General features: G+C 37.3%; 188 protein-coding genes, 2 tRNA genes and 2 pseudogenes (2 of these 192 running past the window's edge). 82 read left to right on the top strand and 110 right to left on the bottom strand.

Annotated features, from left to right (window positions below; all coding sequences use genetic code 11):
- The 12 genes in view from FLUTA_RS09285 to FLUTA_RS20745 are tightly spaced (at most 27 nt apart) and all read right to left on the bottom strand, a layout consistent with a single transcriptional unit that may run on beyond the window.
- On the bottom strand, nucleotides 1-180 hold the 5' end (the start) of the coding sequence (locus FLUTA_RS09285; protein ID WP_013686611.1) for a hypothetical protein. 297 nt of this gene lie to the left of the window's left edge; the window shows 180 of its 477 coding nt (coding positions 1-180); it begins with the start codon at nucleotides 178-180; its stop codon lies beyond the left edge, outside the window.
- Nucleotides 180-602 (bottom strand): hypothetical protein, encoded by a 423-nt coding sequence (locus tag FLUTA_RS09280; RefSeq protein ID WP_013686610.1) that lies wholly within the window; start codon nucleotides 600-602, stop codon nucleotides 180-182. Before FLUTA_RS09280 ends, FLUTA_RS09285 begins: the two co-directional genes overlap by 1 nt.
- 27 nt (nucleotides 603-629) lie before the next feature.
- Nucleotides 630-1,106, bottom strand: a complete 477-nt coding sequence (locus tag FLUTA_RS09275) for a hypothetical protein (RefSeq protein ID WP_013686609.1) — start codon at nucleotides 1,104-1,106, stop codon at nucleotides 630-632.
- Complete coding sequence (locus FLUTA_RS09270) at nucleotides 1,106-1,528, bottom strand: hypothetical protein (RefSeq protein WP_013686608.1); 423 nt, start codon at nucleotides 1,526-1,528, stop codon at nucleotides 1,106-1,108. The genes FLUTA_RS09275 and FLUTA_RS09270 overlap by 1 nt, the downstream gene beginning before the upstream one ends.
- Before the next feature lie 26 nt (nucleotides 1,529-1,554).
- Complete coding sequence (locus FLUTA_RS09265) at nucleotides 1,555-2,031, bottom strand: hypothetical protein (protein ID WP_013686607.1); 477 nt, start codon at nucleotides 2,029-2,031, stop codon at nucleotides 1,555-1,557.
- Nucleotides 2,028-2,450: a hypothetical protein gene (locus tag FLUTA_RS09260; protein WP_013686606.1), complete on the bottom strand. Its 423-nt coding sequence runs from the start codon at nucleotides 2,448-2,450 to the stop codon at nucleotides 2,028-2,030. Before FLUTA_RS09260 ends, FLUTA_RS09265 begins: the two co-directional genes overlap by 4 nt.
- Before the next feature lie 25 nt (nucleotides 2,451-2,475).
- Nucleotides 2,476-2,952, bottom strand: a complete 477-nt coding sequence (locus FLUTA_RS09255) for a hypothetical protein (protein ID WP_013686605.1) — start codon at nucleotides 2,950-2,952, stop codon at nucleotides 2,476-2,478.
- Complete coding sequence (locus FLUTA_RS09250) at nucleotides 2,952-3,374, bottom strand: hypothetical protein (protein WP_013686604.1); 423 nt, start codon at nucleotides 3,372-3,374, stop codon at nucleotides 2,952-2,954. The genes FLUTA_RS09255 and FLUTA_RS09250 overlap by 1 nt, the downstream gene beginning before the upstream one ends.
- A gap of 25 nt (nucleotides 3,375-3,399) precedes the next feature.
- A complete protein-coding gene (locus tag FLUTA_RS09245) occupies nucleotides 3,400-3,906 on the bottom strand; it encodes a hypothetical protein (protein ID WP_013686603.1) in 507 nt (168 codons plus the stop codon).
- 3 nt (nucleotides 3,907-3,909) lie between these two features.
- On the bottom strand, nucleotides 3,910-4,320 hold the full coding sequence (locus FLUTA_RS09240; protein WP_148235416.1) for a hypothetical protein: 411 nt from the start codon (nucleotides 4,318-4,320) through the stop codon (nucleotides 3,910-3,912).
- Complete coding sequence (locus FLUTA_RS09235) at nucleotides 4,286-6,634, bottom strand: T9SS type A sorting domain-containing protein (RefSeq protein WP_013686601.1); 2,349 nt, start codon at nucleotides 6,632-6,634, stop codon at nucleotides 4,286-4,288. Before FLUTA_RS09235 ends, FLUTA_RS09240 begins: the two co-directional genes overlap by 35 nt.
- Entirely contained in the window at nucleotides 6,631-7,890 is a 1,260-nt protein-coding gene (locus FLUTA_RS20745) for a hypothetical protein (RefSeq protein WP_013686600.1), read from the bottom strand. The genes FLUTA_RS09235 and FLUTA_RS20745 overlap by 4 nt, the downstream gene beginning before the upstream one ends.
- A gap of 317 nt (nucleotides 7,891-8,207) precedes the next feature.
- Here FLUTA_RS20745 and FLUTA_RS09225 point away from each other — a divergent pair, with 317 nt between their 5' ends.
- Nucleotides 8,208-9,074, top strand: coding sequence for an aldose 1-epimerase family protein (locus tag FLUTA_RS09225; RefSeq protein WP_013686599.1), 867 nt, complete (start codon nucleotides 8,208-8,210; stop codon nucleotides 9,072-9,074).
- Nucleotides 9,075-9,223: 149 nt separating this feature from the next.
- Here the strand turns inward: FLUTA_RS09225 and FLUTA_RS09220 are convergent, their stop codons facing one another.
- The 9 genes from FLUTA_RS09220 to FLUTA_RS09180 form a co-directional block, all read right to left on the bottom strand.
- Entirely contained in the window at nucleotides 9,224-10,480 is a 1,257-nt protein-coding gene (locus tag FLUTA_RS09220) for a hemolysin family protein (protein ID WP_013686598.1), read from the bottom strand.
- Nucleotides 10,481-10,504: 24 nt separating this feature from the next.
- Complete coding sequence (purD, locus tag FLUTA_RS09215; RefSeq protein ID WP_013686597.1) at nucleotides 10,505-11,791, bottom strand: phosphoribosylamine--glycine ligase; 1,287 nt, start codon at nucleotides 11,789-11,791, stop codon at nucleotides 10,505-10,507.
- Between the two features lies 1 nt (nucleotide 11,792).
- Nucleotides 11,793-12,479 carry a phosphoribosylformylglycinamidine synthase subunit PurQ gene (purQ, locus tag FLUTA_RS09210; RefSeq protein WP_013686596.1) on the bottom strand — a complete coding sequence of 229 codons (687 nt, stop codon included), beginning with the start codon at nucleotides 12,477-12,479 and terminating at the stop codon, nucleotides 11,793-11,795.
- A gap of 62 nt (nucleotides 12,480-12,541) precedes the next feature.
- A complete protein-coding gene (locus tag FLUTA_RS09205) occupies nucleotides 12,542-13,516 on the bottom strand; it encodes a hypothetical protein (protein ID WP_013686595.1) in 975 nt (324 codons plus the stop codon).
- Nucleotides 13,517-13,544: 28 nt separating this feature from the next.
- Nucleotides 13,545-13,988 carry a GNAT family N-acetyltransferase gene (locus FLUTA_RS09200; protein ID WP_013686594.1) on the bottom strand — a complete coding sequence of 148 codons (444 nt, stop codon included), beginning with the start codon at nucleotides 13,986-13,988 and terminating at the stop codon, nucleotides 13,545-13,547.
- 1 nt (nucleotide 13,989) lies between these two features.
- Entirely contained in the window at nucleotides 13,990-21,324 is a 7,335-nt protein-coding gene (gene sov / locus FLUTA_RS09195) for a T9SS outer membrane translocon Sov/SprA (protein ID WP_013686593.1), read from the bottom strand.
- A 38-nt stretch (nucleotides 21,325-21,362) separates the two neighbouring features.
- Complete coding sequence (gene ruvA, locus FLUTA_RS09190; protein WP_013686592.1) at nucleotides 21,363-21,941, bottom strand: Holliday junction branch migration protein RuvA; 579 nt, start codon at nucleotides 21,939-21,941, stop codon at nucleotides 21,363-21,365.
- A gap of 3 nt (nucleotides 21,942-21,944) precedes the next feature.
- Entirely contained in the window at nucleotides 21,945-24,209 is a 2,265-nt protein-coding gene (locus FLUTA_RS09185; RefSeq protein ID WP_043023743.1) for an NADP-dependent malic enzyme, read from the bottom strand.
- Between the two features lie 120 nt (nucleotides 24,210-24,329).
- The gene (locus FLUTA_RS09180; RefSeq protein ID WP_013686590.1) at nucleotides 24,330-25,841 is read right to left on the bottom strand and encodes a T9SS type A sorting domain-containing protein; all 1,512 of its coding nucleotides are present in this window, start codon (nucleotides 25,839-25,841) and stop codon (nucleotides 24,330-24,332) included.
- A 124-nt stretch (nucleotides 25,842-25,965) separates the two neighbouring features.
- Between FLUTA_RS09180 and FLUTA_RS09175 the strand changes: the two genes are divergently transcribed.
- Nucleotides 25,966-26,658: an SIR2 family NAD-dependent protein deacylase gene (locus FLUTA_RS09175; protein WP_013686589.1), complete on the top strand. Its 693-nt coding sequence runs from the start codon at nucleotides 25,966-25,968 to the stop codon at nucleotides 26,656-26,658.
- Between the two features lie 57 nt (nucleotides 26,659-26,715).
- Here the strand turns inward: FLUTA_RS09175 and FLUTA_RS09170 are convergent, their stop codons facing one another.
- On the bottom strand, nucleotides 26,716-27,492 hold the full coding sequence (locus tag FLUTA_RS09170; protein WP_013686588.1) for a T9SS type A sorting domain-containing protein: 777 nt from the start codon (nucleotides 27,490-27,492) through the stop codon (nucleotides 26,716-26,718).
- A gap of 339 nt (nucleotides 27,493-27,831) precedes the next feature.
- On the opposite strand from FLUTA_RS09170, the gene FLUTA_RS09165 reads away from it, so the two are divergent.
- From FLUTA_RS09165 to FLUTA_RS09150, 4 genes are all read left to right on the top strand, one after another.
- Entirely contained in the window at nucleotides 27,832-28,338 is a 507-nt protein-coding gene (locus FLUTA_RS09165) for a TlpA family protein disulfide reductase (RefSeq protein WP_013686586.1), read from the top strand.
- Between the two features lie 22 nt (nucleotides 28,339-28,360).
- A complete protein-coding gene (locus FLUTA_RS09160; RefSeq protein ID WP_013686585.1) occupies nucleotides 28,361-30,055 on the top strand; it encodes a DUF6029 family protein in 1,695 nt (564 codons plus the stop codon).
- 16 nt (nucleotides 30,056-30,071) lie between these two features.
- Nucleotides 30,072-31,055, top strand: coding sequence for an Omp28-related outer membrane protein (locus tag FLUTA_RS09155; protein ID WP_013686584.1), 984 nt, complete (start codon nucleotides 30,072-30,074; stop codon nucleotides 31,053-31,055).
- 139 nt (nucleotides 31,056-31,194) lie between these two features.
- Nucleotides 31,195-31,392 (top strand): hypothetical protein, encoded by a 198-nt coding sequence (locus FLUTA_RS09150; protein ID WP_043024210.1) that lies wholly within the window; start codon nucleotides 31,195-31,197, stop codon nucleotides 31,390-31,392.
- 88 nt (nucleotides 31,393-31,480) lie between these two features.
- Here FLUTA_RS09150 and FLUTA_RS09145 read toward each other — a convergent pair whose 3' ends face one another.
- The gene (locus FLUTA_RS09145; protein ID WP_013686582.1) at nucleotides 31,481-31,951 is read right to left on the bottom strand and encodes an acyl-CoA carboxylase biotin carboxyl carrier protein subunit; all 471 of its coding nucleotides are present in this window, start codon (nucleotides 31,949-31,951) and stop codon (nucleotides 31,481-31,483) included.
- Nucleotides 31,952-32,073: 122 nt separating this feature from the next.
- Here FLUTA_RS09145 and FLUTA_RS09140 point away from each other — a divergent pair, with 122 nt between their 5' ends.
- From FLUTA_RS09140 to FLUTA_RS09085, 12 genes are all read left to right on the top strand, one after another.
- Nucleotides 32,074-34,695 carry a M1 family metallopeptidase gene (locus FLUTA_RS09140; protein ID WP_013686581.1) on the top strand — a complete coding sequence of 874 codons (2,622 nt, stop codon included), beginning with the start codon at nucleotides 32,074-32,076 and terminating at the stop codon, nucleotides 34,693-34,695.
- Between the two features lie 206 nt (nucleotides 34,696-34,901).
- On the top strand, nucleotides 34,902-35,951 hold the full coding sequence (locus FLUTA_RS20740; protein WP_013686580.1) for a hypothetical protein: 1,050 nt from the start codon (nucleotides 34,902-34,904) through the stop codon (nucleotides 35,949-35,951).
- Nucleotides 35,952-35,954: 3 nt separating this feature from the next.
- Entirely contained in the window at nucleotides 35,955-38,813 is a 2,859-nt protein-coding gene (locus FLUTA_RS09130) for a T9SS type A sorting domain-containing protein (protein ID WP_013686579.1), read from the top strand.
- On the top strand, nucleotides 38,810-39,463 hold the full coding sequence (locus FLUTA_RS09125) for a hypothetical protein (protein ID WP_013686578.1): 654 nt from the start codon (nucleotides 38,810-38,812) through the stop codon (nucleotides 39,461-39,463). The genes FLUTA_RS09130 and FLUTA_RS09125 overlap by 4 nt, the downstream gene beginning before the upstream one ends.
- Complete coding sequence (locus FLUTA_RS09120) at nucleotides 39,463-40,116, top strand: hypothetical protein (protein ID WP_013686577.1); 654 nt, start codon at nucleotides 39,463-39,465, stop codon at nucleotides 40,114-40,116. Before FLUTA_RS09125 ends, FLUTA_RS09120 begins: the two co-directional genes overlap by 1 nt.
- A gap of 4 nt (nucleotides 40,117-40,120) precedes the next feature.
- Nucleotides 40,121-40,768, top strand: a complete 648-nt coding sequence (locus FLUTA_RS09115; RefSeq protein ID WP_013686576.1) for a hypothetical protein — start codon at nucleotides 40,121-40,123, stop codon at nucleotides 40,766-40,768.
- A gap of 1 nt (nucleotide 40,769) precedes the next feature.
- Complete coding sequence (locus FLUTA_RS09110; RefSeq protein ID WP_013686575.1) at nucleotides 40,770-41,429, top strand: hypothetical protein; 660 nt, start codon at nucleotides 40,770-40,772, stop codon at nucleotides 41,427-41,429.
- On the top strand, nucleotides 41,416-41,766 hold the full coding sequence (locus tag FLUTA_RS09105) for a T9SS type A sorting domain-containing protein (protein ID WP_013686574.1): 351 nt from the start codon (nucleotides 41,416-41,418) through the stop codon (nucleotides 41,764-41,766). Before FLUTA_RS09110 ends, FLUTA_RS09105 begins: the two co-directional genes overlap by 14 nt.
- Nucleotides 41,763-42,473: a hypothetical protein gene (locus tag FLUTA_RS09100; RefSeq protein ID WP_013686573.1), complete on the top strand. Its 711-nt coding sequence runs from the start codon at nucleotides 41,763-41,765 to the stop codon at nucleotides 42,471-42,473. Before FLUTA_RS09105 ends, FLUTA_RS09100 begins: the two co-directional genes overlap by 4 nt.
- 156 nt (nucleotides 42,474-42,629) lie before the next feature.
- Nucleotides 42,630-42,884, top strand: coding sequence for a T9SS type A sorting domain-containing protein (locus FLUTA_RS09095; protein ID WP_043023741.1), 255 nt, complete (start codon nucleotides 42,630-42,632; stop codon nucleotides 42,882-42,884).
- On the top strand, nucleotides 42,881-43,603 hold the full coding sequence (locus tag FLUTA_RS09090) for a hypothetical protein (protein ID WP_013686572.1): 723 nt from the start codon (nucleotides 42,881-42,883) through the stop codon (nucleotides 43,601-43,603). Before FLUTA_RS09095 ends, FLUTA_RS09090 begins: the two co-directional genes overlap by 4 nt.
- Nucleotides 43,604-43,731: 128 nt before the next feature.
- Nucleotides 43,732-44,556, top strand: coding sequence for a hypothetical protein (locus tag FLUTA_RS09085; protein ID WP_013686571.1), 825 nt, complete (start codon nucleotides 43,732-43,734; stop codon nucleotides 44,554-44,556).
- A 14-nt stretch (nucleotides 44,557-44,570) separates the two neighbouring features.
- On the opposite strand, the gene FLUTA_RS09080 is transcribed toward FLUTA_RS09085, so the two are convergent.
- Complete coding sequence (locus tag FLUTA_RS09080) at nucleotides 44,571-48,023, bottom strand: hypothetical protein (RefSeq protein WP_013686570.1); 3,453 nt, start codon at nucleotides 48,021-48,023, stop codon at nucleotides 44,571-44,573.
- 144 nt (nucleotides 48,024-48,167) lie between these two features.
- On the opposite strand from FLUTA_RS09080, the gene FLUTA_RS09075 reads away from it, so the two are divergent.
- Complete coding sequence (locus FLUTA_RS09075) at nucleotides 48,168-51,794, top strand: T9SS type A sorting domain-containing protein (RefSeq protein ID WP_013686569.1); 3,627 nt, start codon at nucleotides 48,168-48,170, stop codon at nucleotides 51,792-51,794.
- Nucleotides 51,795-51,940: 146 nt separating this feature from the next.
- Here FLUTA_RS09075 and FLUTA_RS09070 read toward each other — a convergent pair whose 3' ends face one another.
- From FLUTA_RS09070 to FLUTA_RS09050, 5 genes are all read right to left on the bottom strand, one after another.
- Nucleotides 51,941-52,477: a tetratricopeptide repeat protein gene (locus FLUTA_RS09070; protein ID WP_043023738.1), complete on the bottom strand. Its 537-nt coding sequence runs from the start codon at nucleotides 52,475-52,477 to the stop codon at nucleotides 51,941-51,943.
- A 3-nt stretch (nucleotides 52,478-52,480) separates the two neighbouring features.
- Nucleotides 52,481-52,786: a tetratricopeptide repeat protein gene (locus FLUTA_RS09065; RefSeq protein ID WP_043023737.1), complete on the bottom strand. Its 306-nt coding sequence runs from the start codon at nucleotides 52,784-52,786 to the stop codon at nucleotides 52,481-52,483.
- 35 nt (nucleotides 52,787-52,821) lie between these two features.
- A complete protein-coding gene (locus FLUTA_RS09060; RefSeq protein ID WP_013686568.1) occupies nucleotides 52,822-53,499 on the bottom strand; it encodes a suppressor of fused domain protein in 678 nt (225 codons plus the stop codon).
- A 306-nt stretch (nucleotides 53,500-53,805) separates the two neighbouring features.
- Nucleotides 53,806-56,175 carry a ribonucleoside-diphosphate reductase subunit alpha gene (locus tag FLUTA_RS09055; protein WP_013686566.1) on the bottom strand — a complete coding sequence of 790 codons (2,370 nt, stop codon included), beginning with the start codon at nucleotides 56,173-56,175 and terminating at the stop codon, nucleotides 53,806-53,808.
- Between the two features lie 43 nt (nucleotides 56,176-56,218).
- Nucleotides 56,219-57,193 carry a ribonucleotide-diphosphate reductase subunit beta gene (locus tag FLUTA_RS09050; protein ID WP_013686565.1) on the bottom strand — a complete coding sequence of 325 codons (975 nt, stop codon included), beginning with the start codon at nucleotides 57,191-57,193 and terminating at the stop codon, nucleotides 56,219-56,221.
- Between the two features lie 460 nt (nucleotides 57,194-57,653).
- Between FLUTA_RS09050 and FLUTA_RS09045 the strand changes: the two genes are divergently transcribed.
- The 3 genes from FLUTA_RS09045 to FLUTA_RS09035 all read left to right on the top strand — a co-directional run bounded on the left by FLUTA_RS09045 (nucleotide 57,654) and on the right by FLUTA_RS09035 (nucleotide 60,510).
- On the top strand, nucleotides 57,654-58,373 hold the full coding sequence (locus FLUTA_RS09045) for a ComF family protein (RefSeq protein WP_013686564.1): 720 nt from the start codon (nucleotides 57,654-57,656) through the stop codon (nucleotides 58,371-58,373).
- 61 nt (nucleotides 58,374-58,434) lie between these two features.
- The gene (locus FLUTA_RS09040; protein ID WP_013686563.1) at nucleotides 58,435-59,361 is read left to right on the top strand and encodes a DUF1295 domain-containing protein; all 927 of its coding nucleotides are present in this window, start codon (nucleotides 58,435-58,437) and stop codon (nucleotides 59,359-59,361) included.
- A gap of 102 nt (nucleotides 59,362-59,463) precedes the next feature.
- The gene (locus tag FLUTA_RS09035) at nucleotides 59,464-60,510 is read left to right on the top strand and encodes an NAD(P)/FAD-dependent oxidoreductase (protein WP_013686562.1); all 1,047 of its coding nucleotides are present in this window, start codon (nucleotides 59,464-59,466) and stop codon (nucleotides 60,508-60,510) included.
- On the opposite strand, the gene FLUTA_RS09030 is transcribed toward FLUTA_RS09035, so the two are convergent.
- Nucleotides 60,497-62,722, bottom strand: a complete 2,226-nt coding sequence (locus FLUTA_RS09030) for a monovalent cation:proton antiporter family protein (RefSeq protein WP_013686561.1) — start codon at nucleotides 62,720-62,722, stop codon at nucleotides 60,497-60,499. The genes FLUTA_RS09035 and FLUTA_RS09030 overlap by 14 nt on opposite strands.
- A 322-nt stretch (nucleotides 62,723-63,044) precedes the next feature.
- On the opposite strand from FLUTA_RS09030, the gene FLUTA_RS09025 reads away from it, so the two are divergent.
- The 4 genes from FLUTA_RS09025 to FLUTA_RS09010 all read left to right on the top strand — a co-directional run bounded on the left by FLUTA_RS09025 (nucleotide 63,045) and on the right by FLUTA_RS09010 (nucleotide 67,407).
- Nucleotides 63,045-63,686 carry a hypothetical protein gene (locus FLUTA_RS09025; RefSeq protein ID WP_013686560.1) on the top strand — a complete coding sequence of 214 codons (642 nt, stop codon included), beginning with the start codon at nucleotides 63,045-63,047 and terminating at the stop codon, nucleotides 63,684-63,686.
- Nucleotides 63,687-63,721: 35 nt separating this feature from the next.
- Nucleotides 63,722-64,297: an RNA polymerase sigma factor gene (locus tag FLUTA_RS09020; protein WP_013686559.1), complete on the top strand. Its 576-nt coding sequence runs from the start codon at nucleotides 63,722-63,724 to the stop codon at nucleotides 64,295-64,297.
- Nucleotides 64,294-65,721, top strand: coding sequence for an outer membrane beta-barrel protein (locus FLUTA_RS09015; RefSeq protein ID WP_013686558.1), 1,428 nt, complete (start codon nucleotides 64,294-64,296; stop codon nucleotides 65,719-65,721). Before FLUTA_RS09020 ends, FLUTA_RS09015 begins: the two co-directional genes overlap by 4 nt.
- A 237-nt stretch (nucleotides 65,722-65,958) precedes the next feature.
- On the top strand, nucleotides 65,959-67,407 hold the full coding sequence (locus FLUTA_RS09010; protein ID WP_013686557.1) for a hypothetical protein: 1,449 nt from the start codon (nucleotides 65,959-65,961) through the stop codon (nucleotides 67,405-67,407).
- A gap of 143 nt (nucleotides 67,408-67,550) precedes the next feature.
- Here FLUTA_RS09010 and FLUTA_RS09005 read toward each other — a convergent pair whose 3' ends face one another.
- A complete protein-coding gene (locus FLUTA_RS09005) occupies nucleotides 67,551-69,053 on the bottom strand; it encodes an esterase/lipase family protein (RefSeq protein ID WP_013686556.1) in 1,503 nt (500 codons plus the stop codon).
- A gap of 372 nt (nucleotides 69,054-69,425) precedes the next feature.
- Here FLUTA_RS09005 and FLUTA_RS09000 point away from each other — a divergent pair, with 372 nt between their 5' ends.
- From FLUTA_RS09000 to FLUTA_RS08990, 3 genes are all read left to right on the top strand, one after another.
- Nucleotides 69,426-69,914: a hypothetical protein gene (locus FLUTA_RS09000; RefSeq protein WP_013686554.1), complete on the top strand. Its 489-nt coding sequence runs from the start codon at nucleotides 69,426-69,428 to the stop codon at nucleotides 69,912-69,914.
- Nucleotides 69,915-69,985: 71 nt separating this feature from the next.
- Complete coding sequence (locus tag FLUTA_RS08995; protein WP_013686553.1) at nucleotides 69,986-70,741, top strand: hypothetical protein; 756 nt, start codon at nucleotides 69,986-69,988, stop codon at nucleotides 70,739-70,741.
- A gap of 130 nt (nucleotides 70,742-70,871) precedes the next feature.
- Nucleotides 70,872-70,944, top strand: a tRNA-Met gene (locus FLUTA_RS08990).
- Nucleotides 70,945-71,108: 164 nt separating this feature from the next.
- On the opposite strand, the gene FLUTA_RS08985 is transcribed toward FLUTA_RS08990, so the two are convergent.
- The 6 genes from FLUTA_RS08985 to FLUTA_RS08965 all read right to left on the bottom strand — a co-directional run bounded on the left by FLUTA_RS08985 (nucleotide 71,109) and on the right by FLUTA_RS08965 (nucleotide 78,230).
- Nucleotides 71,109-72,338 carry a toxin-antitoxin system YwqK family antitoxin gene (locus FLUTA_RS08985; protein ID WP_148235415.1) on the bottom strand — a complete coding sequence of 410 codons (1,230 nt, stop codon included), beginning with the start codon at nucleotides 72,336-72,338 and terminating at the stop codon, nucleotides 71,109-71,111.
- A gap of 670 nt (nucleotides 72,339-73,008) precedes the next feature.
- Nucleotides 73,009-73,263: a bestrophin family protein gene (locus FLUTA_RS21170; protein ID WP_342630460.1), complete on the bottom strand. Its 255-nt coding sequence runs from the start codon at nucleotides 73,261-73,263 to the stop codon at nucleotides 73,009-73,011.
- 89 nt (nucleotides 73,264-73,352) lie between these two features.
- Nucleotides 73,353-73,832, bottom strand: coding sequence for a hypothetical protein (locus FLUTA_RS08980; RefSeq protein ID WP_013686551.1), 480 nt, complete (start codon nucleotides 73,830-73,832; stop codon nucleotides 73,353-73,355).
- 20 nt (nucleotides 73,833-73,852) lie between these two features.
- Complete coding sequence (locus tag FLUTA_RS08975) at nucleotides 73,853-74,572, bottom strand: VIT1/CCC1 transporter family protein (RefSeq protein WP_013686550.1); 720 nt, start codon at nucleotides 74,570-74,572, stop codon at nucleotides 73,853-73,855.
- A 299-nt stretch (nucleotides 74,573-74,871) separates the two neighbouring features.
- A complete protein-coding gene (locus FLUTA_RS08970; protein ID WP_013686549.1) occupies nucleotides 74,872-76,599 on the bottom strand; it encodes a leucine-rich repeat domain-containing protein in 1,728 nt (575 codons plus the stop codon).
- Nucleotides 76,600-76,607: 8 nt separating this feature from the next.
- The gene (locus FLUTA_RS08965; protein ID WP_013686548.1) at nucleotides 76,608-78,230 is read right to left on the bottom strand and encodes a leucine-rich repeat domain-containing protein; all 1,623 of its coding nucleotides are present in this window, start codon (nucleotides 78,228-78,230) and stop codon (nucleotides 76,608-76,610) included.
- 270 nt (nucleotides 78,231-78,500) lie between these two features.
- Between FLUTA_RS08965 and yiaA the strand changes: the two genes are divergently transcribed.
- The 4 genes from yiaA (at nucleotide 78,501) to FLUTA_RS20735 (ending at nucleotide 82,264) form a co-directional block, all read left to right on the top strand.
- Nucleotides 78,501-78,902, top strand: a complete 402-nt coding sequence (gene yiaA / locus FLUTA_RS08960; RefSeq protein WP_013686547.1) for an inner membrane protein YiaA — start codon at nucleotides 78,501-78,503, stop codon at nucleotides 78,900-78,902.
- Between the two features lie 164 nt (nucleotides 78,903-79,066).
- The gene (era, locus tag FLUTA_RS08955) at nucleotides 79,067-79,942 is read left to right on the top strand and encodes a GTPase Era (protein ID WP_013686546.1); all 876 of its coding nucleotides are present in this window, start codon (nucleotides 79,067-79,069) and stop codon (nucleotides 79,940-79,942) included.
- Between the two features lie 52 nt (nucleotides 79,943-79,994).
- Entirely contained in the window at nucleotides 79,995-81,305 is a 1,311-nt protein-coding gene (gene der, locus FLUTA_RS08950) for a ribosome biogenesis GTPase Der (protein WP_013686545.1), read from the top strand.
- A 329-nt stretch (nucleotides 81,306-81,634) separates the two neighbouring features.
- On the top strand, nucleotides 81,635-82,264 hold the full coding sequence (locus FLUTA_RS20735; protein ID WP_013686544.1) for an NYN domain-containing protein: 630 nt from the start codon (nucleotides 81,635-81,637) through the stop codon (nucleotides 82,262-82,264).
- Between the two features lie 200 nt (nucleotides 82,265-82,464).
- Here the strand turns inward: FLUTA_RS20735 and FLUTA_RS20730 are convergent, their stop codons facing one another.
- From FLUTA_RS20730 to FLUTA_RS08855, 18 genes are all read right to left on the bottom strand, one after another.
- Nucleotides 82,465-83,667 (bottom strand): T9SS type A sorting domain-containing protein, encoded by a 1,203-nt coding sequence (locus FLUTA_RS20730; RefSeq protein WP_013686543.1) that lies wholly within the window; start codon nucleotides 83,665-83,667, stop codon nucleotides 82,465-82,467.
- A gap of 34 nt (nucleotides 83,668-83,701) precedes the next feature.
- Nucleotides 83,702-85,408, bottom strand: a complete 1,707-nt coding sequence (locus FLUTA_RS08935) for a T9SS type A sorting domain-containing protein (RefSeq protein ID WP_013686542.1) — start codon at nucleotides 85,406-85,408, stop codon at nucleotides 83,702-83,704.
- A gap of 172 nt (nucleotides 85,409-85,580) precedes the next feature.
- Nucleotides 85,581-86,225, bottom strand: coding sequence for a LuxR C-terminal-related transcriptional regulator (locus tag FLUTA_RS21950; RefSeq protein WP_013686541.1), 645 nt, complete (start codon nucleotides 86,223-86,225; stop codon nucleotides 85,581-85,583).
- Nucleotides 86,222-88,078: a tetratricopeptide repeat-containing sensor histidine kinase gene (locus FLUTA_RS08925; RefSeq protein ID WP_013686540.1), complete on the bottom strand. Its 1,857-nt coding sequence runs from the start codon at nucleotides 88,076-88,078 to the stop codon at nucleotides 86,222-86,224. Before FLUTA_RS08925 ends, FLUTA_RS21950 begins: the two co-directional genes overlap by 4 nt.
- Nucleotides 88,079-88,420: 342 nt before the next feature.
- Nucleotides 88,421-89,062 carry an MBL fold metallo-hydrolase gene (locus FLUTA_RS08920; RefSeq protein ID WP_013686539.1) on the bottom strand — a complete coding sequence of 214 codons (642 nt, stop codon included), beginning with the start codon at nucleotides 89,060-89,062 and terminating at the stop codon, nucleotides 88,421-88,423.
- A 2-nt stretch (nucleotides 89,063-89,064) separates the two neighbouring features.
- Entirely contained in the window at nucleotides 89,065-92,730 is a 3,666-nt protein-coding gene (locus tag FLUTA_RS08915; RefSeq protein ID WP_083800543.1) for a PKD domain-containing protein, read from the bottom strand.
- Nucleotides 92,731-92,741: 11 nt separating this feature from the next.
- The gene (locus tag FLUTA_RS08910) at nucleotides 92,742-93,155 is read right to left on the bottom strand and encodes a hypothetical protein (protein ID WP_013686537.1); all 414 of its coding nucleotides are present in this window, start codon (nucleotides 93,153-93,155) and stop codon (nucleotides 92,742-92,744) included.
- A 131-nt stretch (nucleotides 93,156-93,286) separates the two neighbouring features.
- On the bottom strand, nucleotides 93,287-93,952 hold the full coding sequence (locus FLUTA_RS08905; RefSeq protein ID WP_013686536.1) for a phosphatase PAP2 family protein: 666 nt from the start codon (nucleotides 93,950-93,952) through the stop codon (nucleotides 93,287-93,289).
- Nucleotides 93,952-95,406: an RNA polymerase factor sigma-54 gene (gene rpoN / locus FLUTA_RS08900; RefSeq protein WP_013686535.1), complete on the bottom strand. Its 1,455-nt coding sequence runs from the start codon at nucleotides 95,404-95,406 to the stop codon at nucleotides 93,952-93,954. The genes FLUTA_RS08905 and rpoN overlap by 1 nt, the downstream gene beginning before the upstream one ends.
- A gap of 86 nt (nucleotides 95,407-95,492) precedes the next feature.
- The gene (locus tag FLUTA_RS21720) at nucleotides 95,493-95,735 is read right to left on the bottom strand and encodes a four helix bundle protein (RefSeq protein WP_218916786.1); all 243 of its coding nucleotides are present in this window, start codon (nucleotides 95,733-95,735) and stop codon (nucleotides 95,493-95,495) included.
- A 242-nt stretch (nucleotides 95,736-95,977) separates the two neighbouring features.
- Complete coding sequence (asnS, locus tag FLUTA_RS08890; protein WP_013686534.1) at nucleotides 95,978-97,429, bottom strand: asparagine--tRNA ligase; 1,452 nt, start codon at nucleotides 97,427-97,429, stop codon at nucleotides 95,978-95,980.
- 147 nt (nucleotides 97,430-97,576) lie between these two features.
- Entirely contained in the window at nucleotides 97,577-98,482 is a 906-nt protein-coding gene (locus tag FLUTA_RS08885; RefSeq protein WP_013686533.1) for an AEC family transporter, read from the bottom strand.
- A gap of 44 nt (nucleotides 98,483-98,526) precedes the next feature.
- A complete protein-coding gene (locus FLUTA_RS08880) occupies nucleotides 98,527-99,516 on the bottom strand; it encodes a ComEC/Rec2 family competence protein (RefSeq protein WP_013686532.1) in 990 nt (329 codons plus the stop codon).
- On the bottom strand, nucleotides 99,513-100,046 hold the full coding sequence (locus FLUTA_RS08875; RefSeq protein WP_013686531.1) for a hypothetical protein: 534 nt from the start codon (nucleotides 100,044-100,046) through the stop codon (nucleotides 99,513-99,515). Before FLUTA_RS08875 ends, FLUTA_RS08880 begins: the two co-directional genes overlap by 4 nt.
- Nucleotides 100,031-100,738 carry a hypothetical protein gene (locus FLUTA_RS08870; RefSeq protein ID WP_013686530.1) on the bottom strand — a complete coding sequence of 236 codons (708 nt, stop codon included), beginning with the start codon at nucleotides 100,736-100,738 and terminating at the stop codon, nucleotides 100,031-100,033. Before FLUTA_RS08870 ends, FLUTA_RS08875 begins: the two co-directional genes overlap by 16 nt.
- An 85-nt stretch (nucleotides 100,739-100,823) precedes the next feature.
- Complete coding sequence (gene dxs / locus FLUTA_RS08865) at nucleotides 100,824-102,776, bottom strand: 1-deoxy-D-xylulose-5-phosphate synthase (protein ID WP_013686529.1); 1,953 nt, start codon at nucleotides 102,774-102,776, stop codon at nucleotides 100,824-100,826.
- 111 nt (nucleotides 102,777-102,887) lie between these two features.
- Nucleotides 102,888-103,922 carry a hypothetical protein gene (locus tag FLUTA_RS08860; RefSeq protein WP_013686528.1) on the bottom strand — a complete coding sequence of 345 codons (1,035 nt, stop codon included), beginning with the start codon at nucleotides 103,920-103,922 and terminating at the stop codon, nucleotides 102,888-102,890.
- Nucleotides 103,922-105,091 carry an iron-containing alcohol dehydrogenase gene (locus tag FLUTA_RS08855; RefSeq protein ID WP_013686527.1) on the bottom strand — a complete coding sequence of 390 codons (1,170 nt, stop codon included), beginning with the start codon at nucleotides 105,089-105,091 and terminating at the stop codon, nucleotides 103,922-103,924. The genes FLUTA_RS08860 and FLUTA_RS08855 overlap by 1 nt, the downstream gene beginning before the upstream one ends.
- 209 nt (nucleotides 105,092-105,300) lie before the next feature.
- On the opposite strand from FLUTA_RS08855, the gene FLUTA_RS20725 reads away from it, so the two are divergent.
- Genes FLUTA_RS20725 through FLUTA_RS08830 form a run of 4 tightly spaced genes read left to right on the top strand, consistent with a single transcriptional unit; the run spans nucleotide 105,301 to nucleotide 109,857 of the window.
- A complete protein-coding gene (locus tag FLUTA_RS20725) occupies nucleotides 105,301-105,906 on the top strand; it encodes a TetR/AcrR family transcriptional regulator (RefSeq protein ID WP_013686526.1) in 606 nt (201 codons plus the stop codon).
- A gap of 11 nt (nucleotides 105,907-105,917) precedes the next feature.
- Entirely contained in the window at nucleotides 105,918-107,177 is a 1,260-nt protein-coding gene (locus FLUTA_RS08840; protein ID WP_013686525.1) for a TolC family protein, read from the top strand.
- A gap of 50 nt (nucleotides 107,178-107,227) precedes the next feature.
- Nucleotides 107,228-108,274 carry an HlyD family secretion protein gene (locus tag FLUTA_RS08835; RefSeq protein ID WP_043024200.1) on the top strand — a complete coding sequence of 349 codons (1,047 nt, stop codon included), beginning with the start codon at nucleotides 107,228-107,230 and terminating at the stop codon, nucleotides 108,272-108,274.
- On the top strand, nucleotides 108,274-109,857 hold the full coding sequence (locus tag FLUTA_RS08830; protein WP_013686523.1) for a DHA2 family efflux MFS transporter permease subunit: 1,584 nt from the start codon (nucleotides 108,274-108,276) through the stop codon (nucleotides 109,855-109,857). Before FLUTA_RS08835 ends, FLUTA_RS08830 begins: the two co-directional genes overlap by 1 nt.
- 71 nt (nucleotides 109,858-109,928) lie before the next feature.
- On the opposite strand, the gene FLUTA_RS08825 is transcribed toward FLUTA_RS08830, so the two are convergent.
- Both FLUTA_RS08825 and FLUTA_RS08820 read right to left on the bottom strand, forming a co-directional pair.
- Nucleotides 109,929-110,270 (bottom strand): type II toxin-antitoxin system PemK/MazF family toxin, encoded by a 342-nt coding sequence (locus tag FLUTA_RS08825; RefSeq protein WP_013686522.1) that lies wholly within the window; start codon nucleotides 110,268-110,270, stop codon nucleotides 109,929-109,931.
- A gap of 28 nt (nucleotides 110,271-110,298) precedes the next feature.
- The gene (locus tag FLUTA_RS08820; RefSeq protein WP_013686521.1) at nucleotides 110,299-110,592 is read right to left on the bottom strand and encodes an AbrB/MazE/SpoVT family DNA-binding domain-containing protein; all 294 of its coding nucleotides are present in this window, start codon (nucleotides 110,590-110,592) and stop codon (nucleotides 110,299-110,301) included.
- Nucleotides 110,593-110,921: 329 nt separating this feature from the next.
- On the opposite strand from FLUTA_RS08820, the gene FLUTA_RS08815 reads away from it, so the two are divergent.
- Together FLUTA_RS08815 and FLUTA_RS08810 are read left to right on the top strand one after the other, a co-directional pair.
- Nucleotides 110,922-111,578 (top strand): RNA polymerase sigma factor, encoded by a 657-nt coding sequence (locus tag FLUTA_RS08815; RefSeq protein ID WP_043023734.1) that lies wholly within the window; start codon nucleotides 110,922-110,924, stop codon nucleotides 111,576-111,578.
- Nucleotides 111,579-111,585: 7 nt separating this feature from the next.
- The gene (locus FLUTA_RS08810) at nucleotides 111,586-114,051 is read left to right on the top strand and encodes a c-type cytochrome (protein WP_013686519.1); all 2,466 of its coding nucleotides are present in this window, start codon (nucleotides 111,586-111,588) and stop codon (nucleotides 114,049-114,051) included.
- A 174-nt stretch (nucleotides 114,052-114,225) separates the two neighbouring features.
- Here FLUTA_RS08810 and FLUTA_RS08805 read toward each other — a convergent pair whose 3' ends face one another.
- Complete coding sequence (locus FLUTA_RS08805) at nucleotides 114,226-114,606, bottom strand: endonuclease domain-containing protein (RefSeq protein ID WP_013686518.1); 381 nt, start codon at nucleotides 114,604-114,606, stop codon at nucleotides 114,226-114,228.
- Between the two features lie 287 nt (nucleotides 114,607-114,893).
- Between FLUTA_RS08805 and FLUTA_RS08800 the strand changes: the two genes are divergently transcribed.
- From FLUTA_RS08800 to FLUTA_RS08775, 6 genes are all read left to right on the top strand, one after another.
- Nucleotides 114,894-117,779, top strand: coding sequence for a sensor histidine kinase (locus tag FLUTA_RS08800; RefSeq protein WP_043023733.1), 2,886 nt, complete (start codon nucleotides 114,894-114,896; stop codon nucleotides 117,777-117,779).
- Nucleotides 117,779-118,528, top strand: a complete 750-nt coding sequence (locus FLUTA_RS08795) for a LytR/AlgR family response regulator transcription factor (RefSeq protein WP_013686516.1) — start codon at nucleotides 117,779-117,781, stop codon at nucleotides 118,526-118,528. The genes FLUTA_RS08800 and FLUTA_RS08795 overlap by 1 nt, the downstream gene beginning before the upstream one ends.
- A 90-nt stretch (nucleotides 118,529-118,618) precedes the next feature.
- A complete protein-coding gene (locus tag FLUTA_RS08790) occupies nucleotides 118,619-119,509 on the top strand; it encodes a hypothetical protein (RefSeq protein ID WP_013686515.1) in 891 nt (296 codons plus the stop codon).
- Between the two features lie 169 nt (nucleotides 119,510-119,678).
- The gene (locus FLUTA_RS08785) at nucleotides 119,679-120,899 is read left to right on the top strand and encodes a hypothetical protein (RefSeq protein ID WP_013686514.1); all 1,221 of its coding nucleotides are present in this window, start codon (nucleotides 119,679-119,681) and stop codon (nucleotides 120,897-120,899) included.
- 171 nt (nucleotides 120,900-121,070) lie between these two features.
- Nucleotides 121,071-122,591, top strand: a complete 1,521-nt coding sequence (locus FLUTA_RS08780) for a T9SS type A sorting domain-containing protein (protein WP_013686513.1) — start codon at nucleotides 121,071-121,073, stop codon at nucleotides 122,589-122,591.
- 88 nt (nucleotides 122,592-122,679) lie between these two features.
- The gene (locus tag FLUTA_RS08775) at nucleotides 122,680-124,146 is read left to right on the top strand and encodes a T9SS type A sorting domain-containing protein (protein WP_013686512.1); all 1,467 of its coding nucleotides are present in this window, start codon (nucleotides 122,680-122,682) and stop codon (nucleotides 124,144-124,146) included.
- A 77-nt stretch (nucleotides 124,147-124,223) separates the two neighbouring features.
- Here FLUTA_RS08775 and FLUTA_RS08770 read toward each other — a convergent pair whose 3' ends face one another.
- Nucleotides 124,224-125,432 (bottom strand): NAD(P)/FAD-dependent oxidoreductase, encoded by a 1,209-nt coding sequence (locus FLUTA_RS08770; protein WP_013686511.1) that lies wholly within the window; start codon nucleotides 125,430-125,432, stop codon nucleotides 124,224-124,226.
- A gap of 171 nt (nucleotides 125,433-125,603) precedes the next feature.
- Here FLUTA_RS08770 and FLUTA_RS08765 point away from each other — a divergent pair, with 171 nt between their 5' ends.
- Entirely contained in the window at nucleotides 125,604-126,080 is a 477-nt protein-coding gene (locus tag FLUTA_RS08765) for a Dps family protein (protein ID WP_013686510.1), read from the top strand.
- A gap of 105 nt (nucleotides 126,081-126,185) precedes the next feature.
- Here the strand turns inward: FLUTA_RS08765 and FLUTA_RS08760 are convergent, their stop codons facing one another.
- Entirely contained in the window at nucleotides 126,186-126,569 is a 384-nt protein-coding gene (locus FLUTA_RS08760; RefSeq protein ID WP_013686509.1) for a GxxExxY protein, read from the bottom strand.
- A gap of 170 nt (nucleotides 126,570-126,739) precedes the next feature.
- Entirely contained in the window at nucleotides 126,740-129,625 is a 2,886-nt protein-coding gene (locus FLUTA_RS08755) for a leucine--tRNA ligase (RefSeq protein WP_013686508.1), read from the bottom strand.
- 147 nt (nucleotides 129,626-129,772) lie between these two features.
- Here FLUTA_RS08755 and FLUTA_RS08750 point away from each other — a divergent pair, with 147 nt between their 5' ends.
- The 7 genes from FLUTA_RS08750 to FLUTA_RS08725 all read left to right on the top strand — a co-directional run bounded on the left by FLUTA_RS08750 (nucleotide 129,773) and on the right by FLUTA_RS08725 (nucleotide 136,157).
- Nucleotides 129,773-129,982, top strand: a complete 210-nt coding sequence (locus tag FLUTA_RS08750; protein ID WP_013686507.1) for a hypothetical protein — start codon at nucleotides 129,773-129,775, stop codon at nucleotides 129,980-129,982.
- A gap of 105 nt (nucleotides 129,983-130,087) precedes the next feature.
- Complete coding sequence (locus tag FLUTA_RS08745) at nucleotides 130,088-132,283, top strand: tetratricopeptide repeat-containing sensor histidine kinase (protein ID WP_013686506.1); 2,196 nt, start codon at nucleotides 130,088-130,090, stop codon at nucleotides 132,281-132,283.
- 161 nt (nucleotides 132,284-132,444) lie between these two features.
- Entirely contained in the window at nucleotides 132,445-133,194 is a 750-nt protein-coding gene (locus tag FLUTA_RS08740; protein ID WP_013686505.1) for a LytR/AlgR family response regulator transcription factor, read from the top strand.
- A gap of 453 nt (nucleotides 133,195-133,647) precedes the next feature.
- Nucleotides 133,648-133,935, top strand: coding sequence for a hypothetical protein (locus FLUTA_RS08735; RefSeq protein WP_013686504.1), 288 nt, complete (start codon nucleotides 133,648-133,650; stop codon nucleotides 133,933-133,935).
- 5 nt (nucleotides 133,936-133,940) lie between these two features.
- A complete protein-coding gene (locus tag FLUTA_RS21580; RefSeq protein ID WP_013686503.1) occupies nucleotides 133,941-134,294 on the top strand; it encodes a hypothetical protein in 354 nt (117 codons plus the stop codon).
- 64 nt (nucleotides 134,295-134,358) lie between these two features.
- Entirely contained in the window at nucleotides 134,359-134,523 is a 165-nt protein-coding gene (locus FLUTA_RS21575; RefSeq protein ID WP_169312075.1) for a hypothetical protein, read from the top strand.
- A 44-nt stretch (nucleotides 134,524-134,567) separates the two neighbouring features.
- Entirely contained in the window at nucleotides 134,568-136,157 is a 1,590-nt protein-coding gene (locus FLUTA_RS08725) for an OmpA family protein (RefSeq protein WP_013686501.1), read from the top strand.
- A gap of 45 nt (nucleotides 136,158-136,202) precedes the next feature.
- On the opposite strand, the gene FLUTA_RS22040 is transcribed toward FLUTA_RS08725, so the two are convergent.
- From FLUTA_RS22040 to FLUTA_RS08695, 7 genes and pseudogenes are all read right to left on the bottom strand, one after another.
- Nucleotides 136,203-136,559: a hypothetical protein gene (locus FLUTA_RS22040; protein WP_425357330.1), complete on the bottom strand. Its 357-nt coding sequence runs from the start codon at nucleotides 136,557-136,559 to the stop codon at nucleotides 136,203-136,205.
- Nucleotides 136,560-136,879: 320 nt separating this feature from the next.
- Nucleotides 136,880-136,948 (bottom strand): annotated as a pseudogene (locus tag FLUTA_RS22035) (hypothetical protein); the annotation flags it as partial.
- Nucleotides 136,949-137,211: 263 nt separating this feature from the next.
- On the bottom strand, nucleotides 137,212-139,008 hold the full coding sequence (lepA, locus tag FLUTA_RS08715) for a translation elongation factor 4 (RefSeq protein WP_013686500.1): 1,797 nt from the start codon (nucleotides 139,006-139,008) through the stop codon (nucleotides 137,212-137,214).
- An 82-nt stretch (nucleotides 139,009-139,090) separates the two neighbouring features.
- On the bottom strand, nucleotides 139,091-139,780 hold the full coding sequence (locus FLUTA_RS08710; protein ID WP_013686499.1) for a hypothetical protein: 690 nt from the start codon (nucleotides 139,778-139,780) through the stop codon (nucleotides 139,091-139,093).
- 13 nt (nucleotides 139,781-139,793) lie between these two features.
- Nucleotides 139,794-140,798 (bottom strand): annotated as a pseudogene (locus FLUTA_RS08705) (RHS repeat-associated core domain-containing protein); the annotation flags it as partial.
- A 12-nt stretch (nucleotides 140,799-140,810) separates the two neighbouring features.
- Nucleotides 140,811-141,233 (bottom strand): hypothetical protein, encoded by a 423-nt coding sequence (locus FLUTA_RS08700; protein WP_013686497.1) that lies wholly within the window; start codon nucleotides 141,231-141,233, stop codon nucleotides 140,811-140,813.
- Between the two features lie 28 nt (nucleotides 141,234-141,261).
- The gene (locus FLUTA_RS08695) at nucleotides 141,262-141,486 is read right to left on the bottom strand and encodes a hypothetical protein (RefSeq protein WP_043023732.1); all 225 of its coding nucleotides are present in this window, start codon (nucleotides 141,484-141,486) and stop codon (nucleotides 141,262-141,264) included.
- A 138-nt stretch (nucleotides 141,487-141,624) separates the two neighbouring features.
- Here FLUTA_RS08695 and FLUTA_RS21570 point away from each other — a divergent pair, with 138 nt between their 5' ends.
- Nucleotides 141,625-141,783, top strand: a complete 159-nt coding sequence (locus tag FLUTA_RS21570; RefSeq protein ID WP_169312074.1) for a hypothetical protein — start codon at nucleotides 141,625-141,627, stop codon at nucleotides 141,781-141,783.
- Between the two features lie 612 nt (nucleotides 141,784-142,395).
- Here FLUTA_RS21570 and FLUTA_RS08685 read toward each other — a convergent pair.
- The 3 genes from FLUTA_RS08685 to FLUTA_RS08675 form a co-directional block, all read right to left on the bottom strand.
- Nucleotides 142,396-150,027, bottom strand: coding sequence for an RHS repeat domain-containing protein (locus tag FLUTA_RS08685; protein WP_083800542.1), 7,632 nt, complete (start codon nucleotides 150,025-150,027; stop codon nucleotides 142,396-142,398).
- A complete protein-coding gene (locus tag FLUTA_RS08680; RefSeq protein ID WP_013686492.1) occupies nucleotides 149,951-151,102 on the bottom strand; it encodes a SpvB/TcaC N-terminal domain-containing protein in 1,152 nt (383 codons plus the stop codon). The genes FLUTA_RS08685 and FLUTA_RS08680 overlap by 77 nt, the downstream gene beginning before the upstream one ends.
- A 155-nt stretch (nucleotides 151,103-151,257) precedes the next feature.
- On the bottom strand, nucleotides 151,258-152,130 hold the full coding sequence (locus FLUTA_RS08675; protein ID WP_013686491.1) for a bestrophin family protein: 873 nt from the start codon (nucleotides 152,128-152,130) through the stop codon (nucleotides 151,258-151,260).
- Nucleotides 152,131-152,243: 113 nt separating this feature from the next.
- Here FLUTA_RS08675 and FLUTA_RS08670 point away from each other — a divergent pair, with 113 nt between their 5' ends.
- The 8 genes from FLUTA_RS08670 (at nucleotide 152,244) to FLUTA_RS08635 (ending at nucleotide 160,732) form a co-directional block, all read left to right on the top strand.
- Complete coding sequence (locus FLUTA_RS08670) at nucleotides 152,244-153,239, top strand: Wzz/FepE/Etk N-terminal domain-containing protein (RefSeq protein WP_013686490.1); 996 nt, start codon at nucleotides 152,244-152,246, stop codon at nucleotides 153,237-153,239.
- A 2-nt stretch (nucleotides 153,240-153,241) separates the two neighbouring features.
- On the top strand, nucleotides 153,242-154,684 hold the full coding sequence (locus FLUTA_RS08665; protein WP_013686489.1) for an O-antigen ligase family protein: 1,443 nt from the start codon (nucleotides 153,242-153,244) through the stop codon (nucleotides 154,682-154,684).
- A 6-nt stretch (nucleotides 154,685-154,690) separates the two neighbouring features.
- Nucleotides 154,691-155,278: a riboflavin synthase gene (locus tag FLUTA_RS08660; RefSeq protein ID WP_013686488.1), complete on the top strand. Its 588-nt coding sequence runs from the start codon at nucleotides 154,691-154,693 to the stop codon at nucleotides 155,276-155,278.
- Nucleotides 155,279-155,437: 159 nt separating this feature from the next.
- On the top strand, nucleotides 155,438-158,143 hold the full coding sequence (locus tag FLUTA_RS08655) for a MopE-related protein (protein WP_013686487.1): 2,706 nt from the start codon (nucleotides 155,438-155,440) through the stop codon (nucleotides 158,141-158,143).
- Between the two features lie 76 nt (nucleotides 158,144-158,219).
- On the top strand, nucleotides 158,220-158,615 hold the full coding sequence (locus FLUTA_RS08650; protein WP_169312073.1) for a DUF4286 family protein: 396 nt from the start codon (nucleotides 158,220-158,222) through the stop codon (nucleotides 158,613-158,615).
- Nucleotides 158,602-159,390, top strand: coding sequence for a 16S rRNA (adenine(1518)-N(6)/adenine(1519)-N(6))-dimethyltransferase RsmA (gene rsmA, locus FLUTA_RS08645; protein WP_013686485.1), 789 nt, complete (start codon nucleotides 158,602-158,604; stop codon nucleotides 159,388-159,390). The genes FLUTA_RS08650 and rsmA overlap by 14 nt, the downstream gene beginning before the upstream one ends.
- A 243-nt stretch (nucleotides 159,391-159,633) precedes the next feature.
- The gene (locus FLUTA_RS08640) at nucleotides 159,634-160,014 is read left to right on the top strand and encodes a TraR/DksA family transcriptional regulator (protein WP_013686484.1); all 381 of its coding nucleotides are present in this window, start codon (nucleotides 159,634-159,636) and stop codon (nucleotides 160,012-160,014) included.
- Nucleotide 160,015: 1 nt separating this feature from the next.
- Nucleotides 160,016-160,732 carry a signal peptidase II gene (locus tag FLUTA_RS08635; RefSeq protein ID WP_013686483.1) on the top strand — a complete coding sequence of 239 codons (717 nt, stop codon included), beginning with the start codon at nucleotides 160,016-160,018 and terminating at the stop codon, nucleotides 160,730-160,732.
- A gap of 130 nt (nucleotides 160,733-160,862) precedes the next feature.
- Here FLUTA_RS08635 and kdsB read toward each other — a convergent pair whose 3' ends face one another.
- Nucleotides 160,863-161,612, bottom strand: coding sequence for a 3-deoxy-manno-octulosonate cytidylyltransferase (kdsB, locus tag FLUTA_RS08630; protein ID WP_218916785.1), 750 nt, complete (start codon nucleotides 161,610-161,612; stop codon nucleotides 160,863-160,865).
- Nucleotides 161,613-161,769: 157 nt separating this feature from the next.
- Here kdsB and pth point away from each other — a divergent pair, with 157 nt between their 5' ends.
- From pth to FLUTA_RS08615, 3 genes are all read left to right on the top strand, one after another.
- Nucleotides 161,770-162,333, top strand: coding sequence for an aminoacyl-tRNA hydrolase (pth, locus tag FLUTA_RS08625; protein ID WP_013686481.1), 564 nt, complete (start codon nucleotides 161,770-161,772; stop codon nucleotides 162,331-162,333).
- A gap of 127 nt (nucleotides 162,334-162,460) precedes the next feature.
- Nucleotides 162,461-163,543 carry a fatty acid desaturase family protein gene (locus FLUTA_RS08620; protein ID WP_013686480.1) on the top strand — a complete coding sequence of 361 codons (1,083 nt, stop codon included), beginning with the start codon at nucleotides 162,461-162,463 and terminating at the stop codon, nucleotides 163,541-163,543.
- A 217-nt stretch (nucleotides 163,544-163,760) separates the two neighbouring features.
- Nucleotides 163,761-164,660 carry a cation diffusion facilitator family transporter gene (locus tag FLUTA_RS08615; RefSeq protein ID WP_013686479.1) on the top strand — a complete coding sequence of 300 codons (900 nt, stop codon included), beginning with the start codon at nucleotides 163,761-163,763 and terminating at the stop codon, nucleotides 164,658-164,660.
- 123 nt (nucleotides 164,661-164,783) lie between these two features.
- Here the strand turns inward: FLUTA_RS08615 and FLUTA_RS20720 are convergent, their stop codons facing one another.
- The 3 genes from FLUTA_RS20720 to FLUTA_RS08600 form a co-directional block, all read right to left on the bottom strand.
- Nucleotides 164,784-168,500, bottom strand: a complete 3,717-nt coding sequence (locus FLUTA_RS20720; RefSeq protein ID WP_169312072.1) for a choice-of-anchor I family protein — start codon at nucleotides 168,498-168,500, stop codon at nucleotides 164,784-164,786.
- Between the two features lie 170 nt (nucleotides 168,501-168,670).
- On the bottom strand, nucleotides 168,671-169,348 hold the full coding sequence (locus FLUTA_RS08605) for a 2-C-methyl-D-erythritol 4-phosphate cytidylyltransferase (protein ID WP_013686477.1): 678 nt from the start codon (nucleotides 169,346-169,348) through the stop codon (nucleotides 168,671-168,673).
- A gap of 122 nt (nucleotides 169,349-169,470) precedes the next feature.
- Nucleotides 169,471-169,650, bottom strand: a complete 180-nt coding sequence (locus FLUTA_RS08600; RefSeq protein ID WP_013686476.1) for a hypothetical protein — start codon at nucleotides 169,648-169,650, stop codon at nucleotides 169,471-169,473.
- A 184-nt stretch (nucleotides 169,651-169,834) separates the two neighbouring features.
- Between FLUTA_RS08600 and FLUTA_RS08595 the strand changes: the two genes are divergently transcribed.
- The 3 genes from FLUTA_RS08595 to FLUTA_RS08585 all read left to right on the top strand — a co-directional run bounded on the left by FLUTA_RS08595 (nucleotide 169,835) and on the right by FLUTA_RS08585 (nucleotide 172,239).
- On the top strand, nucleotides 169,835-170,251 hold the full coding sequence (locus FLUTA_RS08595) for a BrxA/BrxB family bacilliredoxin (protein ID WP_013686475.1): 417 nt from the start codon (nucleotides 169,835-169,837) through the stop codon (nucleotides 170,249-170,251).
- A 135-nt stretch (nucleotides 170,252-170,386) separates the two neighbouring features.
- Nucleotides 170,387-171,154 carry a TatD family hydrolase gene (locus tag FLUTA_RS08590; protein WP_013686474.1) on the top strand — a complete coding sequence of 256 codons (768 nt, stop codon included), beginning with the start codon at nucleotides 170,387-170,389 and terminating at the stop codon, nucleotides 171,152-171,154.
- A 56-nt stretch (nucleotides 171,155-171,210) separates the two neighbouring features.
- Nucleotides 171,211-172,239: an asparaginase gene (locus FLUTA_RS08585; protein ID WP_013686473.1), complete on the top strand. Its 1,029-nt coding sequence runs from the start codon at nucleotides 171,211-171,213 to the stop codon at nucleotides 172,237-172,239.
- A gap of 316 nt (nucleotides 172,240-172,555) precedes the next feature.
- Here the strand turns inward: FLUTA_RS08585 and FLUTA_RS08580 are convergent, their stop codons facing one another.
- Nucleotides 172,556-172,750, bottom strand: coding sequence for a hypothetical protein (locus FLUTA_RS08580; protein ID WP_013686472.1), 195 nt, complete (start codon nucleotides 172,748-172,750; stop codon nucleotides 172,556-172,558).
- A gap of 272 nt (nucleotides 172,751-173,022) precedes the next feature.
- Between FLUTA_RS08580 and FLUTA_RS08575 the strand changes: the two genes are divergently transcribed.
- The 4 genes from FLUTA_RS08575 (at nucleotide 173,023) to FLUTA_RS08560 (ending at nucleotide 174,561) form a co-directional block, all read left to right on the top strand.
- The gene (locus tag FLUTA_RS08575) at nucleotides 173,023-173,772 is read left to right on the top strand and encodes a hypothetical protein (protein WP_013686471.1); all 750 of its coding nucleotides are present in this window, start codon (nucleotides 173,023-173,025) and stop codon (nucleotides 173,770-173,772) included.
- 11 nt (nucleotides 173,773-173,783) lie between these two features.
- Complete coding sequence (locus FLUTA_RS08570; RefSeq protein ID WP_013686470.1) at nucleotides 173,784-174,053, top strand: hypothetical protein; 270 nt, start codon at nucleotides 173,784-173,786, stop codon at nucleotides 174,051-174,053.
- Between the two features lie 94 nt (nucleotides 174,054-174,147).
- The gene (locus FLUTA_RS08565; RefSeq protein ID WP_083800596.1) at nucleotides 174,148-174,360 is read left to right on the top strand and encodes a hypothetical protein; all 213 of its coding nucleotides are present in this window, start codon (nucleotides 174,148-174,150) and stop codon (nucleotides 174,358-174,360) included.
- 18 nt (nucleotides 174,361-174,378) lie between these two features.
- Nucleotides 174,379-174,561 carry a hypothetical protein gene (locus tag FLUTA_RS08560; protein ID WP_013685345.1) on the top strand — a complete coding sequence of 61 codons (183 nt, stop codon included), beginning with the start codon at nucleotides 174,379-174,381 and terminating at the stop codon, nucleotides 174,559-174,561.
- A 51-nt stretch (nucleotides 174,562-174,612) separates the two neighbouring features.
- On the opposite strand, the gene FLUTA_RS08555 is transcribed toward FLUTA_RS08560, so the two are convergent.
- From FLUTA_RS08555 to FLUTA_RS08450, 22 genes are all read right to left on the bottom strand, one after another.
- Nucleotides 174,613-175,314, bottom strand: coding sequence for an endonuclease/exonuclease/phosphatase family protein (locus FLUTA_RS08555; protein WP_148235412.1), 702 nt, complete (start codon nucleotides 175,312-175,314; stop codon nucleotides 174,613-174,615).
- A 1,655-nt stretch (nucleotides 175,315-176,969) separates the two neighbouring features.
- Nucleotides 176,970-180,458, bottom strand: a complete 3,489-nt coding sequence (locus FLUTA_RS08545; RefSeq protein ID WP_013686467.1) for a DEAD/DEAH box helicase family protein — start codon at nucleotides 180,456-180,458, stop codon at nucleotides 176,970-176,972.
- A gap of 10 nt (nucleotides 180,459-180,468) precedes the next feature.
- A complete protein-coding gene (locus FLUTA_RS08540; protein ID WP_013686466.1) occupies nucleotides 180,469-180,837 on the bottom strand; it encodes a hypothetical protein in 369 nt (122 codons plus the stop codon).
- Nucleotides 180,838-180,897: 60 nt separating this feature from the next.
- On the bottom strand, nucleotides 180,898-182,220 hold the full coding sequence (locus tag FLUTA_RS08535) for a hypothetical protein (RefSeq protein WP_013686465.1): 1,323 nt from the start codon (nucleotides 182,218-182,220) through the stop codon (nucleotides 180,898-180,900).
- Between the two features lie 109 nt (nucleotides 182,221-182,329).
- Nucleotides 182,330-183,967, bottom strand: a complete 1,638-nt coding sequence (locus FLUTA_RS08530) for an ATP-binding protein (RefSeq protein ID WP_013686464.1) — start codon at nucleotides 183,965-183,967, stop codon at nucleotides 182,330-182,332.
- The gene (locus tag FLUTA_RS08525) at nucleotides 183,954-184,499 is read right to left on the bottom strand and encodes a hypothetical protein (RefSeq protein WP_013686463.1); all 546 of its coding nucleotides are present in this window, start codon (nucleotides 184,497-184,499) and stop codon (nucleotides 183,954-183,956) included. The genes FLUTA_RS08530 and FLUTA_RS08525 overlap by 14 nt, the downstream gene beginning before the upstream one ends.
- Nucleotide 184,500: 1 nt before the next feature.
- Complete coding sequence (locus FLUTA_RS20715; RefSeq protein ID WP_013686462.1) at nucleotides 184,501-185,736, bottom strand: restriction endonuclease subunit S; 1,236 nt, start codon at nucleotides 185,734-185,736, stop codon at nucleotides 184,501-184,503.
- The gene (locus FLUTA_RS08515; RefSeq protein WP_013686461.1) at nucleotides 185,733-187,265 is read right to left on the bottom strand and encodes a type I restriction-modification system subunit M; all 1,533 of its coding nucleotides are present in this window, start codon (nucleotides 187,263-187,265) and stop codon (nucleotides 185,733-185,735) included. Before FLUTA_RS08515 ends, FLUTA_RS20715 begins: the two co-directional genes overlap by 4 nt.
- A complete protein-coding gene (locus FLUTA_RS08510) occupies nucleotides 187,262-188,551 on the bottom strand; it encodes a DUF2130 domain-containing protein (RefSeq protein ID WP_013686460.1) in 1,290 nt (429 codons plus the stop codon). The genes FLUTA_RS08515 and FLUTA_RS08510 overlap by 4 nt, the downstream gene beginning before the upstream one ends.
- Nucleotides 188,552-188,619: 68 nt before the next feature.
- Nucleotides 188,620-189,516, bottom strand: a complete 897-nt coding sequence (locus FLUTA_RS08505; protein WP_013686459.1) for a hypothetical protein — start codon at nucleotides 189,514-189,516, stop codon at nucleotides 188,620-188,622.
- 3 nt (nucleotides 189,517-189,519) lie between these two features.
- Nucleotides 189,520-192,120 (bottom strand): HTH domain-containing protein, encoded by a 2,601-nt coding sequence (locus FLUTA_RS08500; RefSeq protein WP_013686458.1) that lies wholly within the window; start codon nucleotides 192,118-192,120, stop codon nucleotides 189,520-189,522.
- A gap of 57 nt (nucleotides 192,121-192,177) precedes the next feature.
- Entirely contained in the window at nucleotides 192,178-193,161 is a 984-nt protein-coding gene (locus FLUTA_RS08495) for a helix-turn-helix transcriptional regulator (RefSeq protein WP_013686457.1), read from the bottom strand.
- A 66-nt stretch (nucleotides 193,162-193,227) separates the two neighbouring features.
- Entirely contained in the window at nucleotides 193,228-193,395 is a 168-nt protein-coding gene (locus tag FLUTA_RS21565) for a hypothetical protein (protein WP_013686456.1), read from the bottom strand.
- 177 nt (nucleotides 193,396-193,572) lie between these two features.
- Nucleotides 193,573-194,199: a P-loop NTPase family protein gene (locus FLUTA_RS08490; protein ID WP_013686455.1), complete on the bottom strand. Its 627-nt coding sequence runs from the start codon at nucleotides 194,197-194,199 to the stop codon at nucleotides 193,573-193,575.
- A 41-nt stretch (nucleotides 194,200-194,240) separates the two neighbouring features.
- The gene (locus FLUTA_RS08485) at nucleotides 194,241-194,990 is read right to left on the bottom strand and encodes a hypothetical protein (protein WP_013686454.1); all 750 of its coding nucleotides are present in this window, start codon (nucleotides 194,988-194,990) and stop codon (nucleotides 194,241-194,243) included.
- Between the two features lie 3 nt (nucleotides 194,991-194,993).
- On the bottom strand, nucleotides 194,994-195,269 hold the full coding sequence (locus tag FLUTA_RS08480) for a helix-turn-helix domain-containing protein (RefSeq protein WP_013686453.1): 276 nt from the start codon (nucleotides 195,267-195,269) through the stop codon (nucleotides 194,994-194,996).
- A 296-nt stretch (nucleotides 195,270-195,565) separates the two neighbouring features.
- Nucleotides 195,566-196,414, bottom strand: a complete 849-nt coding sequence (locus FLUTA_RS08475) for an RteC domain-containing protein (RefSeq protein ID WP_013686452.1) — start codon at nucleotides 196,412-196,414, stop codon at nucleotides 195,566-195,568.
- Nucleotides 196,415-196,566: 152 nt separating this feature from the next.
- On the bottom strand, nucleotides 196,567-197,808 hold the full coding sequence (locus tag FLUTA_RS08470) for a site-specific integrase (RefSeq protein WP_013686451.1): 1,242 nt from the start codon (nucleotides 197,806-197,808) through the stop codon (nucleotides 196,567-196,569).
- A 244-nt stretch (nucleotides 197,809-198,052) separates the two neighbouring features.
- Nucleotides 198,053-198,142, bottom strand: a tRNA-Ser gene (locus FLUTA_RS08465).
- 79 nt (nucleotides 198,143-198,221) lie between these two features.
- On the bottom strand, nucleotides 198,222-198,503 hold the full coding sequence (locus FLUTA_RS08460; RefSeq protein WP_013686450.1) for a chaperone modulator CbpM: 282 nt from the start codon (nucleotides 198,501-198,503) through the stop codon (nucleotides 198,222-198,224).
- 1 nt (nucleotide 198,504) lies between these two features.
- On the bottom strand, nucleotides 198,505-199,410 hold the full coding sequence (locus FLUTA_RS08455) for a DnaJ C-terminal domain-containing protein (RefSeq protein ID WP_013686449.1): 906 nt from the start codon (nucleotides 199,408-199,410) through the stop codon (nucleotides 198,505-198,507).
- Between the two features lie 241 nt (nucleotides 199,411-199,651).
- Nucleotides 199,652-201,418, bottom strand: coding sequence for an ABC transporter ATP-binding protein (locus tag FLUTA_RS08450; RefSeq protein WP_013686448.1), 1,767 nt, complete (start codon nucleotides 201,416-201,418; stop codon nucleotides 199,652-199,654).
- Between the two features lie 307 nt (nucleotides 201,419-201,725).
- Between FLUTA_RS08450 and FLUTA_RS08445 the strand changes: the two genes are divergently transcribed.
- A complete protein-coding gene (locus FLUTA_RS08445; RefSeq protein ID WP_148235411.1) occupies nucleotides 201,726-202,967 on the top strand; it encodes a hypothetical protein in 1,242 nt (413 codons plus the stop codon).
- Here FLUTA_RS08445 and FLUTA_RS20710 read toward each other — a convergent pair whose 3' ends face one another.
- Nucleotides 202,968-203,612 (bottom strand): DUF1345 domain-containing protein, encoded by a 645-nt coding sequence (locus FLUTA_RS20710; protein ID WP_013686446.1) that lies wholly within the window; start codon nucleotides 203,610-203,612, stop codon nucleotides 202,968-202,970. It lies immediately after the preceding gene.
- A 154-nt stretch (nucleotides 203,613-203,766) separates the two neighbouring features.
- Here FLUTA_RS20710 and FLUTA_RS20705 point away from each other — a divergent pair, with 154 nt between their 5' ends.
- The gene (locus tag FLUTA_RS20705; protein WP_013686445.1) at nucleotides 203,767-206,922 is read left to right on the top strand and encodes a S8 family serine peptidase; all 3,156 of its coding nucleotides are present in this window, start codon (nucleotides 203,767-203,769) and stop codon (nucleotides 206,920-206,922) included.
- Nucleotides 206,923-207,250: 328 nt separating this feature from the next.
- Nucleotides 207,251-207,922, top strand: coding sequence for an OmpA family protein (locus tag FLUTA_RS08430; protein WP_013686444.1), 672 nt, complete (start codon nucleotides 207,251-207,253; stop codon nucleotides 207,920-207,922).
- A gap of 121 nt (nucleotides 207,923-208,043) precedes the next feature.
- On the opposite strand, the gene FLUTA_RS08425 is transcribed toward FLUTA_RS08430, so the two are convergent.
- Nucleotides 208,044-209,417 (bottom strand): di-heme oxidoreductase family protein, encoded by a 1,374-nt coding sequence (locus FLUTA_RS08425; RefSeq protein WP_013686443.1) that lies wholly within the window; start codon nucleotides 209,415-209,417, stop codon nucleotides 208,044-208,046.
- The gene (locus tag FLUTA_RS08420; protein ID WP_013686442.1) at nucleotides 209,417-210,601 is read right to left on the bottom strand and encodes an imelysin family protein; all 1,185 of its coding nucleotides are present in this window, start codon (nucleotides 210,599-210,601) and stop codon (nucleotides 209,417-209,419) included. Before FLUTA_RS08420 ends, FLUTA_RS08425 begins: the two co-directional genes overlap by 1 nt.
- 188 nt (nucleotides 210,602-210,789) lie before the next feature.
- Here FLUTA_RS08420 and FLUTA_RS08415 point away from each other — a divergent pair, with 188 nt between their 5' ends.
- The 5 genes from FLUTA_RS08415 to FLUTA_RS08395 all read left to right on the top strand — a co-directional run bounded on the left by FLUTA_RS08415 (nucleotide 210,790) and on the right by FLUTA_RS08395 (nucleotide 214,799).
- Nucleotides 210,790-211,575 carry a DUF3108 domain-containing protein gene (locus FLUTA_RS08415; RefSeq protein WP_013686441.1) on the top strand — a complete coding sequence of 262 codons (786 nt, stop codon included), beginning with the start codon at nucleotides 210,790-210,792 and terminating at the stop codon, nucleotides 211,573-211,575.
- 133 nt (nucleotides 211,576-211,708) lie between these two features.
- A complete protein-coding gene (locus tag FLUTA_RS08410; RefSeq protein WP_013686440.1) occupies nucleotides 211,709-212,659 on the top strand; it encodes a tryptophan 2,3-dioxygenase family protein in 951 nt (316 codons plus the stop codon).
- A gap of 21 nt (nucleotides 212,660-212,680) precedes the next feature.
- Nucleotides 212,681-213,553 (top strand): NHL repeat-containing protein, encoded by an 873-nt coding sequence (locus tag FLUTA_RS08405; RefSeq protein WP_013686439.1) that lies wholly within the window; start codon nucleotides 212,681-212,683, stop codon nucleotides 213,551-213,553.
- Entirely contained in the window at nucleotides 213,550-214,206 is a 657-nt protein-coding gene (gene hxpB, locus FLUTA_RS08400; protein ID WP_013686438.1) for a hexitol phosphatase HxpB, read from the top strand. The genes FLUTA_RS08405 and hxpB overlap by 4 nt, the downstream gene beginning before the upstream one ends.
- Nucleotides 214,207-214,217: 11 nt before the next feature.
- A complete protein-coding gene (locus FLUTA_RS08395; RefSeq protein ID WP_043024189.1) occupies nucleotides 214,218-214,799 on the top strand; it encodes a DUF3109 family protein in 582 nt (193 codons plus the stop codon).
- 73 nt (nucleotides 214,800-214,872) lie between these two features.
- Here FLUTA_RS08395 and FLUTA_RS21945 read toward each other — a convergent pair whose 3' ends face one another.
- The 9 genes from FLUTA_RS21945 to FLUTA_RS08350 all read right to left on the bottom strand — a co-directional run bounded on the left by FLUTA_RS21945 (nucleotide 214,873) and on the right by FLUTA_RS08350 (nucleotide 228,658).
- Entirely contained in the window at nucleotides 214,873-218,364 is a 3,492-nt protein-coding gene (locus FLUTA_RS21945) for a tail fiber domain-containing protein (RefSeq protein WP_013686436.1), read from the bottom strand.
- A 12-nt stretch (nucleotides 218,365-218,376) separates the two neighbouring features.
- Nucleotides 218,377-219,330: a T9SS type B sorting domain-containing protein gene (locus tag FLUTA_RS08385; protein WP_169312071.1), complete on the bottom strand. Its 954-nt coding sequence runs from the start codon at nucleotides 219,328-219,330 to the stop codon at nucleotides 218,377-218,379.
- Between the two features lie 226 nt (nucleotides 219,331-219,556).
- The gene (locus FLUTA_RS08380) at nucleotides 219,557-220,024 is read right to left on the bottom strand and encodes a hypothetical protein (RefSeq protein ID WP_013686434.1); all 468 of its coding nucleotides are present in this window, start codon (nucleotides 220,022-220,024) and stop codon (nucleotides 219,557-219,559) included.
- A gap of 14 nt (nucleotides 220,025-220,038) precedes the next feature.
- Nucleotides 220,039-221,001, bottom strand: a complete 963-nt coding sequence (locus tag FLUTA_RS20695) for a T9SS type B sorting domain-containing protein (protein WP_013686433.1) — start codon at nucleotides 220,999-221,001, stop codon at nucleotides 220,039-220,041.
- Between the two features lie 227 nt (nucleotides 221,002-221,228).
- Nucleotides 221,229-221,528, bottom strand: coding sequence for a hypothetical protein (locus FLUTA_RS08370; protein WP_245545466.1), 300 nt, complete (start codon nucleotides 221,526-221,528; stop codon nucleotides 221,229-221,231).
- 161 nt (nucleotides 221,529-221,689) lie between these two features.
- Entirely contained in the window at nucleotides 221,690-222,613 is a 924-nt protein-coding gene (locus FLUTA_RS08365) for a T9SS C-terminal target domain-containing protein (RefSeq protein WP_013686431.1), read from the bottom strand.
- Between the two features lie 379 nt (nucleotides 222,614-222,992).
- A complete protein-coding gene (locus tag FLUTA_RS08360) occupies nucleotides 222,993-223,691 on the bottom strand; it encodes a hypothetical protein (protein WP_043023727.1) in 699 nt (232 codons plus the stop codon).
- Between the two features lie 63 nt (nucleotides 223,692-223,754).
- Nucleotides 223,755-226,604 (bottom strand): PD-(D/E)XK nuclease family protein, encoded by a 2,850-nt coding sequence (locus FLUTA_RS08355; protein WP_013686429.1) that lies wholly within the window; start codon nucleotides 226,602-226,604, stop codon nucleotides 223,755-223,757.
- Nucleotides 226,605-226,636: 32 nt separating this feature from the next.
- A complete protein-coding gene (locus FLUTA_RS08350) occupies nucleotides 226,637-228,658 on the bottom strand; it encodes an ArnT family glycosyltransferase (protein ID WP_148235410.1) in 2,022 nt (673 codons plus the stop codon).
- Nucleotides 228,659-228,854: 196 nt separating this feature from the next.
- Between FLUTA_RS08350 and FLUTA_RS08345 the strand changes: the two genes are divergently transcribed.
- Both FLUTA_RS08345 and FLUTA_RS08340 read left to right on the top strand, forming a co-directional pair.
- Nucleotides 228,855-230,462, top strand: a complete 1,608-nt coding sequence (locus tag FLUTA_RS08345) for a hypothetical protein (RefSeq protein WP_043023725.1) — start codon at nucleotides 228,855-228,857, stop codon at nucleotides 230,460-230,462.
- 46 nt (nucleotides 230,463-230,508) lie between these two features.
- Nucleotides 230,509-230,686, top strand: partial view of a DEAD/DEAH box helicase gene (locus tag FLUTA_RS08340; protein ID WP_052301362.1) — the beginning only. 3,215 nt of this gene lie beyond the right edge of the window; the window shows 178 of its 3,393 coding nt (coding positions 1-178); the start codon lies at nucleotides 230,509-230,511; its stop codon lies off the right edge, out of view.

The following is a 230,686-nucleotide window of genomic DNA, read 5'->3' as shown; positions in this document are numbered from 1 at the left end:
TTGAGCCAGATCCTCATCATCGTAATGATCCTTTCGGTACTTCTCATAAATTTTCCATTCAAAATGCCACTCATCTCCTGAATCAAAGAAAAGTGCAAAATTATAGGGTTTCTTCCCATTCTCTTTGGTACACCCAAAAACAAGGAAACTAAAAGTGAATATGTATAATAACTTTTTCATTATTCTATTGAAGTAAAGATGATGGTTCCAGAGGTGGTGTCAGATAATGGAAATGAAGTGTAATGAATTATGAGATTATTTTCAGAACAATCATATTCTGTGATTTTGCGACTAACATCCACATTTCCTGAATAATTAATCCAAGCCATGGATTTTAACTTCCGTTCACTAGTTGACAATGAGGCTAAGCTAAAATTTGTTGAATCAGTTGCTTTAATCATGAATTTATAATAAGCTCCTGAAGTTTTTGGACCATAAGCCGTATACTGATAATTATCAATATCTCCATTTGATTTAACAACTTGATAATCAATTAGATACTTTCCTGATTTTAAGGGTAAAAAATCATCCTTCTTTTTACAAGAGAATATCAAGAAGAAAAAAAGACTAAAGCTTAACCAATTTAATGTGTATTGTTTCATAGTAGTAAATTATGTGGTTTCAATAATTTAGAGTCTTTTCATAGTCCATTTGCCTTTTAAAACGGTATCTTGCATTCCATAAGCTTCCGCATTGGTCCATAAAAACTCAAACTTCCCATCTTCTACAATGAATTTCCTGCCTTTTTTCTGATATGAACCCTCAACGGTTAGAAAACCCTCGAAAGAACCAGTTTGATTCCCTGAAAACAAGGTGGTTTGAGTTTTTTCAATCAAAAAGGAACCCATTAGTTTTTTATCATCCGTTTTATAAAATATTTGACCAACTTCAAGGTAAATTGCACGGCCATATTTTAATCCAAAATCAATATCTAAATTTTCATCCTGGTCATAATACTTTTTGTACTTCTCATAAATTTTCTTTTCATAATGCCACTCGTCTCCGGATTCAAAGAAAAGAGCGAAATCATAAGTTTTTTTTCCATTCTCTTTTGAACAACCCCAAATTGATAAGCAACAAATGAGGAGATATACTAACTTTTTCATTATTCTATTGAATTAAAGATGATAGTTCCAGAAATAGAGTCTGTGGGTTGATAAGACGTGAAATACATAGTAAGATTATCTTCAGAGCACTCATATTCAGTAATTTTAACAGATTCTCCATAGGTTTCATTGTAATTAAGCCAAGCCAAGCCCTTAATTCTCCGTTCTGTTGTAGATAAAGTTGCTCTTTTAAAATTTGTAGTATCCGTTACTTTAATTGAAAACTTATAATAATAGCCTGTTGTCCTAGGTCCATAAGCCGTAAATTGGTAAGTATCGATTGTACCATTTGGATGCACCACCTTATAATCTACCCGATATTTCCCGGTTTTTAAAGGCAGAAAATCCTCCTTTTTTTTACAAGAGAATATCAGGAAGAAAAAAAGACTAAAGCTTAACCAATTTAATGTGAGTTGTTTCATAGTAGTAAATATGTGGTTTCAATAATTTAGAGTCTTTTCATAGTCCATTTACCTTTCAAAACGGTGTCTTGCATGCCATAGGCTTCCGCATTGGTCCATAAAAACTCAAACTTCCCATCTTCTACAATGAATTTCCTGCCTTTTTTCTGATAAGAACCTTCAACGGTTAGAAAACCCTCAAACATTCCTGTTTGATTCCCTGAAAACAAAGTGCCTTCAGGTTTGGAAATCAAAAATGTACCCATTAGTTTTTTTGATTCGGTCTTGTATAATGCCCGGTGATCACCCAAATAAATTCCTCTCCCTGATTTCAAAGCTATTGTGTATGGCAAGTCTTCTTGATCGTAATGGTCCTTTCGGTGTTTCTCATAAATTTGCCAATAATAATGCCATTCGTCTCCAGATTCAAAGACAAGTGCAAAATCGTAGATACTCTTACCATTCTCTTTGGTACACCCCAAAACAAGTAGACAACAAATGAATACGTATAATAGCTTTTTCATTCTTCTAGTAAATTAAAAATGACAGTTCCAGATGTCGAGTCTGAGTATGGATTTGCTTTGTAATGAATTGTTAAATCATCATTAATATAATCATAGTCAGTTATTTTAAGATCCAAATTAGTTGAGGAACAACCTATCAAATACAAGTAAGATAATTTATTTTGGTTGTATGAGATTTGAGCAAAGCAAAAATCAGTTGAATCTGTTGCTTTAATATCAAAAGCATACTTGCCTACCAACATTCTTGGACCGAATGCAGTATATTCTTTATAATCTACATTACCATTAGGGTGTCTAACAGTATATTCCACTTGATACTTTCCTGTCTTTAACCCAATGAAATTCTCGCTTTTTTTACAAGAAAAAAGGATCAATAAGATAAAACTAAAGCTTAACCAATTTAATACGTGTTGTTTCATAGCAGAAATATGTGGTTTCAATAATTTAGAGTCTTTTCAAAGTCCATTTGCCTTTCAGCACGGTGTCTTGCATTCCATAAACTTCTGCATTTGTCCATAAAAACTCAAATGTTCCATCTTCTACAATGAATTTTCGACCCTTTTTCTCATAAGAACCCTCAACGGTTAAATAACCCTCAAAAGAACCAGTTTGATTTCCCGAAAATATAGTGGTTTCAGTTTTTTCAATGAAAAAGGAACCCATTAGTTTTTTTGATTCTGTTTTGATCAATACCTTGTCATTCTCCAAATAAATTCCTCGACCGTCCTTTAGATTAATGTCTTGTGATAAATCTTCATCATCATAATCATCCTTTCGGGGCTTTTCATAAATTTTCCATTCAAAATGCCACTCGTCTCCTGATTCAAATACAAATGCAAAATCATAGGGTTTCTTCCCATTCTCTTTGGTACAAGCCAAGACTAGGAAACAACAAATGAATATGTAAAATATTTTTTTCATTATTCTATTAAATTAAATATGATGGTTCCTGAGATAGTGTCTAACAATGGATATGATATGTAATGTATAGTAAGATTATTTTCGGAGCAATCATATTCTGTAATCTTGACACCTTCAATAACGTTTCCAGTATAATCAAGCCAAGCCACACTCCTTAAACGTTTTTCTGAAGTTGACAATGTAGCTCCGCTAAAATTTGTAGAATCTGTTGCTTTAATAATAAATTTATAATAGTAACCAGAAGACTTTGGGCCATAAGCCGTAAATTGATAATTATCAATATCTCCATTCGAACGAACAACTTGATAATCGACTTGATACTTCCCCGTTTTTAAGGGTAAAAAATCATCCTTTTTTTTGCAGGAGAATATCAAGAAGAAAACAAGACTAAAGCTTAACCAATTTAATGCGTGTTGTTTCATAGTAGTAAATTAGCGGTTTCAATAACTAGAGTCTCTTAAGTGTCCATTTCCCTTTCAGAATGGTGTCTTGCATTCCATAGGGTTCAGCATTTCTCCAATAGAATTCAAAAGTTCCATTTTCTACTGAATATGCGCGGCCTTTTTGAGTGTAGGATCCTTCTAAATAGAGATCACCAAATGTGTTTCCTGAAAAACTTGTTGTCCCTAAGGCAGGTTCAATTTTACCGAAAGTCCAGGAACTGTTGCCAATCAATTTTTGGTCATCCGTTTTTAGAATCATAGTGGTGTTGGAGTAACCAAAATCAAAATATAATCCTTTTCCATCAATATAATGCATAGAATATCCGTAAGCTATTTGTGCCTTATATTTCTTGTTGGTTTTATTTTTCTCAAATATTTTACCAGTGAGCTCTGTTTTATGGCCATTTTCAAATTCAAATTGAAGCAGATACTCCTTTTTTCCTATTTCTTTTTTACAGGAAGTAAGAAAAATTATAAAAATGGTGATAAAAAACAATAATGTACCTTTCATAGATTATATACGTGTTAAATTAAAAGAGCCAATCAATGTGTCTTGTTTATTAAAATCGACATTCAAATTATTATCAGAAATTGTATAATTACTGATTTTGGCATCAAATTGAGTTTGGTAAATACTGATATTATCAATTGTTACTCCATTGCTTCTGGAAGAGAACATAAAGGACATATTATCCTCACCAAATGTGAGATGCTTTCGAAAAAAATAACCTCCTCCCAGGTGATATGGTCCAGAGACTTCGCCTTTCAGGGTGTCTTTAATTCCGTTATGATCTGATATCCAAATAAAGTCAAACCTTCCAGGTTGGAAGTCGTCAAAAATTCGATTTTCCTCTTTCTTACATGAAAGAAGAACGAAAACGAGGACACTACTATATCTTAACCAGTTTAATATGTTCGGTTTCATATTCATTGAGTTTAATAATTAACGTATACAGTCCGGAAGACAATTTTTGAATGTCGCATATTTGCGCACGGTTATCGAACCGTTTTACTTCAGAACCGTTTTGATCTAAAATAATAATTTCCTGAAACGATTCGGAAATTACAAAGAAATCTGAAGTAGGATTCGGAAATATTGAAATTGTTGATTCATCGGACTCATTGATTCCTAATCTGTTGTCTTCTTCCAATTCTGGCATTTCCATGTAGTTGCTTTCACTCTTACCAGATGTTTCAGGAATGAACAGGGTTCCTAGCTGCTCTTCTAAATTACAGGTTTGGCATTGATCAATAGAATAGGGAGTGTTTTGAGAAGTGAAATCATTCCCGCAAGTAACCTTCCCTGTTTCAATGGTTACAGAACCGTTTGGAAAAGGATCGATTAATCCATTATCAATTTGAACATACTCTAAAGCTTTAACCGTAACTGGTGTACTTCCATAAATATTTCCAGTAATCTTCATGTTTTCAAAAGCTCCAAGCATTAACCCTACTCCAGAAACGTTCATCAAATTAGTGTATGAATCTGTATTTATATCATAATCAATTAAGCGGTTAATTAAATCGTGATACAAGGGTTGGGCTTCATCATTATTTGCATAGACCAAATTATAAAGCATCATGTAATCCACTCCTGAAAACCATCCTTCCGTAAGATCCAATCCATCATCCCATTGATCATGGTTATTATCAAAGACAAAGGGAACATTCCAGTAATATGGAATTCCGTCAGGATCTTGATTATCTGAAAAAGGTGGATAAGTAAAGCCCCATTGAGAGTCAATTGTGTTAGTCTTACAGAAATTATGCGGCCCAACGCAAGGTGCCATGCTAAGCATTTCACTAGCGTATTGATAAGCTTGAGCTTTTTTATTCTTATTAACTTGTAAGGAGGGATTCCACCCCCAGAGATAATCGTAAAGAGGCGTGTATAGTGCTTGATAATGATGGTCAGCACTTTTGTTGTAAATAAAGGTTCCTACAGGTAAAACACCTGAACCACTGTTAGAAATAGCATTCAAGATTAACGACATTTTCACATTTCCTGGTTCCGAGTAACCATTTAATCCAGAATTCCACCATGTGGTATACAGGGAGGATGCTGGAAACGCAGCATGAGTCGCATTCGTAATTTCCAAATCATTATTGGATGTAAAAAGTGGTGCGGAAACTTTTTGCATGGGGGGCATGTAATTGAAAATTACCGCTCCTTCCGAGACTTGATTGCCTCTTGGGTTAATAACGGTCCAATATCCATTGCCACCAGTAGCATGGAGATGTAGTGATGGATATGCCCAAGTTGTCGGTGAATAGGGACTGGCAACATCCAAAGTGCCACTAAATTTACCAGCTAATCTGCCCAGAATATTGGTGCTGTGTCTTCGCGCCTGTTCGTTAATATTAAACGAAACGTCGATGTCTCCATCTTTATCCAGGTCAATGTCATAATATACATTCGGAATACTTTTCGTAATGGTAAAAAAACCAAGGAGTAAACGAATAATCTGATCCACACTGGCTTCGCTGTATCCATAATAACCTTCCTCTTCTTCTCCCTTTTTAAAATTAACAATTGGAAATTGTTTGGCATCTAATTTATGAGGTGAATGTTGGTAACCTTGAATATTATCTTCCCATAAATCACTATACGCACTGCGATTATATTTTAAATCGGCTCCGTAATCGATACCCGTTTTTCCACTTTTGAGTTTGTAATAGTTTGTAGTAAAGTCTGGGGCGATATAATTAAAGGTATCAATCCACTGGTTCCGATTAATAAAATCGGGCGGCACATCATCTCTGTGAAAGTATCCGTTGACATCATGGCTTAGTGTCCAATCACCAAGTCTGAAAGCTTCCTCATCACCTTTATCCCCTTGGCCTGAATAAAATGTTTCGGATATGTCATCTACTCGCTCAAATGCTTTGATGGCATAATACAATTCTCGTTCATTGTTCTTTAAATCAGCCCATCTTCCTTTTTCCTCTAAAATGCGATGTTCAATAGCTAACATGGTTAAGTAATAGCCGTGCATAATCATACAGTCGGACCAAGCCATGTATTCATTTCTTCCTAAGTTTCTTGATTCTGCAACTAAGCTTTGTCCGGGACCATCCCCCATCACCATAAAATCATTGCGCAAACGCCATCTGTAGAACCAATATTTCGCATGCCAACCTGGCATATTGGGTGTTGGATATTGTGCATAAACATCTTGGGTAAAAATGACTACCAACATCAGAATCCACAAGGAACTTGTTAATTTCAAACTTCTCATGGCTTTTGAATTTTTAAGCGTTCTACATCCGTTTTCAATTGTTCAATTTCCTTATTTTGTTGGATCAAATAAAGGGTCAACTCTTCCACTTTCTCCATTAAAACAATGTTCATTTCAGCAACATCAATTCCATTTTTCACCATTTCATCTTGGCTCGGCACTTTTGGCAGGTGCTTGCTTTTGAGTAAAAATGCTTCTAGTTCTTCTAAAGGCATTAATTGATAATTTTCTTCAAAAACGTAATCTGGCCATACTTGCGTATCTACTTTAATTTTACGTGCTCTCGTAAGTCCATCTGCTTCCACACGGAATGTTTCAGTAGTACCCGTTCCAATGCTCAACATGCCATTCGTTCCCAAATGAAAGATGTTTCCTATACCATTATCAATATCCATCGCACCATCTGATTTTAAACTAAATGGTATTCTGTTAGTTGCTGTATTGATTACCTCTAAGATTTTTGTATTTGGATTGTCATACTCAAGGAACAATAAGCGCTGATATGCTTCATTATTTCCAGTAGTATTTACATGAATTGCGGCAACTTTATCTTTGTTAGAGAGATAAACTTTTCCTATTCCCTGAAGATCAGCACCTATTGACAAGGTTTTATCTACCCACATGTGTTCTCCGAATTTAGAGGTCTTTGTGACTGTTAATTGATGGCTAGGATTTATGGTTCCGATTCCTACTTTCACATCAGGACACTCAACAAATAATTTATTGATTCCATTCCCCCAAGTAGGAGTATACGGATTGTCCAGACAAATATTTATAGGGGTTATCGGATTTGGAGCAGAATACATCAAGATTTTCAATGCATTTACAAATTCATCTCCTGAACCTTTTTTTAGCATCCCATTTTGATTCATGATCAAAAAATTCAATTCGCTGTAGTTGGTTGCCAAAGGAACATTTGGGAATTTAATATCGCCGTTCAATTTCGACAAACCGTTTACAACAAACTCATCTGTTACTTTTACGTCTTTCATCTTTGTTTCACCCAAAAAGCGTACATCTTGATCGACCCGTAAGTTTTTATTGATTCTTACAGAATCCTTTACAACTAAGGCTGAATCAATTCGAGCCGAGCCATTAACCGTTAGTCGTTCGGAAGGAGTTGTCGTTCCAATTCCTACATTTCCTGTTGTAGGCAAGGTGTTTGTTTGAGCAAAAGAAGCTGCTGAAATCGTACAAAAATTTAATAATACAAGGCTTTTAAAAACCATAGTAGGTGTGAATAGTGTGTTTTTCATGAATAGTAGTCATTTAATCCGAGTCAAATCTAAAATTATTTTTAAATCAAAAACACGCAAGATTAAAATTTAACAAATAGCTGATTAATTCAACTAAACTAGTAGGTTTTTATTTCTTTCTTGAAATCCACATCTATAGCCATTTTTTAGAAAAAACAAACATCGTTGAAACACTTTTATCGGAGTTCCTTCTTTCCCTCTCACGTTTTAAGGATTGGTAAAGTATGCATGTTAATGGACTTGTTTTCTTGTTTAACGAGTCAAAATTCACGAAGAAATGTGCTTTCAGTTGAAAAAATTCCTAACTTCCCTAACAGATGAAAACACTTGAACTTCGAACCAATTCGATTCGCGCAGAAATCAATCTACATGGCGCAGAACTCCTTTTTTTAGGAAAGAATTCAGACTCAAATATCCTTTGGTCCAAACAAACGGATCATTGGAACAGAGTTGCACCAAACCTGTTTCCGATTGTGGGAAAATTAGTGAATGACAGCTACACGTTTCAAGGGAAATCGTATCAAATGAGTCAACACGGATTTGCGCGCGACAGGGAATTTGAGGTCGTGGAACAAACAGAAAGTTCGGTTCGATTACGCTTGATTTCAGATCCTGAATCGATACATGTCTATCCGTTTTCGTTTGTATTTGATGTGTGTTTTTCACTTTCAGAAGCTGGAATTACTCTATCTTATGAAACCCAAAATACAGGAACTGAACCGTTGTATTATTCGGTAGGCGGACATCCTGCTTTTCACTTGGAGGAATCGATTGGAAACTATTACTTGGAGTTTGATTCGGATGTTCAGCTGGAAAGAGAAGAACTCGTGGGAAGTTATTTTTCGGGAGAATCCACTTATTATGGCGTTTCTCATCATTTGAATCTGAGTGAAGAGCTGTTTGAAAACGATGCTTTTGTGATGAAAAACCCAACATTTAGGTCTGTGTGCTTGAAAAACCAAGATGGGGAAACACTTGTACACATGAAATGTGACTCGTGGACTGCAATTGGCTTTTGGACGAAAAAGGATGCTCCGTTTTTATGCATAGAACCATGGTGGGGATGGGCAGATAAAGTGGATTCGAGTGGAAAGTTGGAAGACAAAGAAGGGATTATTGAGCTGAAAGCAGCAGAGAAAAAGAGTGTCAATTATATTATTGAAATCCCATCGGTTCTAAAATAGTCATTTAGCAAATTAGTAAAATTACTAACAACTCCCAATTTTACTAGCCTGCAAGAATTATTCGGATATCATCAAGCAATCTGTGCAGTTGAAATCTCAAGGTTTCTATAGTAGTATGTTAGTAAATTTACTAACAACTGACCATTTTACTAACCTGCAAAAACCATCCGAATAACCTCAATCCGTCGATCGGTTACCTCTTCCACAATCAATATCCATTTTTCAACTTCTATTTCTTCTCCACCCTGCGGAATGGATTCCAACTGATTAATGACTAATCCACCCAATGTTTCATACGAATCCGATTCAGGCAATTTCAACCCATACGTTCTATTCAAGTAGGAAATATCGGCTCTTGCAGAAAAACGGTAAGTCGTTTCGTCAATTTGTTCTTCCAACCATGTTTCATCGTCGTGCTCATCTTCAATTTCTCCGAAAATTTGTTCGATGACATCTTCAATCGTTACAACACCCGATGTTCCTCCATATTCATCCACAACTACCGCAACAGATTGGCTTTGCTTGGTGAATAGTTCCAGCAACTCTTTCCCTGGCATTGCTTCTGGCACAAAGGAAATTGGTCGCAGAATTTGTGTAATGGTACTTGGTTTTTTGAATAACTCGTAGGAATGTGCATAACCGATAATATTATCGACCGAATCTCTGTAAAGCAACAACTTTGATAACCGTGTTTCTACAAATTTTGCCAACAAATTCTCAATGCTTTCTTCCACATCAATCGCTTGAATTTCCATGCGTGGAACCATGCAGTCGCGCGCTCTAATTTTGGAGAAATCGAGTGCGTTTTGAAGAATTTGGATCTCATTCACCAAATCGGCTTCGTCTTCCATACGCTCATTGACATCTTGCACAAAATGCTGCAAATCAGTCTTAGAAAATACCTTTTCAGATTGTTCTACTCGAATTCCGAAGATGCGCAATAATCCATTACTCATCCACACAATCAGTTTGGTTGGAATATACAAAACCCAATAAACGAGCCACATTGGAGCGGATAGTAAACGGAAAATTCCATTGGGATTGATTTGAAAAACAACTTTTGGAAAAAACTCTGCTATCGTTAAAACAATAAGGGTTGAGATAATCGTTTGAATGAAGACAACGAGGTATTCTTGCTTGATTCCCCATAGTTCAATCAGTGGATCCAAACTTTCCGCCATGTACATTCCGAAGATGACAATACCAACATTATTGGCAATTAGAAGCGTTGCTAAGAAATGTCCATCATTCCCATAAAAAACATTGAGAAGCTTACTGTACCAAGAGTTTTTACCCCGGTCAAGCTCAACTTTCAGTCGATTGGATGAAACAAAGGCTATCTCCATTCCTGAAGAATAAGCAGAAAATAGTAATGATGCAAGAATAATTATAACGGAAGAATCCATTCAACTACTTAAAGTAGAAAAGTACTAATTTTTCTTAGAAAGAACATCAAATCCGATATCGGTTCTAAAATAAGCGTCATCGAAAGAAATTTTCTCAATACTCGCATATGAACGTTCCAGAGCTGCTTCTAGGTTTCTTCCGTAAGAAGTAACTGCTAAAACACGTCCTCCATTGGATAAAACAACTGGTCCATCGCTTGAAGTTCCTGCATGGAAAACCAAACTATCCGTTACGCTATTGATTCCATTGATGACCTTGCCTTTTTGGTAAGCATCCGGATAACCTCCTGAAACCATCATAATCGTACAAGCGCTTCTTTCTTCGAACTGAATATCACATTCAGAAAGTGTGTTTGTAGCAACACCTTCCAATAAATCGATTAAATCTGATTTTAAGCGAGGCATCACCACTTCTGTTTCAGGATCTCCCATACGGCAATTGTATTCAATTACGTAAGGTTCTCCTTTCACGTTGATGATTCCAAAGAAAATGAATCCTTTGTAAACAATACCTTCTGATTTCAATCCTTTAACAGTTGGGATAATGATTTGATTTTCAATCTTATCCATAAATGTTTTGTCACAGAATGAAACGGGGGAAACAGCTCCCATTCCTCCAGTGTTCAAACCAGTATCCCCTTCACCAATGCGTTTGTAATCTTTCGCTTCGGGAAGAATTTTATACGAATCTCCATCTGTTAAAACAAACACAGAGCATTCAATTCCTTTTAAAAATTGTTCGATAACTACACGCGAAGAAGCATCTCCAAATTTAGCATCAGCTAGCATGCTTTTCAATTCAGCTTTTGCTTCTGGCAATGTCTCAGGAATCAATACTCCTTTTCCAGCAGCCAAACCATCTGCTTTCAAGACGTAAGGAGCTTTCATTCCTTCCAAGAATTTGTATCCTTGTTCTAAAGTATCTTTGGTGAAAGTTGCATATTTGGCAGTTGGAATATTGTGACGCATCATAAATGCTTTCGCAAAATCCTTACTTCCTTCTAGTTGGGCGGCTTCTTTATTTGGTCCGATAACGGGAACACTTTTCAATTGAGCATCTGCTAAAAAGAAATCGTGAATTCCTAAAACCAATGGATCTTCAGGTCCAACGATAACCATGTTTACATTCTCTGCAAGAACAAATGCCTTAATCGCAGAAAAGTCCGTTGCAGACATGTCCACATTTGTTCCATGAAGTCGAGTTCCAGCATTTCCTGGAGCGATAAATAATTTTTCCAAGTGAGAACTTTTAGCAATTTTCCAAGCAATTGCATGCTCTCTTCCACCTGAACCCAACAATAAAATGCGCATATTAACAGTATTTCAAAATTGATTCAAAGAAACGTTTTCCATCTTCATTTGCCAAAGCAGCATCAGCAGCTCTTTCTGGATGAGGCATCATTCCAAATACATTTCTACCTGGATTACAAATTCCCGCGATGTCGTGCATAGACCCATTTGGATTGCTTAAATCCGAAACCTGAGCTTCTTCATTCACATAATGAAACAATACTTGATCATTATCCAAAATAGATTTCATGGTATCTTCTGGTGCAAAGAAACGTCCTTCTCCATGAGCAATCGGAATTTTATAGGCTTTTGCAGCATCTAGTCCTTTTGTGATTGCACTGTTTGAAGTTGCAGGTTTCAAATACACATTCTTGCAAATGAACTTCTGATTGTTGTTATGCAACAAAGCTCCTTGTAACAAACCACTTTCTGTCAAGATTTGGAAACCATTACAAATACCCATTACGTAACCACCTTTATCCGCATGATTCATTACTTCACCCATAATTGGAGACAGTTTTGCAATCGCTCCTGAACGTAAATAATCTCCGTAGGAGAATCCGCCTGGAAGGACTACAAAATCTACCCCTTTTAAGCTGGTATCTTTATGCCATAAACGTTCTACTTGTTGGCCCATGATTGTTTCAAGGACATATACCATGTCTTCATCACAATTGGAACCCGGAAAGGTAACAACACCAAATTTCATTGATCTATTTTTGCGACGGAAGCCCGTCAATTCATGAATGGCAACAAAGTTAGTCAATCTCCTTAGACAACCATGTATGAAATGAGGAAAAATTTAGCAACAGCTAGAATAAGTGTCACATAAAAAAAGATGCTTGCTACTCGTTGCCAAATCCTATGAATAAAGGCGAAAGTAAAGAAGAATGCCAGCGGAATGAAGAGTAAACTAATCCATTCAGACTGTTGATAAAAAATGATTTCGGCAACTCCTAAAAGCAAAGTTCCAATTAAAATCCAAACCAAGGAGCGATTTAACTTCTTAAAACGGATGTTACTCACCCGAAGTCTAATTTGAATTCCGATGATGCTCAATAGAAAGAGAATCACAATGGTTGCGGTTGTCCCGTAAAAGAAAACATCTTCATACTTGATCATTGAAGAGTGTCTCAAAATACGGGTTGAAAATGAATGTCCAGAAATCCACCAATAAGCCAATCCATTCCCAACCGGAATCAAGAATCCAATAATCATTAAGAGCCATTGTCTGAAACTAAACGGATGCAAAGCCCAAGCAGAAAACCAAAAAGGAACAATCAAAGCAGCACTTGGAGGAAGAAAAGAAGCTGAAAGACCAATAAATAAAACGCTATTGAACGAAGACTGAAGGTTTGTTTCAGATGATTTCAAGCGGAATAATAATCGAACAGCCTGCAATAATAAGACATGACAAATCAAAACAGAATCTACTTGATAAAAGGAATGTGAAAAGCTCATCAAGACCACATAAAACAAGGATGGTCCGTAATTATTCTTATCTAAAAACTCGTGTTGATTGAACAAAAAATTGAGTTGTAATGCATTTGCCAGAACAATCACAGAAGCAACAATGGATGTCCACCAATGACTTAAAACAGTTGTTTTCCCCCATAATCCAAGGTCAACAATATCAATGAGAGCGTGAAATTTAAAATGCGCATTTAGCAGTTGAAACCCTATAACAAGTGGAATCAAGAGAAGCAATACTAAAGGACGGTTCCCTAAAAATGGACGCAATATCATACCACGAAGTTAGTCGTAAATTTAGAAATTAGAAAAACAAACGACCGTTTACCCATTCAGGATCTAAGACGGCTTGATGCTTTTTATAGAATTCAATAGCGGGTTCATTCCAATCCAATACTTGCCAGTCCATTCGTTTTGCATCCCAGCTTTTAGCAATCTCAACCACTCTTAAGAATAAACTGGAACCAATTCCTCCCCTTCTAAAATCGGGTTGCACATAGAAATCTTCCAAATACAAACACCTTCCTTTCCAAGTCGAATAAGACAAATAGTACAAAGCAAATCCTACTATTTCTGAATCCTCATTCTCTATTACCAAAGCTTCACAAACGCGATCTGTAAACAAGTCGATTGCTAGTTTTTCAACTGTGTTGGTTACTTCATCAGGAGCTTTTTCATACAGAGCCAATTCACAAATCAATCCATGGATTGCCTGTTCATCTCCTAATTTCGCTTCCCGAATAGTCATTTTACAAACCTCCCAAATTAAATCGGAACCGGATACCAGTACTCATATTTCCTGTGGGATAGGAAGTAGCAATCTTAGGATTTGTAATCACCTGATCGTAGTAGAATTGAACTACTAGATTCGCACCAATGTTATAGTCAATAGACGATTTGATAGAAATTACTTTCTGACCTGCAGTAGCTTGTTCAGTAGACTCAACGATTTTACGGATAACCGTTAAGTTATCTCTGAATGTAAAGTCAAAACGGATATTCAACGGATTATCTGGTCGGATTTTTCCAATTTTGAATGGCAATCTCACTTTCGGGAATTTGTAACCCGCACCAACAATAATTTCATTTCCGAGAACTTCAGTGACCTGATTGTTGTTCAAGGAAAGTGTTGCAGAACGGTCTTTCTTAATCTCAAACTTCGTAATTAATCCTTGACTTTGACCTGTTTTCTTGTTTCCGATGTTCCACGTTGCATCAAATCCAATTAGCGGAGAAAAACGTTCTGAAATAGTAACCGTTTGAATATTCATTTCCGAAATAAAGTTTTGGTTCAAATCTCGATTCATCGCTGCTCCATTTTGATCAAATGCTGCATTCAAATTCGATTGAACCTGACCCAAAGTAACAGTTGATGAATATGCATGACGAACAACAAAGTTCTTCACCAATTTCTTCATGATTGCAAATTTGGCCAAACCATTGTAGTTCACTGTCCAATTTGGCAATGGCATCGCTTTAAACGGATTAACCGAACGTTGATTTAATTTTCCATTCGTATAGGAAGATAAGAAGGCACCAATCACAACTTCTTGTTGAGAAATTCCATATCCATCTCGGTATCCTCCAGAACTTCCAGAAGAGTTTCCATTTTGACTGCCCAACAAATCTGAAACCGTTTGCGTAGTTTCTCTCATTTGCTTGAAGTTTCCTGATTCATAACCTGCAGAAAGCTTTTCAAAAGCACTTCCGATTGAGATTGTTGAATAAGAAAGTGTCGATGTTTGGAAACGACTTTGCGATTGAAATACATTCGCCGCTGAATCGAATCTAAAGAAATCATTGGTGTTTTCAGTAAACGTTCTATTCAATGACAAGTCAACTGTCAAATCCTTAATCGGCTCTAAAGTAGCGCGAGCATTAAATGTTTTACTATGTGTTAATGTATGCTGACGATTCAACGCTGGGTTTCTTACCATCCAATTGTTATCCGCTGCAGTTTGGGCAAAATTATACCCTGTTTCTCTTCCTGTTACAGTATATGATTGTTGTCCGAAAATAAAACCAGTCATTGCTGAGCCATAAGAAGGATTAAATCCTAAATGTCGAGCAACTTGATTATATCCTGGTAATAACGTTCCGTCAGTTTGGTTATAAGTTGCTGAAACATTTCGAACACTCATTAATAAACGTGCACCAAATCCAACAATTGGGTTCACCTTATTCTCTTTCTTCTTTTTCTGTTTACGCTCATGTTTGCGTTTTTTGCGCTCCCATTGACGACGTTCCTTCTTGGTCATTTCCTCCAAAGGTTTTGGCGGTTTTAACTCCAGCGACGCTTCTGGTTTTTTCGCTTCTTCTGGTTTACTATCCACTGGATCCATACCAGCTCTCTGTCTTGCAACAGGTTTATTTGCACTATTACCTCCATTATTCACTTTTTTGAAGAATGGAATTTTGTTGTACAGATTGGTCAAATTTGCTTGAAGTTGTCCATTAATTGTTCTACTATTTTGAACAATGTGACCGTATTCTTCTTGTCCAAGAGGAGATCGCTGCCAATTATAAGTTCCTGTATATTTCGCGTTTCCGTTTAACCAATCCAATGCCGGAATCACATTAAATGGAACATTGTATGAGAAATTATAGTCGTGTGTATAATCCATTGTTGTTCCAAATGTTCCCATTTGATTCCAAACAGTAGATCTAAAGTTTCGATAACTTTCTGGATTATCTCTACGATCTACTTGTCCATCACCTTCAACGAAAATCGAACGATTGTTGGCGTTAAAGCTAAGTTTCAAATTTTTGGTCAAATCCCATCCAAGTCTATATCCTCTATTCCATTGGAAATTTTTCACATAGACTGGCCTATATTGAAATGCATTCGCAGAAGTATCAATGGTGTTTCTGATTTGTCTTTCGTTGTAATTACGTTGTAAATCGTTTGTAAATGCAATCGTTTTAGGCAAATACCCAATACTAGTTTCGCGAATTAAGCCCCACCACTTCGACTTTTGCATGAATTTGGTCTTCTTGAATGGCTCAAATGGCTTATTGTCAAATGTATAAGCATATGCTAAGCTTCCCTTCCATTGCTTCGTTCGGTCATAATTCGTGTTGAAATCTCGGTGGAAATTTTCACTATATCCATAACCCAATGTCCAGTTTGAAACATCGTAGAAATGCGCTTTTTTGCCAGCTGCTCTTTCTTTTCTTACTCCTTGGAAATTATACGATTTACGTTGGGTATAATCTTGGGCTATTTTCGCTATACTTTTTCTCTGGCCAGCTTCGTATTCACGTAACTTAATATCTGGATTAAACGGATCGTATTCTGGATTGATAATTCCAAGTGAATATCCATAAAAGAACGGAATCGATAACTTGATTCTGTTACCAAGGAATTGCCCCAATTGCATGTTTGTTTGGAAATCCATTCCGATTTTCTGATTTCTCTGACGTTCTTGCACGCGAGAATCAACGGCACCCCAGTTTACTCCTGAGTAATTTCCAGATAAAGAGAAACTACCAAAATCAGCGGCTTGTACTTGCATTTGAGCAATTGCTGCAGACCCACCATCATCCACGAAATCAGATAAACGTAACTCGTTAATCCAAACTTGAACACATTTTGTAAGTCCATCATCTGCCCAAGGTTTAGGATCATTAATTCCAGGATTACGTACACCAATCATAATGGTTTTTATACCTTGTAAATTGGGACTTCCTTTGACTTTAATTCTACGGTCAGGATTTTGAGGGTCAATAATAACATACTCAATATTGGAAGCCACTCCGGAACTACCCGACCCTAATAAATTATTTCTTCTTTTCTTCAAATCCAACAAATCTTGGAATACAATTTCCATATTGTTAGCTTCTGGCCATACATAATCTGCGTTATTAGTTCCCCAAGTTGTTAAGCTTAAAGGAAGCTCGTATTCGTAATAATTGTCTACGAAATCGGTTCCTAAACGCACAAAAAGTGTCACATCTTTATCTTTCAATGTGTTTTTAACAACTTCTTCAGCATGTACAAACATTTTCAATTTTTTGTATGTACGAACATCAAATTGAACATTTTTATATGCTGCACGAGCATCTCCATCTAATAAATTACATACGTCTAATGTTAGAGATTGCTCGTTCATTTGACGTTGAACAGGCTGAGAAGGGTCTACTTCGCGCTGAATTCCAGGAGGAATTTGATATCCGATTGGCTGCTTTTCATTGTTTTCTTCAAAGTTCAATGCCCCAATATCAAAGGTTGTTAGGTTTGGATCTCCTGGGATAATCTCACCTGGAGTAGCTAAATCCAATAAATACTTTCTCCATTCCCCTCGCACAAGTTCCAACTTTGCAAAACGAAGAATTACTTCCTCATCAAACCCCTTCAAGAACATCCGGAAGAAACGAATCGTTCTAAAATCGCGAATTCCATTAATTGCTTTTTCTGGCTCACGAATTGGAACTTTGAACTGATACCATTTTTCAGATTTATTTGAACCAACAGGATTGTAAGTCACCACACTTGTAATGAAATTCTTTCCAACAACCATATCTGAAGGGCGAAGGCTCACTTTATATTGATAATAAGACTCTGATTCGGATAAGTTGTTGTCTTGGTTGATATCCTCTAAATCTGGTGTATTTCTTGCTTGCGTTGGATATCCTCCTCCATTCGGATTCATAGTATCTGACATCTCTGTTGTAGCAGAGTTACCTTCCATTCCATTATATCTTTTATAACGCTGAAGAATATTTAATTCTTGTTCATCATATTGATCATCTCTGTAGAAATTATAATCATCATTCGATGGATCGGCAATCATTTTTGCCTTTGCTTCAGGACTTAATGTTGAATTAGATTGAACCCAGGAAACATAACTGGAATAAGATGTTTGCTCTTCACTCGATTTATAACCATCAATACCAACATCTTGATTAACACGTGAATTTGGATCATTATCAAAGGCATTTACAACCACTTGTTGGGTTGACACTTTTGCCCAAGGAGTAGTAACAACCGGATAATTTGCACCTGCATATGGAGGTATTCCATTTTCGAAACTCTTCCGAGAATCGGAAAGCACATCCTCTGAAATATTTCCGAGATTGAAGTATAAATCACCACCACTTAAATTTGGGGTAGCCACCATTGCATCCGTATTAAATGGGTCTAAAATCCAAAACTGAATGAATTCAACATTCGCTTGCTCAAAATCATTGGTCGTTAGAGAACGCATAATTCCTCCCCAACGATCAACTGGATTGGTAAATGTTCCATCTGCATTAACAGTAGCTGTTGTATCGTAGTTATACATCCCACGATCTTTCGGATAATAACCCAATTCCAAAATTTGAATGGTTGGAATAGCACCATACGTTAACTGCTGATTGGGGAAAACATCAATCTGGCTCACTTGACGAATACGGCTATCAGAAAGCTGATCAGCGTTATCTTTGATATGTTGCGGGGTTAAATTATTGCGCGCATAGAATAAATTGTCTATCAAATACCAAGCAATGAGAGAGCGTTTGTAGCCATTTGCCAATGTTTTCAAATTTCCTTCAGGGAAAAGATCATTTTGTCCTTGAGGAGTTGAAGCTAAACGCCAAGCACTTTGCGTACGCAAATCAATAGTACTTTGGCTTCCTTCAAAATCATCCACGTATGAAATTCCAGCCTTTGAAATTGCCTTTGGCGTTCCTGGAATCAAATGTGCAAATTCACCTTTAAATGTCAAATAGGATTTTTCCTTCGTAGAAATGACGGGCAATAAATCAATAAACTTGGTCAAAAAAGGAAGTTCTGTTCGGTAATTGATATCAAAACCAATCACATTATTTTTATACGGTTCACTTCCTATATCCACTTTTTGTGTCACAGGACGCTCCATCATTCGAAGCCAAGTGGCGCCAATATTAAAGTCTTTATTGAATCGGTAATTTAAGTGAGTTCCGATCATCGATTTAGACTGGAACCCAAACACAGAATTACTTTCAATGGAAATTTTAATCGGTGTATTTGACTCTAAAACTCCCGTATTTAAGATTTTAACGCGGCCTAAGTTATAATCAACCGTATAATCGACTCCTTCCACCATTGGAATTCCACCAGCAGTAACTTTAACAGCTCCTTCAGGAACGTTCAGTGCGTTTAAGGAAATATCTGAAGTAACGGACGATTGGTATTCTCCTTTAAATACAAATCTATTTTTTGCCGGAATTTGTTGCGCAGCTGTTTTTGTGGAATCGTAGAGTTCCGTAAAAGCAATTCTATCGGCTTGTGATTCGGGAAGTCCGCCTACAGTCATCAATTTACTTTTTAGAACTCCACCAAATGGTTCAGTAGTAGAAAACATAACACGACCATTTCTCGTGTTGATTGTTCCTCCAGTTTCAGCCTTTTGTCCGTTGTAAACGATTGGTACAAAATCAAATAATCCATCTGAAAATTGTTGATTATTCACGTTCATACGATCCATATCAACCAATGTAATAATCTGCTCGGTATTTAGATTATCGTATGGCAAAATTGGAGCAAGTACAGAGGTTTCAGGATTATTGTAGAAAATGTTCAATTTGAAACCTGTTTGATCTACTTGATATGCACCGATGGAATAGATGTTTTTCATCATCAAATCCCAAGTTTTCAAGGTGGGATTGGTGATTGTTGGTTTCAACAACTTCATTAACAAGGTGTTTTGACCAGCAACACCATCTGTAGAGAATTCTCCTACTTGAAATGTTTGTCCGCGGTAAGTATATTCATAAGACACAGCAAGAACCTCATCATTGTTCAAAGGCTGACTTAAAGAGATAAAACCGAGTAAAGCATTGTAGGTATATTCAGATTCTGCCAATTTTCGAGCATTTTCTACTTTTTCGTAGTGAATAGCTTGTTGAAATGGACCTGGAGTAGCAGTTTGTGAAGATAATTCAGACACCGCACCATTAAAACCTCTAATCGATGGATTGTTGGAAGCATAATTGTACAAACCATTCGAATTATTATTCGGGAATGGGGAATTTTGAAGAGAGCCTGGCGCACCAACGAGATTTGCTGGCTTTGACTCCCCTAAATCAGAAAATGCAATAATATTTCTGGAGTTTTCCGTATTATTGATTCTATTAGTGACCCAAACCTCCATTCTTGTGACATAGGTCTCAGAAGCGACATTTGGCATTTGTGCCATCGATGCATTGTACTGATCGTGGAAGAATAAATTCAAGAAATAGTGACGGTTCGCTTCGTAATTATCTGCACTTACTTCAAAGGGTTGAATTTGTGCTTTACCAGTAATATTAATCTCTGTTCTTTTTCCTTTGGAAGATGCTCCAATCGCATCTACAGTTAAATCACCAAATCGCAATTTAGCATACGCTCCAAATAAAGTTTGTGATCCTGGAATCAATGCTCCGAAAGATGGAAAACTTACATTTCCCAATTCAATACGCTGAATGATTTGATCTTCATCTCCAGAATATCCCAACTTTGTTACGTTATCAAAATCAAATGCTGCTTGCGTATTGTAACTTGCACTTAATTTTAATTTGGTTCCAATCTGACCAACTATGTTCATTTGGATTTGTTGTTGGAAATCGAAACGTGTAATTTTCCGTTGTTTTACGGGTAAAATTGGATTATCATAACGAGACGAATTGACACCAAAAGCCAACTCTATTGATCCTTGTGGACGAATGGTTATCTCATCAGAGCCAAAAAAATTCGTAAATACTTTAGATGGTATTTTTATTGGAAATTCTAACGCTCTATCTTCTTCTGTTTGTTGATCTATTTTATCTTTCCAATTTTCCTTTAGTGATTTTTGGCGCTCATACTCCAAGTACTCTTCCAAAGTCATCATAGAAGGATTTCGATAATTCAGATTTGTATTCCCAATCGTTTCAGAAAAAATATACTTTCCCGTAATTGGATCAAAGACGATATTTTTCTTTACGCCAGTTGGATCACCCAAATCAAACGTTTGCGTATTGTTTTGAGTCGGATCCAAAGGATTATTAATCGGAAACGGCAATTTAACCGTCGTATCCGCAGGTTGCGCCCAGAATACTTGCGATACAAAACAGAAAACAACCGTCAAAAACAGTTGGTTCACTCTCGTGTAGTTAGCGTTCAAAATTTTTTCCAAAGTATTTATAATATTTTCAAGGCCCCTTTGATTAAATCTTCCACAGATTCATCTCCAGTGGCAATTTTTTCAATTGCTTTTTCTGCATTTTTCTTGTCGAAACCTAAAGAAATCAAAGCAGTTAACGCATCAAATCGGTTTGTATTGTTTCCAGCGAAAATATTTGTTGATTCAGTCCATTCTACCTTCAACATCTTATCTTTCAAATCAATAATAACCCGTTGTGCCGTTTTTGCCCCAATTCCCTTGATCGCTTGTATAGAACGTACATCTTCCGTTTGTATTGCATTGGCAATTTCAGAAGGTGACATGGAAGAAAGCATCAAAATTGCAGTATTAGGTCCAATTCCTGAGACCGATAATAAGAAATTAAAAATATCTCTTTCTTCTGAAGTGGCAAATCCGTACAACAAATGTGCGTCTTCACGAATGATTTGCTGTGTTAATACTTTTACGGACTCAGTGCTAGAAATCGCGGAAAATGTATTCAAAGAGATTTTCACAAAGTATCCAACCCCACCACACTCGATGATTAAATTAGTTGGATTTTTCTCTATTAAACGTCCGTTAAGGTGTGTAATCATAAATTATTTCGTTTGTGCATCAACAACTGCAACCTTTACCATATTTACAATTTCACGAACAGAAGAACCCATTTGCAAAACATGAACGGACTTTCTAAGCCCAACCAAAATAGGTCCAATTGCATCGCCCTCTGTGATTTCTTGCAACAATTTATACGCAATATTTCCAGAAGAAAGATTTGGAAAAATTAAGGTGTTTACCTCTTTATTTGCTAATTGTGAAAAAGAGAATTTTTCATTCATCAGGTCATTATTCAATGCGAAATTTGCTTGAACTTCTCCATCTACAATCAATGTTGGGTGGTTTTCGTGCAAAATTTTCACCGCTTCAGCCATTTTAATGGAATCATCTCCTGGAGAAGAACCAAAGTTGGAATAACTCAGTAATGCAATCTTCGGTGTTACTTTAAACTTTCTAAGTGTTTTAGCAACGTTGAAAGTGATTTCAGCAATTTGTTCGGCAGTAGGATTTGTATTAATCGTTGTATCAGCCAAGAACATAGGTCCTCTTTTCGTGTTTAAGATATAAACCCCAGATACTGTTTTCACATCTTTCTGCAAACCAATTACTTGAATTGCTGGACGAACAACATCTCTGTAATTTCGAGTCAACCCAGAAATCATTGCATCAGCATCACCCATTTCAACCATCATAGCGCCGAAATGGTTTCGTTCACGCATCAATTGAATAGCTTCATATTCCGTGACACCTTTGCGCTTACGTTTTTCAAAAAATGCTTTTCCATAAATCTGACGACGCATTTTTTCTGTATCCGATTTGGGATCAATGATAATCATATCCGGAATCTCAATCGAGTATTCAGCCACCAAAGATTCAATCACTCGTCTTTTTCCTAATAAAACTGGAATACAAATTCCTTCTTCTGCGGTATTTTGAGCAGCTTTTAATATTTTCACGTTATCCGCTTCAGCAAAGACTACTCGTTTCGGGTTACCTTGTGCTTTTGTTGTTAGATTCCGAACCAATTTATTGTCTAATCCCAATCTCTTTTTGAGAATCATTTCATATTCATCCCAATCAGTAATCGGATTCTTTGCAATTCCAGATTCCATAGCAGCTCTTGCAACTGCAGGTGCCACATGGTAAATCAAGCGTGGATCCAATGGTTTTGGGATAATTTGATCCCTTCCAAAGGAAATGTGTTTTTCACCATAAGCTTCAATCACTTCTTCTGGAATGGTTTCCTTGGCCAAGTTTGCAATTGCCTTTACAGCCGCCAACTTCATTTCTTCATTAATTCCTGTTGCACGAACATCCAACGCTCCTCGAAAAATAAATGGAAATCCAAGCACATTGTTCACTTGATTAGGATGATCAGAGCGACCTGTTGCCATAATAATATCATCGCGGGTTGCCATTGCATCTCGGTACGAAATTTCGGGGTCAGGATTTGCCAAAGCGAAAACAATTGGGTTCTTAGCCATTGCAGCAACCATCTCTTTCGAAACAATATTTCCCTTTGACAAGCCAATAAACACATCAGCTCCTTTAAAGGATTCTTCCAAAGTTGCCTCTTTTTTATGTGTGGCAAAAATCTGCTTCATTTCATCCAAATCTGTTCTTCCAGCATGAATCAATCCTTTGCTGTCGAACATAAAGATGTTATTTACAGAAGCTCCCAAAGCCATGTACAATTTAGCACAGGAAATGGCAGCGGCTCCCGCTCCCGAAATGACAATCTTCACTTTGCCAATTTTCTTTTTAGCAAGTTCCAATGAATTCAAAAGGGCAGCAGCGGAAATAATTGCAGTACCATGTTGATCATCGTGCATCAAAGGGATATCTAACTCCTCTTTTAAACGACGTTCTATTTCAAATGCTTCTGGAGCTTTAATATCTTCTAAGTTAATTCCTCCAAATGTTGGAGCAATTGCCTTTACCGTTTGAATAAACAATTCGGGATCTTTTGCATCGATTTCAATGTCAAAAACATCGATATCTGCAAAAATTTTGAACAGCAATCCTTTTCCTTCCATCACTGGTTTTGATGCCAATGGACCAATATCACCCAAGCCAAGTACTGCTGTTCCATTAGAAATTACAGCAACAAGATTGGCCTTGCTTGTGTATTTATAAACGTCATCTGGGTTTTCAGCAATTTTCAAGCACGGTTCTGCCACTCCTGGTGAATAAGCCAAAGATAAATCACGCTGAGAAGCATAAGGCTTGGTTGGTATGACTTCAATTTTACCAGGTCTACCTGATGCATGATAATCCAATGCGTCTTGTTTGCGAACTTTTGCCATAAATAGAATTGTAAGGGGCGATAAAGTTAATAAAACTAAAGACAAGACGACGCAATGTTTATAGAAAAAGAAAGCCCCTGACGATAAATGTCAGGGGCTTCACTATTGTTTATCTGTGAATTACTTCACCATCAATTTTTGTGTGTGAGTTGATGCTCCTTGAGAAACTGAAACAAAGTAGTTTCCAGCTTGCAAGTCAGCAATCGGCATTTCAATTGTTGTAGATCCTGAAGCACTTGAGATTGCTTTAGTAGCAACAACACGTCCAGCGATATCTAAAATTGAAACTGAGTACTCACCGCCATTCGCTTCGAAAGCAACATTTACGATTCCTGAAGCAGGATTTGGGTAAACTGTTACATCTGTTACTGATAAATCTTCAAGGCTTGCAGTTCCAGATGACGCCATTTTTTTAACCAATTCGTCTGTTGACCAGCTTGGAGCAACAACTAAGTCAGCACCATTCACTTGAATTTTGAATGATCCATTACCTGGCGTACCATCAAAACCATCACCATATTCATCCATCAATGTGATTGTATAACACTCACTTGGAGACAACGTGAAATTCACATCAGGCTCAGGATAAGTACCTGGAGTTGCTTGACCTCCACTTCCATGATCTGTATATGGCCCACCTTGAGCTACAATCGCACCACCAGATTTTTTGATGTTCCAAGTGAATTCAGAACCAAAAGCATCTGTAGCAACCTTCACTGTAGCAGTTATACCATTCGCAATTGGAGCGATTACCAATGCTGTTGTAATTGATCCATTTGACGCAGCAGCATCACCAGTAGTTGTAACTGTTGCAACCAAAGCTCCAGACACTGGAGCTGCAATCGGTGAACAAGTAACAGTAGCTACTCCATAAGTTGCAAGAGTTCCTGTATATGTCCCAGTAGAAACTTGTGTTCCATTCAATGTAATAGAAACAGTAGCGTTTGCTAATGACGTTGTTCCATTGTTTTGAATTTTCACAGAAGGAGTGTAAGATTGTCCTGGACAAATTTCCGTATCTGTGTTGTAAGCCAGCATAGCTGCATCAGCAGGAGCAGAAGCAGGAGCAGGACATGCTCCAACTGCAGCATATAAATTAGCAGCTGTTTCCGTACCAACTTCTGTAATGATACGATTTGGACATACTTTATATATTGTTGGGAAATAACCAATTTGGTATCCAGATAAGAATGCTTGACCAGCAGCATTATTTGGTAAATCTAAAATTGGATAAGTAGTTCCATTTACCCAATTTCCTTGACTTGCTGTTGCATAAGTACTCCCTGCATTTACACCATTTAATTGTGCAGCAGTGTTTGTTAATTGTCCTTCAATATAGAAAACCATTGCGTCATTTGTTGTACCAGCCTGTACATTTGGCATTCCAGTAGGTCCGTGTTGCTCATAAACATCACGAATAGCGTGTGTGTTGTGGTAGGTCCAACAAGGTCCACACCAAGCAGCAGAAACATCAAGAATTACAGTGTAACCATCATCCAAATAATCGTACAATGTATGAGAGGTTCCATTAAGATCCGTAAAAGTAAAGTTCGGAGCTACGCTTCCGTTTGCTAATTGCGCATTTGCCGACAAACCTGCAAGCAAAGCAATAGAAAGTAACATTTTCTTCATGTGAGTTTTATTTTATAGTTTTAATGATTAACACAAATATATCTAAATGCTTAAATTACAACAATAAATCGTTAAAACATTGGTTTCATAATAATAAAAACTATTGGAAAGCTAAATTCGACCTATGAAATGTAATCTTGTTATTCTATCGGGAGCAGGTATCAGTGCTGAAAGTGGCATCAAAACATTCCGTGATGCTGATGGATTGTGGGAAAATCACTCGATCGAAGAAGTGGCAACGCCCGAAGCTTGGAAAAACAACCCCACTTTACTACAACGATTTTACAACGAAAGACGGCTTAAGGTTATAAGCTCAAACCCCAATTTAGCACATCATTATTTCAAAGAACTTCAGGAACATTTTCATGTTCAGATAATTACTCAAAATATTGACGACTTACACGAGCGTGCTGGAAACTCAAATGTGCTTCATCTACATGGTAATATTCGGTACGCAAAGAGCTCTGGACCTAACCCAGAAAGCAAATACTACTTAATAGAAGGACACGAATTGAAAATGACTGATTTTTGCGATGATGGTTTTCCATTACGTCCACATGTTGTGTGGTTTGGGGAAGAAGTTCCCTTACTTTCTGATGCGGCTGAGATCATTAAACAAGCTGATATTTTTATCGTTATTGGAACATCTCTACAAGTATATCCAGCTGCCAGATTAATTCATAACGCACCAAAAAAGGCACGCAAAATAGTGGTTGATCCTGCTGCAAAAAAACTAAATATATCTACTGATTATATCATTTTGAATTGTACTGCAGAAGAGTCTGTTAGTCATTTGAAACAAATTCTTGGACATTAATTTCTGCCAAAAAAAAGGGTGCAATTGCACCCTTTAAATTTCAATTTAAATATTTTACTAATGCTTCACAACTATTCTTCGTGTTTGAACAATCGCTCCTTTATCCATTACAGTTAAAATATACACTCCGTTTTTAAATTCGCTAACATCTATTTTCTTGCTACTAGCGCTCATCTCCTCATTATAAATCAATTTACCCAATACATCAACAATTTTAACAGAAGAATTACCATTCTCAATCCCTGTTGTATTAATAGTCAATAAATTGTTTGCAGGATTGGGATAAGCTGAAACAGTTGCTGCAACTTTATTATCATCAATACTCAATGTTCTAGAAACGACTAAATCAAAAGAGTCAATAGCAAACCCTCCTTGGTTTGACATCACATAATACCGGTAATGGGCTGAACCCGTGCCATACACATGAATATCCGGCCACAACAATCCGTTTCCCTGGTCAGGAATTGTTTGCGCATGCATCACTCCCGGAGGATTTGGAGTTGTCCAGGGATTTGTGTTCACCGCAGCAGCAGTGTAACACTGTCCTTCCAGTTCATCATCTGGATAAGCTCCCCAACAAACACCGTCTGACCATCCTGCTGGTGCAGAAAGTTCCAACACCTTAATACGTAGGTATTGATCAGATCCCGAAACGTTCTTGACATTGAAATAAAAGATATATGTCTGATCATCCGTTACATTTGCTGTAAAGGTTGTGCCTGAAATATCATTCCCGACAGCTACTGCACCTGCATTTGACTCCCTGATCTCTACCTGAGCATTAGCAGACACCGTTAGCAACAAAAGACTTAATAGAGAGTATATTTTTTTCATAGTTTGAATTTCTAGTTTTCACAAATATATAACAGCAAATTATCACAAACAAGCTGTTTGATTCGCGTATCAATTCGTAAGAATACAATTTTTTCATCAAAAAAACAATACAAATAAGGTCAATATTCTCTGTTTTTTGATTGAAGTGCTCATTTTTAGACCTAAACGGTTGAAAAGTGATGGCAATGAAACTTTTTAGGAGTACAATCTTTTGATTCAGCTTAACATTTTTTAGGAATACAAGAGTATCCATTAACAACTGTTTAAAATTGTGTGAAGGAAAAAGTATCTTTGGGTTTCGGCACGAAAGTTGAAATTGTGCATGCTAAAATTTAAACTATGAAAAAAATCGCGTTCTTATTCCTTGGACTTGTTGTTTCTGCTTTAACATTCGCACAAGACCATGAGCCACTTATTGTAAAACAACTTCCTTCTGTAAAGTTGGTAGATATGAATGGGAAATCTGTAAATACTGCCGAACTAGGTTTCAAAGGCCCAGTAGTTATTTCTTTTTGGGCAACTTGGTGTTCGCCTTGTAAACGTGAATTAAACACCATTCATGATTTGTACACTGATTGGCAAGAAGAGACAGGAGTGAATCTAGTTGCTGTAACTATTGATGATGAAAAAACAAAAGCTCAAGTCCCTGTTTATGTAGATGGAAAAGGATGGGAATACTTGGTTCTAATGGATCCAAATGGAGATTTCAAACGTGCTATGGGAGTGAATAATGTTCCTCACACCTTTTTAGTAGATCAAAACGGAAATATTGTCTATTCTCACAACAACTACGCACCTGGTGATGAAGAAAAGTTGTACGAAGAAATCAAAAAAATAGTCAAATAAACAAGCTACTTATTATACTTCAATGAAAAACTGGATTTTAGGAATCTGCGCATTGTCAGGGTCGTTTAGTACACTCGGACAATCGAATGTCTTAGGGAATATCACTGGAAATATGGAAGCAACCTTCCAGTATTTAAATGCAGATCCTTTAATTGGAGCGGCACAACCAGTAGAAAGAGGGTTGTTGAACTCTTATATGAATGTTTTCTATTCTGGTTCAAGATTTAAAGCTGGAGCTCGTTTTGAATCTTATCTCCCAAGAATTAATGGATATCCGAATCGATTTGATGGAACTGGTCTTGGAATGCGTTATGTTGGTTGGTCTAATGATTATATTGATGTAACCTTAGGGAATTTCTACGAGCAATTTGGTGCTGGAACTATTTTCAGAGCTTATGAAGATCGCAACTTGGGTTACGATAATGCTATGGATGGCGCTCGAGTTATTTTGAGACCTTACAAAGGAATTCAACTAAAAGGTGTTTACGGAAACCAACGTTATTCCTTCCAAGGTGGACGTGTTGAAAAATCAAGTGGAGTAACCAGAGGTATTGATTTGCAGTTTCACATCAACGAATTTTTACCCCGATTGGATTCAACCGGATTGGATGTAACAATTGGAGGTTCCTTTGTCAGTAAATACCAAAAAGACGATAACGAATTATATATCCTTCCTGAAAATGTAGCTGCTTACAGTGGACGAATTGGTTTGCGCTATAAGAAATTTACGTTAAATGGGGAATACACCCACAAAGACAATGATCCTAGTGAAGACAATGGATACATTTATAATCCAGGGCATTCAGCATTGATTAACTTGGGGTATTCACGCAAAGGATTGGGAATCTCACTTTCTGCAAAATCGGTAGATAATATGAGTTACCGATCAGATAGAACGAAAGGTTTAGCCGATTTGTTTATCAACTATTTACCTGCGATGAACAAAACGCATACCTACAACTTAGTGGCAACGCTTTATCCTTATGCTACACAGCCATTGGGTGAAGTTGCCTTTCAAGCGGAAGTTCTTTACACCATTCCAAAAGGAAAAGGTGGTGGAAAATATGGGATTCCAATAAATGTGAATTATTCTACAGCTTATTTACCGATGAAACATCGTTCAGGATTTGGAATGCCTGGAGATTCTTCACGCGTCATGTATAAAGGAAATCCTTATGATTTATCGGATAGTTTGCTTTGGCAAGACATCAACTTCAATGTGACATTCAAGCTGAATAAAAACTTTTATTTGATTGCTTCCTACTTCAATATTATCATCAACAATGATGTTTCCAAAATTACTGAAGATGCTCATGGGATGATTAGTTCTCACATCGGTGTTCTTGAGGCAGGCTGGAAAATCAATAAGAAACACAGTATCCGCGCAGAAGTTCAGGCATTATTTACTGGAAACAGAAAAATGCTTGGTTTCGATTACCATACTTCGAAAGATAAAGGAGACTGGGTAACGGTAGTGTTGGAATACAATATTTCACCAAACTGGTTTATCGGATTCATGGATCAATACAATTATGGAAATCCAAATAAAGATTTACGCGTACATTATGCAATTGGTTCATTTGGTTGGATCAAAGATGCTACTCGTATCACTTTAAATTACGGTAGACAACGTGCAGGTTTATTCTGTGTGGGTGGTGTTTGCCGTTTTGTCCCAGCATCTAACGGTTTAACTGTATCGTTAACACAAAGTTTCTAATAAATACTTTTAGAATATGAAAAAGATTTTAATCCTTACAACCGTATTAGCACTTGTAATTGCTTCTTGTGACAAGGTCAAAAATGCGTATCCCGCTGGATCAGGAGCTGTATCGAGTACGTTAGATTGGAGCTTGTATCCGGATGGTGACTCTGCTTACTATATGAATCAAGGTTTATGGCCCACATTTGCTGCAAATACCAACACTCAACGCAATGTTCTTATTGAAGACTTTACAGGTCACCAATGTGTGAATTGTCCAGCTTCAACAGCCAATATGGAACAATTGATTGCTACAAATCCAGATCATATTTTTGGCTTAGCAATCCACTCCGGTCCAACTGGATTAACTGGATTTCAAGTAACTTCAACAGAATATCCAACTGTTTTTTATTGTGATGCTGGTTTTGAAATTGGGAAACACTTTGGACAAGATGCTCCTGGCTCTGCATTTATAGGAAACCCTGCATTTTGTGTGAATCGCACACAGGCAAACAATCAATTTGTATCCAATGCTGGAGCTGCGATTGCCAATAAAACGAATGCTTGTTTGGCTACACCAGTAAAAGTCAACATTCAGGCTGTTGCCAATTACTTTGCTGCTACCCGCGGATTGTTCCTGCATGCGGAAGTAGACAAAGTGGACGCTTCTTTAACCGCTGATTTAGCAGTTGTTGTATGCCTGGTAGAAGACTCATTGGTTGCACGACAATTGGTGCCGGGGAATCTGGATCCGGATGGAAGCCCGGGTAATGCAGGAGTACCAGATGGTAGACATGAATCTTACGTTCACAGGGATATCCTTAGAGGATGTATCGATGGAAGAACCTTCGGCAAGGTTTTGACGGCAAGTGATTTAGGAGCAAACGCAAAATATTTCGTCAGTTATTCCTACAAGTTGCCAGATCAATACAATGTAGATAACATGAAACTGTATATCTATGTTTATGACAAAACAACGCAAGAAATTTATCAAGTAATCGAAAAACACTTGCATTAATAGTTAACATTCCCTGTAAAGTGGCGTGTGTCTGATGGTTATCGGCACACGCTTTTTTTATATGCAACTTTTAACATTTCCGATATACCAAATAAGAAAAGGGTTCGTTATATTAGATGAAATTATTAAACAAAACCCCATGTTTGAACTGACGAAAAAAATCCTAGTTCGGGTAAGTTTTGACCCGCTTTTATTCCAAAAAGAATTGTCTAAGGCAATTAAATGGATCTCTGACTCAGAGGAGATTCAACATTTAAGGGACTGGTGTATGAAAGAATTTGGAGCAGTGTATCCATCTATCATACAAAAAGCATTTTCGACACAAAAGGCGAAATAAAAAATAAGTTTATATACGACTAACGGCTCCAATTGGAGCCGTTTTTAGTTTCAGTCTATTTTTTATTGAACCTAATTTTTTAACCTGATTACTCAAATTCAATTAATAGTCCTCCTTTATCTACAATGTCATTTGGATTGACTGCAATTGCTTTCACAACGCCCACTCCTTCAGCTTTGAGAACATTTTCCATTTTCATTGCCTCTAAAGTCAATAAAGAATCTCCTACTTCGATGGATTGACCCACCGTAACAGCAACACTGACAACTCTTCCTGGCATTGGAGCTTTCAATTGCTTCAACTTACGCAATTTTGGCTTGTCCATTCCAAGAGAAGCAATTAGTTCGTCCAAAGGACCACCCTTTTTCACTTCAAAAACACGGTGATTTAATTTTAGAATTAATAACCCCTCCTCCATTCGGTTCGACATCACTTCTCCACGGAACTTCTTCCCTTTATAGGTAATGGTGAAAAAATGAGAATCATCCCAGCGAATGTGAACACCATCTTTATTAGCGTGAAGTAATTCTCCGTCTGTTGTCCAATTGGCTGTTTCCATCTGTATGAATTTTGTGGCAATATTACGAACTATTTGTCCATTCATCTAGAAAAAGATTGCAAAAAATACATAGTTTCCTATATTTGCTCATTGAATTAAATTAGAATCTTATTCGCCCCGAAATGAAGAAAATAAACTATTTGGTTGCTCTTGTCCTTGTAGCTTGTCAACCCAAACATTCTGATAAAGAAAACACTGTAGGTAAAAGCAATACTGAGACAACAACTTCTATTGAAGAACCAAAACAAGAGGAGCCAAAAGTATATCATGCTTCTAGAACAGTTTTAACTGATTTAATCCACACCAAACTAGAGGTCTCATTTGACTGGGCAAAATCTTGGTTAATCGGGAAAGAAACACTTCAAGCAAAGCCACATTACTATGCATCTAGCGAACTCATTTTGGACGCAAAAGGGATGGAAATTAAAAGTGTTTCTATGGCTGGTAAGGCCTGTATTTTTGAATATAAAGAAGATGTTTTAACTATTCAGTTAGACAAAAAATATACGCGAGACGAGAACTACACTGTTGTTATTGACTATATCTCTAAGCCAGATGAGCGTAAAACGGGAGGTTCTTCCGCAATTACTAGTGACAAAGGACTTTACTTTATTAATCCACGAGGCGAGGAACCAAATAAAATGCCTCAAATTTGGACACAGGGTGAAACACAATCAAACTCTGTATGGTTTCCAACAATTGATTCTCCAAACTCTAAAACGAAAGAAGAAATCTACATCACTGTAGAAGATAAATACACCACACTTTCTAACGGTAAATTGATAAGTTCTACCAAAAATGCCAATGGAACAAGAACAGACTATTGGAAACAAGATTTGGCGCATGCTCCTTACTTATTTATGATGGGCGTTGGTGAATTTAAAATTGTAAAAGATACTTACAAACGACCAGATGGAACGAACATGGAGGTAAACTACTACGTAGAGCCTGAGTGGGAAAAAGATGCGAAAGCTATTTTCGGTGAAACTCCAGCAATGATTGGATTTTTCTCTCAATTATTGGGTGTAGAATATCCTTGGGATAAATACTCTCAAATTATTGTGCGGGATTATGTATCTGGTGCGATGGAAAATACAGGAGCGGTTGTTTTTGGAGAATATGCCTATAAAACACAACGTGAATTATTGGATAATAACGATAACTCTACCATTGCTCACGAATTATTTCACCATTGGTTTGGAGATTTAGTAACCGCTGAATCATGGTCTAACTTAACATTGAACGAATCTTTCGCTAATTATTCTCAATTCTTATGGGATGAGCATCGTCATGGCTTAGATGAAGCTGAGTATCAGGCCATTCAAGAAGCTGACGGTTACTTTGCTTCTGCAGAGCAAGGTGGTTACCACAATTTGGTGTGGTTTGATTACAACTCTAGAGAGGATATGTTTGACGGACATTCTTACAACAAAGGTGGTCGCATTTTACACATGTTGCGAAAATACATCGGTGATGAGGCATTTTTCTTAGGTCTTAAAAATTACTTGAAACAAAATCAATTCAAAGCAGCAGAATTTCACCAATTGAGATTGGCTTTTGAAGACGTAAGCGGACAAGATTTAAACTGGTTCTTCAATCAGTGGTATTTAGGAAAAGGGCATCCAACGTTAGATGTTTCTTACAAAACAGACGCTACTACAGTTTCAGTAACTGTTAACCAAAAGCAAAAAGCACAATTTGGATTATTTAAACTCCCAGTTGATGTGACCGTTTATGATGATCGTGGGGCAACAACAACACGTCATTGGTTCAATGATGAATCCACAACAGTAAGCATTCCTACTCAAGGAACTGTAAAAAATGTAATCTTCGACTCAGAGGCAATGCTTTTAGGTAAATTGGAAGAACATAAAGATGCTTCTTGGTATGCTTTTCAGTGGAATAACTCCAAACACTTCATTCACAGACAAAATGCACTGAAAAAAGTCCCGTCTTCTTCACCAGATGCAGGTAAAATTGCACTAGAAGGATTGATTGACCCATTTTGGGATATTCGCGCTACTTCAATAGATAAAATTGGTAAATTGAGTAACGACAATAAAACAGCCGCTATCAATCGTTTGAAAAAAATGGCAAGTTCTGATTCTGTTTCGGCTGTTCGAGTTGCTGCAATTACTGCCTTGGCTGGTATAATCTCTGCACCTGAATTAGAGCAATTGTGCACCGATGCACTTCAAAAAGACCAATCTTATGCGGTAATGAGCGCGGCTTTAACACAACTTTCCAAAGTGAATTACAAATCTGCATTAGAAATTTGTAAACGTTTGGAATCTGAACCTTCGGCTAAAATGCAAACCGGTGTTGCGATGATTTATGCAAAATACGGAGATGCCGATCAAATGACTTATTTTGAAAATGTGCTCAAATCCAATAGCGTTCAAGGTTTTGATAAAATTGGAGTATTGAATTCTATGACCTTCTTTGCTTCACGTCAAGATACTCGAATTCAAAAACGCGCACTGCCAATTTATGAGAAAGAATACAAAACTGGCGGAATGTATGCTCAGATGTTTGTTCCTCAATACATCGGATACCTGAGAGACAATCTACTAAACTCCATCGAAAAGTACAAAGTAGAAGAAGAAAAAGCGAAAAAAGAAGGAAATACGAATGCTACCGATATCGCTCGTGGAAAACGAATGGATGCTGAAGCATTAGTAGCCGATTACGATAAAATGATTGCTGGATTCCCGAAAGATGAAAAAAGCGAAAAAGGGCATTAATTAGTAGAACAGTAATCCGAAAATGAGGTCTTTGTCAAATGGCGAAGACCTTTTTATTTTTCAAGAATCTACTAAGGCTCTTTATTTGTTTTAACTGCTGTTAAATTCAAAAAATGTGGTTTTCCGCAATGCAGTTTCAGTATAAATACTGAAACTGCACCATTTATTTATTAGTACGTTTGGCATCCAAAAAATCATTACTAGTTATGAAAATCAACAGCTTCAATCCACCTTATTTTTTTAAAAGCATCTTGTTTTTAGGCTTCAGTGCTATTTCAGCCCTTTCCTTTTCTCAAACAAACACCCTTCCAGCTTCTGGAAATGTGGGTATCGGTACAACATCTCCCTCTGAACGACTTACCGTGAATGGGTCAGCACGAATCGATTCTACGCTAACTGTTCGCGATTCGATGATCGTTGACCGAGATGCACACATTAAAAGCGACTTACGTGTAGATGGAAAAACCCTCTTGGGAGATGACCTACATGCATCTAAAAACGTCTTCTTAGAAGAAGGCAACTTACAAATCAAATCCTTGGGAGATACAAGTCTTCCAGAAGATGGGATCTTAACGATTGATGCTTTGGGCAAAGTAAAAAATGGCGGCGATTTGAAGAGTCTGCTCTATCGTTCTGAACCAGCAACGAATTGTGCAACAGATATACACGGTAATCTCCTTGAAACCGCTCCTTTTTGGCAAGCTACAGCCAATCCGCAACGCATGTTTTTGATTAAAACTCCATGTTCTCCTGATCCACGATTGGGAGTTGGTGTGAGACCAGATGCTAAATTTCATGTGCGGCTAGATCTAAATTCCCAATTACACCCCCTATTGATTGAAAAAACCCTAAGCAGTAACCCAAGTGTACTACCCCGAAAATTGATGCAGTTGGACCACACAGGATTGCTGTATGCACGCGAAATAAAAGTGAATCTAGACAACTGGGCAGATTATGTGTTTGATACAGATTACTCTTTAATGCCTTTGAACGAACTGCAGCAGTTTATCAACCAAAACAAACATTTACCCAATGTGCCAAGTGCCGAGGAAATGACAACCAACGGGTTAAATCTGGCAGAAAACAGCAAGATGTTGATGGAAAAGGTGGAAGAATTAACGCTATACGTGCTTCAAATCAACCAACAAGTTTCAGCGCAAGAAGAATTATTGAAGCAACAGCAAGAAACCATTCGTTTGCAGCAGGAATTGATTTTACAAATTCAGCAAGCACAACAAAAACCTGTAAAACCGTAAGTTATGAGAAAGTTCATAACAGGAATGTTTCTGCTCATGGGGTTACATGGGTGGGGGCAGGTGGATACACTTAATCCTTTGACGAAAAAACAAATAGCTGACTCCATGTTCAAGCATTTGAATAATTATCTACCAACTGAAAAACTATTTAATCGATTACTTTTTGATGATACAATTCAATCAATATCATGGAATAGTAGCTCAATTGGAAACTCGTGGAATAATAATCCTGCTACAGCGGATCTTATTTATGGAGCATTGAATGAACTTAAAAATATGTCTATCGATACTTCACTAGTTCCTTCATCAATTCAAATTTATGACTCAGTATCTGCTTATATTGGTGAAGTAGAATTCGATTTAGATAGCTATTTTTTTCCTATTGGAATAGCTGATTTTAGCTACGATTACGTTGATATCAATCGAAACATTCAACAGGGAAATCTATTTGAAGATAATCAAGTACTATTCGTTACAAATCCTTCATTAATTATTGAATCGAAACGATTATCAATGATTGCTCCTCTATTCGATTACTTTGATAGCGAACAGATGGGTATTGTATTTAAAAAAGAAAATTTTTACAGCAATCGAAAATCTTCTGATGACATTGTAAATATAGAACTTGAACACAATAGACAGATAATGGAACTCAATTGGGATGAAGTCTATGAATTTACTCCCACGGAAGATAGCATTCAAAAATTTCGAGTAAAAGTGATTTACAGTGATAATTCTTATCTAGAAACATACTTTATCATAAATACCCCTGAACTATATCTCAAGAACGAACTTAAATCCGTTTCATTTCCAGGCTGCACGAAGCTTCATCTTGATGGAGATGATAAAATTGAAATTAGCGGGAACAAACTAAAATGGTGCTGGATACCAAGATGTGCATCCGATAAGAGAGTCTTTAAACCATATATCCTATTGACTGGTTATCGACCTCCTGTATTTGGCCAATCATTCAGAAAAACCTGGAAAATTTATAATTTTGAACATCAAAGTCTATTAAATTCTTTGAGAGACAATAATTATGATGTCCTACTTGTTAAGTTCAACATTCATGCGAAACCATACAGCCATGGAATGGAGCAGTCTGCTGAATTATTAGTGAAATTTTTAGAATTACTGAATGAACTAAAAGGCGGTCAAGGGTCAGGACAGGAAAACATCATTCAAGGATCTTCAATGAGTGCAGATATTGCACGCTTGGCACTTCTTAGAATGGAAAAAAAGCACTTTGAAGATAATAATTATACGCACCACCACTCCCGCTTATTCATTGCTTATGATGCTAATTTTTATGGTGCAAACTTGCCACTAGCATATCAAAACCAAGTATACTCTTATTTTTATCATCCTGCCCCATCATTTATGGGATTATCTACTTTTTTCGGAGTTAAGCAATTTTTCAGCACTTATCTGTTTGCCACCATGCAACAAAAAACGGTGAAAGAATTGTTGATGTATCATGCTACTGCCTATGATGACAACTTATTCAATGCTCCTAATTATCAAACTTCCTATACCCCAACACATCATTGGAGAAGACAGGGTGTTTTAAATGCATTAGATGCCGTTGACAATGGACAACATATCTTTCCAATGCCTATTGCGTGCAGAAACATTGCTATTTCACTCGGGAAAATTTCTGAAACAAATAACGTAAATGAAGATGCTAAAATCCCTTTCAATAATCCGGGACAATATTGGAGAGATTTTGATCTTGGACTTTGGAAATTTAAAATCCGTGCATCTAAATACATCAGTGGAGGTGAGTATACCGAGCTTTTTAGGAGAAAAAAAATCGGGCTTTCATGGACAAGTTTCACAATGGATCATCGCCTACATGTTACAGAAATGCAAGAAATTGACATGGCTTCCGGCTCTTATTTGGAAGGAACGGGTAATGTAATCAGTGTTGCAAATTGGACCTACTTTACATTGTTGAATATCATTGATGGGCGTGATTATTTCACCCACAAACCAGTGGTAACAGCTTTGGGAATTAATAAAGATCTGTGGCCAAGTAATGGGAGCATGACCTTGAATGTACAACAAATGGGGTTGATGTTTACAGATAGAGATCACTTGATTCCAAACCAAGATGAGAGTAATCATTTCGGTTATCCCAATTTAGGACGCCCGAACGACCATTTCCAGGTTACTCCTTTTGAGGCCATTTACGTGGATAAAAAAATCAACCCACACATCAGACTCGATGGAGATGATCAAACAGACTTAGCACAGCTCAATAATTTTATTCTGAATGAAGTAGAACCTTGGTACCTAGGGTTGCAGAATAATCACGTGGGGGCACAAGCACGGAGTAACTATAGGTATCATTCCTATCGGCGTGCGAAATATCAAATTGTAGTTGGTGATACTGTTACTCCTACAACAGATCCTGGAGAATATACGGTAGAATCCAATGGGAAACTAACATTAAAAAGCGAAAAAATTCACGTCAAAGCAGGAGTCCATTTTAAAAGCGGCTCTATTGTACATATTATACCAGAATATGCTGCATGTTCCGATTCCAAATCATCAGCGGTAACAGATGATCAAACCAATTCTGGTTCAAGTAATACTGAAATAAATGACACTGAGCGTCAAACCACAAGTGATGTAAATTTATTTCCAAACCCCACATCCAATAAATGTACTATTGAAAGTAACAACCTAGAGAAGGTGCTTGAAGTAAATGTATTCAATTTGACTGGTAACCAATTACTTCTTATATTTAATGAAACTACACGATTGGATTTGGACACAGACAGTTTAAAAAGCGGTACCTACATTCTTAAAATTAGAACCGAAAACGGAATGTTTTCCAAACAACTCATTAAACTATGAAAAAAGTTTCGATATCTATTTTACTAGTCATTTTAGTTTCCTGCACCAAGTTTGGAAAAACCGACACAGCTAAAGGGCGTGTGCTAAATCCTGTTACCGGAGAAGGTATTTCTGGGGTGGAACTGAAATTACTAAAATCAACGGCAGGTTTGCCAGGTGGAAATAAGGCCGTAAAAACGGCCACTACTGATGGCGATGGTTTTTATGAAATTTCTAAAGCAGGATTAAAAGGCTACTCTTTGTCTTGCAACTTACCTGCTGACTACTATCCTTTGGGGTGGTTTATTGATGGGGAATTAAAAAACACCAATACTGGTAATGTTGGATTAAAAAAAGGGAAAACACTGCATGCCGATTTTTATGCTGTGCCGTATGCTCACTTGCAACTTGATATACATAATGTTAGTTGTCAGGGAGCAACGGATCATTTTAAGTTGTATGCAGAAGGGACTCAAGCTGACATGGGTAAATATGGTCTTATGATAGATGAAACGGGATGTTATCAGTTCACTACTTCTGGTCATTCTAAAGTCCCTATGGGAGCAAGATATTATCGTTGGGAAGTAACTAAGAATGTAATAACCACTATTTTTTATGATACAGTCTATTTAGCGGAAGGGGAGTATAAAACTTATACGATTAATTACTAATGAAATTTCTACTCCCACTTTTCATGCTAACTACAATTATTTCCTGTACCAAATTTGGAAAAACAGACACAGCTAAAGGGCGTGTGCTAAATCCTGTTACCGGAGAGGGTGTTTCTGGGGTGGAACTGAAATTACTGAAATCAACGGCAGGTTTGCCAGGAGGAAATAAGGCAGTAAAAACGGCCACTACTGATGGTGATGGTTTTTACGAAATTTCTAAAGCAGGTTTAAAAGGCTACTCTTTGTCTTGCAACTTACCTGCTGAGTACTATCCTGTGGGGTGGTTTATTGATGGGGAACTAAAAAACACCAATACTGGAAATGTTGGCTTGAAAAAAGGTAAAACGCTGCATGCAGATTTTTATGCTGTGCCTTATGGTAATTTACAAATAAATATCAATAACACTTCTTGTTTTGATACAAATGACGAATTAAAAATATATAGATCGCATTCTATTCCTAGTTTTTATGACAATGTTCCTAATCCAGCCATTTATAATGGATGTGTAAATCAAACAGGTAATATGAATAAAGCTCCGATGGGATGGTACAAATACAACGGGACAGTAACGAAGAATGGTATTGTAACCCCAAAAAGAGATAGTATCTATTTGAATAAAGATGAAACTAAAGTTTGGAATATCAACTACTAGGTCTATGAGATTGTTTCTATTCACGATTTTGATTTTAGTTTCAGGATGCACCAAGTTTGGAAAAACCGACACAGCTAAAGGGCGTGTTCTAAATCCTGTTACCGGAGAAGGTATTTCTGGTGTGGAACTGAAATTACTAAAATCAACGGCAGGTTTGCCAGGAGGAAATAAGGCAGTAAAAACGGTCACTACTGATGGTGATGGTTTTTATGAAATTTCTAAAGCAGGTTTAAAAGGCTACTCTTTGTCTTGCAACTTACCTGCTGACTACTATCCTTTGGGGTGGTTTATTGATGGGGAACTAAAAAACACCAATACTGGTAATGTTGGATTGAAAAAAGGTAAAACACTACATGCCGATTTTTATGCTGTGCCTTATGGAGAAATAAAAATTAGTATCCATAATGTAAATTGCCAAGGACCAAATGACACATTGATTTATGTGAGAAATTATGCATCACTAAATGGTGTTTTAGTCTTTCAACCTTTTACTTTAACTGGTTGCTATGATAATAATGGTGTTTTTGCTAAAGTTCCAAGTGGAGATTATTCCATTAAGTGGACAGTCATAAGAAATGGAATAAGTAATTCGTATTCACATATTTTGACTGTATCTGGGAATGGGCAGGCCGTATATAATATCGATTATTAATATGAGATTTATTATTACTCTTATTGTTATATTTTCACTAGTAATTTCCTGCACCAAGTTTGGAAAAACCGACACAGCTAAAGGGCGTGTGCTAAATCCTGTTACCGGAGAAGGTATTTCTGGGGTGGAACTGAAATTACTAAAATCAACGGCAGGTTTGCCAGGTGGAAATAAGGCCGTAAAAACGGCCACTACTGATGGCGATGGTTTTTATGAAATTTCTAAAGCAGGATTAAAAGGCTACTCTTTGTCTTGCAACTTACCTGCTGACTACTATCCCGTGGGTTGGTTTGTTGATGGGGAACTTAAAAACACCAATACTGGGAATGTTGGATTGAAAAAAGGGAAAACACTGCATGCCGATTTTTATGCTGTGCCGTATGGTAATATCATTATTTATATTAAAAATAATTCTTGTTTCGATTCGAATGACAATGTTAAATTATATTTCAATGGAGGACCTTATGATTCAAGAACATTTAATCCTGGACTGATGACATCACTGGATGGGTGTATTGATATTCCGGGATCTCCCGTAAAAAGTTCTATGGGATATAAATATTTTCATTGGGAGGTAACTAAAAATGGGATAACTACTACGTATTATGATACCATTTTTGTGGGTGAGAATCAAACTGCTACATTGAATGTGTTTTATTGAGAGAGCTTTATTTTCAATTTTGTGCTTACTCTTATTAAGCACCTGCACCAAGTTTGGAAAAACCGACACAGCTAAAGGGCGTGTGCTAAATCCTGTTACTGGAGAAGGTATTTCAGGTGTGGAACTGAAATTACTGAAATCAACGGCAGACTTGCTTCATGTAGCTTTAGATATTGGAGAAATCACTATTTACAATGCGCAGGGACAAGAACAAAAAACAAATGTAATTGGCACAGACAGAGCATATCAAACATTGGATGTATCCACCTATGCAAGCGGTGTGTACATAATAGTATCACGAAAGGGTGATGCACCAATCAAATTTGTAAAATTATGAGACGGACTATTTTATTATTTGTCATTATAGCACAACTTCCTGTGTTTGTAGTTGCTCAAATGAATCATGATATTGGGATATGTAGCTCATGGCGTGGAATTGAAACATCTAAGGAAGCAATTAATTTAACAGTAGATTATAACTTTCATTTAAGCAAATTTACTTCTGGCGTTAGTTTAGGTGCGGAATGTTGGTATATTAATTCTTCCAATTTTAGTAAACCAAATTCTTTAATGAAACCGAGTTTTACGGGTAAGGTAGAACCTTGGATAGGATTTGAAACCAAGCTGTTTCATTCAGGTGTTTTTCTTTCAACCCAAATTGGCACTCGGTTCTATTTTCTGAATCAATTAACAGATTCATTGAGTCTATTTGATGACCATCTAAGTGTTAGTTCAAGAAAGTATGTTAATAGCTTATCAACATCTCCACAGGATATATATGGAGATTCAGAAAAAGGCAGATCTGCTTATATTACAGCCATGCCATTGGCATTATTAACTAAGGTGAATATTGGGTATGCTTTTAAAAACGTAAAGATCTCCGCTTTTGTAATGCCTTATTGGGTACGTTTCCATTATGAGAACGCAGTAGATCCAACAAGAACAGGAAAAACGTTTTTATTTTTCTATGATCTTGGTTTAAGCCTCCATTATACCTTACCATTTAAGAAGAAGGAAAAGAAAACAGGAGAAAAGGCTGAGTAATATAAATTTTACGGCGGTCCAAATGTCACCTATTTATCGAGCTATACCGCTAATGTAGGTGGGAACGATAAAGTAATTGTAGAATTTCCACATTTGAATCAAAACAGGCCCGTGGTTTGGTTTGTGGCGCACAAATTAGCTAATAAAAGCTTACTTATGGATAACACAACAACTGCAGAATCAAATGAAATAGAAGAATTGATATTCCCCAATCCAACAACGGACTTGCTTCATGTAGCTTTAGATGTTGGAGAAATCACCATTTACAATGCGCAGGGACAAGAGCAAAAAACAAATGTAATTGGCACAAACAGAGAATATCAAACATTGGATGTATCCACCTATGCAAGTGGTGTGTACATAATAGTATCACGAAAGGGAGATGCACCACTCAAATTTGTAAAATTATGAGACGAACTATTTTATTATTTGTCATTATAGCACAACTTCCTGTGTTTGTAGTTGCACAGATGAAACATGACATAGGGTTATCTAGCTCGTGGAGGCAATTCAATTACCTGGAAAAACAGATTAATTTAACCGGTGAGTACACCATTCACTTGCATAAATTTAATGCTGGCGTGGGATTAGGAGCTGAATGCTGGTATATTAATCGATCAACTCTTACTAATCCAAGTGTCGCAATGAAGCCAAGTTTTACAGGTAAATTAGAGCCTTGGATAGGTTTTGAAACCAAGCTATTTCATTCCAGTGTCTTTGTTTCCGCTAATGTTGGCACTCGGTTCTATTTTCTGAATCAATTGAGAGATTCCTTAATTCTTTCTGAAAAATCTGATAATCATTTTATTATTAATGGTGGATCTAAACAACACGTATTAAATACACCTAATTTTATTCCTGGTACAAACTACCCAATTAAAGGTAAATATTACTATGTCACCAAAATGCCTATCGCTTTTTTAACACGAGTTAATGTGGGTTATGCATTTAAGCGCTTTAAGATTTCTGCGTTTGTAATGCCTTATTGGGTGCGTTTTCATTATGAAAATGCAGGGTTTTCAGAAAGAAAAGGGAAAACATTTTTATTTTTCTACGATATCGGTTTAGGTGTCAATTATACCTTGCCGTTTAAGAAGAAGGAAAAGAAAACGGGTGAAAAGGCTGAGTAATATAAATTTCACGGCGGACCAAATGTCACCTATTTATCGAATTATACCGCTAATGTAGGCGGGAACGATAAGGTTGTTGTGGCATGTGAGGAACCAATTAATACACATTTAAAAAGTCATAATTGATTATGAAAACCATATTATCCATTATCCTTCTTATGATAGGTTACTTAGCAAATGCTCAGTTGAATTATGGAGTTGAAATAAGTACACAATATCTTTCTTTTGAAATGTATAGCCGCAATACAGAAGCACAATTTCGAGACAAAATTATGCCCGCAACCAAGTTACTCTTTTATGTAGAGCCCAGTTTATCGCGTTCACAAAATAGAATTCGATTTGGATTGGAAGCTTCTTATTATACAAACGGATATAGACGAGTAACATCCTATCATGATGGAAATGCAGATGTGGGAGGTGCATACTCACATACAGAAATTTTTCGTGAAAAAGCACAATTTCACGATTTACGGTTAGGATTGAATTCTTCCTATTTATATAGTTTTGGTCAAAAACGAAGTACAAAGTTCGAGCTTGGATTTGATCTGAATATCAGTCAAAGCATAATACAAAAGTTTGCTTCGCAGCAAAAAAGTATGTCAGGCAAGCATTCAATATCTTATAACTACCCATCTCCACACAAACAGGAGAACTCCTGGGATCAGGATTTAGGCGATAGTATTACTAAACCAGAATTCAACTCATTCTTCGTGTCAATTATGTTAAGAACAGGGATTAGATTTGGTAAAAACCAAAACTCGGCGATTCATTTATCCTTTGGAGTTAATTTTTCACCGCGAATAAATAAATATCAGGTAATCAGTTCTGGAAGTACTATGGGAAATTATTATGAACAAAAAACTTTTTCACTATCACCTAGGCTCACTGGACAATTGCACTATTCCTACACTATTGGATCATTTCACAAAAAAAAGAAAGAAAATAAGAAATGACCGAAAAAATAGATTTAAAAAAACGCTTTCACTTCCATTCCACCAGCGTGAATCACTTTGTTTCCTTCGCTTTTACGCCCATTGTACTGGATTGATATTTGAAGACTTTTTGAGATTGATCGCTGATAGCCTAAACTCCAAACATAATTTACTCCAGGTTTCAATGCTTCTAACAACTCAAAACCCAATGGCGTGTTTGAATCTCCACGAAATGCTATCCGAATGAGATTGAATTGCCCTTGTAAACTTCCTTTCTCTGTTTGATTGAACTTCCCTGTGAAACCAATATCGTAAATATCTGCCTGTTCACCTCCGAGATTTTCATCGTTTCTTTTCTTGATTACCCGACCATCCAAACTAAAGCGCAACGATGTATTCGGTTGATAAATCAACGATGGTTTTAATTGCCAATAATGCAATCGGTAGTTTCTACCAGAAGTATAATCCACTGAAGAAGTTTTTAAACCCGTTTCAAATTGCGACTGAATACTGAATTTCTTCAAAAGTGTTAATCGCGCATTGAATTCATGAGATTCTTTTGTCTTTCCATCGAAACCTGTTGCTAGTAAGGTTTTCGTTTTGGAGCTTTCATAACTGTAATCTCCTCCTCCGATATTATTGGTTCGGTTGAAATAAACGGTATTCTTAATAATATTTGCCGTGCTAATTAACGATTGATCATCGATGCTTCCTACAAATGGATTATACGCCCTTGCTCCATCGAATATATTTGTTTTACGCTGTAAACGAAAGCGGGTTTGGGTAGAAAACCGTGAAACAACTTTTCGAACACCTGTTTTACTTCCCCAAACACGCTCTGGTCGCAAAGTCAAAGATTGGTTGTACTCATTCGAATAGGTTTTGATGTAATCATTTGAAGGTGTAAAAACACGTATATAACTCGCTTGATCGGCATAAGCAGCAATTTCGAATTCATTCAAATCCTTAATTCCATCTCCGTTGTAATCATTCCAAGTATAAACTCCCTGACCATCATTTACTTTGATATAGATGAACTCCTTTTTTTGTTCCAAACCTGCTCCAACTTCATAAAAAGTGGTCAAATTCACAGCTCCTTTCCAAAATTTAATGTCGTGATCGATTCGTCCGTTGGTCGTGTTTTCTGGCGCTTGCATGATTAATGTTGTATCCAAAATTTTCAACTCACGGTAATTAGCTACAATGTATAATCGTTGATTTTTCCAGTTATTCTTAGTCCACTCAGCTCTCAATGTACGTGCCTTCGCTGCATTTCGCAAACGTGTACTATCTGATCTACCGTCAATTCGTTCCCGATAACTGACCAATAATTCGCCAGAAGTTGTGTCTCCAAAAGCCAAATAACCTTGATAATCAAAGAAACTATACGATTGTAGACTCAACAAAGAATCGCCTTGTATAAATCGATTCCATTCTTGATCGTCCTTATAACCAATCCGCACTTTTTTTATTTGTTTGGAAATATCAGCCCTGTGTCTTAAAAATTGATTGGTGTTATCATTCTTGGCACTTAAATAACTGGCATCTATATTCACATTGAATCCACGTTGTTTCCAATTAGTTAGGAATTGCGTACGAAGCCCCGAAAAGGAAGAACCAATTTTATATTGTTGCGCGTTGATTCCAATACGTCCGTAATTTTTGTTTTCGATACTGGTTCCAAGAGTACTTAACACTTGGTTTCCTGTGTAATTCTGATTTCGTGTATTCCAATCACGATCAAATTCGACCGCACGATACTGCTCAATCGGTTTGAAGTAGGGATCAAGCATTTCAATTTCTGCTTGCTTCTTCCAACTCCAAGCTTGAATGGAATCTTTTCTTCCGAACGGATTGCTGTGTTCAATTTTGGTTCGCATGGAAAACCCCCGATCATCAAACCGATCAACTGTTGAAAAGGTGTTGAGATCATACCCACTCATTCCCAGTTCAGAGGTGAGTTTCAATCGGTCATTCAACCGATAAGTGGCTCCAGCAGTAAATAATTGCTGACGTTTTGGGGTAATTAACAATGAAACTGGGGCGTAATCTCCAACAGAAATCCCACCAACTGGGGCAACCCATTTGTAAACACGACCAATCGCATTGAATTTTTCGAACACATAATCGCCTTTTCCTGGTCCGACATACGAAAATTGAGCTTTATAGTAAGCGAAACTTTGGTTCACAGAAGCAACTAAAACGCTATCATAACCCAAGGTATCGACCATTTGATACATCACCAAATTTTCTGAATACCCCACAGAATCTATGACCGAATAACGAGCTAACTGCAAACTGTCTCCAATTTTAGATAAAAGAAACTTTTGATCATTGGTCAAATTTTGCTGCAAGGGTTGATTTTTAGCATCTTGTTCAGAATACGCATTAATCCACCAATCTAGATTTTTACTTTGTGCTGTCGTTGAAAATTGGAATAAGGAGCGGGCGTAATTTTGGTCGGAATACTGAAACTCTACCACAATTCGAATGTCTTTCGTAATCAAATTTTTTGCTGTAAACGTGAGCTCAGAAGTATTATAATCAATCACATAATCAAACTCCTGACCACGACTCATCAATCTACCGTCAATAAATACCCGTTCTGTCCCCGAGAGGATAATAATGTATGGCTCATTTTCATTTCCTCTCAAGCGATAAGGTCCTTGATTTCCTTCCACACCTTGAATAATTTGTCGGTTGAATTTTCCTTTAGAAAGTGCTCCACTCACTTGCGTTTTGATAGACCCTGTTTTGTCTTTCTTCCAGTAGTATTCTCCTGTTAAACCTTGTCCGCGCTTCTTGTAAGTCAAAAAATACCCATCGGGTTTACTAATCCAAAAATCACCTGCTGTGAGTTTGAACTGATCATTGAAAAGTTGAATAAAAACTTGGTCAAATTCCTGTAGTTTATTGGTGTTTCCTTCCGCTTGAATGGGCAAATTATCATCTGTTACGGAAGCCAAAACCTGTAGATTAGGAGCAATATATCCTGATAATTCTAAGTTTAAAGAAGAATTCACCGATAAATCTTGTCTATTACCAAAGGTAATTCCACGAGAGATACTCCCTGATTTTCTTAAACCATTAACACCCATTAAATCGATCGGTTCCAATGTTGGTGTGATTAAGTATTTTTCACGATCTCCTTTATTTTCATTGTAGATGATACTCGTGTCTCTTAATTGATAATTTCTAGAAAACAAAAATGGCAATACACGATAGGATATTTTCAATTCTTCAGAACATGGATTGTATAACTGAAAAGTTCCTTTTGAATAATCAATCACATATTCATACGGCAAAATAATTCGCTCTCCACAGCGCACTATGATTGAATTTGGAGCAATGCTTAAAGAATCTAATTGAATGGGATTGTTCGTTGCAGCAACAGTCTTTTGACGGTACGCGTTCTCCTGTGTCCAGCTATGAACACCACAAAATATACTGCTTAGCAATAGAAGTCCAACCCGTACAGCGTGCATCATGCTAAAGTACTAACGTTTTAAGTTATGTTCTAGTATGAATTCCAATAAAATGAAGATGTGGTGAAGTTGCTACTCTATAAGTAGACAATAGATTGTGGTTTTAGCAAAAAAAAAACACTATTTTAGCGAAAAAAAATCAACTTAATGAATCGCATCCTATATATTCTTGCTTTAGTCTTCTTGTTTACACATTTCAGTTATGCACAACAAGTACATACAGTGATGAATCTGAATGACTCAGGTTTAGGTTCTTTTCGTCAATTGGTGGATGATGCCACGAGTGGAGATACCATTCGTTTTAGTACAAATCTTCTGAATACTGGAAGTGACACTCTTGTGCTTGAAAGCCAAATTACCATTGATCAAAATGTGACAATCATTGGTTTATACAATCAAAATGATACCCTGTACATTAGTGGTAATAATACAAACAGACTTTTTCTGATATCAGCAGGATTACAGGTGGTAACCCTGGATAGTTTGGTTCTGGTAAACGGAAGAATTACAGGTGGTAACGGAGGTGCCATCCATGCATCGTCCCCGCTAACCATGACTCATTGTACCTTAAATGGGAATTCTTCTTTCATGACTACCGTTGGTGATAATTTTATTTATGGAGGAGCCATATACACATCTTCTACTCTATCGCTGAGTTTTTGTGCACTAAACGGGAATTCTTCAACCATTACTTCTGTTGGTTCCAATATCATATCTAAAGGAGGGGCGATTTATGCCCAAGGACTTTTAATAATGAACTCGTGCACACTAGATGGCAATTCCTCCATAAGCTCCAGTACATGGACAGCCATTTCTGGTTCTCCTCAGTTTTCCTATTATTCCAATTCTAATGGAGGAGCTGTTTATTCGGTAAACGGTTTAATCATGAATGATTGTTCCTTAAATGACAACTCTGTTTCAGCTTCTACTTTGTCTTCATATTTTTTGGGTTCTACAAAGGGAGGTGCAGTGTATTCGGAAAGTAGTTTAACCATGAATTTGTGTACCTTAAATGGAAACACTTCACTCACTTCTTCCAGTTTTTCCAGCTATGCCCCTTCATCTTTGGGTGGAGCTATTTATGCCGCTGCTGCTTTAACGATGGATTCCTGTATTTTAGAAGGGAATTCTTCCACCTGCTCAACTACCTATGGTGCTAATTCCAAGGGTGGTGCGATTTATGCTGTTTCCTCACTAACAATGACGGCATGTGCTGTAATCAACAGTTCATCCCTTGCGTCCTCTTCTTATGCTTCTTCTAATTATTACTTTGCGAATGCTTCCTCCGGGGGTGCGATATATACCGAAAGTAACATCGCACTCATACGCTGTAGTATCAACGGGAATTCTTCATATTCTTCTACCTCCTCATTCAACGGAAATTCATCTAGTAAATCTAAAGGAGGTGCGATCTATGCTTCAGGTTTATTAGAGATCGACTCTTGTAATTTCACGAACAACCTTGCTAAGAATGCCTTCAATTGTGCAAATCCAGATAGTTATGGAGGTGCGATCTACGCTGCAAATAATGTAGTCATGAATGCTTCCGTTTTAAATAACAATTCGATCAATTCGCTCTTTACCGCTACGAATGCCCTGGCCAATGCTTATGGAGGCGCCATTTATGTTGTTTTTTCTTTAAATATGAATAAATGTACTCTAAATGGCAATTCTTGCATTTCACGTAAGTCTACTGGAGGAGCGGTTTTCGTTGGGAGCATTTTAACTATGGATTCCTGTATTTTAACTAATAATATTGCCTCTTCTTATTATTCTGCTCGCGGGGGTGCCATTTTTGCTAACGGTCGTTCTAAAATGAAGGCCTCCACATTAGCTAATAATTCCAGCACTTCTACTTATACTACTAACGCTTCATACGGAGGTGCCATTTACAATAATGGCGGTCTCACCGTGAGTACATGTCTTTTCCGTAACAATAGTGTTTCTTCTGCTAATACAGCTTCCGGAGGAGGAATTTATACCGGCAATGTTTTACTGATAAGTAATTGTGAACTGAGCAACAATACTGCCACCTCTCCCACATTTTCACCTATTAATAGCTCAAGAGCAGGAGCAATTTATGCCGTAGATACTTTAACGGCAGGTTCCTGTACCATCATTGATAATTTCAGTCACTCTAATACTTCAACAGCAGACGCAATTTGGGTGGATGGAAAGATCTCTTTATCTAATACGATTGTCGGTTCTACTAGTAATCGTCCACAAATTCCCATTCAAAATAGTTCCGCAACCATTCCCAGCGTATTAGTTGCATACAATAGCTACGTTTCCAAGATTGATTTATCTGCCAGCAACGCTAATTTTGACGGAACTGATCCAACCATCGATCTTCGGTTCGCAGATACTTCCAACAATGATTTTCGTCTTGCTCCCAATTCTATTTTAGTAAATAGCGGAGCTAACAATCTCCTGCAGAATGATACACTGGATGTAAATTATAATGGCAATACATCCGAACAACTGCCTATTGACTTACAAGGAGCTACCAGAATTATGAACGGAAGAGTCGATATTGGTGCTTACGAGGCTACTTCAATCGGCATTGATACGATTGTTTGTCAACTATACATCAGTCCAAGCGGGTTGACTAAAACAGTTTCTGAGATTTTTAATGATACGATTCCAACTATGAATGGAGCAGATAGTATTTTTACGATCTATCTCATCGTCGGTGCACCTAGTTCATCAACAATTGATACCACTGTTTGTGAAACCTATACCAGCCCAAGTGGAAACGATACCTGGACAAGTTCGGGAACCTACATGGATACTATTCCCAATTTTTATGGTTGTGATAGTGTTATGACCATTCATCTGACAGTAAACATGGCTACATTATCAACGATTGACACCACCGTTTGTGGAACCTATACCAGTCCAAGTGGAAATCATATTTGGACAAGTTCAGGAATCTATATGGACACTATTCCGAACACGATAAGTTGCGATAGTCTCATTACAATCAATTTGACCGTAAACATGGCTACACTATCAACAATTGATACCGCCATTTGTGGAAACTATACCAGTCCAAGTGGAAATCATAACTGGACAAGTTCAGGAACCTATATGGACACTATTCCCAATTTTTATGGTTGCGATAGTGTGATGACAATTCATTTGATAAACAGGACTACACTATCAACAATTGATACCGCCGTTTGTGGAACCTATACCAGCCCAAGTGGAAATCATACCTGGACAAGTTCGGGAACTTATATGGATACTATTCCTAATTTTTATGGTTGTGATAGTGTGATTACGATTCATTTGATAGTAAAGCCTATAGTCGATGCAACAACGACCTTGAATAACGACTTAAGTATTACGGCCAACACCAGTAATGAGGTTTATCAATGGATCAATTGTATTGATAGTGCCTTCATTAATAATGCAAATGAGCAAATTTTTGTTCCTCTGGAAAATGGCTCATATGCGGTTATCGTGACAAATCAGGAGGGTTGTTCGGCTACTTCGGATTGTGTTGAAATTGAAAATCTTGGACTGGAAGACCTGTTTTCAAACCAAATCAAATTGTATCCGAATCCATGTGTGGATGGAAAACTAACGATTGAAGGCTCTGTTCCTATTTTGGGAATAACTGTTTTAGATATTAACGGAATGCTGCTTGCAACACCGGTAAATTTAATGACAGGAATAATTGATGTGTCATCGTTGGCAACTGGTCACTATTTTGTAAGACTAATTACGAGCCAAGGAATTGTCAACAAACTATTTAGTGTTATTAATTAACCAGAGTTCGATAAAAAAGTAAGCACGGTTTAGAAGTCCATGACGTACAGCGTGCCATGTTAAAGTACTAACGTGTTAAAGCTGTGCTAGTAATTGTGTGTTCTATCTCGTTCAATCCCGCAATCGGGACATAAACAGTCAAAACTCTATTTAATAAAATAGATGTTTTTGTTGTTCTTCAAATTAGTAGAATCAAGGTATTTATCAGGATTATGAATCACGTCCTGAACAATTTTATTCTCTTCCAGCTTTTTCATAGTGTGCATGTGACCTTCTCTTGTTGGAACTGTCAATAATTCATATTCCTTTGATCCAAAAGGAAAACCACAAATTTCACATTGAGCAATTGCTGATTCCGGGTACATTTCAATAAAATCCTGCTTTACAAATCCTATACTCTTGTTGAAATTCACATCTGCAGAATCAATAAGGCCCAAACTATAAAACGCATTGGCTTTATGATAATTTGTCAGTAAGGTTTTACTATACTGATCTGCTCTACAATAAAGTTCGATTGCTTTTTTGAATTGCTTAGATTTATAGGCTGTTTGACCCAGATGGTAGTATGCTGACCATATTTCATTTGAATATTCAGAAGGATTCAATTTTGTTATCGTGTAAAATATGCTTTCAGACTTCTCAAAGTCATCGGTATAAAAATACGTTAATGCTGATTTGAGCATTGCTTATCCCTTATCTTTTCCATTTTTATTTATAACAAAATCGTAGTCCTTAATTGCCCTGTCCACATCTCCATTATCAGAATAAGCATCCCCTCGATTCATGTATAACCAATCTAGATCAGGATAGTCTTTAATGAGACTGGAATAATGTTTGATCGATAGTTGGTAATCACCATTGAAATAGGCCTCTTGTGCTACTTTGAAATCATTGGAAGTAATAATTTCATCCTCAATGTCTTGCTGATTTTTACACCCAATAAGAAAAATCAATAGAGATAGTAGAGCTAGAATTTTATATGATTTGTTCATTCTTTGTTTTAGTTACTATTATTACCAAGCATGCGTTACACAACCGACTTCCGTTCCAGGAAAGATTTTCCGGATGCTGGTAGTTCTTCCAGTTTCTTTGCAACTTCTAAGCGAGCTTCGCTTCCATTTTCGGTGATATATGCCAATTCTTCTTTGGTTAATAGCATCACATTTACCAAGCAGATTTTTTCCAATGACAATTCCAATTCAGCTGGCACTTGTTTCGAACTTAAGCCCAATAAAACACCAACCCGTTCGTGTTCATTCTGAAATGATTCGGGAACAGTGCAATGATACAACTCTGTTGAAACGTATTTGTGTTCCTGGATAATGGAAGCAATATTCGGATTTCCGGCAGCCAGTTGAGCCGCTTGATATACCACCGTGAATTGCCAGGAAGACTTGATATCATCAAAAGACCCCAAATTTTCGCTGCATTCAATGTAAAATTCGCATCCAATACCATTATACGCTTGATTATCCGGATTTTCATCAAAATCATTGTATGGATCACTGAGTCCATCAGAAGATAAAATAGTTCCTGAAGGTGTATCGATGACCACAAAAGCCTGGCGAGTAGAAGGCCATTCGGGACCACCCATAAAAGCTGGATTAATCAAATGAGTGATTACATCTGTGTGAAGATTTCCAATTGATTTCCAGTTCTTCTCACGAATTTGAGCCGATTGAGTAAAGTGTTCTTCGTAATTCATTACGGGTGTTTTTATTCATTTACATCCTTTAAATATATTGTTTTTGCAGGAACAGAATGCATTATGTTCCTATAAAAATCAAAAAATCCCATCCGCAGAGGCGAATGGGATTTACACTGTGATATCATAAAAACGGCACAATTATTAACATCACAACATGGTTAAAACACGTAGGGATGCGATTAATCGCATCCCTACTGTTCAATTTATTTCAAGTTCTATCCTGAACACATTTACCTACGGTGAATTAGCCATTTGCTTTTACAAAGCAATCAATTTCTTACGAAATTGAGATAGAATTAAATTCTAGCCTGAACACATTTCACAGTTATCTGGATTATCCAAAGAACATGCGATTGCTGCTTGTTGTTCTTCCAATTCAGCTGCCGAAATTGCTGCTGGTTCTTCCGTTACTGCTTTATCTACTGTGAACTTAATTGCATCTGTTGCAGCTTTCGTTCTCAAGTAATACATTCCTGTTTTCAATCCTTTTTTCCAACCGTAGAAGTGCATGGAAGTCAATTTACCAAAGTTTGCATTTTCCATGAAAATGTTCAACGATTGAGATTGACAAATGTATGCTCCACGATCAGCAGCTTGCTCTATAATTGCTTTTTGAGAAATTTCCCAAGCTGTTTTGTATAAATCCTTGATGTATTGAGGAATCTCGTTGATGTTTTGAACAGATCCATTTGCTGCCATCAATTTCTGACGCATGTCCTTCGTCCATAAACCTTCTTTCACCAAATCCTTCAACAAGTGTTTGTTTACGATGATAAACTCACCAGACAATACACGACGTGTGTAGATATTCGACGTATAAGGCTCAAAACACTCGTTGTTTCCAAGAATTTGAGCTGTTGAAGCTGTTGGCATTGGAGCAACTAACAAAGAGTTACGCACACCATATTTCGCTACTTCTTCTTTCAATAAATCCCATTCCCAACGACTTGTTGGAGTAACACCCCACATATCGTATTGGAAAACCCCTTTTGAAACTGGAGAACCAGCATACGTTTCGTAAGGACCTTCAGCCATAGCCAAGTCTTTAGAAGCTGTCATTGCCGCGTAATAGATTGTTTCAAAAATCTCACGGTTTAATGCTCTTGCCTCTTCAGATTCGAAAGGATAACGCAACATGATGAATGTATCTGCTAATCCTTGAACTCCCAATCCGATTGGACGGTGACGCATATTTGACTTGCGTGCTTCTTCTACTGGATAGAAGTTACCATCAATAATGCGATTCAAGTTTACAGTTGCTTGGTATGTTACTTCAAACAATTTGTCGTGATCAAACTTACCATCTTCTGTTACATATTTTGGTAACGCCAAAGAAGCCAAGTTACAAACAGCGATTTCATCTGGTGCAGTATACTCAATAATCTCAGTACACAAGTTAGAAGATTTAATCACTCCTAAATTCTGTTGATTTGATTTCGCATTAGCTGCATCTTTGTACAACATATATGGCGTACCAGTCTCAATTTGAGATTCCAATACTTTGAACCATAAATCTTGTGCTTTGATTGTTTTACGACCTTTTCCTTCAGTTTCGTATTGCGTGTACAATGCTTCGAATTCAGCACCAAACGTATCAGAAAGACCTGGACATTCGTGTGGACACATCAAGGTCCAATCTCCGTTTTCTTCTACGCGTTTCATGAACAAATCTGGAATCCATAAAGCGAAGAACAGATCACGTGCACGCATTTCTTCTTTTCCTGTATTCTTTTTCAAGTCTAGGAAATCGAACACATCTGCATGCCAAGGCTCAATGTACATTGCGAAAGAACCTTTACGTTTTCCTCCACCTTGATCTACATAACGAGCTGTATCATTGAATACACGTAACATTGGAACGATTCCGTTAGATGTACCATTTGTTCCTTTGATATATGATCCTGTTGCACGGATATTGTGAATAGCTAAACCGATACCACCAGCCGATTGAGAAATCTGAGCGCAAGATTTCAACGTTTCGTAGATACCTTCAATGCTATCATCTTTCATCGTTAACAAGAAACATGAAGACATTTGAGGTTTTGGTGTGCCTGCATTAAACAACGTTGGTGTAGCATGAGTAAACCATCCCTCAGACATCAAGTTGTATGTTTTGATTGCTTGTGGCAAATCATTTTTGTGAATACCAACAGCAACACGCATCAACATTTGTTGTGGTCTTTCTGCGATTTCACCCTTTGTTCTCAACAAGTAACTTCTTGTCAAGGTTTTGAATCCAAAATAATCGTAGCGGAAATCACGATCATAAATAATACTTGAATCCAATAATTCACTGTTGTTTTGAATCACTTCATACACATCATCAGCAATCAAAGAAGCACGTTGACCCGTTTTAGGATCTACGTATTTATACAAATCTTCCATTACTTCAGAGAACGATTTTTTCGTTTCCTTGTGTAAGTTAGACACAGCAATTCTTGATGCTAACAAAGCATAATCTGGATGATCAATTGTTTTAGCTGCTGCAACCTCAGCCGCTAAATTATCTAATACCGTTGTTGTTACCCCATCGTAAATTCCTTCGATGACCTTCATGGCAACAGCCTCTGGGGAAACTAGTGGGTCTAGCCCATAACACATCTTGATGATGCGTGCAGTGATTTTGTCAAATTTCACCGCCTCTTTTCTTCCGTCTCTTTTTAATACGTACATTTTGCGCTCTATTTTTGGTTGTTGTTACTTGTAATATAATGATTTAAAATTCTTCGTCCAAACTAAATGTTTGGTCTTCCTTGTTCGACATAACGCCCGATTTTTGGTACTCAGCCACTCGTTTTTCGAAGAAATTTGTTTTTCCTTGTATCGAAATCATATCCATGAAATCGAACGGATTTGTTGTATTGAACACTTTAGGATTCCCAAGCTCCGTCAATAAACGGTCTGCAACGAACTCAATGTATTGAGCCATTAAATCTGCATTCATACCTATTAACTTCACAGGTAATGCATCCGTTACAAACTCTTTCTCAATTTCAACAGCATCCAAGATAATTTCTTGAACTTGTTCTTTTGAAAGTTGGTGAATCAAATGTTTGGTGTACAATAAACATGCGAAATCGCAATGTAGACCTTCGTCGCGAGAAATCAATTCATTGGAGAACGACAATCCTGGCATTAAGCCGCGTTTTTTTAACCAGAAAATCGAACAGAATGAACCAGAGAAAAAGATTCCTTCTACAGCAGCGAATGCAACTAAACGCTCTGCAAATGAACCATTATCTATCCAACGCAACGCCCAATCTGCCTTCTTACGAACACAATCGATGGTATCCAATGCATTGAATAAATGATTTTTCTCTTTTTGATCCTTGATGTAAGTATCAATTAACAACGAATAAGTCTCTGAATGGATGTTTTCCATGGCAACTTGGAAACCGTAAAAGAATTTTGCCTCTGTGTATTGCACTTCAGCCAAAAAATGCTCTGCAAGGTTCTCGTTTACGATTCCATCAGATGCTGCAAAAAACGCTAAAACGTGTTTTACAAAATGGCGCTCATCATCACTCAATTTTGTTTCCCAATCGATTAAATCTGGCGATAAATCAATTTCTTCTGCAGTCCAAAAACTTGCTTCTGCTTTCTTATAAAAAGACCAAATGTCTTCATGTTGGATTGGGAACAACACGAATCTGTTTTTGTTTTCCGATAAGATTGGTTCTGCGTTTGCCATTTTAATTTGTGTTTTTTTTAGTCAATAATTCCTATGCCATGATTCGTGAAAATCACAGATTTTTTGTTTTGGTATTCAAATTTCAGTTAGTTTCCCCTTCAATTTTGTTGTGTGTGCTCAACAAGTTTTTCACTCAAAGGGGCATACAAAAATTGTCATAATTCTTTCCTTTCGCAATTAAAGAAATCCACAATTGTTTGAGGTTTTCAACACCACTACTTTGAAAGCCTTTAACATGAACACTTAGCGAGTTTATCAACACAACCTTTAAAGATATTCACAGTACATAATCTGCAATTCATCGAAGAATTAGCTAGATTCGTCCAACTTCAAGTGGATTAGGGCTTTCAGTCGACTTTCCTATAAAATTAGTGGAAAATGGAACTGTTTTTTTTATTATTTTTAGGACACTATTAACAGTCAAATGTTCATAGTTTCGTAAAACCAAATAAACACTGCTATGTCACTTTTTGTGTCTCCAAAATTTAACAAATGGACCCGGGATTTGCTTCATGTAATCTATCCTCAAAACTGTTTGATTTGTCAACATGAATTCAATCAATCCAAACTAGCAATCTGTCCCATTTGTTTGAGTGAATTATCCTACACCCAATTCGAAAATTACCAAGAAGCAAGTAACTTGGATAAACTTTTTTGGGGAAGGGTTCAACTTGCCGGAACGTATGCTCTGTTGCGATTTAAACAAGAAAACTCAACTCAACGGATATTACACGAGCTCAAATACAAAAACAATTCGGAAGTAGGCATTCATTTCGGGAAGGAAATGGGGTTAAAAATTGGTTTGATGGAACAATTTAAAGATGCCGATGCTTTAATCCCTGTGCCGCTCCATCCGAAAAAAGAATTTATAAGAGGGTATAATCAGTCTGAGATTATTTCGAAAGGAATCTCAGAAACTAGTGGAATTGAGATTCGAACCGATTTATTGAAACGAACATCCTTTACTGAAAGTCAAACTAAAAAAGGCAGAACTTCTCGTTGGGACAATATGCAAAACAGGTTTAAACTACAAGCTAAAAAAGAAAACAAGCTTCAACATTTGATTATTGTAGATGATGTCGCAACAACTGGTTCCACATTGGAAACTTGTGTGCGAATTCTTCGCAATCAATTCCCAGACGCCAAAATAAGCGTTGTAGTTCTTGCTGTTGCAGAATGAGTTGTCAACTAATTATTGTTTCTAAACTGGATTTAGCAGTTTAATTCGTAATTTTCCGGTCATGTTGATTACTATACTTATTCTGATTTTGACCTTGGTGGTCGTTCCATTGATGACTTTCTACTTTGGAACTCCTTTAAATGCTCTTCAAATAGAAGTACTTACGGATATGGGGGTCGTTCTAGCAATCGTGACTGGTGTTTGCTTCTTGCTCGGAGAAATCACCAAAAACAATTCTCAAATCGATAAAATTTGGAGTATTATTCCCCTTTATTACGTTTGGCATGTTGCCTATGCAGGTGATTTTGCCCCACGTTTAGTTCTAATGGCAGTGGTAGTAAGCGTTTGGGGAATACGATTAACCTACAACTTTGCTCGAAGAGGTGCTTATCAATGGAAATTTTGGACGGGAGAAGAAGATTATCGGTGGGAAGTATTGCGAAAAAGACCTGGTTTCAACAACCGCTTTGTTTGGATGCTCTTCAATTTATTCTTCATTTGCTCATACCAAAACACGCTTATTTTCTTGTTTTCACTTCCCGTATTAACTGGTTTAGGTGATTCTGCGCCAAGTGCTATTCAACTTTGGGATTGGGTTCTTGCAGGTGCAATCATTGTTGCGGTAGTTATTGAATACATCGCAGATCAACAACAATATGATTTTCAAACGGAGAAATACCGAAGAATCAATAGTGGTGAACCACTCGGTGAATATTCAAAAGGATTTGTAGATACGGGATTATGGAAGTTGGTTCGCCATCCGAATTATGCGATGGAACAAACTGTTTGGTTATTATTCTATGGTTTCAGTGTGGTTGCTACAGGAGAATGGATCAACTGGTCAATGGCGGGATGCTTGTTATTAGTCGTTTTGTTTAAAGGGAGCTCTGATTTTTCAGAAGAACTTACCGCAGCAAAATATCCCGATTACACCAATTACCAACGAAAAACACCACGTTTTATTCCATTTACGAAGTTTGGACGGTGAATCAAGACTTTAAGACTAGAGACGTAAGACAAAAGACAGGAATCTGTCTAAAGTCTTTGGTCTTCCATCTTAAGTCTTAATCTTTTTCAACACCTTTGTGCCATGAAAGTATTGGTTGTAGGATGTGGGGTTACTGGAATTTGCCTGACGCATGAATTACTTCAAGCTGACTGTGAAGTACAAATCATCGACAATGGAAAAAATGTTTCTTCTACTGTTGCAGCTGGAATAATCAACCCCCTTGTATTTAGACGCATGACTTTGAGTTGGCGTGTTTCAGAATTTATTCCATTCGCGACCAAAAAATACCAAGAATTCGAGCAAAAAATAAATGCTTCTTTCTTTCATCCATTGGTGATTCGTCGATTATTTCCTTCTGTCCAAGAATTAGATTTTTGGAAAAAGAAGCAGGATTTACCTGAATATTCGGATTACATGGAAACCTTGACCGAAGAAGATTTACATTTCCCCATTCCGCAAAACACCTTTGGAACCGCACGTGTAAAACAAGCTTCCTATATCGATGCAAAGGAGTTCGTCTCTGCTAACAAAGATTACTTTCGCACTCAGAAAATTCTTTTGGATGAGTCATTTAATCACAACGAATTAGATCCTGAAACAGCTGTCTACAAAGGTGTTTCGTTCGATTTCATTCTTTTTGCAGAAGGAAAAGATTCGAGCTACAATCCACTTTTCGGTTACTTGCCTTTGCAACTTACAAAAGGAGAAGTGTTAACCATTCAATCTGACACTTTTTACGCAAAAGAATCATTGAATCGCAAGTGTTTTTTACTTCCAATCGGAAATTCTCAGTTTAAAGTGGGTTCAACCTATGTTTGGGATACAGATAATACAATTCCAACTGAGGAGGGACTTAAAACAATCACGGAAAACTTGAAATCACTTAGCTCTGAACCCTATCAAATTGTGGAACACAGTGCTGGTGTTCGACCAACAGTTCTTGACAGGAGGCCATTATTAGGCAAACATCCTAAATTTCCAAAAATGGTTATAGCAAATGGATTGGGTGCAAAAGGATACATGCTTGCTCCGCTTTTGATGCATGAATTGGTAAAACATATCCTAGAAGGCTACGAAATACCCACTGATTCACACATTAAGCGATTTGAATCACTTATACATTATTAAGGATTTCTTTCAAATAAACCTGAATTCGCTTGTTTGAGCCTACAATCCAAATAACATCATCGACTTCGAAAACCACATCTGGATCTGGATTTACCATTCTATCCTCATTCCGTTCAAGACCAACCACAATTCCATTACATCTTTCGCGCATCTTCGAATGGCGCATCGTTTGACCAACCAGGTACGAATCATCTGGAATAGAAAATGAATGCAACCCTACTTGTGAGGAATCCACTTTTGATTCTTCTTTGACATCTTTCACCGCAATGTAATCCTTGAAAAGAGTAAGTTGTTCATCCGTTCCAATTACAGAAATAACATCATTTGGGTAAAGCACATTGTCCTGTCTTGGAATATTTATAGTGATATCTCCTCGTTGAATAATAACAATGTTTACTCCAAAGGTCTCTCTCAACTTCATTGTACTCAAGGGTAAACCAATAATTGGAGAACGAGCTTCTAACGTAAATTTCGTTAAGTGAGAATCCCAAGGAGCCAAAACATGTTGTGCGCTTTGTTGGGAGCGTTCACGATCGTGCAAATTCAGAAGGAAACGCGATTCAATACGTCCATAAAATTGCTTTATTCGGTGCCGTTGAGTAACAAAAATAAATGTACTCACCACAACCCCAATAAATGCCGCAAGTGGTGAATAATAGGTTGCAAACACGAAACCTATAAAGAAAATAGCCAACGCTATTCTTGAAATAATCAAGGCTAAAAGCGGTCCGCGATACAGTGGTTTTGTCCAGATGTTTGCATAGGTTTTGGAAGGTCCACGTCTAAATGCCAAAGCATACAAAAAGGGGGCTATGAGCAACAGGGTTAGGGAGACGATAAACAAGTTTTTCCATTTACTCGCATCAAAAAGTGGGGCCAAAAATTGATTGGCTAATAGAATGATACTAATAATTACCACCGAAAAGATCACCGTATTGATCAAATAAAATCGGATTAACTTCTTCCAATCACTTGCTTCTGTAACTTGTTGTGTTCCCAAACTATATTTATACAACCGGTTTTTCCATTTTTCAGGAGTTTTTAAAGTCACCCAGTCGGACACTTTTCCTGAAAACCCAATCATATAAGGTGTCGTAAATGTTGTAAGAACTGATACTGCTACGGCAACTGGGTATAAAAAATCACTTGTTACATTCAGTGTGACCCCCAATGTTGCTATAATAAAGGAGAATTCACCTATTTGAGATAAACTCATACCCGTTTGGACGGCTACTTTAATAGGTTGACCTGCAAGTAAGGCTCCAATAGTTGCAAAAATCGGTTTCCCCATCAAAAGTACGAAGGTTGAAATTCCAATTGGAAGGGCGTACTCCACCAACATATTTGGGTCTAACAACATTCCTACCGAAACGAAGAAAATTGCTCCAAAGAGGTCTTTTACAGATTGAACCAAATGCTCTATTTTTTCCACTTTCGGAGTCTCTGCTAAAATGGAACCCATGATGAATGCTCCTAAAGCCGGTGAAAATCCTGCTTGAGAAGAAAGCACAACCATCAGAAAACAAAGAGCCAAGGAAACTACAAGCAAAGTTTCATCATTCAAGTACTTCTTGAGTTTTTTAAACATGGTAGGTAAGAAGAAAATTCCCGATACGAACCAGAGAACTAGGAAGAAAACAAGTTTGAGAATCGAATAAATCATTTCGATTCCTTCAAAAGAGCGACTAATCGAAACGGTGGATAAAATCACCATCAAAACAACAGCTACCAAATCCTCAATGATCAAAGCACCCAATACAATTCCTGCGAATTTTTGACTTTTAACACCTAATTCATCGAAAGCACGGAAGATTATCGTCGTAGAAGCAATACTCAAAATTCCTCCCATAAATAAGGAGTCCATGAGTTTCCATCCCATTATGACACCTACATTGTATCCAATCAAGAAGGTCATTCCAACCCCCATAAGTGAGGTAATGACGGCAACATTCCCAACTTTCAATAATTTCTTGAAACTAAATTCGAGTCCCAAACCAAAGAGTAAGAAAATAACACCAATCTCTGCCCATGTCTTGATTCCGTCCGATTCTACAACAGTTGGAAAAAAATTGAAATAAGGTCCGACAATTACTCCCGCAATAATGTACCCTAAAACAACGGGTTGCTTTAACATTTTGAAAATGATGGTCATTACAGCTGCAGCACCTAATATTAATGCTAAATCAAAGATTAATTCCGGAACGTGCCCCATGAAAATTATTTTGTGGTTCTAACTAAAAAACCAATTTGTGACGATTCCTAAAATTAGCAAAAATGCCCCGATTTTGTATTAAAATGAGATTAAAACGAGTGAAAATCTGTTAAAAGAGAACGAATCTTCAATTTTTTCTCAAAGAAATTACTGAGATCTTTTGCCCATCGATTATTTCTTCATGCGCCTACTTGTCTCTTTCATTCGTCATAGTAACACATGAATGATACAACTTTATACTTTTTCCAAAAAAAATTCTTTTCTCATGCAGCGAAAACGTGTTTTTGTTATCTACTAAAAAGAACACATTAAAATACACACTATGAAAAGAAAACTTTTAATCCCAATTGCTGCTACATCAGCCATTTTTTTGTTAGCTATTGCTTGTAAAAAGCAGAACCCCACAACACCTGTCAATAATAACTGTGTCGAAGATACTCCTTGCTCATTCTGCTTTGGGGATATGTTGGAACTGGGAACGGATAACCTCATCATTTCAACTCCTTACGCACAACAGGTTCCCTTTCTTATAAACGGTCAACAAGTGGGTCCAAGTCCCATTTTAAACAAAACTCCAACCGGTTTTTACGGGTACCAAGGTGGCGTTTCAATAGCATTCAACAGTGCAAATATGCTTGCTTGTGTTTCCAACAAAATCACTTTTGTACATGGTCGTATTCCAAACAATTCCAACCCTTTTCCAGCATTGGTGAATGTACAGTTTCCCGGAACACCAATGATCTCTACGATTCCGGATTCCTTGAATTACTTCTTAAATCCTTACGGGTATACCGTGGAACACCATTTCCAACCGGGGCAGGTCTGGATGTCTCAAGTTCCAGGGGAAAGCTTTACAGGAATAGTCGACTCTATTATCATCCGCGGACCAGAATTTGAAACCGTAACAGTTGGTGCAAACTTGTTTGAATCCGAATTACGCAGCATTTGTGTAGCACATGAATAACTAACCTTTTTAATACTTAACAGAGAAAATCCGTCGTGGCGGATTTCTCTTTTTACCATTCATTCCTATTGAAATTCAGTTCTATCCATATAGCCGTTGATGTGTTTCAGGATTCTCGTGATCCTGAAGCATTCAATGCTATTTATAAAATGCTTTCACCTAAACTCTACTACGTGTGTCTCCGCTACCTGAAAAATGATGCGGATGCACAAGATGCTTTACAGGAAACTTTCGTTACAGCTTATCGAAAAATAGATTCCTTCCTTGGACAAGGAAGCTTTGAAGGCTGGATTCGCAGAATTGCTGTAAATACTTGTTTATCTAAACTTCGAATTGACAAAAAACAATTTGAACAAGAAGATTACAACCTAGATAAAGCGCAGATTCTGTCAGAAGAGGAAGAGTATCTTCAAAAAGAAGAAACGGAAGCCAAATTGCTTCGTGCATTAAAAGAACTGCCAGATGGATACCGAACCATCATTAATCTCGCTATTCTGGAGGATTATTCTCACCGTGAGATCGGTGAATTACTGAATATCACGGAAAGTACTTCCCGCTCTCAATTATCTAGGGCGAAAGCTGCATTGAAACTCAAACTGGAACACGAATGAAAAAGAACGAAAACAAACGGTTGGACCAACTTCTGAAAGATCAGTTATCAGAAGGAACAACTCCTGTTCCAGATTTCGTATGGGACAAAATTGAAGAAGAACTTTTCCCAAAAAAGAAAAGACGGGGTTTCTTCTGGTGGTTTTTTAGCGGATTATGCATACTGATAATGGGTGGTTTATTTGGCATTGCTTTCTCTGGTCAAAAGGCGCATTCTCAAAACACCGTTCTTTCAAAGAATTCGGCTTCAGAATCCTTAAACACTTCTGTATTAAGCACAAAATATCCGATTCGTAACATGAAATTTACAACTATAAATCCCGCTAAAACAAAGGGCTGTTCGCAATATCGCGAACATGCAACTGAAACAACTAAACACTCCGATTTTGGTCCAAATCCCGTACGCAAGAAACACGATACCAATACCCATCAAAAAACGTCCAAATCCTTCTCTAAAAAACATTCCAAATCCAAAATGACATTATCCATTAGTTCAAAAGATTTGCTTTCTAAAAAAACAGATCCACGTCCTTCCTCCATAAAGCAAAATCAGAAAGACCTGAATAACTTGAATGTTCCGATAACCGATCAGAATACAACTACTCACTCAACTCCTGAAAACCAAGAGGTGGAAGCAAAAACTGAATCCACCCTAAAATCCGATTCAATAATCAATAAAAGTCTAAGCTATTCTGAAATCCTAGCTTTAATCAAACGAGATTCTCCCGAGAATCCGAACGAATTGAAAGAAGAAAAACGCAATTCGTTCTTCTCACTTGGAATTTACGGAGGTCCATCATTATATAGTACTGCTACTTTTAAAGATTATTTCTCTTCTGGACAATTGAGTAATCGCACCTTTGCTTCTTCTGGATTTGAACTTGGATTGCAAGCCCGTTTCAAAATCGGAAATCGTTTTCGGGTTTATGCCGGATTGGCTTTCAACCAAAAACAAACGCAATTCACATATAACTTGGCCATTACTGAAGCCGATTACTTCACCTATATTGCAAATGGTAAAAAAATACCTCTGGCAAATATTCAAGATGAAGGACCAAACCTCTGCTTTCTAGCAAAAGATGTGCTGGTTCGTTACAACATACAATCCGCTTTCATTTCTTTGGGAACCCAGTTTGAAGTTCTTAAAATTGGAAGATTTTCTGCCGCGGCTGATCTGAGATTTTCCTGCAATATCTACTCATCTCTCACACTCAAAGAAACCAAGGTTCTTGATATTCAACAACCCAATTCAGAAAATTTTAGTTATTTCCAACCGGGAGCAGGACTTTCTTTGAATTATCAATTGAATCAACGAATTTCTCTGGGATTATCTCCATTCTTCAGTAAACAATTCTATTTAAAGGAATCGTTTTCGCGAAAGATGGATGAATTGGTCATTCCAGTTACTGTTTCGTTCCAATTCTGATTGAATAAAAACCCTCTTCTTAAAGCACTAAAATCCAGTTAGTACTTTTCAGTTCGTGTTTCATAAAGAGGATTCAAAAGAGTATTTGTCTGCAGGCGAATACTCTTTTTTTGTTTTCAATTCGGTTCATACCCGTTTTTCGGTATTTGATGAATGCTATTTTCTATTTAGTACCATATAGCGGATCGGACTATGGAAATTATTCTAACTTAGTTCCAACTTAAAAGAACACTATTCATGAAAAAGAACACTTTAACCCTTTTATTTGGGGGACTAACTGTTATTGGTATAACAGCACTCACCAATTGCACTTCCGGAACGGATGAAAAAGTCGAGAAGACTGGCTATGAAACCAGCAGCTCACCGGATTCCCTTTGTTTGGTAAATCCAAGTTGGTTTCCCCACAGTCAAACTCCAGCTCCTGAAGAAGGACAAGGAAGTCCATTCGATACTTCCAGCACCACTAATCAGATCTTTCATCAATGGTCCTGGAACAAATTCCTTTGGCTCACAAAACCAGATGCAGGAGGAAACCCATTGTTTTTGAATCAAAGCAAAGTAAAACAGGTAACCTCTCACATGGGAGCTGTTTCTGTACCAAGCGGGGCATTGGTGGTGCTTCAAGACACTGCACAAGCCGGATTTGAAAGTGCTGTTTTGAAAACAAATCCGAATTACAACAATGGAACCGGTGCTATGGTTTATTATTCCATTCATATGAATCCGACCATGTACACCGCTGGACTCGGTTTCGCAAACCAACTTAAGAACGGTCAGTTACCCGCTTCAAATGAAGCATCCTTCCCGGTTGGATCATTTGAGTTGAAAGTAGCTTGGGTTCCGGTTTCCGCAATTCCAGCTTCGAAGCAATCGGAATATTATACGGCAACGGCATCTCTTTCCACAAACAACGGTGTATCCTTTACAAATACAGAAGTTGCTTTGATTGGAATGCATGTAGTTGGAATTGTTCAAAATCACCCGGAATTCATTTGGGCAACGTTTGAACACGACGATTTGTCACCGGATTATGATTGGGATGCAAATTCTGCCAGCTCTGCTTCAGACCAACTCTTATTTAAAACTGGAAATACCAGCGGAATTAACGGAATCCTATATAATTCGACCACTGAATTAGGACAAACTCCGAACCAAGTATTCGATCTATTCCAATACGGAATTCCACGCAATTCGGATGGTACATTTATGAATACATCGCAACAGGAGCCTGCTGATTTTCAAAATGTGGACGGGATCAATCAATGTGTGAAATCGCAATTGGATGACGTTTGGGCAAATTACTTCTACAACGGATCGATCTGGTTAAACACGGACGGAAAAACACCGTTGCAGCAAGCACAATTGATTGATAGTTTAGCAGGAAACATTGGAAATGCAACTCCGGGAAGCTTTGCACGCGGTAGTATGAACTGTGCCAATGTAACGATGGAAACTTTTACGCAAACTTTTGAGACGAATATTAGCCAAATCAATGCAGGAACTTTGGCGAACTGCTTCTCTTGCCACAGTTCTCAATCGTTCTCTGTGAGTTCAAATGTTTCTCCGATTTATCTGAGTCACAGTTTTCAGGGATATTTGCTTGATTTGCAAGGGAATTCCTTCAAGAAAACAGAAACAATCAAATCCAAGGCAGAACAGCGTGTGCTGAAACTGATGAGGAAATAACGAAAACTATAAAGGCGATCCTTAGGGATCGCCTTTTCTTAACATCTTTTTCTCCCGCAGATGGCGCAGATTTGAAACTTATACCTGCTTAAATCATAACCATACAATTTGCGTTATTTGCGTAATCCGCGGAAAATTAAAATCTATTTTACAATTCCATTTCCTGGTTCTGCTTTCCTAAAATTGATGTCTTGTTCACCGTTGAGATTTTTCACTTTTTCAAATTGGAATACTTCACTGCTAACCACTCGTTGCAAGCAAATATCAATCATAGTAGTCGAATTAGGCTGCAGAGCTTTATCAAACAATTCTTTGGAAGCGATGATTTCACATGGAAGGTAGCTAATAAATCCTTCATTTGGTCGCGGTCGAATAATGAGTCCTAGTTTGTTTAGTCCTTTTAATTCATCCAATACAAAATCATTCGCAACCATGCGTTTTCTTCCATGTAGCACGTCGTAATTGAAAAAATAAGTGACGGTTGATTTATTGATTCCGTTACATTGTCTGTCCGAGAAAAATCCTGCTGGCAAGCCATTTGGATCGTGATTTTCCCCTGTAAGAATCAAATCAAAATCGGTTACTGGATGTCCTTCGGAATCAGACAATCTGAAATGAATCATTGAATAACGATCGTGAACATAGATTTTATTTCCCAAAAGTCTTTTATCTTCTTCCACCAACCCTTTTTCTTGCACAACCGTAGTTTCATCAGCAAATTCTCCTGTCAATTTTTGATAATCCCCAATCGTCGCAACTGCGATACAGCGGAAAATTGCATCAACCGTTTCAGTACTTTCAGCAATGTTTACATCCTTTCGAACACTTCGCATAATCCCCATTTCCTTTCCAGAATGCGATTTATTGGTCACCACTCGAAAAGGAGTTTTAGGAGCTTCGTGAAATTCAGAAACTTCCAGTTTTTTGGCTTGCCACTTTCCTCCCTGTAATTGGGGAATTTCTTGTGTAAGCTTTACATAGCGACTATTTTGATTAGCTGCCGCAACACGAACGACTCCATCGCTTCCTAATTCTCCAGTATAAGAATTGAGATGGTCATACAATTTACGGTCGATATCCTGACCAATCAATGAAAACGGGAAAATTCCATTTGAACCAATATGCGTTTCCCCATTCAAAATCCAATCTTTGTTCAATTTCCACGCCTCATTACTTCCGAGTTCCAACCAATTCAACACGCGTTGCCCTGGTTCCACACCGTCAAACCACGATTTAATTCTACTCAAGCGACTTTTACCCAATTGTGCCAGTGCAGAACCGAAATTCGCTGGAGCCAACATCACCAAATGACTCATTGGGCACGTTTTCTTCTGATCCTTGTAGTAATCGTTCCACCAAGTTCGCACAACAGGTCCTCCCGTAGAGTGAGTTATACAAACAAATCGATCATCAGAGCCAAGATTTGGAACGAGTTGTTTTTGAACAGCCTGTTCCAGAGCTCGAGCAATATCATCCAAACGCACTTCGTCGTTAAAACTAATGTAGCGTCCGAGAAAAATGTGTTCTATCTTGAGTTGAAATCCGTAATTGGGAGCATCCTGCATCAAGCGCAAAGGCATTTCTCCGTAAGTGTCAAGGTTTGTAACACTGTATCCGTGAACAAAGGCAAGGGTTAATGTTTTCATTGAAAATAGCTTAAAGGTTGGGGGAATTTAATGGTTTTTTTTGATTCTTATTATTAGAATACAAAAATAGTGATAGAGGTCATAAGGGATTTACGGTTTAAATTCTTCCGAAATTTAAAATCTATCCTCCAATCGTTAGCATAAGTCATTCGGATTTCGTAACTTATCAAAATGGAATATGTATTAAACTATTTTTTCAGTCCCGCTTTTAGGGAAAAGATGAAGCGCGTTATTAAGCGACGAGGGCTTGCTGTATTACTCTTCTTACTATTAGCATTTATCGAGGCAGGGAATACCCAATGAATATAAAAGGTTGTCAGGTTTGGCAACCTTTTTTCATACTATTTCAATCCACTATGCGTTAAATAGCTCATGAGCTACCGCATAATTCTTTTAATCTCCACATTTCTTTCGCTAACTTGTCTTTTCATCCCCTTTGTTTGGATGGAAATTGGTCCACTGGGTTTTAAAAATTATGGTCCAACTATCCCTGATGTTTACATTTACGGAGGAACCATAACTGGCAAAGATTTTGCTTTTTGGGGAATTCGTTTCGCAGTTGGATTTCAACTCATCTTTATGCTACTTTTTTCAGCTTTGTCGCTTATAGCATTGTTTGTTAAAAGTAAAGCCGTAGTTCTTGCATTTTTGAGTGTTCAATCGTTGCTACTTGCTCTTTTCCCGCTCTGGTTAAAAGCATACATCAATGGTGTTGAATGCAACAGCGATGGCGCAGATCTCACCATTCATTATCAACTTGGGATGATGTTTTATGGAATTTTAATCGGATTGAACATCTTCGGTTTTATCCAAACAGCTCGTTCGAAAAGATTTCATCGGATTGATACCATTTTGAAATGAGGATAATCCAAAACAAGCATTTTTCTAACTTATATTTGTGCTGAATACCCTTAAGAAAAAAAGACCTTTCCATGGAAAAATTCGAGATTCGCTACGAATCAAGACATTTAGAAAAGCCGATTTCTGAGCAGAAAGCATTGGAAGAGGGTTCCTACTGCCGAATTTTTTGTGTGGATGGTCAGATTCTCAAAAAAGAGTGTTTTTACAAACATGTTCCTGATAGCATTTACTGGTATACCTCTACGTTGGATGATGTAACTGAATTACTATCTAAACTGCGTTCGGAGTATCCTACCGGTTCCATTATTCTGGTCAAAAGAGAGCCTTATTTGGATTATATCATCGAAATAAATCATTGGTATGAAGGAGAAGATCTGGTTTATACTGGAGGAAATTCATTTGTTTACAATCACCTACAGGAGGAAATATATAGAGGTAGTTTTGATGAAAAAAATCAATCAGATGAGTTATTCAAATCATTCCATGATGGAATTGTATATTACTGGTTTTACTATTCAAAAAACGGAGAATTGGATCATTTAATCGGCTGGGGCTCATCTGGTGGAGAATTAAGCAGATCTGATATTGACTATTTCTTGCCTGGTTTTATTGAGAACAACCTCTATTATGCAAATGATACCATGTATCCCGAATTTTATTCGAAGGATTGCTTTTTCTTGAAGGAAAAACCAGAGCCTGTTATCACCCAAAAAACGAATTTTAAAGAGCTTCCAAAAAGGCGACCATCCTTTTATCAAAGCTATCCGAATGAAATATGGCTTTCAGTAATTCTGTTGATCATTTTGCTGATTTTGTTTTTTGGGTGAAGAAGAATTTTTAAAAAACTTTTTCCTAAAACCCTTGCATATCAATAAAAAGTGCGTATCTTTGCACTCCACTAACGGAAACGTCTGTTAGAAATGAAATTTAGAAATAGCAATAGTTATAAAGATATATTGCGGGGTGGAGCAGTTGGTAGCTCGTCGGGCTCATAACCCGAAGGTCGCACGTTCGAGTCGTGTCCCCGCTACAAAGAAAAAAGCGTAATTACGAAAGTGGTTATGCTTTTTTCTTTTCCTCTAGTCCCGCTCTCACACTCATTCCTACAACACTTTTTTCTCAGAGCGAGTCCCGATAGCCATCGGGATGAGAACGAGAGTGTGTTTTGGCAACCTTTTTCCGTATTTTCTGCTTTTAATTACATTTCCACTCTTCCGGATCAATCGGACGTTCATATTGTGTACGTTTGATTTCGTTCCCAATGGATTCTTCTTCCGAATGTCTGATTGTGCACGCTTTTAAATCGATCTCTATAACTTGTTTTCGTTTAGGATTCTTTGTTCCTTCCGTTTTACGATTAAAATATGCCGGAAAACCCATTTTTCCTTTGAAGTCATACGAGAAATCGTCTTGACAGCTTTTACAATAGAAAGCCTTCGAGTAACTCCATTCCTCACCGGAAAGTGAGTACAATTCACGGATGCTTTTCATCGTATCTCCATTCGCTATATTAATGACGTCATTTTCACGTTTTACAGAAGGATTGGAGCCTGTCCGGATTGTGACACGATTAATTCCACGTGCGCGTTCTCCGAACTGTCTATCATGACCACTATCGAAATAGTAAGCTTCACCTTGGGTAAATTCGGTCCGCATAACCAGCTGATCATTCGAATAAGTTAACATCAATGAGGTGTCAGCTTCCGGTTCTTCGGTGTTTTCTGCTTTAAAAATCCAGTTTCCTGTTCGGTTACCATTGGCATAGATACGCTCCTGTACCAGCTTTCCTTTTTCGTCCCAAAAGCCCCAGATCCCATCAGGTTTGCCATTGCGGAAAGTACCGAAACACAACTTTGTTCCATTGGCATAAAAAGTTTCAAAAACACCATTCGGGTTAATCGAAGGCAAGCGCGAAACGTCGGCTTTTTCCAAATACCACGACCAGGCTCCTGAGTCCGGGTTTTTCCCGAATGATTTCATGACAATTGCCAGATTAATCATTTCTGCACGCTGTAATCCGGAAAGAGCCAGGTAATCTAGTTTTTTTAGCTCTCCAAAATTTACAGTGAAATAATCGATGTTTTCCAAGTGCAGCGCATGGAGTTGCGGCAGAGCTACCAGGCTATCATTCGGGGCATCCAAAAAGCTGATATAACCTGCACGATAGAAATCGTAGCCATCATAAGATACATCAACATGAATACTTTTCAGGGAAACCTTGTTGTAGAATTTTCGCCATAGGAATAAGTCACCGGGATAATAAAAGTCAAAATATTCATGATTTACGGATATGGACGGGTTGTAGACGTCGTGATTGATATAAACCGTCTCGAGCCTTTTAAAGCCATTCAGATCAGGGATGACTTGCCGGTCATAGAGATCCAGCCATCTGACTTTTCGACGCTCTGCCGCTTTCAGGGGCACATTTCCTAATAGCAGGGTGCGTTTACAGGAAAGTCCATCAAAACCAACAGTGTAAGGCCCCTGAGTTTTCTCTAGCACACCTTGTCGGTCGATTGTTACTTCCAAGCGATTGACAAGAGTATTGCTCTTACATCCTGATGCATTAAACTGTATGCGAGAGCTACGATCCTGTTTCGTAGCCTTATTCAGGATATGCTGTATAGTGGAATCCGGTCGAATAAGAATTTCAGTCTGGTTCGTGTCTGGGGAAACCCCCACAATGAATCTTTCATTATCCCATCTTCGCAGGGTATAATTCTGTAGCAATACCTGAGACCGAGAAGAAAAAACACTTCCATTGAGCAACAGCATTAAAATTAAACGGTAAAAAAGAGTTTGTGTCATCATTAGTCAATTGTTGGTCCGTATAACATCTCATCCTTGCTGAAGTTACACCTTACACGGAACTAAGTTAAGGCCAAAATAATAGTTTGATGTCTTACTGGTTATCGCTATAATCTAACCTCATGGTTCGAAATACAAGCTTCTTATGATTAATATTTCAATCCGATATGGGGAGTTTGATTGAATTTAAACTTTGAATATCTTCTATTAACTCCTTGTTCGATACTGGTCGCTTACCCGCTACTAGTAAAACGGTAATCAATTTTTGGTTACCGTTTTTTTATGTCTAATATTTTTGAAGGTCGCACCTTCCGAAACCCGCGCTATTGTACTCATTTCCGTAATAGACATAGATTTTAGTGACAAAACTTCTGGTGTTATTTGTTAACTCACCGAATATTTTTCTTGCTTCCCACCACCGATCATATGCGGAGTTCATCCTGAATCCTAAAAAAAATGCAATTGCTAATCCGAAAACTGAACCAATTTGAGTTGGAATTTGATAGATCTGATCTCCTAAATATTCTTCTGTACCAAAAATAATTAACGAATAAATGAAAATGCCAAATAAGGCGAGACTATTTTTACGAGTTGCAACCCCCTTGTTTTTCTGTTGTAATCATCGTTTAATTATTCATTATGTTCATTTGAGTTTCTGGATATTACTTCATTTTCACGGATTTCCGTATGACGGATTTCACCTCCGGAAGTTCCAGTTTGTTTTCCGAAGAATAATACAACGAAGGAGAAAGCTAGTACAATCAAACTTGCAGGTTTGGAAAGTCTTTTTTGTTTCCAGCTGAACCACAGGGATAGAAGTGAAATCAATCCCAGGCCGTAAGATAATAAGGCGAAAAGTTCGGCTTTCTCCTCATGCTCATGAATAAAATTTTGTGAAACACCTTTGATTTCTTCAACAACTTCTTCCGCTCCTTCACCACTCGACATAGCCAGAATGGTAGCAATAGAACCTAAAATAAAAACGAAATAACCTGTGCGTTTAATGGGTTCGGAACGGGAAAGGATTCCTGTTACCAACACAATTGCTCCGACCAGCGGAAAAATCAGCGGCAGATGATTTACCACCAAATGAAAATGAGCATCATTCATAATAATACAATTTTATTTTATTAAACATTCACTCCAAAGAGATAACCGACCAATGCGGATAAGCCCATTGCCAGCGTGCCCCAAATAGTAATTCTCATGACAGCTTTTGGTACTTTTGAACCACCCGTTCTTGCCGAAATTATTCCCAAGATAGCTAGGAACAAGATGGTAAAACCATATAGCCAATATTCCATCACTTGAACTGGAGCAAACAAAACAACCAATAAGGGTAAAGCTCCTCCGATTGAAAATGCTCCACACGATGCCATGGCTGCCTGTATTGGTTTGGCTTGACTTACCTCATTTATTCCTAATTCATCTCTTACATGAGCATCCAGCGCATTGTGCTCCGTCAACTCCATAGCAACCTGCATAGCAGTTTCCTTTTTCAACCCTCTCTTTTCATAAATCTGAGCTAAAATATTCAATTCCTGTTCCGGCATTTCCTTCAGTTCTTCAATTTCCCGTTCAATATCTGCCTTTTCGGTATCGGTTTGAGAACTTACAGAAACATATTCGCCAGCAGCCATAGATAAAGCTCCGGCTACCAAACCGGCTACAGTTGCCAAAACTATAGGTTCTCTTGAATCACTTGCTGTTGCAATTCCTATTGCAAGACTGGATAATGAAATAATCCCATCATTTGCACCCAAAACAGTTGCTCTTAACCAATTACTGCGATGAATAAAGTGATTATCCAAATAGTTGTCAATTGTCAGTAATTCAGATTTCTTTTTCATAGTTTCTACAAATTCATCAGTGATGGGATTACTCGATATCTTCCTTAGCTATATTTAGCTGATTCCTAACATGAAGTTTTAAATTAGGAAAAGGAATTTAATAAACAAGGATATCCAGAATAAATCAAGTTTACAATGATATAAATCAGTTAATTAATTCCATTTACGACTTCGAAGCTCTTACTAGTTAAATGTGGACGCTTTTTTTTCAGAGCGAGTCCCGATAGCCATCGGGATGAGAATGAGAGCGGGTTTTGGCAACCTTTTTTGTTTTATAGAAAATCGCTATTCATGTTTCATCAATTCGCAGGAAAGCGAAATTTACAACCCGGGAGTTTTGACTGAACCTTTTGCATTTTCTTTTCGTTCATAAAAAGGTTGTCATTCTCTTCCAGATTACATTTCTTCAGCTGATGAAGTCGAAAGATCACTTTTGGAAAACGAGAAAATTTGTTGTCCGATATATCAAGAACGAACAAACTGGATAAATGTCGAATTGATCGGGGTAATTTTTGAATATTGTTGTAACTTAAATTTAAGTTCTCCAAGTTCTTGAGTTTCCCCAAAGATGATGGAAGGGTTTTAATCGTGTTTATATAAGCACTTAATGAAGTTAAACACTCCAATTGACCGATGGAAAAAGGTAAAGTTGTTAGTTCATTATTGTCGAGCACTAGTATTGTCAAATTTTCCATGTACTCGATTGAAGCGGGTAATGTCGTCAATCGGTTTTCACTAAGATCAAGCTCCTTTAATAGTCGGAGATTACCAAAAGAATCGGGCAATTGAGTCAGTTTGTTTTTATGAATGCGTAAGTATTTAAGGCTCTCTAAATCACCAAAGCTTTCAGGTAAAACACGAATTCTGTTGTTAAACATACTGAGCAATTCAAGTTGATTTAATTTTCCAATGGATTCAGGAAGGGAGATGAGCCCACTTTTCGGGACGGTCAGCCGCCGAAGATGTGACAAATCTCCAATAGATTCTGGGATTTTTGTTAGAAAATCGTTGAATCCAATATGCAACTCTTCCAGAAGTTTTAATTGCCCAATAGCATTTGGAAGCTGCTGAAACGCGTTCTTGGTGAGATTCAGTTTCGTGAGTTTAGAAAGTTCTCCTAAATTCTCCGACAATTCTTTGATTTGATTAAAGGCCAAGTTCAATTCCTTCAGGTCGCTGAGTCTTCCGATTTCTTGTGGAATGGTTGTTAAGTTATTCTCACTAAAATCCAGATACTTCAAATGACTTAACTGAGCAATTTCAGCCGGAACACTGAGAAAGTTATTTCTGCCGAGATGCAAGTACTCCAAATGCGTTAATGTCATTATTGACATTGGGAATTCTTTAAGGTCGCAATAAGAGAGATTGAGTGTTTTGAGCTCGGTAAAACTACTAAAATCAAGAGGGCGAGGAAGTGTGAATTGAACGGATAAATCCAAATGGTAAACAATTGAAGGACTCTCTTTTGCTTTTTTCAGATTGGTGTATACTTTGTATTTCTGCCAATCGGAGGAAAGATTGATATCATCAATATAGAGCATACTCAATGCCGTAAATCCTTCTCGAAATTCAGGAAGTGAATGAATTTGATTTTCCCGTATTTTCAAGATCCTCAACTTCTTTAGCAAGCTAAGTTCATCGGGCAACTCTTTAAATTTATTGGTTTCAATTGACAGATGTTCAAGTTTGTTCAGGTTTCGAAAGGAAGCAGGGAGATTATCCAAACTATTTCCTTTTAGGTCCAGGAATTTAAGATTTTCAAGTTTGTCTATTTCCTCCGGAATAACTGGAATCAGGTTAGAGCTTAGGTGTAACTCCTCCAAATTTTTCATGCTAAGAATACTGATAGGGAAGTTCTTGATGCTTTGGCTGTTCAGAAATAGTTTGTAAACATCCGAAGGATTTCGTGCGGCTTCTTCGAGGTCGAAGAATATTTTGTCCGGTTGCGCTAATCCTTGTGCCCTGAATGAAAAGATCAATAGAATAAATAAAATTAGTTTCATCATCATATCTGTTTGTCGACCCATTCGGGATGTTAAAAAACAATTGAACAGTTTGGCATTTTTTCTTCAAATAACGCCCGGTAATGCTTTAAGTTATTTCCATATAAGATCAGTGTTTTCAGATTTTTAAGTTCGAAAAAAGAATCCGGTAATTGCTCAATATAATTCTGCTGCAAATTAAATGTTTCCAGGTTGTTCAGTTGAACTATGCAATCAGGAACAAAAGAAAGTTTATTACCATTCAACTGAAGTTCTTCCAACGCATCCAAATAACAGATTGCTGAATCAATCGTTTCCAGCCCATTCGCTACAATTGAAAGGGATTTTAACTTGTTCAGGTCTTTAAAGGATTCCGGGAGTTCTGATAGCCGATTGTAGTTCAGGTTGAGCCAGCGCAATTCGGATAACGATCCGAAGCTTTCAGGCAAACGTTGTAATTTTTGATAGCTAAGATCTAACCTGTAAACCTCATTTGCGTATTTGAGAGCTGAGTCGATGGAAGTGTAAAGTTTAATTTCTTTTATCGCCTCGGAAATCGGAAATTGATCCAAATAGAGATCTGCTAAATTCGTCATACTCAGATGCAGTTCAGGCACATGCTTCAGCCCATTCTGTTGCAAATCAAGTACGATAATACTTTTTGATTTCAGCAAAGACTCCGGGAATGTCGAAAATTGGTTGTGATCTAATTTGACGATCATTAGAGTTTTCATTTTTTCGATCGAATCCGGCAGGGTAGACAAGAGGTTATTGCTAGCATAAATTTGCCTTAGATTGCGCATTTCGCTGAGGGATGACAGCAAACGTGTTATGCGATTTTCCGAAATTTCCAGCGAAGTAATAAGGTGCAATTTGGTGAAAGATTCTGGCAATAGCTTAAGAGAATTATGTTGTAAGTAAATTCCCGATAAGTTCTCCAGCTGACCAAAAGACTTCGGTAAACAGACAAGTTGGTTACTATCCAGAAGAAGTACACTGAGCAATTGTAGTTGTACGATCTGGTTTGGTAGTTTTTTTAGTCTGTTATTTCCTGCATCCATGATTTTCAATTGCCGCAGTCTGCACCATGATTTTGAGACTTTAGAAATCCTGTTGTGTGCGATAAAAATTTCCTCCAAATCCTTCAACTCACCAAATGACTTTGGCAGCGAGCTTAGATTATTGTTAGTGAGATCTATTTTTTTTAATTGAGTTAAAAGTCCTATTTCTCTCGGCAATGTGTTCAGTCTATTTCCACTTAATTCAAGCGATACTAATTGATTTAAAGTTCCAATTAACCCTGATAAAGAGCTTAAATCGTTTTTTGAAAGAGAAAGTTCTTTTAATGATGTTAGTGACCAAAAAGAGTTTGGCAAAGTTCCTATTTTGTTTCCCGACAAATCAAGATATTCTATCATCGGAAGTAATTGTATAGAGTCCGGAATATATTTGATGTTATTGTTGGAAAGATTCAACGACCTCAAATTTTTCATTTCAAATATGGAAGAAGGGAATTCATTTAAAACGTGACCTTTCAAAGACAAGTGATACACCTGATCTTTATTTTTCAGGGCCTCTTCCAATGAATAATATATTTTTTTTATTTGAGCGTTGAGTGTGTTAGAGCTCGCGTAGAGAATGAATACAAAATAGAAAAGAAACTTATCAAGATTCATTGTATATCGTTTATGTGTTATACTAATCTGCAAGACAGATTATAGCCAAGTTACTTTCAATAATATAAAAAAGCTAAAGTAGTTACCAAAAAATATTTTATATCGCTGATTTGATTAGAAACAGGAATCACATCTTCTGGTTGCTCAATACTTTTCCTTCTAAAATCACCTGTACGGAAAATCGCAACTCACTCTATTGAAGTATTACTAAACCGTTTTACTAAATTGTTAGTAAGGCGCATCTTTGTCTAAACTTTAAAACTTAAAACGATGACTCAGAAACCTTCATTCGCATTTATTGCTGCTAGCTGGATAGCATTTGGAACAGGATTAATAGGATATTTCACTGGAATTTTTGGAAACCAGAATCTGCAACTCAGTGAAAAGGGATACTACTTTACAGTAATTATGTTTGGTTTATTCTCTGTAATCAGCGTCCAAAAAAGTGTTCGCGACAAATTGGAAGGAATTCCAGTAACCGATTTGTATTACGGCATTAGCTGGTTCTGCACCATCTTATCTATTTCTCTCTTGGTTATTGGATTGTGGAATGCCAATATGTGGGGAAGTGAAAAAGGATTCTTTGCCTTTTCGTTTGTACTAGCTCTATTTGGAGTAATTGCTATACAGAAAAATACACGTGACGCTATTTCCAAAGAGAAACCTTTCTAATCAATCTTAAAAGAAAACCTGTTTGTCATTTGATAGACAGGTTTTTATATTTAATCGAAATGGCCATTAAAAGTCTAAATATTTCAATTTATTAACGCAGGAATTCGGGCATTTCAGCCATTTTTTAGAATAAGAAGCGTACCTTTGCACCAAATTTCAAGTATATGTCTCACAAATCAGCTTTCGTAAATATTGTTGGTAGCCCAAATGTTGGTAAATCAACCCTTATGAATGGATTGGTGGGCGAAAAGCTTTCCATCGTTACATCCAAAGCGCAAACAACACGTCACCGTATTCATGGTTTAGTGAACGGTGATGATCATCAAATCGTTTTTTCAGATACTCCAGGAGTAGTCAATGCTTCTTATAAGTTGCACGAAGCGATGATGAGTTATGTGGAAAGTTCGTTCAAAGATGCCGATATTTTGCTTTTCATCACAGACATGTCTGAAAACGAAATGAATCACAAGGAAACGCTTGAACGCATTGTGAAATTGAAAATTCCGGTTCTATTGATTTTGAATAAGATTGATTTGGCGGATCAAACAAAATTGGAAGAGCGCGTACAATATTGGAAAGAAAAAGTTCCGAATGCGGAAATTATTCCAACTTCTGCGTTGCATAAATTCAACATCAATGTCATTTGGGACCGCATTTTGCAATTGGCTCCTGAAGGTCCTGCATACTTTGATAAAGATGAATTATCGGATCGTCCTGTGCGTTTCTTCGTCGCAGAAATGATCCGTGAAAAGATCTTTTTACATTGTGACAAAGAGGTTCCTTACGCTTGTCAGGTAGAAATTGAATCCTATCAGGAAGCAGAAAACATTACACATATTCGCGCCTTAATTATTGTAGAAAGAGATTCTCAAAAGGGAATTTTGATCGGTAAAAAAGGTGACATGTTGAAACGCATTGGTCGCGAATCACGCTTAGATATGGAAGCTTTCTTGGGTCAAAAAGTATTTTTGGAGACCTTCGTGAAAGTGGACAAAGACTGGAGAACCAGTGAACAAAAATTGAAAAAGTACGGGTATTAAGCCCGAGATTATCTATAACGCAGTGCTGTGAAGTACGTCTAAAAAACAAAAAATGGGAAATATTATTGCCATCGTAGGACGCCCAAATGTAGGAAAGTCCACCCTATTCAATCGCTTAACAGAAAGCAATCATGCAATTGTAAAGGAAATAAGCGGTGTTACTCGCGATCGCATTTATGGTCGTGGTGAATGGAACGGAATTCCGTTTTCAGTCATTGATACTGGGGGTTACGTAAGAGGTTCAGAAGATATTTTTGAAGGAGAAATCCGCAAGCAAGTTGAAATTGCGATTGATGAAGCAAATGTCATTCTATTTGTAGTGGATGCTACAACTGGAATTGTTGATTTGGATGAAACGGTTGCGAAAATTTTGCGAAAATCCAAAAAGAAAGTATTGGTCATCGCAAATAAAGTAGACAACAATGATCGCGTTGGAATGTCAGCTGAATTTTGGTCCTTTGGACTTGGAGAAGTTTTTGATTTATCCGCAGCAAATGGTTCTGGTACAGGAGAAATCTTGGATGAAGTAGTGAAATACTTTGAAAAAGAAGATCCACGTGGCGAAGAAGAAGCAAATCTTCCTCACATTGCTGTAGTTGGAAAACCAAACGTAGGTAAATCTTCTATGATTAATGCTTTCACTGGTGAAGAACGAAATATTGTAACAGATATCTCTGGAACAACAAGAGATTCTATCGATACACGCTACAAAGCTTTTGGTTTCGATTTCATGTTAATTGATACCGCAGGAATTAGAAAAAAAGCAAAAGTAACCGAAGATATTGAGTATTATTCGGTATTGCGTTCCGTTCGTACGATTGAAAATTCAGACATCTGTATTTTTATGATCGATGCTACTGAGGGAATTCAAAAACAAGATTTGACAATCTATTACATGATTGAAAAAAATCACAAAGGTGTGGTTGTTTTGGTCAACAAGTGGGACTTGGTTGAAAAAGATACCATGACTGCTGTCGAATACGAAAAGAAACTAAGAGAGGATTTAGCTCCTTACAACGATGTTCCAATCATCTTTACTTCTGCATTGACAAAACAACGCATTCATAAAGCGTTGGAAAAAGCAATGGAGGTTTTTGAAAATCGTACGCGGAAAATCTCTACATCCGAATTGAATGATAAATTACTTCCAATTATTGATAGCAATCCACCGCCATCATTGAAAGGAAAATACGTGAAGATTAAATACGTGCAACAGTTGCCAACACATGCTCCAGCGTTTGCATTCTTCTGTAATTTGCCACAATATATTCCAGATTCGTACAAACGTTTCTTGGAAAATAGATTACGTGACATGTATAATTTTGAAGGGGTTCCGGTGAGAATCTACTTCCGTAAGAAGTAATACTCAAAACAATAAAGATGGACATCTTTTAACCTTTATTGTTCTAAAAGAGATCGTCCTTAATCTGAATTAATTTTAATAATCCCGTTTTAATGCACTTATGTATTTATGTGAAATCAACTCAATATTGACTGGAAAATCCAACTTATACATAGAAAATAGAAGTCTTAAGTTTTAAAAGAGGTTTAAGAAATGTTAATAACTTCTGTAAATTGTTCATAAAACAGGTGTTGATATCAATTTTCTTTCTATCTTTGTGTCAACTCCACTTGTAAAGAAATTTATAAGCTCCCTCTATTCTCCGGTTTAGGGGGTTTTTTATGCACTGAATGAAAGTCTCATTTCTAATTGATGGTTTCAACCTTTATCACTCAATAGAGGATCTTGAAAAAAACAATGGTATTAAAGCCAAATGGCTAGATATCAAAACTTTATTGCATTCATATATGGGTGCTATTGGAGGAACTGCAAAGTTTGAAAAAATTTTTTATTTCACTGCACTAAGACTTCATGTTCAGAAGGAAAAACCCAACAGCATTGAGCGACATAAGAGGTATATTGCTGCTTTAGAGACAAAAGGAATTGAAGCAATTTATGGTGGATTTAAACCGAAAGAAGTGTTCTGCAAAAAATGTAATGAAACATTCGAAACTTTTGAAGAAAAGAAAACAGATGTTGCGATTGCATCAAAAATTATTGAGTTAGCAGCAAAAGCAATGTGCGATGTGATAGCTATCGTTTCAGGAGATACGGATTTAATTCCTGCAATTGAATTGGCAAAACAAATTAATCCTAAAATCAAAATCATTGTTTTTTTCCCTTATAAAAGAACTAATGATGAACTTAAAATCTATACCGATCAAACTTATTCAATTAAACCGCAGAAATACCAAAATTCTCAGTTTAAAGGATTAGTTCAAACAGCTTTAGGAGATTTTGCTAAACCATCACATTGGTAAAAGTAAAGACTTGATAAAGTGTACAATTTGAAGGGGTTCCGGTGAGAATCTATTTTAGAAAGAAATAAGAAAAAACACCGCTTTTGATTCGGTACAGATCCCGAATCTTCGGGATTAGTGCAGTCTTAAACAATTATTCTTTTATAAAAGTAGAGGCTGGTCGCGACCAGCCTCTACTTTTTTGTGTTATTTACTTACAATCACTGTTTCGCAATTATCTGCTGCTCATCACCAATAACTAACAGATAAGACCCTTTCGCCAAATTGGTCAAATCAATCGTGTTTGCGTCTGTTGTCATTAGCTTATTTCCCAATAGATCAAAAATTTCTTTACTCTCTGTAACACCTTCTACCTCCACATTTAGAATGTCTGAAACCGGATTTGGAAACACCTTGATTCGCGATTGAGCAACTTCTTGTACGTTTGCTGTTCCAACAATTCCACTTCTCGGATAATTGGTTACAACATCCCAAACCATATTTTGAATGTAAGCCGCCAAATTGGTATCAATCGTTACACTTGCATGCGGATTATTTGAAAGCCCAACAGGTGATTGTCCAAAAATACACGCATAATGAATCATTGAAATCATGTAAGCTCCAATATCATTTGTGTGAACACCATCCGTAAAAATTTGGTTCACATGCGTAATCGTAGGGACCAAACTTGCCTGTACATCGTCATAAAAACGCGCCATCATTCGATTCCCTGGAATAATGTAAACAGGTGGACAGCCACTCGTTCTATTGTCATTCGCATAGTCCTGCATTGCCTGCCAACCATTTGTTCCGCCCATACCACCATCTTCTAGAAAATCGAGCATTTGCCTCCATCCAGCAGCACTTCCATCTGTAGATTCAGGAATGCCGTATCCATCAAAAAAGTAAGCCGACCCGTCTATTCCTGGCCAATTGGTCCAAAGCATAGTTGGCGTACCTGCTCCGCTATTTCCATTTTGCCACGAATTATTGACGAAATTCAGCAAATTCTCTCTTGAAAGGTTCAAACTGTTGTTTGCAGGACCTTCAAAATTCTCTGTGACCACCAATAACTCCCAATTCGAGATTTCCAATGCTGGATTACTATTCGGTTCGTAACAATTTGGCCAGCAGGGGGAAGTGGTGTAGTTCCAGTGCATCGTTAACCAAGCTCCTGGCAAATCTGCTTTTCCAACCATCGAACCTAAAATTTGCCATCCTGCTAATCCGTTTTCATCAGCAACCAACTCCGTATATTGACCTGGCCAAGGACCAAACAATGGAGAAGTTAAACTATGGCCACAATGCAGCTGCTTTACATTAAAGGCGCTTGGTGTTCTAGGGGGAAGATTTTGCGCTCCGACAAGAACACTTGTTGCTAAAAAACAAGTGAGCGTAAGTATTTTTTTTACCATAACTTTCATAATCGGTTCATTTAATAAATTCAAAAAGACTCGCTTATTCTTTCACAATCTTGATTACTTCCTGGAATGTGTTCGAAACAATCGTTATCAAATAAACTCCACTTGCTGTGTTTTCCAAATCGACATTAAAACCTAGACCATCAATTTTGGTTACTTCTTGAATAATTTCACCTCTCAAATTTGTAATGATTATTTGAGCATTTTTTAGTTGAATATCTGAGTTTAGACTAAAAAGACCTGTGCTTGGATTTGGACTTACAGATAAATGAGAAAGCGATTGATGATCATTCAAACTATTTGTACCAGTTCCAAGTTTTTGATACCAACTATCTGAACCCGCAATGGCTATAATATTGTTTATGCTTGCTGAAGCGTTAAAATCAACTGTACCTGTAAAGGATCCTGTGATATACACATTGCTTGACTCGTCTGCATAAATTCCATATCCTCTGGTATATGCACCAACATCAGCAGTGCCATAATTTGTTGCCCAATTAAACGTTCCATTTGAATTTAACGCAATGATGTAAGCATCTTCCGCTCCAAGCTTTGTTAAGGTATTGCTCAACACAACATCTGGATTTGCATCCATATTATTGGCCATTTCTCCCGTAATATAAACAGCACCCGAATTAGTCACGTCCATATCCATGAAATCTTCTGTTCCCACACTACCAAACGTACTTACCCAATTCAGGGATCCACTTGGTGATAATTGTACCACAAAAACATCATCACTTCCGTTGGATGTCACATTAGTGGTTCCGCCATTCGTGTCAAAATTACAAGTCGAAATAAATGAGCCATGGACATAAATAAATCCATTGTCATCAATATCAATACTTCTACCTTCATCCACAGCAATTCCACCCATCTTTTTGGCAAATACAAAGTCATTAGACGAATCCAATTTTAAGACAAAAATGTCATTGGTACCTGTTAACTCTACGACAGGTACCCCTGGATTAAAATCAGTGTTTCCACCAAACATTCCTGTCATAAATTGATCTCCGGATGAAGCATCAACGACAATATCTCTGCCGCGATCCGAGCTAATGCTTCCTATCGTTTTTGACGTCACATAATTACCCGTAGCAGATAATTTTAACATGAAAATATCGGAACTTCCATTGCTTGTTGCGTTTTGAATGCCGGCTCCCGGATCAAAATCCACGGTTGTTCTGAAAGACCCGAAAACAAAAACAGCTCCGTCAAAATCATCGATATCAATCCCATTTCCTTCATCGATATCTGTTCCTCCGATACTTTTGGCCCAATCCAACTGACCGCTTGGATTTACTTTCACTACAAAAACATCCTCCATTCCTGCCGATGTCAAGTTAGTAACACCTCCATCCGGATTGAAATCGGCGGTTCCGTTAAAAGTTCCGGTGATATAGATATTTCCTGCTTGGTCTAACACGATTTCAGATGGAATATCTTCTGCAGAACCACCAAAGTTTTTCGCCCATAAAAAATTTCCCTGGGGACTCGTTTTTACCAAAAAAATGTCGTTTCCGCCATTCGATGTGAGGTTGCCAACTGCTGGAGAATTGTCAAAGTCTGACGTAGACCCGAATACTCCAGCAGTGTAAACATTTCCTGCGGCATCAACTGCCATGCATTTTCCAATTGCCGAGGCTCCCCCGTCTGCATTTCTGGTCCAATGATGGTTTGGCATTTGCGCGATAAGTGACTGTGATGCACCAATCAGCGTTAGTGATAAGATTATTTTCTTCATTTTTTCAAATTTTATTCGTTGTAAAACTCCAACAACTCACTTGTTTTTTATAACAAGAAAGCACAGAATCTGCTCTGATTCTGAAGATTGAAATTATAGAATAAAATTACGGGTATTGAAGTACATGATTACATGGGGAATCCTCCTTTTTCAAACTAGGGAATACCCTTGTTTACTCGTTTAACAAGCCCAGTAAAAGGGTCTTTTTTACAAGTCCGGTTAAATTGGTTACATCTAGTTTTAACATCAAACTTGAGCGATAATTTTCGATGGTTTTCTCTGACAGGAATAACTCTTCGGCGATTCTCTTAGTAGTGTATTCATCCATGATAAGCTTCAACACCTGTTTCTCACGCGTAGTGAGTTGGATATGGGTCTTCTTCTTTGCATCATTAAAAAGAGCCTGGCTCGTGTACGATTCTTTTGTTTGTCTGCTAAGATAAAAGGTGTCAAACGACCTGTTTCCGATCCATTCCACCAATTCTATGATGTCATCTGATTTTAAAAAAAACGCCTTAAATCCTGCATTAACGGTCGTTTGAATTGTTTCTGAATCATCAAAACTCGTCAATGCCGCAAGTATAAGGTACGGCTGTTTTTGCAACAATTGTGTCGCAATTTCTCTTCCGTCAGCCTTACCAAAATGGATGTCTAAAAAAACGATGTCATAAGTGTACTTGTCTACAGCTTGCAACAAATCCGTACTATTATTGGCACAATCTACCCTTGAAACAATTGGTTCCTTAAGCAATACATCTCTCAAACCAGTGGTAATGAGCTGATGATCATCTCCCAATAAAATTGTCAATTGCTTCATGCTTCTAATTGAATTTTAACCGTTGTACCCCTATTTTCTATAGATTGAATGGTGATTCTACCCTCTAATGCTGAGATTCGTTCCTTTACACTCTTCAATCCTGATTCAATTTGAGACGGAGTTATTCCTAAACCGTCGTCTTCTACTTGAATAGTCAATTCGTTGTTTATCAATTCAAATTTGACAAAAATGGAATGACACTGAGCATGCTTGAGTGCATTTCCTATTAACTCTTGCAATACTCTATAAATCAAATGACTTTTAGCAGTGCTAAATTGTAAATTCATGGGGTGACTTAGAACGATAATTTCAGTAATCGAGGTAGAAATTCTTTGAGAAAAAAGCTCAATTGCCTCTATTAAATCAATCTTATCGAAATCGACAGGCATCAAATTATGGGCAATTTTCCGGCTATCTTCCTGCAATCCTTTCAATAATTCAACAACCTCCTGTTTATTGGTGTCAGCGCCTAATTTATAACTGATTCCAGCCACCGTTGCCGCAATTCCATCGTGAATTTCAAAAGCAATTCGGGCACGTTCCTTCTCTTCGCCTTGAATCATGGATTCTGCTATTTTTTGGTTCGCTTGTAACCCTAAAATAGCTTGCTTATTTCGTGCTAGTCTACGCACAAAAAATAGTACTAGAACTGTAATTAGCAAGAGCAGAAGTAACATTGCTATGAATGTTTGTTTTTCACCTATTTCCTTTTGCTGCTTGGCCAATTGGTAACGTTGCTTTAGAATCTTTTTCGCCTTTTTTTCTGACTCATATTTTAAACGCAATTCATTGATGTTTCTTTGGTTTTCGACTCCGGCAGTTTCACTGTACAACTCGTAGGATTCATTAAAAAAAATAAATGCTTTTTTATATTCCCCTTTCGCTGCATAGGCTTTTCCAATAATTCGTTTTGAAGTATGAATGACATCCCGGTTATTTAATTCCTGAGCGAGTGTTAAAACGGAATCACCCTTATCAATCACTTTCTGAAAAGCATTTTGCTCATCATAAATGCCCATTAAACCAATTTGACTCATCAGTTCAAAATGCTTAACTCCAAGCTTTTTACTTAGTTGAATACATTGATTGTAATACAACTGCGCGCTGTCAAATCGATTGTCTGCTTTGTAAATTTCTGCATAACCGATTGTTACTGCCAATTTAGCCATCGGATCACCGTTCAAATTGGCAATGCTATCGGCTTTCGCTTCAATAAATAACGCCTTATTTGGCTGTTTGGTTTTATTGAGTGCAATTGCATAAGTGGTCAAGATATTGGCTTTTATGCGATCTTCCTGAACGTTTTTGAGTAATTGATACCCTTTAGAAGCATATTCCAATGCCGTATGATAATCTTTCAGACTGAAATAATTGTTTGCAATGTTGCTATAAATCCCAGCGAGCGAATTCAAATCATTCACCGATCTAAAAATCTTCTCAGCTTTCACATAGTTATCTAACGAGGAATAGAGATTACGTCTATATCCGTTTGTATTTCCTTTTAGATTGTAAAATTTGCCACGAAATCCTGCCTCATTTGGTTGATAGGATAAGCTCAATCCTTTATTTGCAACAGCATCTGCAGAGTCCAAATTTCCCAGATTCAGAAAAGCCTTCCCTTCCAAAAATAGTTGTGTAGCCGTGCAGTTTGTAGACCCATTTTTAAGCGCAACTTCACGTGCTTTCTCTCTGTAATATTGGTTAGAATCCGCAAATAAAGTAGCTCGATTGTAATAGTCGACTATTTGTGCAGAATCGATACTGTTTTGTGATGAAATTGGATTTTCAGTCACGTGATTCGTCGTACAAGAAGCTAGGGCAATTGATCCCGCAAATAGTGCCCAAATTTTCATGCATTCATTGGATTAAATTTAGAGTTGTTCAATTGGTTGAAAAATCTCCTTTTTTAGTTGCTACTCTCTACTAAATATAAGGCAAGTTTATGAATTTATCACAAGATTCATCCGAAATAAGTTAAATAACTAGAATCTAAGTTAAACTATGAAATCAAAAGGAGGAGTTTTAAGTCAGAATAGTGACATCGTGAGATTGTAAAAAGTACAGCTTTGACGAAATTCTTCCTCGAATTTACTTCCATAAGAAAAATTACCATGGTAACTGGTGGATAAGCTTGCACTTATCCCAGAAATCAAAAAGTCAGGACTTTTTTGTAAATATCCGTTTTTGAAATTCGTCTAAAACTGCAAAATATAATTTGTTCGTTTTTCTTCCCCAATCGTTGTGGTAGGTCCATGTCCTGGATAAACCATTGTATTATCAGGCAATGTAAAAATACGTTCATGAATTGTTTTCTTCAAGACATCCATCGAACCTCCTGGCAAATCTGTTCGCCCAAAGCTTCCTTTGAACAAGATATCTCCACCAATCAAAATTCCAGCTGCTACATTATAAAATGCAACGTGACCAACGGAATGTCCAGGGCCAAAAATTACTTGAAATTCCAAATCACCATAACGAAGCACCTCATTGTCCTCCACAAAAACGGTAGGTTCAGGGGAATGCACATATCCAACTAAGCCATACATTTCGGCAGATTTCTGGGCAAAACCCAAGGTAAATAACTCTTCTCGATGAGCAACCAATGGAACTTGAAATTTCTCCACACAAAAGGCATTACCTACAATATGGTCAATATGGCAATGTGTATTCAACACAGCATGAACATTCAGCTTCTTTTCGGTAATGAAATTAACCAATTCCTGCTGTTCAAAACGTTCATAGCAACTTGGATCTACGATAACCGCATCGCCTTTGTCATTATAAACAACTGAACCATTTTGTTGAATGGGATTACCCGTAAAAATTTGAACTTTCATAGTTAACGAAGCACATTGATGTGACCTGTAAAAGTATACTTTTTATCACTAACGAGTTCTCTTGTTTCTAGAATCCAAGTATATCCTCCAGCTGGAACAATTTTACCTTGATAAGTTCCATCCCAAGAAGCCTTTGGATCATGACTTTCCCAGATGTTTTCTCCCCAACGATTGAATAACTTCAAATTAAACTGGAAAATATCTATTCCGTCAATATGTAAAAACCAAGTCTGATTAAACTCATCTCCATCCGGTGTGAAGGTATTCGGTGCATAAACAATGACATCACTAAGAACCTGCGCTATTTTAGTAATAGAATCAATACAACCATTGATGCTAGTTACGATTAAAGTAATGTTATAATTTCCAGGCACTCCTTCAGGTAAATCAACAGATACATCCTCGAAATTTGATTGATTAGGTGTACCACCCTGAATAGACCAGTTGTAATCCACCACATCTGTAGAACTGCTATTATAAAGCATTATATGAGTTTCAAAGATTGTCGTTGGATTTGGAGTAATATTGAAATTTGCTGTTGGATTTCCATATACTGTAATCATGTCTGGGAACGTATTCGAATAAGTACAAGCACTATCAGAAACGGACGTAATACTTACAGTATAAACACCTGGACTTTCATACGTATGGGAACACGTATCCAATGCATTTGTGGTAATTGTAGGAGAACCATCACCAAAATCAATCGTACTCGTTGCAGGTATTCCTGGTCCTGCAGTTACATTTGAAAAAATAACATGATGTGGAAAACAACCGTCAGCGTCATCTGGTGTTAGAACTAAATTCAACGGTTGAGGAACGGTAATAATCATACAAGAGCTATCTGGCATTGATCCACATGCTTCTGTTAAAACTACGCAATATTGAGTTGTTAAAGTTGTTGTAACAGCTATTGGATTTCCAACTCCTTGCACACCCGCATTGGTAAACCAAGTAAATGTATAGGGTGAAGAACCTCCAGATCCAGTAACATTAATCGTTGAAATATCTCCAGAGCAAACAACCAAATCTGGGGAAATAGATGTAATTGATAGAGCTACAGGTTCTGTGATTACGAAATCAACCGTGTCGGTACATCCGCCAACGTTGTAAACCACGACTTGATAAGATCCAGCCATTAACCCATTAATTGTGAATGGTGAGCCATTTATTGGAGTATTAGCTCCGCCATTCAATGAATATTCTGAAGCATTTGTAGATGTAATTGCAGCACTACCATTTGGCAATCCATGACAATTAGAAGCTGTAGCAACAGCAACAGCCGTCGGATTAATTTCAGTAACAGTAATTGTTGCAGAAGAAATACAACCATTTGAATCTACCGTATAAACATAAGCTCCTGGGTTCATTGTAATTGGGTCATAAGGCATAACAACTGCAGCTCCAGCAGGATTTCTCCACGTTCCATTTGGAGAAGCTCCTGGTCCTAATAATGGAAATAAATCTGTAGGGGCACCTTGACCACAAGTTGTTAGTGTATTGTTTGTTCCTGGATTAGCAGAAGCTGATATACTCACGTTCACTTGATCCGTTGTAACGCACAATGGATGTCCCGTTGGATAAACAGATAATGTTAGTGTTGTGTTTCCATTCACTGTAGCAATCGGGTCCAAAATAGCTGGATTTGAAACCGAGCCAGCTGGAGTCCATTGATACGTTAAATTTCCTAAGCAATTTCCAACCAAATTATGTGTCGTTGTAGAAGCATTTCCGTTTGTTCCGTCTGATAAAACAACTGCGCCCGCAGCATCCAACACTTCGTAAGAGCACTCACCAATAAAGTTTCCTGCACCATCAAATTGAACGGTGAAAGCAGCACCATTTGGGATTGACAATGTAAATGAAGATGTCAATCCTCCAGGAATTGTAAATGTAGAAGTAACTCCATTGACAATTACAATTAAATTGTTGCCATTCCAACCATCACCCCATGTATCCTCGAGATTAAAGGTATAATCACAACTATTATTTCCTCCAACGATATTTCCATCTAACTGAAGTGGTAATCCATTACAAATTGTAGCATCTAGTCCTGCATCTGCCTGTGGATTTTCATTTACCGTTAAAGTGACCGTAGAATCATTTTGACAACCATAATTATCCAAAACAACATAGGAATAATTAAACGTTCCAGAAGCAGTTGGCACTACAGTAAGCACATCTCCATTTGTAGACATTGTTGCAAAGGTTGCTGGCATTACCCAATAAGAAGAATCGCTTCCTACTCCTATTTGAGGTTCAAAAGTGGTTACCGGCTCATAAAGATTTGGAGCCAAATTAAGTTCAAATGTAAATAAGGTTCCATCATCTGACGCCCAGTTATCAACTACAATAAGTGTCCAAACACCATTCAACGGACATCCAACAAGATTCGTAAAAGGTTGAACTGGTTCATAGTCTCCTGCAGGAACAGTTCCTCCAAAACCATTATTATTCGACCATTCGACCCACGTTTCTGTTGCCATTGGCGTGAAACAATAGTTATATGGAATTCCTTGCGTTGCGGGATCATCGCAATCTACATCATCTGCCGGATTTGGTTCTCCAATTTGAGTTCCGCCACCACCTTGTTGGTGTAAAATTTGACTTTGACCGTTCGGACATTCTACAATAATTACTAAATCCCCCATGAATGAATGTTCCATATCGAAACACAAACTTTGAACATCACTTGCTTGAGTCAATGTAGAACCTGCACTAAACCCAGTTTGGGTAATCGGAATTTCTTGCGCCACTCCCAATTGATCATCTGTCAAACAACCATCATCAATAGTTGCTGAGCCTGGAAACCCAGTCCAAGTAACCGGATAAAATGAAGGCTGAGCTGTGAAAACCACACTTTCTCCAAGACATAAGGTAGTATCCCCTGGAAAACCAACAAAACTTGGAATCGTAGCAACAAAAACCTGTAAATCCAATAAATTGGTATTGGTACAACCATTATTATCTGTTACAATTAACTGAACACGATATTGACCTGGAGCGGAAAATTGATGCGATGTGTTTTGTCCAGTAGCTGTTGTTCCATCCATAAAATCCCAAGAATAATTCGCAATGGTGAATCCTGGAGCAGCAAATGAACCCACCCCTGAAAAATCAACCACGTTTCCAACACAAATACGCGTACTATCTGGTGTTTCTCCTGCAACAATAAATCCTCCAGCTGTTGGAGTAGCACATGGTGTTTCACAAGTAGCACTTGCCGTAAACATTCCTGTTCCAACCGTGTTAGATCTAAAACGAATAGTAATACAACCAGAAGTATTTAATGGAGTAGACATAATAACAACCCCTTGCAACTGATTTCCCGTATACGTTCCCAATGTTGGTGCGGCTGTTGAATTACCATCATAAATATCCATGTAATCCACATTCGTGATGTTTGCAGCTGGATTATCATCCGTAGTACTCAATTGAAAAATATTGAAAACCATCGAAATCACATCTCCAGGGGTATCTGGACAAATAGTTACAACAACTGTTTCATTGTTTCCATATCCAGGTCCACCTTGCCCACCTGAATCAATGATAAATCCATTGCAGGTATTAAATGTTTGGTTATTATTTACCGCCGAAACCGAAATAGGCATCTGGGAAAATAAATTATTAGCCAGCAATACTGCCAGCACGATTAGAAAATTCTTCATAATATTCAGATCTATTTGGTATTGGATGGGCTTGTAGTGAAAGCTTTCGTTACTTCAGGAATAGCATAAAAAACGATTACACGCTCTTTATCTAATTGAACGTATTGTCTTTCTGATTTGGATAACTTAATACCAAAATCATAAAAATTAAAATTGGAAGTGCCAATAATAACTTTCTCTGAATCCGTAAATGAAATGTCTTTTTTTATCGAATTACGTTGTTCCTTTGAAAGAGATTTTATTGAAACAACTTCATAAGAATGATCTAATTCGAAGAGCAAGTAATTGTATGAATTCTTATTGTAAACATACATCTTTTCGGCTTCTTTGCCTTTGTTCTTGAGGATCCTTGAATCAATCTCTTGGGAGAAAGAGAAAGTTGTGGAAATAAGGAATCCTGTGAGGATAAATAATTTTTTCAACACATTGGGTTTTTAGTTCTGTACTTGCTAAACAACTAAATGTTGGAAAGGTTGTCACCAAGCAAAACAAATTTAACAAAAAAGATAATTTTTTGTAATCGAATTTAACAATAAACACAGAGATTCTTTAAATCCTACGAATAAAAAAAGAAGAATTTAATCCCTAAAACGAGACCTATGAAACCTATCGCGAAACCAACTACCAGTTGAGATAAACTGTGAAGTTTCAAGTACATTCTTGCCGACATGACTATTCCACTAGCAATGAATGCAAGAACCAAAATCCATAGTGGAAAAAGGAGCATTTTACTGTAATACATGAACAGAAAACCTGTCAAAATTCCCATTCCTGTCGCATGAAGAGAAACCTTCCAACGAAACGTGAGAATGGTACAGGAAATAACAGAGATAAGGGATCCTAAGGCCAAGCCAAAAATAAATTTTGAACCACTCAGTTCAGGCGGGACTTTATAAAGCAAAATGGCTAACAATGAAATTCCGAATAGAACAACCATCACCGAAGGAACGATGCGTTCACTTCTTTTTTCCATCATTACCGAACTAACAGAACCTCTTGTTTGCAAAAACAGTACTGTTAATGCTGGTGCGAAAAAAGAAAAGGCGCCAAATAGATAAAGTAGAACCTCTTTTGCTTCATCTGGTAATAAGTACAAACAATTTTCTTGATAAGAGGAATAATACTCTTCCAAATTAAAGCAATACATCGCTATTGCAAGCGCATACACTGGAGTAAGCAGGGGCAAGAAAACCCAAGATATAATTTTGGAAACAATTCTCATTAGAGCTCTTTGCGTAAACGCGCAACTGGAACATTTAATTGTTCTCTGTATTTTGCGATTGTTCTTCTTGCAATATTGTATCCTTTGTCATTCAGTAATTTAGCCAAATGTTCATCCGTCAAAGGTTTCTTTTTGTTTTCTACTTCAATAGCATCTGTCAAAATTTTCTTCACCTCTCTTGTTGAAACCTCTTCACCTGAATCAGTAGACAGTGATTCTGAGAAAAAATACTTCAACGAATAAACACCGAATGCCGTTTGCACATACTTTGAATTGGCAACACGTGAAACAGTTGAAATATCTAGATTGACGATTTCCGCAATATCCTTCAAAATCATTGGTTTCATATTCGTTTCATCTCCCGTTAAGAAGAATTCATACTGATACATCATAATTGCATGCATCGTAGTATACAATGTTTGTTGACGTTGACGAATCGCATCAATAAACCATTTAGCACCTTCCAATTTTGTTTTCACAAACAAGAGTGCATCTTTATCTGATTTGGATGTTTTTGCGCCTTCCGCATAACTTCTCATCAATTGCTCGTATTCCTTAGATACTTTTAAATCAGGAGTATTTCTGCCATTGATTGACAACTCGAGTTTTCCATCAAATTCCGCAATCATAAAATCGGGAATCACTTGTTGGATACTTTTTGAATTATCTTTCAAAGAGCCTCCTGGTTTTGGATTCAATCGAATAATCGCATCAATCGCTTCTTTCAAATCTTCGTCCTCAATTTCGAGTTTCTTCTGAATTTTATCGTAATGTTTTTTGGTAAACTCTTCGAAATGATCTTCCAAAATTTTTCGCGCAGTAAACAAGGTAATATTTCCTTCTTGAATACGCTCAATTTGCAACAACAAGCATTCTCTCAAATCGCGGGCACCAATTCCAGCTGGATCTAATTCTTGAACAACTTTGAGTACATATTCTACATCCGCTTCCGTCACCATAATATTGGAAGAAAATGCCAAATCGTCTACAATTGCATCCAATTCTCGGTTCAAATAACCCGATTCATCCAAATTTCCGATAATGGTATCTGCTATTTGAAATTGCGTATCATCCAAATCCAACAAGTGCAATTGTTCGGCTAATTTATCCTGAAAAGATGAATCGACAGAAAGTGGAACTCCTCTTTCCTCATCGTCTTTACTCTTATTATTTACCTGCGTTTTGTAATCGGGAGTATCGTCATCGAAGTAATCACTGATGTCGAAATCAGTATCGAATTCGTTCTCATCATCTTTGTAATCCTCTTCTTGATCGTTATCGTATTCATCTTCAACTTCCTCAACACCTTCATCCAAGGCAGGATTCTCCTCCAGTTCTTGTTTGATACGTTGATCCAATTCCATAGTAGGAACTTGCAACAACTTCATCAATTGAATTTGCTGTGGGGAAAGTCTTTGTTCCAGTTTCTGGGTGAGCTGTTGCCGTAATGCCATCTATGGTTTATTCAGTAATATAAAAATCAGTTCAAATGTTCAAATGTTCAAATGTTCAAATGTTCAAATGTTCAAAATAATGTTTTCTAACTGAATTTTTGCCCTTTGAACTCTGAGTCCTTGATTCGCACAATTAGCTTGTAGATTCCAATGGATAAAAATTCCGCTTCAGTTCTTAGTTTTAAAAATTCAGTTTCTTCAATCATTCCAAAATCCAACGCCCGGTATAATTGAGATCTACTCTCTCCCGCACTTGCTTTTGAAATCCAAAGATACTGCAAAAATTCTTTATTCCCTCCCCGTTCAAATCCTTCAGCAATGTTATCCATAACACTACTACTTGACCTTATGATTTAGTCAGTTAAAGCTCTTTCATCAAGCTTGTTTTTATACCTGAAAACTAAATGTATTTCTTTAGAAAATTCACGGGCTTTCTGCCAAATTAATAGGTCTTCAAAACGTTTCACTCCATCCATAATTTTTTATCTTTTCTATATAAGCTAAGAAAAAATATGAATTGAATCAACAGTTTAGTTTGAACTATTTCAACACTTTGAACGTTTGAACTTTCCTAGAATTCCGCGTTTTGAGGCGTTCTCGGGAATGGAATTACATCACGGATATTGGTCATACCCGTTACAAACATCACCATTCGCTCAAACCCTAATCCGAAACCTGCGTGTGGAACAGAGCCAAATCGACGTGTATCCAAATACCACCACAAATCTTCTTCGTGAATTCCAAAGTCAGCGCATTTTTTCTGTAATACTTCTAAGCGTTCTTCACGTTGAGATCCACCAACCATTTCACCAATTCCTGGGAATAAAATATCCATTGCAGCAACGGTTTCTTTTCCAGGTTCACACCCGTCATTTGCACGCATGTAGAATGCCTTGAATGATGCTGGATAATCAGTTATTATTACTGGACGCTTGAATTCTTTTTCTACCAAATAACGCTCATGTTCCGATTGTAAATCAGTTCCCCAATTCACATCGTATTTGAATTTTTTCTTTTTGTAATGATTGGAGTTCATCAAAACTTCGATCGCTTCTGTATAAGTGATTCGTTTGAAATCATTAGTCGTTACGAATTGTAAACGTTCGATCAAGCCCAACTCATTGCGTTCGTTTTGCGGTTTCGATTGTTGCTCTTGCACTTCACGTTCATTCAAGAATTTCAAATCATCTGCACAATTCTTCATCACGTAGTCACAAATATATTTCAGCATGTTCTCCGCCAAATCCATATTATCGTGAATATCGTTGAAAGCCACTTCTGGCTCAATCATCCAAAATTCAGCTAAGTGACGAGAAGTATTTGAATTCTCTGCACGGAAGGTTGGTCCGAAAGTATAAATCTGACCCAAAGCCAAAGCTGCCAATTCTCCTTCTAGTTGACCAGAAACCGTTAAGTTCACCGCCTTTCCGAAAAAGTCTTCTGTATAATTTACCGAACCATCTTCATTCAATGGGGGATTTTTCGCATCTAGATTTGTCACACGAAACATCTCTCCTGCTCCCTCCGCATCCGAACCAGTAATGATTGGCGTGTGGATGTAGTAAAATCCTTGATCGTTAAAAAATTGGTGGATTGCATAACTCACCGCGTGACGCACTCTGAAAACGGCTCCGAACAAGTTTGTTCTGAAACGCAAATGTGCTTGCTCACGCAAATATTCCAAACTATGTTTCTTTGGTTGCATCACTGTACGCTGCACCTCATCTGGATTTGCTTCACCGATGATTTCAATCTCCTTAACCTGCAATTCGATTGCTTGTCCGCTTCCTTGTGATTCAATTACGACACCCGTTAATCCAACAGACGCAGCCGTTGTGATCTTCTTCAAAATTGCCTCGTCAAAATTCTCAAAGTCAACTACAGCTTGTAAATTATTGATTGTGGAACCGTCATTCAGTTGAATAAAACGGTTGCTGCGAAATGCACGCACCCAACCTTTCACAAGATACCTTTCCCCAACTTTGGGTTGACTTAATAAATCAGCAATTTTTGTTCGTTTCATTGTATTTTTCTATGGTGCAAAAATAGGAAAGAAATTTGAAAGGGGAAGGGATTGATTGTGTGAAGAATTCAAGGAATTTTCAGCTTCAAAGTTCTGAATTCGCGATATTGCGAACAGCCCTTACAGTTACTGGTTTTCCGCTTAGTTTCAAAGCAAATTTTCAAGCACTAAATACCAAATTCCACTCGTAACAAACGATAACAAAATCGTCATAAAAACAATCAGGTTACTCAATCTTGGATTCAACCCAAACTGATCATTCAAAATACCCGCGCTAATCATCGTTCCCATCGAAGCCTCAAAAACCGATATTTTAGTCTCCATTTGACCTGTATGAAAAGCAAAAGCCAATCCGAATATTATCAACGGAGAAAGAATCAATTTATAAATGGATGCTGCCAAAATCGGTTTCAATACATCACGCATTTTTCCCAGTTCAAACTGCAAACCAACGGAGAATAATGCCAACGGGGAAAGCGTTGCTGCCAATGTTGTAGCCAAAGGAGTAATGGGTTCAAAAGAAATGAAATAAGGTAAAATCAGCGCTGCGATAATCACCAAAAACGGTGGGAATTTAAGTAATTTGAGGCTAATTGTTTTGAAATCTGCCTTCGCTTTACCAGATGCTTTCATCGCAACTACTGACGCAAAAACCGCCAAAATGAAAAACGACATCTGATCCGTTACAGCTGCAATCGACAAGTATTTTTCGCCATAATACGCTGAAATTAACGGAAAACCAATGAACGAGGTGTTTCCCAATCCTGTAACAATCAAAAATGCAGCTTTGGTTTTACGGTCGAAATGAAACGGTTTGGAAACGAGTTCGGCAAGCAGCCAGGCACCCAACCAGCAAATCAACGGAGTAATTAATGGAATGATAAGATCATTCGACCAGACAACGCTTGGAAGGTATTTCAATGTTGCAGCCGGAAGTGCCACATAGATAATCCAAACATTGATTCCATGGTGACTTCCTTTGGCAAGAACTCCGGATTTTCGAAGGAGAAACCCCGCCAAGAAACAAACTGCTATCAAGATAAAATTGGACATTTACAAGCTTACCAAGATTTTATCTAAAAAATTGCATGGATTTCTTAACTAACATTTCCTAGATTATCTATTCTAAATATTTTATCCCCATTAATTACCTCATCTTCAACTATACTGGAAAAAGTATCTAATGCTGTTGATAGTGATTTCATTTCTTTAGAATAAACTGCTTTGTTGTTGGTAAGAAAAACTTTATACTTCAACCCTTGAAGAGTCGAAATTACTTCTTTAGATGGATGATCATAAGAATTTCTACCAACAGAAATAACTATTGGAATTTCTCTTTTATTGGGATTAAGCTTCTGCCAAAAGGATTTTTTAAAATTCCCTTTTGCACCATGATGCGGGCATTGTGCTAAAACCAATTCTCCTTTATATTCTTTTCTATTTTCAACTCCATTATAAAACAAAACGTCTTTATTCGCATCCGAGGTCAATAACGCATACCAGTCACACTTTTTATTATAAATTTTAATAACTGTTGAAAGCCAATTTGCTGAAGGTCTATTGCCCTGTTCCTCTTCTATTGGTTCAGAAATTTGATTTCGAGCATAAAGATCCAACTCCTCGGATGTTGGGTTCAAAAATTCTATACAAAAATCATCGTTCAAATCGAATTTTCCATATATAGTTTCTCCCTGAACTGGATGACTTTTCATTCCAAGCTTGTCTTTAGAAGTTTTAATTAACTTAAGTAATATAGCTATTTGACTTGTAGCAATAACACCTTCAACAGCTGTTTTCCAAAAAACAGGCATATTATTAGCCGTATGTAAAAAGTATCCTATTTGCACATTATTTCCAATGCAATACTCCAGTAACGAAATAAAACCAGAAAAATGATCCAGATGGGGATGAGAAAGAATTAAAAACTCTATCCTTTTAATTTTATTCTCTTTTACATAATTCAGTATTGAATTTTCTTTATTACTGATCTTACAATCAATTATACCTAATTTTTCTTCATCATCCTTAATCCATTTCAGAATAATGGAATCGCCTTGACCAACATCCTTAAATGTAATTTCAATCATAGAAGAATCGGTCCATTTAATGGATCATTAAAATCGTCCATTTCATCCAAAAGTTTCTTTGTATCAAATAAATTCTTATCTACTAATTTATTCCCATCAGACACATCAATTCTTGAAGATCCTTTTTTCTCTTTTAAAGTTATAAAGACAAAACTATCAGTGCTCAAGTTATCTAAATGATCAAATAAAATCTTTGAAAATGAACGGTTTTCAAAAATAAAAGCCTCTTTGTCAATAATGCACTCGCATACAACATGATATTCATTGATCGATATAACTCGTGCTTGAAAATTTAAAATTTTATTCCAAGTTTCATTTAATAGGAATCCCTTATGTCTGTTTCTTTCAAGGATTTGATCATATTGAGTTTCGAAGCCTTCTTCTACATCATTTATAGTTTTATCATTAATAAAAGATGAAAGGTCTATCTTATTATTTCTAATTGAAAAAGAAGTATCCTTTGTAGAACTATTAGAATCCATTCGATCAGGTTGAGATATAATTGTTATATCATCTATAAAGTTCCCCATAATGTGTTTTTATATGATAAAGTTTCTGACAGTAATTCCTTAAAAAGGGTAAAATTAACTTTACTTACTGATCTCAATATTTTTATTTCGATCATTTCCCCTGGGTTCTTAAACAAATCTGTACTCAAGAAATTGGGAATAAATTTTCTTGTCTCTAAATCTTCAAGTCCATTGTATGGTCCGGTCGTAATACGGACATCATCATTAACAGTATCATTACCATTCTCTCTTTCAAAAACGATAGCGGAATCATTTGCATTACCCAAAATGTTCTTAGCGCTACTTGTAAAGTATTTATCCACGAAATTTGAATAAATCTCTGAGGGAGTTTTATCAATCTCTTTCACTAAAATACAATAAAGTAATACATCATTAACTTTGCCAAATTCTTCCATCTCCTTTATTTTACTAAACAAATGAAGAAATGGTTCTTCAATAACTGAATTAGAGTTGCCTAAGGTAGTTATATCCCCTTCAAATCTCAATACAATTCTATCCCATGCAACCGTTAACTTATAATTTTCTTTATTAAATTCTAATAGATATCTCTCCTCCTTTGTCCCTTCATTCCCAAGTCCCAAATTAGTGGCTAATGGTACGAAAGGAGATATAATCGTATGTGCTACATCTTTAAAATTTAAAATCGGACTATATCTTATTTCAAATTGAAATCCCGGGGATACTGTTTCCATCTTATTCAAAAAAGTTATCTAATATAAATGTTTTTTTTAAATCCTTATTTATCAGACCACTTAGTTTTGTTAAACTAAATAGTTTCTAGGCTTGATTTTGTTTCGTATCAATTCTTTCAGACATGTTCAATAATTCCTTCACTTTCGCAGCGATTGATCGGGAGTCAAACCCACAATCAGCATGCAGTTCTTCTGAGGTTCCGTGATGAACATATTTATCTGGAATTCCCAATCGAATCACTTTTGAATGATAGTTATGATCTACCATGAATTCGATAATCGCAGAACCAAATCCACCCATGATACAACCATCTTCAATCGTTATTACTTTGTCGAATTTGGTAAAGATTTCGTGTAACAAGGTTTCATCCAGGGGTTTAACAAAACGCATATCGTAATGAGCCACTGAAGCTCCACTTTCTTTCAAAGATTGAATAGCTTCCTGCGCAAAATTTCCCACATGCCCAATTGTAACCAATGCGATATCTTCTCCACTCGTTACTTTTCGACCTTGACCGATTTGAACTGCTTTCATGGATGTTTTCCATTCCGTCATAACCCCGTTTCCACGTGGATAACGAATAGAAAATGGTCCATGATTTTCAGCTTGAGCAGTAAACATTAAATTTCGCAACTCAGCTTCATTCATTGGTGCAGAAACAATCATATTTGGAATGCTTCGCATGTATGCAATATCGTAAGCACCATGATGTGTTGCACCGTCAGCTCCAACTAGTCCACCACGATCTAAACAAAAAACTACGTGAAGGTTTTGTAAAGCTACGTCATGTAGCACTTGATCATAAGCGCGTTGCATGAATGACGAGTAAATATTGCAAAATGGCACCAATCCTTGTGTCGCCAGTCCAGCTGAGAAAGTCACAGCATGTTGTTCCGCAATGCCTACATCAAATGCGCGATTCGGCATGGCTTCCATCATAAAAGTCAGTGAACAACCGCTTGGCATTGCAGGAGTAACTCCCATGATTTTATCATTTTGCTCTGCCAATTCCACAATAGTGTGACCAAATACATCTTGATATTTCGGAGGTTGTGGAGATTTGGGAACAATCTTAACGATTTCACCCGTTTCTTTATTGAAAACTCCTGGGGCATGCCATTTTGTGGGATTTCCTTCTTCCGAGAATTTATATCCAGCACCTTTTCGTGTGATACAATGCAGGATTTTCGGGCCAGGAATATCTTTTAAATCTTCCAATACTTTTGCCAAGCCAATAGCATCGTGTCCGTCTACTGGACCAAAATAACGGAAGTTTAATGATTCAAATAAATTGCTTTGCTTTAAGATAGAACCTTTCAAAGCGCTAGATATTTTCGAAACGACAGATTGCGCATCAGGGCCAAATTTACTGACCTTCCCGAGCAATTTCCACACCTCATCTTTCACTTTGTTGTACGTATGAGAAGTCGTAATATCTGTCAAATATTCTTTGAGAGCACCTACATTCGGGTCGATAGACATACAATTGTCATTCAAAATCACCAATAAATTAGCATCTTTCTCGAAACCTGCATGGTTCATTCCTTCGAAAGCCATCCCTGCAGTCATCGCTCCATCACCAATTACGGCAATGTGTTGACGATTTTTTTCTCCTTTGTAACGACTAGCAACAGCCATTCCCAAGGCAGCAGAAATAGAAGTAGAAGAGTGGCCAACTCCAAAAGTATCGTATTCACTTTCAGATCGTTTCGGGAATCCAGAGATTCCTCCTTTCGTTCTGTTTGTATGAAAAACGCTTCTACGACCAGTTAATATTTTATGTCCGTAAGCTTGATGACCAACATCCCAAACCAACTGATCATCTGGTGTATTGAACACATAATGCAGTGCAACCGTTAATTCAACAACTCCTAAGCTCGCTCCAAAGTGAGAATTTCCAATTTCAGAAATCACATCCACGATGTATTGGCGCAATTCATCAGCGACTTGTGGCAATTGTTCCACAGTCATTTTATCCCTTAAATCTTGAGGGATTGTGATTTGTTCCAATAAAGGTCCTGCTTGATATGGATGCATAAAATCAGTGTTCAATATACAAAGTTACGTCTTCGATATATGGATAACAAACAAACGAACCAATAGTTTATTTTAGAATATAGTTTTTTTAACGAATTCAGCTGTTTAAGCTTACACCATATCCCAACCCGCAACAAAAATCGGTTTAGATCTCAATTCATCCATTTTCAGTGGGTTTTTGCGTAAAACCACAACGTCTACGATTGTTTGTGGTGTCATCTTGTGGAACAATCCCCAATCAACGTAAGGACGTGTTTCTCTCCAAAGGGATTCTCTTCTGTCTACAAACCAAAGCATCATGTTGACTTTTTCGGCAGCTAAAATTCCTTCCAACAATGCAGATAAAACTCCTGGATTATTGTCTTTAACCCAAAGGGATTCTGGAACGAGGAAACTGTGATTTGTAGGTTTTACAATCCGGCGAATTCCTGGTGTAATGGTGATTAATTTCGTGAAAATTCCACCCAACATTCCGGGCAAGCGCTCAATTACCCAATTGGCTTTGGTTACTTTCACAAATCCTGTAATTTCTCCAGCTTGATTGAAATACCCATAAAAGGGGCCTTTTTTAGCATGATGCTTGACAAAATAGGCATGCGAATTAGAGACTTTCCTCAAACATTCGTCTATGAGTTCTTCCGATTCAATTTGTCGAACATGAGCAACAGCGCGCGGTTTTGTTCTACTAAAAGACTGTGAAATTAATTGTGCTTCTGTTCGGAATCCGAATTGCTCAGACATCCATTTACTGCGGTCATTTGCAGGATCAATAAAAGCATAAAATGCATCTGGTGCCTCACCTAATTTTCCATCAAATGTTTCGTCGAAGAAGCTAGCCATTTCCATTTTCAAGCGTGAATTGCTTTTTGGAACACGATTCACATTCTTGGAGGCTTGTTTTTGATTGGCAAATGCAAAATAACGCACATACCATTGTTTACCGCGGTTACAAAGAGTCAAATTTCCTTGCACCTTTCCATCTCTTTCCAATGAAATAAATAAAGCATTATCCGCATCGTGAATACGAGTCGGCGTATCTAAATGTTTGTAACGTGCACCATTTGTTCCCAAAGTAGTTTGGGTCAACAATTCTAACAAAGCAGGAGTTGCTTCTTTACGAATGGTATATCTACTTGAAAGTCCCATTAAATGGCTTGATTAACAATGTATTCTGCCTCTTTCGGGGTTAAATCTTTCTTCTCTCCTAATCCCAACCAGCCACGTTGAACAAAGCGATCGTGAATGATTCTGGCTGTATCCTGATAATCAGATGTATATTCTGAAATACGTGTTTTCACACTCAATTTATGGAAAAATTCTTCTGTTTTTGCAATCGCTTTTCGCGCAACCTGATCATCTGAACCTTCGAGGTTCCAAACACGTTGTCCGTATTGTGTCAATTTTGCTTTCTTGCTTTCAAATTTCACTTCGTATAATCTCGGAGCGATGATTGCTAAAGATTGTGCGTGGTCAATTCCGTGTAAAGCTGTCAATTCATGACCAATCATGTGAGTTGCCCAATCGGTAGTTACCCCACAACGCAATACGCCATTTAATGCTTGATTTGCACACCACATGAGATTTGCAGCCAATTCATAATCAGCAGGATTTTCCAATACTTTTTCGCCAATTTCAATCAAAGTTGATAAGATTCCTTCCGCATAACGTTCCTGCAATAAATTCTCTCCTGTGAAAGTCAAATATTGCTCCATCGTATGTGTATATGCGTCAATTACTCCATTCGCAATTTGGCGTTTGGGCAATGTTGCAACAAAAGTTGGGTCCAATAATGCAAATTTCGGGAAGAAAAGTGGTCCACCCATCGTTCTTTTTTCTTTCAATTCAGACCGACTGATTACAGCTCCCGAATTCGATTCAGAACCTGTAGCTGGAATCGTTAAAATACAACCAAATGGAACCGCAGAAGTGAAAACGCTTCCTGGAACTTGTGTTAAAACATCCCAAGGATCACCCCCATAATTCACGGCTCCTGAAATAAATTTCGCTCCATCAATCACAGATCCTCCGCCAACTGCCAACATATATCCAATTTGATGTTCGCGGATATATTCAACAGCCTTCATCAAAGTAGTAAATTCCGGATTAGCTTCTATCCCTTTGAAAAAATGCAGGTCCAAATCAGCCAACTCTGTTTTCAATTTATCTAGAAAACCTGATTTTTCAATGGATCCACCTCCATATAAAACAATCACTTTTCCATCAACTGCTTGTGTTTTCAACAGTTGGGAAATCCGTGTCAATTGGTCTTTTCCAAAGACAATCGTTGTTGGAGTTGTAATCTCGAAATTATTCATGAGGTAAATTTAAGCAATTTCAGTATTCAATAGAGGATGCATTTCGCCCAATGGATTAACTTTTCATACGAAACCACCTTTCAAGTCAATAAAATTCTGGCTCGACTAAAATTTTACCATTTTTTTTCACAAAAGTACTTGTTAAATGAAAAGAAGAAATTACTTTTGCAAAATGGTTTAACCATTTGGTTAAACTTAATAATTAAACTATGGGATTAAAGGATTCAACAACGGAAGAAAAAATCTTAGAGGCAGCTAAGGAGGTTTTCATGAAGTATGGTCTTTATGGTGCACGGATGCAGGACATCGCCGATACAGCAAAAATTAACAAGGCATTGCTTCACTATTATTTCCGAAGTAAAGAGAAATTATTCGATGCAGTTTTTGACGGAGCATTGGAAAAATATTTCGCTCAAATGACAGTGATCGGAGATAAATCGATGCCTATCAAAGAGCGTTTGATGCAATATGTAGACAACATGTTTGACTTTTTTACCGAATATCCTCAAATGTCGATGTTCATCGTCAAAGAAATTTCCATCAATCCGGAAATGTTTCATGAAAAGGTGAAACACTTAAAGCATCAACGATCTTTACTGATTCCAACGTTAGAGGAAGCTTTTGCCAACAAGGAAATAGAACCTTTTGATCCTATGATATTCATGGTCAATCTACATTCACTTTGCGCTTATCCGTTTTTAGCATTGCCGCTTTACAAGGTGATCCTGAAAAAACATGGATACAACTGGGAAGTTGAGGCCAAAGAAAAAGTCAAACAATCCGTCAAAGATTTCATTTCCTTCAAATTTCAATAACACAAACAATTATGCGCAAATTACTTACAGTACTAAGCATTGCAACAGCAGGAATTGGGTTTTCACAAAACTCCATTTCGCTAGATTCTTGCATTTCTTGGTCCAAGAAAAATTATCCATTGATCAAACAGAACGAAATCACCCTACAACAAACGGAACAAAACGAAAAAGCAATCCGCGAAAATTGGCTGCCCAAACTTTCATTCATGGCACAAGCAACTTACAATACGGAAGTTGTTCAATTCAATTTCCCTGGAATGGATTTGAAATTTCCACACGATGCATACATGACTTCGTTGAGTTTGGAGCAAACAATTATTGATGGTGGACAAACTAAATCGCAACACAGCGTTGAAAAATTAAGTTCTGAATTAACGATTCAGCAAAACGAAGTGGAATTATACAAATTGGTGGAACGAGTAAATCAATTGTATGTCAATGTGCTTTTAGGGCGCGAGAATTTACACATTCTAGAATTGTACAAAGAAGATTTAGGCAACAGAGCTAAGAATATGAAAGCTGGTGTAGACAACGGATTGGTTTTGTCTAGTTCATTGGATGAATTGGAAGCTGAAATCTTAAAAACAGATCAAAACATCATTGAATCAACCTACCAATTGGAAGCACTTTACAAGACAATGACACTTTACATTGGCAAACCAGTTGACAAAAGCACAACTCTTACTGAAACACCAATTGGTGGAACAGCTGCTCGCATTGAAATTCAACGTCCGGAACTAAAAATATTCGACCTTCAATCCAAGTTATTAGATGCGCGCTTCAAACAAATAAACGTGAATGCAATTCCAAAAGTAACTGTTGGTGCAGCTGGAAACTACGGTCGTCCTGGTCCAAACTTCATCAACCAAGAATTGCGCTTTTTCGGTAGTGCTAACTTGACAATTCGTTGGAACATCAGTTCACTATACGGTTTGAAAAGAGAGAAAACAAAGGTTGAATTGAACAAAACATTAATAGATATTCAGAAAGAAGCGTTCTTGTTCAACATCGAATCTTCATTAAATACGCAAACTGCTCAATTGACAGCTCTTTCTCAAATGATCGAAAAAGACGATGTGATTATCGAAAAAAGACACAATGTTACAACTACCGCAACCGCACAAATGGAAAATGGCAAGATTACCGTTGTCAATTATTTGTCACAATTAAACGCTGAACTTCAAGCAAAACTCAACAAGAAAGTTCATGAAATCAAACAAATGAATGCCATTTCAACAATCAACGCAACATCAGGTTCAATCAAATTTTAATTAAAAGACACATGGAAAAGTCAACAGAAAAAAAACAAAAAGGTTCAAAGATGAAATTCATCATCGGTGGACTTATCATCGTAGTGATCGTTGGAATCGTGATTTTCATGATGGGTGGAAATACGCAATCAACAGATAACGCACAATTGGATGCGAACATTATTCCAGTTCGTACCTCAATCACAGGTTATGTAAAGGAAGTCTTGTTTGAAGACAACCAAGAAGTGAAAAAAGGTCAATTATTGGTTACAATCGACGATGTTGAATACAAAGCAAAAGTAGCTCAGGCTGAAGCTGCATTGGAAAATGCAAAAGCAAATTTGGGAGCAATGAAGAGCAATGCAATGGCTTCCAACCAAAGCGCAAGTGCAGCCATGTTCTCTACGGAAACAACACAGGAAACCATCAATTCTGCAAAAGCAAAACTGAACAAGGCAAAAGAAGACAACAAGCGTACGAAAAACATGTTTGCAGCAAAAGCAGCAACACAAGCAGAATTGGATAACAGCGATGCAGAATTGGAAGTTGCTCAGGCAACATACGACTCCGCTTTGAAACAATTGAAAGTGTCACAGTCTCAATCTGCAGGAGTTAAATCTCAAGCTTTAGGTCAAGTCTCTATGATTTCTTTAGCAGAAGCAATGATTCGTCAACGCGAAGCAGAATTGAAATTAGCTCAAACACAATTGGATTATGCGACAATTGAAGCTCCTTGTGACGGAATCGTTTCAAAAAGAAGTATCGAAGTAGGTCAATATGTTTCAACAGGTCAATCGGTTTGTTCTGCAATTGATAATACTAGTCTTTGGGTAAGTGCGAATTTCAAGGAAACTCAGTTGGAGAACATGAGAATTGGTCAGCCAGTTGAAATTAAAATTGATGCATATCCGCATATCAAACTATCTGGTAAATTGAATTCATTCGTAGGAGCAACAGGAGCAAAATTCTCTTTGTTACCGCCAGATAACGCAACAGGAAACTTCGTGAAAATCGTGCAACGTGTTCCTGTGAAAATTACGATTGATCACTTGACAAAAGAGGAATTGAAAATTCTTTTCCCTGGATTGAGCGCTTATGTATCTGTAAAAGTGAAATAATGTCGGGAGCTCCAACTTTAAAAATGCCCATCGTATATCCTACGGGAGCTGAAAAGTGGATCTTGGTCATCACGGCAATTAGTTGTGCCATACTCGAGTTACTCGACACAACCATTGTAAACGTTTCATTACGTGAAATCAGTGGAAATGTAGGTGCAACAACAACAGAAATTGCATGGGTTGTAACAGCTTATGCTATTTCAAACGTGATCATCATTCCTCTAACGAGTATGCTCAGCGACTTTTTCGGTCGTAAGAACTACTTTACAGGCTCCGTTGTGATTTTTACCGTGGCATCCTTGATGTGTGGTCTTTCCACCGATCTTTGGACATTGGTTTTCTGGCGTTTCGTGCAAGGTTTAGGTGGTGGTGGTTTGCTTTCAACAGCACAATCCATTATCATTGGTGCTTTTCCTCCAGAAAAAATCTCTACAGCAAATGCAATCTTCGGAATGGGGTTAATCCTAGGACCAACTTTCGGACCAACACTTGGAGGTTATATTACTGACAATTTCTCTTGGCATTGGATTTTCTTCGTAAATATTCCTATTGGTATTACAGCAACTATCTTAAGTTACCGCTATGTCACCGATCGGGTCGGAGCCGTCAAGCCAAGGCGGATTGACTGGTGGGGAATTTTATTCCTTGTTGTTTCTATTGGCTCCATTCAATATGTATTGGAAGAAGGAACGGCTGAAGATTGGTTTGAAAGTCACGAAATTACTGCAATGACCATTATTGCAGTGGCTAGTTTAACGGCATTTATTATTCGGGAATTGAAAATTGATTATCCTGCTGTAAATATCCGTTTGTACAAAAATTACAACATGATCATGGGTTCTATCATGAACTTCCTACTCGGGTTGATGCTTTTTGGAACCGTATTTATCTTCCCGCTTTTTGTGCAAATTTCTTTAGGATGGACAGCTACTCAAACGGGTATGTTTATGATTCCAGGAGCTCTTTGTACGGCAGTCGCCATGCCATTAGTTGGACGTTTATTGGGTGGTGGCGTAAATCCGAAAACGGTTATTCTATTTGGAGTCGGTATGACTTTCACCTTCGTGATGATGCTAGCATTCTCTTCACCCGATTCTTCGGAAGGAAATTTCTATCTGCCATTTGTATTGCGTGGATTTGGGATGGCTTTCATGATGTCTCCTATTCTCTCATTAGCTGTTCAAGGATTGAACCCTAAAGACATGCCGCAAGCGATTGGATTGGCAAACATGATTCGTCAGCTAGGTGGATCTGTAGGTATTGCATTAATCAATGTGTATTTAACAAACACGAATGCACTCGTTCGCGGAAACATGATTGGTTACATTAATCAATACAGTGATGCCGCTTCAGAACGAATTCAGATGTTTACACAGAACTTTCTCTCTAAAGGATATGATTCTGTTCAGGCGGCAGAAATGGCCAATCGCACGATGGATGGTTTGATGACCAAGCAACAAATGCTTGTGAGCTACAATCACGGATTTTTCATGGTCGCTTGTTTGATTCTAATCTGTGTTCCTGTTGTCTTTTTAATCCGATATAAAAAAGGTACGAAAGCCGTTGTAGCAGACGGTCACTAAGTTTGAGTTACACCCTAATTAAAAAACCCTCTTGTAGATATCTACAAGAGGGTTTTTTAATTACATTATTTTTAAGCCGCATCATGAAAGACAAAATCTAAACTACTAATGATTTCTGCTAAATCATTCTTACTTAGCATTCCTAAAACTCCTTTGATTCGACCTTTATCAATACTTTTTACTTGACAAACATCAGCAAAAGAATCTTTTGTCAAACCATTTTTGGAATCAAAATTGACAATATGCATAAAATCCAACGCTAACTCCAAACTTCCTCTTAATGGGACTACAGTTATTACTGGTAAAAGATTATTCAATTGTGTATTTGAAATGATTACAGCTGGTCGTTTCTTCATTATCTCGGCACCTACTTGTGGCTCAAAATCCACTTCTATAACTTGTCCTTTTCTCATTTATTATTTGTTTTCAGTGCCGTTATTACTAATCAATTAAATCATCCGCACTGTGGATGACATAATTTTTTTCAAATTTTTGAGGATCCATTTTTTCAATTTTCTTCATCATTTCAGAAATCATTCCTCTGTTTCTATTTCGTTTTTCATCGATCATTTGTTGTAATGTTTTCGATTCAACGAAAATTAATCGGATTTCATTTGCTTCTATGCTCATTTCTATTTCATGCGTCTTATCTACGCCCTTTAAAAAGCTTGAAGGAATGATTACCGCTTGGCTATTCCCAACTTTCTTGAGTTTAACCATTGTATCTGCTGACATAGCTTTTAATTTTAAGTAAATTTTGATTATTCGTTATTTATCAATCATCGTGCTCTTTCAGAACCATTACTCATACATCTCCTTTTATTAAACGTTATTACAAATATACAACAAATATGTATATACACTTTTATTTTTATGTAATTACATTTTTATTTTAAAAATAATAACATTTCTGAAGTTTTAATCCTTAGTTGAGTTTTAATCAACTCTTATACTGTCATTTACACAATTCATTTCAAAACCCTTTAAGATTATACAATGAGTCTTCTAATGCAAAACAATAAACCAGATGAATTTGTGTTTTAAATTAAGCTCAAGCAGAAACATTGAAAACAAACCAGAACCCAAATTATTTTTTCATCCTGAATGTTTACCTTTCCAACTTCCAAACACAACCAGTAAATTCAGCAATGGAGAAACCTTTTTACAATCCCCAGGAAATCAAAAAAGAACTGAATGTTCTTTACAAGCATTTTCCAGAGGTGAAGCGCCTACTTCGAACTTTTGGTTGTGATGGATTAACCGCAGAAGATCTTTTTCAAGAAGCATTAATCATTTACTTGCGCAAGAAAAACGATCCAAATTTCGAATTTCAATTAGACCCCATCTATTTCATCAAACAAACCTGCAAATTGTTGTGGTTCAATGCAGCTCGGAAAGAACAAAAACACGGAGCAAGCAGTTTAGAATTCGATTTGGAAGAAATTCCCGATTCCTGGATGGAAAAGGAATTACAATACAAACAACTCGAAACCGCATTAACAAAGATCGGGAAACAGTGCAAAGAATTATTGCATCTGTTCTATGGTTTGGGCTGGAATATGGTGGATATTGCCAAAAAGCTCGATTTCCGCAATGATAAAGTAGCGAAAGCCCAGAAATACCGCTGTATGCAGAAAGCCAAGGATTTGGTACAGGAAGCTCAGTCAAGTGTTGGCTTCGACTCCGCCCAGTCAACTTTTGATAACACTCAATTCATCTGATTAAGCCATGGAAACAAATTGGAATCAATTGATTGAGCGTTATTTGAATAACGAGCTTTCAGCAGAAGGAAAAGCGGCTTTCGAAACCGAACTACAAAAAAATAAAGAGCTTCAGAAAGAATTTGAATTACATAAACTGACCCAAGAACTCATTCAACGCAATTCATTTCGCAAGTTGGTGAACCAATCCGGGAAGTGGTTTCATCTCAAGAAATTGCTAGTGAAAAGCGCACTGACTTTGGTAATTGCGGGTGTTGTAGCGGTGGCGGTTTATACAGCAGTTAATTGGAATAGCTTCACAAACAAACCTCAATTTTTGGAGCAAGTCCTTTTGGAAAAACTGGAGAAGCACTTAGCTTTTGAAAATATCGATCCAGAGTATTTCCAATTTACGGGACAATCCGATGTGTTTCTTTCTGAAAGCGGAGTGTTGTTGAGTATCACGGATAAATCGTTTCTATTGGATGGAAATCCCTACGCAGGTGAAGCAATTGTTCAGCTTCAGGAAGCCCAAAAAGGTTCCGATATTGTGAAGGCGGGTTTAAGTACGAAATCCGGAGACCGATTACTGGAAACGCAAGGAATGTTCAGCTTGAATGCCTTTACTCCAGATGGAAAGAAGCTCGAATTGACAACTGAGGGTGTTTATATGCAAGTTCCAGTCAATGAACTAAAAAAAGACATGCTTATTTTCACAGGAGTTCCTGGAAAAGATGGCGCAATTGATTGGCAAAATCCGGTAGAACTGGAAAGACTTCCGAAACCGAAAGACATGGCCGAAGTGGATCTCTTTCCGCCGCGCTACGAACCGAAACTGAATGAATTGAAGTGGTTTAAGGAGAAAACCAAACGCGATAGCTTGTATTTGAGTTTTGAGGAGAATAACGAGCCAGGATTAACTGATAGTATTTACGGTGAGAATGATAAAGAATCCTTGTCAATAAAAAATGTTCCTGGTAAAGGAAATCAATTCAATGTTAGTTTTAATGGAAACGAGAAAATACTTGGAGCGGGAACTCCGGTTAATGCATATCCGACTGACTTGGAATTAAGAGGAAAATTACTTTTTGAAACCAAATGTGCTGTCTGTCATTCTCCATACAAAGATGGTACAGGTCCTAAGCTGTTTGAAGTTCGTAAAAAATGGGCAGATGGTGGAGCAAAAGAAGGATCGATTTATCAATGGGTTGATGATTGGAACATTGCAGCTACTTCAGATCCTTATGCAAGAGAAATTTGCAACATTAAAGCTACTGCAATGAATACTTTTCCTGAATTAAAAGGAAAGCAAAAAGAAATAGATGCGATTTTTGATTACATTGATTCGCAGCTGCTTCAAGTTAATACTGCTGGAGTGGATACAATCCAGAAATCCCACATCCCACCATCCAAAGTCCTTGCAATCTGGAACAAAAAGTTCAACAAAACGAACCTGGCAACACAGGATTTCGAAGACCGCATGAAGGCCATCCATGAAACGTGTGATGAGAAGGTATTTGATGTGTATGCGAAAAATCTGAACGAACCGCTTTGGAAATTGGATCAGCGGGTAGTGAAAATGGGTTATCCACAATTTCAGCAATTTGCAGATCAAAAAGTGGGAGCAATTAAGATGGACGATGTGCATCAAAAAAATCTGACTGCATTCTACGAAAAAGCCATCGAAACGATTCGTGAAACTGGTAAGAAAGATCTGGAAGCAGCCTTGAAAAAAGATCTCCAGTGGGACAATGAGGTGCAGGATGAACGCAGGAAAGAATTTCTAAGAAAAGGATTGAGGGAATCGACCAACTTGAATGAAGAATACGGCTTCAACCTGAAAAATGTTTACAAGCAATTGGGAGTGACCGCAGGATTTCAAATATATGGAGGTGGAACGATTGTCAATATAGACAAATACGTCATGGATGCAACCATTACGCGCCAATCGACCTTAATTACCGATCCGGAAACTGGGAAAACAGCTCAAATCACCTATGAACCACTGAAGGTCGAAGTGAGCGAATCGGAGCAATACGACAAGCTTTTTCTTTACCTCTTCTCCAAAGAAATCAACAGTTACCAGCGAATCGATTTCAAAGAAGGGAAATTAGACTACAATCTAAACGGTGACATGAACTACCATGCAATGATCGTTGGAATGAATGAAAACGGATATTTCTATCACCAGATCAATGAACTGAAGGCAGAAGATTTGGAAATAGTATCCTTGAAGGAGATCAGCGAAAAAGAATTCGACAAACGAATCAATATCCTGAATGAACACCGCATCGGAAAGGCGATGAGTATGAAAGATGAACTGAAGTGGTTATTCAAGGAAAAAGCGAATTATGCGGTTCAGAAAAAACGAAGGGAGAATGTGGCTTTCAGAAATCTTATTCGGCCAATGATTTATTCGTGTATGAAATCGGAAAGCAATAATTCAATAATTGGTGGAGCAAAACCTGCTGGTCAAGATGAAATTTCGTTTTAAGTTTATTACCAGTTAAAACGCATTAAATCCACCTCCGAAGAGGGAATTGGAAAACACCTTCTTAAAATTCAACTGATTCTCCGAGAATTAAATCAATTACACGTCTTCTTTCGGTTGAATGCGGATTAAAGCTTCCCCCTTTTGGAGGGGGAATGAGGGGGAGGATAGATCAAACTAAGTTTCCTCCCTTTCTTCTTTCAAGCAATGAATCACATGTTGAATTTGTGTAATTACATCTCCCAAATTATTGATTACATCTCCTTCAGAAAATCGAATGACGACATAGCCTAATCCTTCCAGTTTGCTTTGCCTCATTCGATCATAATCTCCTTTGTTAACATGCGAATTGCCATCTATTTCTATGATTAGTCCTATTTCCTGAGCGAAAAAATCAACGATAAAGTGCAAAATTGGTCTTTGGCGCTTAAACTTTACCCCTTGTTGATTCCTTGAGAGAACATGTTTCCAGATATACTTTTCTGCCCTGGAAATGGTTTCAGTTCGGAGTCCTCTGGCGAATTCCTTTAGATTCGGATTATAATAGTTGTTAGACATCAAATTAAGATCCGGAATTTGGTGTTGATTTGCAAAATCGTGACTTATCCTCCCCCTTTGTCCCCCTCCCGAGGGGGAAATACGACAGTCTTCGATTGAAAAGATTGGAACAGCTCGTATAAATTGATTTAGAATTTTCCAACTTTGTAAACGACACACTTCAATTTGTAAACAACATTTAAATAAATATAATCAACTAATTGTCAGGTGATTAAAAATATTCAAAAAAGCAGATTGAAGCACTCTTTACTTGATAAATCAGCCAGATGTGTATCTTTAGTTCGCTTATGAAAAGTTGGCTGGTTATTATTGGAATGTGGGTTAGCTGTTTGTCTGTAGTTGGACAATATCCAGCATATTTCAATTATACCATCGAGAATGGCGGACCTTCCAATGAGATTTACAGTATTCTGCAAGACAAACAAGGCTATATTTGGATTGGTTGCGACGCCGGATTGTATCGATACAATGGAGTCCGTTTTGAGCAATATACGAATCCGAAACTAACGGCCAGAGCGGTTACTGGTTTATGTCAGTCACCTAGTGGAACAATTTATGCCTACAATTTCAACGGACAGATCTTATTGGTCAAAAACAATAAGATTGATATTCTCAAAGACTGGGATAAAGATGTAAATCACCTTTCTACAGATACGAAGGGAAGTATCTGGATTTCATCGAGCAAAGGAGTTATTCAACTGAATGAGAAAACACTGAAATGGAAATCCATAGCCGATTTGAACGGTGATGGAAAAAAAGATCTTCAGGGTTTCAGCAATGGAATCATGGCTCAAAAAAACGGAACCCTTTATTACTTGTTTGAAGACAATCTAATTGAACGAAAGAATGGCAAATGCTACATTCATCCGATCAATCTTCAAAATCCCTTTTTCATTACAGAATCGGAAAAAAAACCATGGGTGTTCGGTCTTGTAAATGGTGATTGTTTTGTTCCCCGGGGGACGAAATACGTTCGAAAGGCCTTTCCAAAGTTAATCCGGCTTCTTGAAGGAAAAAAACTGACCTATGTGCAGGAAATAGGTGCGGATATCTGGATTAGTACGCACAGCGGAATCATTCGCTTCTCTAAAAACTCAGGAGCTGCTTCGCTGTATTATCCGAAGATTGCGTTTTCAGCTTGTATAAAGGACACGGAAGGATCTTATTGGTTTACAACCCTTCACGATGGAATTCTGCGCATGCCAAATTTGGATTACTTGAGTTGGAATGAGCGAACCGAAGCACTACCTCATGATCAAATTTCCCATGTGGTTCATGGAAAAGGAAGCATTTTCTTTGCAACAACGGATGGAGAATTGGGTGAAATTCGGGAAGCGGACGAACAATTGAAAGTGGTCAATCATCCCATACGCTCCGATATTGGTGCCATGTATTATGATTCAGTGGATAATTGTTTGTTTTTCAATAAAATGAATACAGCTTATCGCTACTGTAATGGAAATGTGGAGGTATTGAATCCGTTTACACGACCGGTGAAGGATTTTTTCCGCTTGAAAGACGCCTATTTACTGGCAACTTCTCAAGGAACATATGTGTATTCTTTGCCGAAGGATGGATTTAAAGAACAGCGCTGCGTGCTTCAAGATTGGTCCAGACAATTCATAGAATCTCCTTTTTGCAAGAGCATTTTTGTTGCAACAAACCACGGATTGAAGGAATTAACCAATCAATCCAATCAATGGAAACCAAAGCGCACTTTCTTGCTCAACAAGCAGATTACAGCAATCACAAAAGATTCAAAAAGCATCTTTGTACTCACATTTGAAGGGAAAATTTACCAGATAACAGGAAATGGAAACTGCAAATTGCTTACCAAATTGGAGGAAAATTACCATGCTGTTCAACTCAACTATCACCAAGGAAAACTGTTGATTGCTACCAATCTTGGGGTGATCGTTTTGAGGTTAAAAACAGGAGCGAAAACAATTGTTAACCGATATACCGGATTGAATTCAAATAACATCAGCGGATGCGTGATTGTCGCAAATAATTGTTGGCTATCAACAGGAAAAGGACTTCATAAATTACCCCTGTCTTCTATCCATAAAAATGATCAGGCGGGGAAAATCATTTTGAGAAATCTGTTAATCAATGGAAAGAAAGTTGGTAAAAAACCAATTTACGAACTAAATTATTCAGACGATTTAAAGCTTCAAACAGATGGGCTGAGTTACCGATCAAATGGAAATTTCAATTTTGCCTACCGATTTGTGGGTGATCGAACGGGATGGATTTTGGTTCCCGCTTCCGTGAAGGAATTAACGATTCCACGTTTGCCTCTGGGGAATGTAGAAATGGAAGTCAAGCTGATTGATCACGAAAACAGAAGTTCTAGTAATAGGCTTCGCATCAAATTAGTTGTCCAAGCCCCTATTTGGCAACGTTGGTGGGTTTATGTGTTGAGCGCAGGATTAATTATCGGAATGAGTTACTTGATTTTCAAAAGAAGAATCAAGCAATTGCGCACCAGACAGGAGATTAGATTGAAACAATTGCAATTGGAAAATGAATTGCGTTTGACGCAACAAAATGCCTTGAAAGCGCAAATGAATCCACACTTTTTGTTCAATGTGTTGAATTCAATCAAAGGATTTATTTACGAGAATGACAAAAAGAATGCAGCCAAGTATTTAGGAGACTTTTCCAGTTTGGTGAGAAAAGTACTAGAAATGAGTGCTTTACCAAGCGTTCCATTGTCGGATGAATTAGAAACCTTGACCTTGTATATCAACTTGGAATCCATGTTGTTGGAAGAGGATTTTACGTTTCAATTGGACGTGGATGATAGTTTAGATACGGGAGGAGTTCTCATCCCATCCTTATTGCTTCAACCCTATATTGAAAACGCTTTTAAACACGGATTACGCCATAAAAAAGGCTTCAAACGATTATTCATTCATGTATCGGAAGATCGGGAAAATCAGCTCTTAATTATTCAGATTCAAGACAATGGAATCGGAAGAACTGCTGCCGGGGAAATCAATAGAAGTCAGAATGCAGCACATGAATCATTTGCCACCAATGCCAATGAGAAACGGATCGAATTACTCAATTTTGAACGTGGAGGAGTTATTGGTGTGGAGATTGAAGACTTGATTTCAGAATTAGGCGCAGCAACAGGAACGAAAGTAACGATACGAATTCACATATAATGAAAGGGATATTAATAGATGATTCACCGCAAGCCCGTAAATTATTGCGCTTGATGTTGCAAGAATTGGCACCGAAACTTGAAATTGTTGCCGAATTGGAAGATGCACAAGCCGGTTTATCCAAAGTGAAGGAGTTGAAGCCGGATGTGGTTTTTTTGGACATTGAAATGCCTGGCAAGTCGGGATTGCAACTAGCAGAAGAATTGGTGCAGAATGGCTGTCAAAGCGCACTTATTTTTACCACGGCTTATAATGCTTATGCCATCAATGCTTTCCGACTATCTGCAGTGGATTACCTGTTGAAACCCATTCAGGAAGATCAATTACTGGAAGCCATTTCAAAGGTCAATGAGCGCTTAAAATTCCGCAATTCGGATGTGCAATTGCAGGCATTGAGTAAAAATCTGAAAGCAGAAAGACCAGATGTTTTATGTATTCCAATTCAAGGCGGTTACGAATACTTGTCTATCAAGGAAATTCTCTTTTTGGAAGCAGATGGCTCCTATGTGCGTATTGTTTGTACGAATGGGAAACACAAATTGGTTTCTAAAAACCTCAAGTATTTTGAAAATGCCATGCAGGGAGTTGCAAATTTTGTACGTGTACATCGTTCGTATAGCGTAAATATGGATGAAGTTGCTGCTTATGTTCGCTCGGATGGTGGAAATTTAGAGCTGCGTTCCGGGAAAGTAATTCCTGTTTCCAGAGAGCGGAAACCAGCGGTTTTAAAGTACCTCAATTTGGATTAATTGTTTCTTCGCAAAGTCGAATCTGTCGTTCGTAAACTACTGACCATCAAATTGTTTTATTAAGCAAATATTTGTGCAAAAAATAAAACAATGAAGAATCTAACATTATTTATAGCGGGCGTACTTTTCAGTGCAACGCTGTTCGCACAATCCAATTTAGAAAAAGTCTTTAAAGATGGGTACAACATTTCTGGAGTTTACCATCTTTCAAAAACAGTAACTATTTATGACCAGTCAGTTACTCAAGTGAATTTTGAATTTTTAGAGGGCTCCAACAAATTAAATGTGTACTACGACGCATCTTCATCGCCTTTTTATATCGAAACAAATTCCACATTCAAAAGATACTATCAAACATGCGGTGTCTTTTTTGAAAACGCAAGTAATCCATTTGGTGGAAGATTAATGCAGCTTGAAGAAGGAGTTTTTATCGCATTAGCTGGAGAATCCAATGCGTATGTGAGTAACGGAAATTGCGACAATTTTGTTTTTAAAGATCCGAATAATGAAATCGTTATTTTGGGAAAGAATAAAGATCGAGTTAAAGAAATTGCTGAAAACAGCGATTTGCTGAAAAAACTGACAGAAGAAAGTGCAATTCGCTATTGTCAAGCCTTGAAATGTGTGTTGGCCGGTAAATACCCTTTTCCAGATCCAGGTATGAAAGACGCAAAATTGAGCGCAGAGGCTTTGGTTGTAGTTCAAGCACATGCTACAACTGCCGGATGGACGCAAAAGATTGAATACTGTTACATTAAAAATAAAGAATGGACAATTATCACAGATAAAGCGACTGGAGCCATAAAAGGTAGAACAATACGCATGATTGCAGTAATGAAAAACGCAAATGGTGCGTGTCAATGGGAAGAGGTCGAAGTAAAACAAGATTACAACGGATCTGCTTATGGAAAAACCTATTATAGCGGAAACACGCAAGCGATTATAACTATTGATTGCGCCGAAGCTATGAAACACAAATAAAAGTCTCTTTTGGAATTCGATTTTATGTGGGCACGCGATTAATCGCGTGCCCTTTTTTACAGTTCTAATTTTTCATTTTGGTTGTTTACAAAGCCAACTAAGAAGCCTGCAAATTCTGTTTCACCCCATTAATTTCAAATAAGTAGGTTTGATTCAAAGACTTTTACACATGAAAAAAATTAGTTTCTTATTCTTGTTAGTGTTTACTACATTAATAACCCAAGCAGCCGAGCCGTATAATTACAATCAGAATTACAATTTCAACAAGTACATCAAAGAAGGAAAGTGGATTAGCTATGCAGATGATTATGATAAATATGAAGTGAATCTGACAAAAGAAAATACGGGAAAAACCGATTTTGAAGGAAATGAGATTTTCAAATGGCACTTCAAGTGTGATAAATATGAAGCTTATTTAGTGCCAGACAATGAGTTCTATCCCTTATTTTACCGACTATTAGTGAAGAGAGACGATAAAAAAGGATTTTACTCTCAAGATACTGATCGGTCTGGAATGCGTGACATTGGTTTTATTGTTTTGAATGAAAATCACATTGCTTGTGTTGTTATCAATGATGAAGCGGCTGCTTTAAAAGAAGAAAAAGTGAATCACAGTCGCATTGCTGTTACAGTAAGCAATTATAATAATTTATATCATCGCATGGAGCCTAAAACAACGGCTTCACTTTATTCATTCTATCGTGGTAAAGCTACTGGCTCACCCTATAGAGATTGGGCAGCTTTTATGTTAGCTGAAAATTTGCAAGAGTTTTACAGCACAGATTCGCATAAAGGAAAGCCCATGACCCAATGGAAAGGTATTCCAACCTACTATGAGAACTTACTCAAATACCAGGAGCGACAGTTGGAATTGGCGAAGACAAAAAAATTGGATGCTTTGCTTTCAGAATTTGCTGATGGAGAATACAAGCTGTACACTGAATCTTCTTCTTACGGCAAAATGGATTACGGTAAAATAAAGCTCACATTTGAAAAAACGAATGGAAAAGTAACCGGGTTTACCGTTCAGAATTGTTTTACAGATGGTTTGTTTTATGACAAGGAAAAATTCTTTGTAAAACACACTGTCGGAGCAAATGGCGAAGTGAATTTTGACGGTGGAAAATTTTACATCATTCCATTCGACGGTCGATTATTAATCTACTACACGATGGACGGCGGAATGTCATCCATCATGGCTGTTATTTCCCCCAATCAACAAGATCAATTTGCAGAATATATAAGTAAAGGTGATTTTTGGAGTGTCAATGAAACTGACCATACTTATTTCTGCAAAACAGAAATGGAAACGGAATACAATAAAAAGCTTGACAAATGGAAGTTTGGGACGTTCATACAAAAATACCAAAAGGCTTTTTTAGCAAAATAAAATCTTAAAACCAGTATCTGATATGGGGAAGCGATTATTCACTTCCCTATTTTTTACAGCCTTTTTTTGGCTCCCCGTCGTTTACAAATCCAAGTCTGCTGTGTACAAACGCATTCTAAATCAACGAAATACTTGATATAAATTCGAGTTTAAATCTTAAAATATCACATCATGAAACAAATTTTACTTTTCTCACTATTCGCAAGTACTTGTTCGTTTGCCCAAATTGGATCCTTCGACCCTACTTTTAATGACGACTCGTACTTCCAAATTCAAAATTGGAGTTCAATAGGAAGAATTATTCCTTTAACGAATGAAACGTGCTTGAATATTAGTAATTCAGGCTATGACGTTCCAATGACTCTTGGAAAAGAAAGTGCACTTATTAAGTTCCTAGCCAATAATCCATCAGGTTCTGCCTCAGCTCAAAGTCAGATTAATCCAAATTTACCTGATACACTTTCCGGTTTTAGAGATTTTACAAAAGATTCTGATGGAAGAATTGTTGTAGTTGGTTACAGGCATTTTGATGCACCTGCTTATGACAAGATTTTTGTTGGTCGTTACAATGCAGATGGGTCTATTGATAATACTTTTAACGGTAGTAGTTTTCTAGAAATTGATTATTCGTCATCATTCATGAGTGCGGATGTGTTTAAAGTCTTAGTGTTGAGTTCAGGGAAAATTCTTGCTGTCGGAAAACGTGCCAACAGCACAAATATTTTGGTAAGAATTAACGCCAATGGAACGTTAGATAACACCTACGGAACAAATGGAATTTACAATTGGAATTTCATGGGTGGTAGTTACTCTAAAATTCACGACGCCATCGAATTAAGTACTGGAAAAATTCTTGTTGCAGGTTCTGAAAATGATCCAACAAACAACAACATTCAAACTGCGTTTGTGGTTCGATTAAATGGGGATGGAACTATTGACAATACGTTTGGTGTAAGTGGGGTGAGTAGAGTTATTTTAGGTCAGTTTGGCAAGGCAAGCACTATTAATTCTATGGCTTTGACTTCCAACGGTAGCATTATTGTTGGTGGTTTGGGTTTTTGGACAGGTCAACAATCGTGGGATGTGAGTCGCGGAGCTCTTGCAAAGTTAGATGCAGATGGGGTTGTTGATGCCGCTTTTGGCACACAAGTTATCCCATCAGATTATTCAGGGATTAATAAAATTTTGGTTGGATCCAATGACGATATCATTGCTGGTGGTTACATTTCAACCGCTGGTATTCGATCCACTTTATTTGCGTTTATGAGTGATGAAGGAGTTTTTGACACCTCTTTTGATGCTGACGGAATGATCACGAATTCAAATACGCCAAATCCTCAAATTCTTGATTTTGCTTTTCAACCCGACGGGAAAATAATTTATGTGCAAAGTTTCTATACAAGTAATTTCGACAATGGAATGTATGTTGGTAGAATGTTGATGGGAACAGGAACAAATCATTTAGAGGAAACAAGCTTAAATCAGATGGCTGTTTACCCGAATCCATCGAATGGAACAACAACAATTTCTGTTACAAAACCAACACAAATTTCGGTAAAGACCATCAACGGAACTGAAATCTTGACTACCACGATTGAAAATCAAAAAATGATCGATCTATCTGAATTTGCTGCTGGAGTTTATTTCATTAACACGGCTGAAGGGCAAACAATCAAAGTTATCAAAGAGTAGTAATTGATTTAAACAGTCGGTAGACGATGCATTGTGCACCTACTGTTTATCAAATACCCAATCAAATAGTGACTTAAAGACACAAAATATGAAAACATTATTACTTAGTACACTTATACTCAGTAGTGCATCTTTTGCACAAATTGGATCACTAAACACCACATTTAGCTCCGATGGATTGACCTTTCAATTCGGAACAAAAAACATCAGTAGAGGTGCTGAAGTTTTGCTTCAAAACGATGGAAAAACAATTGTAGTTGGCGATTCGTATACTGCAGGAGAAAGCGGCGATATCCACGTTTATCGATACAATACTGATGGCACACTGGATACAGGTTTCGGCACCAATGGAGTTACTACAATTGCTTCTTCACCTGGGACTTTTCAAACAGCAAATTGCGCAACCCTAACGAGTGACAATAAAATTTTAATTGCAGGAAGGCGCAACAATGTAGCTCAAGTTATACGCTTGAGAACAGATGGTTTGGTGGACGGGACTTTTGACAATGATGGTATTCGCTTAACAGGATTTTCCATGCCTCATGAATTCAATGACATTGTTGCCCTTCCAGATGGTGAAATGCTCTGTTTGGGCGTTTTAAACAACAGTACCGGAAGTGATTTTATTGTTGCAAAGATTACCAGTACGGGTGCAGATGATGCTACTTTTGGCTCCAGTGTTCCGGGTTACGTGGGTGTTAGTTTTGGTAACACCAGCGTTGGAACAGCATTACATGTAAATGCAGATAATTCATTTTATGTTGCAGGATATACAGTCGATGTAGCTCTAAGTGCAGACATTGCTATTGCACAGATCAGTGCGAACGGTCAATCGCTAGTGAGCAGTTTTGGGATCAACGGCAAAAAGACATTTAGTGTGAATGCGGTTGGGGATAATATGGTGTTTGCTATGCAAGTCTTACCAAATGGCAATATCCTTTTAGGAGGAGTTGCAAATTCGAAATCCTTGCTTTGTTCATTAGATCCTCTTGGGGCTTTGAATACAGATTTTAATACCACAGGTTATTCGCTAGGAAACACGGGTTCTTTTATTCACGATATAAAAATCCTTCATGCGAATAAAATTGCTGCAGTAGGCACAAAACTGAGTCTTTACGATGTATTCCTGTTCGACACTTTAGGAGTTGTTGACCCCTCTTTTGTGAGAGAAACGATGCCAAATGGAGTAGATGATACCGGTGAATTCTTATCTGTTACAACCGATGGTAGTCAACATCTTTATGCTGCTGGAAAGACTCAAATCAGTGAAAATATTACCCAAATAACTTTAGCTAAATACAATTTGGTTGCTAGTACCACTGGTATATCCGAAAACAGTGATCAGCAATTGGCTATTTACCCAAATCCAGCATTGAATTCATTGACCATTTCTGTTGTTCAACCAACACAAATTACAATTTGTAAAGTGAATGGAATAGAAATACTGAAAACAATTATCGATAAACAACAAACAATTGATATTTCTGACTTCGCAGCGGGAGTTTATTTTATTCACTCTGCTGAAGGACAAACAATCAAACTTATAAAAGAGTAAAGTTGTTTTTTCATAGGGGAGATGTGGAGATGCAATTAATTGTTTCTCCACATTCCATTTTCCTACAAATAAAATACTCAATCCCTCCCAAACTTAAAATACCTGGAAAGCGGATGTTTTTTCTTTTTCATGAAAAGTGACGCCATTTCCATTCCAATGACTGAAAATGTAATTCCATTCCCTCCAAAACCCAGTACGAAGTACGCGTTCTTAAATTTGGAGTGTTCACCAATATAGGGCAATCCGTCCTTCGTTTCACCGAAAGTTCCTGCCCAAACAAAATCTGTCACGAACTCAAAATTAGGGTTTAGTTTTTTCAGCTTATTTAAAATCTCCTGCTCCTTTGCATTCAAGAGTTTGTCGCGTTTTTGTGCATCCTGAAAATCTTCATCACCGCCTCCAATGAGAAATCGGTGGTCATCTGTCGTGCGAAAATACAGATAGGGTGAATCGGTATCCCAGAACAAGGTTTCTTCGATTGACTTGAATGCTGCTGGATCTATTTCACTGACCAACGCATAAGTGCTTTTTAACGACACAACCTTTTCCGGGATCATTCCAGCACTTTCATATCCGGTACAGTAAATTGTTTTCTTAGCTCGAATCCGGGATCCATTTTCAGTAGTCACGATATTGAACCCTCTTTCGTACTGTACGGATTTTAATTCGGTTTTATCATAGATGCGCAATCCGCGTTTTTGATTGTATTCTAGCAATTCATGCCCAAACCTGAAAGCATCCATGCTTGCTCCAAGTTCTGAAAGGATTCCGCCGCAGGAGTTTTGAAATCCAAATTGATACTGAACTTCTGCAGCATTTAACCAATTAACGCCAAAACCATATTTTTTGCGCGTTTCATATTCCAATTTTAAACGCGTTAAATCGTCTTTGTTCGTGGTGTAATACAACGATGTCTTGCGCTGGAATCCTGCCTGTGAACCCAATTTTTTTGCTAATTTTTCAAGTTCAAGAATGGATGCTGCACAAGCCTGGTAACTTTTCACCGCGCCATTCTCCCCTATTTTTTCAATTAATTCAGACAATGGAACATCAATTTCGTACTGAAGCATGGAAGTTGTTGCCGATGTACTACCATTACAGACCTCACGCTTATCAATCAAAATAGTATCGAATCCGTCTTCAATCATTTGATGAGCTATCAGACTTCCGGTTATTCCTCCCCCAACAATTAATACGTCACAGGATTCATCCGAATGTAATGATGAATACGAGTTAATCAATCCATTTTTTATTAGCCAAAATGGCTCATTCGACTTTAAATCCATAAACAATCGTTGAAATTCTTTAAGGAAGTTATGTCTTTTATTTTAAGGAAAATACGATTACTTCATTTTAACGAAATTTGTGGCTAGTACTTGAAATCCAATGGCAATTATTTGTAAATTCCTGTTCACACTTCACCTAAAAGGGTGATTTACTAACATAAAACGGATAGTATGAAACTGAACATTGGAATTAGCGAAAAAGATTTAAAAGGCATTCACAAATTGTTGAACGCCATATTGGCAGACGGGAATATTTTTTACATCAAGCTTCGGAAATTCCACTGGAATTTATCCGGCGATAACTTCATGGAGCTGCACCAGCTTTTTGAGGCACAGTATAACGATGTTGCATTGGCTATAGACGAAGTTGCGGAGCGCATCAGTACCTTGGGCGGTGTGGCTATCGGAACCACTTCCGAGTTTGCAGCTACTTCCGGTTTGAAAGAAACTCCCGGCAAAGTTCCGGATATCCAGGGAATGCTGAAAGAACTGGTAGGCGACCACGAAACTATTGTGCGTGCTTTGCGCAAGGGAATCGAAGATGCAGAAGAGAAATTCAAAGATGCGGGAACGGCTGATTTCTTAAACGGATTGATGCAGAACCATGAAAAGATGGCGTGGAAGCTCCGCAAATATTTTAAGGATTAATAAGTGTGGGGAGATCTCGGCTTCGCCAAGACTCCCTACTTTGTTTCCCGCAAATGCGCAAATTAATAGGCGAGCCTACCGGTCTCGCTGTTAAAGGCTTAAGAATTATCTTTCTGATAAAATAACTCTTTTATACTCAAGTTTGGATTTTCTGAAATTCACTAATACTCCAACTTCCATCCCAGAAACAGCCAGATAATTAATGGTCTGTTCAAAATGCTCTTTGCAGAACTCAGAGACCGCCTTCACTTCCAGAATGATGGAATCAAAAACAACAAAGTCGGCATAGAACTGATGGGGTAGAATAGTGTCTTTGTATTTTACCCGATATTGAACTTCCCGGGCAAAAGGAATTCCATGCTTTTTGAATTCATATTCCAAAGCATCTTTGTAAACAATTTCAGAAAATCCGGCTCCAAGTTCAGAATGAACTTCCATGCAAGATCCGATGATTTCATAGCATTCTTCTTTCAATAAGTAGTGTTCCATTCTATTTAAGTTAATGAAAAAGACCATTTCTTACAATAGGAACCAATTATCTTGTTCAAGAGAATGAGGTCGACCGGTAGGCGACCTCAAAATTTGCGCATTTGCGGGAAAAGAAAAGGCCGCAATCCGCTTTAGCGGATGCGACCTTCCAGTATTATTTGTAGAACAGTTTAAACCACCATATTCACAATCTTCCCGGGAACTACGATCACCTTCTTCGGAGCTTTCCCTTCCAACCATTTTTCTGCTTCTGGCATGGCCAAAACGGCTTCTTCTACTTCTTTTGCAGTGAAAGTTGTCGGTAATTCAGCGTTAAATCGCATTTTTCCATTGAAAGATACGGGATAAACCGTATTTGCTTCTACCAGCATCTCTGGATCGAATGTGGGGAAATGAGCCGTAGAAACTGTTCCTTTTTCATAACCGATAGCTTCCCACAATTCTTCTGCAGTGTGCGGAGCGTAAGGCGCTAAAAGAACAACCAACTGCTCCAATACTTCTTTCGAATGACATTTTTGTTCTGTCAATTCGTTTACACAAATCATTAAGGTGGAAACATTTGTATTGAATGAGTAACGTTCCAAATCATCTTCTACTTTCTTGATCGTTTTATGTAAAGTCTTCAAAGAAGCTTTGTCTACAGAACCTTCTGTTACAATCAATTTTCCATCCTCAAAAAATAAACGCCACAGTTTGCGCAAGAAGTTGTGCACTCCCGAAATTCCTTTTGTGTCCCACGGCTTCGTTTGCTCCAACGGACCTAGGAACATTTCATACATGCGCAATGTATCTGCTCCGAATTTCTCTACCAATTCATCCGGCGTTTGCACATTGAATTTGGATTTGGACATTTTTTCGACTTCGGATTCACAAATGAATGTTCCGTCATCCTCTAAAATGAATTCTGCATTTGTAAAATCAGGGCGCCATGCTTTAAATGCCTCAGTATCTAATTTATCATTATCAACAAGCGAGATATCAACATGAACTGGTATCTTTTGAAACTCAGAAACCTTATCCATTTCTATACCAACTGACTTTGTTATATGAGAATTCATTTCTTGAAATACATCAAATTGATCCTCGGATTTATTTAATTTATTAATCCACCCACTAGAAATGAAAATAGGATGTTTCAAATCAATTTCTTTGAAATCTATTCTGTAAGCCAAACTGCTTCTCCCCAAAATCATCCCTTGATTAATCATTTTCTTAAATGGCTCATCAAAACCAATGAATCCTTTATCAAACAAGAATTTGCACCAGAAACGCGAGTACAATAAGTGACCCGTTGCATGCTCCGAACCTCCAATGTATAAATCCACCTGATTCCAGTAATCCGCTTTTTCTTTCGAAACAAATTCGTGCGTATTGTGTGGATCCATGTAACGCAAGAAGTAGAATGAACTTCCTGCCCAACCTGGCATGGTGTTGTATTCCATGCGGTCGCCTTCTGAGTATTTCCACGCACTTTTTTCTGCACGAGCCAATGGTGGTTCGCCGTCTTCTGTTGGCAAATATTTATCTACTTCCGGTAGTTCAATTGGCAAATTTGCATCGTCAACCAAATACGGAATGTCGTTTTTATAATAAACCGGGAAAGGCTCTCCCCAATAACGTTGACGGGAGAAAATCGCATCACGTAAACGGTAATTTGTTTTTCCTTTTCCTAAATCTTGCTCTTCAATTTTTGCAATCGCAACCGCCATCGCTTTTTTGATTGGCAATCCGCTCAGGAAATCAGAATCTGCAATCGTTCCTTCTTTCTCAGCATAAGCTCCTTCAGAAATATCGACGTTCTCAAAAATGTTCTTGATCGGAATGTTGAAATGCTTCGCGAAATCCCAATCCCGTTGGTCGCCGCAAGGAACCGCCATTACAGCTCCTGTTCCGTAGGAAGCCAACACATAATCTCCGATCCAAACCGGAATTTTCTCTCCCGAGAACGGATGAATCGCATAAGCTCCAGTAAACTGACCCGTAATATTTTTTACATCCGCTTGTCTATCGCGCTCCGATTTCAATGAAGCAGCGGTTTTGTAAGCTTCAATAGCTTCTTTGTATTCAGCAGTTGTGATCTCATCCACTAATGGATGTTCCGGCGCCAAAACCATGAAAGAAACCCCGAAAATCGTATCAGGACGGGTAGTAAAGACTTCAATCTCTCTGAATTCATCATTCTGAATTCTGAATTTGACTGAAGCTCCTACTGATTTCCCGATCCAGTTGCGCTGCATATCTTTGATTGCATCTGTCCAGTCAACGGTATCCAAACCTGTCAATAAACGTTCTGCATAAGCTTTGATTCGCATTGACCATTGACGCATCAATTTTTGCTCCACAGGATGTCCGCCGCGCTCGGAAAGCCCGTTGATGACTTCGTCATTTGCCAAAACAGTTCCCAAAGCCGGACACCAGTTTACCCATGAATCAGCCAGGTAAGCCAAGCGGTATTCCATCAAAATATCCGATTGCTCTTTCTCCGAGTAATTTTTCCATTCTTCGGCTGTAAACGTGTTAGTAAAATCGCTAACAGCTTTCACGTCTGAATTTCCATTTTTCTCGAATTCAGCAATCAATAAATCAATTGATTCGGCTTTATCCGTAGTTACATTATACCAGGAATTGAAAATTTGCTTAAATATCCACTGTGTCCACTTGTAATATTCGGGTGAAGAAGTGCGAACTTCTCTGTCCCAATCAAATGAAAAACCGATTTTATCCAATTGATCGCGGTAACGAGCAATGTTTTGTTCGGTTGTAATTGCAGGATGTTGTCCTGTCTGTATTGCATATTGCTCTGCAGGAAGTCCGAATGAATCATACCCCATTGGATGCAAGACATTGTATCCTCTTAAGCGTTTGTAGCGTGCATAGATATCAGATGCAATGTAACCGAGTGGGTGACCAACGTGCAAACCAGCTCCAGACGGATATGGGAACATATCCAACACGTAGTATTTGGGTTTAACAGAGTTGTCTTCAGCAGCAAACGTTTTGTGATCTGCCCAATATTTGCGCCATTTGCGCTCGATTTCATTAAAATTATATTCCATGCTTTTAACTTCGCTAAAAAGAGGCACAAAGATACCAAAATAGACCTATTTATAGCCAATGACACATTTTTATCCGCAGGTGATAAGAAATCGGTGTAACTAAACTAATTTTTGATGTTATTTAGATTATAAATAAAAACAAAGCTTATGACTCTCCGTATTTCCATCGCGATTTTCGCTCTTAGCTTCCTTTTTGGAACTTCAGGTTCTGCAAATGCTGCTGAACAACTTTCTAATCAAAGCAAATCTGTTTTAGAAATGAAAGCCTCTACAAACACAAAAAAAGAGTTCAAACCTAAAAAACGCAAAAAATCAAAAGTGAGAAAACACCGAGGCTGCGAAGCTTATGGAGGATAAAAACAATTTTATGAGTGAAGTAGTTTTAGCAAGATTTGATTCTTTTTTGTGAGTCTATTCACAGAAGAGAATTTGATTCTATGTGAAAAAAGCTATTTTTAGTCCATGTTTCGATATTTTCTCTCCTTTTCGTTGCTTCTCCTTTGCTTTGTTTATTCAAATAATGCAGTAGCGGACAATTGGGATGAAGCAACTTATCGAAACGCTTATCTAAGAGAAAAAGACAATACCAAAAAATTCTGGCGACAAGTTGCGCTTGGTAAGTATTACCAAATGAACAATGTCCAAAAGGCAGATTCAATTCGCTATGCAATCATCGAAGCAAGTAGAATAGAATCGGATTCTGCGAAACTTCAAGCATTGATTTACGATTTGCGCATAGAAGCACTTCAAGGAAATAAGTCTGCTTATTACGCGAAAATTCTTCAATTGCAACCTTATTTGTCGCGAACAAATTCGAAGTTAAATCAGGTAAATATTTTCCATTTATTGGGTGAATATCACACCGCTTACCGTGAATTCGAACAAGCAACCGTTTATTTGGATGAAGCTTTACGTTTTTCAAAACAAGTTCGCAACTATGCTTTGATTGGCGAAACAAATCGATTATTGGCAAAGTTAAGCATGGAGCAAAACAAACGAGATGCCTCTTTGGATTATGCTGAAACATCGATTCAATATGCCCGTCGCTCTTCCGACAAGCCTCTAATGGCTAAGTGCATGAATATGCAGGCTTTGATTTATAGCTTTTTTGGACAAGTTGAGTTATCTGTTTCTAAAAATTTCATCGCCTTACAATTGGCAAAAGACGCGGGAGACTTGCCACAAGTGGCTCAATATCAACGAGAAATTGGAGAATCTCAGTATCAGATTTTCAATTACGACAATGCGAATGTGTTTTTCATTCAATCGCGTGAAACAGCTTGGAGAATCCGAGATAAACGATTAGTTGGATTAGCAAACATTGACATGGGTTTGGTGAAATTAGCCAAAAAGGAGTACGATGAAGCAATCAAAGAACTGAAAAGCGCTGTGTTGATTTTGCATTCATTCAACGATCAAGACGGATTAGGTTTAGCACATAAATTTTTAGGTAATAGTTATAATGAGCAAAGAAAATACGATGAAGCATTGCGGTATTACAACATGGCATTGGTTTATTTTGAGTCCGCTGCAAATCGATCAGAAATTGCGAGTGTCTATCATTTAGTAGGAACTGTTTTTGCCGAACAGGGGAAGTATAAAAATGCACTAAACTACTTGAATCGTTCCATCGAAATTCGCACAAATTATGGGTATAATGGAGGTGTTTATCCCTCCTACAAGGAAATTGCAGATGTGTACAAGAAAACTGGCGATATGAAATTAGCATACCGCTATTTAAACATGTATTCAGATTTTACGGATAGCGCCCGAATTGTTGAAGTAAGTGCGAAAATTGCTGAATTATCTGAGTTGTATCGTTCGGAGCAGCGGGAGCGATTAATTGCTACTCAAGCCGATTCTATCGAGTTACAGCGAAAACAAAAAGAGAATACCGAGTTGAAAAACATCTTCCAAACCTACATTATTATTGGATTTTTAGTGGTTTTAGCATTGGCATCTTTTATCCTGTATTACCGATTGAAACAACGAAATATCCGTCAATTGCAACAAGAAGCAGAAATGAATCAAACATTGTTACGTTCACAAATGAATCCGCATTTTGTGTTCAATGCCATGTCGGTAATTCAAAGCTATATTTACGAGAATGACACTAAGAATTCGACCAAATTCCTCATTAATTTCTCCAAGTTGATGCGTTTGATTCTCGAAAATTCCTCCAAAGAATTTATCTCATTAGCCACAGAGATCGACATCTTGAATAAGTATTTGGAAACACAAAAATTGCGCTTCGGAGATCGCTTCACCTACGAAGTGAGCGTGAATGATCAACTATTGGACGAGGAAGCAATTATTCCTCCCATGATTACGCAACCATTTATCGAAAACGCTATCGAGCATGGTCAATTACACACCATTGAGGGTGGATTTATCCATGTGCGGTTTACAAAAGATGAAGAAATGCTTCATGTGATGATTGAAGACAATGGAATTGGACGAAAAGGCTCCAAAAACAATAAGAAAAGTGCCGAACATAAAAGCATGGCGATGAAAATCACCCAAGATAGAATCAATAATCTGAGCTATAAATACAAGATTCTGGGCCGTATGGAAATGGAAGATTACGATAAAGAAGAGGAAACAGGAACTTTGGTTAACATCTATTTGCCTTACAGAACCGAAGGAGGGAACGGATAAGAAAGTTCAATAGTTGAAACGTTCAAAAGAGTTCAAGAGACTTACGTATTCATAACGAGTTATTAATTAAGAGTTCATTTGAACCATTTGAACCATTTGAACCATTTGAACCATTTTTCCCATTAAATATTTATCTTTCCAAAAATTACTTCAACGAGAACATGAAAAAAGTATTAATCATTGATGATGAGCAACGAACACGCGAATTGATTGCTAAAATGATCGAATCATTTGAATTTGATATTCAAACCTTTCCAGTAGGTGAAAACGTACAATCAGGTTTGGCTGCTATTCAAGAAATTAAACCTGATTTGGTGTTTTTAGATATTCAAATGCCAGATGGAACGGGATTTGATTTATTGAAAGCCGTTCCCGAGAAAGATTTTGAAGTGATTTTCATTACAGCTCATGAAGAATTTGCAATCAAAGCGATTAAATTCTCAGCCCTTGATTATATTTTAAAACCCGTTGATCCAGAAGAATTAAAAGGTGCTTTAGAACGTGCTTTGGAATCCATGAAGGACAATGAAACCAAACAAGAGCCTCAATTTGAAGCACTTCAACAGAATATTCAACCTAGTCAAAAACGAAGATTGGTGTTGAAAACCCAAGAAAGTGTTCACGTTGTAGATTTAGACCACATTATTCGGTGTGAAGCAGATCGAAATTATACCTCATTCTTTTTAACGGAAGGCAAGAAAATTTTGGTTTCAAGAACTTTGAAAGACTATGAAACCTTGTTGACAGGTCACAATTTTTTACGCGTTCAACAATCCCATTTAATCAACTTGAATTTTGTGGATAGATATGACAAAGGAAATGGTGGGGCTGTAGTGATGAAGGATGGTTCTGAGGTTCCGTTGTCACCCGCAAAGCGAGATATCTTTTTCCAAATTTTGGATAAACTTTAATGCTCAGTTAACTTGTTTCTGCAAAATATTCATTCAAATGCAGTATTTATTCATTAGTTGAACTCTGTTTAAGATAGCTAGCTATCTTAGGAGAGGAAATAAGGAGAATGGAATCAGGTTGTTTTCTATGTTAGGTTAAGTTGAAACGGAAATCACTGCATGGAGAGGCAGTTTTTTCATTTCTAGTTTTATTGAAGAGTATACAGTTCTATCACCGTCAAAGACTTACCAAATAAAAAACTTAGAAACAACCTGATTTTCATTTAAAATTGATTGTTCACACGCAACATACAAACTAAAACACTACTAAACAGTTTTAAAGACTCATGATTCATGGGTCTTTTTTGTTTAAAAAGTATTAAACATTTTATCGTTTAAATGTTTTTTTATAAGTTTAGTCGAAAACTCCCTTTTCAATTCATCAATTCATTTAATTTTGCTAAAAATATGGAAATGGACATTAGTAATTTTGTTCAAATTGAAAAAGAAGATGTTGCAAGCCTTCATTTTCCAAAAGAAGAAGTTTTGGAAGATGTAGATTTGATTACCATTCGCAAAGCAGATGTTAATCGCGCAATTTCTCTTGGAAATTTGGAACATTATAAAGTAAAGATTTACTTTGCAGACGATAAAGGAGAGAAAGTTGTAAATACAACTATTTGGGCAGTGACAGATGTAGCAATCGTATTGAAACAACTTGTATTGATTCCAATTAATCGTATCATCAAATTAGAAATATAATAGGCATGTCGAAAAAAAAGTCAATCATTAGCTATGATAAGCTGAATATCGATCAGAAGAAACAATTATTAATTGCTTTTCCAGATGGTTTTTCTGGAAATACAAGCAAAATGACAAATCCAATTACAGGAGAAATTTTTGATTCTTTGTTATGGGAAACGGAAGAGATTGTTTATTTGGTTAAACTTCCGAAAACAACTGTTAAATCACCTTCCGTAGACGATGATGAAGAAGACTTCGAAGAAGATTTCGACGCCGTTGACGCGAAAGGGGATGATGATGAATCTACTGATGACGACGAAGACGATTCTTACGATGATGCTCCTGAGGAAGAAGCAGCAGAAGACGATGAAGATTAATAGATATTAAAAAAATAAATCGCCCCAACAATCCAATAACATGGAGTTGGGGCGTTTTAATAGTATGAAAGAAGAAAAGCAAACAGCGCCAAATCAGCCGATTGATGAAAAAGCACTCAAGCGAAAAAAGTGGCTAAAGCGCGTTGGTGTAGCTGGTTTTTTGTTTTTTCTAATTAAAGGATTAGTTTGGATAGCTATTGCACTATTTGCTTGGAAAGGTTGTAGCTAGTGTTTACCTTTTTCAACATTAGACATTAGTTGAAAACGCAGTCTATGTTTCATCGTTTGGCTTTACATCTACCATTCCTCCTACTATCTTACTTTACATATTCTCAGGAAACTCAATCTGTTTACTTCAAAACAGGTAGCCATAAGATTTCCACCTATTCCAATAAAACGCTCGAAAAAATATTCACTAATCTGGATTGCACAGAACTCATTGAAATAAAATTCATTGGTTATTCAGACAGTATTGGGAACATTGATTCCAATCAAAAGCTTTCTGAAAAAAGGGCTAGAGCAGTAGCAAAATCAGTTAAAGGATATTTGAGTTCCACTATTTCGATCGTCACAGAATCGAAAGGAGAATTACCTCGAAAAGTAGATAGTTTGAGCAGACGTGTGGATGTCGTTTTCTATTACCGGACGGAAAATTCGGAGGATAATCAAAATCAGGACACACTGATTATCCAACAAAACGATCCCAGATGCTTTTTTGTTGATGAAAACATCGAATCTTACAGTAATATCACTGTAAAACTAAATAAGAAAAAGAAAGTAGTTTACCTACAAGTTCTCGACGAAAAAGAATTCTCCTCCCGAAAATATTATTACCTTAAAAATCCGTCAAAGACGAATGCGGTTGCGCAGCGAGTAAACTTCAAACTCGAGACAACAGGAATGTTATGGTGGCGCGAAAAAAGATTAACAGCCACGATTCCTAAAGAGAGTTACGAGAAATACGGATTATTTTATCTAGAAAAACCACCCTGTGAAGGCTGTAAAGAACAATTGTTTAAAAAAGACACCAATATTTTTACCGGAAAAGCAATAAAGGATGATCATTTTCTCATGAGTGTCACACAACTCAAAACAAAATTCTTTCGTCCGAATATTTTAAAGATTCGTGTGCCGAAAGAATATATCCATGAAAATGAATCTTATTACGCGGTCAAAAATTACGGTTATACCGAAAAAACAGAGACGTTAAAATGGGAAGAAAAACGTGGAAAGCGAAAAGAAAATTACCTCTTTGCAAAAATCAATATTAAAAAGGTAGAACGTGTCTCTATCGCAAGACCACAAAGGTTTTCATTTTGTCCAGGAAGAGGCAATGGCGGACTCGGTGGAAACTATAGTGGATTTGGTTGCGGCGGCCTTGGAATTGACGGAAGCTTTCCTGTAACTGTTTATTTTTCGCCAACTATTAATGCTTTTTATCACAACGATACCATTACAGCCTTTCTTTTGGTTGGATTAGACTTTGAATTGAAACAGCACCAACTTTCGTTGAATGTGGGGCTTAACCACCGACTTGGTTTATACTATTCGGCTTATTATCGTTTTGAGATTTTCAGCTTTGAAATGATGCGAAACCGTTTATTAGATCCTTGGCAAATGGCAAAAAAAACACGGTTTTCAACACGTGTTGGCATTTACGCCGGACCAGAATTCAAATCCAGTTACAACAAACGCTACAAGTCTTTTTCCGAATTGAATTTACATGCTGGATTTTCAGTGGATTGGGATAACGGTCTGGGCTATTACGTTCATGGAGGAGTTGCCAGAGATTTGTCAAATCGAATAAATACTGGATTTTATCCATTTATTCAGGCCGGTATTCGGTTTAGATTCCAATTTTAAAACCCGAAAAGGTTGTGAAAGGATCTGAATATCAAATTTTGATGATTATTTCTCGTTTCCAAGTTTCTTGATGAATTGGTTTTCCACCAGTGATTTCATTTGTGTGATTGCAATTTTGTTTAGCTGGATTAACCGTTCATTTTGTGGTATAACTTGAGCAATGAGCATGGCATTGATGCTTTCTAAATTAGATAACACCACCAATTGTTGGATGGTTGCACAATGCCGGATATTTCCTTTGTCATTCGGATTTGTATCACGCCATTGCTTGGCTGTCATTCCGAAAAGAGCCATATTCAACACATCTGCCTCATTCGCATATACCAGTGACGTTTGATTCTTGCTCAATTCCTGTGGAATGAGGTTTTCCTTAATGGCATCTGTGTGAATCTTGTAGTTCACTTTTGCCAATGTTCGTTGAAAGTTCCATTCAATCTGAAGGCGACTGCTTTCTTCTTCTTTTAAACGCTGAAACTCCTTGATGATATACAGCTTAAACTCAATTGAAATCCAAGATGCGAATTCAAAAGCGATATCCTTGTGTGCAAAGGTTCCACCATAACGACCCGATTTTGAAACAATACCAATAGACCTGTGGTCTCAATCCATCGTTTTGGTGTAAGAACAAAACTATTTAATCCAGCTTGTTTTTTAAACCCCTCGAATTCGAGGGGTTTAAAATTTAGATTGTACATTTGCTCCCAAAACCCAAGTAATTCAATGGTATTGCGATTCCGCATCCAGTTTTGAACGATTATGTCAGTATTGGTAGAATCTTTGTACCGTGCAATATCCGTTAAGGAAATATAATCTTCAGAATTACCTCTATAAATCGCAATTGGTGTTCCTTGAACTTCTATTTTTTGATTTTTCGCAATTTTAGTGTGAATGTATTTCGGTTAGTTACTTTACCAATTCGGTAAAATAGAAACTTCCCTTTCGAATTCTAAAAGGAATAGAATCTTATACAAAAGAAGAAAAAGAACAAACTAAAGCAAACAAAAAAGACGCTAAACCAAATCAGTCTAGCGTCTTTAATATTTTATATATCTTCTTAATCATTCAATTTCAACACCGCCATAAATGCTTCTTGTGGGATTTCTACTTTGCCCACTTGACGCATGCGTTTCTTTCCTTCTTTTTGTTTTTCCAATAACTTGCGCTTACGGGAAATATCTCCACCATAACATTTAGCTGTAACGTCTTTACGTAAAGCTTTGATTGTTTCACGAGCAATTATTTTTGCACCGATTGCTGCTTGAATTGGAATTTCGAATTGCTGTCTTGGTATCAATTCTTTCAATTTCACGCAAATTCTTTTTCCTAAATCATACGCATTACTACGGTGAACCAATGCAGAAAGCGCATCCAATTGTTCGGCATTCAATAAGATATCCATGCGAATCAAATCCGAAGTTTTGTATCCAATTGGGTGATAATCGAATGATGCATATCCACGAGAAACAGATTTCAATCGATCGTAAAAATCAAATACAATCTCTGCCAAAGGCATTTCGAAGGATAATTCTACACGATCTTGGGTCAAATACACCTGATTTTTCAATTCACCGCGTTTCTCAATACACAACGACATAATTTGTCCGATGTATTCCGATTTCGTGATAACCTGAGCTTTAATATATGGTTCTTCGATATGATCCAAACTGGATGGATCCGGTAATTCAGATGGATTGTTCACCAACAATTTCACTTCCGGATTGCGCGTTGTGTAACAGTAGTAAGATACGTTTGGTACCGTTGTAATTACGGTCATGTTGAACTCGCGCTCCAACCGTTCCTGAATGATTTCCATGTGTAGCATTCCCAAGAATCCACAACGGAACCCAAAACCAAGTGCAGCCGAAGATTCTGGTTCAAATACCAACGAGGAATCATTCAATTGCAATTTCTCCATGGAGTAACGCAATTCTTCGTATTCATCGGTTTCTACTGGATAAATACCAGCAAATACCATTGGTTTTACATCTTCAAACCCTTTAATTGGAACCTCACAAGGATCTGCCGTAAGCGTAATGGTATCCCCCACTTTTACTTCTTTGGCAGTTTTGATTCCTGAAATAATATATCCTACATCACCCGCACGAACTTCTTTCTTTGGACTTAAATCCATTTTCAGAATCCCTACCTCATCTGCATTGTAATCTTTTCCTGTATTCAAGAAACGAACTCTATCGCCTTTCTTGATAACTCCGTTTTTAACACGGTAATACGCAATAATTCCTCGAAACGGATTGAATACCGAGTCAAAAATCATGGCTTGTAATTGTCCTTCCTCATCACCTTTCGGAGCAGGAATCCGCTCAATAATAGCTCTTAAAATATCATCAACACCCAAACCTGTTTTCCCTGAAGCCGGAATAACATCATTTGGATCGCAACCAATTAACTCCACGATTTGGTCCGTTACCTCTTCCGGATTTGCACTTGGCAAGTCCATCTTGTTTAAGATTGGAATAATTTCCAAATCGTGCTCCAATGCTAAATACAAATTAGAGATCGTTTGGGCTTCAATTCCTTGCGTAGCATCTACAATCAGTAAAGCGCCTTCACAAGCCGCAATCGAACGAGAAACTTCATACGAGAAATCTACGTGTCCAGGAGTGTCGATTAAGTTCAAAACATACTCTTGCCCTTCAAATTTGTAATTCATTTGAATAGCATGCGATTTAATCGTAATACCGCGCTCACGTTCCAAATCCATATTATCCAAAGCTTGCGCTTGCATATCACGGTCAGAAATAGTTCCAGTTGTTTGCAACAAACGATCAGCTAAAGTACTCTTACCGTGGTCGATATGTGCGATAATACAAAAATTTCGGATATGCTTCATGGCGCAAAGATAATGCTTTTTTCTTCAGATTTTGAGGAAGGAGAACGAGTGTAGGATTCTTGTTTTAAGTTCTATGTGGCGATTACCGAATTTCATTCAAAATACCTTTCGGAACAATTTGCTGGCCATCCGGAAAAAGGATATAAAAATAGAGCTTATCGTCTCTGTTGAAGATTAGCAGTTCCGTATTTATTGCTGTTCTAAAGAATGTTTCATCTTGCATATAAAGACCCTCATTGACATACTCATCCTTTTTTCCAATCGATAAATCGTAAATGTTCCCATGAATCAGTAATGAATCTTTTGTGTGTTTCAATACTTCAATATTCTTCCCGTCAATGATGAGATTCTTATTTGGACCATGTGACCGATCAATATCAACCTTATAAATGAATTGATAAGATTCATTAAGATCATATGTAACTAAACCATCATTTTGATTCTTAGCATGAACCACCTTAAAATTATTTTTTAAATTAGTAGTATTATCACTTAACTTTCTAATTATAAAATTGTAGTTCTTCTTATATCTGTATAAAGAGAAATAGTGCAATTTTTTATACTGACCACTATATTGTATTGCGAGCTGAGATTTGGTGTTCTCAGTAAAATAACTTGAATCTTCAAAACTCATCTTGAGCGTTTTATCTACATAGGAGAAATCATTATTACTCTTTTCAGTATAAACTATAAATACATACAAAAAAGAGCCAATGTAATATAAAGAAACAGCAGAAAGCAGGACGATCAATATTAATCTACGTTTCTTCATAATTCATTATTTTTCAATGCGATATGCTAGTAAAAAAAGGCTTAAATTTACCATAAATTAAACCTGCTTTAACATCTAAGCCAGCACCTCCATAGAATCCTCCAAAAAGCGAAATTTTTGGTCCAATAAATATACTCTTTTCATTCGTTGTCAAATTATGGTTATAATTTATGTTACCAAAAACAAGAAAATTAATATTTATATCAACTGCTTCTGAGGGTGAATCTGTGCCGCGCCCCTGTTTAACATAAGAGAAATCAAAACCTGAACCAAAAAGCTGTGGCAATCCTAGACCAACACCCGTTGAAACATCACTATTTTGCGAATTAACTTGGCTAAACCCATCTTCAGTATTAGCCTTAACACCAACTTCCATTGTTTTATTTACATCCAAATTTACTTTCAAGCCATTAGTGATTTTAAAACCTCCCGCACCTGAGTATATGCCCGCACTCCCCTCTGCATAGAAATGATCTTTAAGAAATTTATCAACTACATTTGGCAAAGGTTTACCAGTAAATCCTGAATTAACATTGCTTGAACCTCCTATAACTTGTGGACCTTTATTTCCTTCTCCAGCTTTCACTAGTCCAGCTTTTCCAATCCCCGTAAATTTCCCATCATATTGGACTCCCTTATAAGTTTGTCCGCCAGTGGATTTTTTGTATTCCACACCATAATCATCTTTCTTGTCTGGGTTGGCAACTACCTTGGTGGTGTATCCATTATCAGCTCCACGTGCTGCCATTGCCAAAGCTTCATTTTTGGTATATTCAACACCTTTCCCCGTTGGATCAATAAATTTAATCGGATTTCCCATTACATAATTATAGGTGCTCCAAGCAGGATATTTATCAGCCCAGGGATCCACACTCATATAACGCGCTAAATCTTCATCGTAATAGCGCGCACCGTGGTATTGGTAGTTCGTTTCTCCATCACGTTCATGGCCCGTATACTGATACCTATACCCTTCGTGGTTAGTTGCAAAGGTGTTTCGGTTTGGCAGCACTTTTCCAAAGTAACGATATTATTCTAGCATGTAGATACTAATTTGCAATTCAAGATTTGATTGCAAACTACTTGATGTAAAAAAGATGTCAGAATGATTTTTGTGAGCATTTAATCTTTTGCTCAGTGTTATCATTTCTTTCAACTCATCTATCGAAAGATGTGCAAATTGATTGAAGATCGTATTGTTGAGAAAATCGGTGTAATTTATTCTGTTTTTAGATCTAATGATTATCTCATTACTCAACGATTTTTCAGCCGAAACAGATTCAATGCGTTTCATACAATAATCGATGAAGTAACCTTCAAAATTCGAAACATCCATCAATTCGATTATTAACTTTTTATTCTCTGGAGCTGCTTCTAAAGCTGCTGGTGGCGGACCTTGGCAAAATGCATTATGGCAAAAAGCGAGGAAAATAAATACAATTGTTTTTTTCATTTAATCTCTGTTATAATTTTAGATATACCTAATTTTTTTTCTTTAATCTACTCATTGAAGGAAAGGTAGTTGAAACTTCTACATCGACACATTCATCTTTGTCGTAGCAATCAATACGCATACAGAATCCAGTTGATGAATCAAAGCTACCCTTATATATTTTTCCTTGATACTTGTAAAAGTAAACCATTCCTTTCCATCCTTTAGTTCCCCCTTCTTGCTTCACTTTTGCACAAACAATTTTGGAATTCATAAAAACAATATAAGGAGAAAGATATAATATCACAAAGAACAAAACGCTAAATAAGATAGCCTTAATATATTTATTTTTCATTTAGAATTAATTTATTGTGGTATCATTTCTGCAGCTTTTGTATTTGCATACTGAATCATGAAATCGTTAGAAGTAGTCATGAAATTTGCTTTCGGAAAATCCTTTTTAATCCCATTGTTTATAGCGCCCAATCCAACATTAAACAACACATCTCCAAAAAATGCAGTATTTGACTTGTTATATCCAGCAACTTTTAGTCCATCTGCAGGTGTATAATCTACCGCAGCATCAGTTAATCCAGTAGTTAATGTATTCGCCAGTGGATTTCTAATAAATCCGCCAGCGAATGATATTCCAACACTGGCGTAATCAACCTTTCCGAGATCTCTTGTTCCTGCGTATTGTCCTGCAAAATTAATACTACTGCTTAATGATCCCGCAGCTAATCCTGCTTTTATGAGTCCGACCTCTAATCCTAAACCACGGTTTCATTTTAGCATTTTCATTAAAGCAATTGAAAAAGCAAAAACGATTATTGGAAAAACAAAAATCTGCCAAGTTTTTATAAACCTGTTCTTTCTCGAATCCTTATATTGATCAAATATCTGAGTTCGTCTTTTTTTACTTCCATATCGCACCAAATTAAAGCCAACAATCAAAATACAAGTTATTCCATACATCCATTTTAGCTGATAAGCATTAAACACCAAACTTTCTTTAGAGAAAATACCCTCGAAATATAAGTTAATCAAATTTATTACAAAGAACAAGAAAGAGATATAAACGAAGCAAACGAATGCAACGGAATATCCAAATGACGCCTCTTTTTTTGAGATGTAATAATTACTTATTCGGTAGAAAATATAATCGATCATTTTTTAAATACATTTAAAAATCAATTAGAACGCCACCTTTCGTTCCAAAATTATTGTCAATCACTCCATCTAAATGCTCACCAATTGATTTCCCAGATGCTTCTTTAGTAATAACATCAGCTAAAAAGTATATTCCACCAGCAGCCCATCCATAAACAGGAATGAATGAAACTCCCGTTACTGTTGCATCTAACATATTTGATGCCTTAAGATTTCCATTATATACCACTTCCCCAACAGTTATTACTCCGCCTGCCCAACCTAAAGCTTTACTTCCTCCCTTAAGCACTTTAGGAATACCATTTTTAATGGCTGAAGGTTTGACTTTTAATCCTAAGCCTGAGGATTTCAAGTTTTTACTAATATCGTAAGAAATTTTCCATTGAGTTTTATTTGACGCAAGTTTTCCGAATGAATTATCAGTCAAATCTGCAATAGTACCAACAGTTGATATTCCAATTTTTGTCTTCTCCAATGTAGATTGTGAATTGTTTTGATCGTTAACGCCTTGGTATTTCTGCAAACCTCCTTTCACAATTCCATCAAACTTACCATCATATTGGACTCCTTCGTACTCCTTTCCATCTACAGTCCTTTTATAATTCACACCATAATCGTCGGGTTTATCAGGATTAGCAACGACCTCCGTTTTATATCCATTCGTAACACCGCGTGCTGCCATTGCTGTAGCTTCGTCTTTGGTATATTCAACACCTTTCCCCGTTGGATCAATAAATTTAATCGGATTTCCCATTACATAATTATAGGTACTCCAAGCAGGATATTTATCAGCCCATGGATCCACACTCATATAACGCGCTAAGTCTTCATCGTAATAGCGCGCGCCGTGGTATTGGTAGTTCGTTTCTCCATCACGTTCATGCCCCGTATACTGATACCTATACCCTTCGTGGTTAGTTGCAAAGGTGTTTCGGTTTGGCAGCACTTTTCCATACGGATAGTAATCCATTGCATTTTGAATGGTTCCAGCGGCATTTAAGGTAATGTGTTGACTTCCCAACCAGTCTTTTACCTGGTAGAAATAACTCGCCGTTGATCCATTTGGAGTGGCATATCCGCTTGCTGTTTGGTAACTTTTCACTGTTCCATTTTGGTCTAAGATAACCTGATCAATGTAATATTCGCGATCTGTGGGTGAAATTTCTTTCACCGAACGTCCTCCACCAAAGTAGCGGTAGTTGTGATCACCGTTGGTATTCGTCATAGAAACGGGCAAATCGTCAAACAGCGAATACGCAAAATTCATTGTCTGGTTTTTAGGATCAGTCAATAAATTTCCATTTTTATCATACGTATAATCGTATGGCACAATGGTTCCTTGATTCACTTGGAAACTTGCTTGGATTAATTTATTGGTATTCGGCTCATAGGAATATGTTTGCTGCGTTTTCACACCTCCATCGTCATTGCGGTTGAGTAGATCGAAATTTCCATTTTTCTGATACCAATAAGCCGCATCGTACTTGATAGAATTGCTGCTAGCTACCGGAGTAGGGAAATTCTGTAAATATCCATAAGCGGTAGCAGTAGGATTTTGCATGCAGTTTACAGGTGCTGTATATGGTATTTTCAACAACAGTATTTTCATGTATTTTAGTGCGAGAGGCGTGGGGTGAGGATTATTAATCAAATAGTTCCGATGTGCATTATCATTCGCCTCTTTTGCTTCGCAATACTCAAAATCCAACGGTTTTAGTCGGTTTTTGTTGCAATTGCCAATAAATTGAATCAAAAACTCATCAATTTGCCCAGGAGTCATATCTGCATATTGGACATTGTTGTTGATGTAATCACTTTGCAATTGTTTTAACACCTCAATGGAACTCCGAGAGCGTGCTACTTCCACTCCATTGCGAATATTGGCTTCAAATTTTTCATAATAGGGTTTAAATACAAACATGGCAACTTCACCATCCAAGCTACAGGCAAAATCGCTTGGAATATTTGCCTTTAAGGCCGTGAAATAAGAAAATGGATTGCTTGTCATGGTACTTTGTTTGTAATCTGCTCCAATCAAACGATTCATTTTATCATACGTATATTGATACTGATTGATGTTGGTTGAACTCGCTGTTGCAGGATCGAATTGCTCATTGCTCCAATACTGGTTGGTAATATTTCCAGCGGCATCATAGGTTAATCCTACGCGGTAATTTTTACTCATTTGAGCTACCATTTGTTCGCGAATGTTTTTCTTGATAGAAAGGTAGTCAATGTGCGGATCCGTTGTGGAGGCTGTTGTTCCTAAACCTACAAGCAATAAGTTTCCAAGCGGGTCGTAGTAATTTTTGGAGACTTGTGTGGTCGTATTGTTGTACGTATTTGTATTGAAACGCACTCTTCCAAAAATATCAACAGCTGTGCGCCATTTGAAATTGGAAGCACTATTCACAGAATTGTTATAATCTTTCCCAATAGGTAGGTTTAGTTCGTTGTAAATGGCCGTGACTTCGTGTGTTCCCGCTAATCCATCATATAAATAAGCTGTTTTCGCTATCTGTCCATCTGCCATATAGCTCTTAGTCACCTGATCTGTTTTAGCCGGAGAATAACTGTAACTAGTCGTATTCAGCAAGTGTTGACTATACGTATATTGCTCCGTTATCACTGTACTATTGTAGAATTTTCGGGTTCCCGTATAGCTGTTTTTAATGTGTACCTGTACAAATTTGTCTGTTGCTTGTGGATAATTTTGATTGTTAATCTTCGCATAATCCGTGAAAAAATCACCTGTTGGGAATGGAGGATTCGTGGTGCTTACACCCAAATCGTTTGGCGCAGCAGTTACTACACCACTTTCCAAATTTTGCCCCCATTTATCATACTTGATGTACTTGAATTGAGATGTTCCATAGATACTATTAGCTGTGGCGTCAATGTCTTTTTGATTCCGAATAAAGCGCACTTGTCCGTACTTGTCGTAACGCAGTTCTGAAGTTCCTTTGTCTGGAGAAATTGTTTTCACGATTACTCCCAAACTATTATAGAAATAGGAGCTACGCTTGTTTTCCGGATCATACGTTTCTACAATTCTGCCCGCACCGTCGTAATAAAACCAAGTTTGAGCAAAGCCTAAATCAGAGGTAGTGAAAGAAATAGAACCGTCTGTATTTTGAGTATAGTCCATTCCAATTTGGTGTTCTTCTAGAATCACTTGCCCCAAACGGTTCATATAGGTGCGTGTAATCTTACCTACTGGATTTACGGTTTGATGAATCAATAAGGCTCCTGCAGGGAAGGTGTTTGTTCCATTCGCACTGATATGAGTTAAAGCCGCAGCATTCATGTATTCTGTCTGTGAACTTATAACCGCACTTTCGGTATTGGAACGAGGGGCCGAAACACTAGAAACCACCGATTCTGGTTTTGGTTCAAAAGTAACGTCTGTATACGGATAATTCGACCCATACAAAGCTTGAGTTTGGGTGATGAATCCTGCATCATATTTAGTGTTGAGACCATAATTATTCGCGTAATAAGGTTTGTATGAACGACTGATTTGTCCTTTATCGTTGTATATACTCGTTTCAGAAACAGCACGTAAATTTCTTACATGATCGGAACTTTGTACTTGTTTGGTACGACCAAAACCATCCATGAAATAACGAGTTGTATTGAATAAACCGTTAGAAATCCATTTTACTTCGGTCACATAATTGTTGGTATGAGTCCAGTTTGCCTGATCGAAATAAGTTAATTCTTGGAGAACTCTTCCATACGCATTCCGAGTAGTCGTATTTCTTCCTTTCGAGTCAAAAGTAGATTGTACAAAAACGTCGTTGTTATTTATTTGAAAGGTTTGATTTCCAATATTATTAGTTACTGAATACTCGTATTTCACCTCTTTGGGAGATACAATGATATCATCTACAAACGCAGACCTGTATGTTAAAATAGGAGACCCAACTTGATTTCGATTGTTTTCTACGTATACTTCTACCCATTGGAGAGGACCTTTGAAAACAGAAAAATCAATCGTGAATTGCTGCCAAGCAACACCCAAACTTTGCGGATAAAAAATGAATTGTTCATTGACGCCAGTTCTATTACTGTTCCACACTTTGCAGACAATACGCACACCTTGATCTGTCGAAGTACTTACTTCACCTCTGCGGTAAATTCCATCTGCTACGGCATCATCACTGAATGACGTAGACGGAACAATTGGTGGATTCATCGAAGCAAAGTCTGTATCATATTTAATCCAAAGACTTGCCTGATAGTCCCAGTAACAACTGCTCGGAACATTTGGATTTCTGCTAAGTACACCACCATCACCTGGTCCTTCATAGAGATTACATTCCGTTGCGAGAGGCAATTGAGAAATTTTCACTAGTCGCACTGGAGTTTTTTTGGGATCTGCTCCTTCCTCTCGCACACTTCCTAGCTGGTAACTGTATTTTCCAGTTCTAGAATAAGTGCTTGTAAGATTATAGTGTGGATTTTCTTTGGTTATTTTGACATTTGTATAATTATTTAGGGGTAAACCATTCGGCAACGGTTGTGTTGTAAAGCAAACGAAATAATTAAGATCTCCTCCACTTGGATAAGAGGATACTGCTTTTGGTTGAATATCATCAATTTGAAGTATGGAAGTCGTCTGTGTATTTCCATTTTGTGGAGTAGTATAGGTTAAAGTCACCTGATTTCCAATTTGGAGATTGGTGATATCATCAACTGTCACCCTTAAATAAAGGGGTTGTCCTAATCCAGGAGCTGTAGATGTGTTACTTACATCACAAACATCCAATTGATTAATTGTTTTAATAGCTGCTGGAACTTCAATGGTTCTTGTATTACTCGTAAACCAATCCTCTTGGAGGTAACTATCTGGATTCCATGAAAGCATGTTGTCTGCAGTTTTAAAATCTTCAAAACCAGTATAAGTGGCATCAAAAGGTCTTTCGGTTCCTAAAATGGTTGCTTTTACCGTATTTGATCCATTTCCAGTAACCACTTTGGTATATAATTGATTAGATCGGGTAGAAACAGGCATCGCTGCTTGGTTGTATTCGTAGATATCTGATTCCGAAACTCGCCAGTTCGGATCTGAAGTACTGAAAGTAGTTGGTGTGAATGTTCCAGTAATTGGATTAATGCCCGTTGTTTCGTATGAATAGGCATCTAATGGTTTTGGAATATCCGGAGTTAGGTCATACGTTGTAACCTGATCACTCAAGGTATTGGCTGGGATGCTGCTGTTCAAATAAGTAGTTGTTCGGTAAGGCGGTGCAAACAAATTCAAATCTCTGAATTTTGAAGTGATTCCACCATATTCTTCAAAGGCATATTTATATTTTGTAATGTAAATCAAAGGTTCATTGAGTGTTTCTTTTTTTACCTCTCGTAGAATGACTTTTTGGTCAGCGGCTGCATCATACATGTAATGCACATTGGAAATGATTCCTTTGTAGTTTGTAGTTTCTTTTTTCAAGTACATTTTTGAAGAAACCCACTTCGCATAAGCATTTGAAATACCCTCAATATTATTTGCGGATTGTTGACCAATACGACAAAAACTACTCGTTACAACATTTGGAACTATTCGGTATGTGGTATTTGGAGGAGTATTATTATTGGTGAATGGTCGATAATACTCAAAATTGACATCCCAAAGAATCATAGATCCTGGACCATTCGCATAACCACCGTAATAAAATCGGATGTTTTGATAAAATTCACTTAACTCAAAACGTTCATAATTATATTCCACTTTTTTGTAAGGAGAAGCACTATTTGCTTCAAAATAGGATTCACTTTTTAATGAGATTGGACTTTTCAACAGATTATTACCTCCTATCAAATAACTACCTTGCCAAAAAGAACCTCCACCCATGATGGAACAATAAAAATTATACTCTGGAAATATTCCTACACTATCCAAAGCTGCACCGTATTGTCTTTCAATAAGTGAATTATCACTATTCTTCGTTCTAATTTTTTGATAGAAAAATACAGATGAATAATCATCCAGCGAAATGTTTGTATGAGCAACCTCTGCCATTTTTTCAGCAAAATCATAATCCCAGTTGGGGTCCGATATGTAGTACTTTTCAGCCTCTATTGAGTGTATGTGGTTCTCTCTACTAATAAAATGATTAAATCCGCCAATTACATTTTGAATGAATTCAGACGGAAGTGCCGTAAAGGTTCCATTCTCGTATTCATAAGTTATCTTAACGGTTGGGTTTATTTTATCATTGGTAACCTTTTCCTTTAATCGGATTCCATAATTCAAAGGCAAATCAAATTCGAATGTCGGAGTTAAATGTTTTGGGAACAACCCCGTATTTGGATAATAACCCAAGGTGTTATTTCTATTGTACGCATCCTGAATGAAAGACCGTCTTTTTGCAATTTCATTGTATCGACTAATGATTGGAATATTGGATGGTCTTATGTTCCATTCATTCGTTGGAATATATGGCGTGATTGATGGAGTAAATGCTGCTGGTTCGTATTTAAATGTTACCTCCCCACCTGTAGGATAAGTAATTTTTGTTAGAGACCATGCTGTTGATGCATCTGGCCGGTTTGGAATGTAAAAATATCCATACATATCCATTATAGGGTTTACACCATGTGATTTTGGAACTGCAGTTAAAGTGTAATCAGCAGTTGTGCTACCTGAACTCACATAATTAGCAATATTGGCATTCCCATCAAATTTGTATTCAATTTCCTGATAAGGGAAATCGATCAAAAAATCATACGCGGACATCCCTGTTCGAGTTACGTTGGAAGAGGTTGCAAGCTCAGTAAAAACTAACTCAGAATAATTCATTAATGCATCCGCTTTGGAATGAGGTATAACGTGATTATTGGATGAAGAACCTTGTCTCAAAGACGGAAAATGGAAAGCCCTCGCAATTTCACGCTTGTGAAATTCATCAAAACTGGGATTATATCCATATTGGAATTTGTATTCGTTTTTTTCAGTAGATGAAACATTCGTACCGTAAAACTCCAATCCAAGTAAGGTCGTTTTTCCGCGTTTATCCACACCATTGTTCTTATACTCTTCTATATTGAATGGTTGCGTTCTGCTCGGTGTTCCAATAAGTGTTCCGCTAATAACTTTTTCCTGCTTGTCATTATTTCGGATCAAATAAGAGGAAACAGCCAATTCCTGAGCACTTCCTTTAGCGGCATAGTTAAACTTTATGGTTCCTATTTCCTGATTTTCATTCGGATACAATTTAGGATTAACCAGTCTACTTTTGATCTTTATCTCGTCGTATTTCATTGTCTCCACAGGGTACTCAATATCAAAATCTGTACTATTTCCTTGGACAGCACAGTACTTTCGATTCTCATAATAGTAATCGTTTCCTACACGATTTGCTGGTTTTGTATAGTAATCGTGGTTTACATCATATCGTTCCGAAATTGTAAAATCTATTTCTTGGCTTGGGGTAATAATCTTTTGCAAGTATGCTAATTCGCGCATCAAAGAAGAAGCACGATCTGTTTGTGAGAACGAAGACCATTCCCGATGTTTTGGAACCATTTGTTCTTGCTTATCAGAGCATAAGCCTGCAAGATAGCTAGATTCTTCTTTTATCGGGTCGGTATATTCGAATCCAATCACCCGCATCGCCATCATCGGCCAAATGATTTCCATTGGAATCTTTGTAATCAACAGAATGAATTTCTGTCAATAACCATTCAGCAATATAATCGATTTTCCAAAAGCTCCCTACTGTTAGATTAGTAGTGCTTTGATTCTCTTTATTACTCCAAAATGGGTCATCACTATACACGTAACGTTGACCGCGCAAAGCACGTCCGAAAACATATACTGTTCCATTTTCATCAATTATCGTAAATTTCTCGAAATCTTCATAAAGCACATAGCTTTCATACTGATTCGGTACATTTGAAAAACCCGTTGGAATTTTTGAAAACCCGTTTTTAACATAAGGTAAAACAGCAATTGCAGCTGCATAACTTGTTTCTGTAAGCAAATTATTGTTTTGATCTCTACTGAGATTTGCTTCATTAATTCTGGAAAATTCCTGAGAAACTTTATAAGTCTTTACTTCATGCGCAACTTTCCAATTTTCAGCTTCGGTTAATTTCCAAAGATGGTCACCATTGATTACACCGCTATTGAAAAATGAATTGGATAATTTTCCAGGAACAGATACATGATACATGTCACTTAAAGGCATAACCCGTGTCTCATCTGCAGCAATTGTATTAAATCCAAGGTATTTCTGTTGAACTGCTGGATCTAAGTAAGTTCCCTGAATGGCTTGAGGAGGTGTTCCTATTCGGGTATTAAATTTACCCTTACTGGACTGAGAAGACTGGCCTTCATCTAGTACATTGTACATATCTGCTTCGTGCGAGGTAGAAGAATAGTCTGGATAAAAAGATCCGAAATCGCGTCTAATGCTCCCAATCGGCATCACCCATCCTAAACCAACCGGGCCACTTTGCTGATTGGTTTTAATTCCTGCAGTATAATTAAGTTGTAACGGAAAGCTCATTGTTCTTGAAGACACTGTAACCAGTGGAACCGTGTTCGTCATCGCACCTCCTTGTCCAATAGATGAATTATCTGTGGAAGCATTTTTGGTCAACTCTTTTTGAGATGTCGATATTCCGTCTAGTTTTTCGGTAAATGTTTTTTGCGGTTGAGCGAATGTTAATACTGGGAAAAACAATGCTACAAACAAAGTGGCTTTATTCATGATTTTTGATGGTTGTTTTTATATCTAAATGGTTTGCGAAATTATAAATATTTGTATAATGACACTGAAAAAGGTTAATTTTATTTAAATCAGACTAAAAATTAAACGTAAAAACATTCAGGTTATTTTAATGCCTATGTATTATTCTCTAAAACCTACTCCTTATCCAAAATCGTTCCGACAATTCCTTGAATGCGCTGCGCCATTTCATCGGTTGGGAGGTCATTGTCGTCATTTCCAAACGGATCTTCAATTTCTTCTGCAAGAATCTCAATACTTACCAACACGTAGAAAATAAAGGTTGCGATGATAGAAGAATAATATCCAAAATTCACTACAAATGCGAAGGGTAAAGTGACCACGTATGTAAAGATGAATTTTTTGAAGAACATCGAATAAGAATAAGGAATTGGTGTGTTTTTGATGCGTTCACATGCGCCCACACAGTCTAAAAATCCGTTTAGGTTTCTATCCAAACGAAGCACATCTTCTTCCGAGAGAATCCCTGCTTTTTTGAGATCATTCAAGCGTTTGTACATCAACTCCACAATGCCCGATGGAATGTGATCTAACTTTTGTAAAAAAGCAATTTCTTCCTCTGTTAAATTCAACAATTCGAACTTAGTTCCATTTCTTAAATGCTCTTTAATACACAAGGCAAAATTTCCAATGTGTCGCGCAAAATAAGCATCGTCTTCTGCGGGCAATTCTAGAGCAGTTAATTTCACCGCTAAATTGCGCGAATCATTGACCAATTCACCCCACTTTCTACGTCCTTCCCACCAGCGATCATAGGCAGTATTTGTTCTAAAAACCAACAAAAGCGACAATACAAATCCTAAAATGGAGTAAACAGCAAATAATTTCTCCAGCACTACGGCATCCGCAAAAAAGTGAATCTCAAAAAAGGCAATGCCTAAGGTGAAAATGAAAATGAAAATCAATTCCTTCCAAAGAATAGTAAGGGTATCGCTCTTAGTTAGATGGAAAATTAATCCGAGCCAGCTTTTCGGGTTATATGTTATCATGTTTTGAGTTGTGAAACAAAAGTAGTGAAATTTGGTCGTTGGATAATTTTCAAATAAAAAAGACGTTAATCTAGCACAAACTCTAAATTTGCAACTCTTAATTGAACGAAAGTATGGAAGAAAGCAGCAAGGTAATGCAAGAACAGCGAATGAATCTATTCGTCACACTGTGGGCTAAACGTAAAATATTGATCATTGTTACCGCTACAGGACTAGTGGTTTCTACCCTTGTAGCTTTCTTGATGACACCTTTGTATCGATCTACAGCAATCGTATTCCCAGCTGCAACAAGTACTGTATCGTTCTCTGAACAACGAAATGCCAAAGCTTCATCAATGGATTTTGGTGAGGAAGAACAAGCAGAGCAGTTGATTCAAATCTTGCAATCTTCGAAAGTGCGTGATAAAGTGGTTCAACAATTCGATTTGATGAAACACTATGATATCGATGCATCTGACGTCAATAAACACTATAAGTTAGTCAAAGAATACAACGGTCACATCTTATTTGTGCGTACACGTTATGGTTCTATTCAGATTGATGTACTAGACAAAGATCCACAGTTGGCTGCGGATATGGCGAATAAAATCGTGGATTTAATTGATACCGTTAAAAATGAGATGGTGATGGAGCGAACTGTTCCAGCATTCGAAATCAACAAACGTAAAAAGGAACAATTAGAAAAAGATAAAGAAACGGTTTTGAATCAGCTGGATTCATTGGCTGCCTTAGGCGTTGTTCCCTTGGAAGGTCGTGCAAATCTATTTCAAGCTTATGTAGAAGCAAAAAATCCGGAAGACAAAGCAGATTTCAAACACCGTATTGATATTAATCTGGAATTCGGAGCCGTATTCGATGGATTGGAATATGTGCGAAATGAAAAGATTATGAAACTGGCAGATTTTGCTGCATCCTATGAACAAGCAGAATCAGATGCCAACACACAGTTCAATCATAAGTTTATTGTAGAACGCGCTGTTGTTGCAGACAAAAAAGACAAGCCTAAACGTTTGATCATTATGTTATTGGCAACCTTCGGAACGTTTGTATTTATGGTTTTTGCTTTGTTGCTTCAAGATAAAATCAAAGAACTCCGCAAGTTAGCTTAAGCGTGACTTTTCTTCGAGAAAATAGTTTATTGTTAGCCTTAGGACTCGCGTTTGTATGTCTGTTGGGCTACGGGTTTTGGTTCGACAACGAATACATTGCACTTATTCCGTACGCATTAATTGTACTTTTTGTAGCTCTATTCTATACGGAATACACGTTCTTTTTTATTATTGCAGCAACCCCTCTTTCCATCAATATTGAAGAATATACAGATAGTTTCGGCTTGTTTGTTCCAACCGAACCCTTACTCTTTGGAACGATGCTTTTACTCGTCATTCAAAACATCAAGTATTCTGTCTTTCCTGGTTATTTAAGGAATTCAACCATTGTTTGGACGGTAATTTTTTATTTAGCTTGGATCTTTTTCACTTCTATTACAAGCGAGAACACAACAACCTCCTTAAAATTTCTCTTAGCTCGACTTTGGTTTATTGTTCCCATTTTGTTTTACGGAAGCTCCATCTTCTACGAGCCCAAGAAAATTCGATGGTTTTTATGGCTATTCCTTTCCACAATGGTCGTTGCAATTACTTATACCTTAGTGATTCATGCATCTTACCGCTTTGGAGAAAAAGAAAGTCATTGGGTGATGTGGCCTTTCTTTAAAGATCACACCATTTATGGAGCATTGGTAGCATTAGTACTTCCATTGATTTTTGCCTTTTACTTTTCGCGCAAGCACAATCCTTTGCAACAGTTTATCCTAATCGGTTTCATGTTCATTACCTTATTGGGATTGTACTTCAGTTATACTCGAGCAGCTTGGTTGAGTGTTTTCTTGGGAATGGTTGTTTGGGGATTGATTCGGTATAAAGTGAGGTTTTCTTGGTTAGCAGGAATTACGCTAGTTATCGGTGTTTATATTTGGGTTTCTTGGGATTCCATTCAACAGGATTTGGCGCGAAATAAATACGAGCATACCACGGAAGAATTTGGAGAGCGTTTGCAAAGTGCTACCAATGTAACTACCGATGCATCGAATTTGGAACGAATCAATCGCTGGAATTGCGCCATTGATATGTTCAGAGAACGGCCTTGGGTTGGATTTGGACCAGGAATGTATTCCTTCGAATACGCAAGGTTTCAACGACCAGAAAATCTCACCATCATTTCTACCAACTTTGGAAACATGGGGAATGCACATAGTGAATATTTGGGTCCGCTTGCAGAAATGGGTTGGATTGGCATGTTAAGTATGCTCGCAATTGTGATTGCCATTTTTTACGAAGGAATTACACTTTACAACGATTGGCCGGAAGAAGATCGGGAAATAAAAACGCTGTTGATGGGTTTCATTATTTCCTTGTCGACCTATTTCATCCATGGATTCCTCAATAATTTTTTAGATACGGACAAAGCTGCCGTTCCCATTTGGGCAATGTGTGCTATCTTTATAGCCTTAAGAGCGCGCTTGAATCACATGCAGCGCCAGTCATCAAAGTAATTCCACATGTTTACAGGTATTATCGAAACCCTTGGAACCATTGTTGCAATTGAGAAAGATCAAAGCAACGTTCATTTCACAGTAGAATCTACGATTACTCATGAATTAAAAATCGATCAAAGTGTGGCTCACAATGGGTGTTGTTTGACGGTCGTGAAACTAGACGGAGATTCGTACGTGGTAACTGCCATTCAAGAAACTTTAGACAAAACAAATCTAAGTGATTGGGAAGTGGGTTCGAAAGTAAATTTGGAACGTTGCATGCTTTTAGGTGCTCGTTTGGACGGACATATCGTTCAAGGTCACGTGGATACAACGGCAACATGTAGTGCGATTGAAGATTTGAATGGAAGTTGGAAATACACGTTCCACTACGATTTTGATCAACCAACTGTAGCAAAAGGTTCTATTACTGTAAATGGAGTAAGCCTTACTGTTGTTGACTCCGAAAAAGGCTTATTTTCTGTTTGCATTATTCCATACACGCAAGAACATACCAATTTTCATGCTTTCAAAGTGGGCACAAAAATCAATTTGGAATTCGACATTATTGGGAAATATGTCGCTCGTTTGATGGAGCAACACAAAGCTTAATAATTTAGTAACACGTCTTCTAAAATCGATTTAGTCAATCGTATATTGTTGAAAATCAAATTTTTATATTTTTACTAAAATTTAGTTCAAATCTCTTCAACTAGAAAAAATTTAGGAACTTCCATTCCACTTTTCATACATTTGGAAAAAAATTCAAAAATGAAAAGACTTTTACTAATACCTATCTTATTTCTGGCGGTCGTAGCAAACGCTCAGATTGTAGACCAATTTAACTTTACGGGAGCACTAAATGCGAATGGTTGGACAAGCCATAGTGGTGCAGCGAATCAATTTCAATCAGACAATGTTGGATCTTTAACATATCCTGGACTTGCTCCAAGTGTAGGATTTAAAGCAAATTATGTCGCTGGTAATGCAGAGGATTTGAACAAAGCAATAACAATTGCTTCAGATTCTGCGTATTATTCTCTTATAGTTAATGTGCCTGTTGCTACAGGTTTAGTAGCTAATACTAACTTAACAGGAGAAAATTTCTTTGGTTTTGGACAAACAGCCGGAGCTAGCTTAAGTGTTTTCGCAGGTCAATTAAGAATTCGTGCAGGCGCGGTAGCAAATACATTTCAATTGGCGGTTGTAAATACAGGAGCAGGAAGTTTGCAACCTGTTTTCTCAGCAGATTATCCTACAGGAACACCTGTTTTTGTAGTGGTAAAAGTAAATAGAGTTGTTTCTCCTGTTCGCGCAAGTTTATGGATTAATCCAACTCCAGGATCTCTAACTGAATCAACTCCAACTTTAATTTCCACACTTGGGGCATCTACACTAACATTTTCAGGATTTAACTCTTTATATGTTAGACAAGCAGGAAACGCAACTTCAGGAACTGGAAATACTCAAATCGATGAAATTCGTGCAGGTTCTACTTGGGTGTCAGTTACTCCTGCTGGTGTTATTACTTGTGCAAACACAACTGCAACAATCGATACGGTTTCATGTGCAACTTCATACGAGGTTCCATCTGGAGATGAAACATATAATGTAGGTGGAACTTACTACGATACAATTCCAAATGCTGCGAATTGCGATAGTATTTTGACTATCAACTTGTCATTTGTTGCTTCCATTACTTATTACGCAGATACGGACGGTGATGGTTTAGGAAATCCACTTGTTTCTACAACAGGCTGTATAGCTCCTCCAGGTCATGTAACAAATTCAAATGACTGTGATGATACAAATGCTGCAATTGGAGCCGCAATAACTTATTACGCAGATACAGATGGTGACGGATACGGAAACGCTGCTTCTCCAATCGTTGCTTGTACGCCTCCAACAACTGGTTACTCTACAAATGATGATGATTGTAATGATAACAACAACGCAATTCACCCAGGGGCAACAGAAATTCCAAACAACGGAATCGACGAAGATTGTAATGGTTCTGATTTAGTGGTGGTAATTCCTCCGTTTGGAATGTATGAGTTTGAAGGAAACAGTTGTACAACTCCTGTACTTGGTGTTACAACACAACCAGCGAATGCAATCTTCGGTTTATTCGAAGCTCAGGGTGCGTTGACTTGTACTTCTGCTGGAGGAGTAATCAATTACAATGGATTTAATACAGGTGGTACGATTGATTTGACGCAGTATTACCGTTTTAACATCACTCCTGCAGCTTGTTATGGTTTGGATCTGAACATGATTAAGTTTAACCACAGATTGTCATCGACAGGTGGAACACCGACACTTCATGTGCGTTCAAGCTTAGATAATTATGCAGCTGACTTGTTCACAAAACAATTGGTGGTAAACGGTTCAAACTATTTATTGGATACGGTACAATTAGGTGCTGCGTTTGATAACATGACTTCTATGGTTGAATTCAGATTCTACATCACCAATATGGGGCAGACTGGAACCACTTACCGTTATGACAATGTTACAGTTTACGGAACTACGAACGCTTTACCTACACAAACATATTATGCAGATACGGACGGTGATGGTTTTGGAAACCCAGCAGCTCCTCAATCTGCTTGTACAGCTCCTCCTGGTCATGTTTTAGACAATACGGATTGTGATGACACAGACGAAGAAGAATTCCCTGGTGCAGTTTGGTATGCAGATACAGATGGTGATGGATTAGGTGATGCTGGTTCTTCTCAAGTTTCTTGTACGCGTCCTACAGATCACGTTAGTAACGATGATGATTGTAACGATACGGATGATCAAATAGGAATTATTATAACTTATTATGTGGATGGCGATGGCGATACGTTTGGTGATGCAGATGCTACTGGGGTTCCTTCTTGTACTCCAATTGTTGGATCTGTTACAAATAACACTGACTGCGATGATTCAGACGAGGATATAAACCCAAATGCTACTGAAGTATGTGATGGAGTCGACAACAACTGTGATGGTTCTACAGACGAAGGATTAACACTAGTTACTTACTACCAAGATACAGACAACGATACTTATGGAAATCCAGCTGTTTCTTTACAAGACTGTACGCAGCCAACGGGTTATGTGACAAATGATGATGACTGTAATGACGCGAATCCAGCAGCTTATCCTGGAGCAACAGAAATTAACGGAAACGGGGTAGATGAGAACTGCGACGGAGTAGACGGGTATTTAGGTATCGAAGAATCAATCCTTGCAAACTTAAACGTATACCCTAACCCAGGAACAAGTTCAGTTGTTTTAAATATGAGCAATGGATGGAACGGATTCAAAGTAACATTTGTGAGTGTTGATGGAAAAGAAATCACATTGACTTCTACTCAAACTTCAGCAACTGATTTAGAGTTCAATACAAATTCATTGGTTTCTGGAATTTATATCATTCGCTTAACTTCATCTGAAGGAACAGCAACCGTTCGCTGGACGAAGAATTAATCAGAAAATTAAAAAAATATAAGAAGGGCTATCTCGGATGAGGTGGCCCTTTTTAGGTTCAAAAATTAGGCAGTTTATGTTGAATTCTCTGTTTAAATTTTACCTTTTGCCTTTTGAATTCCCTTTCAGTACCTTTGCAGCAATGGAACACATCATTTATAACGTTACAGTAAGCCTTGATCCTTCAATAGAGCAGGATTGGGTGAATTGGATGCGCACCGTGCACATTCCCGATGTCATGGCAACAGGTTGCTTTTTAGAAAGTCGGATGTCGAAAATGAATAATGAGGAAGAAGGTGCTTGCACTTATGCAATGACCTATGTTGCTTACAGTCAAAACCATTTGGAAGATTATCAAAGCAATCATGCAGGGCGCTTGCAAGTGGAGCACAAAGGCAAATATGAAGGTCGTTTTGCCGCTTTCAGAAGCACATTAAATGTCATTCAACACTTCACACATGAAGAACGTTAGAGCCAAAAAACATTTGGGGCAACATTTCTTGAAAGACAAGGGTGTTTGCAAACGAATTGCCGAACAATTTAAGCACCATCAAGGAGTCAAAACGGCTATCGAGGTTGGTCCAGGAATGGGAGCTTTAACCGAATTTTTAATTCAAGATCCTGAAACAAATCTGTATGTCATGGATGTGGATCAGGAATCCATCGATTATTTGAAAATCAATTATTCGCAATTGGGAGAGCGGATTGTTTTTGCCGATTTTTTGAAAATAGACCCGACGACCATTGTTGGACAGGAACCTTTTGCAGTACTTGGAAACTTTCCCTACAATATTTCGTCTCAGATTCTATTTAAATGCATCGACCTCAAGGATCATGTTCCAGAAATTATGGGCATGTTCCAGAAAGAAGTTGCACTCCGTGTTGCTGAAAAACCTGGAACAAAGGTTTATGGAATTTTGAGCGTTTTACTTCAAGCCTATTATGACATTGAATATTGTTTCACGGTAGACGAGCATGTTTTTGATCCACCACCAAAAGTAAAATCAGGAGTGATTCGTTGTACTAGGAACAATAGAGAGAAACTTCCTTGTGATGAGAAATTATTCAAGCAAGTGGTGAAAATGTCATTCAATCAACGTCGTAAAACGATTCGCAATTCGATTAAAGCGTTACTTCCAGAAACGTATGAAGAAAATCCAATGCTACAGTTAAGACCTGAGCGTTTGGGTGTAGAAGAATTCATTGAGTTGACAAATTGGGTGGAAAAGCACCGAAAAGTTGAGTAAATCCTTTTAGAGAACAAACTGAGTCCTTCATTTTAACTTAAAAAAGAAAACTAGAAGTTCTCATAAAACAATATTAAATCTCTTTAACATTTCTAGCTTAACACTTGTTTTTAAATGATTTACTAACAAAATAAGGCCTTAAAACGGTCGTTCTGTGAATAAGTAATTGTTACCATTCATCCTTTTCTCTTTTCTCCTCTGAAAATTCGATTATTTTTGTGCGAAATTCAAAAAAACCGTACAATGTCACAAGAGAAATCAAGATACTCAGATAGTGAATTGGAAGAATTCCGTCAATTGATCAATGAGAAGTTGAAAGAAGCCCATGAAGATTACGACATGCTGAAAGCATCTTTGTCCAATAACAATCATGGTACGGATGATACTGGCAGAACTTTCAACATGATGGAAGATGGTTCTGAAACCTTATCTCGTGAAGAGGTAGCTCAGTTAGCAGCGCGTCAAGAAAAGTTTATTGAAAACTTGAAAAATGCATTGACTCGTATCGAGAATAAAACCTATGGAATTTGCCGTGTAACTGGTAAATTGATTCAAAAGGAGCGTTTGAAATTGGTGCCTCATGCTACATTGAGCATCGAAGCTAAGAACATGCAAAACAAATAAGTTGAAGAAACAACTCTATATCGTTTTAATAGCGGTATTCTGCATATTGCTCCTCGATCAAATCATGAAGATTTGGGTGAAGACATCCTTTGATATTGGTGGTGATGGGAATACAATGCCTGTTTTTGGGTCTTGGTTTAGACTCTTATACATCGAAAATCAGGGAATGGCCTTCGGCACCACATTTGGCTCAAGTATTTGGGCGAAACTGGGTCTGAGTATTTTCCGCGTTATTGCCATTTGTGCTATTGCATATTATTTCGTTAAACAATGGAGAAATGGTGCCAAAACAGAATTTCTAATTGCTATTGGATTCGTGTTTTCAGGAGCAACAGGAAACTTAATTGATTCCATGTTTTACGATTTCATTTTTGATTACGACCCATGTATTAGCTTCAATCATTTGGAAGGATCAGGTGTCTTTTCAGATTGTGGTCAATGGGGAACGATAGAAACACGTCATACAGGCTTTTTAATGGGGAATGTAGTGGACATGTTTCAGTTCACAGTTGAGTGGCCATCTTGGGTTCCTTGGTATGATAAAAATGGAGACAATCAGATATTTCCAGCAATTTGGAATGTAGCGGATGGAGCAATCAGCGTTGGTGTAATCATGATTATCCTCCGACAACGAAAATACTTCCCAAAAGAAAATAAGAAAACGGCTGCAGTGCAAGCTGCTTCAACAGAAGAAAATACGGATAAAACGGAGGAGTAATCTTCCGTTTTTTGTTTGATACAGGTCTGTTCGTGTAATGTTGTTAATGTGTTCTCGATACATTCCGACTAAAAGGTCGAAATACTCGAACTGACATTAACTGTATGGGTCGAGAATGACCAGAGTATCATTAAAGTAAGTTCAACACCTTTTCCACATCTTCTGGTGTATCAATATTTGGTGTTTCAATTTCTGTTTCTACCACTTGGATTTTATAGCCGTTATACAACCAACGCAATTGCTCCAATGATTCAATCTTTTCTAAGTGTGTTTCTTCCAATTCACTCAATTGAAGCAATACTTCCGAACGATAAGCATATAATCCAATGTGTCTTAAAAACGGGTAGATTTCCAACGGTTCTCCCTTCGCATTGGCAAAATTTGGAATAGGACTGCGGGAAAAGTAAAGCGCATTTTGATTCTTGTCAACAATGACTTTAATCCGATTGGGGTTCAAAATGTCTTCCATCTCAATCTTGCGAGAAGCCAACGTTGCAATTTGCACCTCTGGATTGGTAAAGGCTTGTAGCAACTGATCCAATTGTCGGGCATCCACCAATGGCTCATCTCCTTGAATATTGATTACAACATCGTAATTGTCTGCAAGACTTCGCACAATTTCTGCACAGCGATCTGTTCCCGTTGGATGTTTAGAATCCGTCATTTGTACTTTTCCTCCAAAACTTTCCACTGCTTCTACAATGCGTTGGTCATCTGTTGCTACAATTAAATCGGTGAGTAGAGAGGATTTCGCAGCTCCTTCCACAACCCGCTGAATCATTGTTTTACCTTTCAAATCAATGAGTGGTTTTCCTGGAAAACGAGAAGAACCATAACGAGCAGGAATGATGCCTAGGATGCGCATAATTTTTTCTTTCAAAGATAGTTATTTGGGAGAAACCCTCTCTGCGCTCTTTGCATCTTTGCGGTTCATTTTAACTTTACTATTCTTTATTTTTAAACGCGAAGGAGCAAAGAAAGCAAAGTTTGGCAACTCGGTTTATTCAATTCCCGACTTTTCATTAATTTTACCCATCATGAAATATCTATTTGTTGGTTTAGGAAATCCAGGTTCGAAATACGAAGAAACACGTCACAATATCGGTTTTAAGGTATTGGAGGCATTGGCGAAAGAACTAGGTGGAACGTTTACCCTTCAAAAAACAGCTGAAGTAGCAGAAGTCAAATTCAAAGGACGAACACTTATTTTAGTGAAACCAACAACCTACATGAATCTTTCAGGAAAAGCCGTGAATTATTACTTGCAACAAGAGAAGATTTTAAAAGAAAACATGGTTGTAGTGACTGATGATTTGGCTCTTCCTTTTGGAAAATTGCGCATGAAAGGAAAAGGATCAGATGGTGGGCACAACGGATTGAAAGATATTCAAGCTACACTGAACTCTGTTGAATATTGCCGTTTGCGTTTTGGGGTTGGATCAGATTTTCACAAAGGGCAACAAGTAGATTATGTCTTGGGCGAATGGAGTGCCGAAGAACGCGAGACTTTAAATGAACGAATCAACATTGCAACAGAGTTTTTAAAAGGCTTTGCTACAATAGGAATTCAATTAACCATGACAAATTGGAATGGCAAATAGAATCTCATTATCAGTAAGTTAACTTCTTTTAGCTGTTAAATCTTCGCATTTCACCGTTTTTAGCAATTTTGAATAAAAACTATCAATAACTTTGCAAGGCAAATAAATACCATTTGTACATAAAACTATGCAATACATTCGACTTACAAGAAGTGATGACTTTACGAAAAAGCTTTCCCAGCAAGTAGATGAATACCTGAAAACGAATAATTTAAAACGCTTTGGAAATTGGAGAATTTTAGTGAAAGTTCCCTTATTGTTTTCCATGTTCTTACTTCCCTATTTTTTAATGGTTTTTGGCGTTATCGAAAACCATTGGGCGCAATTTTTTATGACAGCAATTATGGGGGTTGGAATGGCTGGAATTGGACTTTCTATTATGCACGATGCAAATCATGGCGCTTTCTCCAAATACGGTTGGCTGAATAAAGTCATGAGTTTCTCCATGGAAATGCTTGGTGGATTTAATTTGAACTGGCGTATTCAGCACAATGTATTGCATCACAGCTTTACCAATGTTCACGACATGGATGAAGATATTGATTCTATTGGATTACTTCGTTTTTCACCTAATAAACCTCATAAAAAAGTACATCGTTTTCAAGCTTACTATGCTTGGTTCTTTTATGGTTTCATGACTTTGGCTTGGATGACGAACAAGGATTTCATGCAGTTGGCTCGCTACAGTAAAGAAGGCTTATTACAAGCTCAAAACACAACTTTTAGAAAAGCAATGACCCAATTAGTCATTTCAAAGGTTATCTATTATACATACATCATTGCTATTCCGTTGTTGGTGATGGATGTAACTTGGTGGCAAGTACTGATTGGATTTTTTGTGATGCATTTTATTTGTGGAATTATCCTCGCTTTTGTGTTTCAAGTAGCACATGTAATGCCTGAAACAGAATTCATGACAAAAGATGGGTATACGGAGAAGAATGATGACATTTCTTGGGCAAAACATCAATTGATGACGACTGCAAATTTCGAAAATTGGAATCCATTATTGACTTGGTATGTTGGTGGATTGAATTTTCAAATTGAGCATCATTTGTTCCCTGATATTTCACACATCCATTATCCAAAGATTGCAAAAATTGTGAAGAAAACAGCCAAAGAATATGGTGTGCAATACAATTACCATAAAACATTTGGTTCAGCGATTTTCAATCATTTGAGATTATTAAAACAATTGGGAAGAGCATAACAAGCATTTATCAAAATAAATTAGAAAGACGGGCATTGCTCGTCTTTTTTATTGTAATAAGTATTTTCGGATATTTCTTTGCGGTTCAACAACACCCTTTTACCGCTAAGAGGCAAAGGCGCAAAGTTTCCATGTAACTGCTTTGAATGTTTTGGGTAATCTGAATTCAACGGTTTTCTTAACTTTAAGAAAAGAGGAATGAATAATTAAGCTAAAGATGGGACACGATCACGCAGATCATCATGAGCAAAAACTAACAAAAGTCAACAGCGCATTCGTTGTTGGAATTGTTCTCAATCTACTTTTTGTAATCATAGAAGCTATTGTTGGGATTGCTATAGATTCTCTCTCCGTTTTGTCAGATGCAGGGCACAATCTCGCCGATGTTGGCACATTGGTACTCTCCCTATTAGCTTTTAAACTTACGAAGGTCAAACCAACGAATCGATACACATACGGCTATCGAAAAACCACAATTTTGGTAGCTTTATTTAATTCCCTACTCCTATTACTCACAATTGGAGCAATTATTTTTGGAGCTATCGAACACCTTTTTCATCCACAAAAAATTCCAGGATTAACCGTTTCCATCATTGCCGGAATTGGAATCGTCATCAATTTCACAACTGCTCTTTTCTTTTTTAGAAACAAGGAAAAAGACATCAATGTGAAGAGTGCTTACTTGCATTTATTAGCGGATGCGTTGGTTTCTGTGGGTCTAGTTATCGCAGGAATCGCTATTTATTACACACACCTTTATTGGTTGGATAGTATTTTCAGTTTGATTATCGCCGCAATTATCTTAGTTAGTACTTGGAAATTGATGAAAGAAAGCTTGCGCTTGTCTTTAGATGGCGTTCCAAGCACGATTCATTTGGAAGAAATTGAAACCAAGATTCAGATGGTAAATGGAGTAAAGGAAGTTTATCATATTCACATTTGGCCAATTAGTTCTACAGAAAATGCCTTGACAGCTCATTTAGTGATAGAAGACGATATAAATGGTGAACAAGAAGCTTTTATTAAGCATGAAATACGCCATTTACTCGAACATCAAAACATTCAGCATGTAACTCTTGAAACTGAGCGGGAAGATTGCAGGAATGGATCTTGCTAAAACACCATATATCACTGGGCTAATAGACACATGTCTATGCGTCTTTTAAGAGTTGTTGAATAAGTGACAAAACAAAAAACCCTCTCGATGAATTCGAGAGGGCTTCGTAGCATGTAGGTTATTTTATTTCTTTATAATCAATTGTTTCGTGACTGCTCCTTCACGAGAAAGAACTTTTACCCAATATACTCCGTCAGCTAATTCAGCTAAGTTCACGGTAAATACTGCACTCGTATTGTGCTGTGTAAACAAAGCTTGTCCGTTCGTTGAATAAACTATAACTTCTGAGTTTGCTACATTTGTTTCTATAGAAACAGAACTAGCAGTCGGATTTGGATACATCGTATATTCAAATGCATTGTTTTCATCAATTCCTAAACATGGATTTGAAATGATAACCACTGTGTCTTTATCTTGACAAAGATTTGCATTGGTAACTGTTAAAACATATGATCCTGCTTGAGTTGCAGTCGTATTTTGTGTTGTTGCTCCATTGCTCCATCCATAACTTGCATATCCTCCAGGACCATTCAAGTTAACAGGAAAATGATTCGAACAAACCGTCATATCAGCTCCTAAGTTAATCGAAGGTTCAGCAAGTAAAGCCAATACGAGCGTATCCTTGTCTATACATCCATTTGCATCCGTTCCAGTAACGATATAAGAACCAGCGACTGTTGCGTTGAAAGCAGTTCCATTCGTAATTCCGTTGTTCCAAACTAGGTTCGGAGCTCCTGTTGCTGTAAACGTAATGGAAGTTCCTGCACAAACTGTTTGATTTGAGCCAGCATCAACCGTTGGAAGTAGATTTACTGTTACAGTTAATGTATCTGAATCAGAACATCCGTAAATATCTGTTGCGGTAGCAATGTAAGCCATCGTAGCCGTTGGGAAGAAATCTATTCCGTCTTGCACACTGTTGTTCCATGTAATTGTTTCAGAAGTTACAGCTTCCAGATTCACAGTATCTCCAACACAAATCGCAATGTCAGAACCTGCAGCAATCGTTGGTAATGTCAATACTTGAATGATTTCTGAAAGCGTCGTATCTACACAAGCATGAGTTGTATTGGAAACATAAATACGGTAGTTTCCAGCTTCAGCTACATCCAATGAATTTCCAATTTCACCAACAATGATTTGATCATCTTTCAACCATTGAATGGTACTTTGAGCATTTCCTGGAATGGTTAAGCTCACCGTATCACCATCACAGATCGAATCCGTTGGAACCGTGATTGTTGCACCCGCTAAATCCACACATGTATTGATATCGAAGATAGAAAGCGTAGAACTTACTTCATTTGCTAAAATCACGATATCATTTCCAGTTGGAGAATCTTCTTTTTTGATGATAATAATTCCTTCAGCCCCAAGATCAGGACCAACCCCTACAAGATTACGATTGTTGTAATATCCAACAAAAACCGGGGCGCTTGGAACATCGACATTAAACATCATTACTCCACCAACACGCTCCAAGGAAACAAATAAGTAGTGATTTCCATTGATGATTGCCGTAGCAACCCCTTCTGGTTCTGGACCTTTATCATCTGAACGGTTTTTAGATACCGCTGCTCCGCTATTACTCGCATTGAACAAACCACTTAATGTGGGGTGATTTGCCGTGATTTGCTCGATTAAATCTTTTGAGTCATACACCAACGCTCCAGTTTGTGCATTCCAAATAGAGAATGAACGTGTTCCAAAAACGTGAATATCATCGATATCTCCATCGTTATCTGTATCACCACTCGTATTGGTAACATTGATTCGACCTAAGAATTGATTGTGTTTTAAGATATTTTGATCTGGAATAGAGGCATCCAATGGAGTAGCTGACAAACGTGCAACTTCAACGTAAAAACCAGTATATTCACGAGAATCTCCTTCATTTGCTGAGAAAATGTATTCTGTTCCAGCAATAGAAGCATGAGCCAAAGCGTCAGGCATAAACAATCCTTTGATTGGAGCCGAACCAATGAAAACACCTGCAGTTTGATCCGAAGCATCTAATCCGTTGTTTCCATTTGCATAATTCATCGTTCCCAAGGGACGAATCGCACTTACAGTTCCAGTAGCGATATTGATTACCGCCATTGCATTGTTCTCTTGAAGAGCCACATAAGCAGTTGAATTGTCTTCGGAAAGTGTGATGTATTCCGGTTCGAAATCCTGAGCTGCAGAAGCCCCTGGACCAAAAATTCGGATTCCCTGAGAACGCAAAGCAGCTTCTTGACCGTTGAATGATTGGAAATTGACCATCGTTACATTTGCTGCAGTTAATGAAGGGTAACCACCTGTAACATCAATAATTCCAACAGAACCTTCTGGATCAACTGTGTAATCTGACTTCGGTTCACCTTCACAAGCGACCAGTACTTTCGTGAAATCGTTGTTAAAAGTAACCATATCTGGCATTGCTCCAACAGGGACTTGCGAGATAAATGTCCCATTTTGATTAAAGAAAACAACATTTCCATTCAATTGCGGATTTGCATTTTCCATAGCTACAACAACCGTTCCATTGTGAACGGTCAATGAATTGATATTTCCATACGGTGTCATTGAAATTGAATTCAATAAAACGGGAGCTGCTGGATTCGCAAAGTTCACGATATCCAGTTTTGCACCGATGGAGTTTGCGATGTATAGTTTATCTGTTGTTGGGTCAAAAGCAACAATTTCTGCAGAATTACCACTTCCTCCATTTGAAAAACTGGAAAGCAAGTTTAACTTTAACTCGTTATTTGGTGCAGGAGTTTGGTAATCGTTGTCCTTGATATAGACAATTTGGAAGGAATTTGTTCCAATCGCAGCATTTTCTAAGGCTCTTATTTTCAAGATAACTTTCTCCGTTCTTTCAGCAAGTGCGTCATCCACAATTGTTAAGCCAACATTTTGAATTCCATTGAAACCTGCGGGAATTACTACTGTATCTTCTGCCAAAGTAAAGTCTGTGGTTTCAGTTGCATCGGTATATACCGAATAACTCAGAATGACTTTTGCAGGATAAATATTCGAAGAAGCAGCGTTAATGCCGATGTTTACTGTTCCTGCATTTTCCGCGAAATTTTGAGTAACCGCTGAGAATGTAAATGTTCCTGAAGCAGGAAGTAAATTCACACTTGAAAGATTGTCTAAAGTTGGAGTTACTAATGTCCAAGAGCGATTAGAAGTCCAAAGTCCGGTTTGTGTATTGTATGAACCAACCGCACGAATGGATTGATCATTTCCTGGATCACCTGCAAAGAATGAGGTGGTTTGAAGTTTTCCTCCAGTGTATAAATCATTTACGGGTAATTGGTAGCCATCCGCACCTGCATTTAATACAGCTGTTCCTAAAGATGTTCCATAAAATAATGCATCTACAGGAACACTAGAATTCGTAATTGCAGCTGAAGCTATATTAAAAACTGCGATTCCATCACCATTACTTCCTCCATTTCCAACAGCTCCATTTCCAGCAGCACCGAAACCATCACCACCAGTCGTTAGCGTATTTATTACACGAAGTTTTGTGCCTGTTGGAGCCATTGAACTTCCTCCTACATAAACTACATCTCCTCTGTTGACTGTACCTGTATTGATTTGAAAAGCATATGTAATTGCTCCTCCTTCAATCCAACCATTCAAAGTGGCTGCGGAGTTATTACAAACAACCGTATATGGAGTCGTTGCGAAATTGATATTACTCGTTGCAACCAATTCAATCCATTCAAATGGTGAATCTGTTCCTGTTGGATTCGTTAGAATTTCTGAAATTACGAGTCCTGGATTTTGAGAGAAACTTGTCATGCTCATCAAAATAGTCCCGATAAATAGTATTGTTTTTTTCATTGCTGTATAAACTTTCCACAAAGGTCTATTCAACATGTAATTAGAAAGATGAAGTTAAATGATTTTTTTGGCAAGACTGAGTTGTGAAATTGTAAATGAAATAAAATTCAGATAAACAAATTGTTTAAATCCGACCATTATTTTCAAGACAAATTCACCAAAAATTAATACTAATCCGATTTAGTGCCCCAATTCTTTAAAATAATCGTTGCAACACTTAAATCCAATAGATTGGTGATCTTCACATTCTCTTCATTTCCCGAAACGAGGTGAATTCGAGCTCCAATGGATTCTACCACACTCGCATCATCGGTAAATGTTGCGGCGTATTTTTGTTCATATGCTTTTTTGAGAAGTTTGGCTTCAAAAATTTGAGGCGTTTGAACAATTTGGTAATGACTTCTTGGGACAGCTACGCTACTTTCTCCTTCTACCAAACGAAGAGATTCTTTCACTGGAATAACAGGGATAACAGCCCTGTGTTTTTTGACTTCAAGAAGAAGTTGTGTTAAAACTCCTTGACTCACAAAAGGACGAACACCATCATGAACTGCAATCCAATCGCCTGTTGCCTTCTCCAATGCATTTTTTATCGAGTCAAAACGCTCTTCACCACCGGAAATGATTTCATGTTTGATTTGGAAAACATATTTCTCACACATTTCAGTCCAATCTTTCAAATAATCTGCTGGAAGTGTTACAATCAATTGGGCTGAAGTATCAAATGCATGAATACGCTCGATGGTATGCATCAAAATGGGCTTGTCGTTCAACAACAAAAATTGTTTGGGAATTAAGCCCCCCATTCTTTTTCCAATTCCTCCAGCAGTAATAATGAATGTAAGCATAGACTTTAAAGATAAAAGAATTTTGTAGTGACGCGACGCATCGCGTCACTACAAAACCAAACCCGATAAACAAAAAAAGGTTTCGTCATTGACGAAACCTTTCAAATATAGTAAACCACCAATTATTTCAATTGATTTGAATCTTTTTCAGCTTGAGCGTTGAATTTTCGTTGCCAGTTCAACCAATAGAATAACCCAATGAATCCAAGTACAATGCAAGAATAGTTAAAAATGTTCCCGATGTTATCGTAAAACCATGCACCATTTAAAATTTTCCCGAGTGTAAACCAAAAATTATTCATCTGTTCTCCTTTTAATTGGGACAAAGTAAATAAATTATTTGTTGATAAGGTTGGATTTTAGTGAAAAAGATTGATTTTTTCGTGATTTAGAATCGTTTTAAAGTTATTTGGCAAAAATTGAACCTCAAAATTGGTTCCCTAAGCAATAAGAATCTGTAACTTTGCAGTATAAAATTTAAAAAATATGTACCCACCAGAACTTGTACAACCAATGAAGGAAGACCTTACACGTGTGGGCTTTCAACAACTCGTATCAGCATCAGACGTAGATGCAACAATTCCAACTAGCAAAGGTGTTGCCTTGGTAGTTGTAAACTCTGTTTGCGGATGTGCAGCAGGAAATCTAAGACCAGGGGTGAAAAAATCTTTGGAAATAGCAGGAAAAAAACCAGATCATTTATTGACTGTTTTTGCTGGTGTTGATTCTGAAGCTACACAACAAGCACGTAAGTATTTTTTACCATTCCCTCCATCTTCACCATCAGTGGCATTGTTTAAGGACGGAAAATTGGTTCATTTCTTAGAAAGACACAATATCGAAGGAGTTACTGCAGCTATGATCGCTGAGAACTTAGAAGCAGCTTACGACGAATTTTGTTAAGAAGGATTTTAGGACACTATGATTTTAAGACTTCAGGACTGAATGACAAGTTAGTCAGCACGTCTTGAAGTCTTTTTTTATTACAAAATCTTATAGTCTTAATATCCTAAAATCTTGACGTCTTAAAATCCCGCTATGTTTATCGACACTCACACACATCTTTACTCCGAACAATTCAACGAAGACCGCACAGAAATGATTCAACGTGCAATTGCAGCTGGCGTTGAGCGCATGTACATGCCAAATATTGATTTGAATTCGGTAGAAGGAATGCATGCATTGGAACAGCAGTTTCCAAATAATTGCTTTGCCATGATGGGACTTCATCCATGTTCTGTGGATGCAAATTGGGAATTGGTACTTGCCAAAATGAAACTCTTACTCGAGAAAAGACCCTATGTGGCTGTTGGGGAAATTGGAATCGATTTGTATTGGGATAAGACATTTGTTGAAGAACAAAAAGAAGCTTTCCGAACTCAAATTAATTGGGCGAAAGAACTTCAAATTCCAATTGTGATTCATGCCAGAGATTCTTTTCCAGAGATTTATGAAGTGTTGGATCAAGAGAATGACGAACGTTTACGTGGAATCTTTCATTGTTTCACTGGCAATGAACAAGACGTCAAGAAAATTTTGGATTACAACGGATTTCTGTTTGGAATTGGAGGAGTTGTGACCTACAAAAAATCCGATTTACCTGAAACCCTGAGGCACATTCCACTGGAAAAAATCCTATTGGAAACAGATGCTCCCTATTTAGCACCAACACCTTTCCGTGGAAAACGAAATGAAAGCAGTTATGTGATTCACACAGCTGAAAAAATAGCCGAGATTTTAGAATTGCCTTTGAGTAAACTCCAGGAAGTAACGACTCAAAATGCGATGGATCTATTTCATCCATAATTCCCTTGCTTATTTCGTATTTTCAGTGAACTTTGTCTCACAACAATTAAATACGCATGAAGACAACGCCACAAGTACTGGTTATTTATACTGGAGGAACCATCGGAATGGTCAATGATCCACTGACAGGTTCATTAACTGCTTTTGATTTTGGTGATGTCTACAAACACATTCCCGAATTGGCGCGTTTAAATGTGCAATTGACCACACATGCTTTTCCACATCCAATCGATTCTTCAGAAATGAATCCTGCGTGGTGGAAAGAAATGGCTGAATTGGTGTACAATAAATACAACGAGTTTGACGGGTTTGTCATTCTCCATGGTTCAGATACAATGGCATTTTCAGCTTCTGCCTTGAGTTTCATGTTGCAAGGATTAAAAAAACCAGTCATTTTCACAGGATCTCAATTACCCATTGGAACAATTCGCACAGATGGCAAAGAAAATTTAGTAACAGCAATTGAAATTGCTGCTGCTAAAAACGAAAACGGAGCTCCTCGCATTCAAGAAGTAGCTATTTATTTTGAATATTCCTTGTATCGCGGAAACCGCACATCTAAAGTGTCTGCTTCTTCTTTCGAAGCATTTCGTTCGCCCAATTTGCGTCCGTTAGCCGTTGCAGGAGTGCACATCGATTATACTGGAGGAACGTTAGAATCATCAAAAGAATTGGAATTGTATACTGCTTTCGATGCTTCCGTAGCTCTAATTAAATTTTTCCCAGGAATCAATTGGAACATTTACGAATCATTGTTCGACACCAAAAAAACCAAAGCAATAATACTAGAAACCTATGGTTCTGGTAATGCTCCTTCTGATGCTAAATTCCACGAGTTATTATCGAATTACTTGCAAGCAGGAGGAATCGTCCTAAATATCACGCAATGTTCTACAGGAAGAGTGGAACAGGGAAAATACGAAACAAGCTCATTCTTCGAGAAAAACGGAGTGCTTTCCGGCTTTGACTTAACAACCGAAGCAGCAGTGACCAAAACCATGTATGCTTTGGGAAAAAGTGCGGGGAATGTGGAATTGGCGAAGGATATTTTGAAGAAGTCGGTTTGCGGGGAAGTGACGGTGTAGTCAAAACTTTATAAAACAAAAATCCCGCCGTTAAGCGGGATAATTCTTGCAGAGAGGAAGAGATTCGAACCTCATCCCTCAAAGCCTTTATAATAGGAACTTCTTTACTTCTATTTATCAAAACTCCCCGAATAACTCACCTTTTGTTTTGCTACTATTTGTGTAAGAACGATATGCAGCAAAGATACGGAATTTATCAATGTGTTTTGTGCAAATAAGTTCAAAAAATGGACTAGTTTATAGTTTGGTTTACAGTCTAATAGAACAGAATTACAATCTGAAATTTCAAATTTGGAGTAATTATTAATTACGAGAATTAGATGATTATTTCATTCACTTTTTCGGCATCCAATCCAAGGTATTTCGAGAATTCAATAACGGTAATTACCTGGTGCGTTTCTTTGTTGAAATGCGCTTTCATTTTCTTCATGAGGTAACGACAATAGCGCTCGCTTTTGCCAGTTATTAGCATGATGTCTTTTGGATATATGACTAAGCGTTTTTCTTTCATGTTTTGATACTCTATCCGTACTTAATCCATTCAGTATCCATGGTTAAGCCTTGCTCAAATTTAAGGTGAATTTGGAGCATTTCAAGGTGCAAAAATGACACAATTCCGCACAAAGTAAACGATGCGGTATAGGTTGCTTGATTGCTTTTGAAATTCGTTGAATGTTTGTCTCGTCAATGCGATTCAGATGCGCGCTAATCTAAGATTTCTGATTTGAGTTGATAGGCGAATTGACCTGCCTAGAAATCGGTCAAAGAGAAATACAAATTATCATGGCAAGACAATCTGGCCTTATTAAGTTGAAAGGGACGTTGGATAATGTCAATTTCTACAAATCGAAAGATGGGAACCTTGCGCGCATGAAAACGTCTGTTGACGCTAAGCGCATTGCAAATGATCCTGCTTTCGTTCGAACGCGTGAGAATGGAGCCGAATTCGGTTCTTCTGCTAAAGCGGGGAAACTCGTTCGAAGCTCGTTGCGACCGCTCATGCAAACAGCAAGTGACGGAGCAGTTACTTCACGAATGACGAAAGTCATGACAATGGTGAAGAACTACGACGTGACTTCTGAGCGCGGAGGGCGAAACGTGGCTTCGGGAATAGCTGACCCAGCAGCAAAAGAATTGTTGAAGGGTTTCAACTTCAACATTCGCTCTGCGTTGGGAAGCGTGTTCTACAAGCCGTACACGGTTGACGTGAATACAGGCACGATTACGATTAACCAGTTGGTTCCAATCAACGATGTTAATTTCCCGCTTGGCGCAACGCACGTAACGCTTAAAAGCGCCTGGACGAAAGTTGATTTTTCAACTGGAGTTACAGACACTCAAATTTCTCCTGAATCAAACTTATTGATTGATTCAACATCTTCTGATGTTACCCTTACCCCTCCGCAAGCTCCAACTGGAACAGGTACAAATATTTTTGTTTTGTGCTTGGAGTTCTACCAAGAAGTGAATGGAATGCAGTACTCATTGAAAAATGGGGCTTACAATGTGCTTTCCATTGTTGAAATTAACTAATCTGAAGAATCATGAAAAAGTCAAATGTAAACGACCCGAAATTCAAAGATCAGTTGAAGTCTTTTTTCAGACGTTGCAATAGCGAAACACCTCCTTTCTTCAAAAAACTCCGTTTGGCTGGATTAGTAACAGTAGCTGCAGGAACGGCATTGTTGGCCGCTCCAGTTGCACTGCCCGCAGCACTTGTAACTGTTGCAGGTTACTTAATCGTGGGTGGAACCGTAGCTTCAGCTATGAGTCAAGCGGCAATTGCTGAAGACGGGAAGAAAAACGATGAATAATCGAAGGATTGACCATCAAAAAGAAAACCGAGTAAATAATCAAAAGCGCCTAGGTTCCGCGCATGTGGAACCAGGTGCTTTAAATCTCAAAAGTATGAAAGCAGAAAATTGTGCAAACAGCAATTTGAGCGTGAATATCAAGACAAAACGAAGACCACGCTTTAAAGCTGGAGCTGAGTTGTCTGGTGCTGTGAACCTTGTTGCTATCGATGTGAACGAGGAAATGATTGACGACACAGAAGTGTTTGAAATCAGCATCAAACTTGATAGCACTAGTTGCTCAAAAGAGGATTCTTGTCCTAATTAATCCAAAAAGCAACTAGCAATGACGCCACATCAAGACACCACAACAGTAGCAGGAACGGTTACCGGTACAGTGTTTACCATTGCTGCGAATATCGATTCGCAAGATTTTTCAAAGACAGTGATTCTCGCATGTGTTGGTGCAGTGGCCAGTTTCATTGTTAGTTTGATTCTCAAGCGGATTTGGAAGTATTTATCAGAATAAATGAACGGCACTTCGCGATAGCCATCGGGAGGTGCCGTATTTTTTTTGAGTTTATCGTTTTGACATTACTAAGGACATCATTGAATGATCACTAATTTTATTTTCTCGGTATTTGTGCTCATAATAACAATTTACAACTTGATCATTAAGTTGACTGTGAATATAAAAATGGTCTAGTCTGAAGCCATTACCAGCACTACTATACCAAGAATACTCCTTTTTATCTGGATTTAGATTTCTCCAAACATCAATTAATCCTTTTTCCTCAAACTTGTTTAGATAACCCGAATCAATAAAGGTTGCGCCCTTTTCATCCTGAAAATGTTTACCTGTATTGTAATCACCTGTGATTATTATGTTTTTGGTGGTGTTTTTGTCAATTTCATTTAGTAAAAATTCGAACACCTTTCGCTTATGTTCGTTCAAAGGGAAATAACAGCCATAAATAGTAAATGACGAATTTTCTAGTTTGATTATTCGGTTTTTATGCTCTTCCAATTCTTCAAAAGATGTAGAAGAAAATTCTGTTTTACTTGCAATCAAAACAGAATTCACAGTTGGAGGACAGTCTACAGTATACAAACAAGTATAGCCGGATTCAATTAACTCGCGCTTGAGTAATTCACTTCCCGAATTGTTTCTGAATTCAGTTAGGATAAACAAGTCAGTGTCGATATTCTCCTTTAGAGAAGTAATAATAGAGTTAATCCTTTTCCCACCTCCATGTTGTAAATTCCAAGTTGTGATTTTCATGTTCTTGATTGGTTTTCGAGTCTTAAAATAATCAGAATTCAAGATTTCCCTTCGCATTTTCGGAAATTGATTATCATCACCAATCCTTCCCACAAAATTAAACCCAAAAGAAAAAGAGAAAAAAGAAAGAGCAAACCCGAGTGGCTAACATTTTAGGCATGCAAGGTTTTTGGAGAAAAAATGATTACACCGAATGTAATTTGAAAGTTGATTGTTCTGTGAACTAGGGTTTGGTAGTTGAAACCTGCATTTTTTATTCAAAATTCATTTTAACCTTGCAGGGCTGAAATGAGCCACTATCTTGCTTTTGTTTTTTTTATTTCCAGATTCAAACTACTAACTAAAAGATTTACATTGTTTTTACTTTTTCCTCCCGAATAACTATCAATTCACTCATTTAATAAAGGAAAACGATGGGTAAAACAGCCTTGAGCGCTGCCGGTGGAGCAAGGCAGCTGGCTTAGTGGTAAAAGGAAAGCATTAAGTGTATTTCCAAAAGAAACATAGATTAGAATTGTTAGGGTTATCGCTAGTTAGAACGATGATTTGTACGCTTTTCTTACCACTAAAGCAAAACGGAGTGTTTTGAATGGCTTTGCTTTAGCAATATAAACAGCCAGAGAAACATGGAGAGCGCGAGCCGCCCGCGAGTTGAGGGAAGGTGGAAGACAGAAATGGGCAGGGACTGAACAGCTGGCGACCTATGCAGGATGCACAAGGGCTTGGCGGAGTTTTTGTTTCGTGCGTGGATGCGCGTTGGCTAGACCAGTTGTTACTTGCAACGCAGTGGAGAGTAAGTACTGGTGTGTGTTGCAAAAATGCTCCCTGGCGAAATCATCCTGTAAGGTGTTCGACTGGTGGCATTTTGCAAATGGAAATAGCAAGTGCCTTTGAGACTAGGAACGAAGGCTTGAAGGCTCTTGTTGCGTGGAGCGGAAAGCGGCTGTTTGATATTTTGCAGACTGGTTCTTTATCAGAACCAAGGCGCGAAATAAGAACAGCGGCTTGGAGTGTGGATCACAAAAACTGTGACAAGCCCGAAGCCTGACTGATTTAGCAGGCGAGCATACACAAACAGCGGTGACACCCAATGAAACAAAAAGGAAGGGAGTGACGGGACTAGCTTCCCTGACGACATTATTGGGGAACATCCGTAGTAAGCTTTCAGCTACTACGGTGTGATGGGTGGCAATGGAGCTGTGACTGACAACGCAGGATGAACAGGCACAGAAAACAAATGAACAGTCAAAAGTGAATTCTGAGCGTTGGCTAAGTGAGTGCTAAAAACAAGGGCGCAGAGCAACGGAGCTTGTGTTACCCTTGTTTTTATGTTTTTCTGAAGCTGTGAGAACTAGGCGGAAGACCGCTTTACCGTGTCTTGGATTGTAGGAGGATTTCGCAGGATAACGGACTTTATCAATAAGGATCTGACAGAATAATGAATGTTGGATATTATACTTGGGTTTATTATATTTGAACTGATTTAGGTGGTTAGGTTAGGTTGATTAAAAAGCAGTAAGACGCCCGTCTTGCTGCTTTTTTTTATGCCAGATTAAGAAATATTAAATACCTGAATGTATGGTGTAATTCTCATTCCTTAAAAAACGGACAAAATTCACTATCAAAGGAGGTAGTTATTGACGAATAACTCTAGCTCAAGCGCTATGGCTAGTGTTGTTTAGGTGTTCTATGATTTTAAAAATGTGACCTGATTGCTGTTGATCAAAAACACCATCAATACCCATTGAATGGAAATTTTTGAATGGAGCATCATATAATTTGTAGGGATCGATCTTTCCGTTTTTAGTTAAGAACAATTTTATTGTGTTTAAGAATTGAATCTGAACAGAGGTCAATTGATATTCATTGATAAAATCTGCGAATGCCTGGTTCACTTTAACCTCATCTAATCCCATTAAATTTACAATGAATTGAACTAAGTTTAATGGTGCTCCTATTTCATTTTCAATTTTACTCTTATCGATTTTCTTAGACCAAAGAATGGTTTCCAATTCCTGTAATTCGGATTCAGTTATTGATTCACCTTTTCGAATTCTTTCTATGGTTATGTGATGACTGTTTTCGCGAATAATCTCTTCTAAACGGAATTTATTAATGCTATAAAAACCGCCAGTTTCTGCAACATTCGGAATGTGACTATCTTTCATATCTGAGATATAGATCACATCTTCAAAATTACTCGTAATGTATTTTTGATCTTCAAAATCTATGTATTTTACTATATCTCGAATGCCGCTTCTTATTTTTTCTAAATGACTTATGCCATCGTTTTCCCAAAACAATTGGTCTAATGGCATTATTATCAATTTCTCTTTGCTTTTTACCTCTGGAATTGCTGTTTTACGAAGTAGTTTTTTGGAAACAACTGCAACTTTGGAAATAGCGTTGTTAAAATCATCCATGAAACGATCATTTTGTGGCGTTTCCAAACGTTTAATCATTAAACTATAAAGCAGTTTATCATAAAAACGTGCTAAATCGGAATCACCTTTTGACGGTTTAATTAATGGCGCTAAAACACTTTCGATTATGGAAATGTCTTTTTTATCTAAATGATTCCATAATTCTCTATTTTCAGCTGAATAATCCAGTACTGTTTTTAATTTCATTCGAACATCAAAACGATTTACATCCAAAGTATTGACTTCATGAAACAAGTTGTCTAACAACTCTGTACGGTATTCCTGCAACACTTCAATGCTGGCGAATTTACCTTCCTTCAGATACTGCGCTAACTGCAGGCGAAGATTGAACACTACTTCTGATAAACTTTTTTGGTGTGAGCCTTCAATTCCTTGAGGATTTTCAGTGAAAAACTCAAAATTACCACAAAGGTCAAATATCAAGAAATGGGTCTTATCATTTTCTGGACCGAATAAATCTGGTCGTAATCGAGAGCCACGTCCAATCATTTGCCAGAATTTAGCATACGATTTAACGGGTTTATAAAACACTAAATTTACACAAGAAGGTGCATCAATTCCAGTATCCATCATATCTACTGAAATAACGATTTGTGGAAGACGTTCTTTTTCTTCATCACAAAAACGCTCTATGAATTCTTCGGCCTTAGGTTCACCATGAGTGATCACTTTCACATAATCATTCCCGTAGAGTTCCTTATCCAATTCCATGAACATGTCTTTTAAAAAGTGCGCGTGCTTTTTGTTTTTAGCGAAAATGATAGTTTTCCCTAGTTCTTCACCACCCCTTTTTTTAATTCCAAATTCAATGATTTTCTCCAGGGTTTTTAATGCGGTATCCTTATTAAATAGCCAATTATTTAACGCTGAACTTTCTACCCATTCGTTACCTGTTGCCTCTTCACCTTCGAGAATATCTTCTTCAAATGCTTCTTTTTCACTTGCAGACAAATCAGAATACTTTATGCCTGATGTTAGAAATTTAGTAGATAATTCGATTGTTTTGTACGGAACTAGATGTTTGTTTTCAACGGCTTCATCAAAGGTATATGCGTCTGTTGGAGATTTGTCGGGTAAACCAAAAACTTCATACGTGTTATGGTCTATACTGTCTTTTGGAGTTGCAGTTAGTCCAAGAAAAAGGGCGTCAAAATATTCAAAAATAGCTTGATATTTTTTGTAAATGGATCTGTGTGCTTCGTCAACAATAATTAGGTCAAAATGACCAACACCATAAAACCTTTTTTCTTTGTCTCTTGAGCCATCTATTAACCCCATCATTGTTTGATAAGTGGAGAATGCAAAGCGCGCTTCAACATTGTCTTTTTCATCCAATAGATTGACACTTTTATGGTCTGGAAGTAATTTAACAAAATTCCTTTTTGCTTGACTCACTAGACTTTTTCGATCTGCTAGAAACAATATTCTTTTTGCCCAATTCGCTTGAAGCATCAATTTTGAGAAAGCAATTGAAGTTCTTGTTTTACCTGTACCAGTTGCTAGTACTAATAATGATCCACGGTTTGTACCAATAAGTTCACCCGTTATTTTATCTGTACCGGCAAAGTGTTCAGCAATACTTTTGATAGCCCGCATTTGATAAGTTCTACCTGCAATTGAATTGTCAATTGTTTCATAACGAATGTCTTGGCGGTTTTTTCTGCGAAACAGCAAGGTTTGTAATTCTTGCTTCGTATAGAAACCATTTATTGGACGAGCTGCTTTGTAGAATAGATCGTCCCAAATGTAAGTTTCAAAGCCGTTGGTGTAAAACATTACTGGACGTTGGCCGAACATAAGTTCTAAACTATCGGCGTATAATTGCGCTTGGTTTTCACCTAAACGAGCATTTTCTAAACTTTTCTTGGCTTCAACTATCCCTAATGGCTTGCCATCATCATCCCAAAGCACATAATCTACAAAACCAGTTTCCGATTTATTAGTAGATTGGGGCATAAATTCCACTTTGAATTCTTTGTCATTTATACCACTTAAATCCCAACCAGCTTCTCGTAATGATACATCGATGTAATATTTTCGAGTGTCTGCTTCATTTCTAATATTGAGAACTTCGTCTTCTTTGGTAGCTAGTTTTTTATTCGTTGAAATCAGTGCTTGAAGTTCCTCAATTTGTAATTTGAATAGTTGGTTTTCATCTTCCAACTGTTTGTTTTTCTCTGTTGTTTGTTTCAGTTTTTCTTGGAAACTATCTAAATCAGTATTGAATTTGATTTGAAGTTTTTCCAACTGCTTTTTCGATAATGTAGCTTCGCCTTCTGTTGGAATATGATTCCCATCAAAAAGACTTGGGACTGCACAATTTTCTTTGCTGTATGATTTAGCAAACCACTTTGAAAAATAATATAAGCTTGAAATGATAGCATCTGAGTCAGATTCTGAAACTGGTTTATTGTGAATTGCTAGATTTCCAACTTTTCGAATCAAGTCTATTTCATTGTAGAGTTTAATAGGAAACTGATTCTTAAACTCGTAACTCTTCATTAAGGAGTTTAAGGAAGTATCGTATGGGAGGGTTAAATCAGAATCATTTGTAAACATCCAATTTACAGCTATTTCAAGAGCCATTCGCGAATAGGTAAGCGAAGTACGTGGATCGGTTATTACCAACTGCTCTGCTTTAGCAGCACGTTGATGAAACTCTGACCACTCGGTCTTTAAGAACTGAAAATTTGAATTCATAAGTCCAGAATTAATTAAACCAACCTCGTCTGTTGTTGATGTCTTCCATTAATCCACGGTCTAGATCATTAATCAAGCGTATTAATATTTTTGAAGGTGTTCCGTAATCTGATTTATAACGATCTGCAGTTAAAAACAGGTTATCGTATTCACCTTCTAATACAGCCATGTAATCTGTTGTCACTTTTCTTGATTTGAACCAAGTATAAGCTGGTTCAGTTCCGAAGGAACCGTTTCCATCAAAGTTTCGTTCTTCAAATTTAATCCAATTCTTAAATGCAAATTTATAAACGCCATCTTCTTTGTAGTCAATATATACACGCCCCCAAGTTGATTCTTGTGCTTCTGTTATTCCGATTTGTATGATTTCGATTGCCATCTTTATTATTTTGTATTCTAAACTTACTCTTTAACTATGCAGAGTAACTGCATAGGATAATCAATCTTCAAAAAGTCTTTCGTATTTAGATTTCATTTCAATGATTAAGTCTGTTAATTTACTTAAATCGTCTTGAGAAGTATCAATTTGCTGTAAATAACTTACTGGAACTATTGTTTCAATTTGATATCCTATGGATAACGTGAGGTAGTTTCTACCTGTGTTGACGAAATTTGTGTTCCATCCTAGGGCATTTCGCCAATCAAAAGTTTCGATTAAATATTCATCTAAGAAAGCTTCAAGATTTGGCCAATATTCACGGTCATATTTACCTGAATATTTATCGTGCGTATGTTTTGAAAGAATTTGTTTGCCAGGCTTCACTTTTGAATCATCAAAAACCAAATTGGAGATGTGCGCATTAAAATGACAGAACTTAATTTCATATCCCCATTCTACTTGAAAGAAATGACTTTGAAGTTCAATTGTGTTTGGTGGCCGCCAAGTTTTATTCGCAATTGCTTGAAACATTCTGGTCCCTTGTCCCTTGGTATTCCCTGGCCAAAACCCAAAAAATAGTGCAGCATCATTTTCATTGTAATTATCGAAATTGAAAACAATTTCTTGCGCCCAACCTAAATTCAACTTTAAGCCAATTCTGCCATAATATTCTAATATTTCATGTGTTTCTGAAATGCTTGAGAGCGCAGAATTCATTCTTAATCTATAGGCTGATTCTTTTGACATTGAATTGATCAAACTTGAGAATTGCGCGACAGGAAGCCATTTATAATTGTGTTCTCGAATAAATTGAATAAAATCGTTCAAGAATCGATTGTTATTTCCAGATGCACGGTTGAAATTTGATACCTGAACGGCCAATGCCATTAGTTGTTTCCAGTTTAAATCTACTGGTATAACTTTGTCAAAATCAATTTTAGCATTTTCGATTGCTTTATAAGCTTGCTGAGCTAATTGCCAAGTACAATCTGAATCATCAGGCTTCACTTCAACTAGTATTGCAATATCTCTTGCTAATACAGTAAGGTCAGTGATGTGTTCCTTTATTTCATTTGATCTCGGCTGTTGAGCGAATTTTATCGTGCTCATTTCTAAACCTGTTATGCTTATCGCATATAGTTTATTAAACGCTTCTAAACTTTCTACGTTTTTCTGTATTTCAATTGAGATTTTGGTTTCACCAGAAATATCTGTAAACAAAGATTCGTAAGATTTCTTATCCAAAATTTCCTTTAAAACGGTATTAAAAAAGACACTGTCTTCTTGCAAGCAAATGGCCAATGCACGAGTAAGGTCGTTCTCTAATTGTTGTTCACGATTTACCTTGGTGTACGTGTGAAATATGTTTAGGTGACGGTTCATATTGTCTTTAATTTTGAGCGTCTTTTGGTTTGATGAACTTTTCCAGTTATCAACGGTTTATCAACGCGATATCAACATTTATCAACATTTGTTGTTTTATTTCATGGCATTATGTCGATAAAAAATACTTCGTTCCTTTTCGTTCACCTTCTTTCCTAATTATCTCTTCAACAAGCATTTCGTCTAGTTTTGTCTTCAATGTTCTACTATTGATTTCGGAGCCAATACGCAGGTTTATCTCACTAATTGCACTACCCGGATAATTTTTTAAGTCCTCGTAAATCAATTCTTTTAAACGATGAGGTTCTATGCGTTTTAGATTCGTTTTTTCAATAAAATCTGCATTTCTTAAGAATTCAGGATTCACATAATAGAATGTTCCTTTTGTTTTTCCTTTGAACAATACTACATTCAATTCTAACAAACGTCCCAACCAGTTTTGCAAACCATTTGGCTGAGTAATGTTCAACTCTTTTGAAAGATCAATGGCAGAAATACCTTCTTTTTGGGCAATCAACCCTAAGGCAATTACTTCTTTCTGGCGCAATTGCAATTCCTTGGAAGCTTTGTCCATCAATTTCAAGACTTTATTGCTTACAATTTGTTTTTTGAGAATCACTGTTACACGATCATCGCCTTCAATTACTTCTGGAATTTGTTTTCCGTTACCAAGTAATAATTCATATACTTTATCGTATCCGCTTCCTTCTTTTTCCATGAGTTTTAAATCATAGAACAATTTGGATAGTAGAGCATTTCTTTGAACCGACTTTATTAAAATATTGGCTGGTGTAACGCCTAATGGTAACAACCCTGGACTATGAATTTCAAGACGGTCGCGATATAGATTGATAAAAATATCGCCTTGCATAGTATAGTTTCTATGCGCAAAAGCGTTTGCTACTAGCTCACGAATTGCTTCAGGCGGATAATTGTAAATGTTTTTTCTGAATATGCCATCAGATACTTCAATGAACTCATTCCACTCTGGAACTTCATTCAAAATACTGTTCAACATTTCTTTTGGATTCAGATCAAAATCATCCCATACTTTTTTATATACCTTCTGTTCATTTTCATCGAATTTGATAAATTGCACAGAAGGTGGATAGTGCAACAAGGCACGTTGTTGCCGATTACCCAACCAAAGCACTCCCAAATTGGTTAAGTAGCCATCTGGGTTCACCAAAAAATAATGCTCGCAAATCTCTTCGTGTGTTTTTTCCTTAATGAATGGGCTTACGCGTTCGGAGGTTTGAATATCTGTAAGAAACGTATTTAGTTTTGACTTATCAGCTTGTGCAAGGGTGTATTTTTTCACCTCTTTTTCTTCCCAAACAAAGGTGTTTTTCTCTGCTGCTAAACGCTCAATTTGATCGGGTAAAATGGGTTTGCACTCATCCGAAACACGCATATAGTATTTACCATCTGTGGTACAAGCAATAGATTGTTTACTTCTTAGAACAGTGAGTTCAATGTATTCTCCTCCATTTTCGTGTTTCACAATTTGAGGAACAATTCCTACATTAAGGGTAAGCGCAGGGATATTCTTATTGATTTTCTCAATTAATTCAATGTCGACTTTTTGAGTTGGAGCAGGTGCATCGTTTTTGTCTTCAATGCCAATTAGTATTTTACCACCAACACCATTAGCAAAACACACACAGTCTTTTGCTAATTCTCTCCAACTTGGTTTACCAAGTATAGTGGAAAGTGACTTTTTATCTAAATGACTATTTTCTTTCATGCTGATTTAAATAAGCAATTAATTCCTTTTCTTGTTCCTTAAGATATTGGAGTTCATATAAAATGTGCATGTGCTTGCGCAAGAAAAATTGTGAAGCATTCTTTTTAATAGCATTCACCAATCTAGTTGGACTACCGTAGAGTATAAAAGCAGCGAAAGAATACACTAGAACAATAGCACCGTTGATATTTAATTGATTCCCTAAGTTAAAGTTTACCCAATTATCAAAGTACAAGTAAAGACAATTGACCAAAAACAACAAGCAACCAATAGTTAAACGTGCCCAAAAAAAATAACGCTTTTCTGTTCTTAGCAAGAGTTCTTTTTGTGGCTCCAATTCCTTTATTCTTGCTTGAATTTGATCCAGCCATAATTTCTGTTGCTGCTGCAGTGAAACTCCTTTTTCTTTCTTGTTTTTTTCTAAAATAGCATAGATAATAAGACCAATTAGTAAGATAAAAGCAACAATAGCAATTACAATAGCAATAGAATCAACCCATTTGGTTTCCTTATTTTTCTTAGATCCGAACATCTTACACCAATTCTCCTTTAAAGGCCTTTTGCAAGAGGCAGTTGAACAAATCCTCACTTTCCTTTAACTCCTGTTTTGCGAGTTCTTTCTGTTTATCGATTAATTCTATTTTTTCAGCGAAGAGGTTTTGGAGTTTAATATCAGGAAGTAATAAATCAATTTTTTTAAGTGCAAAAATTTTCAACTCAGCGAATGTTGAACCAGAAGCAATATTTGAATAGTTTGAATAAAAAATTGATTTTAAAAGAGTTTTTAAATAGACACTATTTATTTTCTCCTGGTTAACTTTTATCCATAAAACGCGTCCGTCTTTAAAGTAGAAAGGATTCTCACTTATTACTCTAAAAATTCTTCCATCTGGACAAATAGATGGTAATAATAAATCACCGACTTTTGGGACACCAGTGTGTGTTTTTAGTTCTTCGTAATGTTTTTTAGTAATAAACAATTTTGGATTTATTTCTAAACCAGCACCAAGACTCCCAACCTCCGTTCCTCGATAAAAAGGAACACCAGACTCAACAAGATCTTCAACAAAAACTCTTTTACTGGAACCAACTCCACATAATTTTTCAAGTTTCACCTTTTTCCAAGTGTTAGGATTCCTGACCGGATCCCCAAACATATCCATAAAAATGGATTGCGCTAAAGCATCATATTCTTTTAATAAAAGCTCAGTTTTTTGTTTAAGCGCTTGCCCATCGTCTAAAATTTGGGCTATTCGCTTTTGGGTTTCAAGGGGAGGGAGAAGAATATCTATTTTTTTGATGTGGCTAGGCCCAAAGTTTAATTGTGCGGAACCCGTGATCAGTTTTTGTAATTGAGCAGTGAAATAAACAGTTTGCAAATAATATTTAAAATAATTCAAATCTATCTTACTTTCAATTGATTTGAATCTCATCGTACTCGTGTTAAGACAAAGTGGCAAATGAGATTTTTCAGCGATAGCAATTTTATTGTGAAAATTACTCACTACAATTCCAGAACATGCAATTAAAAGATCACCTTCATCAACTAGAAAATGACTGTATTTTCCATTCGCTTCTTCATCTGACAAATGAATGCTTGTCGAATTCAAATCAACTTTTCCATTGTTGATATTACCAACATTTAAAAGTTTTACACCAGATTCAGTAAATTGCCAGTTTCTAACCCCTGGGCCTTCCTGAAAGAAAAGTACTTTAGGTATTTTTACTTTTTTCCACCCTTTTGGAATAAAATCGAGGTCAATCTTCATTTCAAAAGTGACGTTAAATTTGACATCAAATATTTTCTATCGTTTTCAAGCGAGTCAATTCGGTTAATAATCACCTGCGGCTCATCATACTTCACTTCCTCGTACACAATTTCCTTATAGCGGTTAATACTCAAATTCCACTCATTGGTTTTTATTTCAGAAAAAGGTACCATGAAACTTTGTTCGGTGCGTTTTCTGTTTTCCCTGTAACGATTCGGGTAGCGTGAAATAATATCCGGTAAATTGAATTTATCGTGAAGGGTTGCAATTCGTTCTTTCGTCAAAGTTTCTGAAACATCTCCAAAGGCAAAAGCATCAAATATTTCTTCCGAAACTAGCACATTTCGTTTGTCGTCCAAAGATTTACCATCCGCTTGCATATCGTAAAACCAAACATTGTCTGTACCACCTGTTTCCGTTTTGGTAAATATCATTATTGCTGTGCTTACACCTGCGTATGGTTTAAACACCCCACTTGGCATAGAAATAACGGCTTCCAATTTGTTGTTGGCTACAATTTCTTCACGAATACTTTTGTGTGCTTTTCCACTTCCAAACAATACGCCATCTGGAACAATGACCGCGCAGCGTCCGCCTGATTTCAACTGGCGCAACATAAGTGCAAGGAACAACAATTCGGTTTTTGAAGTATCGGTTACGTTTTTCAAACCTGCAGAAATACTGTCTTTATCAATTGTTCCTTTAAAGGGAGGATTTGCGAGCACCAAGGTGTAGGCATCTGAAATGGTGTTGTCTTTACTAACGGCATCTACATCAATGATATTTGGTTCTTCAACCCCGTGCAAATAAAGGTTCATGGAAGCAATACGTAACATCGTTGCGTCGAATTCCATTCCATTAAACATTTCAGTATTTATATGATGAGCAGCTCTGTCAATATCAGTAACGGAGTTGTGCTTATCTATGTATTCTTTTGCTCCAACTAAAAAACCTGCAGAACCGCAAGATGGATCACAAATGGTGTCTTCCAAGGTTGGCCGCATCAGTTCTACCATCAATTTAATTATATGACGCGGTGTGCGGAATTGCCCTGCTGTACCGCCACCTTCTAATTTAGAAAGCAAGTATTCGTAAATATCTCCTTTGGTGTCTTGGTTGGACATGTCAATGTTTCCCAACTTTTCCATCACTTGATCGAGTACCATTGGTTTTGAAATGCCGAATGTTGCGCCACGCATGTAAACAGAGAATAAGCTTTTGTCTTTCCCAAGGGATCGAATAAACGGAAACACACCATCTACGGTATTGGTAAAAACATCGTGTCTTGCATTCACGTCCATCTCTTTTAAGTTTTTCCAGCGAAATGGTTGTTGTTCAATACTAAATATTGGTGTGTATTTGAATCCATGTTTTGATTTCAATTCACTACGGATCTCTGTTTCATCTAAATCTTTGATGAAGATGAGGTAGGTTAATTGCTCAACAATTGTAATCGTATTGGTAATACCTCCTGTCCAGAAAGTATTCCAGATTTGATCAATTTGTGATTTTAAATCCCCTGTTATCATTGTTGTACGCTGTTATTCAGATTATCAAACTTCTCCTTCATTGTTGGGTTGTTGTGGGTTAACTTTTTTATGGTTAACCCTTCGGCCTTTTCGTTTGCTAATTTAAGGTTTCTATCCGAGGACAGTAGCGCATCCTTTGTTTTTTGCAGGTGTGAAATTGTTTTATCAATCTCTTCAATTGCGGTAGTAAACTTCTTGTTTGCTAACTCATAGTTTTTTGCAAAGCCATCTTTAAAAGCGTTTATTTTGTCTTCAAAATGCGTGATGTCAAGGTTTTGACTCCGTATGTGATTTATTTCAGCTTTGTATTGAAGGGATTTAAATCCAGAATTGCGCAACAAGGTAATGAGTTGAATAAAGAACTGAGGACGAATGATGTACATTTTATCATACTTATGTGATACATCTACAATTCCGGTATTGTAATATTCGCTATCTGCCTCTAACAAGGTCACTAGAACCGCATATTCACATCCTTTCGCTTTACGGTCTTTGTCTAGTTTCGCTAGAAAATCATCGTTTTTCTTTTTGGTGCTCGTTTGGTCGTTCTCATTTTTCATTTCGAACATGATGGAAACTATTTCATTACCATGTAGGTCGTTTTCTTTGAAAATGTAGTCCCCTTTTGTGCCTTCAGACGCATCATTGTCTTTCTCGAAATAAGCACTTTGAAAAGCAGTTGCGCGCAGCTTATTGAACTCAATTTCACAATGTTGTTCAAGAGATTCTCCAAGCATTTTAGTAGAAAGCTTTTGCTTGTAATCTTTTAGTCGTTCTATTTCACCATCCTTTAAACCCAGCATTTCATCTTTGGCAAGCAATTGATTATGGAACTGTTCCTTTAGGGACTTTTCTAACAACTCCTTTTCAGTATTCTTGCTGTTTAGTTCATTTTGCAGTCTGTCTTTTTCCTTTTCCACTTTACTCGTAGCTTCAGAAAGTTCTAATTTTTTCTGTGTTTCAGCGAGTTCTAATTTCGATTGTAACTGACGAATGGTTTCTTCTTTTTTAGCTGACTCATCCACGAGTTCTGATTTGTTTTTCAGTTTTAGCTCAGCAATTTCCAGTTCCTTCTTGGCTAATTGCTCTTGAAAACCTGCATTTGTTTGCGCTTTAGTCAGTTCAATTGCTGCCTTTTTTTCATTTTCAGCAGCTGCCAATCTTTGGGTAATTTCTTCTTGAAATTGAGTGTCACGCACTTGCTTTACTATATCCGAAAAAACGGAATCATCTACCTTAAATACTTCTTGGCAATTCGGACATTTTACTGACTTATTATTTTCCATGGATCTGTTGTTTTAATTTGAGAGTAAAGGTAAGATTGATGTATGCAGCTTAGGTGCACAGGTGGTTTTCATTTATAATGTTGCGAATGAAACACTGGTACCCAAACGACAAGTTCAAGTAGTAAATGAGAATTTGATAAAAATGGATATTTAATAATATCACTGTCATTTAAGTGCGCAAAGGCACTTGTTGATTCTTTGAGTTTTCTAAAAGCCGATTTCATTTCTTGTGGAACAGAATTAGTTAGGGTGAAGCTATTTCCTGTTGCATCATCCGTTGTTCTTTGTTCCATGAAACGAGTACACCATTCCAAATTTGGATTTCCGTTCTGATTTAGAAACGAAGAAGGTATACACGTAACACTTATCAAACCGTGGTATATCGCTTCCAGTAAATCTCGCATTGGTCCAATGTTTTTCTTTCTGTAATCTGCCTTTTCGATACTTGTAAGAACATCAACTAAAAGATGTTCGTATTTTGAATCAACAATTCCAAGATCGAATATTTCAAAACATTCATTGTATTTGTTTTTGATTTTATACAGTTCAGATTGGCTGACTTCGTTAATTACAAAATCTAAAAGCTTTTCGTCATCGTCTTTTTTGAAAATGGTGAAAACACCATCGAAATTACCTTGTAAATCATCGTAAAAACCAGTATTAACACAATACCCTATGCATCTGTTTTGCTCCCTGTTGATATCATCGATTTGGCTTTTTGCGCGAACAGGGATGTTACTTACTGTTGAACCAGTTAATTCCTGGTCCTGGTCAACGAAACATTTACCGTCCAAAATCACAAAATCAATTTGTTTATTGTTCTTGATGACATCAATTCCGGTTTCGAGGTTTGTACTTGAATCTAAAATTATGCGCTTACTGCGCGCCGCGATGCGGAGTGATTCTATATAATCTTGCTTATCATCAATGATAAATGCATTGATTGGTCGTTGGTTTTTACTCATGTATTAGATTGCGTTAAGGTAAATTTTAAAACACACGTTATATTCATTCTGTAGTAATTCTTTACTTGGAATCACTTCAATGCGCCCGTTGTGTTTTTTTAGAATATTATTGATTAAGTAACCACCAAATCCGTCTCCGGCTTCCTTATTGGTCGATACCCCATTTGAAATGAATTTATCAATATTAAAATTACTAGGAAGTGGTGTGCCGTTGTTGAAATACGATATGATTAATACTTCCGTGTCATCTATTGTTTTTTGAGTTGAGAATTCAAACAAGACTTTAGGATTAGACTGCCCTACAAAACCATGCTTTCTTGCGTTATCAATCAAATTATCGATCAATATGGCCCACAAATGTTTGTCTAGAAACACACTTTGAGACTTGCCTTTAAGTGCGAATTTGATATCTGTATAATTTTTGATTTGTTCGCCAATTTCTTGCTTAACATCCTCTTTTTTGAGGTTGATTTCAGATGTCTCGATTTTTAAAAGCATTTCACTTTGTTCAAATCTCCAATGCGCATCTTCTATTGCACGTGTTAGTCTTTCAAGTGTTTTTACAACACGGCTTTGGTCATTTTCACTTTCCTTTTCGCCTGGTAACAGGTCAACAACAAACTCTTGTAAATTCAATTTGTTTTCTTCTTCCTTTTTTCTAAGGTAGTTCCCAATACTCTTAATGTCTGAAGATAAAGTAGCCAAAGGTTGTTTCATCGTATGCTTGATAATTCCCAAATAACTATGCAGAATTACTTTACTCAAATCAGCATTCTGGTTATTTACGGGATGCGCTTCACTATTTCGTTGCCTATTTCGTTGCAACAAAATATCCTTTTGAATAGCTAGAGAAGGAATCTGAACGAATAATGAACAAAATCCTTTGATAGTTAAAAATGGAATTGTTGTACCCGTTCTTTTTTCTAAAAGCTGTGTCTCAATGTAATCCTCCTTTAACTCAAGTGCCAAAAATTCTGGTAAAACCAATGCGGTATTCAACTGTAAAATAGCGAGGTTATGATTAAAAACGATCAATTCATTTTCAGGTACTAACGTAGGTTTTAATTGACTTCCTACAAATGAAACCACAATGCTATCCCTGTAGGCTTCGATAGGTTTTTCGAACTCATCTGCATCGATTCCAAGTATGTTCTCGTTTAATTGAAGATAAATGTCGTTTTGAGATAAATCAGAGGTTTTCAGGTATTTAATTTCTCCACCTTCATATAGCTTTTTCCTATCAATATTGAATCCCTTTTTTATTTGCAGCAATAAACTATCAAGTAAAACAGCTTCGTGATTCTCCTTTAACGGAAGACTTTGTGCATCAAAAATGTATCTAGTTGGCGCCCAACTGTATTCACTATACTGAAGTTCTTGATAATTTACTTTTTTTGAAACCTGATGTAAATTTTGCTTATCGTTTATAACAGTAACGATCTGATTCCAATTTTGCTCAATATCAAAATTCTCCATTTGATTAAAATCGGCAAATAGGACTTCTTCACTTTTCTTATTGAAATCGAATACAATAATTGAAATCGATTTTATTGCTATCCCAGGTGAACTAAAAGGTAATGTAACAACACTATCAATATAATTTCTTTCGGTTAGGTATTTACGTGCATTCAAATCTTTACCCCCGCTGTAATTAGCCCCTTCCGGAACAATTAACACGGCTTTATTTAAAAGGATTTTTTCTCGTCCTTCAAGCTCATTCATGATAAAAACAAAATTACTAGACCATTCGGAGTCTTTATTAAACACGCCCCATGGCGGTGTAAATATTCCTACAGCTCTGGTGGGTTGATTGTCGTCTTTAAATGACTCAAAACTCCCTGTAGCCGCTTCTAGTAATAAGTTGTTTTGCTTAACAATATCGTCATTTGCCCATTGCATTGCAAAACTATGCAAGTAAGCTGCGTTTAGGTTATTTTCAAAAATATTCAACTTATAATTGTTGAGCATATTTTGATTTGTTCGAAGTATTAACTTTTCTGAATAAATATCCAAACCTCCAATTATGGAGCATAGGTATTCTGGCAAAATGTATAAACCAGAACTATTTTGAAACGGATTTAACCAATATGCTAATTTTTGAAGAATACGATTTCTATTTGGATAACGTTGTATTGAAAATGCAACTTTAATAAACGCTTCAAAAAAATCTTCTTGAAAAAGATCATCGTATTTGCCAAATCCACTTTCAGCAACAACAGTATCCATAAATTCTGCTAATGTTCCAGTGCTTCCGTTGTTCTTATCGATATTAATAACGGCAGACAGAATAAATGAAAATAATTTCACCTTATTAGCACCAGCAGATAAAATTCGTGCATTTTCCAATAACACAAGTAAATCTTGTTGAATTTCGGCTTCGTATAAATCCACTTGATTAAAACCTTTCAATGAAATTAACCCACCTTTAAAAATGAAAAGGGATTCGTAATTACTAATCCTAGAAGTAATTTGACTTGCCGTTACAGGAAAATTATCTTGACGCTTGTACAATTGTCTGTCATTAATGATGTATGCCAGTTCCTTCGCAGTAAGTTTGCGTTTTTTTTCAATTAGCACTTGTTCAATCGCTTCGTGTAAAGTCATGTGTTGTTTTTCTTATTGCAATACAAAGATTATTAATTCCTATGCAGTACAACTGCATTAATCTTGATTCATTATTTTTTTTGCTTCTTCTACAATGATTGTCTTTAAGTTCTCAGGAGCTAAAACCTTCACATCAGCTCCAAAAGCCATCAAAGCACTCAGAAATTCTTTGTTTATTTTTAGTTCCAAATAGATCTTGTTTTCTTTATAGCGCTGGGAGCCATGAATTGGTTTCGAAAGCACGTAAGGTAATCTGTGTGCTGAAAATTCTAAGGTTATCTTTTCGTTTTCTTGTTCTTCTGGGTTGGTTACTCCGATAATGTCTTCAAAGTATTCTTCGAAGTCAACTTCACATTCAATAAATGGAAGATTCTCGATTGAAATACTCTGAATTCTGTCCAACGGTAAATTTTGAATTTTTGTCAATTCTGAATTCAATCCAAATAAGAACCAACGGTTATTAAATTGTTTTAAATGATAGGGATGAATAATAAAATCACGGGGCATTTCCATACTGAAACTTTGATAACTAATTTTTAGTACAGATTTGTGCTTTATCCAATTGTATAAATCTCGTAAGTAGTCAATCCCTTTTAAATAAGGATTGTGATCAAAACTAATTATTTGTCTAGTTGGCGCTTCAATACTGTCTCTCAATTTAGTTTCCAATTCTGCCATCCATTCAAAGTTTGGCAAACCCTTAATACGACTGAAGATTTCTAAAGCTTCTGAGATTTGTTCTAATTCCTCTTTATTGATAGGACTTTTCTCTATACTAAATCCATCTTCATTATAGCGGTAAAATGTTTTTTTGCCATCTTTAATAGAATCAATCGGTGCCGAATAACCTGCTTCGCTTTTCATGAAGTTCATATCGTCAAATATTTGCCTCCGTGAAACGGAAATAGGTTCGCCAATGTGTTCGGACAATATTTCATTGCATTTGGCAATTAAATCGTCAATATAGTAGCGTTTGTATTTACTTCTAAAACAATTGTCTAATGCACGATACCTTATGATTGCCCGCTTATTTGTTGCCATTTAAGGATTGATTTATTTTGATTATGTGTAAAACTATAAAAAAAGGGGATTTCCTCCCCTTTCTTCTTATGCGTAGCGTGTCAATTTCCAAACAACTGCTTTACCTGCATACGGAGGCATAGTATTTCCAACGGCGATTGGCGCTGTTGTACTTGGCGTGCCAACTACAGTCCAAACTCCGCTTTCGGGACATTTCTCTCCTGTTTTTGCTGTGGTACCTATTGGTTTTTTCATAGCATTTTCATTTAAGTTCCTATCAAAAGGACAGTACTTCGAGTGACTTATAATTCAAATTACTAATTGCTCACTCATTACGTTTAGTAATTGATTGAAGCAAATGTATTTTGAACATGTGCAGTAGAACTGCATAGTTGCAATTTGATTGCATTATTGACTTACCTTTCTCATATTTCACCTCCTTTTATCCAAACTTGTCTCTGCAAACGAAATCAAATTAAACATACTTCTCAACCTTGACCGAACCCGATTACCATACAATTTCTCCAATTCATTCGCATTCAAATTTGTAGTGCCATGGGTTACAATTCCAAGATTTATATGTAAATCGTAGCGGTGCAAAAGTATCTCCGCCATGGAGTTGGTTTCATTACCAAATTGCTTGATGTTGTTTTCAATACCTAAATCATCAAAGCAGTAGACTTTTCTGGATTTGCCGTATTTGTGGATTACCTGGAAACCGTCTGCATGGAATTCTGAAGTGACATTTCTTGTGGAGATAACTGGATAATCAAATTCCGGGAAAAGGAAGAGTTTTAGAAGGTTCATCAAGGAGGTTTTTCCACATCCGACGGGACCGATTAAAAGGATTCCTTTATTCAAATCAATTCCATGTTCAGCGCAATTATCTTCTGCACGAATTGCGTAGATAATGAGTTTGTAGATGATTTCTTTGTCTTCAGCATGGAGGCGGAAGTTGGAGCCGTATTTTTGCTTTCCTGCATGATTGATGTAGGCAATGCATGTTTTGAAATCAAACTGACGGATGTTGTTTGCGATGGTGAAGCATTTTTCGAGCATATTGTTGGTTTTGAGCAAGGCGATAAATCACCTTGACGGGGTTAAAGGGGAACCGAGTAATCTTTATTTGGGTTGGTATGGAGGTTTCCGGACTGTGGAGTTTCGGAGGAATTCCATTTGCGCGAATTGATAATCCAATTGCGCGCTGCAGCTTTCCAATTTTTCATTTTGGTTTTACCCCCGACCAACCAACCATTTGATTCGAAGTAATTGAAGAATTTTTGAGCTTCTTGGTTAGAGGACTTTTGTTCTAGAAAGAAAATTTCTGTTTCTTCGATTTTGGGAGGGGAAAAACGTTGGCGTTTTTCGTTGGGCGATCCCGAATTTATTCGGGATTTCGCCCCAATATTTGTTTTAATAGGTTTAGTTAGTTTATTACTGTTTATAGAAGGCTCGTTTATGGGTTCAGGAAGTTGACTAATAACCTGTTCACTACTTGTTTGATTATTGAACGGCTTATTGGTATTCATCCTGTTCTTTTTTTGAACTGCTTTTTGGTCTAATTCAAGATCATGAAGCGTAATTAAACTTCCGCGGAATGGATTGTAAGATGGTTCGTAGGTAATGTATTTCAATTCATCTAATTCGCGCATGCATTTGTGGTAGGTTGCCTTTGATGCAATTTTACTTAAACGCATGACTTCCTCACGATTGATGCTGATTGGATTTCTGAAACGCTGCACATTCCAGAACTGGAATAGTGCAACGTAAAGACTAATGTGCGTTGGATTCAACCGGTCTTCTTGAATGATTCTTTCAAAAAAACCTGTGAGGTGCTTGATGTAATTCATGACCTAGCGTTTTAATGATTTCATGTTGCTGCGCATTAGTTCATCGATCTTGAGAAAATCGTAATACAGGGTTCCGCCAATTTTGGTGTGCGCTAAAACTCCTGTTGTTCTCAAGGTTTGTAAAGTGCCTGGAGAAATGTTGAGCAACTTTCTGACTTCATAGCCTTTCAACCATGGTTTTTGAGGTTGAATTTTAGGATTTAGGATTTCTTTCAAATCCACTAATAACTGCTTTCTGAATTCGTGCAGATCTTCTTTGGTTACAATTTCGAGTGACATACTTATTCCATTTGATTTGAAACAAAATTGGCTAGTTTGACACTTTTTAATTCACCATGAAAACCCGACCTCGGTAATATTTTCATGCAAAAAGAATAGCACACAACGGAAACTCGGAGATTGTGAGGTGTTTGGATTGGAATTCAAATATAAATCACCGAGTAAGAGCTGTAGGCAAGATGAAATTCAGAATGGATAAATTGCCTAGTTTCATTGGAATAGTGAAATTGATAAATCAAAACACCTGATGTCGTCCGATATCAGGTGTTTGATGAAATTTGTGTTTGACGAGGGATTTATTGCTCTTCTGATTCGATTTTGTTGTTCAAGGACTCGATCAATTGACAAAGGTATTTTGACTGAACTATTTTTCGAGATTTGATTTCGTGATAGATTTTGTAATAATCGCCCAGTTCGACTTGAAACATTTCTTGCAAGGTATTCATGACTGTTTTTAAATCTGCGTTGCCATTATTTATGGATCCATTTGCATGTAGAGCATAGCCGAGTTCTACGAGTGCGGTTTTGGAATCAGTCCATTTGAGTTTCGACTTTGGGGCAACGAACGAATTGAAAGGTGAGGCCATTATATCGTCATACTTCTCAATTCTAGCTAACTCGTTCTTGATGTGCAGCTCTAATTTTTCATAGGCCATACATTTTGCTAAGATGAGGTCGTAGCCAGTATTCCACCGAAAGTCAATTTCTGAAAAATCGTGTTCCATGTTTTTATGTAAGTGCGCATTTTGGCGAACAAAGTAAACACTGTCTAAATGTGTTTGGCCAGAACGATAGTAGCGAATGAAGTCTTTGTTCTCTTCAAAGAAAATATGGAAACGCTCCAGATGTTTGTTCAAGAATTGTTTTTTGATTTTATCGGTTCCGATCGGAAAGTTTTGTTCTGCAGAAAGGAGCGATTTAAAATAGTAGACTTGCGCATGCATACGCGGTTTCAATTCCCGGAAGAATTCAATTTCATCTACCTCAATACTGAACTTCGCATCGACCAACTCTTTTTTTATTTGCCTTAAAAACTTTTGACTGAGTTCAAGGGCAACAATCGTTCGATTTTCTGCAGTGTTTTCTATTGTAGTGGATAGCTCAGTAGTGAATATTAACTCGAGCTTTTCAAAAAAAGCCTTCATGGTGGTTCCGGATTAAGTCAGTTAAGTAGCATCAATGAAATTTTGGTGTTTTGTATAAACTCCATAATTCTTAAAATGTTACTTCATTATCAAAACTTAACAAATTGAACCAAAAGCCCTAGTTGAAAACCAGGGCTTTATGATTTAAGGCATCAACCAACTTCCTTTTCTACAGACGTAACCTTCGTGTATTTTTCATGTAACGAACGCATATCGTCTCCAATTTTCTTGTCTAGAATTTTGGCGTAATGTTGCGTTGTCTTCAAGTTTGTATGTCCCAACATTTTGCTGACACTTTCGATTGAAACGCCATTGGTAAGAGTTACTGTTGTGGCAAATGTGTGACGAGCGATGTGAAAAGTGAGTTCTTTTTGAATGCCGCAAACATCAGCGATTTCCTTCAGATACGAATTCATTTTTTGATTGCTAATTACTGGCAACAAGCAATCCGCGTTTTCGCAACGTGGATCGTCCTTGTATTTCTGAATGAGTTCTTCAACAGGTGGAAGTACAGGGATATTACAAACAGTATCAGTCTTTTTACGTTTGGTCATAATCCATTTTTCAGCAGAAATGACTTTCTGAATATCGGACTTCTTCAATTCTTTGACATCCGCATAAGCCAAACCAGTAAAACAGGAGAAGAGGAAAATATCGCGCACCTGGTCTAAACGACCACTGACGAATTTCTTCTTTTGGATGGCTTCGATTTCTTCTTCGGTTAGAAATGTGCGTGTAACCTCTTTTAACTTAACTGAATAATTGACGAAAGGATCCTTTGCCAACCAACCATTCTTTAAACAAATCCGCACTACCTTCTGAAAATTACGGATGTATTTGATAGTAGTGTTGTTGGCACACCTACGTACTGTGCGTAGGTAAAAGTCATAATCTGTAATAAAAGCATGGTTAATGTTCCGGATGTCAAAATCTGTTGTGCTGTACTTCCATTCCAGGAAATCCAAGGTGTGTTTATAGGATGTTTTGTAGCGCTCAAAAGTGCCTGCAGAAAACTCTTGGCCTATTAATGCTTCCATTCGTTTATTGTGGTCAGCGAAAATCTCCATGATTAAACGTGGTTTTTCGTTTTTTCCTAGGTACTTGTTTTTAATGGATTCGGCAGTAATGAGGTCCTCGTTGAGAATCATTTGGCGGTGGATTTCATAAATGCGTGCCTTAATGGTATCGAGATACATGTTGAAGGCTTTTGCCTCGGCTTTATTCCCAGACATTTTTGCTGCTTTGGGATCCCAAAGTGCTTTTTCGCATTTACGACCAGTTGAAAATTCTGCACGTTGTCCGCTGGTTGTAATTCTTACCATTACGGATGCTTGGTTTGTATGATTGTTTTTTCCGAATCTGAGGAAAATCAACAATGAAAAATTTGTTTGCATGAAACACATTTTAAGTTAGTAAATGTATGTTCCTCACAAATGCAAAACAAGATGTTCAAAATTTGAACTCCTTACTGGTCAAGGCTTACAGCGTTTTCTGGTGAGTCTTTTTTCGGAAACATTAGGACTCCCGAATGACTCACCTTTGGATTGATAATTTTTGGTGTTTTTTGATATTTACCAAAAACTAAAAACCCTGTAAACGTTGAGTTTTACAGGGTTTTGATGAATTTTGAAATTCACTTGGCAGAGAGGAAGAGATTCGAACTCTCGATACAGTTACCCGTATACTACCTTTCCAGGGTAGCTCCTTCAACCACTCGGACACCTCTCTATTTTAGTGGAGTGCAAAAATACACTTTTTCTTTGAATCAATACAATCCTTGAAACAGAGTTTGATTGAATATTATGATTTATCCGACTTCTCCTTTTAACCGGTTTACTTCTTTCTGAAGATGATGAACTCTATCTAGCAAATGTTTAATGGTTTCCAAACCTTCTAAGTTGATCTCTAGTTCATAATGCAGATGCATGTATTTTTCCAAATCTGATAATTGTTCAAAAGTGATAAATACCGTCTCATTGACATGACTTAACTCAATTAAGCCGTGTTCATTGAGCTTTTGCACGAATGCTGTTTCAATGTTGTAATAAATACAGCATTGCTCTATGGATATACTAGTTGCCTTTTCCATGTTAATTCGTTTTACGTTCTTTAGAAAGCTGTTCAATCAATTCTTTTTCCTTCGCTGTCAGACCTGTTGGGAGTTGAATTTGATACGTCACATAAAGATCCCCAAATTCACCTTCCTTTTTGTAAACAGGAAACCCTTTTCCTTTCAATCGGACTTTCGTGCCATTTTGAGTTTCAGGAGCTACGGTCATTTTCACCTTTCCGTCTAGTGTATCAATCATTTCTTCCCCACCCAACAGTGCCTTATAGAGATCTAAGGATACATTCGTATACAAATCTTTCCCTTTGCGGGTAAATGGGGTATTGTTATTTATTTCGAAAGTGATAAACAAGTCGCCGTTAGGTCCACCGTTTGCACCAGGAGCTCCATATCCTGCAAGTTTTATTTCCTGTCCGTTTTCAATTCCTGCGGGTACAGTAATGCGTATATTCTTTCCATTCACCGTAAATGTTTGCTTCTGAGTTTTTGAGGCATCTGTTAAATTCAGCTGAACGGATGCGCGAAAGTCCTGACCTTTGAACTTTGCTTGTCTACCACCACCACGATTGCCAAACATCGAGGAGAAGAAATCGGAGTAGTCACCATCATCACCAGAAAAGTATTCACCACCACCAAATGGATTGCCTTGGTTTTGTGAGCTAGATGCTTGTTGCTGCTTGTTGGCCTGTTCGAATTGCTCAGCATGCTTCCAGTCTTTTCCATACTGGTCGAACTTCTTTCTGCTCTCAGGATCGCTCAAGACTTCATTTGCTTCATTAATCTGTTGAAATAGCTTGACTGCTTCGGGATTATTGGGGTTCAAATCTGGGTGATGCTTCCTGGCTAATTTCCGGTACGCTTTTTTGATTTCATCTGTAGTTGCATTCTTTTCAATGCCTAAAATTTTATAATAATCTATGTAATCCATACCACCCTACTTTATCAGGTTAAGTTAAGGTTTAAATGGGTATTATACAAAAAGGAAAAGCGTAATTCGAGCTCAAAAGATTAACTAAACCAACTCAATCACATGTTTTAGCACAAATTTTAAGGGCACTTACCAGTCACACTGAAAGCACTGCGAGACCGGTGCGCCTATGCTGAAGCTTCAGCGTAAGCATTAGGCGAGGTTTTTATTTGAGCATTTGCGGGAAATAAAAATCCTATTGTTAATTTGTGGCTAAGGTCACATCATCACGTCGTTCACCAATCTGCTGTCTCCACATGGCGTAGTAAAGGCCTTTTTCATCCAATAATTCGCTGTGTTTTCCAGTTTCGATGATGACACCTTTTTCTAACACAAAAATGCGGTCTGCATGCATAATCGTTGATAAACGGTGTGCAATTAGAACAGTGATATGTTCTTTTTTGTCTGTAATCTCACGAATGGTATTCGAAATTGCTTCTTCTGTCAAAGAATCCAAAGCGGAAGTGGCTTCATCGAAAACCATTAATCGTGGATGACGCAGCAATGCACGAGCAATTGACAGACGTTGTTTTTCACCACCACTCAACTTCATTCCGCCTTCTCCGATTACGGTATCAATACCATTTTCACTGCGTGCGATGAGGTTCGTACACGATGCTTTACGCAATGCTTCATTGATTTCTTCGTCCGTTGCATTCGGTTTTACGAACAACAAGTTTTCTTTGATTGTTCCTGAGAATAATTGGGTGTCTTGCGTTACGAAACCCAATTGCTGCTGTAATTCTTCTTTATCAATGGATTTACTACTCACTCCGTTGTAAGTGATTTCTCCAGACGGTGCATTGTACAAACCAACCAATAATTTCACCAACGTACTTTTCCCCGATCCACTTGGACCAACAAATGCGATGGTTTCTCCTTTGTTTACTTCAAATGAAATGGAACTCAAAGCATCATAAGTAGCACTTTTGTGACGGAAACTAACTTGGTTGAAGGCTAATTTTTCAATTGCATTCAGTTTGTTCGGATTTACTGGTTTTTCCTCCACTGGGGTATTGATAATTTGCTCAAAGTTATTCAAGGATGCTTCTGCTTCACGGTAGGAAATAATTACGTTCCCAACTTCCTGCAATGGGCCGAAAATGAAGAATGAATAGAATTGAAGTGTCATGATTTGACCCAATGTCAAAGTATCTTTGAACAACAGATACATCAAAAAGAACATGATAGATTGACGCATGAAGTTCACAAAAGTCCCTTGAATGAAAGAGATACTTCTAATTTGTCGCACCTTTTTCAATTCCAATAATAGAATTTTACGAGTAGATTCATTGAGCCGCTCTGTTTCTTGAGTTGCCAATCCCAAACTCTTCACCAATTCAATATTGCGCAAACTTTCTGTGGTACTTCCTGCCAATTGATTCGTCTCCTTCACAATTGTTGTTTGTACTTTTTTGATTCGTTTTGATAGTTTGTTCGTGATAAAACTCAGCAACAAAGCAGATCCAAGATAAACCAAAATCAATCCAGGATGAACACTTAAAGCGTATACAACAACAAAAATCAATCCTACAATGGAAGTAAAGAGAATATTCACAAAGCTCATGATGAACTTTTCAGTATCAATACGCACTTTTTGTAGAATATTTAGTGTTTCACCGCTTCGTTTGTCTTCAAACTCGTTGAATGGAATTTGTAACGTATGCTTCAATCCATCAGTATAAATATCCGCTCCCAATTTTTGGATAACGAGATTTACCGTATAATCTTGAAAGGCTTTTGCAATACGGCTCACCATCGCAACACCAACAGCAGCGGCAATTAGAACACCTACTCCAGCTAAGAATTCGCTTTGAGCAAAATCATCTTTGTGTGAAGCATAACGGTCGAGAATTTTTCCGAAAATGAATGGATCGAGAAGTGAGAAAACTTGGTTGACGCTGGCTAGCATCATAGAAAGGAAAACGAGCCCCTTGTAACGTTTTAAATAGGATACGAGAATTTTCATGGATATCTAAAATATGAGTGTTTTTTCTCCTGAAGAATGAATGTTTTGAAAAAATGTACTGAGTCTGAATTGTTGTTTCAACAGGAGGTGCAAAAGTAATAAAAAGTTGGGATATTCTCATCTAGGAATCTACCGAAAAAGAAGCGTTTTAGATTCAAAAAATGGAAATATCATTAATATCACATATCCACAATCTCCTTTTGTTCAATTAAATCCGCGGAATAAAATCATTTTGAATTCTTTGAATCCCCTTTCTCATCATTTATCGCAACAGATTTTTATTTTTGCAAAAATTTTAAACCAAATAATGGAAAATCCTGATTCTCCGATCCAAGCTCAAACAGAAAAGCTTAAAAAACCTAGAAGCAAATTCAAAAAATGGATGCGTCGCGGTTATTTTGGAGTTATTCATTTATTAGCATTATTTGCGTTGGCATTGATTACTGTTGCTTTGGCAGCCAAATTCAAATGGACCAATGATGGTGGAAATGTGGATTTGAATAGTCGTTATTTCTCAAAAATGGCAGGGAAATACAATCAAGGTTTCCAAACCGACAGCTTGACTTTTGCAAAACAGGAACGTCAGATGTATCAAAATGTGGGGCTTCTAGCTAAGTTCTATCCACACAATGCCAAGATGATTTTGGATGCCTTACACCGTTCAGGAGATATCACCATTGCTCTAAGAATGCTCGATGCCGCGAATTTACGCATGAAAAAGCACAAAGGATATATGCGTGAACTTCAGCGTATCGAAGATCAATCCAAAGAAGCTTCGGTGTCTATCTATCCTTGGGCAAATTACCGCGAATGGAAAGAATTTTGCAAGGTCGTAAAAGCCGATAGTGCGTCCATTGATTCTGTTTCAAGAATAACAGGTGTTGAATCCCGCTTGATTGTGATGTGTTTGGTAGGAGAACAAATTCGAATGTTCAACTCTTCCAGAGAACAATTTAAGAAATATGTCATTCCGTATAACCGTCTGATTATGACAACCAACAGAGGATATGGTGTTACGGGAATTCTTCAAAATACGGCATTGAAAATCGAACGGAATTTATACGAAAAATCGAGTCCTTTTTATCCCGGAGATTATTATCAAAAATGTTTGAATGTAAAAGATTCTTTCCCAGAATTGGTGAATGATACCATCGAAGCACATAAGCATTTAACAATTCAACGTTTGATGAAGGGTGGAGATCATTTCTATTCCTATTTGTATACAGCATTTTTCCTGCGTCAATTTCAAGCACATTGGGAGAAAGAAGGGTTTACATTAGCATACCGACCTGAAATTTTGGGTACATTATACAATTTGGGATATCAAAAAAGCAAGCCAAAGAAAAACCCATCTGTTGGAGGATCAACCTTCAAAGTGGGTGACAAAGAATATACGTTTGGTGGTTTGTGCTACGAATTCTATTACAGCGGTGAGTTGATGGAATTATTTCCGCTAACCAGCGAGCCATTTGTCCCTACTAAGAAATTACAGAAAACGATTGTTTTTCCGGAGCCGAAAGAAGAGGAAGTTCCTGTAGTAGCTGAGTAATCACAAATTAATAATCTCGTTAATCGTAATGGCGATTAAAATCGTGTTGAAGAAAAATGCAAGCACGGAATGTCCCAATGTCAAACGGCGCAATCCTTTGGATTTAATAACCACATCTGAAACCTGAAAGGTCATTCCGATGGTGAATGAGTAATATGCAAAATCAAAGTAATCGGGGTGGGTATCACCTGGAAAATCCAATCCGCGAGCGTGTTTGACGTATTTTTCATTTTCATCTCCGTAATACAAATGGGCATAGCGAAAAGTAAATGACAAGTGCAAAACAATCCAAGCTAAAGTAACTGAAGCAATGAAGAAAACCTCATGAAGTGTACTGTGTTTGGTAAAATGAATGTTGTTATCACTGTTCCAAAAAATAATGGCAATTAAAGCTGTTGCGCAAGTCATCACCAAAACAATAAATTGCATCCAAACACCCAAATCTTCATCCTTTGCACGCGAAGGAATTTGTGTTGATGGAATTCGAATAATCGTAATCAAACTTTCCAAAAGATACAATCCCCCAAAAGTGAGCCATGAAAAAACGATGCTTTCTTGAATCGACCAGTTTAAACCGTAGAAACAAGTTCCGACTATAAAGGAAATTATAAAGATTAAAAGAATTTTAAACCGAATGATTTTCATTTACTGAATTATTGACCATTCTAAATTAATGTTTTTCATACAATCTCAATCTTTTACTAACCTAACATCATACAGATACATAATCCTCTGAAATTTAATTTGCTATACAACTATTTATTGTAAATTGCATTTGCTAAACTATTAATACTCTCTTATGAAAAAACTACTAGCATTGCTAGCACTTATTCCTTTTGGCATATTTGCACAAACAGTTCATGTAAACTATCAGGATGGAAAAATCTGGTTCAAACTAACAAATGAAATCCGAATTTCTCAACCATTAAAAGAAGATCCAACAAAAATTCCAGTACAATCTATTCCAGGATTAAATCAAATCGTTGCAAAATATGGTTTTGTCAATCTTTCAAAACCTTTTCATGCAGCGAAAACTTCTCCCGTTTTACAACGCACTTATTTATTAGAGTTTTCATCGATTCAAGATGTTGAAAAATGTGTCAAAGATTTGGAAAATTTGGTCGGTGTTGAATATGCAGAAAAAGTTCCTTTGGATAAATTCTGTTTAACACCAAATGACCCTTCATACAGCTCTCAATGGGGGTTAACCAATATCAACGCACCAACTGCATGGAACTATTTTTCAACTGGAAGTAACGTTGTTATTGCCATTGTAGATGATGCTGTTGAGCGCACACATGCCGATTTATCTCCAAATTTATGGGTAAATACAGGCGAAATTGCAGGAAATAATATTGACGACGACAATAACGGATATATTGACGACATCAACGGATATGATGTTGGAAGTAATGATAACAATCCAAATCCTCCAAGCAGTGCATACGATCACGGAACACACGTGGCAGGAATCTCTTCAGCAAGATCAAATAATGGTGTTGGTGTAGCTTCTATCGGATTCAGCTGTAAACTAATGTGCGTGAAATCAACAACAACGGTTGGTCAAGTAACAAATGGATATGACGGAATTGTTTATGCTGCAGCAAGTGGTGCAGATATCATTAATATGAGTTGGGGTGGTCCAGGAGCTTCAACTACTGGACAAAATGTGGTAAACTATGCAGTTAGTCAAGGATGTATCTTAATTGCTGCTTCAGGAAATGACAACGTAAATACGCAATTTTACCCTGCTGCATATAACAATGTGGTTTCTGTGGCTGCAACAACGAGCTCAAATACGAAAGCAAGCTTTTCAAACTACGGAACTTGGATAGATATTTCGGCTCCAGGAAATAACATTTACAGCACAACAGTTGGAAACACTTACGGAAACAAGTCGGGAACATCTATGGCTTCTCCTATGGTTGCTGGTTTGGCTGGATTGATGAAATCATTGAATCCAAATATGCCAAATGCCGCTTTAATTAACTGTTTGATCAGTACGGCGGCAAATATCAATGCACAAAACCCTTCATTTATTGGACAACTTGGAAGTGGACGAATTGATGCTGCCGCTGCGATGGCATGTGTAGCAACTTCTTTAAACAATCCGCCAGTTGCAGATTTCAGTGCGAATTTTACGACAATCAGTGCTGGAGGATCTGTTCTATTTACCAATTTAAGCACTTATAATCCAACATCTTGGAACTGGACTTTCACAGGTGGAACACCAGCGACTTTCAACGGACAAAATCCTCCTTCGATTACGTACAATACACCTGGAACATATGCCGTATCTCTTACTGCAACAAATGCAAACGGTACCGATACGGAAACAAAAACAGGGTATATTGTAGTAAGTGCGGCGGCGGTTTGTCAGCGAATTAATTTGCCTACACCAGCTGGTTGGACAGGTGCAAATTACTACACAGGAGCAACCTTTGCCGCAAACGGGTGGATTAATGGAATGAATGCATCTCTTGACAAGCAAAAAGCGATGTATTTTGATGCATCTGCTTCTCCCAACACTATTTTGAATAATGTATATGTTGCATTTGGTTTAGCTTATTCAGCTAATCCAGCTAAAATTGTCCCGATAAATATTTACGATGGAACCACTGGAACTCCAGGAGCGCTTCTCGGAAGTACGAATTTAACAATGGGTCAGATTATGAGTGACGTAAATGGTAATTTTTATACAGAAGCAAGTTTTGTAAACAATCCTATCACCTTGCCTGCATCCAAAAAATTCTTCGTGGCTTTAGGCTTAACGAATTTACAATGGTCAGCAGGTGTGAAAGACACTTTAAGTATCGTCAGCAATTCCAACGGGCAAACATCTCCTTCCCCAACTTGGGAACAACAATCAAACAATACCTGGTATCAATATGGAACAGCAGGAACATGGAACTTGGGTGTTTCATTATTTATTCATCCTTTCTTGACAAATACACCTTCTCAAGCGATTATCACACCAAGTACCCTAACTATTTGTGCTGGAAATTCTGTGAATTTTAATGCTGCTGGAAGTACTTATCAAGACACGTTGTTGTGGAGTTTCCCAGGAGGAACGCCAACTATTGTTCCTTCTGCACCAACAGCTTCTGTAACTTACGGTACACCTGGAACATACAATGCCATTTTATATACGATTGGTGGCGGATGTTCTTTGTTTGATTCCGCGTTTGTTTCAATTACAGTAAGTCCAACTCCAACTATTAGTGTGAGTGGAGACAATACCATTTGTAATGGTGCGAGCACTGCATTAACCGCTTCTGGATCGAGTTCGCTTGCGTGGTCTCCCGCAACTGGTTTATCTGCAACTACTGGATCAAATGTAACTGCCACTCCAACTGTTACGACGACTTATTCAATAACTGGTACAACTGGATCATGTTCAAATTCTACAACAATCACCATCAATGTGGACGATCCTGCAGTTGCAACCATTGAATTTGTAGATAGTACTGTTGCTTGTCCAACCTCTGTTTCTTTTGATGGAAGTAATTCAACTGGGGCGGACAGTTTTAGTTGGACTTTCCCTGGTGGAATTCCTGCAACCTCTAATAGTTCTTCACCAACGGCAACTTTTCAAAATGATGGAACAGTAATCGTACAGTTGATAACAACCAATACATGTGGTGCTGATACAACTGAATTTCCAATCCAAATCACAACCATAAACTGTGACTTGGGCTTAAATGACTTAAATATCGATTACATTATTTCCTATAATCCAGATCAGGCATTGATCCACATTGTTAGTGATCTTGGATTAACAACTGGTACAAATATTCAGTTATACAATGAAATGGGACAATTATTGATTTCGAATAAACTCGCGAGCCAAGTATCAACAGTTGAAATTCCAGTTTCATCCTATGCTGCCGGAATGTATTTTGTGAGAATCACTTCTGATTCACATGAAGCTACTTCAAAGGTTATTAAGCACTAAGAAGTTTCTCTTTTCAAAAGCCTCGCGTCGATTGATGCGAGGTTTTTGTTTAACACCCAATAACGATGGGCTCCTAAAAAGAAATCATACAATCCGGACTGAAAGAACGAGTAGCCTGAAATAAAAATAGAATACTGATTCGAAAGCAAAGCTCCTAAATCATCTTCGCCTAATCAGCCGCTGCTGATAATAATTTGGTATTCAAAAGAGTGCTTTCTTAAAATAAATACCCTTTGTTGAACTGCACTAACGCTTGTTCAGTTATCAAAAGCTGTGCTTTTTTTTGTTACTTTTTGGAAAGAGCGACATTGAGTATAAAAATCAAGTTATGAAAACGATACTCTCTTTCTGTTTATGTGCATTAAGCTTTTCATTTTATGCGCAAGTTTCCAAAGCACCAGTCAAAGTACTTGTAAAAGGATTTGATGGGAAGCCCTATGTGAATGACAAGGTGACTTTCATTGGTCAAAAATCCAAACAAAAACTTTCTGGAATTACCAATTCAACGGGGCAGTTTGTAGTGCAACTTCCTTGTGGTGAAATCTACGATATCCGCATTCAAAGTATTGGCGACGAAATAGAATACAATACCTTGGAAATTCCCTCGGCAAAACCAGGTGAATATTTTGAAGAAGCAGAATTAGTAATCGAATACGATCCTGGAAGTGTTTTCTCTTTTACGAATTTACAATTTGAAACGGGTAAATCAGATTTAAAACCAATTAGTTACGGAGCTTTGAATAACCTTGTCGAAATTATGAAGCGCAAAAAAGAAATCAAGATTCAAATTGATGGACATACTGATAGTGATGGAGATAATCAGGCAAATCAACAATTATCTCAAAAACGAGCAGAATCTGTCCGAAATTACCTCATCTCAAAAGGAATAGACGCTACTCGGGTTAAAGCGAAAGGAAATGGAGAAAGCAAACCTATTGCAGATAACAATACAGCTCAAGGAAAAGCTCAGAATAGAAGAACAGAAATAACAATTCTCTGACAAGGAAGTTCAAAGATTCTACACAGTTCAAGAAATTTTTAGTTGTTCGTTTTTAACGATTAGAGTTTGAGAACTATTGAACTCTTTAAAAAAGTAGACTGTGCGAAGTCGAAGTGTAAACCTATAATGATTCCAAGTATTGAATCAAATAGCGGCGGAAATCGGCTGGTAACTTCTTGAATTTCTGAACGCTTTTTTCAGCTTCGCCTCCGTGCCATAAAATAGCTTCTTCTATGGATCTTGCTCTTCCGTCATGCAACAAATAAGTATGTCCATTCACTGTTGAGATCAAACCTAATCCCCAAAGTGGCTGCGTTCTCCATTCAGAACCAGAAGCCAAATGATCTGGGACATTATCGGCCAAACCTGGTCCCATGTCGTGCAGGAGAAGGTCTGTAAAAGGAGTTATTTTTTGGTTTTTCAAGGGTGCTACATCTCCACCAAAACCAGTTGTAAAGTCCATTTTATGACAAGAAACACACCCCGTGCTTTTAAAAAATTGAGCTCCATATTTCACCTCTGGCTTGGTTGTTTTTCTTCTAACAGGGACCGCTAATGTCTTAGCATACAATATGACTGCTTGCAAATCACTATCTTCGATTTCTGGTGATCCACCATTTGGGAGTCCAGCACAAGCTGGTTGATTTACTGTATGATTTTCATTGGGGAAATAAACGCTCGTAATTCCTATGTCACCATTGAAAGCTCCAGCAACTTGATGCGCAATACTTCCTACATTGGCTTTCCATCCAAAACGTCCCACAGTTAGAGTGCCTGAAACCACATCCGTAACATAATTTGCAATCCCAGAGATTCCGTCGCCATCCGCATCATTCGGATCTGCGTTTGCAAGAATATCAGATTCAGAGATTAATTCTAATAATCCAAGTCCTATCATTTGTTGACCTACGCGTGGCGAAATAGCAGTTGAACCTTGAATCGCCCCATAGTTTTGACCAGGAATAGTATAAATGGGTCTTCTCAAAGAATAAGCCGTTCCATCGGGATAATAACCAACTTCCTCCTGGTAGTTAATTCCCATACTTCCTTCAGCTACAATGGAGTTGTGCGAAAAATCCTGTAATTGACCACCATAAATTGCATCTGGGGAATTATCAAAATTGCTTCCTAATCGAAATAAAAGTCCAGAATTTGCCTCGGGAGCACCTCTTCCATCTCTAAAATGACACGCCGAACAAGATCTTGCGTTGAACAATGGCCCTAATCCATCACGCGCAGTTGTAGTAGATGGAGCCTGAACCCAACTTTGATTGAAAAAAGAATTTCCTACAAAAAACATCAATGACTGAGCAGAACTCAATCCGTTAATTTGGTATGAAAAGGCATAGGATGTTTGATCACCTGTGCTACAATTTCCTGCCAAATTAATCAATGTGGCATCGTCGCTATAGGCAGAAACGAGAGTGGTTTCTTCCTTCTTACAGGAAAAAACCACTACCAAAAATACGATTCCAAGCAGGAATATTTGTTTCATTAAAACACAATTGAGAATAAAAGCGCTACCCCATCTAAATCAGCTTGTTCTTGTTGTAATGAAGTCACAACATCCAACACTTTCGGGCGCTCAGCTTGTAAAGTAATTGCTTGATCAAATGGTTGATACATCATTGAAATACGAGTCATTGTTGTTGCAAATCGATTAATCAATAGTGAATTTTTTCCAGCATCAATTGCATTTACTAAATCTTCTAAAGCATATCCGTTTACACTATTTGCTGAGTTAATTGTCGAAGTATAGGTTCCCTTATACAAATTTTCAACCGCTAATGCATTCAAGTAAATATCTCTGTGTGTATTATCCGAGAAACAAGAATGCTCATCTTCTTGGCTTGAATTTTCATAAGCGACATAAATACGCTCGCCTGCCAACTCATCACCTGCAAGAACACGCATCGAATTAAACATTTTACGCAAGGCAGTTTCGTTATCCAAACCTTGGAAAGTATGGCAATAACTTCCTGTGATTGCTGGATCCCAAGCATCTTTTACTTGATCCAATGCAGAAACTAATAAGTCAACTACTGTTTTCAAGTATGTTGCTCTACGGGCTTGGTTCAAAGCGGTTCCTCCTGTCGTTAAATAATCTGTGTACGGTCTTTGACCTGCTGAAGTATTACTTAAATCTTGCCCCCACAATAAAAACTCAACAGCATGGTACCCAGAAGAAATTTTTGTTTCACCACCAACTTCATTCGCTTGAACAATCGTAGAAGCATCAATTGTTGGATAATTTACAAGGTCATTGATAATTCCAGAATTTGGATCACCAAGTACATAATCTACATAGTTTTCATCCATTGGCCAAGCATTGATTAATCCTTCTGGACCATCATTCGTATTGTCAATCGGACCATCAACAAAACGGAAAATTTCAGATAAACCATAAACTTCGCGTGCATCCAACCATGCATCTTTTGCAGCATCTAAATTTGCTTGTGAAGGACTATCAGCTAAAGCATGACATGCAGTTTGTAAAGCTACTGTAGCAGTATAAGAATCTTTATAAACTGCGAAAGCCATTTTCGCATAAGTAACTTTGATGTCCGATTTTTGTTGAGCATATTGATCAGAAGTATCAACAACAGGATCTTTGTCCTTCTTACAAGCAACTATTGTTGCAGAAGCCACTAAAAATATTCCGATTATGGTCTTTTTCATAGTAATTATTTTGGCACAAAAGTAACTGAAACAAGAACGAAACTCAATACCCTATTTCAGGTATATTAAAACTCAATTATTAGCTGTATCTTTTACATTGCTAAAGACTTATAATCAAGCAAACTGATGAATTATAATTTTTGGCATTTAGTTTGTAAATAACTCCTCAACAAATAGAAATTAGAGTCATGAAAACAAGTTTGATTATTTCTTCAGCAATCCTTTTAGCTTTAGGATTAACAAGTAGCATGCAAATTGGATTACCTACAGTTTCCAACACTTCTTTTCAAATCGGTGAAAAATTGCGTTATCGCATAACATACGGTTTTATCGATGCTGGTGAAGCAGTTCTTGAAATAAAAGAAACTACCAAAAAAGGAAATGGTTCCCGAGATTTATATCACATAAAAGGAACTGGTAGAACTTTAGGTGGATTCAATGCCGTCTTTAAGGTAAATGATGTTTACGAAAGTTACATTGATAAAAAAGGAATTTTTCCGTGGCAGTTTGTGAGACGAGTGGAAGAAGGTGGCTACAAACTTTCGCAAGATTACGCCTTCAAACAAGACAAACAAAAAGTGCATAATGGCGAAAAAGATTTCACAACTCCATCTGGAATTCAAGATATGATTTCTTCCTTTTATTACGCTAGAACCTTAAATTTCAAATCGGCTAAGGTGGGAGATACTTTTGAATTCAAATGCTTCATGGACGATGAGATTTGGCCTTTGAAGGTGAAATACTTGGGCGATGAAAAAATTTCCATTCGAAAAGGAAAATTCAATTGTATGAAATTTGCACCCGTAGTTCAAACAGGTCGTGTATTTAAAAAACAAGATGATTTGAATTTTTGGGTAACTAAAGATGAAAACAGAATTCCCATTCTAGTAAAAGCAAAAATTCCTGTTGGTTCCGTGAAATTACATTTAGTAGAATGGTCGGGACTAAAACACGATCTAGAAAAAGCGAAGTAAAAAACGATTTACTAAGTCAAACTTTGAGTAATACAAGGAAGTAACAAAATTAACTGTTCAAATATTCACGTTTTTGTTCATGATTAATACAGTGCTTTGGCATATCTTTGTTTACTAAAATTTTGTAGCACGCATGGAATTGACTCCTGAAATCTTAGAAAGAATTTCTCTCCTCAAAGCAAAATATGATGCTCAGGGTCAGGATTTAACGGCATATTTAGATGGTTTACTCTATTCAAATATGCCAAATTATTGGGATTACGTTCAAGTTGACACCTTGCTGTCTCTTCAAAAAACGTACACCGATTTCCCAGATGAAATGGTGTTTTTGATGTACCATCAAGTAACTGAGTTATACTTCAAATTATGTTTACACGAGTTTCAACAAGTTTCTGATCGTAAAAATTTAGATGCTGCGTTTTTTGTGGAACATGTACAACGTATCAATCGCTACTTTGAAGCTTTGACTAAAAGTTTTGAAATCATGGTAGATGGAATGCAACGTGAGCAATTCTTGAAATTCAGATTATCACTTGCACCAGCTTCCGGATTTCAATCAGCTCAATACCGAAAAATAGAAATTCATTCGACAGATTTTCTTCAGTTAGTTCACAAAGATCACCGCGAAAAATACTCCGGAAAAGAACCAATTACAGAGCTTTTCGAGAATATCTACTGGAAAGAAGGAGCTACTGATGCCGAAACAGGAAAGAAAACATTGACGTTAACACAATTCGAAGATCGCTACAGAACTGAATTTATTCAACTTGGTGAGCAATTGCGTCACGACAACTTGTGGCAATGTTATTTACGCTTATCTAAAGAAGATCAAGAATTGCCGACAGTCATTCACGTTTTGAAACAAAATGATGTAAACATCAACGTTAATTGGCCATTGGTGCATTACAAATCTGCCGTTCGTTATTTACAAAAGGACAAAGGTGATGTTGCTGCAACAGGTGGAACAAACTGGCAAAAATACCTTCCTCCACGCTTCCAAAAAAGAATCTTTTATCCTCAATTATGGTCTGATATGGAAGTAGCAGAATGGGGTAAATCTTGGGTGGAAGCAGTTTTAAACTAACATTCTTCTTACTTTTGGTGCATGCGAAATGTTGCTCTTTTACTTGCAACCTTATTTCTAGTTGCCGCGACTGTCCAAAAAACAACTCGTTTATCCAAAGATTTAAAGGAAATTTCTGGACTCGTTTTTGCCAATGATACCACATTGATTGCACACAATGATGGTGGAAATGATCCCGAATTATTTGTGCTGAATTTAGATGGAAGTATCCGTCATAAAGTAACCATCACAAATGCCGAAAACGAGGATTTTGAAGACATTGCACTGGACTCAAAAGGGAATTTGTATATCGGAGATTTTGGAAATAACAACAACAAAAGAACCGATTTGAAAATCTTGAAAGTAAGTCTGCAGAAAGTACTCGACAACCAAGATGTGGAAGCAAAATTCATTGAGTTTTCTTATCCCGAACAAACAACTTTTCCTCCCACATTAAAAGAAAAGTATTTTGATTGTGAGGCCATGAGTTTTTACAATGATTCCTTGTATTTATTCACCAAATGTAGAACGGAACCTTTTGATGGAAAATGCTTTGTTTATACACTTCCAACAAATCCTGGAACCTACAAGGCGAATAAAAAATATTACCTAATTATTGGCAAACGTGACTGGTTTCGCGACGCAATAACTGGTGCAGATATTCGAGAAAACAAATTAGTGCTTTTAACCTATAACCGAATCATCGTTCATAGTTTCGAAAATGGACGCCCAAAATACGAATCGCACAATACTTTGCTACCAATTACTCAAAAAGAAGCAATTGCCATTCATTCATCAGGCCGTATTTATGTTGCTGATGAGCGCCAAAAAATCATTGGTGGAGGAAACTTGTATGTTATTAAGCCAGCACCTTCGCCGAATATTCAGCAGAGGAGCACAGAAAAGAAAAAATGAAATTAGCAGATTTTGAAGGTGTAATTTACGATATGGACGGTGTTTTAACAGACTCTGAACCCTTGTGGAAAATTGCCATGGAAGACGTTTTTAAAAGTGTTGGCTGTCCGCTTACCAAGGAAGATTTCCAACGAACCGTAGGCTTACGAATAGATGAAGTGATTTCGTACTGGTATCACGTATCGCCATGGGAAAATGCAAGTCCGAAGGAAGTAGAAGATGCGATTATTCAACGAATGGTTGAGCTATTGACCGAACGAGCAACTCCACTTCCTGGTGTTTTGGAATCCTTGACTTTTTTCTCCTCAAAAGGATTGAAAATTGGTCTTGCAACTTCTTCCTATCAAGTGCTGATCAATTGCATTTTAGACACACTAAACATTCGCCCATTCTTTCAAGCTATTCACTCAGCAGAATTTGAAACTTATGGAAAACCGCATCCAGCTGTTTATCTTAGCGCTGCAAACACATTGGGCTTAGATCCAAAAAAATGTCTCGTAATTGAAGATTCATTAAACGGAATTATCTCTGGAAAAGCGGCACGGATGACCGTTATTTGTATTCCTGAAAAAACGCATCATCCAGAACCCAAATTGATTCTTGCCGATGCGCAATTTGAAGATTTAAATCAACTTATCCATTCCTTTAAGTAACTTGTACTATGATTGTTGCAATTGATGATAAACTCATTTCCACAGAAGTTTTTGACCGCAAATTTGTCTGCGATTTGAATGCTTGCAAAGGTGCTTGTTGCGTGGAAGGCGATGGCGGTGCCCCACTTACTTTCGAAGAAGTAGATATCTTGGAAGAAATCTTAGATGATGTGATTCCCTATATGCGACCTGAAGGCATTGAAGCAATCAAAGAAACGGGTGTTTTCTACATCGATCCGTGGAATGAGCCTGCAACTACTTTAGTAAACGGAAAAGAATGTGCCTTCGTGTACTTCGATGATCTCGGAATTACTAAATGTGCTGTTGAACAAGCGTATTTGGCAGGAAAAACAACCTGGAAAAAACCCATTTCGTGTCATCTATATCCCATTCGAGTAAAAAAACTGAGTGAAGGTCTTGCCTTAAACTACGAAGAATGGAATATCTGCAAACCAGCTTGCGCGTGTGGCGAACAATTAAATGTTCCTGTCTACAAATTTTTACGTGAACCTCTTATTCGCGCATTTGGTGAAGAATTCTATGCCGATTTAGAGGGAATTGACGAAACCTTGAAGAATTCGGAATTGGAATAAAGTGTCATGAAAAGAATAATACAACACCAGAGCAATCTGCTCCAATGTTGTACTATCACATTTACCAATAACGTTATTGCTTCATCATTTTTTTCGTTGCAACGATTTGTCCGTCTGCAACTAAGGTATAGGTGTAAACTCCAGAGCTTAAATCAGCTCCAAAAACAGTGACACTTCCCAAACCTCTTTCAACAACATCCACAGATTGCATCAATTTTCCTTGTCCATCGTAAAAATGAATTTGTGCTTTTTGCACCGATGCTGGAATAGAGAAATTAATCACTGTTTGCTCCGCAAAAGGATTTGGAACATTTTGATCCAAGATAATTGCTTCTTTGTTGCTCAAATGAACCGAAAGTTCACTGCGAATCGCTTCCTGTGATTGAGGCGTATTTGCTTGAATAGCACTGTTGCTCAATTGACACAAGTAAGGCAAAATTCCCGACAAACAGTTCTCTAATTGAGTTAGACGATTGTTGAGATCTTCAATGGTTGTTTGTTGGTTGGCAACGATTTGTTGTAATGTTTCATTTTGATTTTCCAAAGAATCAATCTGAGCTTTTTGATTTTTATACCCTAACACTAAGATTGGGAATAATCCTCCAGAGCTAATGTGCTTGATATCATCATTTCCAGCTTTGACTAGTTCTGGAAGAACAGTTTCAAACTCTTGAGCGATGAATCCGTATTGTGTTCCCAACATAAAGGTATCTTGAACGCTATTCCACTCAAATGTTCTTGGGCGAAGTAAGTTTAACAAACTATCTGCGTTAATATCTAAATCTTGAATGTTATGTTTTAACGTAGAATCAGATGTAACAGACGATCCGTTTTGAAGAATTGTACCCCAAACATCAAGAGCTGAAGCTGCATAGTATTTTTTGATAGCTACATTATTGGAGTTGTCAATATTGATTGCTGGAATATCTTGCGCTGCTGTAATAAATGTTGGATCATTATGAATAGAGTAAAAGCTTCCGCCATTATCAATATATGATTTGATATTGGCTGCACTACCAGTATAACTATTTCCTATTGATACAGTATAATAAGCAGGATGCACAAAATTTCCGAAAGCATGTGTTCTGAAATAAGGGTTTATGTTATTATTGCCATATGCATAGGCTTCTTCACCTTTGACAATATTGGCTTTTCCGAATATATAATTGAAGTATCCTTGGTTTTCATTTGCTTTACCAATTGTATATCCTCCTTGGGCAAATGCAGTAGTATTTGACTTGTTTGATGCTCCAATTACAACATCACCATGACCTGCAGCTGAATATAAAGAGTGACCTACTTCATTTCCATCTCCAATAATTCTTGTTCCTTGGTTAAAAACCGTATTTCCATTACCCAAAATTTGATGACCCCAGCCTGATGGATAGACAGCAGGATTAATATTTATATTATTGTTGAGACCCATAATTATGTTTTGATGCGAATTAATCCCAGGATTTTGAATATTGGTATTTCCTACGATGAAATTACCATAAGTGTTATTGAAAACCATATCACGATTATTCAAATAGACTTCAGTATTATGTAAGAGTGGACCTCCTAACTCAACTGTAGAAGGATTTATCAAATTTAATCCGTTTTGAGCTGCAACGATACCACCTGCAGGTCCTTGTGGTCCTGTTGCTCCTTGCGGACCAGCTACACCTTGTAAACCTTGTGCTCCCTGTGGGCCTGTCGCGCCCGTTAATCCAGTTGGTCCTACCGCACCTGTTAATCCAATTGGTCCTGCGGGTCCTACTGGCCCTGTTGCTCCTGTAGCTCCAATTGGCCCTGTCGGTCCTGTGGGTCCCGTTGCACCAACTGTGCCTTGACAGTCGCCCACATCTGCAATACCATTGGAATTCATATCTTCAGTAGCTAAGTCAAATACTCCGTTACCATTCAAATCCCAACAAGCAAGACCATTGGTTATTTGTGGAACGTAAATAACATCCCCAGAAGCATTAACAGCCAATACGCCCGTTCCCGGATTCGCGATTGTTGGAGAAGTAGTATTCAGGTTTGTGAAACGCAAGCCTGAATTACCACCAGCTACGTTGGTTGCTCCCCAAGAATTTACTTCCAAAGTAGCTGTTGGGTTTGCACTTCCTCCGACGTAGTTGTTCGGTGCTGTTGGATCACCACCAATACCTGTAAATACACCAGTAGTTGTTGTTGGAGTCATACGCATTCCTTCCAAACCATTTGCTCCTGTTGCTGGAGGAGTTCCGCCACCTGATGCAGCAGTTGTTGAAGTAAAAATCATTCGGAAATTATCTGGTCCGTTACCCGGAGGTAACCCAGAAGTTTGGTTGTCGCCCCAGCTCAACACAGCATCTTGTCTGTCTCCTGCTGGACCTGCTTCTTGTTTCAATCCTAAATAGACGTTATCAGATCCATTCGTGGTGAAAACACCTATATCCATCCAGGACCTCCAACCATCTGTACCTGGATTAATTGCTATTGCTCCCGTATTATAACCCAAATGCAGTAAACTCAGTGGTCTGGTGATTGGATTAGCTGGATTATGACTGATTGCAACACGGGTATTATTTGCAGCAAGCCCTCCAGGATTGTATATTCCAAAACCACCTCCAGTAAGATTAGTAGGTGTTCCTACAGACATAATACGCATGCGTTCCAATGTATTTCCATTCGCAACATTGACCACATTTGTATTGGCATTGGTGGAGAAAAGCAAAGGTCTCGTTTCTTGATTATAGATTGCAGCTGCACCATTTACCAAAAGGTTGGAATTTCCAATGATTCCAATTCGTAATCCATCTGCGTTCGTTTCACTAGTACCACTTCCAGTTGTGAGATTTCGATTAGTGAATTGTTGCCATACCGAACGAAGATTACTTAAGCTGTAATGTGCCAGAGATTGAGGACGAACATACAAATTGGCAGGTGTTCCTGCTGGGTTTGTTCCAAAAGTGTTTCCAAGTCCAAATTCGCCTGTTCCTGCGAAACGAGCTACATGCAAACCGTCTAAATCACTCCCGTTGTTTATATCTGGGTTGATTGTATTATTTCCAGCACCACCGTTCATAAATCGAAAGACCATATCGTCGGGGCCTGATGTAGTACCTGAACCATTATCTGCCCAAGCAATGGTGGTTTCAGTAACATCAAACCCAGTTCCTACTTGTCTCAATCCTATGTAGGAAAGATCTTGGTTGTCAGTTAAGGTAACTCCAGTTTGCATCCAAGGGCGGTAACCAAATGTTTGGATAAATCCACCAATAGCACCAGTGAGGTGCAGAGCCGAATATGCTCCTGCATTAGCTGGATTAAACAATCCGTTGTTGATTAGTGCATCTCCTCTTCCAAGAAGTAGGTAGCCATTGCGTAATCCGTTATATCCATCAATGGCGTAGCCTAGAGAGCCATTGAGTTTCATTCTTTGAACATTAGCAGTTCTAAAGTTTAGCATAAAATTGTTCGTATAACCTAAAAAACGTGTTTGAGGCCCATTTTGAAGATTCGTTGCTGTAGTACTTTGACCAAATGCGTAATTTGATAACAATAACGCTATTGTCAAATACCTCTTTTTAATTTTCATATTGATAAGTATTTACCTTATCAATTGAATAAAACCTGTTTTTGTTTCATATTTATCTTGCTGAACATTTTTAAAAGTGCATATATAAAAATAAACTCCCTCCGAACATTCGATATTGTTACATTTCCCATTCCAAAGTGGGTCATTTTCCCCAAAATATACTTTCTCCCCCCATCTATTGACTATGGTGAAGTTCAGCTCAGTAACACCAATGCTCTCAATGCTGAAGTTGTCATTAATTCCATCATTATTTGGTGAAAAAATATTTGGAAAAGTAACTTGAGTAATACAGTCTCCCAAAAACACATTATCGATAAAATAATATGCTCCTTCTCCACCGCTTGAATTGACACCAACTTGAATGAAAGCAGTATTTTGGTCATTAAAGAAGTTACCGAGTGTTAGGTATTCTTCCTGGCCAGTTGCGGTGAAAGTTCCAGATACTTGCTTCCAATTATTTCGATCTAAATAAATTTCGTTTTCAAAACCAATGCAATTGATTGGTAGAATTGACTGCGTAGAAAAATTGGTTACTGGATTTGGTGAAAGACCAATTCCAAAATTATTTGAGGCGAAATCAATACTATCTAATAAAGAAATCCAAAAACTCCAACAATAAACTTTATTAGCTTCCAACTTATGAGTTAATTGTATTTGTAAGTACTCACGATAGTTTGGGACTGTGGAGGAAAAAAATGTCCCTATCCCAATATAGGCATGACCCTCTTGCGCATATTGATAACCCCAATCATTCCAAGGAACACCACCACCCATAGTCGAACAAACATTGTAATAATCAGGACTTGCATTAGTAGGATTATACCATAAACTAACTGCTCCCGGATCAGCCGTTCCATTAGGGCAACGCACAGTGTCTTCAAAGCTTGGATTTGGAATCAAATTTTGCTGTGAATAAGTCAAGCAAGACATTAAAACAAAAATGATATATAAAACAGATTTTATCAATTAATAAAGTTTTTTGTAATAGTTTCCTTTATCACGAAAAGGTGAAAAACGGCAGAATTTAGCACTAGCTAGCTTTCTAGGGTCATCTTACTCAAAGATACAAAAGAGGGTGAATAGTTGGATATCTGTGTGTGGTTTTCAAAAATTAGTAGTAAGCGAATGTAGTAAAAATACTTATATGGTCATTAAAGACTAAAAATTAATTGGATTCAGAGATTGTTCTTTTTTAGGAAGATCCCTGCTTACGAGTAACATCAAACCCAGTTCCTACTTGTCTCAATCCTATGTAGGAAAGATCTTGGTTGTCAGTTAGGGTAATTCCAGTTTGCATCCAAGGGCGGTAACCAAATGTTTGTATAAAACCTCCGATAGCACCAGTGAGGTGCAGAGCAGAATATGCTCCTGCATTAGCTGGATTAAACAGCCCGTTGTTGATTAGTGCATCTCCTCTTCCAAGAAGTAGGTAGCCATTGCGTAATCCGTTATACCCATCAATGGCGTAGCTTAGAGACCCATTGAGCTTCATGCGGTTGATAGCATTGGTTTTGAATAATAGTGGATTTACTCCGTTAGAGGCATTCCAACCAAGGTATCTTCCAGGAGCATAAGCATTTGATTCAAATGTTACTTGAGAGTATACATTTACTGAAATGAAAATACCAATAAAAGCATTAATTAATTGCTTTGTTTTCATAATCTAAACTTGATTTATTTCATCAAATGAATAAACCCGTTTACATTATTGTCTTCAAAAATTATACGAATAAAATATACTCCTTCAGTGCAATCGATTCCATTGAATGTCCCATCCCAATTTAATGTATCTTCACATTGGAAAATTAGATTACCCCAACGATTGTATATTTCAGCCTTTTTAGCGCCAATCCCTTTTAAATTTAAATGATAATAATCATTTAACCCGTCACCATTTGGAGTGAAAATATTAGAAATTTGTAATTCCGTTTCTTTTAAATACACATCATCAATATAAATTGCTGCACTTAGCCCATTGAGAAAATTTCCATTATAATCTTTGACCTTTAACTCAGGTAGAGACTTGAAGACACCAATAGTCATGTACTCTTCTGTACCTTGAGCGATAAACGTCCCTTTTACTTGATACCAATTATTTGTGTCACAAAAAAAAACATCTGGATTACTCAAAAATTGAGGATTATAGGGTAATATTTCATCTGTATTCAAATTTAGTTGGTTTGGTGTAAACAAAGCTCCAATGGAATTTATGCAGTAATTAGCTATTGGATTATGTACAAAAAAACTCACTTCATAGAACCTACCAGCGTCTAGTGTATGATTCAACTTTATTTGAATGTTCTCAGAATAAGTTAAAGAATTTGAATCATTTTGACCAAAAGTAAAAAAAGAGTACGCATTCCCAGTATGAGCTGCCTGATTACCAATATAATTCTCAGGAACACTGAACAAAAAACGTTGAAGGGTTATATCATATTCTGTACTACATGAGTTAAAATAATCGGGAGTTCCCAATGTGGGAGAAGTCCAATATTTGCATGAGTTTATATAAAAGCCATTTGCAGTGTTTGGACACCAATTATACTCTTCAAAACTACCGTTTGGAACAAGATTTTCCTGAGTCCATAGAGACAAGGATATAAATAAGAAAACAATATGTAAAACGAGTTTACTCAATTAATAAAGTTTTTTGTAAATAGTTTCCTTTATCACGAAAAGGTGAAAAACGGCAGAATTTAGCACTAGCTAGCTTTCTAGGGTCATCTTACTCAAAGATACAAAAGAGGGTGAATAGTTGGATATCTGTGTGTGGTTTTCAAAAATTAGTAGTAAGCGAATGTAGTAAAAATACTTATATGGTCATTAAAGACTAAAAATTAATTGGATTCAGAGATTGTTCTTTTTTAGGAAGATCCCTGCTTACGAGTAACATCAAACCCAGTTCCTACTTGTCTCAATCCTATGTAGGAAAGATCTTGGTTGTCAGTTAAGGTAACTCCAGTTTGCATCCAAGGGCGGTAACCAAATGTTTGGATAAATCCACCAATAGCACCAGTGAGGTGCAGAGCAGAATATGCTCCTGCATTAGCTGGATTAAACAGCCCGTTGTTGATTAGTGCATCTCCTCTTCCAAGAAGTAGGTAGCCATTGCGTAATCCGTTATACCCATCAATGGCGTAGCTTAGAGACCCATTGAGCTTCATTCTTTGAACATTAGCAGTTCTAAAGTTTAGCATAAAATTGTTCGTATAACCTAAAAACCTTGAGGGATTCCCAATGTTACTTGCCACAGTTGATTGGCTAAAGGACTTAAATGATAGTCCTAAAAGTAAAATATAAAATAAATATTTCATAATGTTTTGTTCTATCTAATCAGTTGAACAAAACCTGTTTTTATATTTGGTAGCGAACCGCAACCGAAGTCAATTTTGTAGTAATAGACGCCATCAGGCTGGTTACCACCATTCCATTTAATCAGATCATTACTCTCGTAGACAATATTACCCCAACGATTTAGAATTTCTGTATGTTTTGCTTCCGTATTTTCAATTTCAAAGAAATCATTAATTCCGTCAGCATTTGGAGTAAATATATTAGGTAAATCAATTGACGATAACTCTACAAGACTAACTTCATCTATATAATAATAGCTATCTATACCTAGACCAGAATTTTGTCCAAAAGTGGTTTGATCTTGTGGTAAGAAGTTTCCTATGATTAGGAATTCTTCACAACCACTCGCTAAGTACTCATAGGACATTTCAACCCAGTTTATTTCGTCCGATATTAGTATCGAACTAAAAACAATATTGGTGGAACTAATAATGGCTGGTGTACCACCAGTCATTATTTGTAATGGAATTCCCAAAGTGTCTACAATAAAATAAGCCCCTAAATTATTGCTTGGATATTTTGTTAAATCGGAGTTCGATACATAGAATTTTAACACATACTTTTTCAGAGGTTGTAAGGGCTCTATCAGCTTAACAGCGATGTACTCCCGATAACCGTCATCAGCATTCAAATTTATACCTACGTATGAATTTCCATCAAAAGCATTTTGATTTCCATAAGCATTTATCGGAGTACCGCTTAAACCTGTACCGCATGGAGTATAAAAGTCTGGTGTTGTGATAGTAGCACTAAACCAAGGATAGCATTTAACCTCACCTATTGATTGCGGACAAGAGCTAAACTCTTCAAAACTCGCATTTGGCACAAGATTTTGTTGCCCAATTGCAAAAAGAGGAATGAGAAAGAATAGTATATAAAAAACAGGTTTGTTCAACTGATAAAGTTGTTTTTAAAAGTAATAATTTCCTTTATCACGAAAAGGTGAAAAACGGCAGAATTTAGCGCTAGCTTGCTTTCTAGAAGTATCTTTCTCAAAGATACAAAAGAGGGTAAATAGTTGGATATCTGTGTTGTGGTTTTCAAAAATTAGTAGTGAGCTAATATACTTAAAAAACAAACGTGTATGTTAATTATTTAAAAAAATGTTAATGCTTGATTTTTGTTTGGTAGGAACAAGTATCAACAAGAGGTGTTAATTGAAAATAAGATCTTTGGAATAGAAGCGTTAGAAATAACCTCCTTCTGAGCAAGAAGAGGTATCAAAAAATGGAGACTCTGCCAGTTATGAATTTTGTAACAACCTGTGTTTTGTTTTATTCACTCCAGCTTTCTCCCAGAATCCACTTTCGAACCATTTCTTTGTCAAGAATCCGACCAACAACTCTGTAAGCCGATTTAGCGAATGGATTATCCCCGATCAGTTCTTCTGTTTGCACTCCGATTTTGGGATCGTAATAACTGGCATGCGTAAACGTAACCTCATTACCTGATTTGTAAACAAACCCAACATGACTGTCTAAACCGGCAATATAAAGTCCATCTGGTTGCTTCAAGAAATAGTCTTTCATATATTCGGGAGTCTGATTACTGAAACGTTTCACATCAGCGGTCATTCTGGTAATATAATATTCAGAAGCTTGTTGAGCCCATTTAGTTCGCGGAATTTTAAATCCAACATCCGAAAGTAACGTGGTAATGAAATAACCGCATGCAATTTTCCCTTTTCGCGGAGTACGCGTTGTACCGTTAAAATCCCATTCTGTTCCTTCCCATTGATTAAAGAAATCGGTTGTGATTTTCTCCAAAAGATAAGATGCTGCCTTTTCTTCAATGCTGTTTCGATCTACTTCATCTGCCTCGCTGTATTCTTTTTGAAAAATAAGTCGCTGATTTTCTACCGATACTTTCAGATCTTCATAAGCCAGCAAATTTCCTTTTACTTGGGTTTTGTTTTGCAAACAACTATGAAGGAATAAACACAGAGCACAAAGCTGGATCAATTTTATCTGCATGATTTTAAGTTTAATTCCCAAATCTTTAAAGCGTTACAAAAACATCTAGTTACATGAAAATTATCAATTGCAATAAGCACAGTATTTAGAATCGACATTGTGCGTAAATGGGCTGGTTTTATCCAACATCTCACTGATTGTATTCACGAGGATTTTCTCGAAAAATTCAGGAATATCTTCTTTTTTAAAATCTTCTGGAAGCTTTAAGAAATGTGGGCTTTCTTTAATCGAGCGGAATGAAAAAATTCCCGCTTTATCCGTCATAATACCTGTTTCCTTGAAATAGAGATAACAATAAATCAATAACTGAAGGACATGTTTTTGAGTCGATTTTCCTTTTCGTTTATCCAATAAAATTGCCTCTTCGTAAGTTTCTTGATTCTTGGTTTTCTTCAATTCTACCTTCTCTGCGTTTACACTACCTGATTTATAATCAATGATTCGGTGAACACCATCAAACTGATCAATCCGGTCGCAAATTCCAGAAAGTCTTATTTCCAAAGGTTGATTATTTCTAGCAAACTCTGGAAATTGAATCGTTGTTTCATACTTTTTTTCCAATCCCAAAATAAACAATGCTTTTTCTGGGTTCTCACTTAAGATTGCTCGGTCTCTTCTCAAAACATTCACAACCATTTCCTTAGCAACTTCAAAATTGATGTGGTTCGTTCCAGTTTGCCAAGTATTCTTATCTTGCGAAAAGTGGTTTTCAAAGCTTTTACTGACTAGAAGAGGAACTTCTTTTTCCATCTTCGTCAAATCATCTTCGGTCATTACTTTTCCAGCTATTTTTCTTCCTGAATCATCGAATTTATCTACAAATGGTGTAAACAAATCTTCCAAAACAGCATGGATAATTGTTCCCAAAGTATTGCTCTCAATATCCTCTTCTACTTTGTTTTCTTCTCCGAAACGCAAGACATATCTGTAATAAAAATCCAAGGGACACGCCATGAATTTATCCAACATTGAAAAACTTATCCCGTTTTGAAGAACCTCATAAATTCGATCAATAACTTCAGGCGTTTTTGTTATTTCCGCAATTTCAATTTTTTCATTATTTCCTGCTTTGTAGAAGGATTTTTGGATCCGAATATTTGGATTTACTTGAGCAAGTTCCAGTTCAATTTGCTGAATATATCTACTTGGCTCACTCGATCCAACAGCTTCTGAAGCACTCGAATAAGTAATGAGCATTTCTTCCGCGGAGTGCAACAAACGGTAAAAATGATGCGCGAAAAGCCCTTGTTTTTCGCGAGGTGTTGGCAACTCAAAATACTTTCTCAAATCCATCGGTATGATGGTGTTAATTGAATTTAGCGGAGGCATTGATCCTTCATTTAATCCAAAAACAAAAACACGTTTGAAATCCAAACCACGGGTTTCTAATAGTCCCATTATTTGTAATCCTTCCAGTGGATTCCCGAAATAGGCGATTGTCTCGTTACTCCAATTTCCGTTGAATAACGTTCGGAAAGAAGCAAGGCTCATTTCTGGATATTTTCGAGCAAGAATATTTTGCAAAGCGATATTGGATTGATCAAATCTCCGAACAATTGCTCGTTCCAATTCATTGGCATCATCCAACCACAAATCCAATTGGGTATTTAATTGTTGAATCAACTGAAGCGCCTTTTTCCAGTCGTTTTTCCAAGGTTCAAATATCAACTGATTCAAAACAGATAATCGCTCACTTAAATCCAATTTTTTTCGATCTAGAAAGTGCCAATTATTCGAGATTATTCGAGATTCGATGTTCTGAATTTCCTTTTTTTCGCTTGTTGAAAGAACACCCAAAATAAAGGGATGGTGAGCAAACTGAATAAAGTCTCGGTAATAAATACTCGAGTTTCCACGTCTCAAAAATGACTCTTGCAATCTGAAAATCAAATCCACCCAAGATCTCAAGGAAGTTTGCCTCAATGGTAAACCCACGGTGATATTTGCATGGCCAATTTCCGCTGGCAAGTGTTTCAATATGGAGCTCAATAAGCTTTCATCAGCCAAAAGAACTAAGGTTTCATTCAACTGCTGACTGGTCAATTTTTTCAATTCACTTCCAACAACTTGAGCTTGGGCTGTAAATTGTGGACATTCCACCACTCGAATATCTAATTGCTTTGTCAGCAAGTGATTTTCAATAAACGGAAGTGACTTTAGTTCCAGTTTTCTACACAAATCGCGCTGAAATTGACCTGCTTCATGAATGGAATTGTAGAAGTAAAATTCATCGGAATCCATCAAAATAGACGCTCTTCCCAACTTGGAGAGTTGTCTCATGATTTCAATTTCCGATTTCGACAAAGCGTTAAATCCAGCGAAAATGAACTGTGCGTCTTTATCCTCTTTGAACGCCAAATCAATATTCGTTGAAAAATGTCGATATGCTTTTCCTTTTGTAGTAACTGATTGGGTTTTCAGGCGCTCTTCCAAAGCAAAATAATACGGTTTCAATTTGTCCCAAAAAGCCATGAATTGTAGCTGACCTTTTGATAATTCTTCCGAATTAAAAGACCAATTTTCAATTTCTCGAATATCTCTTAGGTTTTTAAACAATTGATCCGCAGGAACAATATAGCGATCTATTTCATCAAAATCACTTAAAAGAATTTGGCCCCAAGTCATGAAAGAATCAAAGGAATTTACATTCAATTCCACTGGATTATCTTTAAAAATTTCGTATAATTCAAATAAAAGACTCGTTTTATCAATGATAGGAACTGGGCTTAAGTCCTGAATCCATAGATCAATGGTAATTATTTTCGGGGATAAAACTGGTTTTTGATAAATCTGGTAAATTGCTCGTTGCAAGTAGGAAATCATTCGTTCAGAAGGAACAACGATACACACATTTTGAAAGTCTAGCTCTTTCTCCTTGATGTGATTTATAATTCGATTAACAAATGGCTCCATGATACTCTTGCTATGAATGCTGATTCAAACAGTTAGTTTTTAAAAAATTGAAACTCAAAATCATCAATCAAAATCCGATTCTTATTTGGATTATGGATATAAAAACTCAACTTTTCATCTTTCGATTTTCTTTCAGGAAGAAAAATCAGAAACTCCTTTTCCATCCATTCATTTGGTGTTAATTGAGAAATAAGATCGATTGCAGAATAGTATGAGAGTTCATTACTTTTGGAATAAGCAACAATAATAGTCGCTTGATTGCTGTTTTGAATTAAATATTTTCCTTTAATCTTTAGGATTGTCGCTTTTTTATTTCGGGCAACTTGTTTTGTGAAATCATGCGAAAAGGCATACACATCATTCTCATTAATCACACCAATCTGATTTCCATTCCTTGTTAGATCCTTTGCAACTTGAATGTAATCTAGGCTATCATTGGTTTCAAAGTTGATTTTGATGGTTTTGTAAGGATTTTTTATGTCTAGAAAATTCATCAAACTCTGAGCTGTAGTGTCTTGCTTTCGTTTACACAAAATGAGATTCTCATTCGTTGAAATCATCTCTACTTCATTCAGTATTTCCGGATAAATTTTATATACATCCTCCATAAAATAGGATTTTTGAAACACCACATAATCCCATTTCCAGCTCAGCCCTCTATTTATGTCGTCTTTTGTATGACCAACTACAGCCAGTCCCACACGATTCATTTTAATAAATGGAATATTCGGCCCATCTGCGTGAATTACCAAAATAGTATCTTCTCTTAAAACCCCTGATTTAGTTAGAAACTCATCTGAGCCTGCAAAATTAATTCCTGTACCTGTAAAATGATCGCCCGCAAAATAAACCCTACGTTCCTTTTGTACCCGTTCAGTTTCTTCAAAAGCACGTATTCCAAAGTATACAACCAAGATTCCTATAATTAATTCTCCGTATCTCCATTGAGGTTTTGGAAGTAAAGCCAAACTTAGCATTACAAAAAGGACGGTTGGAAGATAGAATGTGTCCAAGAAATAATAATCGTGCGCAAAAAATTGCTTGGTCATTGCAAACCAAAACAGACATACTCCAATTATCCAAAAGAGACAGATGAGCCACCATCCAAGATATCTGTTTTCGCTGTTTCGCTGTTTAATTAATAGAGAAATTGCTCCTAAAACTGCTAGCAATAAAATCAAAAAATAATGTTTTATTGTGAAGTATTCTAAAATCCACCGATCCCACATTTGAGTCAAAATCAACTTCATTTCTTCCCAATTATCTACTGGTAAGAGTTCATTCAGAAAATCTGACCCATATTTTACTCGTAAAGTACTGTTGTAATACTGTGCAGCAAAAACAACCAAAAAGGATACCGAAACACCAATTATATTTGGCCAAAATTTCGCTTTTCGCTGGATAATACGGATCATTTCAAAACCAAGAACCGCAAAAAACGGAATCACATAGGTGAAACGAGCAAGTACAGCAAAGGTGAAAAAGAAAAGTGCCCATCGAAACCATTTTTTGCCTCCTCCCTCAAAATACAATGCATAACAATAGAAGGCAATTAAAGTATTTGCAATACTAGGAATACTTGGCAAAAAGCCGCCTTGATAATAAACGTAAACTGGAGAAGTCATCGCAAAAATGACCACCAATGCTGCTTTAATTTTGGAACGACATATTTTCTCTGATAATAAATACAAAAAAAAGAATCCAACAATACTATAAAGCAATATATAAACATGAAAAATCCAGGGCTCGTTGGTGCCAAAAAGTTTCATGAAAACAGCCGGGATGTAGTCATGAATAGGGAACTCAACCGCAGTGTTGGTTGAATATGATGGAATGGTCCAATTACTTGGAAATTGATGGTTTAAGATGTAATTCTGTGGTTCGAAAAAGTTTAAATCGTTCCGTACAAATCCATTTGCCAATGCCAATCGATCATTTTGAGCCCAAGTATGAATATAACCAGGGAACTCATTCACTTGTTTAAACTGAAGAATTACCGTTAATACGGTGATTAACAACAATGCAATACTATTTGTTCCTTTCTTCGCTCTCAAGGCATTCAAAATAATTAGAATAATCGACTCATACAAATATCCAACTTATTCTTAAGAAAAGAACTTAACGGCAGGCAAAACTGATTTTTAATTACTTTTAAAGACAGCAAAAATAAATAACGTTTTGCCGAATTATTTGGTTCTCTTATCTATAAACTTAAAATCCCTGATTATTTTGCCACTCAACTTTCAACTTATGAATCGTCTAAACAAGCTTACCAAATACGAAAGATTCTTTTTTCTGGCGGTTGTAGTGTTAAACCTCATTCCTATTCTCAGTCATCGCTTTTTTCCGACAATTGATGGGCCCGCACACCTATACAATGCCAACCTGATCAATCACATGCTTTTGAACCCCGATTTTGATTCTTTTTTTCGATTTAATCCAGAACCTGTACCCAATTGGATCGGACATATTTTGCTTTGTTTTTTCAACTGGTTTCTTCCAGGTTATTTAGCAGAAAAGCTACTATTACTCGTTTATTTTATCGGACTTCCATATTCCTTCCGGAATTTGATCAAATCTGCTGGAGGAGAATACGTCTTGTTAAGCTATCTCATTTTTCCTTTTACATACAACTACTTGTTTTCAATGGGTTTTTACAATTTTTCACTAGGGCTAATCGGGTTATTCATTCTTCTTTCATTTTGGATCAAAAACCATGAAACAATTACCTCTTCTATTAAAAAGACAGTTATTCTTAGCATCTTTTTGATTCTGATTTATTTTTCCCACGTTTTGATGTTCAGTACGGCGTTATTAGCTATCGCCTGTTATACTTTCGCCACATTTTTGAAGCAATGGATTGAAGGTGGGAAATTCGAAAAGGTATTTATGATCCATCTGAAAAAAGTTCTCGTGTTATTGGTCAGCTCCCTTATTCCGCTCGTTTTAATGTTTTTTTATTTCGCGAACAGACCTGATTCCGAGAATCCTGGTTTTCTTTCAAAATCCGAATTGTTCTCCTGGCTGATTTATATGAATCCTCTCATTTGTTATTCTTTTGGAGTTGAAAAAATTTCCACCATTATAACCAATATTGTTTTAGCAGGACTTATCATCGGAGGACTTATCATTCGAGTAAGAACCCGAAAAAGTTCTACCTGCGGCAACTCAATAAAAAGTGTTCTTCGTATAAATGATGTTTGGTTGCTCATGTCCGCAATAATGCTCTTGTTGTTATTTATTGTTCCAGACAAAAATGATATGGCAAGTCTTATTTCCATGCGATTTGCGTTCTTATTCTTTTTATTTACGGTCATCTGGATCTCAACTATGAAGCATTCCAAACGCTTTGCCCTAATTTGTTCACTACTTGTTCTCGTCGCCCATGTCAAGAGAGTTCGTCATCTCGATCCTGTAATTGACTCCAATAATGCCATCGCGATGGATTGCGAAGAAACTGCAAAATTTATTAAACCCAACAGTATTGTAGCTCCTGTTAACCTTAGGAATCATTGGTCGAGGGAGAATTTCTTCAATTATCTTGGAATGGATAAACCACTAATTATTCTTGAAAATTACGAAGCAACTATGGATTATTTTCCGTTATTGTGGAACTATGAAAAATTCCCGGATATTCAGGCTGGGGGAATTTCTCTTGCTGGTAATTCCTTCCTTTCATCTGCACCGATTAATCCCCAAAACCAGAAAAAAGAGCTTGATTATATCTTTGTTTTAGGAGACTGGGACAGGTCAAATACCGAACAGTTGAAGACCCTTCAACTCATTTCACTTCATTTTACACTGATTCACAAAAACACGAACTGCACCTTGTATCGTCGAAAAATTCCCAGGAAATAAAACCTGTTTCATTCAGAAATACGTGCTTTTTCCATACCTTCACTGTATGTTAAGTTCAACGGAAATGGATGACTGGGATGATGAGGAAGAATTGTTTGTTTTTCGCGATTCCACCTTTGCCGAATTGAATTATGGAACACTTCTAAAGTATGCGGAAGCTTCCGCCATTCAAGTGTTGACTCTTAGTTCCAATTCTGTCCATGCTGTCGAACTTTCCATTGACA

The sequence above is a fragment of the Fluviicola taffensis DSM 16823 genome, assembly GCF_000194605.1.
GTDB lineage: Bacteria > Bacteroidota > Bacteroidia > Flavobacteriales_D > Crocinitomicaceae > Fluviicola > Fluviicola taffensis.
This window is presented reverse-complemented; position numbering and strand designations above follow the sequence as displayed.

Coding starts and splice junctions, on each gene's coding strand:
- FLUTA_RS08555 (WP_148235412.1), bottom strand. CDS start 175,314: ATGAAAATCACAACTTGGAATTTACAACATGGAGGTGGGAAAAGGATT.
- FLUTA_RS09015 (WP_013686558.1), top strand. CDS start 64,294: ATGAAAAAGAACGAAAACAAACGGTTGGACCAACTTCTGAAAGATCAG.
- FLUTA_RS08860 (WP_013686528.1), bottom strand. CDS start 103,922: ATGGGACTTTCAAGTAGATATACCATTCGTAAAGAAGCAACTCCTGCT.
- FLUTA_RS09250 (WP_013686604.1), bottom strand. CDS start 3,374: ATGAAACAACACGCATTAAATTGGTTAAGCTTTAGTCTTGTTTTCTTC.
- FLUTA_RS09110 (WP_013686575.1), top strand. CDS start 40,770: ATGAGATTTATTATTACTCTTATTGTTATATTTTCACTAGTAATTTCC.
- FLUTA_RS08780 (WP_013686513.1), top strand. CDS start 121,071: ATGAAACAAATTTTACTTTTCTCACTATTCGCAAGTACTTGTTCGTTT.
- FLUTA_RS08515 (WP_013686461.1), bottom strand. CDS start 187,265: ATGATAACAGGGGATTTAAAATCACAAATTGATCAAATCTGGAATACT.
- FLUTA_RS08875 (WP_013686531.1), bottom strand. CDS start 100,046: ATGGGGAACTTTATAGATGATATAACAATTATATCTCAACCTGATCGA.
- FLUTA_RS09105 (WP_013686574.1), top strand. CDS start 41,416: ATGTGTTTTATTGAGAGAGCTTTATTTTCAATTTTGTGCTTACTCTTA.
- FLUTA_RS08485 (WP_013686454.1), bottom strand. CDS start 194,990: ATGAATTACATCAAGCACCTCACAGGTTTTTTTGAAAGAATCATTCAA.
- FLUTA_RS09050 (WP_013686565.1), bottom strand. CDS start 57,193: ATGGCAAACGCAGAACCAATCTTATCGGAAAACAAAAACAGATTCGTG.
- FLUTA_RS09270 (WP_013686608.1), bottom strand. CDS start 1,528: ATGAAACAACTCACATTAAATTGGTTAAGCTTTAGTCTTTTTTTCTTC.
- FLUTA_RS20745 (WP_013686600.1), bottom strand. CDS start 7,890: ATGAAAAACACACTATTCACACCTACTATGGTTTTTAAAAGCCTTGTA.
- FLUTA_RS08590 (WP_013686474.1), top strand. CDS start 170,387: ATGTTTATCGACACTCACACACATCTTTACTCCGAACAATTCAACGAA.
- FLUTA_RS08360 (WP_043023727.1), bottom strand. CDS start 223,691: ATGCAGATAAAATTGATCCAGCTTTGTGCTCTGTGTTTATTCCTTCAT.
- FLUTA_RS08870 (WP_013686530.1), bottom strand. CDS start 100,738: ATGGAAACAGTATCCCCGGGATTTCAATTTGAAATAAGATATAGTCCG.
- FLUTA_RS09120 (WP_013686577.1), top strand. CDS start 39,463: ATGAAATTTCTACTCCCACTTTTCATGCTAACTACAATTATTTCCTGT.
- FLUTA_RS08580 (WP_013686472.1), bottom strand. CDS start 172,750: ATGAAAGAAAAACGCTTAGTCATATATCCAAAAGACATCATGCTAATA.
- FLUTA_RS08775 (WP_013686512.1), top strand. CDS start 122,680: ATGAAAACATTATTACTTAGTACACTTATACTCAGTAGTGCATCTTTT.
- FLUTA_RS08455 (WP_013686449.1), bottom strand. CDS start 199,410: ATGGATTACATAGATTATTATAAAATTTTAGGCATTGAAAAGAATGCA.
- FLUTA_RS09240 (WP_148235416.1), bottom strand. CDS start 4,320: ATGAAACCGAACATATTAAACTGGTTAAGATATAGTAGTGTCCTCGTT.
- FLUTA_RS09115 (WP_013686576.1), top strand. CDS start 40,121: ATGAGATTGTTTCTATTCACGATTTTGATTTTAGTTTCAGGATGCACC.
- FLUTA_RS09070 (WP_043023738.1), bottom strand. CDS start 52,477: ATGCTCAAATCAGCATTAACGTATTTTTATACCGATGACTTTGAGAAG.
- FLUTA_RS20730 (WP_013686543.1), bottom strand. CDS start 83,667: ATGAAAGTTATGGTAAAAAAAATACTTACGCTCACTTGTTTTTTAGCA.
- FLUTA_RS08825 (WP_013686522.1), bottom strand. CDS start 110,270: ATGAGAAAAGGACAAGTTATAGAAGTGGATTTTGAGCCACAAGTAGGT.
- FLUTA_RS08510 (WP_013686460.1), bottom strand. CDS start 188,551: ATGGAAAATAATAAGTCAGTAAAATGTCCGAATTGCCAAGAAGTATTT.
- FLUTA_RS09145 (WP_013686582.1), bottom strand. CDS start 31,951: ATGGAAACAGCCAATTGGACAACAGACGGAGAATTACTTCACGCTAAT.
- FLUTA_RS09045 (WP_013686564.1), top strand. CDS start 57,654: ATGTCACTTTTTGTGTCTCCAAAATTTAACAAATGGACCCGGGATTTG.
- FLUTA_RS09175 (WP_013686589.1), top strand. CDS start 25,966: ATGAAATGTAATCTTGTTATTCTATCGGGAGCAGGTATCAGTGCTGAA.
- FLUTA_RS08965 (WP_013686548.1), bottom strand. CDS start 78,230: ATGAATCTTGATAAGTTTCTTTTCTATTTTGTATTCATTCTCTACGCG.
- FLUTA_RS21565 (WP_013686456.1), bottom strand. CDS start 193,395: ATGAAAAAACCAATAGGTACCACAGCAAAAACAGGAGAGAAATGTCCC.
- FLUTA_RS08450 (WP_013686448.1), bottom strand. CDS start 201,418: ATGAAAATTCTCGTATCCTATTTAAAACGTTACAAGGGGCTCGTTTTC.
- FLUTA_RS08530 (WP_013686464.1), bottom strand. CDS start 183,967: ATGAAAGAAAATAGTCATTTAGATAAAAAGTCACTTTCCACTATACTT.
- FLUTA_RS09060 (WP_013686568.1), bottom strand. CDS start 53,499: ATGAATTACGAAGAACACTTTACTCAATCGGCTCAAATTCGTGAGAAG.
- hxpB (WP_013686438.1), top strand. CDS start 213,550: ATGAAATTAGCAGATTTTGAAGGTGTAATTTACGATATGGACGGTGTT.
- FLUTA_RS08810 (WP_013686519.1), top strand. CDS start 111,586: ATGGAAACAAATTGGAATCAATTGATTGAGCGTTATTTGAATAACGAG.
- FLUTA_RS09080 (WP_013686570.1), bottom strand. CDS start 48,023: ATGATGCACGCTGTACGGGTTGGACTTCTATTGCTAAGCAGTATATTT.
- FLUTA_RS08585 (WP_013686473.1), top strand. CDS start 171,211: ATGAAGACAACGCCACAAGTACTGGTTATTTATACTGGAGGAACCATC.
- rsmA (WP_013686485.1), top strand. CDS start 158,602: ATGAAGAACGTTAGAGCCAAAAAACATTTGGGGCAACATTTCTTGAAA.
- FLUTA_RS09205 (WP_013686595.1), bottom strand. CDS start 13,516: ATGATATTGCGTCCATTTTTAGGGAACCGTCCTTTAGTATTGCTTCTC.
- FLUTA_RS08490 (WP_013686455.1), bottom strand. CDS start 194,199: ATGCTCGAAAAATGCTTCACCATCGCAAACAACATCCGTCAGTTTGAT.
- FLUTA_RS08475 (WP_013686452.1), bottom strand. CDS start 196,414: ATGAAGGCTTTTTTTGAAAAGCTCGAGTTAATATTCACTACTGAGCTA.
- FLUTA_RS08560 (WP_013685345.1), top strand. CDS start 174,379: ATGACGCCACATCAAGACACCACAACAGTAGCAGGAACGGTTACCGGT.
- FLUTA_RS08605 (WP_013686477.1), bottom strand. CDS start 169,348: ATGCTTACATTCATTATTACTGCTGGAGGAATTGGAAAAAGAATGGGG.
- FLUTA_RS08355 (WP_013686429.1), bottom strand. CDS start 226,604: ATGGAGCCATTTGTTAATCGAATTATAAATCACATCAAGGAGAAAGAG.
- FLUTA_RS08650 (WP_169312073.1), top strand. CDS start 158,220: ATGTTGAATTCTCTGTTTAAATTTTACCTTTTGCCTTTTGAATTCCCT.
- FLUTA_RS09260 (WP_013686606.1), bottom strand. CDS start 2,450: ATGAAACAACACGTATTAAATTGGTTAAGCTTTAGTTTTATCTTATTG.
- FLUTA_RS08805 (WP_013686518.1), bottom strand. CDS start 114,606: ATGTCTAACAACTATTATAATCCGAATCTAAAGGAATTCGCCAGAGGA.
- pth (WP_013686481.1), top strand. CDS start 161,770: ATGAAATATCTATTTGTTGGTTTAGGAAATCCAGGTTCGAAATACGAA.
- FLUTA_RS08535 (WP_013686465.1), bottom strand. CDS start 182,220: ATGAACCGTCACCTAAACATATTTCACACGTACACCAAGGTAAATCGT.
- FLUTA_RS08595 (WP_013686475.1), top strand. CDS start 169,835: ATGTACCCACCAGAACTTGTACAACCAATGAAGGAAGACCTTACACGT.
- FLUTA_RS08410 (WP_013686440.1), top strand. CDS start 211,709: ATGGAATTGACTCCTGAAATCTTAGAAAGAATTTCTCTCCTCAAAGCA.
- FLUTA_RS09155 (WP_013686584.1), top strand. CDS start 30,072: ATGAAAAAGATTTTAATCCTTACAACCGTATTAGCACTTGTAATTGCT.
- FLUTA_RS08615 (WP_013686479.1), top strand. CDS start 163,761: ATGGGACACGATCACGCAGATCATCATGAGCAAAAACTAACAAAAGTC.
- FLUTA_RS08430 (WP_013686444.1), top strand. CDS start 207,251: ATGAAAACGATACTCTCTTTCTGTTTATGTGCATTAAGCTTTTCATTT.
- FLUTA_RS08855 (WP_013686527.1), bottom strand. CDS start 105,091: ATGAATAATTTCGAGATTACAACTCCAACAACGATTGTCTTTGGAAAA.
- FLUTA_RS21575 (WP_169312075.1), top strand. CDS start 134,359: ATGAAAGAAGAAAAGCAAACAGCGCCAAATCAGCCGATTGATGAAAAA.
- purQ (WP_013686596.1), bottom strand. CDS start 12,479: ATGAAATTTGGTGTTGTTACCTTTCCGGGTTCCAATTGTGATGAAGAC.
- FLUTA_RS09125 (WP_013686578.1), top strand. CDS start 38,810: ATGAAAAAAGTTTCGATATCTATTTTACTAGTCATTTTAGTTTCCTGC.
- dxs (WP_013686529.1), bottom strand. CDS start 102,776: ATGCATCCATATCAAGCAGGACCTTTATTGGAACAAATCACAATCCCT.
- FLUTA_RS09040 (WP_013686563.1), top strand. CDS start 58,435: ATGTTGATTACTATACTTATTCTGATTTTGACCTTGGTGGTCGTTCCA.
- FLUTA_RS09000 (WP_013686554.1), top strand. CDS start 69,426: ATGAGCTACCGCATAATTCTTTTAATCTCCACATTTCTTTCGCTAACT.
- FLUTA_RS09220 (WP_013686598.1), bottom strand. CDS start 10,480: ATGGATTCTTCCGTTATAATTATTCTTGCATCATTACTATTTTCTGCT.
- FLUTA_RS08920 (WP_013686539.1), bottom strand. CDS start 89,062: ATGAAAGTTCAAATTTTTACGGGTAATCCCATTCAACAAAATGGTTCA.
- FLUTA_RS08425 (WP_013686443.1), bottom strand. CDS start 209,417: ATGAAACAAATATTCCTGCTTGGAATCGTATTTTTGGTAGTGGTTTTT.
- FLUTA_RS21950 (WP_013686541.1), bottom strand. CDS start 86,225: ATGAAGCAATTGACAATTTTATTGGGAGATGATCATCAGCTCATTACC.
- FLUTA_RS09255 (WP_013686605.1), bottom strand. CDS start 2,952: ATGAAAAAAATATTTTACATATTCATTTGTTGTTTCCTAGTCTTGGCT.
- FLUTA_RS08670 (WP_013686490.1), top strand. CDS start 152,244: ATGGAAGAAAGCAGCAAGGTAATGCAAGAACAGCGAATGAATCTATTC.
- FLUTA_RS08770 (WP_013686511.1), bottom strand. CDS start 125,432: ATGGATTTAAAGTCGAATGAGCCATTTTGGCTAATAAAAAATGGATTG.
- FLUTA_RS09225 (WP_013686599.1), top strand. CDS start 8,208: ATGAAAACACTTGAACTTCGAACCAATTCGATTCGCGCAGAAATCAAT.
- FLUTA_RS09265 (WP_013686607.1), bottom strand. CDS start 2,031: ATGAAAAAGCTATTATACGTATTCATTTGTTGTCTACTTGTTTTGGGG.
- era (WP_013686546.1), top strand. CDS start 79,067: ATGTCTCACAAATCAGCTTTCGTAAATATTGTTGGTAGCCCAAATGTT.
- FLUTA_RS08660 (WP_013686488.1), top strand. CDS start 154,691: ATGTTTACAGGTATTATCGAAACCCTTGGAACCATTGTTGCAATTGAG.
- FLUTA_RS08800 (WP_043023733.1), top strand. CDS start 114,894: ATGAAAAGTTGGCTGGTTATTATTGGAATGTGGGTTAGCTGTTTGTCT.
- FLUTA_RS09235 (WP_013686601.1), bottom strand. CDS start 6,634: ATGAGAAGTTTGAAATTAACAAGTTCCTTGTGGATTCTGATGTTGGTA.
- der (WP_013686545.1), top strand. CDS start 79,995: ATGGGAAATATTATTGCCATCGTAGGACGCCCAAATGTAGGAAAGTCC.
- FLUTA_RS08415 (WP_013686441.1), top strand. CDS start 210,790: ATGAAAACAAGTTTGATTATTTCTTCAGCAATCCTTTTAGCTTTAGGA.
- FLUTA_RS08685 (WP_083800542.1), bottom strand. CDS start 150,027: ATGGAAATCATTTGGCCGATGATGGCGATGCGGGTGATTGGATTCGAA.
- FLUTA_RS08755 (WP_013686508.1), bottom strand. CDS start 129,625: ATGGAATATAATTTTAATGAAATCGAGCGCAAATGGCGCAAATATTGG.
- FLUTA_RS09005 (WP_013686556.1), bottom strand. CDS start 69,053: ATGAAAACATTAACCCTTGCCTTTGTTCACGGATACAGTGTTACAAAC.
- FLUTA_RS08700 (WP_013686497.1), bottom strand. CDS start 141,233: ATGAAAAAAACAATTGTATTTATTTTCCTCGCTTTTTGCCATAATGCA.
- purD (WP_013686597.1), bottom strand. CDS start 11,791: ATGCGCATTTTATTGTTGGGTTCAGGTGGAAGAGAGCATGCAATTGCT.
- FLUTA_RS08745 (WP_013686506.1), top strand. CDS start 130,088: ATGTTTCGATATTTTCTCTCCTTTTCGTTGCTTCTCCTTTGCTTTGTT.
- FLUTA_RS08795 (WP_013686516.1), top strand. CDS start 117,779: ATGAAAGGGATATTAATAGATGATTCACCGCAAGCCCGTAAATTATTG.
- FLUTA_RS09075 (WP_013686569.1), top strand. CDS start 48,168: ATGAATCGCATCCTATATATTCTTGCTTTAGTCTTCTTGTTTACACAT.
- FLUTA_RS09200 (WP_013686594.1), bottom strand. CDS start 13,988: ATGACTATTCGGGAAGCGAAATTAGGAGATGAACAGGCAATCCATGGA.
- FLUTA_RS08695 (WP_043023732.1), bottom strand. CDS start 141,486: ATGAATTCCAAAATTGTTTGTGCAAAAGTGAAGCAAGAAGGGGGAACT.
- FLUTA_RS09280 (WP_013686610.1), bottom strand. CDS start 602: ATGAAACAATACACATTAAATTGGTTAAGCTTTAGTCTTTTTTTCTTC.
- FLUTA_RS08600 (WP_013686476.1), bottom strand. CDS start 169,650: ATGAATAATTTTTGGTTTACACTCGGGAAAATTTTAAATGGTGCATGG.
- FLUTA_RS20735 (WP_013686544.1), top strand. CDS start 81,635: ATGAAAGTCTCATTTCTAATTGATGGTTTCAACCTTTATCACTCAATA.
- yiaA (WP_013686547.1), top strand. CDS start 78,501: ATGACTCAGAAACCTTCATTCGCATTTATTGCTGCTAGCTGGATAGCA.
- FLUTA_RS20710 (WP_013686446.1), bottom strand. CDS start 203,612: ATGAAAATCATTCGGTTTAAAATTCTTTTAATCTTTATAATTTCCTTT.
- FLUTA_RS08370 (WP_245545466.1), bottom strand. CDS start 221,528: ATGAAGCTCAATGGGTCTCTAAGCTACGCCATTGATGGGTATAACGGA.
- FLUTA_RS08925 (WP_013686540.1), bottom strand. CDS start 88,078: ATGAAAATTTGGGCACTATTTGCGGGATCAATTGCCCTAGCTTCTTGT.
- FLUTA_RS08830 (WP_013686523.1), top strand. CDS start 108,274: ATGTCGGGAGCTCCAACTTTAAAAATGCCCATCGTATATCCTACGGGA.
- FLUTA_RS21570 (WP_169312074.1), top strand. CDS start 141,625: ATGAAATCGTTAGAAGTAGTCATGAAATTTGCTTTCGGAAAATCCTTT.
- FLUTA_RS08885 (WP_013686533.1), bottom strand. CDS start 98,482: ATGTCCAATTTTATCTTGATAGCAGTTTGTTTCTTGGCGGGGTTTCTC.
- FLUTA_RS08345 (WP_043023725.1), top strand. CDS start 228,855: ATGAATCGTCTAAACAAGCTTACCAAATACGAAAGATTCTTTTTTCTG.
- FLUTA_RS08790 (WP_013686515.1), top strand. CDS start 118,619: ATGAAGAATCTAACATTATTTATAGCGGGCGTACTTTTCAGTGCAACG.
- FLUTA_RS09055 (WP_013686566.1), bottom strand. CDS start 56,175: ATGTACGTATTAAAAAGAGACGGAAGAAAAGAGGCGGTGAAATTTGAC.
- FLUTA_RS09150 (WP_043024210.1), top strand. CDS start 31,195: ATGTTTGAACTGACGAAAAAAATCCTAGTTCGGGTAAGTTTTGACCCG.
- FLUTA_RS09275 (WP_013686609.1), bottom strand. CDS start 1,106: ATGAAAAAGTTAGTATATCTCCTCATTTGTTGCTTATCAATTTGGGGT.
- FLUTA_RS08480 (WP_013686453.1), bottom strand. CDS start 195,269: ATGTCACTCGAAATTGTAACCAAAGAAGATCTGCACGAATTCAGAAAG.
- FLUTA_RS09090 (WP_013686572.1), top strand. CDS start 42,881: ATGAGACGAACTATTTTATTATTTGTCATTATAGCACAACTTCCTGTG.
- FLUTA_RS08905 (WP_013686536.1), bottom strand. CDS start 93,952: ATGAGAATTGTTTCCAAAATTATATCTTGGGTTTTCTTGCCCCTGCTT.
- FLUTA_RS08675 (WP_013686491.1), bottom strand. CDS start 152,130: ATGATAACATATAACCCGAAAAGCTGGCTCGGATTAATTTTCCATCTA.
- FLUTA_RS08710 (WP_013686499.1), bottom strand. CDS start 139,780: ATGAAGAAACGTAGATTAATATTGATCGTCCTGCTTTCTGCTGTTTCT.
- FLUTA_RS09100 (WP_013686573.1), top strand. CDS start 41,763: ATGAGACGGACTATTTTATTATTTGTCATTATAGCACAACTTCCTGTG.
- FLUTA_RS09165 (WP_013686586.1), top strand. CDS start 27,832: ATGAAAAAAATCGCGTTCTTATTCCTTGGACTTGTTGTTTCTGCTTTA.
- FLUTA_RS08470 (WP_013686451.1), bottom strand. CDS start 197,808: ATGCAAACAAATTTTTCATTGTTGATTTTCCTCAGATTCGGAAAAAAC.
- FLUTA_RS08835 (WP_043024200.1), top strand. CDS start 107,228: ATGAAATTCATCATCGGTGGACTTATCATCGTAGTGATCGTTGGAATC.
- rpoN (WP_013686535.1), bottom strand. CDS start 95,406: ATGGCATTACGGCAACAGCTCACCCAGAAACTGGAACAAAGACTTTCC.
- FLUTA_RS20705 (WP_013686445.1), top strand. CDS start 203,767: ATGAAAAAACTACTAGCATTGCTAGCACTTATTCCTTTTGGCATATTT.
- FLUTA_RS21720 (WP_218916786.1), bottom strand. CDS start 95,735: ATGGATAACATTGCTGAAGGATTTGAACGGGGAGGGAATAAAGAATTT.
- FLUTA_RS08575 (WP_013686471.1), top strand. CDS start 173,023: ATGGCAAGACAATCTGGCCTTATTAAGTTGAAAGGGACGTTGGATAAT.
- asnS (WP_013686534.1), bottom strand. CDS start 97,429: ATGAAACGAACAAAAATTGCTGATTTATTAAGTCAACCCAAAGTTGGG.
- FLUTA_RS09095 (WP_043023741.1), top strand. CDS start 42,630: ATGGATAACACAACAACTGCAGAATCAAATGAAATAGAAGAATTGATA.
- FLUTA_RS08995 (WP_013686553.1), top strand. CDS start 69,986: ATGGAAAAATTCGAGATTCGCTACGAATCAAGACATTTAGAAAAGCCG.
- FLUTA_RS08545 (WP_013686467.1), bottom strand. CDS start 180,458: ATGAATTCAAATTTTCAGTTCTTAAAGACCGAGTGGTCAGAGTTTCAT.
- FLUTA_RS09160 (WP_013686585.1), top strand. CDS start 28,361: ATGAAAAACTGGATTTTAGGAATCTGCGCATTGTCAGGGTCGTTTAGT.
- FLUTA_RS08765 (WP_013686510.1), top strand. CDS start 125,604: ATGAAACTGAACATTGGAATTAGCGAAAAAGATTTAAAAGGCATTCAC.
- FLUTA_RS08820 (WP_013686521.1), bottom strand. CDS start 110,592: ATGTCAGCAGATACAATGGTTAAACTCAAGAAAGTTGGGAATAGCCAA.
- FLUTA_RS08655 (WP_013686487.1), top strand. CDS start 155,438: ATGAAAAGACTTTTACTAATACCTATCTTATTTCTGGCGGTCGTAGCA.
- FLUTA_RS08460 (WP_013686450.1), bottom strand. CDS start 198,503: ATGGAAAAGGCAACTAGTATATCCATAGAGCAATGCTGTATTTATTAC.
- FLUTA_RS08915 (WP_083800543.1), bottom strand. CDS start 92,730: ATGAAGAATTTTCTAATCGTGCTGGCAGTATTGCTGGCTAATAATTTA.
- FLUTA_RS09180 (WP_013686590.1), bottom strand. CDS start 25,841: ATGAAGAAAATGTTACTTTCTATTGCTTTGCTTGCAGGTTTGTCGGCA.
- FLUTA_RS08380 (WP_013686434.1), bottom strand. CDS start 220,024: ATGAAAACAAAGCAATTAATTAATGCTTTTATTGGTATTTTCATTTCA.
- FLUTA_RS20740 (WP_013686580.1), top strand. CDS start 34,902: ATGAAAATCAACAGCTTCAATCCACCTTATTTTTTTAAAAGCATCTTG.
- FLUTA_RS08420 (WP_013686442.1), bottom strand. CDS start 210,601: ATGAAAAAGACCATAATCGGAATATTTTTAGTGGCTTCTGCAACAATA.
- lepA (WP_013686500.1), bottom strand. CDS start 139,008: ATGAAGCATATCCGAAATTTTTGTATTATCGCACATATCGACCACGGT.
- FLUTA_RS08935 (WP_013686542.1), bottom strand. CDS start 85,408: ATGAAGAAAATAATCTTATCACTAACGCTGATTGGTGCATCACAGTCA.
- FLUTA_RS09245 (WP_013686603.1), bottom strand. CDS start 3,906: ATGAAAGGTACATTATTGTTTTTTATCACCATTTTTATAATTTTTCTT.
- FLUTA_RS08970 (WP_013686549.1), bottom strand. CDS start 76,599: ATGGGTCGACAAACAGATATGATGATGAAACTAATTTTATTTATTCTA.
- FLUTA_RS20720 (WP_169312072.1), bottom strand. CDS start 168,500: ATGAAAAAAACAATACTATTTATCGGGACTATTTTGATGAGCATGACA.
- FLUTA_RS09170 (WP_013686588.1), bottom strand. CDS start 27,492: ATGAAAAAAATATACTCTCTATTAAGTCTTTTGTTGCTAACGGTGTCT.
- FLUTA_RS08445 (WP_148235411.1), top strand. CDS start 201,726: ATGGAAAATCCTGATTCTCCGATCCAAGCTCAAACAGAAAAGCTTAAA.
- FLUTA_RS09185 (WP_043023743.1), bottom strand. CDS start 24,209: ATGGCAAAAGTTCGCAAACAAGACGCATTGGATTATCATGCATCAGGT.
- FLUTA_RS08750 (WP_013686507.1), top strand. CDS start 129,773: ATGACTCTCCGTATTTCCATCGCGATTTTCGCTCTTAGCTTCCTTTTT.
- FLUTA_RS08725 (WP_013686501.1), top strand. CDS start 134,568: ATGTTTCATCGTTTGGCTTTACATCTACCATTCCTCCTACTATCTTAC.
- FLUTA_RS08760 (WP_013686509.1), bottom strand. CDS start 126,569: ATGGAACACTACTTATTGAAAGAAGAATGCTATGAAATCATCGGATCT.
- FLUTA_RS08495 (WP_013686457.1), bottom strand. CDS start 193,161: ATGGCAACAAATAAGCGGGCAATCATAAGGTATCGTGCATTAGACAAT.
- FLUTA_RS08405 (WP_013686439.1), top strand. CDS start 212,681: ATGCGAAATGTTGCTCTTTTACTTGCAACCTTATTTCTAGTTGCCGCG.
- FLUTA_RS08840 (WP_013686525.1), top strand. CDS start 105,918: ATGCGCAAATTACTTACAGTACTAAGCATTGCAACAGCAGGAATTGGG.
- FLUTA_RS08620 (WP_013686480.1), top strand. CDS start 162,461: ATGCAATACATTCGACTTACAAGAAGTGATGACTTTACGAAAAAGCTT.
- FLUTA_RS21945 (WP_013686436.1), bottom strand. CDS start 218,364: ATGAAAATTAAAAAGAGGTATTTGACAATAGCGTTATTGTTATCAAAT.
- FLUTA_RS08505 (WP_013686459.1), bottom strand. CDS start 189,516: ATGAGTAAAAACCAACGACCAATCAATGCATTTATCATTGATGATAAG.
- FLUTA_RS09035 (WP_013686562.1), top strand. CDS start 59,464: ATGAAAGTATTGGTTGTAGGATGTGGGGTTACTGGAATTTGCCTGACG.
- FLUTA_RS09085 (WP_013686571.1), top strand. CDS start 43,732: ATGAAAACCATATTATCCATTATCCTTCTTATGATAGGTTACTTAGCA.
- FLUTA_RS08680 (WP_013686492.1), bottom strand. CDS start 151,102: ATGAATAAAGCCACTTTGTTTGTAGCATTGTTTTTCCCAGTATTAACA.
- FLUTA_RS08570 (WP_013686470.1), top strand. CDS start 173,784: ATGAAAAAGTCAAATGTAAACGACCCGAAATTCAAAGATCAGTTGAAG.
- FLUTA_RS09025 (WP_013686560.1), top strand. CDS start 63,045: ATGAAAAGAAAACTTTTAATCCCAATTGCTGCTACATCAGCCATTTTT.
- FLUTA_RS08980 (WP_013686551.1), bottom strand. CDS start 73,832: ATGAATGATGCTCATTTTCATTTGGTGGTAAATCATCTGCCGCTGATT.
- FLUTA_RS08640 (WP_013686484.1), top strand. CDS start 159,634: ATGTCACAAGAGAAATCAAGATACTCAGATAGTGAATTGGAAGAATTC.
- ruvA (WP_013686592.1), bottom strand. CDS start 21,941: ATGATTACACACCTTAACGGACGTTTAATAGAGAAAAATCCAACTAAT.
- FLUTA_RS08975 (WP_013686550.1), bottom strand. CDS start 74,572: ATGAAAAAGAAATCTGAATTACTGACAATTGACAACTATTTGGATAAT.
- FLUTA_RS20725 (WP_013686526.1), top strand. CDS start 105,301: ATGGGATTAAAGGATTCAACAACGGAAGAAAAAATCTTAGAGGCAGCT.
- FLUTA_RS21580 (WP_013686503.1), top strand. CDS start 133,941: ATGTCGAAAAAAAAGTCAATCATTAGCTATGATAAGCTGAATATCGAT.
- FLUTA_RS08500 (WP_013686458.1), bottom strand. CDS start 192,120: ATGACTTTACACGAAGCGATTGAACAAGTGCTAATTGAAAAAAAACGC.
- FLUTA_RS09130 (WP_013686579.1), top strand. CDS start 35,955: ATGAGAAAGTTCATAACAGGAATGTTTCTGCTCATGGGGTTACATGGG.
- FLUTA_RS08880 (WP_013686532.1), bottom strand. CDS start 99,516: ATGATTGAAATTACATTTAAGGATGTTGGTCAAGGCGATTCCATTATT.
- FLUTA_RS09140 (WP_013686581.1), top strand. CDS start 32,074: ATGAAGAAAATAAACTATTTGGTTGCTCTTGTCCTTGTAGCTTGTCAA.
- FLUTA_RS09065 (WP_043023737.1), bottom strand. CDS start 52,786: ATGAACAAATCATATAAAATTCTAGCTCTACTATCTCTATTGATTTTT.
- FLUTA_RS08740 (WP_013686505.1), top strand. CDS start 132,445: ATGAAAAAAGTATTAATCATTGATGATGAGCAACGAACACGCGAATTG.
- FLUTA_RS08735 (WP_013686504.1), top strand. CDS start 133,648: ATGGACATTAGTAATTTTGTTCAAATTGAAAAAGAAGATGTTGCAAGC.
- FLUTA_RS08525 (WP_013686463.1), bottom strand. CDS start 184,499: ATGTTCGGATCTAAGAAAAATAAGGAAACCAAATGGGTTGATTCTATT.
- FLUTA_RS08785 (WP_013686514.1), top strand. CDS start 119,679: ATGAAAAAAATTAGTTTCTTATTCTTGTTAGTGTTTACTACATTAATA.
- FLUTA_RS08565 (WP_083800596.1), top strand. CDS start 174,148: ATGAAAGCAGAAAATTGTGCAAACAGCAATTTGAGCGTGAATATCAAG.
- FLUTA_RS08540 (WP_013686466.1), bottom strand. CDS start 180,837: ATGGCAATCGAAATCATACAAATCGGAATAACAGAAGCACAAGAATCA.
- FLUTA_RS09030 (WP_013686561.1), bottom strand. CDS start 62,722: ATGGGGCACGTTCCGGAATTAATCTTTGATTTAGCATTAATATTAGGT.
- FLUTA_RS09010 (WP_013686557.1), top strand. CDS start 65,959: ATGAAAAAGAACACTTTAACCCTTTTATTTGGGGGACTAACTGTTATT.
- FLUTA_RS20715 (WP_013686462.1), bottom strand. CDS start 185,736: ATGAAGATTGACCTCGATTTTATTCCAAAAGGGTGGAAAAAAGTAAAA.